This window comes from Mycobacterium sp. NTMscope_MAC_12 (genome assembly GCF_976985675.1).
In genome coordinates this window covers 517,274-746,036 of sequence record NZ_CDRJYY010000001.1, presented here as the reverse complement: position 1 = coordinate 746,036, position 228,763 = coordinate 517,274, and the positions used below count along the sequence as shown (strand labels likewise).

Sequence of the window (228,763 nt, the reverse complement as noted above, 5' to 3'; positions counted from 1 at the left end):
TCCCAGGTGCGATCGGCGAGTTCCTGGCACACGATCTGCTCCGGCACGGCCCGAGTGGAAACCCACTGCGGATACCTCAGCACGGACCGGTCGTGGACCCGCACAGACAGCCCGGGGCATGCGTCGGCCCGGCCGCGAACCTGTTCGACGGCTCGGCCCAGGTCGGTGGGCGCGCCGTCGAAGGCGTAGAGCAGGAACTCGTCGCTGGGGATTTTCGCCGACATCCAGTAGAACTGCGCGTCGACGGCGGCCATCCGGCGCGCAGTCATGGCGTCAGCCGGGTGAGCCGACGAACGCAAGCACCCGCTCGGCCACCTTCTCGGGCTGTTCGAGCTGCAGGAAATGCCCGGCGTGATCGATGATGGCCACGTCGCTTCCGGGCGGCAGCACTTTCTCCGTCCAATGCGCGAAAGCCGAAGTCATGCAACCGTCGTCGCGGCCGTGCAGATACAGGCTCGGCAGGATGGGCGCCTCGGTCCAGCGCTCGTTCAATTCGGCGTACCGCTGCGGGGGCTTGGTGTTGCGCAGCGTCGCCCGGTACGTTCCCAGCGCCGCGCGCCAACTTTCCGGTGTGCCGATCGCGGCGTCGACGTGTCGCAAATCCTCGTCGGCACCGCGATACCCCGGCGACCATCGCCGCCACAGCAGCGGCAAGATCCAGCGCGCGGAACGCTCTGGCAGCAAAGGCAATTGGAAGTAGAACATGTACCAGCTGCGCAGCAGCTGACGCGGTAGCTGACGGGCCAGCCGGCCCCGCTCGCTCACCTGGCCACGGAATGCGGCCGAGACCGGCACCGACATGATCACGGCTTTGGCGAACGGGCTGTTGGGCATCGCGGCCAGACCGGTGGCCGCCAGCGCACCCCAGTCATGGCCGATCACCACGTCGCGGTCGGTTCCCCCCGCGGCCTCCCGCACCCGCAGGGCGTCGTCCATGATCGCCCCGACGTGATAGCTGCCGTCGTCGGGAATGGACGAGGGCGCGTATCCGCGCATGAACGGCGCGATGACCCGCCAGCCCGCCGCCGCAAGTAGCGGGGCCATCTTGCGCCAGCCGTAGGCCGTGTCGGGAAAGCCGTGCAGGCATACGGCAATCGGGCCGTCGGCGGGTCCCCAGGTCAGCGCCTTGAGATCCCCGGGAGGTCCCGGCACGTCGATCCACCGCGGCTCGGTCATCTCGCGTTGTCCGCCATATCCACTCCTGTTCGGCGCGTCCGCACGGACAAACCTAACCCGTGCGGCTCCGCGACGCACCGACCGGAGCGGGATGTTCTTCAGATGGTGCCTATATCAACCGATTTCGGCAGACGAAGACTCATCGGACGGGATCGCCGGACGCCTCTGCGGCCCGTTCCAGCTCGGCGATGATGATCTTGCGCATGCCATACATCGCTTGGGTGGCCGCCGCCGCCCGGTCCCGATCGGGATCGCCGATCAGTTCGTAGAGCCGGTCGGGGACGATTTGCCAGCTAAGGCCGAAGCGGTCCTTGCGCCAGCCGCACTGGGATTCCTCGCCGCCGTCGGTCAACCGGTCCCAGTAGTAGTCGACCTCGTCCTGGTCCTTGCAGTGGATCGTGAACGACACCGCCTCGCTGAACTGGAAGTGCGGGCCGCCGTTGATCCCGATGAACCGGGCACCGTCGAGCACGAAGCTGCCCGACAGGACGGTGCCGGGCTCCCCCGGCCCGGCCTCGGTGGTCCGGTTGAGCCCCTCGATGTGGGAATTCGGGAACACCTCGGTGTAGAAGCTGGCCGCTTCCTCCAGGTTGTGGTCGAACCATAACGACGGGGTGATCGATGGCATCTGCGTGGCCTCCTGGGATCGCTGGTGGGGGTTTGTCAGACAGACCCCCACGAACACGGAAAGTCATCGCGTCGTCGACCCCCGCAAGAGTGCTTATGTGGCCTATGTAACGTCAGGACGCATGAGTACCGTCAGCAGCAGCCCCGAGACGGTTGAGTTTGCCGGCTACAAGGGCATCACCCTGGTCGCCGACGAATGGAATCGGGGCGCCGACGCCGCCGGCCGGCCGAGCATCCTGATGCTGCACGGGGGCGGGCAGAACCGGTTTTCGTGGAAGAACACCGGTCAGACCCTGGCCGACGAGGGGCTGCACGTGGTGGCCCTGGACTCGCGGGGACACGGTGACAGCGATCGCTCACCCGATGCCGACTACGAAATCGAGACGTTGACGGGCGACGTCCTGCGGGTCCTGGAGGCGATCGGGCGGCCCGTGACGATCATCGGGGCGAGCATGGGCGGGCTGACCGGCATCCTCGCCGCGCACCGGGCCGGCCCGGCGAAGGTGACCCGCTTGGTGCTCGTGGACGTGGTGCCCCGCTTCGAGAAGGGCGGCAGCGCCCGCATCCGCGATTTCATGTTCAGCGGCCTCGACGGGTTCGAGTCGCTGGAGCAGGCCGCCGACGCCGTCGCCGCTTACCTGCCCTACCGGAGCAAGCCCCGCAGCCCCGAGGGGCTGAAGAAGAACCTGCGCCTGCGCGACGGCCGCTGGTATTGGCATTGGGACCCGGCGTTCATGACCAAGCCCGGTGACGATCCCGAACTGCGCACCGAGAGCTTCGAGCAGGCCGCCAAGAACCTGAGGATTCCGGTCCTGCTGATCCGCGGCAAGCTGTCCGACGTGGTGAGCCCCGAGGGCGTTCGGCACTTCCTGGCCACCGTGCCGCGCGCGGAGTTCGTCGAGCTGTCCAACGCCGGGCACACCGCCGCGGGCGACGACAACGACGCGTTCAGCGACGCCGTCGTGAAATTCGTCAAACGCTAGTTCGCCGGCTTCTCCGCGTGCCCGCCGAATTGCTTACGCATCGCCGAGAGCGCCTTATTGGCGAAGTCATCGAGCGACCTCGAGGCGAAGCGCGACTGCAGCGCGGTGGTCAACACCGGCGAGGGGACTCCCTCGTCGATCGCCGCGATGGAGGTCCAGCGGCCCTCGCCGGAGTCCGAGACGCGGCCGGAGAATTCCTTCAGCTCCGGGGATTCGTGCAGCGCGATCGCGGTCAGGTCCAGTAGCCAGGAGCCGATGACGCTGCCGCGCCGCCACACCTCGGCGACCTCGGGGATGTCGAAGTCGTACTGGTAGAACTCCGGATTCGACAGTGGCGCCGTTTCCGCGTCGCCTTCCTGGATGTGCTTGCCGATGTCGGCGTTGCGCAGAATGTTCAGACCCTCGGCGAGCGAGGCCATCATGCCGTACTCGATGCCGTTGTGCACCATCTTCACGAAGTGCCCGGCGCCGGCCGGCCCGCAGTGCAGGTACCCCTGCTCCGACGTCGCGACCTCGCCGTCGCGCCCCGGTGTGCGCGGGGCCGCGTCGACGCCCGGTGCGACGGTGGCGAAGATCGGCTCGGCGCGCGCGAACGCCTCGTCGTCGCCGCCGACCATCAGGCAGTATCCACGTTCGCGGCCCCACACCCCGCCGCTGGTGCCGCAATCCAGGAAATGAATTCCCTTCTCCGACAGCGTTTTTGCGTGAGTGATGTCGTCGCGGTAGTAGGAGTTCCCGCCGTCGATGACGATGTCGCCGGACTCGAGGGTCTCGGCCAGCTCGTCGATCACCCCGGTGGTGATCGTCCCGGCCGGCACCATCACCCACACGACGCGCGGCGCCGGCAGCTTCTCGGCGAGCTCTTGCAGCGAGGACACCCCGGTGGTCTTGTCCTCCCCCGCCATCGCCTCGACCGCGTCGGGGTTGTGGTCGTAGACCACGCATTCATGTCCGCCGGTGACCACGCGCCGGACGATGTTGGCGCCCATCCGGCCGAGGCCGATCATCCCAAGCTGCATCGTGTCTCCAGTCTCCTTACTGTTTCGCGGCCGTGCTGCGCGGCAGCCACGGCTCCTGCCAGGTGTGGTGACCACGCACCAGCGCTTCGGCGGCCTCGGGCCCCCGGGAACCTTGGTCGTAGTGGTGGATTCGACCCGGCTTGTCCAGCAACGGCTGCACGATCCGCCACGTCTCTTCGATGGCGTCCTCCCGGGCGAACAGCTGGCGATCCCCATTGAACGCGGCGTAGAGCAGCCGTTCGTAGGGGCGTACCGGCTCGCCGAGATCCTCGGCGAACGACGAGTCCAGGTGAACGTCGTGCCACGAATCCCCCACCTGGGCCGACAGCTGCAGCCGCATCCCGGGGTCGGGGTCGATGCGCACCACGATCTGGTTGGGATCGGGTGGCCGCCGGTTGGGCAGGAACGAAAACCCGGGAACGTGGTGCAGGAACATCCGGACCTCGGTGACCTTTTCCGGCAGCGCCTTGCCGGCGCGCAGGAAGATCGGCACTCCGGCCCAGCGCCAGTTGTCGATCTCGGTGCGCAGCGCGACGTAGGTTTCGGTGGTGGAATCCTTTGCCACGCCTGCGACTTCGGTATAACCGCGGTACTGTCCACGGACGCAGCGTTCCGGGTCCAGCGCGGGCATGGCCCGGAAAACCTCGGCCTTCTTGTCGTTCAGGTCGTCGTCGCCGGCGCCGACCGGGGGCTCCATGGCGACCAGCGCGAGCACCTGCAGCAGATGGTTTTGCACGACGTCGCGAAGCGCACCTACCGCGTCGTAGAACTTGCCGCGGTCCTCGATCCCGAAGTCCTCGGCCATGGTGATGTGGATTTCGGAGATGCTCTCGCGGTCCCACAGTTTGGCCAGAGCGTTGTTGGCGAACCGCAGGTACTGCAGTTCCTCGACGGGTTGTTTGCCCAGAAAGTGGTCCACGCGCAGGATTTGGTCTTCGTCGAGCACCGCGCGCAGCCGGGCGTTGAGGTCGCGCGCCGACTCCAGGTCGTGGCCGAACGGCTTTTCGATCGCCACCCGCGCCCCCTCCAGCAGGTCGGCCTTCGCCAGGTTCTCCACGATGGGCGCGAACAATGCCGGCGGCATCTCGAGGTAGTAGAGCGGATGGGCGTCCGAGCCGATCTTCTTGGCGAGCTGCTTGTAGAGATCGGCGTCGGTGACGTCGCCGTGCAAGTAGGACAGCCGACCGGCCAGCCGCTCGAACACCGCGTCGTCGAACTTCTCGCCCGACTTCTTGATGGCGTCGCGCGCCCGGTCCAGCAGCTGCTCGGTCGTGATGTCGTCGCTGGCCACGCCCACGATCGGATGGTTCAGCTCGTCGCGGCGCTCGAGGCGGTACAGGGCCCGAAACGTCATCTTGCGCGCCAGGTCGCCGGTGATTCCGAAGATCACCAACAGGTCAGATGGGTTACTGTCGCCGTCGGCCAAAACCGCTCCTCCCGAAAGTCACCTAATGGGGCGCCCCTGAGATCACTACCCGCGGCCGGCGGACTCAACCCTAGACACTGCTCACAGGGCCGACAACCTCGGCGGACCACAGCCTTGCAAGGATGACCGCATGGGCGACGCGCTGCATGTCTCGGTCTACATTCTGGCCGGGTTTGCTGCCATCGAGGCCATCGGGTTGGTGGTGCTGTGGCAGCTGCTGGCGCGCAGTCACCGCGAACTCGACGAGCTGCGCCAGCGAAACGACGCCCGCAGCTGGTTGCTGTCGGGCGGTCGCGAAGCCGTGAAGACGGTGTGGAACACCGCCAACCTGGTGCGCAAGGAGGGCTTCGGCGCGGCCGTGCGCAGCTCGATCGAGGACCTCGCGGACTGGGCCGAAGTCGAACGGCCCGACCTTGCGCGCGTCACGCCGGACGGCAAGGTGGTGATCCTGTTCTCCGACATCGAAGAATCCACCGCACTGAATGAGCGGATCGGCGACCGGGCCTGGGTCAAACTGATCAGCTCGCACGACAAGTTGGTCTCGGATCTTGTGCGGCGACGGTCCGGCCATGTGGTGAAAAGTCAGGGTGATGGATTCATGATCGCGTTCGCGCGCGCCGAACAGGCGGTGCGGTGCGGTATCGACCTGCAGCGCGAGTTGCGACGAGGCGCAAACCGCAAGCGGCACGAGGAGATTCGCGTTCGAATCGGTATACATATGGGCCGGTCGGTGCGCCGCGGCGATGATTTGTTCGGCCGAAACGTCGCCATGGCGGCGCGGGTGGCGGCACAAGCCGCCGGTGGTGAGATCCTGGTGAGCAAGCCGGTGCGGGACGCGGTTTCAGACTGCGATGGCATCCGGTTCGACGACGGCCGCGACGTCGAGTTGAAGGGGTTTTCGGGCAGCTATCGATTGTTCGCCGTTGCGCCCTCGGCCGATCCCGGCCCGGACTGAAGGCCTTCCCCGTCGAATTCGGCCAGCCGCTGATGCAGCCGATCCCGGACCTCGTCGGCGGTGTAGGCACGCCGCTTGCGCTGGTCGCGAGCCACCAGCACGCCCCCGGCAACGACCCCGGCGACACCCGCCAGTCCCAGCCACTTCCACACACTGCGCATGACACCAGGCTATGCGTAGCACCGTCGCGGTGCGCTGGTTGTGATTGACTTGTGTGCCCGCAACGCACAGCCGCGACGTGCAGGCGGGCTCATGATGACGACGAGATTGGCGAAAGCTGCAGCGGCGAACGGGCTTACACGAACATGCTCACCTTGAACCAGGCGCTCGAGGAAACCCGCACGGGCGACCTTTGGCTGTTTCGCGGCGGTTCGGGACCCGACCGCGCCATCCAGACCTTGACGAACAGCCCGGTGAACCACGTGGGCATGACGGTGGCCATCGATGACCTGCCGCCCCTGATCTGGCATGCCGAACTGGGTGACAAGCTCGTCGACCTGTGGACGGGGACGAACCACCGTGGCGTGCAACTCAACGATCTACAGCAATCCGTCGTGCAGTGGACCCAGCGCTACCACCAGCGATGCTGGCTGCGCCAGCTGACTCCGCCGGCCACCCGCGAGCAAGAGAACACGCTGCTGCGGGTCATCGCCCGCATGGACGGCACCGCGTTTCCGACCACCATGCGCCTGACCGGCCGGTGGCTGCGCGGGCGGCTGCCGAACGCCTACGATTGGGCGCGCGGAATCCCGGTCGTGGACAAGAAGGTTCGGGAGTCGACGCAGCGGCGCAAGGAGCGCCAGCGCCTCGGCCTGGAAGCGGCCTACTGCGCGGAGACGGTGGCCATCACCTACGAAGAAATGGGTTTGATGACCACGGAGAAGTACTCGAATTGGTTCGACCCGGGCTCGTTCTGGAGCGGTGACAGTCTGCCGCTCGCACCGGGATACGCGCTGGGCGGGGAAATCGAGATCATGGTGGGCTAGTCGGCAAGCTGGCTAGGGGGGAAGGGTGTCTGACGACGTATCGCGCGTGCCCGTTGACGGCGTCGCGCTGACGGCCATCGGCGTCGCCGTCATTCGCGCCCGCGAGTCCGGCCGGCCCGACCGGCTGTACAACGACCCGCTGGCGCGGCATTTCGTCGACGCGGCGCGCGCGGGCTTCACCGCAGAGCGTTGGGCACAGCTGGAAACGCTCGCGGACGGGTTCTTTGAGGGCCGCACCGTGGGGGTGCGGTTGGTCGACGACCGCGTTCGCGAAGCGGTCGAGGCGGGCATCGATCAGATCGTGCTGCTGGGTGCGGGATTGGACACCCGGGCGTTCCGGATGGGATTGCCACCCCGCGTCGTCGTGTTCGAGATCGACCTCGCCGAGCTCTTTGCATTCAAGGAGCCGGTCTTGCACGACGCCGGGGCGGTCGCGAATTGCCGACGACACGTCGTAGCCGCCGATCTACGCGACGACTGGGTTACGCCGCTGCGCGAGAACGGCTTTCGTGCGGAAGAACCGGCCTACTGGGTTGATGAAGGCACGCTCGGTTTCCTGACACAGGAGTGGAACCAGCGCGTTGTGCGGACTCTGACGGGATTGTCCGCGCCGGGCAGTCTCTTCGGCGTCGGCCGCTTCATCAGTGACCCCGACGACGCCCGGTACCGGGATCTGCGAGCCCTCGTCGCCGGGGAGGCAACCGTCCCCGCGACGACCGCCGCCCCGGGCGTCGGTGCCGAGTTCGACACCGAGCGTTGGCTCAATGACCTCGGGTGGGACACCGAGTTCCGCAGCTGGAACGATCAGGTCGCCGCGTTCGACCGGGACGTCGGGGTCGCCGATCCTCGTATCGGCAACATCGCGGCGCGGCGACGTTGAGGGTGTGAATCCGGTCGCCGACGTCCGTGGCCGGTGCAGCTAGCCGACCGACATTTCACCCATCTCGGACCAGCCGATGGCATCGATCGTCTGGTTGATGATCTTGGGCGTGGACTTCAGCGCCTGCGGAAGTTCTTGCATCGCCCGCTTGAAGTGATCGCTGTTGACGTGGACGCCGCCCGCATCACCGTCCCGGAACGCCTCCACCAAGACGTACTCCGCCGGATTGTCCAGGCTGCGCGACCACTCGAACCACAGGTTGCCTTCCTCGGCGCGAGTCGCCGCGGTGAACGCGGCGACGAGTTCAGGCCATCGGTCGGTCCACTCGGGCTTGGTTTCGAACTTGACGACGATGAAGATCATGCGGCCCCGCCTTGGTTCGCCGGTTTCCGTATGCCCGCACCGCGGGCAGCGCCAGCTTATCCGGCGGGCCCACGGCCCGGTCGGGATGCCGGGCGCGATTTCCGGTCAGCGATTCCAACAGCAAAGTGTGCTCACGAGTCACAAACAACCCATGCGAAACTTTCGCCGCGGCGCACACTTCCGCCACTTTCGGGATCGTAGTGTCGCAGCTCACACTCGACCGGGGCGCCGGCGTCATTTCACTATTCTGCCGAACAGTGGGCTGGCCGTCGCCCACCGCCGGAAAGTACTAAAAAAATGGGCGGCGGCATTCATTTCATTTGTTATGAATCCGCAATTACCGCGTCGCGGGATAAAAACAATCATAGTGCCGGCGGGGCGTCCATCGGTGGCGCCGGAGCATCGATTAAGACGGCAGGCTCTTCCGGCGGAGGCAGAGGGGCGTCCGGCGGCGGGGGCGGCGCGTCCGGCGGCGGCGGCAAGGCGTCCGGTGGCGGCGGCAAGGCGTCCGGTGGCGGCGGCAACGCGTCCGGCGGCGGCGGCAACGCGTCCGGCGGCGGCGGCGCGCCACCGTCCTCCAGCTCCACCGGAAGGAACATGTGATGCGTGAATCCTGCCTGGTAGGCGCCCGGGCCGCCGACGTGCACACCGCCGCGCTCCCCGCTGGCCACCGACGTTCCGTCGGGCAGGGTCACCGCGGTGTGGCCACCGTTCCATCCGATGACCAAGGCGTTGGGTGCGGTCCCATATTGGAACCCACGCGCCAACAATGCAGCTTCTTCGTTTCCGGTATTAAATCGATCCCCAAAAACTGGCCTATCGGTTGCGGCATTCGCAATCCAAGAAGCGAGACCCGAACAATCAGTCCCGGCGGGAGAATCTCCACCCGCGATATACGGGGTGCCGGAGACCTGATTGATCAACGACATCAATGTTGCAATAACGACCATGGGCAGCGAGGCTAGCAATAACATTTATTGCAAACCAAAATTTGTGGCGCAGGTCATTCGGTAAACCAACAATGACGTGCGCCGCAGCTAAAGCAAAGTTATTACACACGGGTATATTTTTGGCGGCAAATTGCTCGCATTCAAGCGATCCCTTTTCCCGGGGATACCCCCAGACTCGTCGCGTCACTCATCAGGTGGCCTCGCGACCAATCTCGGGCCGCTCGGCGCAGTCGTCGTCGGCCGCAGTTCACCCAACGCTGGGAGGGCCGATCGCTAGAGCCGCCAAACGCGTCTGCTCAGATGGGCGTCCATATCCCGTTGTTCCAGAGGCCCCAATCGGCATCAGTTGGGTTCCACATCAGTTGAGCCCCCGGGGCCCACGCCGGTTGAGGTGGTTGTGGGGGCGCCCACGCCGGCGGGGGTCCCCAAGGCCCCGAGCCCGACGGGCCGGTCGGGCCGCCGGGATGTTGCCAATCGTGGCAGCGATTCCAGTCCCAGTCCAAGACGTTGCCCCACGCCGGGCTCCATTGATCGCCCGGGCACCAGTGATCGGTCGGGGCCGGTGCCGCCTGCGCACCCGGGCCGCCGGCCAGTCCCAAAAAGGACAGCGCCAATCCGCTGCCCACCAACACACGCGCACCCCGCCGCAGCCACGATCCCGTCCCCTTGACAGTCGCCATCTCCCAAGGATTTCCCCGGATTGGGATCCGGGCAAGTAGTTGTTGGGATCGTCTGCAATGTGCGGGTCCCCCCTCGAGCCCACTTGGTCGATCTCCAGCAGCTCGACAAACCGCGACTCCGCCGCGTGGAGATGCGCAATCGACACCGCGGCGTCGACGAGGATCATCCAGCCCCACTACGGCGTCGAGGAGCGGCCACGGCCCCGGCATCCGTCCCGCGAGGCGTTCGACCGCCTCATCGCCCTAGAGGTCGTTCAACCCGAACTTGTCGCGCGCCTCGTCGGTCACGGGAGTGAACAGGTTGACGAGGTTTCCATCCGGATCCCGGAACAACAACGCTCGGTTGCCCCACGGCATGGTCGTCGGCGTCGTCACGACCTCGGTGACACGCTCGCGGAGCCGCTCGTATTCGGCGTCCACGTCGTCCACGATGAATTCCACGATTGCGCTCCGGTTCGCTGCCGGTTCGGCGGATCCGTCCCCGAACAGCGGGACCGTCTTGTCGCTACCGATGGCCAGGGTGCCGGCCGGGGTCGGAATCTCCGCGAACAACTCGTTGCCCCACACGGCCGCGATTTGGGTGACCATCTCGTAGAAACCCGCCAGCCGCTTCACGTCGGCGGTGATGATGCGAGTCGATACGAACTTCATGCGCTCCTCCTGCAGGCCCCTGGTGGTGTGGGTGTCGTGCGCGAAGGATGCTAGCCGCCGCCTCCGACAACGACGGCGGTCATCGGTCCGGCAGGGTTCTCCTTGCCTGCAACGTGACGCCCGGGACGGTGTTCGCCAGGTCCGGCCGACTCTTCGCGAAAGCGCGGATCGCCCGATAGAACGCCCAAAGTTGGCGAGGCGTAGGTACTTTCGGCACCCAAGCCAACTCCCAGTGAATCCCGTTGATCGGCTCGTCGAAGAACACCGCGTAGTAGCCGGGCCAATACTGCGGGTAGTCCTTGGGCTCGTCGGTGACGGGGATAGCACGTTCGACCAAGAATTCACGGTGGAAGCGGTCGACCTCTGCTCTGCTGCGCGCCCACAACGCGATGTGGTTGATACCGACCGCCTGGTCGAAATGCGTCAACTTTCCACCGGTGCGGGCGGGCTGGATGCCGATGTAGCTGTGCGGGTTGACATTACGCGTCATGTAATACGTCGACTCGTACTCCATGTTGAGCGACGAGAAGCTGCTGTACCCGAGCCAGCCGAACAGCGCGTCGTAGAACGCGATCGAGTCGTCGTAGTCCAACACCGCGAACTCGACGTGACACACGCCCCGCCACCGCATCGTTCCTCCTTATTGTTGCTTTTGAAGCAGAACTCGATGACACCGCCTCACCGATAAACGTCGCGGCGATGCGCGATGTGGATGACGCGGACCACCACCCGTTCATCGAAAATCCGGTAAATGACGCGAAACTCGCCTTGGCGCGCCGAATACCGTCCCTCCAACTGGCCGCGAAGCGGATTGCCCACTCGCTGAGGGTTCTCCGCGAGCGGGCCGCCACCAGGTCACCGCGGAGCAAGGTTAGTCACCGTCCCAGAGCTCCCGGTAGAACCGAATACGTTCCGGGTCCGGGTCGATTCCGTAGACCTCAAAGAACAGGTCGTCGTAGCTCGTCCCGAAGTTCACATCCCAACTGATGCTGTAGGCCGCGATGGCCAGGTCGGCCCATCGATCCGCAACACCAAGGCCGGCGAGGTCAACGTGCCCGGCGAACTCACCCGCACTGTTCAGCAGGGTGTTCGGCACGCATGGGTCGCCGTGACAGACCACCAGGCTCTGCGCCGGCTCCGACGGCTCGCATGACGACCAACCGCCGCGGTAGGGACAGCCTTCCACCGGCAACGTGTCGTGCAACCGGCGTAACCCCGTGGCGATGGCCCGAACTGCAACCTCCGGATCGTCGCGCCATCGTGGATCGCAGGCCGGTGTCGCGTCGATCGCCTCGGTGACCAGCCAGGCAGCATCACCGTCCGCACCGAAGTCAAGGACACTGGGAACTGAAACGAACTGACCGGCCCATCGCAGCTTTTCGGACTCCATGGCGAGGTCCACGTCGCCGCGTTCCGCCGGGTGCAGGCCAGCATAAGATTGCCACTTGATGTAGCGCGTCCGCTCCTGGCCGTGAGACCGGAACGTCAGGCCGCCCAGCTCATTACGCCAAACGACCTCAACCTTGCCTGACTCGGCAAGGTCCAAGACCTTGCCGGGGACAGCTACGGCAGCATCAGGTACACCTGCTGGCACCCGTTCGTAACTCACTCTGACCGCAGACGTTTACACATTGAAGGGAAACTCCACGAGGTCACAGTCGGCCCCAGGTCACGATGCGCAGACGATATTCTTCCGCCGACTGGACCCCCTCCTCGGCTACGGTTCCATTACGTCGTCCAATATGCCGTGCCGCATCAGCGTCCGTGCTCTACGGTCGTCGGATGGGGGTCCGGCACGCCGTCATGGCGGGTATTGCCAAGCAGCTCGGTCATCCAACTGGTTTGCCCGGGCGGCTAGTTGGTGCGGCGCTCAACCGGGGCAACCGGCGCTTCGTGAGCGCCGCCGCGCGGGCGCTGGAACCCGATGAAGGATCGGCGGTCGCCGATGTCGGATTCGGTGGTGGCGTGGGCTTGAAACTCCTGCTCCACAGTGTCGGTCCGTCCGGCTGTGTTCATGGTGTCGAGGTGTCGGAGACGATGCTCAGCCAGGCCGCGGGGCGATACCGCCGCGACATCGCATCCGGGCGGCTGTCTCTGCATTCCGGGACCATGACGCAGTTGCCCTTCGCCGATGGGGCATTGGACGGCGCCATTACGGTCAACACCATCTACTTCGTCGCGGAGCTCGACACAGCGTTCCGAGAGCTTGCCAGGGTGATGAACAGCCGGGGTCGACTCGTCATCGGACTGGCCGACCCCGACGTGATGGCGAAACTGCCATTCACGGGACACGGATTTCAGCTCCGTCCGGTGCCGGAGGTGATCGACACGCTACGCAGCACCGGCCTCACAGTCGAACACCGTCAGATCAGTGAAGACGCCAACGCACCGCACCTGCTGATCGCCCACGCCCTCGCGTGAAACGTCGCGAACGAGTGCGGGTAGTCGTTTGAGGTCGACTTCCGGCTTCGATCGAAACGGACTGCCCTACTTGGGCTTAGACGTTTAGACGTTGAAGCGGAACTCCACCACGTCGCCGTCGGCCATGACGTAGTCCTTGCCTTCCATGCGGACCTTGCCGGCGGCCTTGGCCGCGGCCATCGAACCCGCGGCGATCAGGTCGTCGTAGGACACGATCTCGGCCTTGATGAAGCCCTTCTCGAAGTCGGTGTGGATCACCCCGGCGGCCTTCGGAGCGGTGTCGCCCTGGTGAATCACCCACGCGCGCGCCTCTTTTGGGCCAGCCGTCAGGTAGGTCTGCAGCTTGAGGGTGTGAAAACCGGCCCGCGCCAACGCATCCAGGCCACGCTCAGTTTGCCCGATCGACTCCAGCAGCTCGGCGGCCGACTCGTCGTCCAGCTCCTGCAGCTCGGCCTCGATCTTCGCGTCCAGGAACACCGCGTCGGCGGGTGCGACCATCGCGCACAGCTCGGCCTTGCGGGCATCGTCGGTCAGCACGGACTCGTCGGAGTTGAACACGTACAGAAACGGCTTGGTGGTCATCAGGTTCAGCTCGCGCAACAATGACGCGTCGGCACCGGCGGCGAAGAGCGTCTTGCCCGAGTCCAGCACGGCCTCGGCGGCGACGGCCGCCTCGTGCACGGGCTTGCGGTCCTTGTTGTTGCGGGCTTCCTTCTCCAGCCGCGGGACCGCCCTCTCCAGGGTCTGCATGTCGGCGAGGATCAGCTCGGTCTCGATGACCTCGATGTCGGCGCTCGGATCGACCTTGCCGTCGACGTGCACCACGTCGTCGTCGGCGAACACCCGCACCACCTGGCAGATCGCGTCACACTCGCGGATGTTGGCCAGGAACTTGTTGCCCAGCCCGGCACCCTCCGAGGCGCCCTTCACGATTCCGGCGATGTCGACGAACGTCACCGGGGCCGGCACGATCTTCTCGGAATCGAACATCTCCGCCAGCTTGTCCAGCCGCGGATCGGGTAGCGGGACGACGCCCTCGTTGGGTTCGATCGTCGCGAACGGATAGTTGGCCGCCACCACGTTGTTCCGGGTCAGCGCGTTGAACAACGTGGACTTGCCGACATTCGGCAGGCCGACTATTCCCAGGCTCAGGCTCACAGGGAGCCAAGTCTAGGGGGCCCGGCGGCGCCGGACGATCGGGACCGTCACGCGCCTCATCTGCGCGAGAATGGGGCACGCCACAGGATCGCTACGAGGTATTTACGAGCCTTTCGGTCCATTCCCGGTACGGTCTACATGTGTCAGCACAGCGGGCTAGTGCGACGGTGGACAGTGCGCACCGTTCGATCCACCCCAATATCCCAGGCGCCCCCTGGTACGCAGCCGTGCTTATCGCCGTCACCGCGACAGCTATCGGCTACGGCATCGACGCTGGCCACAAGGAACTGACCCACGTCTTCGCGGGCTTCTATATAGCGGGTTGCGTGGCGGCGGTGCTCGCGGTGCGCCAGGACAGCATCTTCACCACGATCATCCAGCCGCCACTGATCCTGTTCTGCGCGGTGCCCGGCGCCTACTGGCTGTTCCATGACGCCAAAATCGGCCGCCTCAAAGATCTGCTGATCAACTGCGGCTATCCACTCATCGAGCGCTTCCCGCTCATGCTGGGCACCGCCGGTGCCGTCCTGGCGATCGGACTGGCCCGCTGGTATTTCGGGAACGCCCGGGGCGCGACCACGGTGAGCACGTCCGCCGAGACCGCCGGCGTCGCCGGCGTCGACGTCAAATCCTTCTTCAGCAACATCGGCGCCAAATTGCAGTCGGCGCTGCAGTCCGATGCCGACGACACCGACGAGGCCTCCGAGGCGCGGCGCGGTCGCACGTCGGGTTCGTCGGCCAGGACCCGCCGCACGGCGCGCGACGGTCGCGCGTCCACGCGTTCCGCGCGGGCCCGCTCCCGGCATGCGCGACCGCCCCTCGACGAGGAGTCGGTTGAGCGGCCGGAGCGTCCGCGGCGCAGCGCCCGTCGGAACCCGGCGGCTGCCCGCGATTACGACGGCGCCGTACCGCCCCGTCGGTCACGCCGCCGGCCCAGGCCGGACGTCGATCCGGAGTTGCGCGGCCAACCGCCCCGGGAGCCGCGCCGCGAGCCGCGCGCCCGCCGCAATCCCTACGAGCGGCCTTACGATCGGCCCGCGCCACGCACCAGCCGTTTCGACGGCGTTGAGTCCTACGGCGACAAGTACGACGACGGCCGCGAGCCCTACGAGCCGCGGCGCCGGCGACCCCCGTCGACCGGAAACAACGGGACGCATCACCCCATCTCGCAGGTCCGCTACCGCGGCGGCACCCAGGACCAGCCGCGGGAGCCGCACACCGAGCGCCGGAGCCGTTCACGGACGCCGGGCCGCGCGCACGGACGGCCCCCGGCGGAATCCTGGGAGTACGACGTCTAGCGGTCTAAGCCCCTCAGCGGGCTGAGCGGATCTCGCGCGGCAGCGCGAACACCAGCGTCTCCTGCGCGGTGGTCACCGGTTGCACCAGGTCGTAGCCGCACTCGGCCAGCCGCTCCAGCACGCCTTGCACCAGGACCTCGGGAACGGACGCCCCGGACGTGACGCCGACCGTGGTGACGCCCTCGAGCCACGCCGGGTCGATGTCCTCGGCCCAGTCGACCAGGTGGGCGGCGGCGGCCCCGCCGCCCAACGCCACTTCCACCAGCCGCACCGAGTTCGACGAATTGCGCGACCCTACGACGATCACCAGCTCGCACTCCGGGGCCATCGCCTTGACCGCAACCTGCCGATTTTGGGTCGCATAGCAGATGTCGTCGCTGGGCGGATCCTGCAGCTTCGGGAATCGTTGCCGCAGCCGCTCGACGATTTCCATCGTCTCGTCGACCGACAGCGTGGTCTGGGAGAGCCACACCACCTTGTCCTCGTCACGGACCGTCACGTTGTCCACGGCGGCGACCCCGTCGACCAGTTGCACATGGTCGGGCGCCTCGCCGGCGGTGCCGACGACCTCCTCGTGGCCCTCGTGGCCGATGAGCAGGATGTCGTAGTCGTTGCGGGCGAATCGCCGGGCCTCGTTGTGCACCTTGGTGACCAGGGGGCAGGTGGCGTCGATGGTGTGCAGGTTGCGCTCGGCGGCCGCCGAGTGCACCGAGGGGGCGACGCCGTGCGCGGAGAACACCACGATGGCGCCTTCGGGCACCTCGTCGGTCTCCTCGACGAACACGGCCCCGGCCTTTTCCAGCGTGCTGACCACGTGCCGGTTGTGCACGATCTCGTGACGCACATAGACCGGCGGGCCGTGCTTTTCCAGCGCGCGCTCCACGGTCTCGACGGCCCTGTCCACGCCCGCGCAGTAGCCGCGCGGCTCGGCCAGGAGCACGCGCTTGCGGGTGGGGGGCACGGCCACCGAGCTGGATGCGCCGGGAATCCCCATGTCGACGGTCGAGGGCATGTCCCCCAGGGTACGTTCTGCCGACACGGGGCTGCCAGCTCGCGCCGGCGGGCTTGGAGTTAGCCGCCGCTTAAGGCAATCTTGGACCCATGGCTACTGCACCGTATGGGGTTCGGCTGCTGGTCGGCGCGGCAACGGTCGCCGTTGAGGAGACCATCAGGCTGCCGAAAACCATCCTGATGTACCCGATGACACTGGCCAGTCAGGCGGCGCACGTGGTGATGCGCTTCCAGCAAAACCTCGCCGAGCTGGTGATCAAGGGGGACAGCACCCTCGAGTCGATTTTCCCGCCCAAGGACGAGAAGCCGGAATGGGCGACGTTCGACGAGGACGTGGACGACGCGGTCGACGGGGCATATGCCACGGTGACCGAGGGCGGCGAGGGCGAGCGCCGGGCCGAGGGACGGTTTGCGCTGTACTCGGTGGCCGAAGCGCACGAGGACGCCAGCGCGCTGACCAAACCCGCCCGCCCCTCGAAGAAGCCGGCGGCCGACGCGTCGGTGCCCCTACCGGCGGTGGCCACCGAACTGGATTACTCGGCCCTGACGCTGGCGCAGCTGCGGGCCCGCCTGCAATCGCTGAGCGTGGATGAACTCGAAGAGCTGCTGGCCTACGAGCAGGCGACCAAGGGCCGCGCGCCGTTCCAGACGCTGCTCGCCAACAGGATCACCCGCGCGAACGCGAAGTGACCCGCGCCGCCACGTCCGAACCGAACTCCGCCGAGAACCCTTTTCCGGTGCGCGCGGTGGCAATCCGGGTCGCGGGCTGGATCGACAAGTTGGGCACCGTCTGGGTGGAGGGTCAGCTCGCCCAGGTCTCGATGCGGCCCGATTCCAAAACCGTGTTCATGGTGCTGCGTGACCCCGCCGCCGACATGTCGCTGACCGTGACGTGCCCGCGCGATTTGGTGCTGAACGCACCGGTGAAGCTGGCCGAGGGCACCCAGGTGGTGGTGTGCGGCAAGCCATCGTTTTACACGGGCCGCGGCACATTTTCGTTGCGGCTCAGCGAGATTCGCGCGGTGGGAGTCGGCGAGCTACTGGCGCGCATCGATCGGTTGCGCAGGCTGTTGGACGCCGAAGGGCTTTTCGACGCCCGGCTCAAGCGGCCAATCCCCTTCCTACCCAACATGATCGGCCTGATCACCGGCCGGGCCAGCGCGGCCGAGCGGGACGTGAAAACCGTGGCGGCCGGACGCTGGCCGGCGGTGCGTTTCGCGGTGCGCAACACGGCGGTCCAGGGACCCAACGCGGTTGCGCAGATCGTCGACGCCCTACGTGAGCTCGACGGCGACGCCGACGTCGACGTCATCGTCCTCGCCCGCGGCGGCGGCAGCGTCGAAGACCTGTTGCCGTTCTCCGACGAGACGCTGTGCCGCGCGATCGCGGCGTGCCGCACCCCGGTGATCAGCGCGGTCGGTCACGAGCCCGACAATCCGCTGTGCGACCTGGTCGCCGATCTGCGTGCGGCCACGCCCACCGACGCGGCCAAGAAGGTGGTCCCAGACGCCGCGGCCGAACAGCGGCTGGTCGACGAACTGCGCCGACGCAGCGCACAATCGCTGCGCAACTGGGTATCTCGCGAACAGCGGGCCCTGGCCCAGATACGCAGCCGTCCGGTGCTGGCCGAGCCGCTGGCGGCGCTGAGGTCGCGCGCCGAGGAGGTTCACCGCGCGCGCTCGGCGATTCGCCGCGACGTCACTCGGCTGGCCGCCACCGAGACCGAACGGATCGGCCATCTGAGCGCGCGGCTGGCGACGCTGGGGCCGGCGGCCACCTTGGCGCGCGGCTACGCCGTCGTGCAAACGGTCGGCGCCACCGAGAGCAAGGTGATGCGTTCGGTCGACGACGCGCCGGCGGGCACCCGGTTGCGGGTGCGGGTGGCCGACGGTGCCGTGGCCGCGGTCAGCGAAGGGCCGGCCGATGGCGCGTAAAAACGACGGCGGGGACGGCTCAGCCGGCCCGGAGGGGACCGAATCCATTACACCTATTAGTCACCTGGGCTATGAAGCGTGCCGGGACGAGCTGATCGAGGTCGTGCGCCTGTTAGAGCAGGGCGGGCTGGACCTGGATGCGTCGCTGCAGCTATGGGAAAGAGGCGAACAGCTGGCTAAACGGTGCGAAGAACATTTAGCTGGCGCTCGCAAGCGGATCGAGGACGCTCTCGCGGCGGGCGACGCCGAGGACGCCTGAATCGCGCAACGTCGGAGGGCTGGGTTGAAAGACTTTTTCCGAACTGGAACACGTTTCAGTTATGATTTGACGCATGGGTGATCCATCGCTGACGGCCGAACTCGGCCGCGTCCTGGTCACCGGGGGGTCCGGATTCGTCGGCGCCAACCTGGTGACCACCCTGCTCGACCGCGGGTATCAGGTCCGCTCGTTTGACCGGGCCCCCTCGCCATTGCCCGAGCATCCTCAGTTGGAGGTGCTGCAAGGAGACATCACCGACACGGCGGTGTGCGCCCAAGCGGTCGACGGCATCGACACGGTGTTTCACACCGCGGCGATCATCGACCTGATGGGCGGCGCGTCGGTGACCGAGGAGTACCGGCAGCGCAGCTTCGGGGTCAACGTCGGGGGCACCGAGAACCTGGTCCGCGCCGGGCAGGCGGCCGGGGTGCAGCGCTTCGTCTACACCTCGTCGAACAGCGTCGTGATGGGCGGCCAGAACATTGCGGGCGGCGACGAGACACTGCCCTACACCGACCGATTCAACGATCTGTACACCGAGACCAAAGTGATCGCCGAGCGATTTGTATTGGGCCAGAACGGCTCCCCGAACGGTGGGGCCGGCCTACTGACTTGTGCGATTCGGCCCAGCGGCATCTGGGGCCGCGGCGACCAGACGATGTTCCGCAAGCTGTTCGAAAGCGTGATCGCCGGTCACGTCAAGGTGCTGATCGGCCGCAAATCGGCCCGGTTGGACAACTCCTACGTGCACAACCTGATTCACGGTTTCATCCTGGCGGCCCAGCATCTGGCGCCCGGCGGCACCGCACCCGGTCAGGCGTACTTCATCAACGACGCCGAGCCGATCAACATGTTCGAGTTCGCCCGGCCCGTGGTCGAGGCCTGCGGCGAGAATTGGCCGCGGGTCCGGGTGAACGGCCCGCTCGTTCGCGCGGCGATGACGGGTTGGCAGCGGCTGCATTTCCGGTTCGGCATACCGGCGCCGCTGCTCGAGCCACTAGCCGTCGAGCGGCTTTATCTGGACAACTTCTTCTCGATCGCCAAGGCGTCTCGTGATCTCGGCTACCAGCCCCTGTTCACCACCGAACAGGCGCTGTCGGAATGTCTGCCGTACTACGTGGGCATGTTCGACCAGATGAAGCGAGAAGCGTTGGCGGCCAAGGCTTCCGTTTAGCGGAAGCTCACCATCTCGCTGCCCCACGCGGCGCGGATGTTCGCGTCGACGTCATGCGCGAGGGCGTCCTTCTTGTCGATGAGCAGGCAGGCTCGATCGTCCGCCCGGTACGGCGGCCATTCCGGCTCACCGGCGGGGCCCGCGGGCTCGGCGTGCGCGGCGAAGTTGATCCATCGCGTACGCACCCTCTTTGAGACCGCCTTGGCGGTTCTGGTGCCACCGAGCTTCAGCGTGGGGTCCTTGGGAGCACCGAGAGTTCCCCAGACATAAGGCAATTCGGTGGCATGCGCGGCCCCGACCGTCAGCAGCTTCAACAGCGGGGTGGAGTAATCGAATCGGTACAGATACACCGGCGCCACGCGGGCGTGTCCCTCGGCAAGCCACACCGAGGGCATCCGGAAGCCGACGTCTGTCGCGATGCTCAAACTCCTTGCCTTGCGCCGTATACGCGAATACGCCGAGCCGATCACCTCCTCGGTGGGCAACTGCAAATCGGGTTGTTCGGCGGCGATCTGGTTGAACATCGAGGTGATCGCGCTCGGGGTGATCGGCATCAGCGGCGAACGCATCAGCCGGAAGAGTGCCGCCTCGTGTTTGTTGGTGCCGATGATCAGCGGGACCGGATGGGTACGACCCTCCTGCGCCAGCTTGACCGGGTAGTCGCCCAGCACGTCGCCGTCGACGATCGGCACGAACGCCAGCGTTCCCGGGTTGCGCGCCGGCACCTCGTCGAACACCTCTTGCGAGGTGGCCAGGATGGTCGCCATCGGCATGTCGACCAGCCGCTGCAACTCCGAGGGGGCGATTCCCAGTTTGTCGAGAAAGGCTCGGGTGACCCGGTGCGCACGATCGCGGTCGTACACCGAAGTGGCCGGCGAACTCTGCGCGATCGCGCCGGCGAACAGGCCCTGGGCCGCCGGGCTGGCCAGCAGCGTCGTGACCATCCCCGCCCCGGCGGATTCACCGAACAGCGTGACCCGTTGCGGATCGCCGCCGAAGGCGGCGACGTTGTCGCGCACCCACTCCAACGCCGCGAGCGCGTCGCGCAGCCCGACGTTCGAGTCGAACCTTCGCCCCGCGGTGTCGAACGACGCCAGGTCGAGAAAGCCGAGCACCCCGAGCCGATAGTTGACCGTCACAACCACGACGTCGCCGTGGCTGACCAGCCTGCTGCCGTCATAGAGGGTCTGGCTGCTCGATCCCAGGACGTAGGCGCCGCCGTGCAGCCACACCAGCACCGGTTTGGCGTCGCCGGGCCGGGTGTCCGAGGACGCCCAGACGTTGAGCCGCAGGCAGTCTTCCCCCTGCGGCGCGCCCAGATCCAGCGGCATGTTGGGAAATACCGGTTGCGGGCACGCCGGCCCGAACGCGGTGGCGTCGGCGATCTCGGTCCAGCGCTCGGGCGGTTGCGGCGCCCGGAAACGTAAGTCGCCCACCGGCGCCGCCGCGTAGCGAATGCCTTTCCACGCCTTGACGCCGCCCTCGTCGACACCGCGGACCGGGCCGTAGCCGGTTTCGACCACCAGGTCGTCGATCGCCATGCGCGTTCCTAGGTGAGTCGCTCGGTGAGGAATTGGACCACCCGTTTGCGGGCCTCGTAGGCGGGGTGTCCGTCGACTTCGCGGACCTCGTCGGTGAGCACCGAATGCGCCATCTTGCCGAAACCGTGCTGATTGCCGGGCCCCGAATCGATGTCGATCACCTCGAAGGCGTCGCCGAGGCGCTCCTTGAGCGTCGCGAACCGTTCGCCCGGCGCCAGCTTGTCCTCGCTGAATCGCAATCCCATGGCGCACAAGCCGTCGTTGGCGCAGCGGTCGGCCACGGTGGTCAGCTCGGACTCGCTCAGGCCGGGGTCGCGGCGACGCGCGGCGCCCAGCGCCACGGGAATCGACGGCTGCGAAAGCACCGGGGCGAGCACGCTGTCGTCGACCGCGGCGGCCAGCGCGAACCCACCGGTGAAGCATTGACCGATGACGCCGACACCCCTGCCCGGAGTCGCGGCGTTGAGGTCGCGCGCCAGCGCGCGCAGGAACGACGCCACCGGCCGCGCCTTGTTGGTCGCAAACGCCGCGAACTCCCTTGTCACACAGGCCCTGGCGGTGGTCGCCGCGATGGAACCGAACGTCCTTGGCGTGCCCGGCTGGCCGAATAGTGACGGCATGGCGACGGTAAAGCCGTTGTCCACCAAGTGATTACCCAAGGCCAGCACACCGGGGTGAATCCCAGGGATCTCGGGGATCAGCACCACGCCGGGGCCGGCGCCCTTGCGGTAGACGTCGTGCGTGTAGCCGCCACCGCTGAACGGCGCCGCCGACCATCCGGACAGATCGGCCTCTGGAGCGGTCACGCGGGTCCCTTCTATCGGCGTGTCGGCAGCGGCGGCTGCGATTGCGTCGCCGAGGCCAGCGTACGAAATTGATCGCTGTTTCCGGCGCCGGTGATCGCGATCTGCGTCGCGCCGCCCGAACCGCTGAGCCGGGTCGTCCACACCGCCTCGGCGTCCGCGCCGCCTTCGCCGGAACCCTGATAGACGACCCAGTTGGTCCCGGCGACATCGACCGCCCCGGTCGGGTATGCCGACGGATGGATCGAATTGATCAGCTTGTCCTCGTCGGCGTTGCTCTGGGTCAGGCTCAGATACATCCCGCTCGGGCTGATGTATCCGACCACCGAGAGGGGTGCGTTCGCCCGTTGGCCCGTCGCGGGGTCGGATCGCCCGTTGGGGATCCCGCCACGGTGCCCGGAGTTGGCCCGCCAGCCGCTCGGCAGTTGCGGTTGCCGGATGGGAAAGCCGAGCGTCGCGGCGTCCGCCCGCAGGGCCGCCGCGGCGTCATAGGACGGGATGGGGCCCTGGTGCCTGTCGAGCTGAAACGAACACATGCCCAGCAGGCCGGCCAGCACCACGCAGCCGATCACCAGCGGAATCAGCGACCAGAACATGTCGCGGCCGTCCTGCAGCAGCCGGGGCTTCGCCGGCCGCGGCGCGGGGCCGGCGGCCGGCGCCGGCTCGTCGGCCACAGAGCCGTCCGAGCTGGCATTCAGCGGCGGCTTCTCGGTCATCCCCCGAGTATCCCAGTTCCAGCGGACCGATCCGCTTCTGGGACAATCAGCAACCATGACAGTTGAGGGCGACCGCTCGTCCACCGCCAACGGCCGGGCTCCAGCGCAGGCGCGGCCGCGCGGTGAGGCGCCAGACCGCAACCTGGCCTTGGAACTGGTCCGCGTCACCGAGGCCGGCGCCATGGCCGCCGGACGCTGGGTCGGCCGCGGCGACAAAGAGGGCGGCGACGGGGCAGCCGTCGACGCGATGCGCGAGCTGGTCAACTCGGTGTCGATGCGCGGCGTGGTCGTCATTGGCGAGGGTGAGAAGGACCACGCGCCGATGCTCTACAACGGCGAAGAGGTCGGCAACGGCGACGGCGCGGAGTGCGATTTCGCCGTCGACCCGATCGACGGCACCACGCTGATGAGCAAGGGCATGCCCAACGCCATCTCCGTGCTGGCGGTGGCCGACCGCGGCGCGATGTTCGACCCGTCGGCGGTGTTCTACATGAACAAGATCGCCGTCGGCCCCGAGGCCGCGCACGTGCTCGACATCACCGCGCCGATCGCCGAGAACATCAAGGCCGTCGCCAAGGTGAAGGCGCTGTCGGTGCGCGACATGACCGTGTGCATCCTGGACCGGCCGCGGCACGCCCAGCTGATCGAAGACGTCCGGGCCACCGGAGCCCGCATCCGGCTGATCACCGACGGCGACGTCGCCGGCGCGATCTCGGCCTGCCGGCCGCACTCGGGCACCGACATGCTGGCCGGGATCGGCGGCACCCCCGAAGGCATCATCGCCGCCGCCGCGATCCGGTGCATGGGTGGCGCCATCCAGGCGCAGTTGGCCCCCACCGACGATGAGGAACGCCAAAAGGCCATCGACGCCGGCTACGACCTCGATCAGATCCTGACCACCGAGGACCTCGTGTCCGGTGACAACGTCTTCTTCTGCGCCACCGGCGTCACCAACGGCGACCTGCTCAAGGGCGTGCAGTACTACCCCGGTGGCTGCACCACCCAATCGATCGTCATGCGGTCGAAGTCGGGCACCGTCCGGATGATCGAGGCCTACCACCGGCTTTCGAAGCTCAACGAATACTCCGCCATCGACTTCACCGGCGACAGTTCTGCCGCCTATCCCCTGCCCTGACCACTTCGAAGAACGAGGAAGCCAGCACTCTATGGCCACGGATGACACCGAGTACCGCATCGAGCACGACACCATGGGGGAGGTCCGCGTCCCCGCAAAAGCGTTGTGGCGCGCGCAAACCCAGCGTGCGGTCGAGAACTTTCCGATTTCGGGCCGGGGCCTGGAGCGCACCCAGATCCGTGCCTTGGGCCTGCTGAAGGGCGCCTGCGCGCAGGTCAACAAGGACCTCGGGCTGCTCGCTCCGGAGAAGGCCGACGCGATCATCGCCGCGGCCGCCGAGATCGCCGACGGCCGCCACGACGACCAGTTCCCCATCGACGTCTTCCAGACCGGTTCGGGCACCAGCTCCAACATGAACACCAACGAGGTGATCGCCAGCATCGCGGGGGCCAATGGTGTCACGGTGCACCCCAACGACGACGTCAACATGTCGCAGTCGTCCAATGACACCTTCCCGACCGCAACCCACATCGCGGCCACCGAAGCCGCCGTGCGCCACCTCATTCCGGCGCTCGAGGTGCTGCACGACGCGCTGGCGGGCAAGGCCCGCGAATGGCACACCGTGGTCAAGTCGGGCCGCACCCACCTGATGGACGCCGTTCCCGTGACGCTCGGCCAGGAATTCAGCGGGTACGCCCGCCAGATCGAGGCGGGCATCGAGCGGGTGCGCGCCACGCTGCCCCGACTGGGTGAGCTGGCGATCGGCGGGACCGCGGTGGGCACCGGCCTGAACGCTCCCGACGGCTTCGGCGCCAAGGTGGTCGAAACGTTGATCGCCTCCACCGGCCTGAGCGAATTGCGCACGGCGGCAAACTCCTTCGAGGCCCAGGCCGCGCGCGACGGGCTGGTCGAGGCGTCCGGGGCGCTGCGCACCATCGCCGTCTCGCTGACCAAGATCGCCAACGACGTCCGCTGGATGGGGTCGGGCCCGCTGACCGGCCTGGCCGAGATCCAGCTGCCCGACCTGCAGCCGGGCAGCTCGATCATGCCGGGCAAGGTGAATCCGGTTCTCCCCGAAGCGGTTACGCAGGTCGCCGCGCAGGTGATCGGCAACGATGCCGCGGTGGCCGTCGGCGGCCTGTCCGGTGCGTTCGAGCTCAACGTGTACATCCCGATGATGGCCCGCAACATTCTCGAGTCGTTCAAGCTGCTGACCAACGTGTCGAAGCTGTTCGCCGAGCGCTGCATCAGCGGCCTGGCGGCCAACGTCGAGCACCTGCGGGAGCTCGCCGAATCGTCGCCGTCCATCGTGACGCCGCTGAACTCGGCGATCGGCTACGAGGAGGCCGCCGCGGTGGCCAAGCAAGCCCTCAAGGAGCGCAAGACGATTCGCCAGACCGTGATCGACCGCGGCCTGATCGGCGACAAGCTGTCGATCGAGGAGCTCGACCGCCGCCTCGACGTGCTGGCCATGGCCCGCGTCCAAGACGAGGTCAAGCCGAAAGACTAGGCTGGCCGTCATGCGGTGACGGCGGTCGACGAAGAGTAAGGGTGGTTTTTCCATGACGGCTCCTCCCGGCGGCCCCTACGGTCAGGGGCCTTACGGAAGCAATCCGTATGGGCAGGACCCGAATTGGCGCGGCCAGCCGCCGGCCGGCGGCCCCTACCCGCAGGGCCCTTACCCGCAGGGCGGTCCGTACGCCTATCCGCCGGGCGGCCCGTACCCGTATCCGCCGCCGGGCGGCCCCGCCAACCCGTACCAGAGCCCGCAGTATCCCCCACCGGGACAACCATTCCCGCCTGGCGGCCCCTACCCGCCGGGGCGTCCCCCCGGTGGCTCGAAGCTGCCGTGGTTGATCGTCGCCGGTGTGGTCGCGCTGGCCGTGATCGCGCTGGTGGCCACCCTCGTGGTGATGAAGGGCGGCCACGGCAAGAAGCCGTCGAGCGCCGCGCCGCCGTCGACGAGCACGTCGGTCTCGCAACCGAGGAATTCGGCGCAAAACGCCACCGATTGCACGCCGAATGTGTCCGGCGGTGAGATGCCCCGCAGCGACTCGATCGCCGCCGGCAAGCTTTCGTTCCCGGCCGGCGCGGCGCCCTCCGGGTGGACGGTGTTCTCGGATGACCAGGGCCCCAACCTGATCGGCGGACTCGGCGTCGCCCAGGACGTGCCCGGCGCCAATCAATGGATGATGACGGCCGAGGTCGCCGTCACCAATTTCGTTGCCAGCATGGACCTCACGGCGCAAGCCACCAAACTGATGCAGTGCGTGGTCAACGGACCCGGGTATGCCAACGCGGCACCCACGCTGGGACCGGTCAAGACGTCGTCGATCACCGTGGACGGGACCAAGGCGGTGCGGGCCGACGCCGACGTCACGATCGCCGACCCCACCCGCAACGTCAAAGGCGACTCGGTCAGCATCATCGCGGTCGACACCAAACCGGTCACCGTGTTCATCGGCAGCACACCCATCGGTGACACCGCGTCGGCGGACCTCGTCGGCAAAATCATTGCCGCGCTGAAGGTCTCGAAGTCCTGACGCGGCCCTAACCGGCCGGGGCCGTCGGCGCCGAGACGTGCGTGGCCTCGGATCGCCCCCGCAACACGGTGGAATAGCATTCGGCCCAGTGCCCGCGTTCGGCCTCACCGGCCGCCTCGATGGCGGCCGCCGAGCACAGGATTCGCCGATCGGAAGTCTTGGCGAGGTCGGCCAGCCGCGCGGCCTCGTTGACGGCGTCGCCGATCACGGTGTATTCGTACCGGTTCTCGGCGCCGACGTTGCCGGCGAAAACGCGCCCCGCGGAGACGCCGACGCCGAAATCGACCGGCAACCGCCGCAGTTGCGTGGCCAGTGCACGGGCTGTCGCCAGGGCCGAGGACGCCGGCTCGCTCGTCGGCAACGGCACCCCGTACACGGCCAGCGCGGCGTCACCGGCGAATTTGTTGATCATCCCGTGGTGTTCGTCGACGGCGTTGACGACGATCCGGAAGAAGTCGTTGAGCACCTCGGCAACCTCTTGCGGCGGGCGGTTTTCCGCGAGCTGCGTGGAACCCACCAGGTCGATGAACAGCACCGCCGCTTCGACCACGTCGCCGGACAGGGACGCTCCCTCTTCGACGGCGCGCTGCGCGACGTCGGCCCCAACGTGGCGCCCGAACAGGTCACGCAGCCGGTCACGCTCGGCGAGCCCGGCCACCATTCGGTTGAATCCTGTTTGCAGCCGCCCGATTTGGGAGCGTTCGTAGGCGCCGACGTAGGTCTCCATGCGGCCGTGTTCGACCTCCGCCATGGCGTCGACGACCTCGCCGATGGGGTCCGAGATGGACCGAGACGTCAGGATCATCGTCGGCAGCCCCAGCACCAGCGCCGCCAGCGACACCACCAGGATCGGCACGTCCAACGATGCCGACTTCTCGATCAGCCACCCGTAGGAGCGGAGGACGATCAGCGACGCGATGACCGCGATGGGAAACGCGCTGCACAGAAACCACAGCAGAACCAGTCGCGCGTACACACTCGGCACGGCCAGCCGCGGCTCGGCGCCCAGCGTAGCGGCCCGCATGATGGGGCGCATGGTGCGCTGCGCGAGCAGCATCCCCGTGCCGGCGGCGGCGGAGCCGCCGAGCACCACGCCGAGCACGATGGGCAGCAGCAGCCGGGCCCCACCACCCAGATTCAGCAGGATGAAGGTTCCGCCGCTCAGCGCCCAGGCCGTCACCAGGATCGCCGACTGGCGCCCGGCCAGCTTCATCACGGCCTCGCGCTGTTCCGGTGTCGGTTCGTCGCCCGCCACAAACCAGCGCAGCGTGGGAGCCAGGCTCAGGGCGCCGGACACCGAGACGCCGATGATGCCCAACACGATCAGCAGCGCCACCGGCGCCGTGCTGTGCCGCGCGAAGTCGTCGTTGGCCGCGACGGACGTGTGGCCGCGCAGGGGGATCAAGATGGCGGCCGCTTCGACGACGGCCAGGACATAGGACAGGCTCAGGTCGAGCCCGTAGTGAAACATCCACCGTCGAGCGGACTTTCGTCCTTTCGCGGCGGGCCCGACGTTGGCGCTAGGCACCGTTGTTCGGCCCGCCGGAGTTCTGCCCGGGGATGTCGGTGATCGGGAAGTTGGGCATCGGCTTGGGTGAGGGCGTGTCGGGCAGCGTGGGGATATCACCGGCGGGGATGTCGCGCAGACCGTTGACGGGTGGGCCGTTCTCCCGGCCGCCGTAACTGCTGCCGGGCGCGCGTGGTCCCAGCAGTTCGCTGACCGTCACCAGCCGGTAGCCGTTGGCCTTGAGCACCGGGATGAACTGATACACCAGATCGACGGTGCTTGAGTAGGTGTCATGGAACAACACCACCGAACCCGGTTTGATGTAGGTCATCAGCATGGATCGCGTCGCCGCCGTATTCGAGTCGTTGGCCCAATCGAAAGGGATGACGTCCCAAAGGATTTCGGCCAGCCCGAATTGACCGGCGGTCTGGCGCACCACCGGGTCGGACAATCCGCCCGCGGGCCGGTACAACGTCGGCGTGCGGCCCGTCGCGGCGGTGATGGCGTCATTCGCCTTGGAGAACTGCGCGGCGATGTCCTCCCGCGGGATGGTCGTCATGTTGGGGTGTTCCCAGGTGTGGCTGCCGATTTCCATCCCCGCGTCGGCGATGCGCTTGGCCCCCGCCGGGTTGGCGGCCACCTTGTTGCCGATCAGAAAGAACGTGGCCTTGGCGTCGTTGTCCTTCAGGACGTGCAGCAGCCGCTCGTCGAAGGGGCCGGGGCCGTCGTCGAAGGTCAGCGCGACGCATTTGATGACCGCGCAGGACAGGTCGTCGGCGCGTGTCACGTGACCGGTCAGCCCGCCGATCACCAGGACCGCGACGGCCGCGACGACACCGACCAGCGTGCGCCAGTAGCGCCAGGCCAAAGTGTCGGGTCGTTTCGCCACGGTAAGAGCCTACTCACCGCGAGACTGCAACCAGCGACGCGTTTCGCGGGTGAAACGGTAGTGGAATACAGTTTCGCGGCGAAAACGCTCAGTGCGGTCCGGCGATCTCCTCGAGCATCTCGGTGACCAGCGCGGCGATCGGCGACCGCTCGCTGCGCAGCAGGGTGATGTGGGCGAACAGCGGATGGCCCTTGAGCTTCTCGATCACGGCCGCGACCCCGTCGTGGCGCCCCACCCGCAGGTTGTCGCGCTGAGCGATGTCGTGGGTCAGGACCACCCGCGACCCGGTGCCCAGCCGGGACAGCACGGTCAGCAAAACGTTGCGCTCCAGCGACTGCGCCTCATCGACGATGACGAACGAGTCGTGCAGCGACCGGCCCCGGATGTGGGTCAGCGGCAGCACTTCGAGCATGCCGCGGGACAGCACTTCCTCGAGCACCGCCGGGCTGGCCAGGCCCTCGAGGGTGTCGAAAACGGCCTGCGCCCACGGCCCCATCTTTTCGCTCTCGCTGCCGGGCAGGTACCCCAACTCCTGGCCGCCGACGGCGTACAGCGGGCGGAAGACCACCACCTTGCGCTGGGTCCGCCGCTCCAGCACGGCCTCCAGGCCGGCGCACAACGCGAGCGCCGACTTGCCGGTGCCGGCCTTGCCGCCCAGCGACACGATGCCGACCGACTCGTCGAGCAGCAGGTCCAGGGCGACCCGTTGTTCGGCGGACCGCCCGCGCAGTCCGAACACTTCGCGGTCACCGCGGACCAGCTGAACGCGCTTGTCCGCGTTGACCCTGCCCAGCGCGTGGGAGCTACCACCGAGAAGCCGAATGCCGGTGTGGCAGGGCAGGTCTCGGGCTTCGGCCAGATCGATCTCACCGTCGGTGAACAGGGCATCGATATCGTCGGTGGCGGTTTCGATCTCGCGCATGCCCGACCATCCGGAGGCCACGACGTCTTGCGCGTGGTACTCGTCGGCGGCCAGCCCCACCGCGGCGGCCTTGACCCGAAGCGGAATGTCCTTGCTGACCAACGTGACTCGTTTGCCTTCGGCGGCGAGGTTGGCGGCGCAACTCAGGATCCGGCAGTCGTTGTTGTCGCCGCGGAAGCCGGCGGGCAGCACCGCCGGGTCCGTGTGGTTGAGTTCGACGTGGAGCGTACCGCCTTGTGTCCCAACGGGAATGGGCTGATCCAGGCGGCCGTGCACAAGCCGAAGATCGTCGAACAGGCGCAACGCCTGGCGGGCGAACCATCCCAGCTCGTGGTGGTGGCGTTTGGCCTCCAGCTCGCTGATCACCACCAACGGAACAACCACCTCGTGCTCGGCGAACCGACTGCACGCCCACGGGTCGGACAGCAGCACGGAAGTGTCGATCACGTAGGTCCGGATATCGGTCACGTAGCGCTCCTCGAGCGGGATGAGCCCGCGCGGACCCGCACAGGCATGTCGACGGGAACCGCAGCACCAGGACCGGGGCCGGTCCTTCCGTTGTGGTGACGGGAGGTGCCGCCCTGGCAGCAGAGCTTGACGCTGACCATCGGGAACGACGCTACTCCCGTGGCCGTCCGCCCGCTGTGCAGGCGCGCCGACACGACAAGCCGCGGCAACCCCGCGGAGGGATCAGCGGGGAGCGGGCAGCCGGCTCAGCCGACGATGAATTGCCGCAGGGCGGGCTCGTCCGCGAGCCCCCATGCGGTGATGCGGTCGGAGATCGCCTGCCGCAGCTGCTCCGGACCGAAAATGCCTGCGTCGGCGACGTTCTGCACCTTGTCCGCATACGCGTCGATGTCGGCGCCGGGCACCTTCAGGTCGGCCGCGCGGGCGGCGATCGCCGCGATCGTCTCGTCGCGGGTGTAGTCCAGGCAGTGCGCGATGAGGTTGGAGAAGAACACTTCGTGCCGCCGCTCGTCGCGCGCGATCCGGTCGACCAGCCCGGCCAGGATGGGCTCCTCGAGCTTGGCGGCCAGGTTCTCGCAGAACACGGCGTGGGTGCGTTCGGTGAACGCCAGGTGCACCAGGGTTTCCACCTGCGAGTAGGTGTCGGCGCGGTAGCCCTTCATCACGTACTGGACGCGGGCCTCTTCGTTGGCGGTCGGGTCGACCTCCCGGGTCACCACCAGGTACTCGCGCAGCGCGATGGCGTGCAGATGCTCCTCGGCGGTCCATCGGCCGATCCAGCGGCCCCAGTAGTCCTCCAGGATGAAGTGCTCGACCAGCTCGCGGTGGTGGGCGGCCAGGTTGTCCTTGAGCAGCAGCATGATCTCGCAGGCATCCGTCAGCGGCCGGGGCAGCGTCGCCGACGAGGGTTCCCAGTCGCGTCCGCCGAGGAATGCGAAGTTCTCGCCCCGTTCGAACGGCACGTAGTCGTGCGCGAACCAGAGTTCTTCGGTGGACAGGTGGCGGTCGATGTTCGCTTCGACGACCGGCTCGAGTTCCAGGGTCAGCGCGTTAGCGACGGGTCTCTGTGCCATGAGATAACTGTAACCCGCGTACACAGGTTCATGAAATCGCCGGGGTCGTGTCGGAACAAGTGCTGACCTTGATCCTCGAACCCGGCCCGGCCGGGCCGTCAGGGCGGCGTCGCCGCCGGTTAGCGGCCGACCAGCGCCCAGTCTTCGAGGCCCTCGTACAGCGGAAACTCCTGGGCCAGCCGTGTCACGCGCTGCCGCAGGCCCGACACGTCGGCCGAGCTGCCGGCCGCCAGGGCGGTGGCGATGACGTCGGCAACCTCGCTGAACTCGGCGTCGCCGAAGCCACGGGTGGCCAGGGCGGGCGTGCCGATCCGCAGGCCCGACGTGACCATCGGCGGCCGCGGATCGTTGGGCACGGCGTTGCGGTTGACGGTGATGCCGACCTCGTGCAGCAAGTCCTCGGCGGCCTGGCCGTCGAGCGGGGAGTTGCGCAGATCCACCAGCACCAGGTGCACGTCGGTGCCGCCGCTGACCACCGACACACCGGCCTTCGCGACATCGGCGGCCAGCAGCCGCTCGGCGAGGATGCGGGCGCCCGACAGCGTCCGCTGCTGTCGCTCGACGAATTCGGGGGTGCTCGCGATCTTCAGCGCGACGGCCTTGCCCGCGATCACGTGCATGAGCGGACCGCCCTGCTGGCCGGGGAACACGGCCGAGTTGATCGCCTTGGCGTATTGCTGCTTGCCCAGGATCATGCCCGAGCGGCCGCCGCCGAGCGTCTTGTGGATGGTGGTCGACACGATATCGGCGTGCGGCACCGGCGAGGGGTGCAAGCCGGCCGCGACCAGGCCCGCGAAGTGCGCCATGTCCACCCAGAGCTTGGCGTCGACCTCGTCGGCGATCGCGGCGAACGCCGCGAAGTCGAGGATCCGCGGGTAGGCCGACCAGCCGGCGATGATCACCTTGGGGCGAAATTCCAGCGCCTTGGCGCGCACCGCGTCCATGTCGACGAGATGCGTCGTCGGGTCGACCCCGTAGAACCCGTTCTCGTAGAGCTTGCCGGAGAAGTTCAGCTTCATGCCGTGCGTCAGGTGGCCGCCGTTGGCCAGGTCCAGCCCCAGCAGCCGCTCCCCCGGTGACATCAGCGCGTGCAGCACGGCGGCGTTGGCCTGGGCGCCCGAATGCGGCTGCACGTTGGCGAAGTCGGCGCCGAAGAGCGCCTTGGCCCGATCGCGGGCGATGTTCTCCACGACGTCGACGTACTCGCAGCCGCCGTAGTAGCGGCGCCCGGGCAGGCCCTCGGCGTACTTGTTGGTCAGCACGCTGCCCTGGGCTTGCAACACCGAGCGCGGAACAAAGTTCTCCGACGCGATCATTTCCAGCATGTCGCGCTGGCGGCCCAACTCCTGGCCCAGCAGCGCGGCGATGTCGGGGTCGACCTCGGCGAGGGGGGCGGACATCACAGAGGTCGCGGCGCGGGCGTCAGGTGCAGCAGTCACGGCGCCAGTCTATCCAGCGGCGACTTTTGGCCAGCCCAGCCGTCGGGCTTTTCGGCGCTCCTGCAACACTTGCACTATGCCGCGGCTTAGCGAGCCGAGCCCTTATGTGGAGTTCGACCGAAAGCAATGGCGTGCGCTTCGTATGTCGACGCCGCTGGCCCTCACCGAGGAGGAACTGGTCGGCCTGCGCGGTCTGGGCGAACAAATCGACTTGCTCGAGGTCGAAGAGGTCTATCTGCCGCTGGCCCGGCTGATTCACCTTCAGGTCGCGGCCCGCCAGCGGTTGTTCGCCGCCACCGCGGAGTTCCTGGGCGAGCCTCAGCAAAATCCGGACCGGCCCGTGCCGTTCATCATCGGGGTCGCCGGCAGCGTGGCGGTCGGCAAGTCGACGACCGCCCGCGTGCTGCAGGCGCTGTTGGCCCGCTGGGACCATCACCCCCGGGTGGATCTGGTGACCACCGACGGGTTCCTGTACTCGAACGCAGAGCTGGACCGGCGAAACCTGATGCACCGCAAGGGGTTTCCGGAAAGCTATAACCGTCGGGCGCTGATGCGGTTCGTGACGTCGGTCAAGTCGGGCTCCGACTACGCGTGCGCGCCGGTGTATTCCCATCTGAAATACGACGTCATCCCCGGGGCCAAGCACGTGGTGCGCCATCCGGACATCTTGATCCTGGAGGGCCTCAACGTTTTGCAGACCGGTCCGACCCTGATGGTGTCGGACCTGTTCGACTTCGGCGTGTACGTGGACGCGCGGATCGAAGACATTGAGCAGTGGTACATCTCGCGGTTCCTGGCCATGCGCAGCACCGCTTTCGCCGATCCCGAGTCGCACTTCCACCACTACGCGGCGCTCAACGACACCAAGGCCGTCGCCGCCGCGCGCGAGATCTGGCGCTCCATCAACCGCCCCAACCTGGTCGAGAACATTCTGCCCACCCGGCCGCGCGCCACGCTGGTGCTGCGCAAGGACGCCGACCACTCCATCAACCGGCTGCGGCTGCGCAAACTTTAGGCGCGACTAGGCAGTCTCGAGCCGACGCACTCCCAGGTATTGCAACGCGGCGAACGCCGCCGTGTACGCGCCGCCGGCCAGCGTTAGCGCGGCCCCGGTGACGGTCAGCGGCAATGCCTCGGCCGCCACGATCGAGGCCAGCGTGAAGAAGACGTTGGCCACGATGACGCCGATACCGACGCTGCGCAGGTCCGGCAACGCCCCGAGGCTGAACACCACGAGGCCGTAGATCACGAAGGAGGCCCCCACGGCGTAATCCTCGAAGGACGTCAGGCCGGTCAGCGACGAGAGCGGGTCGGCGAGGAAAGCGACGGCCAAGCCGAACAACCCGGTCAGGGTCGCGTCGGCGCGCACGGCAAAACGCAACAGCGAGTCGGTCGCGTCATAGAGGGGCCGTGTGGTGAGGCCCGATACACCAGAGACAGACATCATGTGATTACTCCTCGCGATGGCGGTGTTGGCTATTGCCACGGATACAACGACGAGGTGGTTCACCCGGCTATTCCCGTTATCGGGTAAATATTTGACACGCGCCAGTCCGGCGGGATCAGCCGCCCCACGAGTCACAAGGCGCAGCGGCGGCGAGGCCCTATTTGCCGTAGCGGCGATGCCGCTGGCTGTAGTCGCGCAGCGCGCGCAGGAAGTCGACCCGGCGGAAGGCGGGCCAGTGCGCCTCGGTGAACCACATCTCCGAGTACGCGCTTTGCCACAGCAGGAAACCGGAGAGCCGTTGCTCGCCGGAGGTGCGGATCACCAGGTCGGGATCCGGCTGACCGGAGGTGTAGAGGTTTTCCGAGATCGCATCGACGGTGACCGTGTCGATCAGCTCCTCGGCGGTCGCGCCGTTGGCGAGTTCCTTGCTCAGCAGGGACCGCACCGCGTCGACGATCTCGCGACGGCCGCCGTAGCCGACGGCGACGTTGACGTGGAAGGGCGCCACGACCGGCGTGGATTCCACCGCCTCGCGCAGTCGGCGGGCCGGTTGCTCGCCGAGCAGCTCGAGGTCGCCGACGGTGCGCACGCTCCAGCGATTGGCCGGCGCGCAGATCTCCTCGACGACGTCGGTGATGATTTCGATGAGCCCGGCCAGCTCCTCGGGATCCCGCTGCAGGTTCTCGGTGGAAAGCAGGTACACGGTGGTCATCTCGATGCCGGCCTCCTGGCACCAGCGCAGCATCTCGGCGATCTTGAGGGCACCCATCCGGTAGCCGTAGCTCACGTCGTCGTATCCCGCGTCGCGCGCCCAGCGCCGGTTTCCGTCGCACAGCACCGCGATGTGGCGGGGCAGTTCCGACTTGGAAGCGGTCAACCCCTGCCGCAGCCGCATCTCGTAGATCCGATACAGCGGTTCTTTGAGTCGCCGCGGGATGATTTCCACGAACACACACCCTACTGCCAGGCGCAATGGATTCCGGCTTGCAATTTCGGCCGGTCATATGAGCAGCCGGCCGAGAAGTCGACACTGCGCCGTAACCATCCCTGGCTACTCTGGCTGTTACACCCGCCCATGGCACCGTGGCCATCGGCGTCCCCAGTTGCAGAGACACAACACAGGAGACATGAGCAGCCAGACCCGCACCGTCCCGCATCCGGAACGCGAACCCGAGCCCATCGCACCAGGCAACACCGTCGAGCGACTCGCAGAAGGTGCCGCCAATGTTTTGGGCAAACCCCGGCTGCGCGGCTGGATCCACTTCTACTCGGCGTGGTTGGCGATCATCGCCGGCGCCACGCTGGTGTCGGTGTCGTGGGCGGCCTCCTCGCCCCGCGCCGGTCATTCGACGCTGATCTACGCCGCGTGCACCGTGGCGCTGTTCGCGGTCAGCGCGACCTATCACCGGGTGCACTGGAAGTCAGACCTGGCCCGGATCCGGATGAAGCGGCTCGACCACTCGATGATCTTCATCTTCATCGCCGGCAGCTACACGCCGTTCGCGCGGTTGGTCATGCCGCAGGAGACCGGAGTGGTGGTGCTGTGCATCGTGTGGGGCGGCGCGCTGGCGGGCATCGCGCTGAAGGTGTGCTGGCCGACGGCGCCACGCTGGCTGGGCGTACCGCTTTACCTGCTGCTGGGCTGGGTGGCGATCTGGTACGCCCCGACGATCCTGCACCAGGCCGGGGTGGCCGCGATGGTGCTGCTGGCCGTGGGCGGTGTGTTCTACAGCGTCGGCGGGATTTTCTACGGCTTACGCTGGCCCGACCCGTGGCCGCGGACGTTCGGCTATCACGAGTTCTTCCACGCCTTCACCGCGGTCGCGGCGATCCTGCACTACATCGCCATGTGGTTCGCCGTCTTCTACACGCAAGACCACGCTTGGCTGCTGGGAGCTTGACCGCCGCCTAGCTTTGGGCGACGTCGTCGTCGGGCGACCAGTACGCCTTCATCGCGGCGATCTTCCCGCTGCCGTCGAAGACCATGACATCGATCGGCTCGATCACCATCCGGTGCTCGCCGGCGGTCACGGTCAGCCGGAACTGGAAGGCCGCCTCGTTGCCGCACACGCGCAGCGTCTTCAGTTCGCATTCGCGCTGCAGATTGTCGACCGCGGAGTAGAAGCCGTGGATCGCCTGGCGCCCGATGTGCACCTCGCCGCCGACCGGGTCTTCGACCGTGGCGTCGTCGGCGTACAACTCGACCAAGTCATCGGCGCTGCCCTTGGCGACCAGTTCGATGTAGCGGTGGACCGTGCTTCTGATCGCTTCGGTCTTGGCGGCATTCGGCATGGGAGGCAGGGTAACCCGGCCCAGTGGTGAGCGCCAGCGCGGCGCAGCCGGGCGCAGCGGGTCACCACCATCGGCTTCAGTCGTCGAAAACACCCAGGGCGGCGGCCAGTTCGGGTGCGCGGGTCACCGGCAGGTCGCAGACCCGGCCACGACACACGTAAGCGGCGTCGGCGCCGGCCACCCGGTCGCGCCCGGCCAGCAGCGCCGACGAATCCACCTCCCCGCCCACCACGATCGCCCCGCCGGGCGCCAGCCGCCGCGCCTCGACGAGCAGCGGTGAGCGCGACGGGTCGCAGGCCACCGCGATCTGCAGGGGTCCGCGGACCGCGGCCTCCGCGACGGCCAGCCAATGCCCGGCCGAGCGCGGCGCGCGCTCCAGCAGGACCGAGTGCGCGCGCAGCGCGTCGTCGGCCGCCCGCAGGTACCGCTCGGCGCGCTCCCCGTCGACCAGATGCGCCGCTGTCAGCAGCGCCTCGGTGATCGACGACGCGCCCGACGGGGTCGCCCCGTCCAGCGGGTCGGCCGGCCGGAGCATCAGCTGCTCGGCGTCGTCGGCGGTGTCGAACCAGCGGCCGGGCCGCTCCCTATCGGCGAAGTGCGCCAACGCGGTGTCCAGCAGATCGGTCGCCCTTGTCAACCAGGCCGCCTCGCCGGTCAGCTGGTAGAGCGCCAGCAGCCCGGTGGACAGCATCGCGTGGTCCTCGAGGATGGCGACGCTGTCGCCGACCACGCCGCCCAGGCTGGCGCGCCGCAACCGCCCATCGACGACGTGCAGGTCGACCAACGCGCGCGCGCAACGGCTTGCGGCGTGGGCGAATTCGGGTTCGTCCAACGCCACGCTGGCCTCGGCCAACGCGGTGATCGCCAGGCCGTTCCAGGAGGTGACCACCTTGTCGTCGCGGCCGGGCTGGACCCGGCCGCGCCGGGCGATCAACAACTCCGTCCGCACACGTTCAGCCCGCTGCGGGTCCTCCGGATCGGCGGGCAGCTGCAGCACCGAGGCACCGTGCTCGAACGTGCCGGCCGGGGTGACCGCGAAAACCTCTGCGGCCCAACGGCTGTCGTCGTGACCGAGCGCGTCGTTCAGCTGTTCCGGTGTCCACACATAGGTCGAGCCCTCGCGGCCGTCGGCGTCGGCGTCCAGCGACGAGGTGAACATGGGACCGTCGGCGAGGTCGGCGAGCAGGAACCGAGCGGTCTGGTCGGTGATTCGGCGCGCCAGCGGGTCGCCGGTACGCCGGGCCCAGTGCGCGTAGGCGCGCAGCAGCAGCGCGTTGTCGTACAGCATCTTCTCGAAATGCGGTACCACCCAAGCGTTGTCGACGCTGTAGCGGGCGAAGCCGCCGCCGAGCTGGTCGTAGATGCCGCCGCGCGCCATCGCGTTGCCCGCAAGCGACACCGCGTCCAGCGCCGCCGGCGATCCGGTGCGTTCGTGGTGGCGCAGCAGCGCCTCGAGCAGCGCCGAGGGCGGGAACTTGGGTGCACCCCCGAACCCGCCATGCACGGTGTCCTCATCCTCGAGCAGGGAGGCGACGGCGTGGTCACACAGGTCGGGCGCCACGGCAGGGCCCTCCCCCGGAACACCAGGAGCCATCTTGCGCAGCTCGCCGGCGATATGGTCGGACGCCTCCTCCACCTCACCGCGACGCTCCCGCCAGGTGGCGGAGACGGCCGAAAGAAGTTGCAGGAAGCCATCTTTCGGATAGTAGGTGCCGCAGAAGAAGGGCCGCCCATCGGGCGTGAGGAAACACGTCATCGGCCACCCGCCCTGCCCGGTGAGGGCGACCGTGGCGTTCATGTACACCGCGTCGATGTCGGGCCGTTCCTCGCGGTCGACTTTGATGCAGACGAATCCCGCGTTCATCGCGGCGGCGACGTCGGGGTCTTCGAACGACTCGTGCGCCATGACGTGGCACCAGTGACAGGCGGCGTACCCGACCGACAGCAGGATCGGCACGTCGCGGGCGGCGGCGTCGGCCTGCGCCTGCGGTGTCCACTGCTGCCAGTGCACCGGGTTGTCGGCGTGCTGGCGCAGATACGGACTGGTGGCCAGCCCCAGGGTGTTCGTGGCGGGCGGGTCAGCCTGGCTCATCGCCGGATCCCGGGGGTCGCGGCGATCCGTCCGCCTGATCCGGGGTCTGCCCAAAGCCCGGGTCGACGGCGTCGGTGCCCTCGTCCGCGGCCTGGTCCGGCTCGGGATGCTTGGGATCGAACGACTCCGGCACCTTCTTCAGCTGCCGGTTCATCGACCGGATGAGGAACAGCGTGGCGATCACCAGCAATACGACGATGAGCAGCCCGACCGGGCTGGCCTTGCCGAAGTCGGGCCCGTGCTGCGGCGCGTTGTCGGCCTGCCAGCCGGCGGCGCTCGCGAGGAGAACGACGTGGTTCACGCGTCCGTCTCGATCCCGGCGAACAGGTCGTCCTCGGGCAGCCGGACCGGGACCCGCGAGCGGGCCAACTCGAATTCCTCGGTGGGCCAAAGACGTTGCTGCCATTCGATGGGAGCCGCGAAGAAGTCGTGGTCGGGGTCGATCTGCGTGGTGTGCGCCCGCAGCGCGTCGTCGCGCTGGCTGAAATAGGCCGAGCACTCGACGCGCGTGGTGACCCGGGACTCGAACGGGTCGTGCGCGGCGTCCCAGTGCTCGAGCCACTTCTTGAACGGCGGTTCGTGACCGTGCTTGAGGGCCTCGTCGTGCAGCAACTGCATCCGGGCCCGCAGGAAGCCGTGGTTGTAGTAGAGCTTCGACACCGTCCACGGCTCACCGGCGTCCGGGAAACGCCGATAGTCGCCGGCCGCCTCGAAGGCGCCGACCGAAACCTGGTGGCAGCGAATGTGATCGGGATGCGGGTAGCCGCCGTTTTCGTCGTACGTGGTCATCACGTGCGGGCGGAACTCGCGTACGACGCGCACCAGCGCCTCGACCGACTCCTCCAGCGGCACCAGCGCGAAACACCCCTCGGGCAGCGGCGGCGGCGGGTCGCCCTTGGGCAATCCGGAGTCGACGAACCCGAGCCACGTGTGCTCCACGCCGAGGATCTCGGCGGCCTTGGCCATCTCGTCGCGGCGGATTTCGGCGATGTGCCCGTGCACCTCGGGCAGATCCATCGCCGGGTTGAGGATGTCGCCGCGCTCACCGCCGGTCAACGTCACCACCAGCACCCGATGGCCCTCGTCCGCGTAGCGGGCCAGGGTGGCCGCGCCCTTGCTGGACTCGTCGTCGGGGTGGGCGTGCACCGCCATCAACCGCAATTCGCTCACGTGCTCCCTTGTCACCTCTGGTGGTCGCCCGGTCTGACCCTATAATTCCAGTTCCACATCGTTGCATGCTGTCGGCCGGTGCCAGGCAGCCCACAACCAGGTATAACCAGGCATGACCGATACCCCCGCTCCGCGTCCGGAGGCCCGCTACGGGCGTTCCCGGCTGTCGCGCATCCCCCGGCGATGGGTGATTGTCGCGCTGGGTGTGCTGGTCGTTGCGGCCGGACTGGCCGTGGCCGCGATCGGTTACCACCGGTTCGGCGCCAGTGACGTCAAGGGGACGCTGGCTGGTTACCGGGTGGTCGACGACCAGACGGCGTCGATCACGATCAGCGTGACCCGATCGGATCCGTCGCGGCCGGTGGACTGCATCGTGCGGGTCCGCGCCGCCGACGGCAGCGAGACGGGACGGCGCGAGCTGCTGGTCCCGCCGTCCGACGCGGCCACGGTGCAAGTGACGACGACGGTCAAATCCTCCGAGCCGCCGGCGGTCGCCGACATCTATGGCTGCGGCACCGATGTGCCCGCCTACCTGCGCCCGTCCTGACCCTGCCATCGACCCCGAACAGCGAATATGGAGTCATCAACTGTTTGCGCGGTGGTAACATGGGTGAATGCACGGTTCCGGTTGGGACCGTGTTGCTGCATTAGCGGCCGTCAGCAGATCGGCGCCGCAGCACACGGGGATGGACCCGCACGCTTTCGACGGCGGAGTCAACAGGACTTACGCGAACTCGCGGAACAACATACGAGGAGCACGACGAGATGACGGACACTTCGGTGACCTGGCTGACCCAAGAGTCACATGACCGACTCAAGGCCGAGCTCGACCAGCTGATCGCGAATCGTCCGGTCATCGCCGCGGAGATCAACGACCGCCGCGAGGAGGGCGACCTGCGCGAAAACGGCGGCTACCACGCCGCCCGCGAAGAGCAGGGCCAGCAGGAGGCCCGGATTCGCCAGCTGCAGGATCTGCTCAACAACGCCAAGGTCGGCGAGGCGCCCAAGCAGTCCGGGGTGGCGCTGCCCGGATCGGTGGTGAAGGTCTACTACAACGGCGACAAGTCCGACACCGAGACGTTCCTCATCGCAACCCGCCAAGAAGGCGTCAACGACGGCAAGCTCGAGGTGTACTCGCCGAACTCACCGCTGGGCGGCGCCCTGATCGACGCCAAGGTCGGCGAGACCCGCAGCTACGTGGTGCCCAACGGCAACACCGTCGAGGTCACCCTCGTCAGCGCGGAGCCGTACCACTCCTGATCGCTTTCTCGCGAGCAGACGCAGAATCGCACTAAACGCGCGCAGCGCGTGCGATTCTGGCTCTGCTCGGCGTGCTAGGCCAGCGCCTGCTCGAGGTCGGCCAGCAGGTCGGCGGCGTCCTCGATGCCGACCGACAGCCGCACCAGGTCGTCGGGCACTTCCAATTGCGACCCCGCCGTCGACGCATGCGTCATCGCGCTGGGGTGCTCGATCAGCGACTCGACCCCACCCAGCGATTCGGCCAGGATGAACACCTTGGTGTTGGCGCACAGATCCCGGGCCGCTGCCCGGCCGCCCCGCATGCGCACCGACACCATGCCGCCGAACCCGCGCATCTGCCGCGCGGCGACCTCGTGCCCGGGGTGCGAGGGCAGACCGGGATACAGCACCGCGCTCACCGCGGGATGGCCGGCGAGGAATTCCGCTACGGCCGTGGCGTTTTCGCTGTGCCGCTGCATGCGCAGCACCAGGGTCTTCAGGCCGCGCATCGTCAGGTAGGCGTCGAACGGGCCGGGCACCGCGCCGGCCCCGTTCTGCAGAAAACCAAACGCGTCGTCCAGCTCCCGGTCGTTGGTGACCAGCGCGCCGCCCACCACGTCGGAATGTCCGCCAATGTATTTGGTGGTGGAGTGCAGCACGATGTCCGCCCCCAGCGTCAGCGGCTGCTGCAGCGCGGGGGAAGCAAACGTGTTGTCCACCAACACTTTCGCCGAATGCCGCGCGCCCAGATCCGCGATGGCGGCGATATCGGCGATGGACAGCAACGGGTTGGTCGGGGTTTCCACCCAGATCATCCGGGTTCGCGGCGTGATCGCGGCGGCGACGGCGTCCAGCTCGTGCAGCGCGACGGGCGTGTATTCGACGTTCCAGTGGGTGAAGACCTTGTCGATCAGCCGGAACGTGCCGCCGTAGGCGTCATTCGGGATCACCACGTGGTCGCCCGGCCTCAGCACTGCCCGCAGCGCGCAGTCGGTGGCGGCCATCCCCGAGGCGAACGCCCGCCCGTGGGCGCCCTCCTCGACGGCGGCCAGCGCGGCCTCCAGGGCGGCCCGGGTCGGGTTGCCGGTGCGCGCGTATTCGTACCCGCCCCGCAACGCGCCGACGCCGTCCTGGGCGAAGGTGCTGCTGGCGTAGATCGGGGCGTTGACAGCTCCGGTCGCCGGATCCGGCCGGTAGCCGGCGTGAATCGCTTTGGTGGCCGGCCCCGTGAACTCGGGGTGTCGGTTGCGGTCGTCGCTCATCGACGATCAGCCTAAGTGACCGGCGGCCTTTCGGCGCCGTCGATCGGCAGGCACACCGTCGTCATGATCTTGTCCGCCAACGTCTGACGCTTCGAATCCCACAGCGGGAAAAGGAAACCGATGAAGCAGATGACCGCGTCGATGAAGTGCGCCAGCGCGCGCACCACGGACATGCCGAAGCCGAGGGGTTGGCCGGTGATCTCGCTGACCACCTTGAACTTCATCACCGATTTGCCGACGCTCGACCCCGTCGTGCCCTGCTGGTAGCCGTAATTCCAGATCAGGTAGAACAGCCCGACGATCGACGCCAGCCACTGCGCCACCATGCCGATGGTCGAGTTCTGGGTGGCGCAGTACTGGTTGACGGCGTACTGCGTGACGTCGGTGATGCAGGCCGTCTGCTGCGTGGCGAGCAGGATCGCGGTGCCGATGCCGTGCACGACGACGTACGGGAGGATGTCGATGATGAAGGCCAGTGCGCGGGTGAGCCACGGCGTGTAGTCCTGCGTCGGCAAGGTGCGGATCGCCGGGCCCGGCGGTGGCGGCGCGTATCCGCCGGACGACGGTGGCGGCGGCGGGTAGGACCCCCCGGGCGCCGGAGGGACGGGTGGCGGCGGGGGATAGGACCCGCCGGCGGGCGCCGACGGCGGGGGCGGGAACTCCTGGCCACCGGACGGCGGCTGCTGCCCACCGGAGGGGCCGGGCGAGGAGGGAGGCGGCGGGTAAGCGCCGCCGGGCGGCGGTTGATCAGTCATGGGCAACCTTCCACTGCGGAACAGCTGGACGTCTCTAGCTGGACTGGCCGAATTACCGTACCTGAGCGTTTCACGGACGGGCGAGACGCACACCAGCCGGTCGCTACCGGCGCCCACTCAGTCCGCGAGGCCCGTCGGAGAGGAAGCCCAGCAGGTCATAGCGGGTGATCACGCCCACCGGTTTGCCCTCCTCGACCACCATCAACGCGTCCCAGTCGCGCAACGCCGTGCCCGCCGCGCTGACCAACTCCCCCGCGCCGATCATCGGCAGCGGCGGACTCATGTGCTGGGCGACCGCGTCGGCCAGTTTCGCGCGACCCTCGAACACGGCCGACAGCAGTTCGCGTTCGGAGACGCTGCCGGCGACCTCCCCCGCCATCACCGGCGGCTCGGCGCCGACCACCGGCATCTGGGACACCCCGTACTCGCGCAGGATGCCGATGGCGTCACGCACCGTTTCCGACGGGTGGGTGTGCACCAGGTCGGGCAGCGCGCCGGACTTGCGGCGCAGCACGTCGCCGACCCTGGACTGCTCGGTCGACCCGTCGAGGCGGCTGCGCAGGAACCCGTATGACGACATCCAGGCGTCGTTGAAGATCTTCGACATGTAGCCCCGCCCGCCGTCGGGCAGCAGCACCACGACGAGCGAGTCCGGTCCGGCTTCCTCGGCGACCCGCAGCGCGGCGACCACGGCCATCCCGCATGACCCGCCGACCAGCATCGCTTCCTCGCGGGCCAGGCGCCGGGTCATGTCGAACGAGTCGGAGTCGGACACCGCGATGATCTCGTCGGGCACCGTGCGGTCGTAGGCCTGCGGCCAGAAGTCCTCGCCGACGCCCTCGACCAGGTACGGCCGGCCGGTGCCGCCCGAATACACCGACCCCTCGGGGTCGGCGCCGATGATGCGCACGGCCCCGTTCGATATCTCTTTGAGGTAGCGGCCCGCGCCGGTGATCGTGCCGCCGGTGCCGATGCCGGCGACGAAATGGGTGACCTTGCCGTCGGTGTCGGCCCAGATCTCCGGGCCGGTGCTGGCGTAGTGGCTGGCCGGGCCCTCCGGGTTGGCGTACTGGTCCGGTTTCCACGCGCCGTCGATTTCGGTGACCAGCCGGTCGGAGACGCTGTAGTAGCTGTCCGGGTGCTCGGGTGGCACCGCCGTCGGGCACACCACGACCTCGGCGCCGTAGGCGATCAGCACGTTGCGCTTGTCCTCGCTGACCTTGTCGGGGCAGACGAACACGCACTTGTACCCGCGGTGCTGCGCGACCAGGGCCAGCCCGACGCCGGTGTTGCCCGACGTGGGTTCGACGATGGTGCCACCGGGCCGCAGCTGCCCGCTGGCCTCGGCGGCGTCGATCATCTTCACCGCGATGCGGTCCTTCGAGCTGCCGCCGGGGTTGAGGTATTCGACCTTGGCCGCCACGATGCCGGCACCGTCGGGAACGACGGAGTTCAGGCGCACCAGCGGCGTGCCGCCGATGAGGTCACTGATGTGCTGCGCGATCCGCATGCGTCACATCGTCTCAGGCGGTTTCACGCGGCGCACAACTGCGCCGCGAGTTTGGTGCGGCGGCGCTATTCGGTGGCCTCGCGGATGTAGTCACCGATCTGGCGCAGCGAGCGGATGGCCTCCGGCACCATCGGTGCGGCCAGCTGGAAGTCGTGGATCTGCCCGGGCCACACCCGCACCTCGGCCGGCACGCCGACCGCGGCCAGCCTGCTCGCCGCCAACCGCGCATCGTGCAGCAACACCTCCGAGCCCGACACGTGAATCAGCGTGCGCGGCAGGCCCGGTTTGATGTGATCGAGCGGCTCGTAGATCTCTTCGGGCTTGCCATTGACGTTGTTCTTCCCGGCCGCGCCGGCAACCAGCGCGGCGAGGGCGTCGAACGCCCCGGCGGAGAACATCGCGTCGGTGTCGATGTTGGGGTGGGCCTGCTTGGGTTCCTTCGCCAGCTGCAGCAGCGGCGAGATCGCCACCAGTGCCGCGGGCACTTCCTCTTCCTCCTGCAGGCGCTGCGCCAGTGTGAGCGCCAGGTAGCCGCCCGCGGAGTCGCCGGCCAGCACGATCTGGTCGGGTTGGTAGCCGCGCAGCCGCAACCACCGGTAGGCGTCGTGGCAGTCCTGGATCGCCATGCCGACCGAATTCTTGGGCAGCAGGCGGTAATTGACCACCAAGACGGGTGAATCGGCGAACTTGGAGAGGGCTTCGACGAGCCTGCCGTGGGAGTTCGCCCCACAGGTCAGGAACGCCCCGCCGTGGAGATAAACGACGATCCGGCGGCTGCCGTCGGCGGGAAGCACCCCGGGCGCGCGCACCAGCTGCGCCGACGCGTGCGGCAACGTCACCGTGTCGCGGACGGTGGCCGACGCCGGGATCAGCACCCGGGCGGTGAGGTCGATGAGACCCCACGGCCAGGGCAGGTTGGGGACGTGGCTGCCGACGGTCAGAATCGGCCGGATCGTCAGGCGTGACGTCAGGTTGGCCAGTCGCGCAGCAACGCTGGGACCGGATTCGAGGACCTCGACCGGCGCGCCGTCGCTGATCGCGAATTTGCGCGTCTGGGCGCGACGGGCTCTGAGGACATCATGGGCGCGAGCGGTGGTCTCGGGCGACCCCGATACCTTGCTAGGTGCGGTCATGCTCAAAACCTCCTACGCCGTTGTAGTGCGGTACAGCATGTGACGAGGCAGCCGAGCGTCTGGTTCAGACGTTTGCCATAGCGCTCAGCCATCCCCTTGTTCCCAGCTTGACAGCCATTGCTTAGTGCAACGTATGAAATTGCTGATTTGATACCAGTTTTGCTTCGCACCGTGATCACTTCGTTTTTTCGCAGCGACCGCGCAAACTCCGGAGCGGCCCTAAACTTGAAAGGGTGACCATTCGGGTGCCACGCCGTTCGGCGATCGCCCTGGCCACAGCGGGCGCGCTGGCCTCGACAGGAACCGCCTACCTGGGGGCGCGCAGTCTGTTGGTCGGCCAGGCATCCCACGCGCGCACCATCATCCCGAAGGCGTGGGACATCCCGCCCCGCGCCGACGGTGTGTACGCGCGTGGCGGCGGGCCGGTGGAACGGTGGCGCCGCGGCATGGCGGCCGACCTGCACCTGATGATCTTCGGCGATTCGACCGCCGCCGGCTACGGCTGCATGAGCGCCGAGGAGGTCCCGGGGGTGCGGATCGCGCGGGGCCTGGCCGAGCAGACCGGGAAGCGAATCCGGCTGAGCACCAAGGCCATCGTGGGCGCCACCTCGAAGGGCGTGTGTGGCCAAGTCGACGCGATGTTCGTGGCCGGCCCGCCGCCGGACGTGGCGGTCGTCATGGTCGGCGCCAACGACGTGACCGCGCTGAACGGGGTCAGCCAGTCGGCGCAACGGCTGGCGTTGGTCGTCCGCAAGCTGCGCGCCCGGGGCGCGGTGGTGATCGTCGGCACCTGCCCGGATCTGGGGTTCATCAGCGCCATTCCGCAACCACTGCGTTCGCTGGCGCACGAGCGTTGCCTGCAGCTTGCCCGCGCCCAGACCGCGGCGGTCCGCTCGGCCGGCGGCGTGCCGGTGCCGCTGGCGCAGCTGATGGCACCGCAATTCCGGGCCACACCCGACGCGATGTTCTCCGCCGACGGCTTCCACCCGTCGGCGCCCGCCTACGCGCTGGCCGCCGACGCGCTGCTGCTCGCCCTGTGCGACGCGCTGGGCGAGGAGGTGGAGCGCCCGCCGCTGAGCCCGCTGGCCGCGCCGGCGACGCCGGTGCTCGGGCAGCGCCACACGCGGGCCAGCGTGATGTCGCGGCTGTGGCGGCGTCCGGCACCCGGACCTGCCCCGTCTTCGTGCCCCGAGGTCGGCAGCGACTAGATTTGTCTTCGCCCGTCGGGGTGGACCCGCCGCCCGATGGTGAAGCGAGCCAGCCACATCTGTGGGATCTGCAGGGATCTGAAGGGAACCACCATGCCTGAAGCCGTCATTGTCTCAACTGCTCGCTCGCCGATCGGCCGCGCGATGAAGGGGTCGCTGGTCAACATGCGCCCCGACGACCTGACCGTCCAGATCGTGCGGGCCGCGCTGGACAAGGTGCCCGCCCTGAACCCGCACCAGATCGACGACCTGATCCTGGGCTGCGGGCAGCCCGCCGGCGAATCCGGCTACAACCTGGCGCGGGTCATCGCCGTGGAGCTCGGTTTCGACTTCCTGCCGGGCACCACCGTCAACCGGTACTGCTCGTCGTCGCTGCAGACCTCCCGGATGGCGTTCCACGCGATCAAGGCCGGTGAGGGCGACGCGTTCATCTCGGCGGGCGTGGAAACCGTGTCCCGCTTCGCCAAGGGCAGCGCCGACTCGTGGCCGGACACCAAGAACTCGCTGTTCGGTGAGGCCCAGGAGCGCTCCGCCGCCGCGGCCGAAGGCGCCGACGAGTGGCACGACCCCCGCGCCGACAACAACCTGCCCGACGTCTACATCGCCATGGGGCAGACCGCCGAAAACGTCGCCCTGCTGACCGGCATCAGCCGCGAAGACCAGGACCACTGGGGAGTGCGCAGCCAGAACCGCGCCGAGGAAGCGATCAAGAGCGGGTTCTTCGAGCGGGAGATCGCCCCGGTGACCCTGCCCGACGGCACCACGGTGAGCACCGATGACGGCCCCCGCCCCGGCACCACGTACGAGAAGATCAGCCAGCTCAAGCCGGTGTTCCGGCCCAACGGCACCGTGACGGCCGGCAACGCCTGCCCGCTCAACGACGGCGCGGCCGCGGTGGTGATCACCAGCGACACCAAGGCCAAGGAGCTCGGCCTCACGCCGCTGGCGCGGATCGTGTCCACCGGGGTCAGCGGCCTTTCGCCGGAGATCATGGGCCTGGGCCCGATCGAGGCGACCAAGAAGGCGCTGGCGCGGGCCAAGCTGTCCGTCGGCGACATCGACCTGTTCGAGATCAACGAGGCGTTCGCCGTCCAGGTGCTGGGTTCGGCCCGCGAGCTGGGCATCGACGAGGACAAGCTGAACGTGTCCGGTGGAGCGATCGCGCTGGGCCACCCGTTCGGCATGACCGGCGCCCGCATCGCCACCACGCTGCTCAACAACCTGCAGACGCACGACAAGACGTTCGGTCTGGAGACCATGTGCGTCGGCGGCGGCCAAGGCATGGCGATGGTGATCGAGCGACTGAGCTGAGCCGTTCACACTCGCGAGAGTGCAACTAGCGACTCGTTTTCCGACCGAGTGCAGGCGTCGACAGTTGCACTCTCGCGCACAAAAAACCGGCACGCCCATCGGCGTGCCGGTTTTTTGTGTGGCAGAGCTAATCGTTTTGTAGATAGCTGAGCAGACGCAGGATCTCGAGGTACAGCCAGACCAGCGTGACGGTCAGGCCCAGCGCGATGCCCCACGCCGCCTTGTCCGGTGCACCGGCGCGGACCATCTGGTCGGCCGCGTCGAAGTCGATCAGGAAGCTGAACGCCGCGATGCCGATTAACACCAGCGAGAAGATGATCGCCAGCGGGCCGCCGCTGCGCAGGCCCAGGCCGGCGCCGCCGCCGACACCGAACAGGGCCAGCACGAAGTTGCCCAGCATCAGGGCCAGCACGCCGAACAGCGCGGCGACCACCATGCGGGTGAACTTGGGCGTGACCCGAATGGCACCGGTCTTGTAGACCACCAACATGCCGAAGAACACCCCGAAGGTGCCCATCACGGCCTCCCCGATCAGGACGCCGGCGTTGGCGTTCGACACCGAGAAGTGGGCGAACACGAACGAAATCGCGCCCAGGAACAGGCCCTCGAGGACGGCGTAGCTGAGCACGATCGCCGGGCTGTCCTGCTTGCGACCGAAGGTCGCGACCAGCACCAGGCCCAGCCCGCCCAGCGCGCCGATCATGGTCAGCGGCATCGCGAGCGCGAGGTTCGACACCACCAAGAAGTAGGAGACCACGGCCGTGGCCGCCAGCACGGCCAGCGTGATGCCGGTCTTGGTGACGACGTCGTCGATGGTCAGCGGACGCGAAGCCCTGGTCTCCTGGTACGGAGCCTGGTAGGGAGCCGCATAGGGGTCGGCCTGGTAGCCCTGCATGGGGGCCGCGCCAGTGCCGAATTGCGCGTATCCGCCCCTCTGCTTAGGCAGCGAACGAAATACCGGGTTGCTTGTCTCCCGCACCGTCGGATCCTCTCTTATTGGCTTCGAGCTGTGCGAACACACTCTCAACGATCAGCGGCCCACGCTGGTTCCCAGCCGAGCTGGGCATTTTGTGGAGGTCTAGCGCCTAGGAAGGCCTACGCCGTTGCCGTCGCGTTAAAGATAACCCTTACCCGCGCATACCGGGCCGGTCGCGACGATCTAGATTTCTTCCTCGAGGCTGGACCGGCTCGAGGGAGGCTGCGTGACCGACGGATCCGATGAGGTTCTCACCGAGGTTGACGGGAGCGTCGGCTTGATCACGCTCAACCGCCCCAAGGCGATCAACTCGCTGAACCAGCAGATGGTGGACGATCTAACCGCCATCCTCACCGGCTGGGCGGACGACGACGCGGTGCGCGCGGTGGTGCTGTCCGGCGCCGGTGAACGCGGACTGTGCGCGGGCGGCGACGTGGTGTCGATCTACCACAGCGCACGCAAGGACGGCGTCGAGGCGCGACGCTTCTGGCGCGACGAATATCTGCTCAACGCCCGCATCGCGGAGTTCCCCAAGCCGTACGTCGCGGTGATGGACGGCATCGTGATGGGTGGCGGCGTGGGCGTCAGCGCGCACGCGAACACCCGGGTGGTGACCGACACCTCCAAGATCGCCATGCCGGAGGTCGGCATCGGCTTCATCCCGGACGTCGGCGGGGTTTACCTGCTCTCGCGCGCGCCCGGCGGGCTGGGCCTGCACGCCGCGCTGACCGGGGCGCCGTTTTCCGGAGCCGACGCCATCGCCATGGGCTTCGCCGACCACTACCTGCCGCACGGGGACGTCGAGGCGTTCCGCCGGGCCATCGTCAGCGACGGCGTCGAGAACGCGCTCGCCAAATACACCGTCGAACCGCCACCGAGCGAACTTGCGGCACAACGTGATTGGATCGACGACTGCTTCGCGCGTGACACCGTGGAGGACATCGTCGCGGCCCTTCGGGGCCACGACGCGGGCCCGGCGAACGATGCCGCCAACCTGATCGCCACCCGCTCCCCCATCGCGTTGTCGGTGACGCTGGAGGCGGTACGCCGCGCGGCCAAGCTGCAAACGCTCAAAGACGTTCTCGTTCAGGACTATCGGGTGTCCTCGGCGTCGTTGCGCTCACACGACCTGGTCGAGGGCATTCGCGCCCAGCTGATCGACAAGGATCGCAATCCGACGTGGTCGCCGGCGCAGCTGGCCGCCGTCACGGCAGCCGACGTCGAGGCGTACTTCGCCCCGGTCGACGACGACCTGAGTTTCTAGAAAGGCGGTTTGGAATGACGGGCGCACCCTCCAAGAACTACGAGACCATCCTCGTCGAGCGCGATGAGCGTGTCGGCATCATCACCCTGAACCGGCCGAAGGCCCTCAACGCGCTGAATACCCAGGTGATGAACGAGGTCACCAGTGCGGCAGCGGATTTCGATGACGACCCCGGCATCGGGGCCATCATCATCACCGGCTCGGCCAAGGCGTTCGCCGCCGGCGCCGACATCAAGGAGATGGCCGACCTGACGTTCGCCGATGCCTTCGGCGCCGACTTCTTCGCCCCCTGGGGCAAACTCGCCGACGTCCGCACCCCGACGATCGCCGCCGTGGCCGGGCACGCGCTGGGCGGCGGCTGCGAACTGGCCATGATGTGCGACGTGCTGATCGCCGCCGACACAGCGAAATTCGGCCAGCCCGAGATCAAACTCGGTGTGCTGCCCGGCATGGGCGGCTCGCAGCGCCTGACCCGCGCCATCGGCAAGGCCAAGGCCATGGACCTCATCCTGACCGGGCGCACCATCGACGCGGCCGAAGCCGAACGCAGCGGCCTGGTTTCGCGCGTGGTGCCCGCCGACGACCTGCTGACCGAGGCCAAGGCCGTCGCGACCACCATTTCGCGGATGTCGCGGTCGGCGGCCAGGATGGCCAAAGAGGCCGTCAACCGTGCGTTCGAATCCACGCTGGCCGAGGGACTTCTCTACGAGCGCAGGCTGTTCCACTCGACCTTCGCGACCGAGGACCAGTCCGAGGGGATGGCGGCCTTCGTCGAGAAGCGCGCGCCGAACTTCACCCACCGCTAGGACGCCTCCATGAGCGAACCGGGCTCCGCGACGAACATCGACGCCGCCGCCTTGCCGGCGGACGACGCCGAGGAGTCGGCGAGCGCCGGCCCCGAAGCCGCACCCGTACCGGCGCCCGCACCGCGGGCCGGGCGCGCCGCGCCCACCCTGCCGTGGACCGAAAAGCCTTGGTGGGTACGACATTACACGTTCACCGGCACCACGGTCGGCCTGATCTTCATCTGGCTTTCGCTGACCCCCTCGCTGCTGCCGCGCGGCCCGTTGTTCCAGGGGCTGGTCAGCGGGCTCTCCGGCGCCATCGGCTATGGGCTGGGCGTCTTTTCGGTCTGGTTGGTGCGGTTCATGCGGGAAAAGGATGACAGCCCGCCGCCGCCGCGCTGGGCATGGAAGGTCTTGATCCCGATCGGCGTGGTCGGCCAGGTACTCATGGCGATCTGGTTCCACGTGTGGCAGGACGACGTGCGCGACCTGATGGGCGTAGCGCACCTGCAGTGGTACGACTACCCGCTGTCGGGAGTCTTATCGCTGGTCGTGCTGTTCACGGCGGTCGAGATAGGTCAGTTCACCCGGTGGTTGGTCCGCTTCCTGGTCAATCAGGTGGACCGGTTCGTACCGTTTCGGCTCTCGGCAACCATCGTGGTCGTCGTATTGGTCGTGCTGACCATCACCGTGCTCAACGGCGTCGTGCTCAAGTTCGCGATGCGCACCATGAACAACACCTTCGCCGCGACCAACAACGAGATGAACCCGGACAGCGCGCCGCCGAAGACCCCGCTGCGTTCCGGCGGTCCCGAGTCGCTGGTGTCATGGGAATCCCTTGGCCATCAAGGGCGCGTCTTCATCGAGGGCGGTCCCAAGCTCGACGACCTGACCAAGTTCAACGGCGCCCCGGCGACCGAACCGATCCGCGCCTACGCCGGGCTGAACTCCGCCGACGGCATCACCGCGACCGCCGAGCTCACCGCGCGCGAGCTGCAGCGCACCGGCGGGCTGCGGCGCGCCGTCGTCGCGGTCGCGACCACCACCGGCACCGGCTGGATCAACGAGGCGGAGGCCAGCGCGCTCGAGTACATGTACAACGGCAACACCGCGATCGTCACCATGCAGTATTCGTTCCTGCCGAGCTGGCTGTCGTTTCTGGTGGACAAGGAGAACGCCCGGCACGCCGGCCAGGCGCTGTTCGAGGCCGTCGACCGCCTGATCCGGCAGATGCCGGAAGGGCAACGCCCCAAGCTGGTGGTGTTCGGTGAGAGCCTCGGCTCGTTCGGCGGCGAGGCGTCCTTCATGAGCCTGAACAACGTGCTCGCCCGCACCGACGGCGCCCTGTTCAGCGGGCCGACGTTCCAAAACACCATCTGGACCGATCTGACCTCGACGCGTGACCCCGGCTCCCCCGAGTGGCTGCCGATCTACGACGACGGCCGCTACGTCCGCTTCGTGGCCCGCGCGGGCAACCTGGCGCGCCCCAAGGAACCGTGGGACCACCCGCGGGTGGTCTATCTGCAGCACGCCTCGGACCCGATCGCCTGGTGGACCCCGGACCTGGTGTTCAGCAAGCCCGACTGGTTGCGCGAGCGGCGCGGCTATGACGTGCTGCCCCAGACGCGCTGGATCCCGGTCGTCACATTCCTACAGGTGTCGGCCGACATGGCCGTCGCGGTGGACGTCCCCGACGGCCACGGCCACCGCTACGTCGCCGACGTCGCCGACGGGTGGGCGGCGGTGCTGTCGCCGCCCGGGTGGACGCCGGAGAAGACGGCCCGGCTGCGGCCGCTGCTGCACGCCGGCGACTAGCCGGGTGGGCCGGGAACCGGCAGGGACGTCGGCTCAGGCGTCGGCCAGCCTTTTCACTAACTGTTGAAATGATATCGTTCGCACGTGTCGCCACCTGGGGAAATGCAGAAGCGGCGCGGTAGACGCCAAGGCGAACCGGTATCGCGCGACGCGGTCCTTCGCGCGGCGAAGCGGCAGTTCGCCGCGCATGGTTACGACAAGACGACGCTGCGCGCGATCGCCGACGATGCGCGGGTAGATCCCTCGATGGTGCTCTATCTCTTCGGCTCCAAGGCGGCGTTGTTTCGCGAGTCGATGAAGTTGGTGCTGCCGTCTGACCTGCTGACGAGTGAGATCGCGCAGAAAGACGACGATCTGGGCTGCCGCGTAGTGCGGGCCTACCTTGGCATCTGGGAGCAGCCCGACACGGCCGCGAGCATGGCGTCGATGGTGCAGTCGGCGACGTCGAACGGCGACGCCAACGACGCGTTTCGCGGGTTCCTGCACGACTATCTGCTCAGCGCGGTGTCCGGCGCTCTGGGCGGTGGAGATGAGGCGCGTCTGCGGGCGACGCTGGCGGCGACCAACCTCGTCGGCACTGGAATGCTGCGGTACGTCATGCGTGTGCCGCCACTGTCAGAGCTCGCGGTCGATGAGGTGGTCGGATTGGTGGGGCCAGCAGTGCATCGATTCCTCACCGCGCCCGCCGACGAGCTGGGGCTACACCTGGCGTCGCGATAACCCGCCGAGAAACTCTGCGGTCACGCCGACATGCCACACGAACCATCCCGCTAATTCAATCACTATTGAAATTTGCCAGCGGTCCCTCTACAGTTCTGCCAGGGGGCCGACGAACGGAGTCCTCATGTCACGCTTGGCCGCGAAAATCGTTGTCGCGACGGTCCTCGCCATCACCGCTGTAACCGCGACCGCATGCGTTCCCGCGGCCGGTGTCGAATCACCCGTCGGGGTTGCCGTTAACTAGTTTCGCGCGTTCCCTGACGCCGGGATCCGTCGCCACTACCGCCAAACGAGTCAACGACTCACGGCGGCTAGATCCAGCGGCGGCCGCCGGCACCCGTGTCCACCAACGCGGCGTTGGTCGCACCGCCGGCCAGTTGGGTGAGCACGCCGGCGCCGGCCAACGCGTGATAGCCGCCGATGACGTCGGTGGCGCGGTGCAGGCCGATGTCCAGCAGCGCGGCCGCGGCCAGGCTCGACGTGTAGCCCTCCGAGCACACGATCACCCATTCGACGTCGTCGCCGACGGCCTCGGGCAGTTTGGCCTCGCTGGTGGGGTCGCAGCGCCACTCCAGGACGTTGCGTTCGATCACCAGCGCGCCGGGTACCTCGCCCTCGCGGAGGCGCTGCGCCTCGGGCCGGATGTCGACGAGCACCGCGCCGCGCCGCAGCGCGTCGGGCACTTCGGCGGCGGGCAGGCGGCGATACCGGCGCCGGGCGGACCTCAGGACGACGTCGATGCGGCTCACGAAGATCCTTCCGGCTCGTCGGTCAGTTCGGTGCGTTGCCGGCGCAACGTGTTGCGATCGGTGATGTCGTAGTAGGACATCGCGGACAGGGGCGGCGAGTAAGCGTGCACGCTCAGGGTCGGCTGCTGCGCCGGCGCGGCGCTCGCGCCCGGCAGCCCCGTGACCGGCACGGTGACGGGCCGCGGCGCCCAGACCACGTCGTGCACCCAGCCCAGCGGGAACCCGGCCTGATCTCCGGCATCCAGCCGACGGCGGCGCAAAGCCCTTCCGTCCCAACGGTATTCGTTGAGTGAGCCGGACACGACGGTCAACGCGCCCAGCGACCCGCCGTGGTCGTGCAACTCGGTCGGATGGCCGGGCACCCAGCTGATCAGCCAGACGTCGAGTTCCTCGTCGCCGTGGATGCGGGTGAACCAGCGCTGCGACTCGGGGATGCCGCCCTCGGGCAGCAGGTGATCGCAGCGGCCGCTGAGCACGGCGTCGGCGGCGCGGTCGGTGGCGTGCAGAAGGTCGGGGACGCGCAGCCGGGTCGGGCCCGCCGACGGCGACGAGTGGGTTCGGGGGTGCGTGACCGCGGCGGCGACGGGCGCAGCCCCGGCGAGGGACACAGACATGGGGAGAACTCCAGAGCGAAAAAGGATCGGACAGGCGGCGGCGTGTTACGGCCGACAACACTCGCAAAATCCGAAGCGCTCCATCACGGCCGCCAGTGTTGCATAGATTGAGACCGTGCGCTGGCGCGGTGGTCGACCCCGGCGGCGGGGCGCGGTGGTGGCCGCGGCCCCCGTGGTCGCCGTCCTGGTGGCGGTCGTGGGCTGCTCGCACGGCGACCATCACGGTGCGCCGGCCTCGTCGGCGCGGCAATCGGACGTCGCCGGCGGCCCGGGTTCGGCGCCGGCGGACGCCATCGGCGTGTCCCCCGGCGGCGTGACGACCAGGGTCGATGTCCCCGCGCACTCGACCGAGGAGGAGTACTACCAGGCCTGTCACGCCGCAAAAGTGTGGATGGACGGCCAGCCCAAGACGGGTGCATCGCTGTTCGAGCCCTATTTGGCGATGCTGCAGGCGTCGCCATCGGGCACCCCGGGCAGCTGGAACGCCCCCTGGTCGACGTTGACCCCGGCCCGGCAGGCCGCCGTGATCGTCGCCGCGCGGGCGGCCGCCAACGACGAATGCGGGTAACGCCCCGCGCACGAACCTTCCCGCGCCGTAATTACGATCACGGCTGAAAAAAGTCCCCGCGCGGCCCACCGAGGGCCCGCGCCGCGCAAAATGGTGGGGTGCCTGACGAACTTCCGCGTCGCTCGGCACCGACTCGGGTAGCACTGGCGCTCGGCAGCGGTGGCGCCCGCGGCTACGCCCACGTCGGGGTGATCGAGGCGCTGCGAGCACGCGGCTACGACATCGTCGGCATCTCCGGCTCGTCGATGGGCGCGCTGGTCGGCGGCCTGCACGCGGCCGGACGGCTCGACGAGTTCTCCGAGTGGGCGAAGTCCCTGACCCAGCGGACCATTCTGCGGCTGCTGGACCCGTCCATCAGCGCGGCGGGCGTGATGCGGGCCGGGAAGATCCTGGACGCGGTGCGCGACATCCTGGGCCCGGTCGCCATCGAAGACCTGCGGATCCCCTTCACCGCGGTGGCGACCGACCTGTTGGCGGGCAAGTCGGTGTGGTTTCAGCGCGGTCCGCTCGACGAGGCGATCCGGGCGTCCATCGCCATCCCGGGGGTGATCGCGCCGCACGCGGTCGACGGGCGGCTTTTGGCCGACGGCGGGATCCTGGATCCGCTGCCGATGGCACCGCTCTCGGCCGTCAACGCCGACCTGACCATCGCGGTGAGCCTGTCCGGCAGCGAGGCGATCACCACCCGCGAAGCCGAGCCGGGGGCCACCGTCGAATGGTTGACCCGCATGGTGCGCAGTACCTCCGCGCTGCTCGACACGGCCGCCGCCCGCTCGCTGCTCGACCGGCCGACCGCCCGGGCGGTGCTGAGCAGGCTGGGTGGGCCCGGCGGCGAGCCGGAGGACTGGCCGGACCATCCCGATGAGCAGCAGCCCGCGGCCGACGTTGACGCCGGCGAACTGGCCGCCGCGGTGTCCGACGTGCCGAAGTTGGGCAGCTTCGAGGTGATGAACCGGACGATCGACATCGCCCAGGCCGCGCTGTCGCGCCATACCCTGGCGGTCTACCCGCCCGACCTGCTCATCGAGGTTCCGCGGTCGACGTGCCGGGCTTTGGAGTTTCACCGGGCGGTGGAGGTGATCGCCGCCGGCCGGGCGCTTGCCGACGACGCCCTGGACTCGCTGGAAGCCGGGGGCGACGAGGCCGTCCCGCCCGCGCTCGACCGCTAAGGCACGCTAAAGGTATTGCGCGGCAGGCCAACCCGTCATAAACCCAGGAACCGGGCGATGGCCGCGGCTTCGCGGCGACCCTGCGCGCGCCCGGCCAGGGCCGAGGGGATGCGGCAGCCCGGATCCAGGGGATTGGGCCCGAAGGCGGCCAGCGAATCGGCGTCGGCGAACACCGCGAACGCCGCGCCGGGAAACGATGCGATCTCGGCGGCGGGCCCGGCACCGAACGGCGATGGCGCGTCGACGCCCGAGGGCACCAGCACCACCGCGGCATCGCAGTCGGCGGCCACCACGAGGTTGACCGAGCTGGCGACCCCGCCGTCCATGTAGTGGCGGCCCGCGATCCTCACCGGCGGCCACGCCCCGGGCACCGCGCAGCTGGCCGCCACGGCATCGACGAGGTCGACGCCGGACTCGCGGTCGAAGACGGCCAGTTCTCCGGTCGCGACGTCGATGGCGGTGAGCCGCAACGTCCGGTCGGGCCAGTCGTGCGACGGCAGGCGCTGGGCGATCGCCTGGCGGCGCACCGGCGCGGCGACGGTCTTGGTCGCCAGCGCCACGGCCCCGATCCGCTGCATTTGTTGGCGGGTCTTGTCCAGCGGCTCGTCGTACGGGGCACCCAGTGCGGTCAAGAACAGTTCGGTGATGGTGTCGACGTCGACGCCGGAATCGATTTCGGCCGACGACTCGGCGACTTGCCGGTCGAACAGCTCGTCCAGCGTGTGGCCGCTGCCGAGCTGCGCGGCGACGGCCGAGCCCGCCGACGTCCCCACCAGCACATCCGAGTCGATCAAGACGCGGGCCGCGGCCGGCGACTCGTCGGCGATGCCCCGCAGAACACCTGTCTCCCAGGCGATTCCCGCTATCCCTCCGCCCGCCAGCACCAGGGCGCGTTTGTTCGTCACGCTCACCAACTCTGCCAAACGGCGTCAGACCAGCCGCCGGGTGCTCGGCAGCGCGTGCTGCGAGTCCGCCACTGGCGTGCTCAGCTCCTCGCGGCGCAGCAGCTGCCTCGGTGGGTCGGGCAGTACCAGGCTGCGGGTGACGCGCAGCCTGGTGTCGACGTGAATCAGCTCCCCCGGCTCGAGAAGGCGCCAGCGGGAGTCGCCGTCCATGCGTTCGGTGGCGAACACCACCGACGAGCGGGTGCACAGGTGCTCGGATCGCGCGTGAATTCGTATGGTGTGCAAGTCGAATTCGGGGTCCTGCGACGCCGCCCCGTCGGATCGATCCAAGACGTAGAGCTCGTGGGTTTGCGGATAACGCAGCGCCCACATGTCGGTGGCCGTGCTCAGCAGCACGTTGACGGCGTAGATCGGGACGTGCTCGGCGAGCCATCGCATGGCGTCGACGAGCCCCGCGGTGATGTCGCCGTCGCGGGCGCGGATCGAGCCGGTGATCAACGCGAACACCCGCTCGGAGTCGGTGTCGCCCAACACCAAGTCGTCGGTGCCGATCTCACGCAGCCGCTCGTCGATGATGTCCAGCCCTTCGAGGACTCCGTTGTGCGCGAAGATCCGGCCGTCCTGCAGAAACGGGTGGGTGTTGCGGATGTCGAGCGAGCCGGTGGTCGCATAGCGGACGTGGGCGATGACGGTGGTGCCGGTCATCCGGTGCGCCTCGGTCGCGAATGCGGCGTCCTGCCAGGCCGCTATCGGCTCCTTGAAGAGGTGCGGTCGCGCGTGTTCGTCGAAGATGCCCAGACCGGTGCCATCGGGGTTTCTCCGGCTCTGTTCGGACAGGCTGTCCGGCGCGTCCAGCAGCCAGAAGGTTGCTGTGCACGCGTGCGTCCCGGCGTGCAGGCCAAAGAGTCGGCACATGCCTTCACACCGTAGTGGTCCACGGCCTCAGGTCGTCAGCAAGGCCGACAGGTTGGCCAGCGCGCGGCGCGCGTAGCCCTTCCACATCCTGCCCAACAGCGGAAGCGCCCAGGCCGTTCGCGGCGATTTCGGGTGGATGTCCCAGCGCCACGTGATCTCGGTTCCGGCGGCCGCCGGGGCGAAAACCCATTCGCCCACAACGTGATCGACGAGCACCGCCATCGGGCCGGTGACTTCGCAGAGCCGGTAGCCGAACGACCGCGGCGGGTCGACACTGGTCAGTTCCTCGCGCATGGTGGCGCCACCGGCCAGGTGCACGATGCGGGTCTGACCCGCCGCATCCCAGGCGCCGGTCTGCTCGCGCACGTCGCGGATCGGCGGGAAGGGGCCGTACCAGCGGTTGAAAAGCGTGGGCAGTGGCATCGGCAGCGTCCGGCCGAATGCGTCGTGAACCGCGACCGGTGTGACGACGGATTGATCGACGACGAGTGAATGTGCCACTGTTCCAAGCCTTTCCGGTCGGAGCGCTGCGTCAGTCGCGGGCCTCGATCACCTGGTAGCGGTCGTCGGCGTATCGCGACCGGATCATCTTCTTGTCGTACTTGCCGACGCTGGTGCGCGGGATCTCGTCGACGAACGTCCACCGCTCGGGCAACCACCATCGAACGACCTTGTCCGCGAGGAAGGTTCGCAGCTGCTCCGCGGTGACCGACGCGCCCTCTTTGGCCACGATCACCGCGAGCGGGCGCTCGTCCCAGCGCTCGTCGGGAACGCCGACCACCGCGGCCTCGACCACCTCGGGGTGACCGATCAGGGCGTTCTCCAGCTCCACCGAGGAGATCCATTCCCCGCCGGATTTGATGACGTCCTTGGCCCGGTCGGTCAGGGTGACGAAACCGCGGCCGTCGATGCGACCCACGTCGCCGGTGCGCAGCCAGCCGGAGTCGAACTTCGATTCGTCGCGCCCCAGGTAGTAGGAGCCGGCGATCCACGGGCCGCGGACCTCGACCTCCCCCACGGCGCTGCCGTCGTTGGGCAGCACCTGGCCGTCGTCGTCGACGATCCGCATCTCCACCCCGCAGACCGGTTGGCCCTGGGTGCCGCGGAAGGCCCAGTGCTGGTCCTCCGGCGTGCCCGGGGGCGGCCAGGCCATGGTCGCCAACGGCGAGGTCTCGGTCATCCCCCACAACTGCCGGATCTGCACGTTGTGCTTTTCCTCGAAGGTGCGCATCAGCGAGACCGGGACGGCCGAGCCGCCGCAGACCACCAGCCGCAGCGACGACATGTCGTGGTCGGGGTCGTCCTCGAGGTGGTGCAGGACGGAGTTCCAGATCGTCGGCACCGCGCCGGTCACGGTGGGCCGCAGGTCTTCGACCATGCCGACCACCGACGCTGGGTCGAGGTGGCGATCCGGCAGCACCAGGTCGGCGCCGGCCATCAGCGCCGCGTACGGCAGTCCCCAGGCGTTGGCGTGAAACATCGGCACGATCGCCAGCACGCTGTCGACGGCGCCGACGCCGATGCCGTTCGTGGTGCACGCGCCCATGGTGTGCAGGTAGCTCGAACGGTGGCTGTACACCACGCCTTTCGGGTTGCCGGTGGTGCCGCTGGTGTAGCACATCGCCGCCGCGGACATTTCGTCGATGCGCGGCCAGTCGAATTCGGTCGACTCGCCGGCGATGACGTCGGCGTAGTCCAGCACGGTCTTGCCCGATTCCCGCAGCAGTTCGGTGTCGCCGTCGCCGACGGCGATCACGGTGTGCACGGTCTCGAGGCTGGGCAGCACCGGCCCGAGCAGTTTGATCAGCGAGGCGTCGACCAGCACCACCTGGTCTTCGGCCTCGTTGGCGACGTAGGCGATCTGTTCGGGGAACAGGCGGATGTTGAGGGTGTGCAGGACGGCGCCCATCGAGGGCACCGCAAGGTAGGCGGTCAGGTGGTCGGCGTTGTTCCACATGAACGTCGCCACCCGCTGGTCGCCGGTCACCCCGAGCCGGCGCAATCCGTTCGCCAGCTGGGCGGCCCGGCAGCCCAGTTCCCGATAGTTCGTCGTGCGGTAGCCGTCGCCGGTGGCGGTGGTGACGGTGCGATCCCCGTGAACCCGGCAGCCGTGGCGCATGATCGCGGTGATCGTCAACGGATAGTCCTGCATCGTGCCGTCCATTGATGTACCGCCTCACTCTCCGCGCGGCACGGTCCGTGCCAATCCGCGAAATGCGGTGCCCGCATTCCGGGTCGACGCGGGGGGCCGCCGACCGCTTCCCACCCTAAGCCCGAATTCGGCCATCGTGGCAGACATCACCCCGGCGGATGGGCGACGACGTGGATCCCGTTCGGCCGGCAGGGCTTTCGGATGACTCTTCGGTTGAGTGTGCGTCCTGGGATTTGAGTGTGAACGCTGGGCGGCGCGCGCCGACGATCCCCACCGAGGATGCACGCTCAAGGGCGAAGATTCACACCCTGGACCTCGCGCCGTCCCCGCGACGAGGCCGGCTAGGCCAGCGCAGGCTCCCACAGGGGCACATCGAACAGCCAGCCGGCGGGCGGCGCGTCCGGGTGATCCGCATCGCCGCTGTGCGGCGCCGGGCCCGTGACGATCCGCGCCGCGGTGACGACGCCGGAATAGTCGGCGACGTAGAGGTGGCTCCCGTCGGGGCTTTCCAGCACGCAGGACGGGTTGTTGGTCACGGTGACCTCGCCGAGGACGTCCAGGGTGCCGGTGCCGAGCACCGTGACGCGGTCGTCACTGGTCAGGTAGGCCCGCTCGCCGTCGCGGCTGAGGGTCATCCGCGCCAGCGGTCCGGTGATCTCGTTGATCTTGTGCGTCTTGACGAGTTTGTTGGTGCGGGTGTCGATGACGTCGAGCACCGAGCCCACCACCGGGCCGCAGCTCGCCACATAGGCCGTGGTGCCGTCGTTGCTCAGCGCCACGTCGCGGACGGGCAGGCCGAGCTCGATGGTGCCGACGACCCGCGACCGGCCGCCGACACGGCCGCCGTCGTTTCGGGTGCGGGTTTCGACGACGGCGAGGCTGCCGCCGTTGGGGCCGTTGACGCCGACGTAGAGGCGCCGCCCGTCGGCGCTGGCCCGCACGCAGGCGGTGGTGGTGCCGGGCGCGGTGGCCAGGTCGATCACCTCGAGTTCGCCGGTGGTGGTGTCCAGGACGGTGACGTCGGCGCCGCGAACGGCATTTCGGCTGGCGTAGAGGTATTTTCCGTCGGCGCTGACCGTCAGGGCGCTCACGCTGTGCGCGAGCCGATGCGTGGCGATCCGCCAGTTGGTGACGACGTCGACGACTTCGATGGCGTCATAGGCGGCGGTGGCCGTGCTGACGTAGGCGTAGTTGGCGTCCGCGCTGCTCATGGCGACGGCGGACGGTTCGCTGAGCCCGGCGATGGTGCTCGAGACCCGAAGGGTGCGGGCGTCGATGACCGATACCGCGTCGCGGCCATAGTTCGTGACGAGCAGCCGGCGCCCGTCGCCGCTGAGGTCCATGTCGCTGATCGGGCCGTGGCGCACCGGGACTCGCACCACCGCGGTGTCGTCGACCTCGAACCCCGTCGTCGTTGGGTCGTATGCATCACTCACGCTGGTACCGCCTTTGCTGTGTTCGTCGGCCTGGTGGCCAAAGTGACGATGTCGCACGCACGCGACGAATTGGCCTCCGGATCCACCGGCTTTCAGCACCCAAAGGCGCCGACGAGACTGGTTTTCGGTAGTCTACTGACCAAAATTCGCCTCAAAGCAGTTCAAAATGCTCGACGTTAGCTACGTCACTTCCCGCACTCAGGTTCTGCTCAGACTTCCAATCACGCTGTATCGCAATCGCTTACCCGTAGCGAAACGCATGCAAACCCCCTTCCGGCGGATTTTGCCTGCGCCGCTAACGATTCGCGTTTCCGCTCTACCGATGCTTTAGTAAGGAATTCTCAGGATTTGCCGCCGACGAGGGGAATATCACATCGCCCCGCGTCGGCCGCGAGATGACGGATCGCTAGCTGAACTGGGTCTGCGGCCGCGCCAACGTGGTCCCGTCGACGACGATGTCCAGCTTTTCGTTGTAGAAGGCGATCAGACCGGCGATCTGACCGACCGCGGGCAGCGGATAGTGGTAGGTCCACGCCAGGTCCTCATGCACGAGGTCACCCACACGCACCGACCAATAGCCTGACGTCGTTCCCTTGTACGGGCACAACGTCTGTGTGGTGCTGGGTTGCAGGTGCTCGAAGTCGACGTCAGTCGGATCGATGTAATACCTTGTGGGCAGGCCCGTTTCGAACAACAGAACCGGAGACTTGGTGTCCGCCAAGGTGATTCCGTCAAGCTCCACCCGGACGTGGCGGTGGGAGCGCAGGGCGTCGACACGCGAATAGGGGTTGCGCGGGTGACCGTAGATCGGCTCGTCTTCCTCGAACCAGCGCAATGGATTCCATTCGTACCGCACGGTGCCGGCCAGCGGGCCGTCGCCGCCGGCGTCGAATACCCGCGCGGCGGACTCATGCGTCTGGCCGCCAGCCACCAGGGAGTGCAGCCGCGACGGGCCGAACTGCACTGTCTGGGCGTGGTTTTCGTCGCGCAGGAACTCGGTACGGACATCGGCCAGCGGAATGTAGTACTGCGGGTAGTAAGGAACCTCCCACACGTATCGGGCGGCGGTGGTGTCGAAGACCAGCGCGTCGCCGAGAAAACCACGGACCCGCCGGGGCGCGGGTTCGATCCTGCCCCGGGCGGCGGCCATCTGCGGATAGTCAGTCATGGTCGGTCGTCTCCCGGTATGTGGTGAATCCACACGTGTCCTCGTCGGGGCTGGGCGCGTTCATCACGACTCCTGCTCGGGTTCAGTGCCGCTTGTCGCGCACTTTGTACGTCGACGGCCACGACTTGCGGGACTCGTCCCCGGTCAATGGGGTTCCCATCCCGCCGACCTTGACGGCGTAGGCCTCCTTGCCGGGGCCCACCTCACGGTTGGCGTGTTCCTGGGCGAGGAAGTACAACTCGTCGATGGTGGCCTCGTCGTAGGCGACGAACGAGGTTTCCCGCGCCACGTCGTCGATCCCGGCCAGCATCCGGTCGGGCAGCAGGCGCGAGGCGACCGCGGCCAGGCCCAGCAGCCCGAAGGGGATGATCCAGTAGCAGAGGAACGACAGCGGGGTCTTGGTGTCCAGGATCGAGGCGGCGGTCGTCGCCGCGGGTCGTTGCGCGATCGAGGGGATCGCCGAGGACACCGTCATGGCGGCGAACGTCGCGACCCAGACCCAGCCGAGGGTTTGGACGACGCGGCCGAACAGCCCGGTCTTGACGATGTCGGCAGCGTGTTCCGCCGCGACGAACTCGGACACGAACGGCTTGCCGGCCAGCATCCCGACCAGCGTTGCCACAAAGATGCCGGCGTTGCTCAGCGTCAGTATCCACCGTTCGAGGAACGACTGGCTGAGCGTGAAAGTCAGCACCGCGAGAATCAAAAGCGCTGTGAGGGAAGCGAAGTCAAAGAACTGCCACCGCCTGCCCGTCGCCGCGCCCAGGCCCAGGCTGACGGCGGCGACCGCCAGCGCGACCAACGCGGCAGCGGCAAAAGGAACGTTTCCGACAAGGACCCAATACACAATCCACGGCGCGAGACCGAACAGCATGCCCATGCTGGGTCAGTGTATGAGTGGCGGTTTGCGGAGCTGTCGGCGGACGCCCGGCTAACCGGGCGTCGTGTTCAGCGCCATCGCCAGAAAGTCTAGGCGCCACAGCGACTCGAAGAGCTGGCGCCCGAACTCCCGCACCTGCGTCCCGTCTTGGCGGTTGCCCTGGGCCACGGAGTCGACGATCTCTCGTATGGTGCGCCGGCCGTCGACGTGCTGGACAAAGGGCAGCTGAGCGGGGGTGAGCTTGAGCTGAGCGCCGGGCAGGTGGATCTCGTCACCGGACAGCAGGCACGCCGTCCGCGGCAGCGGGACGTAATCGAGGGACGACGCCGCCGAGAAGTCGATCGCATAGTCCTGCGTCGGCCGTTCGGGCCGGCAGGCGAGGAAGAAGTGGGTGGCATTGGCCGGCTGCAGACGTTCCATCACCGACCAGAGCGTGGTGTCGGGTAGCCGGTTCAAGAGCGACTGGAACGGGCCCGTCTGTCCGACGAGCGCGTCGTGCGGGTAGTACGGCGAATTGCGCAGCCAGCCCTGGAACGCCAGCCCGGCGGCGTCGACCAGGCCCAGGCATTCCTCGACGGTGTAGCTGCGTTGCCGGGCGTGCAGGAAGGCGTCGACGAGCGCCCCGTCGGTCAGCAGATCACGCGCGCCCTGCAGGTACGGGCGGACGGGATGGTCGGCCGGCAGCGCCGCAACCGCCTCCTTGACCAGCTGAACCGACGCGTCGTCCTGCGACAATCCGAGGTCGCGGAACGCCGATTCGAGCATCTCGACGCCGATCCGGCCGTACTTGGCGTAGAGCATGACGCCCAGCGCCCCGTCGCGTCGCAGGCATCCACCGAGCGCTTTGAGCCCGGCCAACGGGTCCGCCAGATGGTGCAAGACGCCGGTGGAGACGATGAGGTCGAAGTCGCGTGACAGCGCCGAGGCCTCTTCGATGGGCAGCAGATGCAGTTCCAGGTTCACCAGCTGGTGCTTGTCTTTCAGGTACTGCTGGTGATCCAACGCGGAGCGGCTGACGTCAATCGCGACGACCCGAGCGGCGCGGTTCATGAAGGCGAAAACCGCCGCCTGGAACGTGCCGCAACCCGCGATGAGGATGTCGAGATCCGGCCGGTATGCGCGGTCGGGCCAGAGCACCCGGTGCGCCCAGTAGGGGTCGAACCAGTCCCAGTGGTTCTTGGTCCACGTCTCGAGATCGGTTACCGGGGGCGGATATTCCCAGCGATCGTATTGGCGGGAGACACCGTCAGCCCGCGGATCCTCGGACACCTTCGCGCTGGCTCCTTCGCGGTGGCGGCTCGCACAACGGTCCCGACCAACGTACTTCGCGTGGCGTCTTTCGGCAGCGCTGAATCCGGGCGCAAACATGCTCTGCTTGAGCGCCACCGGCAGTCGGGTATTGACTGAGCGGCGCGCAGGTCTAGGGATCGCGGGTTGGCGGTGGGCGCAATTGTTTGTGCAGCCCGACGTCAGTGGCGCGTGGTGTGAAACGAATTATTTGATGCACCAACATGTTTGAGCGTCGATGCAGTCCCGGTAGCCGGGGCTAGTTGTTGGTCGGTGGTGGTTGGGGTTGGAAGGGGTCATACCACCACCAGTCGGCGCGTTCGCCGATAGGCCCGGGGCATGGCGCCACCGCGGGCGGGGCCTGTGTAGGTGGGCGCGCCAGTGATCCCGGGCTCAGGATTCGGCCGTCCTCGTCGGTGACCACCAGGGCATCCGCGGGTCCGGTGAGGGTGATCTCGCCACGGTGATGCAACCGGTGGTGGTAGGGGCAGACCAGCACCAAGTTGGCCAACTCGGTGGGGCCGCCGTCCTCCCAGTGCCGGATGTGATGGGCGTGCAAACCCCGGGTAGCGCCACAACCGGGAACCACGCACGTGCGGTCGCGGTGCTCGAGCGCGCGGCGCAACCGCCGATTGATCACCCGCGTCGACCGGCCAGCGCCAATGACCTCACCGTGGCGCTCGAACCACACCTCACAGGTGGCATCACAGGTCAGGTAGCGGCGTTCGGCATCGGACAGCAGCGGACCCAGATGCAGCGCGGCAGCGCGCTGGGCGACATCAAGGTGCACCACCACCGTGGTGTGCTGCCCCTGCGGGCGGCGAGTGGCCTCGGCGTCCCAACCCGCCTCCACCAAACGCATAAACGCCTCGGCCGTGCCCGGCATCGGCGGACGCTGATCACCCACGCCCGTGCCCTCGCCGTGGTCGCGCTTCCATTCGGCGATGAGCGCGTCACGATGCGAGGCCAACGCGGCGTCGAACTTCGCGGCATCCACGTGACCCAGGGTGATCCGATAACACGCGCCCTGCTCGGTGGCGGTCGCGATAAACGACCGCTCAGACGCCGATTCGGGCCGGGGTTCGGGGTCAGGACGCGGCTCCAGCCTGACCGCAGTGCGCAGCTGATTGACCGTGGCGACCGCGGCCAGTTGGGCGTAATGGTCATCAGAACCCTGCCCCGCGCGCGCCGCGATCACCCCCACCTGATCGGCCGAGAACCGGCCCTCGCGCATCCCCTGAGCACACCGCGGGAACTCGCTCAACCGGCCAGCGATGGTGGCCAGCGTGTGCGCGTTTGCCGACGAACACCCCAACTTCCAGGCCACCAACGCCGGCACTGAGCGCGCACCGGTCACACCGCACAATTGGTCGCGATCGATCTCGGCGACGATCTGCACGATGCGCCCATCAATCGCATTGCGCTGACCGGCCAACTCCGCCAACTCCTCAAACAACACCTCAAGACGGTCGCTCGCAGTCACCACCTCGGCGTCAACAGATGCGATCGAAGACATGACGCCATCATCGCAGCGACCACCGACAAAACCGGAGCCGTCGGATCCCGCTCGCCGGCAAGCAACACGTCTATCGGCAGCAATCACCGCGAATCACGAATCGTGAGCCAAGTCAGGACAAATCGTCGGGTGCATCAGCGTCCCGCAGGTATTCGGCGCGACACGGCCACCGGATCACGTGGGCCAGCCGAACTGCACACAATCGGTGCCCCCAGTCGGACTCGAACCGACACTTGGCGGATTTTAAGTCCGCTGCCTCTGCCAATTGGGCTATGGGGGCCCGGCGGCGAATCTAGCGCGTGAACCCCGAACACGCGGCATCGCATTGCGGCCGATATTTGCCAGACGTCCAAGATGCGGGGCCCGCCCCCATCGATTAGTATCCGCGCGCCGCGCGCGATTTCTGCCTTTCCGCGCCCGCGATCAGATGACGTCCCGATGTCGTCCGACAGGGTCTTGTTAAAACTGCCGCCCTTGTCGTTAAGAAGCCGTAAACGACTGTAACCCCAGCTCATTGGGTGGGGAATGTGGAGTTGTGGCTCGCTAGCGTTACGCCAACGCACAGCGGCCGTTACGTGAACACACAGCGATCCACACCGGGGGTCGGCTCGTTCAGCATAGGAGCAACAAATGTCGTTTCTGACCACACAGACTGAAGAAATGCTAGCCGCGGAGACGTTGCTGTCCGGAATCAACAGCAACCTGGCAGCGCAAAACGCGGGCGCCGCGTCGGCGACCACCGTCATCGCTCCCGCCGCCGCCGACCCGGTATCGGCCCAGCAGGCGGCAATCTTCTCGGCGTACGGCACCCAGTACCAGACGATCGCCGCCGAGGCGCAAGCGCTTCTCGAGCAGTACTCGCAGACCCTGGGCATCAGCTCCAACAGTTACGGCGACACCGAGGCCGTCAACGCCAGCCAGGCCGCCCTCCAAGCGTTGGACGCCGTGGATCCCGGCACGTCTGCCGCGACGGGTTCCAACCCGATCGACATCCTCGCCTGGCTCCTCGGCTTCAACGGCCAGTCCAGCGGTGGTCTGGGTGGCATGTTCGGGCTGTCGAGTAACGGCGCCAACATCGGAAACATCGGTTTCGGCAACTGGGCCTCCGCCGGTTCCGACCTGCTCGGCCTGGCCAGTGGCGGCCTGCTGGACACCTCCGGCGGCGCCGCCGGTGCGGCCGCCGCGGCGGACCTGGCCACCGATACCGCCCCGGTCGGCGTCGGTGTGGGTGGCGCGACGGGCATGGGCGCGATGCCAGCGGCCGCGATGGGCCAAGCAACCATGGTCAACAAGCTCTCGGTGCCGCCGAGTTGGGCGGGCTCCACCGCGGTGGTGGGGTCGAGCGCCGCGCCGCTGCAGACGGTCGGCTGGACAGCCGCCGCGCCGCAGGGCGGTCCGGGAACGGTGGTGCCGGGCATGCCCGGCGTGGGTGCGATGGGGCGCAACGGCGCCGGCTTCGGCGCGCCGCGTTACGGCGTCAAGCCGATCGTCATGCCGAAACCGACGGCCGTTTAAACAGCCACGGTCACCCGGATAGACGTGGAATCCGAACAGAGAAAGGGAGCGGAATACACAAATGGTGCTTGACTTTTCGGTGATCCCGCCAGAGGTCACCTCCTCGCTCATGTACGCCGGTGCGGGGTCCGCTCCGTTCATGGCCGCCGCGACCGCGTACGCCAACCTGGCCGCCGAGGTGAGCGCCACCGCCACGCAGTGGGAGTCGATCATCTCGCTGCTGACCACCGAACAGTGGACCGGTGGTGGGTCGGCCGCGGCGGCCGCCGCGGCCCAGCCCATCGTGACCTATCTGACCGAGACGGCGACGACGCTCGAGCAGGCGAGCGCTCAGGCCACCGCATCGGCGGCCGCCTACGAGGCGGCGTTCGCGGCGACGGTGCCCCCGCCGGTGATCGCGGCCAATCGGACGTTGCTGGCCACCCTCGTCGCGACGAACGTCCTGGGCGTCAATTCGGCCGCGATCGCCGCGACCGAAGCGCAGTACGCCGAGATGTGGGTTCAAGACGCCACGATGATGGCCACCTATCAGGCCGCCTCGGCGGCGGCCGGCGTCCTCACCCCCGTGACGCCGCTGACGTCGACCACCGACCCGGCGGCCGCCGCGGCCGTGGACAACAGCGCGGTCGCTTTCGACGCGGTGAATGGCACGACGCAGGCGACCGGTTTGGACCTGTCGTCGCTCATCACGTCGCCAACCGGCAGTGGAGGCCTGCTGCAGTCCGTTGACAATTTGATGGGCACCCCATTCGTCTTCAATGCCATCAACGGCGGGATCAACACCGGGGCCTGGTTCACCATGAACGCCATCCCGAACGCGGCGTCGTTGGGGCACACGCTTGGGACGGTGCCGGGTATTCCGTTCTCGCTGGCCGACTCGGTCGCACCGGCGACCGGCGCCGCCATAATGCCCGGCACCATGGTGGGCTCGGTGTCGGGCGCGGGCGCCTCGGCGGCCCTGGGTGAGGCCTCCGCGGTCGGCGCTTTGTCGGTGCCGGCAGGCTGGAATGCGGCCGCCCCGGCGTCGTTGGCGTCGGCCACCGCCCCGCTCGGGGGTTCGGGTTGGACGGCAGCCGCCGAAGCGGAAGGGGTCACGGCGATGCCCGGCATGCCGGGAATGGCCGCGGCCGCCAAGGGCGCCGGCGGCTACGGCACCGGACCCCGGTACGGCTTCAAGCCGATCGTCATGCCCAAGCAGGTTGTCGTCTGAGAAGGGACCGCCGATACGGGAGGTAAGGGGGTACGTGTCGCCCGTGTGAGGCGAGCAATTAACCGGCAGGCCGTCATCTATTCACGACGCGGCCACCACCTCATCAGTTACAACTGTTAAGACTTCGGCCAACTGAAGCTTCAAGATAGGAGACCGCCGAGATGGCAACACGTTTTATGACCGCCCCGCACGAGATGCGGGCGATGGCGGGCCGTTTCGAGGTGCACGCCCAGACCGTCGAGGACGAGGCCCGCAAGATGTGGGCCTCGTCGATGAACATCGCCGGCGCGGGCTGGAGCGGCCAGGCGCAGGCGACGTCCTACGACACCATGGGCCAGGTCAACCAGGCCTTCCGCAACATCGTCAACATGCTCCACGGGGTGCGCGACGGACTGATTCGCGACGCGAACAACTACGAGCAGCAAGAGCAGGCCTCGCAGCAAATCCTCAGCAGCTAGCCCAGAACCGCTGCTGCCCAACACTTTTAAGGAGCCACGCAATGAGCATCAATTACCAGTTCGGCGATGTAGACGCCCATGGTGCCCTGATCCGCGCCCAGGCCGCGTCCTTGGAAGCCGAGCACCAGGCCATCGTTCGCGATGTGCTTGCTGCCGGTGACTTTTGGGGCGGTGCCGGTTCGGTGGCGTGCCAGGAGTTCATCACCCAGTTGGGTCGCAACTTCCAGGTGATCTACGAGCAGGCCAACTCCCACGGACAGAAGGTTCAGTCCGCGGGCAGCAACATGGCCAGCACCGACAGCGCCGTCGGGTCCAGCTGGGCCTGACGCCACGTCTCGACACCGGGGCCGCACACCGACTGGTGTGCGGCCCCGTTTTGGGCTGTATCCGATAGTGTCCCAAGGTGGTTTGGGGCTTGGCTGGTTCGTGGGGAACGGTCTAATCGGTAAACCTGCATCGCAACGTCGACCCGACATGCCGCAGCTTGATGTGCGAATTCTGGAGTCAGGGCTAGGGCGTGTCTGACAAAAGTTTCAGGTGTTGTGCCTGAGGCTTGAGTCATGTCGCGATTTGAGTTGTTGTCCGATTCTCAGTGGGCATCGACCAATGGGCCTTCTGCGCGCTCACCAACAGCCCTGGCGCCCGGGGCCTCTACAACCAACATCACAGCGCCGGCGACACCCACCACCAAGCGCTGCGCGCCCTGGGTAACCGCCTGGTCGGCATCCACACCCTCTACGACGAACACACAGCCTGGGCACACCGCACAACAGCAGCCGCTTGACACTTAAATCCCTGGGATGTCTAGACCTATCAACGACCCGAGAACCTCGACGCGGTAGTGCCGTGCGCGGTTTCAGGCCGAGCCCGATCGCTATAGCTCAGCGCAAAATAGCCACGAGCGTCCGGGGCATGACGCATCCGGAGAGAGTGATGAGGGTAGCGTGATCGGCAACGCGCTGCGGCTGCGGACCCAGCGCCTGTCCGAACCCGGAACGTCGACGGCGTCCGTCAACCTCTAAAACACGGGCCCGTGAGGGCCCAGCCGCCACTCACCAAGCACTGGCAGTGCGATCACAGCGGCGGGAAACGGCATCGACACAAAACCGCATCATTATTTCATGCCTTTGTCACTACCCCAGTAGGGTATATGTGACATTATTAGCTGCATGATGCAATCACCAGGATCGACTGAACCGCCTGCGGCGGCGGGGCAGCCCGAGTATGTGAATCGCTCTGATCGGCATAGCCGGTGGGATCAACTCTTGGCCATAGTGGGTATCGCCGCGGGTGTCGTGTTCGTTGTGGCCGTGATCTTTTTCTCGGGGTTCTGGTTGGCCCGGGCCTCAGACGGCGGCTACCGGATTTCCAGCGGCGGGCGTGACGGTACCTGCCCGATGATGCAATCCGGCCGGGACATGGGACCCGGCATGATGGGCCCGGGCGCATCGGTAGATCCAGGGCACACGCTTAGCCCGACATCCCAGCCGGCGCCGCACCCGTAGCGCAGCGCGACTGCAGGGCCAGTCAGAACCGGCGGCGCCTAGCCAATTTGCGTTTGGTGCAATCAATGTCGAATGCGATATCAACCCTCAGAGCCGCTCCGTTCACCGACCTCAGAAAGGGGTTAGGACAATGATGACGAAGCGCTGGCAGCGAATCGCGCTGCTAGGCGCCAGCCTGGGGGGGACGGCGGGGATGATGATCATGTCGCTTCCGCTGACTCCGCAGGTAAGCGCCGGTATCGACGATGCTGTGCTGTCCGAGATGGGTGTGTCGCTGGGCGTCCCTCATGTGATGCGCTACGGCGCGATCGCCTATGCGCCAAGCGGTGCGTGGGGTAGCTCGTGGCGGTTGCCAAGTCAGGCAGCAGCGAACGAAGCTGCAGTGGAACGGTGTGGCGACACAGATTGCAAAGTCATCATTAACTTCAACCTGTGCGGTGCGGTCGCTTATGACGGCGCGACCTACCAAGGCGGACGCGGCTACACGCGCCAAATGGCAGAAGACGACGCGTTGAAGAGGCTCGGCGGCGGAAAGGTCGTCAACTGGGTGTGCAACTAAACTCTGTTGATTGCCTGTCCTGGTGTCGAATTCGCGGTACCGCTAGCCGTGGCGTTGATTGGTCCGTTCGGTGCTACGTTGCCCGTATCCCGCACCGCACAGCGCGTCGGCTTCCGCGCCCATCAGGGTGTGGATGAACGTGGCCAGCAGCTCGCGCAACACGTCGGGGTGGGTAGTGGTGAGTCGTTCGGCTAACGCCGTGGGCAGGTCGATATCGGGGGCAGTGGTCATCGCGTTGATTCCTTTGCTCGAGCGACTTTGACGGGTCTCTCGAAGAATCACGCGATGACCTTCAATCATTCGGCTACGACACGCCGGTACCGCTGATCAGGTCCGACTCACACACCACTCTGCTGGACGCAACCGAGTTCTCGGCGACCTTCTTGTTTTGGCAGTCAGGCGGGCCCGCAGCGCCGCGAGTCGTTCGAAGGTGGCACCGTGCGAGTGGCTACAAGTGTCGGCCGCTCCCAACATTTGAGAATTCTATGAACTCCGTGACAATCCCGTGTGCGGCCGGTCAGAATATAGGGACATGACCGCAATGGCCGGATACTCAGGCTCGCAGCGCCCCCGCCAAGCCATCCTGGGGCAGCTGCCGCGGATCAACCGTGCCGACGGCTCACCCATCAGGGTTTTGCTGGTCGACGACGAGCCGGCCTTGACCAATCTGGTGAGGATGGCCCTGCACTACGAGGGCTGGGTGGTCGACATCGCCCACAACGGGCGCGAGGCCATGGCGAAGTTCGAGAGGGTCAGCCCCGACGTGCTCGTCCTCGACATCATGCTTCCCGACGTGGACGGCCTGCGGATCCTCGAACGGGTGCGCCAATCCGACGTCTACACCCCGACGCTGTTCCTGACCGCGCGTGACTCGGTCATGGACCGGGTGACCGGCCTGACCGCGGGTGCCGACGACTACATGACCAAACCGTTCAGCCTGGAGGAATTGGTCGCCCGGCTGCGCGGGTTGCTCCGCCGCTCCGGCCCGCCACCCACGCCGACCGCCGAAACCCTCGTCGTCGGCGACCTGCGGGTCGACACCGCCAGCCGGGAAGTCACCCGCGGTGACACCCCCGTGTCGCTTTCCTCCACCGAGTTCGAGTTGCTGCGCTTCCTCATGCGCAACCCGCGGCGCGCGCTGAGCCGCAGCGAGATCCTGGACCGGGTCTGGAACTACGACTTCGCCGGGCGCACCAGCATCGTGGATCTCTACATCTCGTACCTGAGGAAAAAGATCGACTCCGGCCGCGAGCCGATGATTCATACGGTCCGCGGCGTAGGGTACATGCTGCGCCCGGCGGAATGACCCAGGACAAGGCCGCGGCATCCGGGATCTTTCCCCGGTGGTTTCCCTCGTCGCTGCGCCGCCAGCTGCTGTTGGGCGTGCTGGCCGTGGTCAGCGTGGTGCTGGTGACCGTCGGCATCGTGTCCGTGCTCAGTCTGCGCGGCTACGTCAACGCCATGAGCGACGCCGACATCGCCGAGTCGCTCGACGCGTTCAGCCACCAGTACACGAAATACCGCAACGGCGAACACACTTCGACGCGTCCGGGCACTCCGCCGATCGGACAGGCGATGCTGGAATTCACCGGACAAACGCCGGGAAACCTCATCGCCGTGCTGCGCAACGGCGTGGTGATCGGGTCGGCGGTGTTCTCCGAAGGAGAACCGAAACCCGCGCCCGCCGACGTCATCCGCGCGCTGGAAGGGCAGTCGTGGTCCGGAGGGCCGCCACGGACCGAAATGCTGGGCAGCCTGGGGTCTTACCGCCTCGACAGCACGGTGGACGGCTCCGACGTGCTCGTGGTCGGGATGTCGCAGAACCTCGCCGACCGGATCATCGCCCGCAAACAGATCACCACCATCGCGCTGATCGCGGGGGCCTTGGCGCTTACCGCAGCGCTCACCGGATGGGTCGTCGGGTATACGCTTCGTCCGCTGCGCCGGCTCGGCGCGATCGCGGCCGACGTCGCCGCGATGCCGCTCGCCGATGACGAGCACCGGATCAGCCTCCGGGTCCAGCCGCAGGACACCGACCCGCAGAACGAGGTCGGCATCGTCGGCCGCACGCTGAACCGCTTGCTGGACAACGTGGACGGCGCGCTGGCGCATCGGGCCGAATCCGACCTGCGGATGCGGCAATTCATCAGTGACGCCAGCCACGAACTGCGCACGCCCCTGGCGGCGATTCAGGGCTACGCCGAACTCACCCGCCAGGACAGTTCCGAGCTGCCGCCGACCACCGAATACGCGCTGGCCCGCATCGAATCCGAGGCCCGGCGGATGGCGTTGCTCGTCGATGAGTTGCTGCTGCTTTCGCGTTTGGGTGAAGGGCAGGATCTGCAGTCCGAGGACGTCGACCTGGCCGCGGTGGCCAACAACGCGGTGAACGACGCGACCGTGGCTGCGCTGACCCACCACTGGGTCAAAGACCTGCCCGACCAGCCGGTCTGGGTGCGAGGCGACCACGCCCGGCTGCATCAGCTGGTCAGCAACCTGCTCGGCAACGCCCGCGTGCACACGCCGCCCGGGGTGACGGTGACGACCGGAATCACCTGCTACCGTGACGGTCCCGAGCCGCCGTTCGTGGAATTGACCGTCACCGACGACGGGCCGGGCATCGACGAAGAGCTGCTGCCCAGGCTGTTCGAGCGGTTCGTCCGGGCGGACAAGTCGAGATCCGACGGTTCGGGTCACGGGCTGGGCCTGCCGATCGTCAGTTCGATCGTCAAGGCCCATCATGGTTCGGTCACCGTCGAATCCACGGAGGACGAGACGGTCTTCCGGGTACGGCTCCCCCTGATCGACGGTCCGCCACGGGGCGTTAAGAAACCGTAAAGGTGCACGGTAGCCCCGTTAGGAAACCGTCAACCACGCTCGTTACCCGAACGCCGCCCGGTTAATTTCAGGCTGACTTCATCCGAGACTGTCGCTCGATGGCGCTGCGGCTGACTCGGCGAGGTCCCTTGCGTATGCGCGTGATTGGTGCGGAACGGAGACGAGATGGGCGTGGCGGTATACGTCGGGCTGACCGTGGCGGTGTTCGCCGCGCTCGGCGTGGCTCAGAAGCTGGTCGAACGGCTATGAACTACCAAAACACCGTCGGCTTGGTGCTTTCCGTCCTCATCGCGCTCTATCTCGGGGGCGCCCTGCTGTTCCCGGAGAGGTTCTGAGTGAGCACGACGACGGCCGGGATCATCTTCCTCGTTGTTCTCGTCGCGGCGGTGGCGGTTGCCCACGTGCCCTTCGGGGACTACATGTTTCGCGTGTATGCCTCGGAGAACGATTCGTCCGCCGAGCGAATGATCTATCGGCTGATCGGCGTCGATGCCCGCGCGGAACAGACGTGGGGCTCCTACGCCCGAAGCGTGCTGGCGTTCTCGTCGATCAGCATCCTGGTCCTGTTCGCGTTCCAGCTCGCCCAGGGCAAATTGCCGCTGCACCTGCATGATCCGGCCACACAGCTGACGCCCTCGCTGGCGTGGAACACCGCGGTCAGCTTTGTCACCAACACCAATTGGCAGGCCTACTCCGGCGAGTCGACACAGGGCCATCTCGTGCAGATGGCCGGCCTGGCGGTGCAGAACTTCGTGTCCGCCGCCGTCGGGATGGCGGTGGCCGTCGCGCTGGTGCGCGGGTTCGCCCGCACCCGCACCGGCGAGCTGGGCAACTTCTGGGTCGACCTGGTGCGCGGGACGCTGCGCATCCTGTTACCTGTCGCCGTCGTCAGCGCGATCCTGCTGATCGCCGGTGGGGCGATCCAGAACTTCCACCTGCACGACCAGGTGGTCACCACCGTCAGCGGCGCCCGGCAGACCATCACCGGCGGGCCGGTGGCCAGCCAGGAGGTCATCAAAGAACTCGGCACCAACGGCGGCGGCTTCTACAACGCGAATTCCGCGCACCCGTTCGAGGATCCGACCGGCTGGACCAACTGGCTGGAGATCTTCCTCATCCTGGTGATCGGGTTCTCGCTGCCGCGCACGTTCGGGCGCATGGTGGGTAACACCAAGCAGGGCTACGCGATTGCGGCCGTGATGGCGACGCTGTACACGATCAGCACCACCTTCATGCTGTGGTTCCAGACGCAGCACCACGGCACGGTGCCGACGGCGACAGGCGCTGCGATGGAGGGGGTCGAGCAGCGCTTCGGCGTCACCGACTCGGGGGTGTTCGCCGCCGCCACGACGCTCACCTCCACCGGCGCCGTCGACTCCGCCCACGACTCGCTGACCAGCCTCGGCGGCATGATCACGATGTTCAACATGCAGCTGGGTGAGGTCGCGCCCGGCGGCACCGGCTCCGGCCTGTACGGCATTCTCGTGCTGGCGGTGATCACCGTGTTCGTCGCGGGGCTGATGGTCGGGCGCACCCCGGAGTACCTCGGCAAGAAGATCAACCCGCGCGAAATCAAGCTCGCCGCAAGCTATTTCCTGGTCACTCCCTTGATCGTGCTGACCGGCACCGCGATCGCGATGGCGCTGCCCGGCGAACGCGCCGGCATGCTCAACGGCGGACCGCACGGACTCTCGGAAATCCTCTACGCGTTCACCTCGGCGGCCAACAACAACGGGTCGGCCTTCGCCGGGCTCAGCGCCAACACCGACTGGTACAACACGGCTCTCGGCCTGGCCATGGCGTTCGGCCGGTTCCTGCCCATCGTGCTCGTGCTGGCACTGGCCGGATCGCTGGCGCGGCAAGGCAGCACACCGGCCTCGGCGGGCACCCTGCCCACCCACCGGCCGCAGTTCGTGGGCATGGTCGCCGGCGTCACGTTGATCGTCGTTGCCCTCACGTTCTTGCCCATGCTCGCGCTCGGGCCCCTCGCCGAAGGAATCCACTGATGACCGCGACCGCGATCCAGCCGACCGAGCAGACGCATCCGGCGGCGTCCAGCGGCAGAAAACGGGTGCAGGGCGGCCTGCTCGACCCGAAGATGCTGTGGCGCTCTACTCCGGACGCGCTGCGAAAACTCAACCCGCGCAGCCTATGCCGCAACCCGGTGATGTTCATCGTCGAAATCGGCGCCGCCTGGAGCACCGTCCTGGCGATCGCCGCGCCGAGCTGGTTCGCTTGGCTGGCCGTGATCTGGTTGTGGTTGACCGTGCTGTTCGCCAATCTCGCCGAAGCGGTCGCCGAGGGCCGGGGCAAGGCCCAGGCCGAAACGCTGCGCCGGGCCAAAACGCACACCGTGGCCCGGCGACTCAAGGACTGGGTTCCGGGGGCCGCCGCGGTCGAGGAAGCGGTCGCCGCAGCCCAGCTGCAACGGGGCGACGTCGTGGTGGTCGAGGCGGGCCAGGTGATCCCCGGTGACGGTGATGTGGTGGAAGGCATTGCCTCAGTGGACGAATCGGCCATCACGGGCGAGTCGGCGCCGGTGATCCGCGAGTCCGGCGGCGACCGATCGGCGGTCACCGGCGGCACCACCGTGCTGAGCGACCGGATCGTCGTCAAGGTCACCCAGAAACCCGGTGAGAGCTTCATCGACCGCATGATCGCGCTCGTCGAGGGCGCCAACCGGCAGAAAACCCCGAACGAGATCGCGCTGAATATCCTGCTCGCCGCGTTGACGATCATCTTCGTCTTCGCCGTGGCGACCTTGCAGCCGTTGGCGACCTACGCCAAGGCGAACAATCCCGGCGTCCCGAATACGCAGGCGCTGGATGCAAGCGGCGTCACGGGCATCGTGATGGTGTCGTTGTTGGTGTGCCTGATCCCGACCACCATCGGCGCGCTGCTGTCGGCCATCGGCATCGCCGGCATGGACCGGCTGGTGCAGCGCAACGTGCTCGCCATGTCCGGGCGGGCGGTGGAAGCCGCCGGTGACGTCAACACCCTGCTGCTGGACAAGACGGGCACTATCACGCTGGGCAACCGGCAGGCCGCCGCCTTCATCCCCCTCGACGGCGTCTCCGCCGAACAGTTGGCCGACGCCGCGCAATTGTCCAGCCTCGCCGACGAAACACCCGAGGGCCGTTCGGTTGTCGTGTTCGCCAAGCAGCACTTCGGCCTGCGTGCCCGCACACCGGGCGAGCTGTCGCAGGCGAGCTGGGTGGCCTTCTCGGCCACCACGCGGATGTCGGGCGTCGACCTCGATGGGCACCTGCTGCGCAAGGGCGCGGCGAGCTCGGTCGCGGAATGGGTACGCGGCCAAGGAGGCAACGTCCCCGCGCAGCTCGGCGAGATCGTCGACGGCGTCTCCGCCGGCGGCGGCACTCCCCTGGTCGTCGGGGAAAGCGCCGAGGGGCAGGCGAGAGTGCTCGGTGTCATCCACCTCAAGGACGTCGTCAAGCAGGGCATGCGGGACCGTTTCGACGAGATGCGGCGGATGGGCATCCGGACGGTGATGATCACCGGCGATAACCCGTTGACCGCCAAGTCGATTGCCGACGAGGCGGGGGTCGACGACTTCCTGGCCGAGGCCACGCCGGAGGACAAGCTCGCGTTGATCAAGCGTGAGCAGGCGGGCGGCAAACTCGTCGCGATGACCGGCGACGGCACCAACGACGCGCCGGCGTTGGCGCAAGCCGACGTGGGGGTGGCGATGAACACCGGCACGTCGGCGGCCAAAGAGGCCGGCAATATGGTCGATCTCGACTCCGATCCCACCAAGCTCATCGAGATCGTGGAGATCGGCAAGCAGCTGCTGATCACCCGCGGCGCGCTGACGACCTTTTCGATCGCCAACGACATCGCGAAGTACTTCGCGATCATCCCGGCGATGTTCGTCGCGCTGTTCCCCGGCCTGGATCTGCTCAACATCATGCGGCTGCACAGCCCGCAGTCGGCGATCCTGTCCGCGGTCGTCTTCAACGCGATCATCATCGTGTTGCTGATCCCGCTTTCGCTGCGCGGCGTGCGGTATACACCGAGCAGCGCGTCAAAACTGTTGAGCCGCAACCTGTATGTCTACGGTCTTGGCGGCATCGTCGCCCCCTTCGCCGGAATCAAGGCGATCGACCTGATCGTCCAATTCATCCCAGGGATGTCCTGATATGACGAATTTCCTCCGCCTGCATTGGGCGGCGTTGCGTGCGCTGCTGGTGCTGACCGCGATCACCGGTCTGGCCTATCCCCTCTTCGTCTGGGCGGTCGCGCAGCTGCCGGGATTGCGGGAGCACGCCGAGGGCTCGATTCTCACCGCGGACGGTAAGCCGGTGGGCAGCAGGCTGATCGGCCAGCCGTTCACCGACAAGGACGGCAACCCGCTGCCGCAGTATTTCCAGAGCCGGCCCTCGGCGGCCGGCGCCGGCTACGACCCGACCTCGTCGGGCGGCAGCAACCTCGGACCGGAAAGCCTCGTCGACACGCCCGCCGACCCGGCGCAACTGGCCGCCGGCAAGTCCGCGGCGGACGCCGGCTTCAAGCCGAGCCTGCTGACGACGGTGTGTTCGCGCAGCGCCGCCGTCGGCGCGTTGGAGGGTGTCGATGGGTCGCGGCCGTTCTGCACGGGCCGCGGGGTAGGTGCGGTGTTGTCGGTGATCGGCCCGCGTGAGGCGCGCGGAAACGTCATCCACCCGACTCGGGTGGTCAGCGTCAACGAGCCGTGCGGATCGACGCCGGCGCCGTTCCTCAGCCTCTACCAGGGTGTGCGGGTCGAATGCGCCCGGTACGGTGATGACTACTCGATCGGTCAGACCGTGCCCGTCCGCGGGGCCGCGCCCGCCTCCCCGGCCGTGCCGGCCGACGCGGTCACGGCCGGCGGCAGCGGCCTCGACCCGAACATCTCGCCGGCCTACGCCGACATCCAGGTGGCGCGGGTCGCCAACGCCCGCCGTGTCGGCCCGGATCAGATCCGTGCGGTGGTGGCGCAGAACCGCAGCGGCCGCGCGCTGGGGTTCTTCGGTGAACCGTGCGTCAATGTGCTGCAACTCAACCTGCAACTCGACCACCGGTATCCGGTCACTAGTTAGTCCCAAGGGGGATGATGGTTGACGTGACTGACGTCAACCTCCGCGGCCGCCACCCCAGGCGGGGGGAGCTACGCATCTACCTCGGTGCTGCTCCGGGCGTGGGTAAGACGTATTCCATGCTGGGTGAGGCGCATCGGCGGCTGGAGCGGGGTACCGATCTGGTGGCGGGCGTGGTGGAAACCCACGGGCGTGCGAAAACCGCTGAGCTGCTTGAGGGCATCGAGATCATTCCGCCGCGCTATGTCGAATACCGTGGCGGGCGCTTCCCCGAGCTCGACGTGCCGGCCGTGCTTGCGCGCCGCCCGCAGGTCGTCCTCGTCGACGAACTCGCGCACACCAACGCGCCGGGGAGCAAAAACCCCAAGCGCTGGCAGGACGTCGAGGAATTGCTCGACGCCGGGATCACCGTGATCTCCACGGTCAACGTGCAGCACCTGGAAAGCCTCAACGACGTCGTCGCCCAGATCACCGGTATCGAGCAGAAAGAGACCGTCCCAGACCTGATCGTGCGGCAGGCCGCGCAGGTCGAACTCATCGACATCACGCCGGAGGCGTTGCGGCGCAGGTTGTCTCATGGCAACGTCTACGCGCCCGATCGCATCGATGCGGCGCTGTCCAACTACTTCCGCCGCGGAAATCTCACCGCGCTAAGGGAACTGGCGCTGCTGTGGCTCGCCGACCAGGTCGATATGGCGCTGGCCAACTACCGGGCCGAGAACAAGATCACCGACACGTGGGAAGCCCGCGAGCGGGTCGTCGTGGCGGTCACCGGTGGACCCGAATCCGAGACCTTGGTGCGACGGGCGTCCCGGATCGCGTCGAAGTCCACCGCCGAGCTCATGGTGGTCCACGTCGTCCGCGGCGACGGCCTGGCCGGCCTGTCGGAGTCGCGGATGGCCAAGATCCGGGAACTGGCGACCAGCCTGGACGCTACGCTGCACACCGTGGTCGGCGACGAGGTGCCCACGGCCCTACTCGAGTTCGCCCGCGAGATGAACGCCACGCAGCTGGTGATCGGCACCTCGCGCCGCTCCCGCTGGGCGCGCCTGTTCGAGGAGGGCATCGGCCCGAGGATCGTCGAGCTGTCCGGCAAGATCGACGTGCACCTGGTCACGCACGAGGAGGCCAAGCGCGGGTTTCGCACGGCCTCGCTCGCCCCGCGCGAGCGGCGCGTGACGTCGTGGCTGGCGGCGCTCATCGTGCCGTCGATCATCTGCGCGATCACCGTGACGACGCTGGACCCGTACCTGGACACCGGCGGCGAGAGCGCGTTGTTCTTCGTGGGGGTGCTGCTGGTCGGATTGTTCGGAGGTGTTGCGCCCGCGGCGCTTTCGGCGATGCTGTCCGGCCTGCTGCTGAACTATTTCCTGATCGCCCCGCGGCACAGCTTCACCATCGCCGAACCCAACAGCGCCGTCACCGAATTGGTGCTGCTGCTGATCGCGGTCGCGGTCGCGGTGCTGGTCGATTTCGCGGCCAAGCGCACGCGGGAAGCCCGCCGCGCGTCGCAGGAGGCCGAGCTGCTGACCCTGTTCGCGGGTTCGGTGTTGCGCGGTGCCGACCTCGAAACGCTGCTCGAACGGGTGCGAGAGACCTACGCCCAGCGCGCGGTCAGCATGCTGCGCGAGCCCGGCGCCGGGGACACCACGAGCGACGTCGTCGCCTGCGTGGGCAGGGATCCTTGTGTCACCGTCGATTCCGCGGACACCGCGATCGAGGTCGGCGACGACGAATTCTGGATGCTGCTGGCGGGCCGCAAGCTCTCGGCGCGGGACCGGCGCGTGCTCAGCGCGGTGGCCAGGCAGGCCGCGGGTTTGGTCAGGCAGCGCGAGCTCGCCGAGGAGGCCAGCCGGACCGAGGCGGTCGTGCGGGCCGACGAACTGCGGCGCTCCCTGCTGTCGGCGGTCAGCCATGACCTACGCACGCCGCTGGCGGCGGCCAAGGTCGCCGTGTCCAGCCTGCGCGCCGAGGACGTCGCCTTCTCCGCCGCCGACACCGCGGAGTTGTTGGCGACCATCGAGGAGTCCATCGACCAACTCACCGCGCTGGTCGGCAATCTGCTCGATTCCTCACGGCTGGCCGCCGGGGCGATCCACCCGGAACTGAGCCGGGTGTACCTGGAGGAAACCGTGCAACGCGCGCTGGTCAGCATCGGCAAGGGCGCCACCGGCTTTTTCCGGTCCGCCATCGACCGGGTCAAGGTGGATGTGGGCGACGCCGTGGTGATGGCCGACGCCGGGCTGCTGGAGCGGGTGCTGGCCAACCTGATCGATAACGCGCTGCGGTATGCGCCTAACTGCCTGGTCCGGGTCAACGCCGGGCAGGTGGGCGATCGGGTGCTGATCAACGTCATCGACGAGGGGCCCGGAATACCGCACGGTGCCGAGGAACAGATCTTCGAAGCGTTTCAGCGGCTCGGCGATCACGACAACACCACCGGCGTCGGGCTGGGGATGTCGGTGGCGCGGGGCTTCGTCGAAGCGATGGGCGGAAGCATAACGGCCACCGACACCCCAGGAGGCGGACTGACCGTGATCGTGGAAATGGCTGCGCCGCAAGCTATGGATGCCCCATGACCCGCGTATTGGTGATCGACGACGAGCCACAGATCCTGCGGGCGCTGCGCATCAACCTGTCGGTGCGGGGCTATGAGGTGGTCACCGCGTCGAGCGGCACGGGCGCGCTGCGCGCCGCCGCCGAGCACAAGCCCGACGTGGTGATCCTCGACCTCGGCCTGCCCGACATCTCCGGCATCGACGTGCTGGCCGGTCTGCGCGGATGGCTCACCGCACCGGTGATCGTGTTGTCCGCGCGCACCGACTCGTCGGACAAAGTCGAGGCGCTGGACGCCGGCGCCGACGACTATGTCACCAAACCCTTTGGGATGGACGAGTTCCTGGCCCGGCTGCGCGCGGCGGTGCGCCGCAACACCGCGGCCTCCGAGCTCGAGCAGCCGGTGATCGAAACCGACTCGTTCACGGTCGATTTGGCCGCCAAGAAGGTCAGCAAGAACGGCGGCGAAGTCCACCTCACCCCCACCGAGTGGGGGATGCTCGAGGTCCTCGTCCGCAACCGCGGCAAGCTGGTCGGACGCGAGGAGCTGCTCAAGGAGGTCTGGGGTCCGGCGTATGCCACCGAAACCCATTACCTGCGCGTGTATCTCGCGCAGCTGCGCCGCAAGCTCGAAGACGACCCGTCGCATCCCAAACACCTGCTGACCGAGTCGGGCATGGGCTATCGATTCGAGGCGTGAGACCTGGCGGCCGAACTACTCGGCGATCGACAGCACGATGCCGTCCAGGATGTCGTGCTCGCTCACCGTCAGCTCCTCGATGCCCGCACGGGCACGCAGCTCGCGCGCCAACTCCTCCACCACGATCGCGCCCCCGCCGATCACGTCGGCCCGCCCCTCGTGCATCGGCGGCAGCGCCGCGCGCTCGGCGCGTGTCATCCCGATCAGCCGTTCGCATACCGCCAACAGATCCGCGCCGGCGACGTGCGAAAGATGAATGGCCGCAGAGTCATACGCCGGCAAATTGTGCGCCAGCGCGGACAGCGTGGTCATCGTTCCGGCCAGGCCGACCCAGGTCCGTGCCCCCTCCACGGGCACCACGCCCAGCGCGACCTCGAGCCGCTCGCGCACCACCTGCCGAGCGGCGGCCACCTCCGCGGGCGTCGGCGGGTCCGAATGCAGGCAACGCTCGGTCAGCCGGACACAGCCGATGTCGGCCGAGTGGCTGGCCACCACCGCCCCGCCCCCAACTACGATTTCGGTGGAGCCCCCGCCCAGGTCGACGACGACGAAAGGGCCTGCCGCGCTATCTAATTCGCCGACCGCGCCGCGGAACGACAGCGCGGCCTCTTCGGCGCCGCTGATCACCTCGGCCACCGCGCCGGGCAGCACCGCGCCCAACACGTCGGCCGTCATCGCGAAGAAGTCGTCGCGGTTGGCGACATCGCGGGCCGCCGAGGTGGCCACCATCCGCACCCGCTCGGCCCCGTGCTCTGCCAGCAGCGCGGCGTAGTCCGCCAACGCGGCCCGGGTGCGCTCTATCGCCTCCGCCGCGAACTCGCCGGTCGCGTCGACACCCTGGCCGAGCCGCACGATCCGCGTCTCCCGATGCACGTCACGCAGCCGCCCGGACCCTTCAACATCGGCGATCAACAAGCGAATCGAGTTGGTACCGCAGTCGATTCCCGCGAGCCTGCCGTTCACCATTGGCCCTCCACCAAAATGCCCGCCATCGCGGGCTCGCCGGCCAGGATCGCCAGCGCCTCGTCGCCGAACGGATTCACGCCGGGCCCCTTGGCCAGCGAATGGGCGATCAGCACGTGCAGGCACTTGACCCGGTCGGGCATCCCACCGCCGGTGAACGTGGTCCCCAACGATTCGATCGCGTCGCGCTCGGCCAGGTACGACTCGTGCGCGCGCCGGTACGCGGCCGCCAGATCCGCGTCGCGTCCCAGCCGCTCGGTCATCTCGCGCATCAATCCCGTCGTCTCGAGCCGGCTCGCGGCCGCCGTCAGCGCCGGATGCGTCAGGTAGTACAGCGTCGGAAACGGCGTGCCGTCAGGCAATTTCGGCGCGGTCTTCACCACGCCGGGTTCGCCGTTGGGGCACCGGTAGGCGATGTCGAGCACCCCGCGCGGCTCACGCCCGAGCTGGCGAGCCACCGCCTCCAGGTCGGCACGGTCAACCACCGGGACCCGTGGGATTCGGTGCGGGCGGACCCGGTTCGGCCGGCGGGGGCGGGGCTTCGGGGACCGGCGGCGGGGCCGGCGGCAGGTGCGGGGCGTCGGCGATGGTGTGCCACAGCGACGTGTACCACGGGTCGTTGTTGACCGGTTTCGCCGACGGGGATCCCGGCTGGGTGGGCTCGGCCGCCGACGGCGGCAGCTGAACCTGGAACGGGATGTCTCCGGGCTTCACGAAGCCGAGCCGCTCGCGCGCCTGCGCCGCAATGTAGGCCGGGTCACCGAGTTTGGTCTTTCGCTGCTCCAAATCCGCGATCTGACGGCGCAGCGCGGCCTCGCTGGCGGCCAGCTGATTCATCTCGGTGCGCTGCGCGAAATAGGTGCGCACGGGTCCGGCGATGGTCAGCGTCAGCACGCAGATCACCGCGGCCAGCACCGCCGCGCGCCGCGCGGTGAAACCCAGCCGTTGCTCGGAGCGCTGCTCAACCGATTCGGCGGCCTGCCGGGTGATGGGTTCGACGACATGCTCTTGCTGGGTGGAGTTGCGGCCGCCGTGATTCGCCGTGGGCGACGTCCTCGCACTTGGCTTCGACGGCGGCTTGGCCGAGCGCCGACGCCGAACCGGATCGCCGGCCTTCCCCGGGCGCGATGCCGGGGAACGCCGCTTCGGATCCGGCTTGCCGGGCAACCTATTTGGCCTCCGGCGGTGTATACCGCGGGAAGGCGAGATCGCCGGCGTAACGGGCGGCGTCGCCGAGCGCCTCCTCGATCCGCAGCAGCTGGTTGTATTTGGCGACGCGCTCGCTGCGGGCGGGCGCACCGGTCTTGATCTGCCCGCAGCCGGCGGCCACCGCCAGGTCGGCGATCGTGGTGTCCTCGGTCTCGCCGCTGCGATGGCTCATCATCGTGCGGTAGCCGCTGTGGTGCGCGAGCGCGACCGCGTCCAGCGTCTCGGTCAGCGTGCCGATCTGATTCACCTTGACCAGCAACGCGTTTGCCACGCCCTTGTCGATGCCCTCTTCCAGGCGCTCGGGATTCGTGACGAAGATGTCGTCGCCGACGATCTGCACCCGATCACCGATCGCCGCGGTCAGGGTCGCCCAGCCATCCCAATCGTCTTCGGACAGTGGGTCTTCGAGGGACACCAGCGGATAAGAGCCGAGCAGCCCGGCGTAGAACTCCGCCATCTGTTCCGCGGTGCGGGTGCTGCCCTCGAATTTGTAGCCCGTCCCGTCGGTGAAGAACTCGGTGGCCGCCGCGTCGAGGGCCAGCGCTACGTCGGCGCCGAGTTTGAACCCGGCCGAGTCGATGGCCCGGCTGATCAGGTCCAGGGCCGCGGTGGTGCCCGCCACGTCGGGGGCGAAGCCGCCCTCGTCGCCCAGCCCCGTGCTCAGCCCCTCCTTCTTGAGCACCGACTTCAGCGAGTGATACACCTCGGCGCCCCAGCGCAGCGCCTCGGCGAAGCTGGGCGCACCGATCGGCGCCACCATGAACTCCTGGATGTCGACGGCGGTGTCGGCGTGCGCGCCGCCGTTGAGGATGTTCATCATCGGCACCGGCAGGATGTGCGCGTTCGGGCCGCCGAGGTAGCGGAACAGCGGCAACTCGGCGGAATCGGCCGCCGCCTTGGCCACGGCCAGCGACACACCCAGGATCGCGTTGCCGCCCAGCCTCGACTTGTCGGGCGTGCCGTCCAGATCCAGCAGCGCCTGGTCGACCAGCCGCTGATCGTCGGCGTTGAGGCCGATCACCGCCGGGCCGATCTCGTCCAGCACGGCCTGCACCGCCTTTTGCACACCCTTGCCGCCGTAACGCTCGCCGCCGTCGCGCAACTCAACGGCCTCGTGCTCGCCCGTCGACGCGCCCGACGGCACCGCCGCGCGGGCAAACGTCCCGTCGATCAGGGCAATCTCGACCTCGACTGTCGGGTTACCGCGGGAATCGAGGATCTCGCGGGCCCCGACCTGCTCGATAATCGGCACTGGGTTCTCCTTGTTCGCGTAAGCCTGGGTCAGCGATACATCCTGCTATAACGGGTGACCTTTCGCGTAAGCGGTCGCCCAATCCCGGACCGCGCGCGCGTAGACCATCGAGTTGTTGTAGGCCCGCAGCGCGGTGATCCAGCCCCGCGGTGTTGCGAGATCCTTTCCGCGCCAACACAGGTAGCCCGCGGCGGCGAGCGCGGCGTCGTCGATGTTGTCCGGGCTGACGCGGCCGTCATTGTGAGCGTCGACACCGTAGAGCCGCCACGTCTCGGGGATGAACTGCATCGGCCCCATCGCGCGCGTCACGCCGTCGCCGTCGGTGAGGTCTTCGTCGGTGTCGACGATGCGCAGCGTCCCGCCGCTGCCGTCCAGTCGGACACCGCGGATCGGGGGGCTGACGTCCCCGTTGGGGGCCAGCGTCGCACCGCGGTAAGTGCCGTGGCGGCTCTCGACCTGACCAATGCCCGCGAGCGTGGTCCAGGCGATGTGGCACTTCGGGTTCTCGACCTCGGCGACCCGGGCCGCGTACGCGTAGGCCTCGAGCGCGATCACCGGGATCTCCAACGCCGCCGACCGTTGCGCCGCCCAGTCGCGCAACTGTTCCGCGGGCCGACCGCTGGCATGCGTGTCCACCGGCGGCACCGGGTCTCCCGCCGGGGGCGGCACGCCGTCGGGAATGAACAGGCTGAGCTGCCACGTGCAGCTCGAGGCCAGAACGATCGCGGTCGCGCCGATCACGGCGGCCGCGCGCATCCAACGCCTCGGCGACACCATGCTTTCCTGAGCTCCCCTAAACTCGCCTGCACCAACTTCCGCCACACCATCGTCCCATGCGTCGGGGTACTGCTCGGTCGCGTCGGGCCTCGGCGCAGCGACGTCTCGCCGGTTGCAGCTAATCATCGATTAGCTGCCGGCCGCCTTGGCTAGCGCGGTCAGACCACGGCCGACCACGGGGATTCGCAACCTCATCCGCGATATTACCGACCGGCCGAGGGCAAATCCGGCAAACATTGCCGCGATCGCTCGCGCCCATGCCGGCGGGGGGTAATAATCCGCGGCGCGGCCGCTGCAAGGCGCCACTCAGCCGTCGCCGGCCCCGCCGTCGGCCGTGACTTCCTCGGCGGCCGGGTCGGCCGCCGATTCACCCGTCGGCCAGTGCTCACGCCACTCCTGTTCGGAGACTTCACCGAGCGGGGCCACGTCGAACTCGTCGGGGACGCCGCCCCCGCGGCGCGCCGTCGCGATCGCCCGCTCCGCGCCGCGAACCGTGTCGACGAACTCCAGAACCGCTGTGCGCAAGGCGCTTTCGGCGTCCACGTCGGCCGACACGCGGATCGAGGTGATCGCGTCGGGGATCAGGTCGGCGGGCAGACCGGCTTTGTCGGCCCGCTGGATCACCTTCTGGGCAAGCGCCAATGCGGGCTGCCCCGTGTGCACGTCGTCCATCACCGACTTGCGCGGCTTTTCGGCCGCCTTGCGCTCTTCCCACTGGGCCAGCTGCTCTTCGAGCGAAATGGATTGCCCGGCAAGCACTCCCGGGACCCGGTTGCCCAGTTTCCGCATCAGGGCGGCGGCGACGTCATCGATGGTGAAGGCGGACTGCCGCGCATCCTCGGCGATGCGGGCATGGAAGAGGACTTGCAGCAGCACGTCGCCGAGCTCATCGCGCAGTTGGTCGGCGTTGCCGCTGCCCACCGCGTCCAGCAGCTCGTAGGTTTCCTCCAACAGAAACCGGCGCAGCGAATCGTGGGTTTGCTCACTCTCCCACGGCCCGGCGGTGCGCAATTTGTCCATCATGGCGACGGCGTCGACCAGGCGTTCGCCGCGCGGCGTGTCGGGCGCGGAGATCAGCCGGGCCCCGGCCGCCAGGCGGGCGGTCACGGCCGGGTGGTCGGGGTCGGACGACAGCAGCACCGGCGCGTCCTCACCGGAGTGCACCGGCCGCGCCGCCGACAGCGACCAGGGCACCGCGACGGGCATCTCTTCGGTGTACTGCACCTCGCCGGCGAGGTGCTCGATGGCTTCGATGGGCACCAGCGACGGGCGGCGGGGGTCGAACAAGACGACGATCACCGTGGCCCCTCACTTGCCATCGCTGCAGCTGAACTCGTTATACCAATATCTGCCTGCGGTTTACCCTGCAGAGCGGTCACCAAATTCGCCACCATCTGCACCAGCTCGACATCGCGCAACCGCGGCGCGCCGACCCCGCCGTCGCGCGGGATGGGAACCTGCACCGTGGACGTCGTGGCGCGGTAGTTCGCCGCCGGATACATCCGCTTGAGCCGCACCTGGGCCGAATCCGGCAGCGTCATCGGCGAAAGCCGCACGGTGGCCGCCGACGGCGCCGACACCTCGGTGATGCCCGCGGCGCGGCACAGCAGCCGCAGCCGCGCCACCGCCACCAGCCGCAGGGCCGGCTCGGGCAGCGCCCCGTAGCGGTCGACGAGTTCCTCCACGGCCGCGTCGATCTCACCGTCGGAGGCCGCGGCGGCCAGCCGGCGGTACGCCTCCAGCCGCAGCCGGTCGCTGGCGATGTAGTCCGGCGGCAGGTGCGCGTCGACCGGCAGGTCGATCCGCACGTCCTTGGGTTCCTCGGCGGTCGTGACGGTGTGGCCGTCGGCGGCCGCGCGATACGCCTCCACGGCCTCGCCCACCAAGCGGACGTACAGGTCGAAGCCGACGCCGGCGACGTGCCCGGACTGCTCGACACCCAGCACGTTGCCGGCGCCGCGGATCTCGAGGTCCTTCATCGCGACCGCCATGCCCGCGCCGAGTTCGTTGTTCTGCGCGATGGTGGCCAGCCGGTCATAGGCGGTCTCGGTGAGCGGCGCATGCGGCGGGTACAGGAAGTAGGCGTAGCCGCGCTCCCGGCTGCGGCCGACCCGGCCGCGCAGCTGGTGCAGCTGCGACAGGCCGAAGGTGTCGGCGCGCTCGACGATCAGCGTGTTGGCGTTGGAGATGTCCAGCCCGGTCTCCACGATCGTCGTGCACACCAGGATGTCGTATTCGCGGTTCCAGAACCCCTGCACCGTGCGTTCCAGCCGTTCTTCGGGCATCTGCCCGTGCGCGACGACCACTCGCGCCTCGGGCACCAGCTCCCGGATCTTCGCCGCCGTCCGGTCGATCGAGCTGACCCGGTTGTGCACGTAGAAGACCTGCCCGTCGCGTAGCAGCTCGCGCCGCAGGGCGGCCGCGACCTGCTTGTCGTCGTGCGGGCCGACGTAGGTCAGCACCGGATAGCGCTCCTCGGGCGGGGTGAGGATCGTCGACATCTCGCGGATCCCGGCCAGGCTCATCTCCAGCGTGCGCGGGATCGGGGTGGCGCTCATGGTCAGCACGTCAACGTGGGTGCGCAGCGACTTGATGTGCTCCTTGTGCTCGACGCCGAACCGCTGCTCCTCGTCGACCACGACCAGGCCGAGGTCCTTCCAGCGCACCCCGGTCTGCAACAGCCGGTGCGTGCCGATCACCACGTCCACCGATCCGTCGGCCAGGCCCTCGATCACGGCCTTGGACTCCGCGGGGTCGGTGAACCGGGACAGGCCCTTGACGGTCACCGGGAACCCGGTCATCCGGTCGGTGAAGGTCTGCAGATGCTGGTCGGCCAGCAGCGTGGTGGGCACCAGCACGGCGACCTGCTTGCCGTCCTGGACCGCCTTGAACGCCGCCCGCACCGCGATCTCGGTCTTGCCGTAGCCCACGTCGCCGCAGATCACCCGGTCCATCGGGATCGGCTTTTCCATGTCCCCTTTGACCTCGGTGATCGCGGTCAGCTGGTCGACCGTCTCGGTGTACCCGAACGCGTCTTCCATCTCGGCCTGCCAGGGCGTGTCCGGCCCGAACGCGTGCCCGGGGCTGGCCTGCCGCTTGGCGTACAGGGACACCAGCTCGCCGGCGATCTCGCGCACCGCGCGGCGGGCCTTGGTCTTGGTGTTGGTCCAGTCGCTGCCGCCCAGCTTGCTCAGCGCGGGCGCCTGCCCGCCGACGTAGCGCGACAGCTGATCCAGCGAATCCATCGGCACATACAGCTTGTCGGATCCGCCGCCCCGCTTGCTCGAGGCGTATTCGAGCACCAGGTACTCGCGCCGGGCGCCGCCGACGGTGCGCTCGACCATCTCCACGAACCGCCCGATGCCGTGCTGATCGTGCACCACCAGATCACCGGCGGTGAGCGCCAACGGGTCAACAGTGTTGCGCCGCTTGGCCGCCAGCCGCTTGCCCTCGACGGCGGCGACGCGGCTGCCGGTCAGATCGGTCTCGGTGATCACCACCAACGTGGCGCCGGGGATGATCACGCCGTCGTGCAGCGGCCCCTTGAGCACGCCGACCACCCCGAGCTTGGGCGCGGCGCCGGATTCCAGCATGCCGGCGGGGGTGTCGCATTCGGCCAGCCGTTCCACCACGCGATGCGCGGTTCCGGCGCCGGGCGCGACGACGACGGCGTGGCCGCCGGTGGTGACGTGCGCGCGCAGCATCGCGAAGATGCCGTCGATGTCGTGCTGGTGTCCGCGCGCCGAGGGCGCGGCCCGGATGTCCAGCTCGACGGCCGACTCGTCGGACAGCTGGCTCAACGTCCACCACGGATGCCCGCCCGTGGCGGCCGCGGCCCGCACCTCGTCGAGCTCGGCGAATCCCGATCCGCCGAATTGCGCGACGTCGACGGGAGCGTCGGTGCCCATGGCCGCCGCCGACCACGAGGCTTCGAGGAATTCGCTGCCGGTCTTGATCAGGTCGGCGGCCCGGGTGCGGATCTTCTCCGGGTCGCACAGCAGGATCGGGGTGCCTTGCGCCAGTTGGTCGGTCAGCAGCACATGCTCGCCGGGCCGCAGCACCGGTAGCAGGGCCTCCATGCCGTCGACCGCGATGCCGTCGGCGAGCTTGGCCAGCATGTCGGTGACGCTGCCGGTGATCGCGGGTTCGGTCGCCGGGTGCGCCGCGGACAGCTCGGCGGCCCGTCGCCGCACCCCCTCGGTGAGCAGCAGTTCGCGGCAGGGCACCGCGATCAGGGTGTCGACCTCGAGCTCCGGGATCGAACGCTGATCGGCGACGGAGAACATCCGCATCTCGCTGACCTCGTCACCCCAGAACTCGATGCGCACCGGGTGCTCGGCCGTCGGCGGGAAGACGTCGAGGATCCCGCCGCGCACGGCGAACTCGCCGCGCCGGCCCACCATGTCGACCCGGGTGTAGGCCAGCTCGACCAGCCGGGCGATGACACCCTCGAATTCGACTTCCTGGCCCACGCTCAACGTGACCGGCTCGATCAGGCCCAGCTGCGGCGTCATCGGCTGCAGCAGCGAGCGGGCCGCCGTCACCACCACCTGCAGGGGCGGACCCAGCCGCGCGTCGTCGGGGTGGGCCAGCCGGCGCAGCACCGTCAGCCGGGCGCCGACGGTGTCGACGCCGGGCGAGAGCCGCTCGTGCGGCAGCGTCTCCCAGGACGGGAAGACCGCCACGGCATCGCCGAAGACACCGCGCAGTTCAGCGGTCAAGTCGTCGGCTTCGCGCCCGGTCGCGGTGACTACCAGCAAAGGACCCAACCGCGCCAGCGCGCTGGCCACGAACAACCGTGCGCTGGCTGGACCCACCAGGCTCAATTCAGCCGGCGACGTCGCCGCGCTGTCGATCAACTGCTGGAAGGTCGGCGCGGTGAGCGCCAATTCAACGAGCCCCGCGATCGGGGTTTCTGGGCGAGCAGCCCCCGGTGCGGTCATGATGAATTCCATTCTAGGGCTGCTTGCCCGGCTCCTTCCTCCCGCCGACGCGGCGCCCGCCGTCGCCGGGCGGGGGCCGCCGGACACGGCGAACTGCGTCAATATTGCGGTCGGCGTCGTCAATGGATCGTCAAGAAAACGCCACGCGAGCGCCCGCGGGCGCACGTTGGATTCATGACATTGCTGGACATTCTGCCGTCCCTCGGCCACGCGGCTCCCCCGCGATTCGACCCCGCGATCTGGCCCCTCACCGCCCACCCCGACGAGGAGGGCAGGCTGTGCGTCGGCGGTGTGCCGCTGGCCGATATCGCCGACGAGTTCAACACCCCGGCCTACGTCATCGACGAAACCGATTTTCGGCATCGCGCCCGCCGTTACCGCCGCGTCCTGCGCGGGATCGAGGTCGTGTACGCCGGCAAGTCGCTGCTGAGCACCGCGGTGGCCCGCTGGGCCCGCGAAGAGGGCCTCGGCGTCGACGTCTGCTCGACCGGTGAACTGGCCACGGCCCTGGCCGGCGGCGTCGACCCGGCACGCATCGTCATGCACGGCAACGCCAAGTCGCCCGAGGAGCTGCGCGACGCCGTGGGCGCCGGGGTGGGGCGCATCGTGCTGGATTCCTGCATCGAAATCGCCTACCTCGCCGGGCTGGCGCGGCGGCGCCAGCCGGTGCTCATCCGGGTGACCCCCGACATCGACATCCACGGGCACCGCGCCGTCACCACCGGTGTCAGCGACCAGAAGTTCGGCTTCACCCTCGCCGGCGACCACGCCGCCGACGCGGTGAGGCGCGTGCTGGCGCACCCCATCCTCGACCTGGTCGGCCTGCACTGCCACATCGGCTCGCAGGTCAGCGATGCCGCCCTGTACGGCGAGGCGATTCGGCGGATGATCGCCGCGATGGCCGATATCCGGGCCCGGCACGGCGTCATCCTCACCGAGCTGAACATCGGTGGCGGACATGCGATCCCGTACGTCCCCGGCGATCGGGAGCTGGATCTCGACGAGCTGGCCGAGGTGATCGAGAACGCCCTCGACGAGGCCTGCGCCGCCGAGCGGTTCCCCCGCCCGCAGGTCGTGGTCGAACCGGGCCGGGCCATCAGCGGCCGCGCCGGCGTGACCCTGTATCGGGTGCGCTCGGTCAAGACGCAATTCGGTGGCCGCACCTTCGTCGCCGTCGACGGCGGCATGAGCGACAACCCGCGGGTGTCGCTGTACGGCGCGCGATACGCCGTCGCGCTGGCCAATCGGCATCCGCTGGGCCTCAAGCAGCGCGTCACCGTGGCCGGCCGGCACTGTGAATCGGGCGACGAGATCGCCCGCGACATCGAGCTGCCGGCGGACCTGCGGCCCGGCGACCTGCTGGCCGTGGCCTGCACCGGCGCCTACCACCACAGCATGGCGTCCAACTACAACATGGTCGGCCGGCCGTCACTGGTGGCCGTCAAGGATGGCCGGGCGCGCGAACTGGTTCGCCGCGAAACCGTGGCCGACCTGCTGGCCCGCGACTGCGGGTAGTGGCGATCGCGCGCCGGTCAGGGCGCTTGCCGGTCGCCGGGCGTAACGCCACGGCGACTTTTCGCGGGCAGATTCATACGGTCAATGCAATTTCCATGTTTAGGGAGGTTGCAGGTGCCAGGTGCTTATCCGCGTTCGATGCGGCGAGAGTTCTTTGATCGGGTGTGTGCCGGGGAATCATTGCGTGAAGCCGGCCGTCAGGTCGGTGTGTCGATCCAGACCGGATGGAGCTGGTGGCATGACGCTGGATCAATGCAATTACGAAGTGGTACGGGCTCTGATACCGGCCTGGCCGAACCGGGTGATCTGACCCGGCCTGGCGCGCGGGGACATCGGCTCGGTTTCGAAGAACGCCTGGTCATTATGCGGGGTCTGGACAAGGGCCTCACTCAGGTTGAGATCGCCGGTCAGCTCGACCGCAATGCCAGCGTCATCTCCCGTGAGCTCAAGCGCAATCGCAATCTCGACGGGGATTATCACGCTGGTCTGGCCCATGCCCGTGCCGCCCAGAAAGCCAAGCGTCCCAAAGCATTCAAGCTCGAAGACCGCGCGCTATGCGAGGCCATCGAGGACTGGATGGATCAGGGATGGAGTCCAAAACTGATCGCCGATGTCTTGGCGCGCGGTCACCCCGGTGACAGGCTGGCACGGGTGAGCCACGAAACCATCTACCAGTGCCTCTACGTCCAAACTCGTGGTCAACTGCGGGCCGATCTGAGCAAGCGCTTGTCGACGAAACGCACGGCCCGCAAATCCCGGGGCCACACCGAACGGCGGGGGAAATTCCACGATGTGTTCACCATCAGTGACCGGCCCGCCGAGGCCGCCGACCGCGCTGTGCCCGGCCATTGGGAGGGTGACCTGATCGTCGGCCCGAACAGCGCGATCGGCACCCTGGTCGAGCGGTCCACCCGCTTTACGATGCTGTTGCATTTGCCCAGCGATCACACCGCCGAGACGGTGGCCAGCGCGATGATCGAAGCCATGCGCCAGTTACCCGAACACCTTCGGCGATCGATTACCTGGGACCGGGGCAGTGAAATGGCCCGCTGGCGCGACATTCAGCTGCAGCTCAACACCCCGGTCTATTTCTGCAATCCGCACTCGCCCTGGCAACGCGGTACCAACGAAAACACCAACCGCCTCCTGCGGTTCTGGTTCGAGAAGGGCAGCGACCTCAGCGGTCACACTCCGGCTGACCTCAAACGCATCCAAGACACCCTCAACCGACGACCCCGCCCAACCCTTGACCTCGACACCCCCGCCCAACGCCTGGCCGCTCTCCTCGACCAAGCCGCCTAACAAAAATGCATTAGCCACTTGACTTTGAGGGCCGATATTCGCCGTGGCGTTACGCTCGCGAAACCGGCCTACTCGTCCTGCAGCCGGGGGTCGGCCTCCAGCCCGATCAGCCCATTCCACATGAGGTTGACCAGGTGCGCGGCCACCACTTCTTTCTTGGGCTCGCGGGTGTCGAGCCACCACTGCGCGGTCATCGACACGGAGCCCACCAACGCCTGGGCGTACAGCGGCGCCAGCCCGGGATCCAGGCCCCGACGGGAGAAGTCACCGGCCAGGATGGAGCTGACCTGGTTGACGGCGTCATTGAGCAGGCTCGAGTAGGTGCCCGAGCTGATCGCGGCCGGCGAGTCGCGGATCATGATCCGGAAGCCGTCGGTGCGCTCTTCGACGTAGGTGAGCAGGGCAAGAGCCACCCGCTCGACCCGCACCCGGGAGCGGTTGTTGGTCAGCGACGACGTGATGCCGTCGAGCAGCGCCGACATCTCGCGGTCGACGACCACGGCATAGAGGCCCTCTTTGCCCCCGAAATGCTCGTAGACGACCGGCTTGGACACATTGGCCCGCAGCGCGATCTCCTCGATCGAGGTGCCTTCATACCCGCGCTCGGCGAACAGCGAACGCGCGATGCCGATGAGTTGTTGCCGACGTTCGGTGCCGGTCATCCGCGCGCGCGGCGCCCGCACCTCTTTGTCGGGTTCCTTTTGCGTTTGGGAGTCCAGCACGGCCACGTCAATCAGCGTATCGGGCGGCGGGCGGTTCAGCGGCCGACCAGCGCCCCGCATCGTCATCCGACTAGGCCGAGATTGTCGGATTCCTCCTCGGGCCGCAAGCGCCCCGCATCGTCATCCGACTAAAGTCTTCTTGGCGATCCGTCGTGGTGTAATCGGCAGCACCTCTGATTTTGGTTCAGATAGTTCAGGTTCGAGTCCTGGCGACGGAGCTTCCTCCGAATCGAGCGCGGGTCTCCCGCGGCTCGATTTTTTGCCTTCACCGCAGATGAGATGACACGCTTGACGGCGTGTCGGCGCTTCCGCGCGCAGCTCGCGCGGGACAGACCCGAAAAGGAGGGTTGATGTCGTCTCCTGGTGATACCGCGGTCGTGGTGCTAGCGGCCGGGCCCGGCACCCGGATGCGGTCGGACACCCCGAAGGTGCTGCACACCCTCGGTGGGCGCAGCATGCTGTCCCACCTCCTGCACGCGATCGCCAAGGTGGCGCCGCAGCACCTGGCCGTGGTGTTGGGCCACGATCACGAGCGCATCGCGCCGCTGGTCGCCGACTGGGCCGACGCCCTCGGACGTCCCATCGACGTGGCCCTGCAGGACCGGCCGCGGGGCACCGGCGACGCCGTCCTGTGCGGCCTGTCCGCGCTGCCCGACGACTACGCCGGGGTGGTCGTCGTCACCTCCGGCGACACCCCGCTGCTCGACGCCGACACCCTGGCCGACCTCATCGCAGCCCATAGCGCGGCGCCGGCCGCGGCCACGGTCCTGACCACGACGTTGAGCGATCCCAGCGGCTACGGCCGCATCCTGCGCACCCAGGACAACGAGGTCACGGCGATCGTGGAGCACGCCGACGCCACCGAATCCCAGCGCGAGATCCGCGAGGTCAACGCCGGCGTCTACGCCTTCGACACCGCGGCGTTGCGCTCGGCGCTGAACCGGTTGAGCTCCAACAACGCCCAACAGGAGCTGTATCTGACCGACGTCATCGCGATCCTGCGCGGCGACGGCCTGGCGATTCACGCCCGCCACGTCGACGACAGCGCGCTGGTGGCCGGCGTCAATAACCGGGTCCAGCTCGCGCAGCTGGGCGCCGAACTCAACCGCCGCATCGTCGCCGCCCACCAGATGGCCGGCGTCACCATCGTCGACCCGGCCACCACCTGGATCGACGTCGACGTCACGATCGGCCGCGACACCGTCATCCACCCCGGGACTCAGCTGCTGGGCCGCACCCAGGTCGGCGGGCACTGCGTCGTCGGCCCGGACACCACCCTCACCGACGTCAGCGTCGGCGACGGCGCGTCGGTGGTGCGGACCCACGGCACCTCGTCGTCGATCGGCGCCGGGGCCACCGTCGGCCCGTTCACCTACCTGCGGCCCGGCACCGTGCTGGGCGACGACGGCAAGCTGGGCGCGTTCGTCGAGACCAAGAACTCCACCATCGGCACCGGCTCCAAAGTGCCGCACCTGACCTACGTCGGGGACGCCGATATCGGCGAGCACAGCAACATCGGCGCGTCCAGCGTGTTCGTCAACTACGACGGCGAATCCAAGCGGCGGACCACCATCGGCTCCCACGTCCGCACGGGGTCGGACACCATGTTCGTGGCCCCGGTGACCGTCGGCGATGGCGCCTACACCGGCGCGGGCACGGTGGTGCGCAACGACGTCCCGCCGGGAACGCTGGCGGTTTCCGCAGGTCCGCAACGCAACATCGAGGGCTGGGTGCGCCGCAAGCGCCCCGGCAGTGCGGCCGCGCAGGCGGCGGAGGCCGCCGAGAAGGCGCCCGCCGCGGAAGCCGAACAGACACCGTGACGTCAGTAGCTGGCAACCCGGCCACATTTCCGTACGATTCGCTTCGTACGATGGGCACTTCCATTTGGATCCGAACGGCAAGGGCAGCACGGTGAGCCACGACTGGACCGATAACCGCAAAAATTTGATGCTCTTCTCCGGTCGGGCGCACCCGGAGCTGGCCGAGCAGGTGGCCAAGGAGCTCGACGTCCACGTCACCGCGCAGACCGCGCGCGAGTTCGCCAACGGCGAGATCTTCGTGCGGTTCCACGAATCCGTGCGAGGGTGTGACGCCTTCGTCCTGCAGTCCGCCCCGGCGCCGGTGAACAACTGGCTGATGGAACAGCTCATCATGATCGACGCGCTCAAGCGGGGCAGCGCCAAGCGGATCACCGCCGTCATGCCGTTCTACCCCTACGCCCGGCAGGACAAGAAGCACCGCGGCCGCGAACCGATCTCGGCGCGCCTGGTCGCCGACCTGCTCAAGACCGCCGGCGCCGACCGGATCGTCACCGTCGACCTGCACACCGATCAGATCCAGGGCTTCTTCGACGGGCCCGTCGATCACATGCGCGGGCAGAACCTGCTCACCGGGTACATCCGGGACAACTACCCCGACGGCAACATGGTCGTCGTCTCCCCCGACTCCGGCCGGGTGCGCATCGCCGAGAAGTGGGCCGACGCCCTGGGCGGTGTCCCGCTGGCCTTCATCCACAAGACCCGCGACCCGCGGGTGCCCAACCAGGTGGTGTCCAACCGCGTCGTCGGTGAGGTGGCGGGGCGGACCTGCGTCTTGATCGACGACATGATCGACACCGGTGGCACCATCGCCGGCGCGGTGAAGCTGCTGCACGACGACGGCGCGGCCGACGTCGTGATCGCCGCCACCCATGGCGTGCTCTCCGATCCGGCCGCCGAGCGGCTGGCCGCCTGCGGCGCCCGGGAAGTGATCGTGACGAACACTTTGCCGATCGGCGAGGAGAAGCGCTTCCCGCAGCTGACCGTCCTGTCCATCGCGCCGCTGCTGGCCAGCACCATCCGCGCCGTATTCGAAAACGGCTCAGTCACAGGGCTATTCGACGGGGACGCCTAAATGGCCGACACCGTCATCTACCACAACCCTCGCTGCAGCACATCCCGCAAGACACTGGACTTGTTGCGCGACAGCGGCTTTGAGCCTGAAGTCGTCGAATACCTGAAGACCCCACCATCGCGTGCCGAACTGGTGAAGATGATCCGCGACGCCGGCATCGACGTGCGTACCGCGGTGCGCAAGCGTGAATCCCTGTATGAGGAACTCAATCTCGCCGACGCGACCGACGATCAGTTGCTCGACGCCATGGCCGAACACCCCATCCTCATCGAACGACCCTTCGTCGTCACGCCGAAGGGCACTCGGCTGGCCCGTCCGATCGACGCGGTCCGCGAGATTCTGTGAATCGCTTCGGCAGCTGCGCGGCCACCGCCGCGATAGTTGCACTAGCGGTGTCGGCTGTCGGCTGCGCCCCGAAAGCTCCTGACTACCAATCGATCTTGTCGAAGACGCCGACGACCTCGACGACCACACCCACGGCAAAGCCGGTCCCCCTGTCGCAGTATCTGCAGAGCATCGGGGTTACCGGCCAACCCGTGGCACCGGGATCCGTGCCAGGCCTGACGATCTCGATCCCGACGCCGCAGGGCTGGGCGCCCTTCACCAGTCCCAACATCACGCCGCAAACGCTGATCATCTCCAAGGGCGGCAAATTTCCGACGGCGCGGCTGGTGGTCTTCCAGCTGAACGGGGATTTCGACCCGGCCGAAGTCATCAAGCACGGCAACGACGATGCGCAATTGTTCGAGAATTTCAAGCAGCTGGACGCCTCGGGCGCGCCGTACAACGGCTTCCCGTCGTCGATGATCCAGGGCAGCTACGACCTCGACGGCATGCGGCTACACAGCTGGAACCGCATCGTGATCCCCACCGGGCCGCCGCCGGACCACAAGCGCTACCTGGTGCAGTTGACCATCACCAGCATGGCCAACCAGGCCGCCGCCGAGTCGACGGACATCGACGCGATCATCCGTGGATTCGTCGTCGCGGCCAAGTAAGTAGCGCGAGCTGCCGCTGGAGTTCGATGTCGGTACTGTTCAGCCATGACGAACTGGACCGCCGCAGATCTGCCGTCGTTCGCCGAACGCACCGTGATCATCACGGGCGCCAATAGCGGGCTGGGCGCCGTGACCGCCCGCGAGCTGGCGCGGCGCGGGGCCACGATCATCATGGCCGTGCGCGACATCCGCAAGGGCGAGACGGCCGCGCGGACGATGGCCGGCCAGGTCGAGGTGCGTGAGCTCGACCTGCAGGACCTGTCGTCGGTGCGCCGGTTCGCCGACGGGGTGAGCACGGCCGACGTGCTGATCAACAACGCCGGCATCATGGCGGCCCCGTTCTCCCTGACCGTCGATGGCTTCGAGAGCCAGATCGGCACCAACCACCTGGGGCATTTCGCGCTCACTAATCTGTTGTTGCCCAAGCTCACCGACCGGGTGGTGACGGTCTCGTCAATGGCGCACTGGCCGGGACGCATCAACCTCGACGACCTGAACTGGCAGACGCGGCGGTACTCGCCGTGGCTGGCCTACAGCCAGTCCAAGCTCGCCAACCTGCTGTTCACCAGCGAGCTGCAGCGACGCCTGGCCGCGGCCGGTTCCCCGCTGCGCGCGATCGCCGCCCACCCCGGCTACTCGCACACCAACCTGCAGGGCGCCTCGGGCCGCAAGCTGGGTGACGCGCTGATGTCGGCCGCCACCCGGGTGTTCGCGACCGACGCCGATTTCGGCGCCCGGCAAACCCTGTACGCGGCGTCCCAGGACCTGCCGGGCGACACCTTCGTCGGTCCCAGGTTTGGCCAGATGGGCCGCACGCAACCGGTCGGCCGCAGCCCGCGGGCCAAAGACGCGGCCACCGCGGCGGCGCTGTGGGCGCTGTCCGCAAAGCTCACGAAGACGCAATTCCCCCTCTGAGTCACCTGGGCCACGGCCGAGACCACCCCCGACGCCGAATTTCCCCTCTGAGGTGCACATGCGCTACCCTGACCGGGCGTCACGGCGAGGGTGGCTGGCTGGCCAGCACCGTTATCGACGGAGACCGACGAATCGTCGCGACCCTGGCCGTGCCCCGAACCACCGAGCACACACAGGAGCGACACGATGGCTGCCAAAACACTCAACCAGCTCAAGGTCACGGTGCGAGCCGAGACCGGCAAGGGTGCGTCCCGGCGAGCCCGCCGTGACGGCAAGATCCCGGCCGTCCTCTACGGCCACGGCGCCGATCCTCAGCACCTCGAACTGCCGGGCCATGACTTCGCGGCCGTGCTGCGGCACGCGGGCACCAACGCGGTGCTGACCCTCGACATCGAGGGCAAGGAGCAGCTGGCGCTGACCAAGTCGCTCGACATCCACCCCATCCGCCGCACCATTCAGCACGCCGACCTGCTGGTCGTGCGGCGCGGTGAAAAGGTCGTCGTCGAGGTCCGCGTCGTCATCGAGGGTGACGCCGCGCCCGGCACGCTGGTGACCCAGGAAACCAGCACCATCGAGGTCGAGGCCGACGCCATGTCGATCCCCGAACAGCTGACGGTGTCGGTCGAGGGCACCGAGCCCGGCACCCAGTTCACCGCCGGACAGATCACCCTGCCCAAGGGCGTCAACCTGATCTCCGACCCGGAAATGCTTGTGGTCAACGTGGTTAACGCGCCGACGGCCGAGGAGCTCGCCGAAGAGGGCGCGGGCGAGGTCACCGAGGAGGCCGCGCCGGCCGAGGGCGAAGCCGAAGAGGCCGGCGAAGAAGAGGCCGCCGAAACCGAGTCCGAGTAGGCGGATCGCAACATGGCCGAGCCGTTGCTGGTCGTCGGCCTGGGCAATCCCGGAGACAACTACGCCCGCACCCGACACAATGTCGGGTTCATGGTCGCCGACCTGCTCGCGGCCCGAATGGGTTCGAAGTTCAAGGCGCACAAGCGTTCCGGCGCCGAGATCGTCAGCGGCCGCCTCGTCGGGCACTCGGTCGTCGTCGCCAAGCCGCGCTGCTACATGAACGAATCCGGCCGCCAGGTCGGCCCGTTGGCGAAGTTCTACTCGGTGACGCCGGGCGACATCATCGCCATCCACGACGATCTCGACTTGGACTTCGGCCGCATCCGGCTCAAGATCGGCGGCGGCGAAGGCGGCCACAACGGGCTGCGTTCGTTGGCTAATGCTTTGGGCAGCAAGGACTTTCAGCGGGTCCGCATCGGCATCGGCCGTCCGCCGGGACGCAAAGACCCGGCGGCGTTCGTGCTGGAAAACTTCAATGCCGCCGAGCGCGCCGACGTCCCCACCATCTGCGAACAGGCCGCGGACGCCACCGAGTTGCTGATCGAGCTGGGGTTAGAGCCCGCGCAGAACCGCGTCCACGCCTGGTAAAGGCGACGGACCCTAGGTGACCAGGGTGACCGAGTTGGATCGCCGCAACTTGCCCGACGGCGTCTTCGGGATGGTCCCCGGTCCGAGCACCACCACGTTGCGCGGCCGCACGTCGACCTCGGCCACCACCTCGCGGGCGACCTGGTGCTCGATGCGACGCACCTCGGTCTGGTCCTGGAAGGCGTTGGACTCCACGGCCACGGCGAACGTCTCGCGGGAGTGGCCGGCGTCCAGCCGCACCGCCACGGCGCAGCCGGGCCGCACCCCCTCCACGCGGCAGGCGGCGCGCTCGATGTCGGTCGGATAGATGTTGCGGCCGGCCATGATGATGACGTCCTTGACGCGGCCGCACACGACGACGTGGCCCTCCTCGGTCAGGTAGCCGAGGTCACCGGTGTCGTACCAGCCGTTCTCGTCCTGGGCCGAGATGAAACCGCCCATGGTCAGGTAGCCGGGCGTCAGCGACTCGCCGCGCAGCTCGATCACGCCGACACCGCGGGGCGGCATCACCTCGCCGTTCTCGTCGATGATGCGCGCCTCGAGGTCCTGCAGCAGCGGACCGAGCGTGGCCAGCCTGCGGGTGTTGCCCTTGGTGGCGGGTACGGCGCGGCGCAGGGCGGCCAGCAGGTCGGCGTCGACCTCGTCGACGACCAGGCCGGCGTTGCACTCCGAAAACGAAACGGCCAGTGTGGTTTCGGCCATGCCGTAGGCGGGCAGGATCGCCGAGGTCTTCAGGCCGAACGGCTTGCCGGCGTCCAGCAGGTCCTCGACGTCGGCGGGTTCGACGGGCTCGGCGCCGGACAGCGCGAAGCGCAGCGTCGACAGGTCGAAGTCGCCGGGCTTGGCCTGCCGGCGCAGCCGCTTGGCCAGCAGAGCGTAGGCGAAGTTGGGCGCCGCGGTCATGGTGCCCTTGTACTTGTCGATGAGCTTGGCCCACAGCAGTGTGTCGCGCAGGAAGTCCATCGGGGTGACCTTGACCAGCTCGGCGCCGAAGTACATCGGAATGGTGAGGAAGCCGACCATGCCCATGTCGTGGAAGCAGGGCAGCCAGCTCACCATGACGTCCGTGTCGACGTCGTACTGGGCGCCGATGAACATCGCCTCGGCGTTGGAGTAGATGTTGCGGTGGGTGATCTGCACCGCCTTGGGGGACCCGGTCGAACCGGACGTCAGCTGCATCAGCGCCAGCGCGTCCTCGCCGACCTCGACGGGGTCGATCGGCTCCGCCGCGAGCAGATCGGCGACGGTGACGACCTTGATGCCCTTCTCCTCGAGCACCGGGATGGCCACCAGGAACGGCTCCGAGACGACGACGGCCTTCGCCTCGATCATGCCGATGACGTTCATGGTGTCTTCGGCCCACACGGCCAGGTCGGTGCGGGGCGTGGGCTGGTGCAGCATGGTCAGGCTGGCCCCGCGCATCCACAGGCCCTGCGCCGTCGGCGCGATCTCCACCGGGAAACCGGCGAGCACGCCGACCGCGTCGCCGGGCCCGATGCCCGCGGCGGCCAGGCCGCCCGCGATGCGGCGCGCGCGCTCGTGGACCTCGCCCCAGGTGTGGCGTACCGGGTCGTGCGGTTCACCGGTGACCATGCCCGTCGTCACGGACCGGGCATTGCGGTACATCTTCTCGGTAAACCTGCTCACAACAGCCTCCTCGGTTCCAGCCCTCGTCCCAACGCCCGGGATCTCATATTCCGCCCGCCGGGTAGCTCTACGCCGCAGGCACGCAAACACGGTTGGGCGGCGGTTAGGTCTCGGATCGGTGATGCGCCCGCGCCCGCCGCGAAACGGCGGCGTGCGTTCGCCCGACAAGCGCAAAACGGGCCCGACAAACTCTGTCGGGCCGGATGCATTAATCGTCCGCCGGAACGCCCGGCGGACGATGGAATTAAGTGATCTTGCTCAGCGCTTCCCGTCACCGCGCATTATCTTAAGCTCCTCTTAGGGACGCGCCAAACTAATGCGCAAAATGGGAAAATATTCACACCTCGGTCGGCGCGGGCACCACCCGCGCACCGGCCACCGGCCCGCTGGCCACTCGAACCGTGCGGCACACCCCCGCCCCGGACACCTCGGTGCCCACGTCGACCGCCGACGCTGCCGACGCGCACAAAAACGCACACGTCGGGCCCGAGCCGGACACGATGCCCGCCAGGGCACCGGCGTCCACGCCGGCGCGCAGCGTGCGCCGCAGACCGGGGTTCAGGCTCACCGCGGCCGCCTGCATCTCGTTGCCCAGCAGCGGGGCCAGCTGTTCGGCATCACCGGCGGCCAACGCGGCCAGCACCGGCCCGGGCGCGGGCAGCCGCGGCGGATCCCCCGCCTCCCGGAGCCGGTCCAGTTCGGTGAAGACCGCCGGCGTGAGCAGCTCGCTGTCCGCGAACGCCAACACCCAGTGGAAGGTGTTGCGCGACAACACCGTCGCCAACTCCTCACCGCGCCCGGTGCCCAACGCGGTGCCGCCATGCAGCGCGAACGGCACGTCGCTGCCCAGCCGCGCGGCGAGCATGCGCAGGTCGCGGCGGGGCACGTTGAGTTCCCACAACGAGTTCATGGCGACCAGCACCGCCGCCGCGTCGGCGCTGCCGCCGCCCATGCCGCCGGCCACGGGTATCGACTTGTCGATCATGATCGACACATCCGGAGCCCGGCCGACGTGTTCGGCCATCAGTTCGGCGGCCTGCCAGGCGAGGTTGCGTTCGTCGGTGGGCAGCTTGTCGGCGCCCTCGCCGACGATGTCGAGCGACAGCACATCGGCATTGCGCACGGTCACCTCGTCGAGCAACGAGACGGCCTGGAATATCGTCGTCAGCTCGTGATAGCCGTCCTCGCGGCGGTCACCGACCGCCAGGTAGAGGTTGACTTTTCCGGGCACCCGAACGGTGACCGACCCGGTGGGCACCCAAGCCGCAGCGGTATTGCCGTCAGACGCGGACACCGCAGCAGACTATCGCTGCTGCCGGCCAACCACACGTAGCGGCGCCTCGGCGGAGCGCTGCAACAGCCGCACGAAGTCGTCGATGGACAGCGTCTCACCGCGACGGGCGGGATCGATGCTGGCGGCCAGCAACCGGTCCGCCGACTCGTTACCCGAGCCGGCCCAGTCCAGGAACGCGTTGCGACAGGTCTTGCGGCGCTGACCGAAGGCGATGTCCACCAGCTCGAACACCCGCCGCCGGAACGCCTCGTCGGTGGGCCACGGCGAGGTCGCGTACCGGTCGATGCGGACCAGGCCGGAGTAGACGCGGGGAATCGGCCAGAAGACGGTCGGCGAGACCGTGCCGCAACGGCGAACCGTGCCGAAGAAGCGAACCTTGACGCTGGGCACGCCGTACTCCTTGCCGCCGGGTTCGGCGGCAAGGCGTTCGGCGACCTCGGCCTGCACCATGACCGTCACGACCCGAATGGACGGGAACTCGGCGAGCAGGTGCAACAGCGCCGGGACCGCGACGTTGTAGGGCAGGTTCGCGACCAGGGCCGTCGGCGCGACGGCCAGTTCGTCACGGCGGAGGGTCAAGACGTCGCGGTTGAGCACGCTCAGGCGCTGAATCTCGCTGTGCGAGTGCTCGGCGACGGTGCGCGGCAACCGTTCGGCCAGCACCGGATCGATTTCGACCGCGGTGACGGGGGCGCCCCGGTCCAGCAATGCGAGCGTCAGCGATCCGAGGCCGGGACCGACTTCCAACACGTGGTCAGACCGGCTGATCCCGGAAGTCGACACCACCCGTCGCACCGTGTTGGCGTCGTGGACGAAATTCTGGCCGAGCGATTTTCGTGGCCGAAATTCAAGTTCTTTGGCCAGCCGCCTGATCTCGGTGCGCCCGAGTAGCCGGATGGTCAGCGCGCACCAGCTCTTCCGCTGCACACTGGCCACGCACCCCAACCCTGGCGCTCTCGGGTCACCTCGGCGACGGTGATCTGCTCCTCGCGGGTGGCGAGGTCGGCGCGGGAGGCGAACCGCAACCCGCCGTTGCGCTCCCACGTGCCCTGGTCGAACTGCACACCGCCGTAATACCCGTTTCCGGTGTTGATCGCCCAGTTTCCGCCGGCCTCACAGCCCGCGATCGCATCCCAGATGGAGCCGTCACTGATCGGAGGCACCTCGGTGCCCGGCTTGGTGCCGATCCGGACCACCGATTCGCGGGCGGGCGTGATCACCGTGTTGGCGATCGGCAGCCGACCGGTCTCGACCCCGTTGACGGTGGCCACCGAGAAGGTCACGTCCTGCGTGCCGGGGCTGCCCGGGTCCTCGACCACCTGGCGGCTCATGTTCATCTCCGGATCTTCGATCCGACGCGCGTTGGGCGGCAACGGGATTCGCTCGGTGACCTGCTGGATCCGGTTGCGGGTCACCTGGACTTCCATTCCGTCGACGATCGGCATCGTCGCGGCGGGCACCACCTGGTCGCTCTCGAGCAGCGGCGCGCCGGCGGCGCTCAGCAAGCCGGCGACGTTGGGGGCGGCCAGATGCACGGTGCGGACGGCGCCGCCGTCGTTGATGCGGACGGTCTTGGCGCTGACGACGGGCAGCGCCATCCCGGCCAGAGGGACGCGGCTGCCGCGGTTGGCCGCGGCGGGCGCGGTATCGGTCATCGCCAGCTGGGCCAGCGCCTCGTCGACGGTGGACGCCGTGGTCCACACCTGCTTGGTGTCATGGCCGTCCAGCGAGATCTGCAACGGGCGGCTGCGCCGGAGCACGATCTTGCCGGCGTCGTGCACCGCGACATCGGCGGCGGGGTACAGGTCGTCACGGTCGTCGATGACGAAGCCGTTCTCCTCGACGACGTCGATGACCCGGGACTTCATGGTCGTCACCTGCATGGCGACGCCGTCGACAGTCAACGTCACCGTCTTGCACACCGAGATCGCATATCCGCCCGCGAATGCCAGGACTACCAGCAGCCCTCCGACCACGAGACGCAACATCGGCGAAGGATTCTGATGAAGTTTTGTCAATACACTCAACGCGCGCTACCCAACCCTCAGCAACCACTCATTTAGCAGCAGGTCATAAATTAAGGGCCCGTAGGCCCAACCGTTCGATCACAAGACGGTAACGAACTGGCCAATGTTGGGCAACTCCGACGCGGCGATGTGAAATGAATCGCCCGGTCAGTCGCCTCAGTGAGCGGCCAATCCGTACACCCGTCGAGCATTGCTCGTCGTGACCTTAGCCAGCTCTTCCGGGCGGCGATCCACCAGTTCGGCGATCGCCCGAACAGTATAAGGAAGGCAATAGGGCTCATTCGCCGTCCCCCGGTGCGGATGCGGCGTCAAAAACGGGGCATCGGTCTCCACCAGCAGCTGCTCGGGCGGTATCAACGGAACGGCTTCGCGCAGGGCGCGCGCGTTGCGGAAGCTGACGGTGCCGGACAGGCTCAGCAGCCATCCGGCGTCCACGCAGCGCCGCGCCATGGCGGCGTCGGAGGAAAAGCAGTGGAAGATCACGACCTCCGGGGCGCCCTCGGCGGCCAGCACGTCGAGCACCTCGGCGTCGGCCTCCCGGTTGTGGATCATCAGCGGTTTGCCGCACCGCTTCGCCAGATCGATATGCCAGGCGAAGGCCTCCCGCTGGACGGCGGGCTCGGCGCAGCCGTCCAGGCGCCCGGGCCAATACATGTCCATGCCGGTCTCGCCGACCGCCACCACGCGGGGGTGCGCCACCAGCCGCTCGATCTCGGCGCGGGCGGCCTCGGTGAGCGCGTCGGCGCGGGTGGGGTGCAACGCCGTCGCGGCGTAGACCCGCGGGTCCCATTCGGCGGCGCGGCTGACCCAGCGCGCCGATTCCAGGTCGTCGGCGATGGTGACGACGGCGCCCACCCCGACCGCCGCGGCGCGGTCGACAATGGCCCGCACTCCCCCGGCGTCGGTGGCGCCGCACGCGTCGAGGTGGGTGTGCGCATCGACGAGGGGGCTCAGGGGCTCGGGAGCCGGGGGCGGCTGGCGTTTGGAACTCACGCGCACACAATAGGGTGAACTGCGATGAGGCCGTATTACGTCACCACCGCAATCACCTACCCGAATGGCGATCCGCACATCGGGCACGCGTACGAATACATCGCCACCGACGCGATCGCCCGGTTCAAGCGGCTCGACGGGTTCGACGTTCGGTTTCTGACCGGCACCGACGAGCACGGCCTCAAGATGGTCGAGACCGCGGCCGCCGAGGGCATCGGCACGGCCGAGCTGGCCCGGCGCAACTCCGATGTGTTCCAGCGCCTGCAGGAGCGGTTGAACATCTCCTTCGACCGCTTCATCCGCACCACCGACCCCGACCATCACGAGGCATCCAAGGCGATCTGGCGCCGGATGGCCGACGCCGGCGACATCTACCTGGACACCTACTCGGGCTGGTACTCGGTGCGCGACGAACGCTTCTTCGTCGAATCGGAAACCAGACTCCTCGAGGACGGGACCCGGGCGGCTGTGGAAACCGGCGCCCCGCTGACGTGGACGGAGGAGCAGACCTACTTCTTCCGCCTCTCGGCGTATGCCGACAAGCTGCTGGCCCACTACGAGGCGAACCCGGACTTCATCGCGCCCGAGGTGCGCCGCAACGAGGTCGTCAGTTTCGTGGCGGGCGGCCTGCGCGATCTGTCCATCTCGCGCACCTCGTTCGACTGGGGCGTGCACGTGCCCGAGCATCCCGACCATGTGATGTACGTCTGGGTCGACGCGCTGACCAACTACCTGACCGGGGTCGGCTACCCGGACACCGACTCGGAGATGTTCCGCCGCTACTGGCCGGCCGACCTGCACATGATCGGCAAGGACATCATCCGGTTTCACACCGTGTACTGGCCGGCGTTTCTGATGTCGGCCGGAATCGAGCTGCCGCGAAGGGTTTTCGCGCACGGATTCCTGCTCAACCGCGGCGAGAAGATGAGCAAGTCGGTGGGCAACGTCGTCGACCCGATCACCCTGATCGAGGAGTTCGGCGTGGACCAGGTGCGTTATTTCCTGTTGCGGGAAGTCCCGTTCGGCCAGGACGGCAGCTTCAGCGAAGAGGCCATCATCACCCGGATCAACACCGATCTGGCCAATGAACTGGGCAACCTGGCCCAGCGGTCGTTGTCGATGATCGCCAAGAACCTGGGCGGCGTGCTGCCCGAACCCGGGGAGTTCACCGAAGCCGACACCGCCCTGCTGGCGACGGCCGACGGTCTGTTGGAGCGCCTGCGCGCCAGTTTCGAAGCGCAGGCGATGCACCTGGCGCTGGAAGCGATCTGGCTGATGCTCGGCGAGGCCAACAGATACTTCTCGGCGCAACAGCCCTGGGTCTTGCGCAAGAGCGAGTCGGAGGCGGATCAGAAGCGTTTCGCGACAGTGCTTTACACGACGTGCGAAGTGGTTCGCATTGCGGCGCTGTTGATTCAGCCGGTGATGCCCGATGCGGCGAGCAAGCTACTGGAGCTGCTCGGCCAGAAGCCCGAGCAGCGCGGGTTCGACGCCATCGGCACGCGGCTGGCGCCCGGCACGGCACTGCCGGCGCCGAGCGGCGTCTTCCCGCGCTACCAAGTCGACTAATTGCCTGCGAGGCGAACGCGAACGGTGACGCGGCCGTTGGCGTCTCGATGAGCGATCGCATGCCCGGCCCGTTCGGCGCCATCGAGCGTCAGCGACATCGGAGCGCCCTCGCCGACGAAGTTGCGCCACCATGTCTTGGCGTCGGGCATATTCGCGACGATCTCGATATCGTTGCCGCGCCGGCGATAGGCCACCGGTATCGAAAACGTCCGTCCCGAACGCCGTCCCGTGTAGGTGACGAGCGTGATGCTGCGCCTGATGCCTGCGCCGAAGCGCGAGGCCGCTATCGCCGCGACCGGCGCGTTCAAGAGCGGCGCCGCGCGCATGAGCAGGCGCCCGACTTTGTTGCCCATGGTCATTGTCCCGATATCCCTTCCGAGTTCAGATCAGCAGCGCCAGGCATAACCCGGCGACCGCCAGGCCCTGCAGGGTGGCCCTCGTGGTGATCACCTTGTCCCAGTTACGTTGCAGCGCTCGAACATTCGTTGGCGGCCCGGGCCGATCGACTCCGGCGATGAGTTGGTGGTTGATCGGTGCGCTCACCCGCAGATAGAGCAGCAGCCACACCAGCAGCAGGCCCACGGAGGCGCCGGCCGCGCCGGCTTGCGCCCAGTGGCCGGCCGCCGCGGCGAATACCGCGCTGAGGGCGGCGGCGCCGAGGCCGAGCATTCCCGGCACCGGCATCCGGCGGTCTCCGTAGCGATGAATGTTGCCCATCACCGCGAGCAGCGCCCGGTCGTCGACGCGGGCCAGCGCGGGCCGCTGCACCATCGCGCAGAACACGTCGGTGCCGTAAACCACCGCGGTGCCCAGCACCGCGATGACCGCGAACAGCGTGGCGATCATGATGCGCACTCCTCGTCGGCAGCAGGTGTTAGCGACGCTAACCCCCATAACCGGCCGTGTCAATAGCACCGCTAGATTTTATATCGGCGCTACGATGGGTCCATGTCCATCGAGGACCGCCGGGCACGCGAACGGGCCGCCCGCCGTCGGCTGATCACCGCTACCGCGCGCAAGCTGGCCGAGCAAGAGGGTTGGGACGCCGTCACCACCCGCCGGCTCTCCGCCGAAATCGAGTACAGCCAACCGGTGCTCTACAAACACTTCTCGGGCATGGAAGACATCGCCGCGTCGGTCGCGGTCGAGGGATTCGGCGAACTCGCGGACGCGCTCCGCACCGCGCGCGGCGGCGCCACCGACGGCCGGGACGCCCTGGCGCGGGTCGCCGAGGCCTTCATCGGGTTCGCTCGTGACAACCCCGCCCTGTTCGATGCGATGTTCACCCGCGCGACCACGCTGCCGTTCGCCGCCGCGGAAACCCCGGCCGAGCTGACGGCGGCGTTCGCCGAACTGCGCGCGGTGGTGGAGACGATCGCGGGCCCGCGGGACCCCGACACCCTGACCGAGGTGCTGTGGGCGGCCCTGCACGGCCTGGTCACCCTCGATCGCGGCGCCCGGTTGCGACCCGACCACCACGCCGCCCGCGTCGACATCCTGATCAGCGGGTTGTGCGGCGCCCCCACACCGGCGACCTGAGGCCGGTGACCGGCGCGTGAATGGCCGAACAATTCGGTTGCGGATCAAGCGACTTCAACGACGCCAGCAAATCCCTTTCGGGGAAAGCCCCCAACATATCCGCTGCCATAGCCCATAATCGGGCTGTGGAACGACGCCAGAACCGGCAACAGAGCCAATCGCCGATGACGACCTTGAAGGAGCTGCCGGCACTGGTGGTGCTGGAGCGGATCCCGGTTCCGGTGCTGGCCATCGGCGACGACGGCAGTATCTTGTTCGCCAACACCGCGTTTGCCGACATGATGGGCTACGAGCCGGAGGAAACCCTGTCGCTGCGGTTCGAACAGATCTTCCATCAGGCCCCGGCGTCGGAATCGCTGCTGGCGACCGTGCATGCTCTCGCGAACATGGTCGTCGAACTGGCGCACAAGGACGGCTCGGTCGTGCGCGCGATGATGAGCAAGTCCGCGGTGCGGCGGGTGGATGATCAGTTCGCCCTCGCCGCATTCCAGGATCTGACCGAGCAACTCTGGGAAGAAGCGCGCTAGCAGGTCCTCAGGGGCGCGCCCAGTCAAACGCTATCGGCGCCGCCATGATTCGCGCCTGACACGCCACACGATCACCCCTGCCCCGACGATGGCGACAACGACCCACCCCGCGCCGAACCACCACAGCCAGTCGAGGTCGGAATGGCTTCCGGATCCCGCGGCGGCCGCACCGGCGGGCAACGGCGGATGATCGACGGTCACCGGGTCTTGTCCCGGTACCGACACCACCGCAACGCCCTTGAGCCGCTGCCAGTGCTTGTTGTCGTCGCCCTTGAGCCACCTGATCAGCTCGTCAAGCTGTCCGGGCGCCCCATTGGACGTCGCGATCAGCAGTGTGCGGCCGCGGTTGAAAACCGTTTGGAGAGAGGCGAATCGCAGCACCGGGTCCAACGTGAGCTTGGTGGGCTTGTCGCCGGACCCGACGGCGTTGACGGTGATCGGGCCGCTGGGCCCCGCGGCCACGGGGAGCGTCACGTCGGACTGATTCCAGCCGTCGGCGGAAATCAGCAGCGCGGGATTCGAGGAATCGACCGCTTGCTTCACGCTGGTGACGGTGGTGTCGATGGGCATCGAACTCATCCGCTGCAGACCCACCATGATGTCGAGCGCGCGCACCGTGTCGACCAACGAGTGCTCCGCGATGCCCACCTGCACGCGGGGCATCAAGGTCTGCGGTACCGACTGAAGGCCGTCCGGCGTCGGCGGCGCCGCGCTACTGCTCTGAATAGTGCTGTCGCCGTTGATGTTCAACGTCAGCAGCTGATTTCCGGGCCCTGCGGTGTAGAAGTCTCCGCAATGCCCGACGTTGCTCGCGACGTCGAGCACCATTTCGATGTTGGTGTAGCGCTGCAGGAGCCGATCCGGCACGTCGATCCACCGGTCGATGCCGCCCTGGCCATCGGTCGGCCAGTGATCGATGGTCTCGGGACCGATCGTGACGGCGATCCGGCCGGCGATATTGGGCGGCGTCGGCGTGTAGGAACCCTGCAGATGCACGCGGACCCCGTGGATGGACCTGCCAAACCGGGTCTGGTCCAGTCCGATCGACACCCGCGGTTGCAGGGAAGTCGCGTTGATGAACGGGCGCCCGAGGTCGCGGAGCGTGGCGGTGTCCCCCGCCAGTTGCACTGTGGGCTTCACCGATTCCGCCGAGGCCCTGGAGGAAAAGGCGAGCTCCGACAGGTCGCTGAAGAGCACCGCGATGTTCGATTCGTCCGTTTGGCCCAGCGGCCCGGAGACCAGGAGCCACGGCACACCGGTCGCGCCCTGCAGGGAAAGGCCGTTGTCCGGGCCCTCTTTGACGACGACCTGGCGTTCCAGCGGCGCCGGCGGCGTCGGCGGGGCCGCCTGTCCTTCCTGCAACGGGACCACGACGATCTCGGGAGCCTGTTTGCCGTAATGCGACGCGGTGGAGGCGGCCAGTCGGATTGCCGTGTCGGACTCGGCAGTTGACGGCGATTGCGGCAAATAGATGGTCAGCTTTCGCAGCACCGGCGGCAAGAAATGAGCCACGGTGGTGGGCGGCAGTTCGGTCCCGGTGTAGGTGACCGTTCCGTTGGCGAGCCGAAGCGGGCTTTCCGGGTACAAGCAATATCCGTCCAGCGGCACCAGGTACGTACGCACCGTCACGCTCAGAAAGTTGTCGACGACCTCCGCTCCGGTCAGCGGGATGACGATCGGGGCCTGATCGGTCGTCGGCAGGTTGACCCGCGCGATGGTGCGATCGCCCTGTGTCACGGTGATGAGCCCCGACCGCAGATTGATTGGCAGTTCGACGGTCGCGTTCAGCGCCGTCGGGGTCAGCCCATGCAGTACCGGCAGAGTCAGCGGCACGTTGTTGGTCAGGCCCCAGAACTCCAAGGTGGAGGAAGACCCAAGATCGGCCAACGTCAGCGTCGTCGTCGAATCCGTCGTTGTGAGCGGATCGGTGGGCGCACCCCATGATGCCGCGGGAGCATTCATCACCAAGAAACCGACGACACCGGCGAGTGCAATTGCTCGGCCGAGAGCTTTCCGGAACATCACCGGAACAGTATGCATTGTTGAAAGCGCTTCAACCCCAATAACGGAAAGGCCGTTGCGGCGACCGCGAAAAGGTGTCCCGCAACGGCTCTCACCGAACGCTAATCGGTTTCCGGTTCCCCGCCGTCCTCGTCGAGCGGGGCGCTGGCCGCGGTATGGCGCATCACTTCGCGCCGCAGAAATTGCTGGAAGTAGGGCAGCGACGCTTCCGAGACGACGCCGGGCAGCAGGAGTTCCCAGAGCTGATGCAACCGAGCGAAGGGATCACCGATGACGTCCCCGATCCTGCCGTGGCTGGATATCGCGGTCGCGATCAGCCGTGTCCCGGATATCGTGCCCACGATCGACGCGCTGAGCACGTCGGGGTCGATGCCGCTCCGAAGGTCGCCTTCCTTGACCGCGCGGCGCGCCTCCTGGGCCGTCTCCAGCACCAAGTTGGCGTAGAAGCGCGAGGCCGCCCCGTTGAATCCGCTTAAGGCGGTGGCCAATTGCGCGGCCGCCCGGGCCATTTTGTCGGAGCCCAACACGTCGACGATCGTGAATGAGCCGTGCACAATGTTTTCCAGCCCCGGCGATGACGACTTACAGACATTTCGATAAGCGCTGAGGATCGCGTCAGACCCTTCCTCGATGATGTTCGAGGCTAACGATTCTTTCGAATCAAAGTGGTGATAGAGGGCGCCTTTGGTCATGCCCGTCCGCTCGATGATCGTGCTCCATCCGGCGGCCGCGTACCCGACCTCGCCGAACACTTCGATCGCGGCGTCGAGGATTTTTTGCCGAGTGGCCTCAGACCGAACCTGGCGCGGCATCGCCGCTGCACCTCCAGAGTCTCGTCGGACGCGCGGGTCGTTCGCCGTCGTTACTACTGCGAGTCGGCATCGTTTGAACCGGTGTTGACGGCGAGCGCCGTACGCCGCCTGAGGAATTGGCGGAAGTACTCGGAACGGTCCGGTTGCAGTATCCCGGTAAGCAGTAAGGACCAGCACTTTTCCAGGTCGAGCAGGAAGCGTTCCGGGTCGTCCAGGTTGCTGGTCTTTCGCAGTCCCATGTGCAGGGAGACCATCATGCGGCCGACGTCCTGCGGGTCGCACTGTGCGTTGATGTCGCCCTCGGCCTGGGCTTGCTCGGCGACTCGGCCCAGGTTTCTGATCCAGCGGTCGAACAACTTTTCCTGGAGCCCGTCGGGCAGGCCGACGGACTCCATCAGATTCAGTCCCGACCTGACGAGGTCCATCTTGATGTCCCGAATGGCGATCAGATACGAGAAGTCGATGAGCGTCTCGAGGCCCGAGAGCCCGCGCGTCAGCAGGTCACGCACGCCGACCGCCCCGGCCTCGACCTGGCTTTCGATGATGGCGACCGCCAAGGCATGCTTCGACTTGAAGTGGAAGTACATTGCGCCCTTGGTCAGTTCGGCCTCGGCGAGGATGTCGTCGAGGCCGACGTCGTGGTAGGGCCGACGGGCGAACTGATGCGACGCGGCCCGCAGAATCTGTTGCCGGGTCGCGTCTGCTCGTCCGTCAGTCGAGTGTGTGGTCATCGCGATCGAGAACTCAGCTCTCCGCGGCGCGAATTGTGGGGCACGCCGTGGCACCGAGGCTGAGGCCGCGGGCGGCGTCGGCCACCCCTGCGTCGCACGACGCCTTGCTCAAGCAGGGCACACACACCTCGGTTCTTCAGACATTGGGAGCGAACACGCACCCGCGTCGCTCGAGATTTCTAGCCCACTTCTGAGGTTAGCAGTCATACGGCTGTCCCGGTTGACGCCCGTGTAAATACTTGAGGTTTACGTCACAGCGTGTTGTCAAACCTATAGTATGTTTTATACGCTATTGTGCGTACGTCAGTCTGATCGGACGCCTAGATCGTCTCGACCGTTCGAATCGCACGAAGGAGAAAGCCCATGTCCCCTCTCACCACGCCTTATTCGGGCCGCGTGGCGGGAGGGGACGTGGGCGCCGCGCTCATCTCCTTGCCGGCCCTGGGGACCGCCAGCCCCGGTCGGCGCGGACTAAACACCTTCAGGCCGGGACGGATGACCTTTAGCTTTCAAATCCCGTTATTTCCATACTTTCGGTATGGATTTGGCCGTTTTGCTGATCTCGGAGCATGCCGAGAGGGCGCTTCCGCCGGATCCACGACGCGATCCGCTGACGGGCGGGCCGTCAAGTGATCGATTTCGGAGCGCTTCCCCCGGAGATCAACTCCACCCGGATGTACGCCGGTCCCGGCCCCTTCTCCCTCATGGCCGCGGCGGTGGCCTGGGACGCTTTGGCCGCCGAACTGCACGCCGCGGCGAGCTGCTACCGCTCGGTGATCGCCGGGTTGACCACCGGACGCTGGCTGGGCCCGTCCTCGCTGACCATGGCCTCGGCGTACGCGCCCTACATGGCGTGGATGGCTGGTGCCGGAGCGCGAGCCGCGGAGACGGCCGGTCAAGCCAGGCTTGCCGTGGAGGTTTTCGAGGCCGCCTTCGCGATGACCGTCCCGCCGCCGGCCGTCGCCGCCAATCGGGCCCAGCTCGCGACGCTGGTCGCGACCAACTTCCTCGGGCAGAACTCGGCGGCGATCGCCGCCACCGAGGCCGAATACGTGGAGATGTGGGCGCAGGACGCGGCGGCGATGTATGCCTACGCGGCGGGCTCGGCGGCCGCGTGCGAGGTGACACCCTTCACCCCGGCGCCGAACGTGACCAACGAGAGCGGCGCGGCCCAGCAGGCCGCCGCCGTCGGCAAGGCCACTTCGGAAACGGAGCAGGCGAACCTGGCGAATGTGGTGTCCAAGGTGCCCAACTCGCTGCACCAGCTTTCCTCGCCGATGAAAGTCACGGCCGATACGGGCCCTGATCTCGGCGGGACGATTGGGAACGCTGGGTCCGGTGCAGGCGACGCCGCCAATTCCTCGATCATGACGGGTCTCGCGTCGGGTATCCCCGGCGCCATCCCCAGCGCATTCTCGGCGGCGGCGACCCCCCTGTACGGCATGTCCTCCATCCTCGGCATAGCCCAGACCGCGCAAGGCTTGGCAAAAGCCGCCGGCGACGGCGCCATGGCCGCCGCCTCGGGAGCGGCGAGTGCGGCCAGTTCGGGCGCCGGAGCGCTCGGATCGCTCGGATCCGGCATCTTCGGCAGCCTCGGGAAGGCGGCCATGCTGGGTCCGTTGGCGGTGCCGGCGAGCTGGACCAGCGTGATTCCCGCCGCCCACAGCGCCGTCTCGGCGCTGCCCGCCATCAACCTCGCCGGCGCCAATGTGCCGCCCAGCGTCATGGGCTCGCTGCCCCGCCTCGCGGCCGCCTCGGGCAAGAACCTCGGGCCGCGATACGGCGTGATCCCGACCGTGATGACACGCCCACTGTCGGCCGGATACGCGTAGGCCATCTCATGAGCGGACAGGTTTTGAAGGCCCGGTGCACGAGAAGGAGCGGCAAGTGAAGTACACGCCCACCAAGGTCGCCGGGGTGACAATCATCGACTTCGAACTCCACCACGACCATCGCGGGTATTCCTCACGTTCGTTCTCCGCCCGCGACTTCGCCAACCACGGGCTGAATTTTGAAGTCGCGCAGACGAATATCTTCTTCAACTACACCCGCGGCACCGTGCGTGGCCTGTACCGTCGGGTGCCACCACACGCCGAGGCGAAACTGGTCCGTTGCACCCGCGGTGTTATCGCCGCTGTCGCGGTCGACGTTCGCCCCGACTCGCTGACCTACGGCGACCACGTGATGGTGCAGTTGAGCGCCGACGACCACCGCACGCTCTTCTTGCCCCCGTACGTCGCTCACGGCTTCCAGACGCAGGTCGATGACACCGAGGTCACCTTTCACGTCAGCGGTCGGTACGCGATGGCCGACGAGGAGGGGATCCGCTGGGACGACCCCGAATTCGGGATCTCGTGGCCGATACCGGTCACGGTCATCTCCGAACAAGACGCGAGCTGGCCCTCGCGCAAATCCAGATTGGCACCAGTGGAACGGGTGGCATCATGCGTCAGTCGGTGATCGTTCCCAGCACGGTGGATGTCGTGCAGCCCAGCTGGCGGCAGCTCAAGGCCTGGCCTGCGGGCACGACCGCGTTGCATCGCAGCGAGACGGCGGGTTCGCCCATGACCGCGCCCGTCACGCCTTCGGCCGGTGGGAATCCCGTACAGCGCTGGCAGGATCGCTATTCGCAGGGCCTGCGCATCAGTGACTCGGTGATGGTCTTCGCGTCGGTGATGCTCGCCCAGTACGTCCGATTCGGCGAAATCGCGAACACGTCGGGTTACTCGGACCAGACCATGACGCTGTTCTCCTTCCTGTTCGCGGCGCTGTGGCTGTCGGCCCTCGCGGTATTCCAAACGCGCTCAACGCGAATCATCGGGGCGGGGATCGAGGAGTACCGCCGGATCGGCACCGCGTCCTTCTGGACGTTCGGGATCATCGCCATGGTGACCTTGCTGGCCAAGGTCGACCTGGCCCGCGGCTATCTGGCGATCGCGCTTCCCGTCGGCACCGTGGGGTTGCTGGCCAGCCGTAGCGTGTGGCGAAAGCACATCTGCCGCAAGCGAGTCCAGGGCGAATGCCAGACCCGCGTTTTGGCGATCGGCGACCGGCAATCGGTCACGCACCTCGCGCATGAACTGGACCGCAACGCGGTGGCCGGGTGCGTCGTGGTCGGCGTCTGCATCCCCGGCTACGGGCCGGCCCGCGGCAACACCCTGACGATCGGCGGCCGTCAGGTACCGATCCTGGGCGACCAGACCCAGGTGGCGACGGCGATCGACAGCTGCGGCGCGGACACCGTGGCGGTGACGCAGACGGATCACTTTGGGATGCACGGGATCAGGGAGCTGCTGTGGCAGCTGGAGACCCGCGACGTCGACCTGGTGGTGTCGCCCGGCGTCATGGACGTGACCGAGGCGCGGTTGACCCTGCGCCTGACCGGCGGGCTGCCACTGCTGCACGTCGACAAGCCGCAATACGAAGGGGCGCACCGCTTTCAGAAGCAGGCCTTCGACTTCGTGTTCTCGCTGGCGGCGCTGGTCGCCACAGCACCGGTGCTCGTCGCCGCTGCCATCGCCATCAAGCTGACCAGCAAGGGACCCGTCTTCTACCCGGCGGAACGTATCGGCACCGACGGAAAGCCCTTCACTATGCTGAAGTTCCGCACGATGGTCGACGGTGCAGACACCCAGCTCGAGCACCTGCTGGCGGTCAATGAAAGCGCCGGCGGCATGCTCTTCAAGATGCGTCAGGACCCCCGGGTCACCCCCGTCGGCAGAATTCTTCGCCGGTACAGCATCGACGAGCTCCCGCAATTCATCAACGTTCTCAAGGGGGACATGAGCGTCGTCGGGCCGCGACCCCCGTTGCGCCGCGAGGTCGACAACTACGACGGCGAGGTGAAGCGGCGCTTGCTGGTGAAGCCGGGCGTCAGCGGGTTGTGGCAAGTGAGCGGCCGGTCGGACCTCTCCTGGGAAGAGTCAGTGCGGCTGGATCTGTCGTACGTCGACAACTGGTCGATGTCGGGTGACCTGATGATCGTCGCGAAGACGGTGAAAGCGGTCCTGACAAGCCACGGAGCCTACTAGGCTCGCGAGCCATGACTGAGCCAACGGCACCCGCCGCGGTGGTGCCCTCGGTGCCGCTCGCGCGAATGGCTCACGCGTTCTCGATCCAGCTGATCTGCCGCGCGCTGGGGATGCTCGCATCCGTGGTTTCGGTGGCGATGACCGCGCGCTATCTGGGGCCCGGCCGCTACGGCCAGCTCACCATCGCGGTGGCATTCGTCGCGATGTGGACCAGCTTCGCCGATCTGGGCATCGCCACCGTGATCGTGCGACGGGTGACCTCCGGCCGCGGCGAACTCGAACGCCTGGTGCGCATCAACAGCGGCCTGGCCCTGCTCTACTGCGGTCCCCTCGCGGTGCTGGCAGCCGGGTCGGGGTTGCTCATCTATCACGACACGCAGGTGCGGGTGATGCTGGTCGTGTTGTCGGGCGGGCTGCTGCTGCAGACCATGACGACACGATTCGAACCGGTATTCCTTGCCACCGTCCGGTTCTCCGCGGTGGCCATCTCCGACGTCGCCGCCCGGGTGAGCACGCTGGCCATGGTTGCCTGGCTGGTCGCGGCGCACTCGGACGTCATCTGGTTCGCGGTCGCACAACTGATCCCGCCCGCCGTGCAGCTGCTGATCCAGGGCGCCGCCGCGATGCGGCACATCTCGGTGCGGCCGCTGTTCGCCCCGCGGGAAGCCGCCGACCTGTTACGGGAAAGCTTGCCGCTGATCGGTTTTATGATTGTGGGGCTTTTGTACTGCCGCGCCGACGGCGTGATCCTGTCCCTGCTGAGCACCCACTCCGAGGTGGGCGTGTACGGCCTGGCCCTCACGATCTCGTTCAACACGATCGTGGTCTCGCTGATCTTCCACAAGTCGACGCTGTCGACGGCCACCGAACTGTTCTCGCGTGACGTCGCGGCGTTCGCCCGATTTCTGCGCCGCAGCGTCGAATTGATGTACTTCGTGGCGGTCCCGATCGCCGTGGTGGGCGTGCTGCTGGCCGGACCGTTGATCGGGTTGTTCGGCAAGAGCGCGTTCATCGAACGCGGGACGCCCACCCTGGCGTTGCTGTTCGTCGCGGCGGCCCTGCGGTTTGTCGGCGGCACCCTGGGCCAGGGTCTGGTGGCTTCCCATCATCAACAGGTGCTGCTCTGGTTGACGGTGGCGACCCTCGTGCTCAACGTCGCGCTCAACCTCGCCCTGGCCGGGCGGTTCGGCGCCGTCGGTCCCGGCGTGGCGCTGGTGTGCACGGAACTGTTCAACATGGCGATCTCCAGCTGGTGGCTGCGCCGCCGCTGCGGTTACCGCACGCCCGTGCTGTTCGTGCTGCGCTTGCTGATCCCGACGGGGGCGAGTGTCGTTGTGACACTGCTGCTCTCGGGCCACCACGTGATCCTGGTGCTGACCGCGGCGGCCACCGCCTACCTGGCCACCAGCGCGACCTTCGGCCCGATCAGCTGGTCCACCCTCGCCTCGCTGCGGGCCACGCTGCGCGAGAAGCAGCCGACGGCATGACCCGTGAAACGGACCGTGCCTATCTGAAGCGCCCCGTCGGCGACACGGCCGGCCTGCCGTCGACGCGCACGCTGGCCGTGCTGATCGTGAGCCAACGCGCCCACGAGCCGCTCGAGGTCTGCCTCGACAGCGTCGCCGAGCATCTACCCGAACTACCGATTCACGTCTACGACCACGGCGGCACGGAGCATGCGGAACTCGCCGCGAAACACCCCGCGGTCCAGTGGTTTCCGGGTCAGCCGAACGCCGGTTTCGCCGCGGCCTGCAACGCCGTGGTGGAGCAGATGCCCGCCGATGTCGACCTGCTGTTGCTGGACCCCCATGCCCGCGTGCTCGGGCCGCTGAACCGCACCCGCGAGTTGCTTCGCCAGCCCCGCGTGGCGGCGGTCTCGCCGCTCGCCCGCGACGCCGCCGCGCCGGGCCGGGCGCCATGGGACGTCGCTGCCCGCCACCACACCGTCACCCGGGAGCTGAGCGCAGCCGCCGGCCGCTCCGCCCCGCTCCGCCGTACGCCGCCCGCACGGCGGTATTCTCGCCAGCCCCCCGAATCACGAAGCATCGACGGCGATTTGGCACCTATCTGCCTGGCGATCAGCCGGGCGGCCTGGAATACCATCGGCGGCTTCGACGAGGAGTACTTCGGCTACGGCGAGGCGGCCGACTGGCAGGCCCGGGCCCGCGCGGCCGGCTGGCGCATCCTGCTCGCCGACGAGCTCGGCGTCGAGCGCCGCGACCCGACAACCGACGACGGCCCCCGACGGCGCCGCGATCGGGACTTGGTGCGAACCAATACCGCGCTGTTGCTCGAGCATCAACGCGGCGTTCACCACGCGGACGTATACCTGGCCGGCACCGCCGCATTGCGGCGGCTGCGGCGGCCGCAGCGCGCGCGCCGGCGAACCGACCTGCCCTCGATAGTCATCGCCACCAACCGCCTGGTCTACGGGGGTGCGGAGCGACAAAAGGCGCTCTTGGCAACGGAATTGGACCGCCGCGGTTACCCGGTCACCATCGTCTGCGTGCAGCGGTTCGGCCCACTGATCGCCGAAATCCCGAACACGGTGCGGGTGGTTCGCCAGCCTTGGTGGGCGCCGATGGTCGATATCGCCGAGGGCCCGGCGGTGCTGATCACCGGCGACACCAATACCGAGGTGGGGTTTGGCACGCTGTGGCGCGCGGCCGGCAGGCGCCGTCGATGGTTGGTCGCACCGCATGTCCCACCCGAGGAACACCGGCCGATCTACTCGCGCCCGCTGACCGCCGCGATGCGACGCGCGGACGGTTTCATCGTTCTGGCACAACGACATTGGGACATGCTGGCCAAACAGCACCGGCTCTGGGGACGGCGCTTCGTCGCACCCAACGGTGTCACCGACAGCGGGGAGCCGAGCCGTCGGCATCGAAGCGCCGGCGAACCGCTGCACCTGGTCATGCTCTCGCGCATCGTCGAGCACAAGAACCCGCATCTGCTGATCGAGGCGCTCGGCGGCCTCGTCGAGGTGCCGTGGAAGCTGTCGATCTTCGGCGACGGGCCCGATCGGGAGAGGCTGCAGGAACAAACGCCCGCGGGACTGCGCGATCGGGTGCAATGGCGCGGATGGTCGGCCGGGCCCGGACCGGCGCTGGCCGACGCGGATCTGCTGTGCGTTCCCAGCCGCTCCGAAGCGTTCCCGGTGGTGATCCTCGAGGCGATGGCCCGTGCGGTGCCGGTTGCGGCGTCGGCGATTTGCGCTGTCCCGGAGATGCTGGATTTCGGTGAGGCGGGATTTCTCGTCGAGCCCGTATCCGTGTCGGGATGGCGAGAACACCTGACCCGGATCATGGCGGATCCCGATGCGCTGCCGTCGGTGGGGCAACGCGGTTACGAGCGCATGCGCAAGCACTACACGGTGGAGGCGATGGCCGACGCCTACCTGAGCGCCATCGGAGCGGTGCTGTGAATTCGCCTCGGGTGCTGTGGCTTTCGCCATGGACGCGACCGGCGGTGCGGGTGCAGGCGGAAGCGCTACAGCGCCAGGGCGCCGACGTTCTGTTGGTCACCTCCGATCAGCACCCGGAGTCGGACGCCGCGCGCGGTTACGAGTTGGTGCTCGACCCGCGATTCCGCACGGCCGCGACCTGGCTGCCGACCCTGAAAGCCTGGCGCCGCGTCCGACGGTTCCGCCCTGACATTGTTATCGCCGAGTTGGTGCGGGATCCACGCTGGATCGCGTTGGCCGGCCGCACTCCGCGTATTCAGGTGGTGCACGACGATCGACCGCACGACCCCCACGAACTGACGCCGGCCTACGAACGCGCCGTATTCGACCGCTGGGCCGCGCATTCGGCCGCCACCATCACCTACAGCGACTATGTCGCGGCCGCCATCTCCGCGCGCCGCGACGTCGCCGGCACGCCGGTGCATGTCGTGCCGTTGGCCAGCGACCTCGATCTCGACCGCGTTCCACCGTTCGTCAGGCCCGAAGGGCGCCGCGATTTCGTCATGTTCGGCCGTCTCAATCCCTACAAGAACGTCGATGTCGTGCTGGCGGCCTGGCAGCGACATGTGGTCGGCGGGGGCTGGCGCGGCGACAACCTCGTGCTCATCGGCGACGGGCCACTGGACGCCGACGCCCTGCCCAAACACACGCGCTGGCGCAACGGCAGCTTCCGCTACGCCGACGTCATCCCCACACTGGCCGCCGCCAAAGGGTCGATCGCCCACTATCGGCGCGCCTCACAGAGCGGCGTGCAATCGCTCTCGATGCAGCTGGGCGTGATGCCGATCGTGTCCACCGCCGGCGCGTTGCCCGAATACCAGCCGCCGGGTTTGGCCCCCGTCGGCGTCGACGACGTCGCCGGGCTCGCCGCCGCATTCGACCTCCTGGCCGAGCCGGTGACCGCGGCTCAGCTCGGGGCCGACGCGGCGCGCCACTACGCGCGCCGATGCGCCGTTGACCTTGTCGCCGTGCGCTTTTTGGACGTCATCACCCAGGTGCTGGATGGGCGACGGTGACGGGGCGCTCAGGCGAGGCCCCGCCAGAACGTCTCCAGCCATCCGGTCAGTTCGCGGGCCCGGCCCAGCGCATCGGGTGCGGCCGCTCGGGACCGCGTCGCCGCGATGGCCGCCGGAAGCTCCTCGGTTTCTCGGGCCACGGTCGCCAGTCCCGCATCCGCCATCTTCTCGGCGAACGGCAGCTGGTGCTCGTCGACGTGCTCGCCGCGCGACGAGCGACGCGGCACCAGCACGGGATGTTTTCCTTGCTCGACGCACAGCAGCGTCGATCCGGCGCCGGCGTGGGTGACGGTGACGGAGGCCCGCCGGATCTGCGTGCACACGTCCCCGAAGGACAGGAAGCGCTCGAACGCGGCGTGGCGCGGCTCGAACTTGCAGGTTCCGAGCTGCACGAAGAAGTCCTCCCCCACCGCGTCCGTGCGCGCGAGCTCGTCCACCGCGCGCGCCAGCCGGTCGAAGGGATGGACCTCCATCCCCATGATCACGAAGATCACACGATCCTCCCGTGGTACTCGGTGCGGGGAATCCGGTCGGCCAACTCGGGCCACTGCACGAGAAAGCGGGAGGCGAACGGCTTCACCATGCGGGCGGTGAGCGAGAGCTCGGTGATGCGGGTGATCGATTCGATGAACACGGTGGGAATCCGCAGCAGCCAGGCCAGCCAGAGGAAGGGGGCCGCCACGCCCGATCCGGTCGTCAGGATCATGGCGGGGCGGTGGCGGATCAAAAGCCGCAGCGCCAGCAATAGATTGCGCAGCAGGTTGGGCACGTTGCGGACCGTCGGGTGCGCGGCCCAGTAGACCTCCTGCTCGTCGCGCAGCAGGTAACGGGCATCGGCGGTCCCGAAGCTCACCCAAGACCGATCCTTGTCCTGCCAGAACTCCCGCAGGCAGAACATCTCGTAAATGTGCCCGCCGGAGGATGCGATGAGGAGCAGCCGGCCCATGTCTCCCCTCGGTTGAGGCGCGCGCCGATCTTTCCGGCAACGTCGCGACGATCCCGTGTTAGAGACTAACTCCCGTCGCGGCCGGCGCCGGGATGCCGACAGCGAAGAGATCGACGAGATTTCGCGATGAGGATCCGGCCGGATGCTAACGTCCACGTTGGCGGGCCGTACACGTTGCCGATGCGGCACTCGGAGTGAGTAAAGGCGCGGACGATGATTCGAACGGCCATAGTCGGTCTGGGCAAGATGGGTCTTTCGCACCTTGCGATCCTTCGCACGCACCCGGATCTCGACGTGGTCGGCGTCTGTGACTCCGCCGGCTATGTGCGCGACATCCTGGCCAAGTACACCGGTCTGGAGTGCTACGACGATTTCGATCGGATGCTGGCGCAGACGAAGGCCGAAGCGGTTGTCGTCGCCGTTCCATCACGGCTGCATGCGCCGATGGTCGAAAAGGCCCTTGCCCGAGGGACACACGTCTTCTGCGAGAAGCCGTTCGTCCTCGATGTCCGGGACGGGGAGCGACTTGTGACGCTCGCGGAGAGCAATCGACTCGTCACGCAGGTCGGCTATCACTGCCGCTTCATCGGCGCCTTCCAAGAGGCGGCACGTATCGTCGCGTCGGGCGCTCTCGGGCAGGTGCACCATGTGCGCGCCGAGGCATACGGCCCGGTCGTCCTTCGCCCGAAGGGAAGCACGTGGCGCGGCGTGAAGGCCGAAGGCGGGGGCGCCCTCTACGACTACGCCTGCCACGCCATCGATTTGATGAACTTCATCGCCGGCGTGCCCCATTCGGTCGACGGAGTCGTCCGGCACAGCGTTTTCTCGCGCGACGTCGACGACGAGGTCTACTGCACGATGCGCTACGACAACGGCGCGAGCGGCCAGTTGTGCGTGAACTGGAGCGACGAGAGCTTTCGCAAGATGTCGACGAAGGTCTCGGCGTGGGGAACCAACGGCCGGGTCGTCGCTGATCGTCAGGAATGCCAGATCTACCTTCGCGAGACGCACCCCGGCTTTCCCGATTTGGGGCCGGGATGGACGATCCGCTACACGACCGATCTCACCGACGAGGTCTGGTATTACCTTCGGGGCGAGGAGTATTCGGCGCAGATCGACTATTTCGCCCAGAGCATCAAGCACAACCGGGTGAATGGCCAGAACACATTTCGCTCGGCGCTCGACGTCGATCGTGTGGTCGACATGATCACCGGTGCCGCCGTCAGCGGAGGTCCCCCGCCGCCGCAGGCGGCCGCGAACGGCTCCCCGCGCGGCTCGTTGCGGCGCGAGCTCGTCGCGCGCATCAGGAAACTCGCTGCCCCGAGGGCGTCGTGACCATGGACCGGGTGCTCTTCGGCGACAACCAGTTCTTCGGCGTCAACCACATGTCGGAGGAGAAAGCGCGCGCGCAGGCGATACGGTTTCAGCACCTGCCGGCCGTGCTGGCGACGCTGGACGCCGCGTACCAGGAAGGCATCCGCACGTTCGTCTGCACGACGCACGATCGTGTCGGCGAAATCTGTGATCATTTCCGCGCCAACCGAACCCGATACCCCGATTACGTCTTTTACCCGTGCATGCCGTACGCCCACAAGTACGCCAACGCCGTGACCGAGTTCGGCATGGTGGAGGCGCTCCGAAAGTTCCTGCCCGACGACGGGGCCGTCAGGTCGATGTTCAAGGGCGGTGTCGCCATCGCGAGCAAGGACATCGAGCCGATCATGCAGCTTCTGGTCGACGCCGAGATGAAGATGTTCGCCGGACTGTCCACGCCCGTCATCTTCATTCAAAACGTCGTCACCGACCTGCTTCTCGGCCTGGGCATGAATGAGGGCTTCCGGTTTTTCTCCGACCACGTGCGGCTCAAGTACGGTGCCGAGCCGGGCTTCATCACGATGAATCTCCCACGCCTGCTCGATGCCCTCGACGGACAGGGAATCGAGAACCCGATCGTGTGCGCCAATTTCAACAAGATCGGTTTCCGGATGTGTGGCGGCATCGAGCTCTACGAGAGGACGATTCGTGAGCGCCGCTGCCGGCTGATCGCGATGTCGGTGCTCGCCTCGGGCGCGATCCCGCCCCGCGAGGCCATCGACTACGTGTGCGGCCAGCCGCAGATCCATTCGATCGTATTCGGCGCATCCAGCCGTGCGAACATCCGGCAGACGAAGTCCCTGATCGACGAGCTCTGGCCGGTTCCGAGGTAGGTCCTTGACGCGGGTTAGCTTGAATCCGTTGACGTGCAGGCTGTTCGCGCCTTGGCCAGACGCTCCGCGAGCCGCACGCCCAGCGCGATCCCGAGCAGCGTCGGGTTGGCCTGGCTCGATGTCGGCAACACCGAGGTGCTGGCAACGTAGAGCCCGCGAACGCCGTGGACTTGCAGGTGCGGGTCGACGACGCCGCCTTCCGGCGATGTCGACATCCGGGTGGTTCCCGCCTGGTGGAAACCGGCCCGCTTCTCCATGTAGGCACGTACCGAGGCCTCGACGTCGTCGGTCAGCCACTCCACGTATCCCACACCGTGGCGACGAAGGTGTTCATCGACCGCGACGATGGCCCTGCGCACACTCGCGTAATCGGCTTCGGAGAAGTGCATCCGGGTGCGAATCCTCCTCATGCCGAGGGCGTCTCGCTCGTCGGTCAGTTCGACCCGGCTCTCCCGGTGCGGAAGGTGCTCACCGTGGTACTGGAGCAGGTAGCGATTGTCGGCGCTCTTCACGAAGAATCCGGGCGCCTTGCGACCTCGGCGGACGAACCGCGCGTAGCAGAACGCGATGGCGAACCGGAGGGAACCGAACAGGTCTCGCACAACATTGCCCAGATGCGCGAGGATCCGCGGCGACCCGTCCGTCTTGGTGTGCGCCTCGCGGATCGCCCCGGCGAGCAGGAAACGGCCGATCGGGGAGATCAGCGTCAGGTACACCCCGGACAAGATCCCGCTTCCGTGGCTCGGGTCGCTGATCGGCGGATTCACCAAGAAGATTGCGGCGTTGGGCATTCCGTTCTGGCGCAGCAGCTGCGGGTGGAAGGTGAAGCGCCGGCGAACATACACCCCGTCGTTGTCCCGCTCGTAGCCGTGGATGACCTCGTCGGTGGTGAATTGCACGCGCGCGATCCGGGCTTCGACGTGCGCCATGTACCAGCGCCCCAGGTGCCCGCCCGCGTTGCCCAGCCCCCCGGGGTGATGGCGGTCCGATGCCAGCAGCAGGCGGGTGGCCTCCAAACCGCCGGTCGCGATGACGTAATCCGCCGCCACCACTGTCCCCTCTCCACCGTTGAGCGCCTTGACCACCAGGTGGTCGACGGCGTCGCCGGCCGGTGTCGTCACGATTTCGGTACACGTGAGGCCGGTCCATAGCGTGAGAAGGGGAGCTTTCCGCAACGTCGTGCGGTACCGACGCCCGAACCGGGTTGGTAGCGCCCAGCGCTCGAGATCCGTCGTGCGCACGTCACCGTCGGGGAGCCCCCGGATCAAGTCGCGATGCGCGATCTCGGGTAGGTCGCGCGCATTGAATGCCGCCCGACCGCACACCGCCCAATCACAGGCCTGCTGGAGATACGGCTCGACATCGTCGTATCCGATGGGCCACGGTGCCTGCGCGGTGATGGATCGATCCTCGAAATCGATGGGGTCGAACTTGACGCAGCGTCCGCCCCAGAGCGCCGACGTTCCGCCGACCTGCCGGCGGACCGTTAGCTCGCTACGCGAATGGAAGTAGTCGTCGTGCCGCGAATCGAACATCGCAAGCGCTTGCGCCGCCGCATCGTTGCGTTCGAGGCCACTCTCGAGGAGGACCACCTGCACGCCCGAACCAACGAGTTCCAGCGCGGTCGCGATGCCGATCGGGCCGGCCCCGATGACCACCACGTCCGCCTCGATCCTCATGCCGCCGGCGAAGTCCTTCATGTCGCGAATCACGCCGCTGCACCCTCTCGAAACTCCTTGACGAGAGCGAGGAACCGTGTGAGGGTCTCGGCATCGGGTGGCGACGAGACGGCGTTCGCGGCTTCGGAGACCCGCTGGGGCCTGGTGGTGCTGTAAAGGATTGCGCGGCAACCCATTGCGGCGAAGGATGAGGCGAGAATCAGCCTGGGCAGCACGCCGGGGGCCAGGGGATCGGCCTGCAGGGCTTCGCGCCAGCGCCTCGCCAATCCAGGGTCCGCCAGCAGGGCGCCCGAGAGCTTCCGGTACGGACCATCGAGGACACCGAACGCGAGATCGGCCGGTCGCGGCGAAGGATTGAGCAAGTCGCTGCGGAGTTGGCTGACTGCCCGCGGCGCGAATGCGCGGACGAAGTCGACGTCGAGCCCCTCGTCCTGCGAGACACCCCAGGCGCGAATCTTCCCCTGTTGGCTTGCCCGCTCAAAGAATTCGCGGAGTTCGCCGCTTGCGACGGTGTCCTGAGGCCGTGGGGCGTGCACGAAAAGGATGTCGACGTAGTTGACGCCGAGGGCCGCCAGGCTCTCGTCAAGGCTGCGCGCCGCGACGGCCGCGTCGTACACCCGGCCGGTCGCCGGCGGCGCCTGCCGCCGCTTGACGATACGGCGCAGCGCGGGCGCCTTTTTCAGCAGCGCTCGGGCCGGGGCCTGGAATCGGCCGAGCCGCCGCGCCGCGCCGCCGACCTCGATGCCGAACTTGGTGGCAATGGTCACGCTGTCGCGGTCGACGGTGCGCAGGAAGGCCCCCAGCTCCGCCTCGGCCATCCCCAGCCCGTACATCCGCGCGGTGTCGAAGTGGGTGATGCCGCTGTCCACGGCGCCGGCGAGCACCGCCATCCGTTCCTTGCGGGACGGCGACTGCATCAGTGCGCCGCATCCGAAACCGATTGCGCTGACCGCCAATTGCGGTCCCTGCAGTTCAACCCGCCGCAATGTCGCAGCCCAGGTAGATCCGGCGAAGCTCGGCGTCGATGACGTCGGGGCTTCGTGTCGCCGCGACGTGCGCTTGGCCGCGCAACCCGTCACGCTCGGCCAGCTGCGGGTCGCGCAGGTACCGACCGATCGCCTTCGCCAACGCGGGCACATCGTCGACCGGGACGAGCATGCCCGGGTCCGGCGCGATCTCTGCCGTACCGCCGACGGGTGTCGCCACGAACGGGCGCGCGCCGGCCAGGGCCTCGGTCAGGATCATCGGCATTCCCTCCGCAAACGACGGGAGCACAACCACCCGAACCGAGCGCAGCAGCCCACGGACCATGTCGGGGTGTATCGGACCTTCGACGCTCAGCCGTTCCGTCTCGGGCGGAACGTAGTCGTCGATGGGACCGATTATCCGACAACGGCCTTCGATACCCTCGGCAAGAAGAAGCCGCCAGGCCGCGACAAGCCTGTCGACACCTTTGCGGTGACCGACGGTGCCCGCAAAGAGCGCCACGGGTGGCGTAGAGCCGGCCCCGGGCGCATCCCGGTCCACCACGATCGGGTTCGGCACGATGGCGGTCCGCACCGTGGGCGCCACCTCGGCGACGGCGGCGCGCGCTTCCTCCGATAACAGGATCACATGGTCCGCACGCTTCAACGTCGCACCGACGAAGCGGGGGTGCGCCCTGGCGAACTCGGGAAAGTCGGGGCCATGGAGGGTGGCGATCACCCGGAAGCCCTTGGCCCTGGCCAATCGGATCAACGGTCCTTCGCGCAGCCAGGCCCCGCCATTGGAGATGTGGAAGTGCACGACGGTGGGGAGAGGGGTCCGGCCCAGTGAAATCCCCGCGCGTGCCGTGAGAAACAGGTTCTTCAGATGGCCGTTGCCGTTCCACGTCGACAGGACTCGGATGTCGTCGGCGCCAATCTTGTTGTCGCGCAACACGCGAATGACCGACTGCGTCCCGCCGATGCTGTACATGTCGGGTCCGACGTGTGTCACTGCGATCATGTTGGCCACGCTCGTCTAGGGGGAAGCGACCACGCCGACCCTGGCGTTGAGGGTCGGGCCGGGCGTCGCGGTCGGCGCCGGCGCGGAGTTGTCCTCGGGTTGCCCGCCCTCCGCGCCCCGGCGCCGCAGGCCGGCATATCCCATCGCTGCCCCCAGCGCCATGCCCAACCCCAAGGCGTCCATCGGCATCTCCGGCAACGGCCACACGGCGGATATCGCCAAGAGGCCCGCCGCGACCGCCGCACTGATTTTCGCGGGCGTCGGGGCGCAACGCAGCGCCAGGATCACCGGCGTGAGCGCGAACAGGACGAACGCAGCCATGCCCACCGCCCCGGCCTTGGCCAACCACCACAGGTAGAAGTTGTGGGAATAGGCGGGATAAAGGTACCGATGGAATTCGTCGTCGCCGGTGGGCGGCTGATACACGAAGCCCAGTCCATGGCCGAAGACCGGCGCCTGGGCGATGGTCTCCTTGAGGAGATTGATTTCCCGCAGTCGTTCCAGCGCCGAATCGTCTACCGCGAGCGCACTCGACGTAACCCCGCCGAGTACCCGCTGATTGAAGGCGACGTATTGATCGGCCAGCCACGCCCCGGTCTTCGAACGCTGTAGTAAAAACAGCGACCCGGGCACCGTCACCGCGACGAGAACCAGGCCGACGGTAGCGGCCACAACCGCCCGCCGCACGGCCGCCCAACTCAAACTGCCGAGCAATGCGACCCCGGCCGCCACCCCCATGGAGATCAGCGTGTTGCGGGAGAAGGACAGCAGCGAAATGCTCAGCGCGGGAACGCCCAACGCGAGATAGGCCATGGGTCGGACGCGGCCCACGATCGGGGCGGCGACCAGCGCGCTCAGCACCGCGGTGGCCGGCGTCTGGGTGGACAGGATGATGCGCACGGCCTGGCCGGCACCCGTCGTCCCCTCCAGGCTTTCCGCCCGACCGGCCAGCCGGATGGCGTACAACGAGCTGATGATCGCCATGCCCGCCGAAAACCACAGGATCACGATCATCACCCGAATCGAAAATCTGACATGACCGCTGTAGACGACAAACATCGCCAGCACGAAGCCAATGGCCATTTCGATCATGGTGGTCGATTCACGGGTCACCGTCAGTTCCGGGTTGCCCGTGGCGAATCCGGTGGCCGTGGACCACAGCACCGCCGCCACCAGGATCCCCGGCAGCACGAAATCCGACGACCGCGGTTTCGCGGTGGGAATCAGGTAGCAGATCGCGAGGATGGCAGCCAGGTGGTAGGCGTAAATCGTCAGCGGCCCAAAGACTTTCCCGACGTGCAGGCCTTCCGGCAGTGCCGCGAACGCACCGAACAGCGTGACCCCCACCATCCCTTCGGGTTTCACCCAGTAGACGACCACGCAGAACAACGCTGCGGTCAGCAGCACGCCCTCGGTGGTTCGGCGCACCGAGAACACGCCGAACGCGAAGCAGCCGAACACGAACATCGCCAGCAGAGCTCCATCCACTGCCAGGCGGTGACGGGCCCGCAGGTACGGGATCACGCCGGCCTGCTGACCTTTGACCGGTAGGCACGGTCCGCGGCCCTGATGTGCAGCGACTGGCGGGCGTCGGTCAGCACAGTGCCGACGACCTGCGCGCCGGCCGCACGCAGGGCGGTCAACGCGTCCTTGAGTTCGTCCGCGGTGGTGCGCTTCGCCCGAACCACCAACACCGTGGCCGGGACGGCGCCGGCCAGCAGACCGGTGTCGGCGGTGGCAAGCACCGGCGGCCCATCGACCACGATCCGATCAAAACGTGACGACAATTCCTGCACCACTCGGTCGATCACTTCCGGCAGGTACGCGCTGGGCGGCAGGCTCTCGCGCCGGGCGGACCGCGACGCGAGAATGAACAGCTTCGAAATCGGCGTCGGCTTCACCGCCTGGGCGGCGGCGTCGGGGTTGGCGAGCGCGTTGGCAAGTCCCTCCCCCGATTCGACCCTCAGCAGACCGGCGATCACGTGTCGGCGACTGTCGCCCTCGACGAGCAGTGCGTCTTCGCCCATCTCGGCCAGCGCGAGCGCCAGATTCATCGCCGTCGTCGTCGTTCCTTCGCCACCGAACGGCCCCGCCACCAGCACCTGGCGGGCATTGGGTCCCATCGCCCTGAGCAGCCGGGTGCGCATGCCCCGCACCGCGTCGTCGAATGCGGTGTCGGTGCCGAACCGCGGAGCGCCGCCGCGCTTTCCCGGCAGCTCCGCCAGCGTGGGCAAGCCCGAGAGTTCCTCCAGCTTTGCGCGGGTGCGCACGGTGCGATCGCCGGCCTCGCGGGTCAGCGCCACCGCGATGGCCAACAGCACACCGGCGATGAACCCGATCGCCATGTTTCGCAGCGGCACGGGCGAAATCGGAACTTTCGGTACGCGGGGCGGCTCGACCATGGTCGCCCGCGCCGAGGGCCACGGCTTCCCCGTGGGTCCTGCCGATGCCGGCACGTCGGACGGTTGACCCGATGGCGTCGTCGTCGTTTCGACCACCTCGGGTCGCGGCCCCCCGGTGATCGGCGCGCCCACACCGTTCGCAGCGGTGTTCGGGGCGAGCGTCGGAAGCATCGCGCTGAACTGACCGGCCATGGCGCCTGCCAGCGCGGCGGCGCGCGCCGGGTCGGTGTCTTTGACACTGATCGTGAAGAGCACCGATTTCGGCGTGTATTTCACTTGGGTTTCGCTCAGCAGATCATCGGCGCGCATGGGAAGTTGGAGCTGATGGATGGCGCGCTCGGCGACGATGTGGCCGCCGGCAATTTGGGCATACGACGACAGCCGTTCTTGTGCGGCCTGGGTCCCGCTGTACACCTCGTTGAGGTCGGTCGCACCGGAAAACGAGATGAGGACCGTGGCCGACGACTGGTAGTGCTTGGTCTGCAGTGCGGTCACGAACGCGGCGCCGACGGTGCACGCCAGCAGTGCGGTCAAGGCGAGTTTCCAGTGCGCGCCGAGAATCCGGACGAAGGTACGGAAATCCATCGGCTATTAACCTTTCTAAAAGCCTTCGGCGGGAAGAAAACTCTTCGGTTTTGGACCACCAGCCGCCCATACTCCCTGCAGATTATGCAGCATCATCAGGCAGGCTTTGGCGGAATCGCAGTCCCGCTGCCCCGGTTGATTACCGCGTAATTGGTGACGCGGCGCGCGGGCCGTCATCGTCAAGGGGCGCGAGTCAACACTTCGCGGGACAGGTTCAGCGTCGCGATGGGATAGCACCCGTTGCCGTCGCGCCCGTCGCGCGCGAGCCGCATGGGCGGGTAGTTCACCACATGGGACGCGCCGGGCTTGTGCTGTTGCCAATCGACCGAGGCGCACAAGGTGTAGTGCGCGGGTGCCAAACCCGCCAGGTCGACGTGAACGGACTCCGTGGACGACGCCGGGATCGGCTCCTTGCGGGAGCCGTCACCGGATGGGCTTTGGACCAGGGTTTTCAGCGCGACGGTCGCGGGGAACGTGCGGATCACGGCGCCCGAGAAATCGACCAGCCGGTAGCCGGGGACCCAGTTTTCCGTCGCGGCGGCCGCGCCGTAATTGGTCCACGTGACAGCCAGTGTCGCCTTCCCGTCCTTCACCGATTGCGATTCCTGCCGCGCCTCGACCGAATACCGGTATCCGGCGACGACGTTCGCTTGCGCCCACAGCAAGTACAGCGCCGGATCCATCGGCGTGGCCGAATCCACGGCCGGGAAGTTGAAGCTCGATGTCATCGAAACGTGGTACTTGACGACGTCCTGCAGGCCCTTTTCGTAGTAGGTCCGCGGATCGGTCCCCCCGGGCAGCTGGCACCACTCGGTGATCATCGGCGCCGACGCCAGCCGGTTCCTCAGTGCGCCGACCAGCGGATCTTTCGACTGCACATAGTGGGAACCGTCCCTTTCGGCCCACGCGGGCAACGGGTCCTGGACGCCCAGGCAATCCGCGCGGATGCCCACCGGCGCGGAGAGCTTCTTGGTGACATCGTCGGCGATCAGCTGGCGCACAATCTCCGGGTTCAACGCCGTCGTCACCAATTGCGTGTGGGGAAAGGCGTTTACCGTCGACGCAACCAACTGCCGAACGGACCCGGCGGTGATGTTCTGGTCACGAAACTGGCTGTAATACCCCAGCTTCGCGACGCTCTCATCGGGTGCCGGACCCGGCGCGCCGAGTGTGTCACGCAGATAGGAGATGTGGTTCTCGCTGAAATCGCCGTAGCCAGAGAACTCAAAGACGCTCAGCCGCTCGTCGCCGTCGTAACGACGGCCCAACGCGGCCAACAGCTGGCCGAAGGCGTTCAGGTAGGCGGGATCGTTCCAGTTCGGGACGACCTGGGTCACGCCGGGCATCCACCAATAGCGTTGTGGACCGGAGTAGTTGGTGGCCGCGGGGCGCATCCAGTCGGGCATCGCGATGTTGGTGTTGTTCGGATAGACGGTGTCGCAACAGGAGTTGTAGGCGACCACGCGAAGGGTCAGGCGCATGTTTCGACTGGCCAATTTCGTCAGCGCGTCGTCGATCACGCTGAAATCGAATTTGCGATCGTCAGGAGCGTCGGGCGGCAGTGTGCTCGGATCGGTGGGCTGCAACTGGCGCCAGGGGACTCGCAGGCTGGCGTCGTACGACGCGGGCCACGCCGGGTAGCGCCGCTGTGCCGGATTGCCCTGCGGGAACAGCGGTTGCAGGAGATCTTCGTACTGGCCGCGCAGTGGGTTCGGCACGTCTTGCACGGACAGCGGAATGGCCGGACTGCTGATCAGGGCGAGCGGATCGAGGTCGCTGCGGCCATCACATCCGTCGAGCACCAACGTCACGCACACGGCGGCGACAAGGAGAATTTTCCTAATTGTCCGGACCATAATTGGTTGTGCTAAACCGTGCCCGACAAATGCATCTATTGCTACCTCTCTGGCGGTTCGCGATTCGCTACGTTGCGCGGGATATCAAGGGTGACAACAGGCTACAGTCCGGGCCCACGCCGTATAGCTGAATTGGGGGCACGCACCCAAAAGCTCGTCGACTTCGAGGGCGCTTTAAGGATTGCGGAGGCCCGCGTCGACTAAGCTGGGGCTCCGCATCGGACAGGAGAACAGCAGATGGCTGTCGCACGCTCGGCCAAAAGTTGGCTCGCGCCGGCGGCAAAAACACTTGCACCGCGCCTGTTCTGGCGGCGGAAATTTCGAATTCTGCACCGCCTGGGGCAATCCCGCTCGGACGTCGCGCTGGTGGCGTCGTTGTGCGATCCGAACCTGATCTCCCTGGACATCGGAGCGGACCTCGGCGAATTCACGATTGCGATGGTGGCGTCGTCGCGATCGGTGATCGCGTTCGAGCCGCGGCCGGCGCAGGCCCGCGATCTGGCCGCGATGTTCGACGCCGTCGGGGCCCCGGTCCAGGTGGAGGCGGTGGCGCTGTCGGACAAACCCGGCAGGATCGCCATGCGGGTGGTCGAATCCGAGCCGGGCCGAAGCACAATCGACACCAGCAATCAACTCGCCGACGTCGACGGCGACGAAATTCGCAGCATCGACGTGCCGGTCAAGCGCCTCGACGACTTGCATCTCGACGACGTCGGCCTGGTCAAGATCGACGTCGAAGGCCACGAACTCGCAGTATTGCAGGGCGCCACACAGACGCTCGCCCGCAATCGACCCGCGATTGTGGTGGAAGCCGAGGAGCGCCATCATCCCAACGCCGTCGCCGACATCACGGCGTTGCTGACCGGACTCGGTTACGCGGGTTACTTCGAACTCGGTGGCGATCGGCGGCCCATCGCCGAGTTCGACCCGGCCCGGCACCAGGACCCGGCCAACGTCGGCAGCCGGGAGGACGGCTGGGCCGGCCACGGCACCTACGTCAACAACTTCGCCTTCCTGCCCACCCAAGGCTGAGCGGCCACCGCGATCCGCGCCGCTACGTCGAGCCCAGCGACGACGACTCGCGATCGGCGAGAAACGGCATCGGCATCCAGCGCGCGGACAGCAGCGCTTCCATCGCGTCGCCGGGCAGGGGACGCGACAACAGGAAGCCTTGCGCGCGATGGCACCCGTGTTGCATCAAAGTCAATGCGGCAGCGGGGGTCTCGACGCCCTCGGCGACCACTTCCAGGCCGAACGCCTCGGCGAGCCCGATGATGGCGCGGACGATCGCCAGATCGCCGGCGTCGGTGCCGACGTCACGCACGAACCCGGCGTCGATCTTGAGCATGTCGACCGGCAGGGACTTCAGGTGGGACAGGACGGCATAGCCGGTGCCGAAGTCGTCGATGGCGATCTGCACGCCCACGTCCTTGAGCTCCGCCAAGGTCTTTCGCGTGGTTTCGATGTCGTGCACCACGGCGCGCTCGGTGATCTCCAGGCACACCGAACCGGCATCGATGCCGAACTCGCCGATCGTGTCCGCGACGCTTTCCACGAAGCCACGACTGATCAGCTGGATGGGCGACACATTGATGCGCAGCGTGGCGCCGTGCCCGACGCCGTTGGCGCGCCACCGGCTCAACTCGGCGCAGGCGTTGCGCATCACCCACCCGCCCAACTCCGCGGCGAGGTTGGTCGATTCGGCCACACCGATGAACGAATCGGGCAGCAGCAGCCCCCAGATCGGGTGCCGCCAGCGCACCAACGCCTCCGCACCCACGATGGCTCCGGTCCACAGGTCGACCTCGGGCAGGTAATGCAGCAGCAGACCTTCGCTTCCGATGTCGCCCTGCAGGTGCAGCTCGATGTCGTTGCGGAAGGCGCGCTTGAGCGACATGTCGTCGGTGGACACCGCCGTCTGGTTGCCGCCGGCACGCTTGGCCGTCAGCACGGCCTCGTCCGCTCGACGGAGCAGATCGGTCCAGTTGTCCGACCCCGGCGTGCCCACCGCGAGCCCGATGCTGACGGTCCGGCTGATCACGTGGCCGCCGATGGTCAGCCGGTCGCACAGCATCGTCGACAGGCGACGCGCGAACGCCTCGGCGGCTTCCGACGACATCGGCTCATCGGGGATGACCACGAACTCGTCACCACCGAGCCGGGCGATCATGCTCGGCGTTCCCGCACACTCCTCGATGCGCTGCGCGAAGACCCTGATGTACCAGTCACCCGCGGCGTGGCCGAGGTAGTCGTTGATCGGCTTGAGCCGGTCGAGGTCGAGGTAGAAGACCGCGACGGGCCCGGGGCTTCCCGCCGCGAGGCGTCCGGACAGGTGCGCGACCAGCGCCCTGCGGTTGTACACCCCGGTCAGATCGTCGTGCTCGGCGAGATAGCGGAGCCGCTCTTCGGCCGCGATGCGGGCTTGGAGCTGCGCAAACAGCGCGGCTACCGCCTCGAGGGTGTTGATCTCCTCCTGCTTCCACTTGCGGGCGCCGAGCTTGACGAAGCCGAGCACACCGGTGCAGGCGTCGCCGGACACCAGCGGGGCGGCGGCCACCGACGGCGACGCGGGCGCCGTGGCCCGGCTCAGCGCGCGGCGCACCCACCCGTCGGGCCGTTCCGGGGGCGTCACCACCGGCTGGCGGTCGCGCTCACACTGGGCGAGCACCGACTCGAGGCCGTCCCATTGCAGGGCGGCCATCAGATCCGGATCCGGGCCGTCGGTTCGGCGCGGCCATTCGGCGACCACCGCCGACGTCGCGGCTTCGCTGTCGTGGTGGCGCAGGAAGCTGGCGTCCACATCGAACTGCTCGACGAGCTGCGCGAGTACCTTTTCGCTGACCGAGGTCGCGGTGGGTGCCGTGGCCTCCATCAGCGCGGTGGCGACGGAGGTGACCACCAGGTTCAGGCTGCGCGGCACGGACTCCTCCGATACGGGGCACTATCCCGTCTGGGTCCCGACGTCGAAATATGTCCGAGAACGGTATCACGCAGGACCGCGCCCATCCGGGGTTACGAAAAGCACGCAGCGAGCGAAACGTCGCTACTGACCGTTTGCCGTGGCCGAGTCACTCGGGATGTCAAGCGTGGCAATCGGGTACAGCCCCGAACCGTCTCGGCCGTCCCGGGCCAGGGCCATGGGTGCGTAGTTGACGACGTGCGAGGTGCCCGGTTTGTGTTGTCGCCATTCGACGGAGGCCCGCAGCGTGTAGTGGCCGGGCGCCAGACCCGTGACGTCGACGTGCACCGACTCGCTCGACGATTCGGGAACCGGTTCCTCACGCGATTGGCTGGTCTCGTCGTGGACCAGCTTCGCCAGATTCACCGTCGCCGGCAGGCTGCGAACCACCGTCCCGGAGAAGTCCACCAGTTTGTAACCGGGCTCCCAGTGCTCGGTGGCCGCCGCCGAGCCGTAATTGGTCCACGCCACCGAGATCGTCGCCACCTTGCCCTGGATCGACTGCGATCCCGGCTGCGCCTCGACCGAGTACCGGTAGCCCGCTGAGGTATTGGCCTTACCCCACAGCAGAAACAGCTTGGGATCCATCGCCGAGGCCGCATCGCGGTCGGGGAAGTCGGCGCTCGAGGTCATCGACACGTGATACCTGATGACGTCGTGCAGCCCCTTCTCGTAGTACGACCGGGGGTCCGCACCGCTCGGCAACCGGCACCACTGGCTGATCACCAGCGCCGAGGTGAGCCGCTGCTTGATCGCGTTGACGACGGCGTCGTTGGAGCGCACGTAATGCGAGTCGCTGGCGTCTGCCCATTCCGGCAACGGCGCCTGCACACCGAGGCAATCCGCGCGGATGCCGACGGGCGCCGCCAGTTTCTTGGTGACGTCGTCGGCGAACAATTCGCGGACGATCTCCGGATTCTGGGGGGCCACCACCAATTGCGTGTGACCGAACGCATTCGTGTTCGCCGCGACCAACTGCGCGATGGAGGCCTTGGTGATGCTCTGGTCGCGGAATTGGCTGTAATAGCCCAGCTTTGCCGCGCTGTCGTTCGGTTCGGGTCCCGGCGCGCTCAGCGAATCGCGCAGATACGCGACCTGGTTCTCGCCGAAGTCGCCGTATCCGGAGAACTCGAACACGCTGAGGCGCTCGTCGCCGTCATAGCGACGGCCGAGGGCGGCCAGCAGTTGACTGACCCCGTTGAGGTAGTCGGGGTCGTTGAAATTCGGCACCACCTGCGTGACTCCCGGGGCCGAGCCCTTCGCCGGCGCGGGATAGCTGGCGGCGAACGGGCGCACCCAGTCCGGGATCGCGATGTTGGTGTTGTCGGAATAGCTGTCGTTGCAACAGGACTTGTAGACATACACGCCGAGGGTCAGCCGCATGTTCCGGGCCCCGAGCTTGTTCAGCGCGTCGTCGATCGGGCTGAAATCGAACTTGCGGTCGTCGGGCGCGTCGGGGGGCAGTGTGCGCGGATCGACGGGCTGCAGCTGCCGCCACGAGACACGCAGGCTGGCGTCGTAGGACGCGGGCCAGGAGGAGTATCGCTGTTGCGCCGAATTTCCTTGTGGGAAAAGCGGATTCAGCATTTCCTCGTACTGTCCGCGCAGCGGGTTCGGAATCTCCTGCGCGGTGGGCGGGATGGCCGGACTGACCATCGCGGACAGCGGCCCGGGGTCGCTCTTGCCGCCGCATCCGCTCAACGCCAGCGCCGCGCACACGACAGCGGCAAGCGCGCTTGTCCTCCATGAGCACAACATCGTCACCGCGTCAGATCACACCCGACGAAACGCTCAACGACACAGGCACGCGGCCGCTCGCAGAGATGGTCGTCGTCAAGGTTGCTTCTCCCAATACACACCGATGCGCATGCACGTGGCCCCATATTTCGTGGGTTTGTCTGGTGCGTGTATCCGACCCGGGGGCGGGCCGCGAATTGGCGTAGCGCAGCGTATCACGCGCGTTCCGGCGCCGCTCCGCCGCAGCTCAGCGGCGGTGCGCTCCTGAGACGGCCCCTTCCGTCCGCCCGCGTGCAGTGAGACCGGTCACAATAGCGGTGCCGCTGTCACGCTCGGCCGGTCTGCGGTGTCTCAAGGGCACAAGTCCTCACGAATAGGAGACAGCCATGACCGAGGTGGCCCCTCAAAGAACTCATGTCGTCGTCGTCGGCGGCGGATACGCCGGAACGCTGGCCGCTAACCGTCTGCGCCAGCGCCCGGACATCGACATCACGCTGGTGAACCCCCGGCCGGTCTTCGTGGAGCGCATCCGGTTGCACCAGATGGTCGCCGACACCGGCATCGCGACCGCCGATTACGCGACGCTGCTCGGCGACGGGGGCGAGCTGATCGTCGACACGGTCGACGGCATCGACGCGCCGGGCCGGCGCCTGCTGCTGGGCTCGGGCTTCGAGGTCGACTACGACTACCTGATCTACGCCGTCGGCAGCACCGGCGCGACGCCGTCGATGGTGCCGGGCTTCGCCGAGTTCGCTCATTCGGTCGCCGACCTGGAAAGCGCGCAGCGACTGCACTACGCGCTCACGGATCTGCCGCTGCCCGCGCCCATCACCGTGGTCGGCGGCGGGCTGACGGGCATCGAGATGGCCTCCGAGCTCGCCGAGCAACGACGCCCGGTCACCCTGGTCTGCGGCCCCGTTCTCGGCCCGTCGCTGAGCAAGCGGGGCCGTCGCTCGGTGGCCAAGCGGCTGCGACGCCTCGGTGTCGCCGTGCTGGAATCCGTCGCCGTGGCCGAGGTGCGCTGGGATGAGGTGGTGCTCAGCGACGGCGCCGTGCTGCCCAGCGCGGCCACGGTGTGGACGGCCGGATTCACCGTGCCCGATCTGGCCACACGCAGCGGGCTGCGCACCGACCCGATGGGCCGGCTGCTCACCGACGAAACGCTGACCAGCATCGACGACGAGCGCATCGTCGCCGCCGGTGACGCCGCCGCGCCGTCGGGTCAGCCGCTGCGGATGAGCTGCCAGGCCGCCGGGCCGATGGGCGCCCAAGCCGCCGACACCGTGCTCAGCCGCATCGCCGGGGACACGCCCGCGGCGCTGAGCCAGGCGTTCGTCGGGCAATGCATCAGCCTGGGTCGCACGCACGCCACCTTCCAGCTGGCGCGCACCGACGACACCCCGGTGAACATGTACCTCGGTGGCCGGGCGGCGGCGTCGCTCAAGGAGACGATCTGCAAGGCCACGTTGTGGACGATCCGGCGCGAGGCCGCCAAACCCGGTTCGTACTTCTGGCTGAAGGGCGGCAAGCGGCCCGCGCAGTCACCGGCCGACGAGCGGATCGCGCTGCGATGACCTCTGCGGGCCGCTCGTCGCCCGACGAGCACGCCGAACGGTTCACCCTGCTGCGGCCACTGCTGTTCACCATCGCCTACGAGATGCTGGGCTCGGCAACCGAGGCCGACGACGTGCTGCAGGACAGCTATCTGCGGTGGTCGGCCGTCGACTTGGCGACGGTGCGCGACACCAAGTCCTACCTGGCCCAGCTGGTCACCCGGCAGGCGCTCAACGCGCTGCGGGCGGACGCCCGGCGGCGCGAGGAGTACGTGGGTCCGTGGCTGCCCGAGCCGCTGCTGCTCGACGAGCAGGATCCGTCGACCGATGTCGTTCTCGCAGAGTCGATTTCGATGGCGATGCTGGTCCTGTTGGAGACGCTGAGTCCCGACGAGCGGGCCGTGTTCGTGCTGCGCGAGGTGTTCGGCTTCGAATACGGCGAGATCGCCCAGGCGGTCGGCAAACCGGCCCCCACCGTGCGGCAGGTGGCGCACCGGGCCCGTGCACACGTGCGGGCCCGGCGCAGGCGATTCGAGGCGGCGGACCCGGAACGCAACGCCGAGATCACCGCGCAGTTCCTGGCCACGGCGGCCAGCGGCGACGTCGAGACGCTGATGACGATGCTGGCCCCGGACGCCACCTGGACGGCCGACAGCGGTGGCGTGGTGAGCGCGGCCCGCCGGCCGGTGATCGGCGCCGAGAAGGTGGCCCGGGCGATCGCCGGCCTGATGCGCCGGGCCACGGAGATGCCCACCCTGCGCGTGGACACGGTGACCTGCAACAGCGCCCCGGCGGTGCTGCTCTACCTCGGCGAGCAGCTCGAAGGCGTGATCACGTTGGAGATCGCCGACGGCAAGATCACCAACTTCTACGTCATGCGCAACCCGCGCAAACTGGCGGCGCTGGCCACCGCTCGCGACATCAGCCGCGGGTGAGCGGCAGACTGGGGCGGTGCGCATCGACCGGCTCGGCGATCTCGGCGCCGCACCCCAGGTGCTGCGCGCCGTCGGTGACGCCACGACCCGGTTGGGTCTGCCGCCGCCGGCGGCGCTGACCGGCGAGTGGTTTGGTGCCCTGGCGGTGATCGCGCCGAGCGTGTCGGTGGGGCCGGTGGGTGTCGACGACGTGTTCGCCGTCGAAGTCTCGCGGACGCCGGAGCCGCGCGCGGTGGGCGGCGGGTGGATCGGTTACCTGTCGTATCCCGACCCCGGCGCCGACGCGCATCCGAACCGCATCCCCGAGGCCGCGGGCGGCTGGACGGACTGCGTGCTGCGCCGCGACCGCGACGGGCACTGGTGGTATGAAAGCCTGTCCGGCGCGCCGATGCCGGGTTGGCTCGCCACCGCGCTGGCCGCGCCGGCGGCACCGGCGCGGCAGTGCCGGATCGACTGGGGCGTCGCCGACCGGTCCGCGCACCGCGACGGGGTGCTCGCCTGCCTGGAGGCCATCCGCGCCGGCGAGGTCTACCAGGCGTGCGTGTGCACCCAATTCACCGGCACCGTCACCGGTTCTTCGCTCGACTTCTTCATCGACGGCGTCGCACGCACGTCTCCGGCCCGGGCGGCCTACGTCGCGGCCCCCTGGGGCGCGGTGGCGTCGCTGTCGCCGGAGCTTTTCCTGCGGCGGCGCGGGACGGCCGTCACCTCCAGCCCCATCAAGGGCACCTTGCCGCTGGACGCCTGGCCGTCGGCGCTGCGCGCGTCGGCCAAAGAGGTGGCCGAAAACATCATGATCGTCGACCTGGTCCGCAACGATCTCGGCCGCGTGGCGATCGTCGGTTCGGTGACCGTACCCGAGCTGTTGGTGGTGCGCCGCGCACCGGGCGTGTGGCACCTGGTGTCCACGGTGGCGGCCCAGGTTCCGGTCGAGTTGCCGACGTCGGCGCTGCTGGACGCCACCTTTCCGCCGGCGTCGGTCACCGGGACACCCAAACACCGTGCCCGCCAACTGCTCTCACAGTGGGAGCCGCACCGTCGCGGAATCTATTGCGGCACAATCGGGTTGGCTTCACCGGTCGCCGGCTGCGAACTCAACGTCGCGATCCGCACCGTCGAATTCGATGCCGCGGGCGGGGCGGTGCTGGGTGTCGGCGGCGGGATCACCGCCGATTCCGACCCCGACGCCGAGTGGGCCGAATGCCTGCACAAGGCGTCGCCCATCGTCGGGCTGCCATCGATCGCGGCCGCCGCCCCGGCGGGCTTGTCCTGATGGCGGCGGCCCGCCGCTAATCCTGATGGCCGCGGCGAGACTGCAGGACCGCGTCGTAAAGCTGACGGGACCGCACCCCGGGATGCGCGGCCGCCACCTCACCGCAGGCGTCCTTGACCCGGGCACCGCCCGCGACCATCTCCTCGACCTCGGCGACCAGCGACGGCAGGTCGGCGCGCGGCGTCGCACCGGCCAGCACGACGGTGATCTCGCCGAGCACACCGTCGGCCGCCCACGCCGCCAGTTCGTCGAGCGATCCGCGCACCACTTCCTCGTGCACCTTGGTCAGTTCCCGGCACACCGCGGCCCGGCGTGCGCCGCCGAGCCGTTCGACCGCGTCCTGCAGACAACCGGACAACCGGCGCGGTGACTCGAAGAACACGCAGGTGCGGCGCTCGTCGGCCAGCGAATCCAGCCAGGTTCGCCGCGCCGCCTTCTTACGCGGCGCGAACCCCTCGAAGCAGAACTTCTCCGCCGGTAGGCCGGATAGGGCCAGCGCGGTCGTCACCGCCGAGGGCCCCGGTAAGCAGTGCACCGGCAGGCCGGCCTCCACGCACGCCGTCACCAGCCGGAACCCGGGGTCGTTGATGACGGGCATCCCGGCGTCGCTGACCACCAGCACGGTCGCGCCCGCGGTGATCGCTTCGAGCAGCGACTCCACCCGCGTCGCCTCGATCCGGTCGAACATGCTGATCACCCGGCCGGTGATCGTCACCTCGAGGGCGTGGGCCAACGTCCGGACCCTGCGGGTGTCCTCGGCGGCCACCACGTCGGCTCTGGCCAGCGCGTCCAGGAGGCGGGGCGAGGCGTCCGAGGGCTGGCCCAAGGGGGTCGCGCCCAGCAACAGGCGGCCGGTGGTCATGGTCGACAGCCTACGATCGACACCGATGACTGCCCCGCCCCGCGAATCCCCCTTGACCATCGAGGGCGCCGAGAAGCAGCGCGTGGTCCCCGTCGTCAGCCCGGGCCCGCGGGTTCCGGTGGCCGATTTCGGGCCGACCGATCACGTCCGCGGCTGGGTGGCGACCGGCGTGATCACCGTGGCGGCCGCGGTGACCCGCTTCCTGAACCTGGGCTCGCCCACCGATGCCGGCACGCCGGTCTTCGACGAAAAGCATTACGCCCCGCAGGCCTGGCAGGCGCTGCACAACCACGGGGTGGAGGACAATCCGGGGTTCGGTCTGGTGGTCCACCCGCCGGTGGGCAAGCAGCTCATCGCGATCGGTGAGGCGATCTTCGGCTACAGCGGCATCGGCTGGCGGTTCACTGGCGCGTTGCTCGGCGTGGTCATGGTGGCGCTGGTGATGCGGATCGTCCGACGGATCAGCCGGTCGACGCTGATCGGCGCGATCGCCGGCGTGCTGGTCATCTGCGACGGCGTCAGCTTCGTCGCCTCGCGGACCGCGCTGCTCGACGGCATCCTCACGTTCTTCGTGGTCGCCGCGTTCGGCGCGTTGATCGTCGACCGCGACCAGGTGCGGCAACGAATGCACGTCGCGCTGGTGCAGGGCCGCATCGCCGACACGGCATGGGGCCCGCGGCTGGGTGTGCGGTGGTGGCGCTTCGGCGCCGGGATCCTGCTCGGATTGGCTTGCGGCACAAAGTGGTCGGGCCTGTACTTCGTGGTGTTTTTCGGCGCGATGTCGCTGGCGTTCGACGTGGCCGCGCGGCGCCAGTACCAGGTGGACCGGCCCTGGCTGGGGACCCTGCGGCGCGACCTCATCCCCACCGGCTACGCGCTGGGCCTCATCCCGGTGTTGGTGTACCTGGCCAGCTACGCGCCGTGGTTCGCCTCCGAGACCGCCATCGATCGGCACGAGGTGGGCCAGACGATCGGCCCGCATTCGCTGATCCCGCTGCCCGACGCGATCCGATCGCTGTGGCATTACTCCGCCAAGGCTTTCCAATTCCACCAGAGCTTGACGAATTCGGCCGGCAACTACCACCCGTGGGAGTCGAAACCGTGGAGCTGGCCGATGTCGTTGCGGCCGGTGCTCTACGCGATCGACGAGCAGAACGTGCCCGGGTGCGGCGCCCAGTCCTGCGTCAAGGCCGAGATGCTGGTGGGCACGCCCGCGATGTGGTGGCTGGCGGTACCGGTGTTGATCTTCGCGCTGTGGCGGATGCTGGTGCGCCGCGATTGGCGTTACGCCGCTGTGCTGGTTGGCTATTGCGCGGGGTGGCTGCCGTGGTTCGCCGACATCGATCGGCAGATGTACTTCTTCTACGCGGCGACCATGGCGCCGTTCCTGGTGATGGCCATCGCGCTGATTTGCGGCGACATCCTCTACACCCCGGGAGCCCCCGCCCGGGGCCCCGGCGTCAACTCGGAACGACGCTCGCTGGGGCTGATCGCCGTCTGCGCCTATGTGGCCTTGGTGGTGACGAACTTCGCCTGGCTGTTCCCGGTGCTCACCGGTATGCCGATTTCGCAACAGACGTGGAACATGGAGATCTGGCTGCCCAGCTGGCGCTGATACCTTTGCCCCGAGACTGCAACCAGCGACGGGGTCACTCGGGAAATGCGTTGCCAGTTACAGTTTCGCGGCGTTATGAAATTGCGTCGCGCGCGACGGGGCACGACATGCAGCGGGGGCCGCCGCGGCCGGTGCCCAATTCGGATCCCGCGATGGTCAGCACTTCGATGCCGGCGTCCTGCAGGCGAATGTTGGTCTGCGCGTTGCGTTCGTAGGCGACGACGACGCCGGGCGCCAGCGCCAGCGTGTTGTTGCCGTCGTCCCACTGCTCGCGCTCGGCGATGACGGGATCGAGCCCGGTGTCGATGACCCGCAGCTTGTCGATCTCCATCGCCTTGGCGGCGCCCTCCAGGAAGGGGACCTCGTCGCTGATGGCGACGCCGTCGGGGGTGCGCTGGATGGTGAACGCCGACAGCGTGTCGACGATGTTGGCGTACATCACCACCGTGTCGGTGTCGACCATCGTGCACACCGTGTCCAGATGCATCTGCGCGCGCCGCTGCGCGATCGGCACCGCGAGCACCGTGTGCGCGAGGTCGTCGTCAAACAGGCTGCGGGCCAACGCTTCCGCACCGGCGGGCGTGGTGCGCTCCCCCACCCCCACCGCGACCACACCGGGCGCAAGCAGCAGCACGTCGCCGCCCTCAACCGGTGCGGTGCGCGACTCGTAGGCGCGCCGCACCCCGGTGAACCGCGGGTGATGGGCATAGATGAGATCGGTCAACGACGCCTCACGGACCCGGGCCGGCAGCGCCAGTGTCGGGATCACCACCCGCGGGCCGATCCAGATCGACGAGTCGCGGGTGAACACCAGGTTGGGCAGCGGGCCGATGACGAAATCGCCCCCGTGGTGCATGCGCAGCACCAACGACACGTCGGTGCGGGTGTCCGCGGGCAACTCGTTGAACGTCATGCCGGCCATCAGGACCTGAGCCAGCCGGGCCGGCTCCAGTCCCCGCAGGTACGCCGAAAGCTCTTGCGCCAGAGGCACTCCGAGCCGACGCGCGTCCACGGCGGCCGCGACGCCCTGCATCCGCGCGGCCCCGCTGTGCGTCAGCGCCTCGGTGAGCAGCTCCGACAGCATCAGCACTTCGACCCCCCGGGAACGCAGCACCTCGACGAACTGGTCGTGCTCGTCCTGCGCGCGGGCCACCCACGGGAGGCCGTCGAAAAGCAGCTGGTCGACGTTGCGCGGATTGAGCCGGAGCAACTCGGCGCCCGGCCGGTGCACGATGACGGTGCGCAGCGCGCCGACCTCGGATTTGGTACCCAGCTCCACCACACCCACGCCTCAACCGTAGCGGCGGCGCGGGCCGGACGGGCCCCTCACACGCCCGTCGCGCGCCCCGGCGCCATCGAACGGATGTGCGATAAACTCGGTCGCGTGGAGGTTGCGGTTCAAGGCTCCCTGTTCCAGCACACCGAGCGCAGGCAGCTCGGCGACGGCGCGTTCATCGAGATCCGCGCCGGCTGGCTGACGGACGCGGACGACCTGCTCGACGCCCTGGTGTCGACCGTGCCGTGGCGCGAGGAACGCCGCCAGATGTACGACCGGGTGGTCGACGTGCCGCGACTGGTGAGCTTTCACGACCTGACCGTCGATGACCCGCCGCACCCGATGTTGGCCCGGCTGCGGCGGCGGCTCAACGACATCTACGCCGGCGAACTCGGTGAGCCGTTCACCACGGTGGGATTGTGCTGTTATCGCGACGGCTCCGACAGCGTGGCCTGGCATGGCGACACGATTGGCCGCAGCAGTTCCGAGGACACCATGGTGGCGATCGTCAGCCTCGGCGCCACCCGCGCGTTCGCGATGCGGCGCCGCGGCGGCGGCCCGTCGCTGCGGCTGCCGCAGGCGCACGGGGATCTGCTGGTGATGGGCGGGTCATGCCAACGCACCTGGGAGCACGCCGTGCCCAAGACGGCGGCAGCCGTCGGTCCTCGGGTGAGCATCCAATTTCGGCCGCGCGGCGTGCGCTGAAAACGTCCCCGCCGTCAGGTGCGCACCGCCGCGACAGCTTTGACGAGCAGGTCGCGGGCGCGTTGGGTGTCGACCGGGGCGACGGGCTGATCGGGAATCACCAGCGGGTTGGCGATGACGATCACCTGGTAGTCGCCGAATGAGGCCGAATAGTCGTACAGCTCGCCGGTGCGTGGACCCCCGGGTGTCAGCGCCTGCATGACGCGATGCACGCCCAGCGTGCGGGTGCTGTCGATCTGCGGCGCCTCGACCACCTGGACGCCGCCGCGCATCTGCGGGCCGGCGAAGGTCACCTTGGCGCAGTCCTTTCCGGGATCGTTGACGGGCAAGGCTTTTGAGGTCTCCAGCGCGATCACCACGAACCGGTTGCCGTGGCCCTCGGCGGTGACCGCGGACATGTTGCCCTGCAGGTCCGCCGGCATGTCCGGCCCCGCCGCCACTTTCGCGCAGTTCGCGGGATCGAATGTCAACCCGTCGGGCAGCTTCCGGCCGGCCAGCAGCTTGGGATCGATTCCCCGTTCGCTGATGTCGCTGACCTTGAAATCGGGCCCGAAGCTGGACTTCACGTCGACGACCTTGCTGATGTCGACCTTCGCCGCGTGGGTGGCCGATGAGCAGCCGGCCAGGACGCCGACGGCCGCGACCGCGAGCAACATCTTGGACATCGTGGCCAATCTACCCAAGCGGGGAGTTCAGCTGCGCAACGTGGACACGGTTTTGGCGAGCAGATCCGCGGCGAATTGCGGTGGCAGTACCGGAAGCGCTGAACCTGGGTCGGTGGTCAGCGTGGTGAACGCGTAGAAGTTGCCCAGATACGCGGTGAATGTGAAGACGCGAGAATCTATTTCGGTGCCCGACTCGACCGATGACTTGACATCGGCGACCATGCCGACGGTTGGGACGCCCTCGATGGACGGCGCGTCGGTGAGGTGGACATGCACCACGGTGTTCCCGGCGGTCTCCGACCATTGGGCACACGCGGTGACCAGGTCCTCCGGAAAATCCACCGGCCCCGGCAAAGCCACCACCACCGCGTTGACGATGCCGCCGCTCCCCGAGCCCGACACGCCCTGCGCCGATTGGTCGCGCCCGTTCCCGGGGTCGGCCAGCGCCCCACATTTGGCAGGCTTGGAGTGTAGGCCGTCGCCGAGGCTCCAGAGCACCCTCGGCGAGGCGCCGCTGGGGATTCCGGTGCTCACCTCGTAACCGGGCGGCAGGTCGCGAACGATCCGTTTGATGTTGGCGGGGTTGACGGCGGCGGCGTTGCTCGGCGGCGATTTCGCCGGAACGGCCGGCGGTTTGGGCGCGGGTTGATGAGCGCACCCGGCGACCGCCAACGTGAACGCGGTAGTCACCACCGGGCCAATCCCGAACGCCCGCATGAGGAGTTGATAGCACACGACACCGCCATGGCGTCTCCCCCACGCCAGTGCCGGGCCGTTCGATAACTTCCGTGATTCGGAAGCCACCTCATGGTCCGGAGACCGACCGCGGATAGAGCACTACGCGTGCGCCGGTCTCAGCCGACCGCCTCGATCACCTGCCGGGCCACGCGCTTGATCTGCTCGGCCTCGTCCTGGCTGAACGGCAGGTGACGCGGGTGCGGCACGTCGATCACGGTGGTGACCACGCCGATGTCTTCGCGCTGCCAGACGGCGCCGTAGCGGTCCATGATCGCGCGCATCGGACCATTATCGGAAAGCATTCGCGCGGAAAACCTTTCGATGCCGTCAACATCGGCGGCGATCGACAGTGCGCTGATCAAATAGGTGCCGATGCCGCGACCCTGATAGGCATCGGCGACGGTGAAGGCGATCTCGGCGACCGTCGGGTCGTTTTCGTCGCGCACGAAGCGCGCGTCGGCCACCGGGTCGCTGCCGTCGGTGACCACCCACACGAAGTGATCGACGTAGTCGACCTCCGACAGGTAGTGCATCAGCGCCGGGGTGGGAAGACGCGGGGTCATGAAGCGCCGATACAGCGTGTCGCCGGAGAAGTAGATGTGTCCGTGCACGGTGCGCTCGCTGTCGCCGGGGAGCACCGGGCGCAGCAACAGGAGCGTGCCGTCACGAACTCGGATCGGGATCGGCGTGATAAACGCGGCGAGCCGCTGGCGCACGGTGCGCAGCAGTCGGGGCGTGATGCCCGGGATGTGCACCATGCTGGCGAAGGACCTGGTGTCACCGACCCAGCCGGTCAGCGGTTCGGCGGCGGTCACCGTCGCGGTGCGGGGGATGTCGCGCAGCAGGGCGATCTCGCCGACGATCATGCCCGGGGACGCATGCTCGACGATCACCACGCCGTCGTCGCCGACGTGTTTGATCTCGGCGGTGCCCGAGGAGATCAGCAGGAACGAGACGGCTTGCTCCCCCTGCCGCATCAGCACCTCGCCGGCCGCGGCGCGCAGGGGCTGTAGGCGGCCCGCCAGCGGCGCAAGGTCTCCGGCGGGACATCCCTTGAAGATGTCCATCGTCGCCAGTTCGTCCACCCGGGCGCCGGTCAGTCCGGCCACCGCTACGGACCGCCGCCCGCAGCATCGCGACACCGCTCTGCGCGTCGCGATGGTGCCATGACCTGTCCCGCCTGCTTGCCGTCGTCTGGTGCGCCAGGCCCGAGACTCCTGGACACGCTCGGATGTTGCCAGGTTATGAGCAGGTTGCGGCCGCGGCAAGGATCCGCGGCGTGTTCATGATCGAACTAAAGCGCCGGTTAGGCGTCCAAGATCAGCCCGACGGCGGCGGCGAGGTCGTCGACCACGATGTCGGCGTCGGGAGACGTCTCGCCGCCGCAGCGAAGCAGGATGGTCGCCGTTCCCGCCGCCCTGCCCGCCCTCATGTCCATGTCGCTGTCGCCGATCATCACCGACGCGGTCAGGTCGATGGCGTGCTCGGCCGCGGCGCGTAACAGCATGCCGGTGCCGGGCTTGCGGCAGTCGCAACTGTTCGCCGCGTGCGGGCAATGGTAGGCGGCATCGATCCGGGCGCCTTGATCCGCGAGCAGTTCTTGCAAGCGCTGCTGCACATCGGCGAAATGCGTTGGATCGGAGGCGGGTTCGGAGAGCCACCGCTGGTTGGTCACCAGCACGGTCCGCAGCCCCGCGGCGTTCAGCGCGGCCAGCGCCGTGGCCGCCCCCGGCAACAGCACCAACTCGGCCGGTGATCGGATGTACTCGCCCTCGGCGGCCTTGACGTTGATGGTGCCGTCCCGGTCCAAGAAGACGGTGCGCACGTTGCGCAGGTCGGGTGCGGCCATCGTCGATGTCAGGAGGGTCCGGGAAACAGTGCCGCTTCGACCATTTCGCAAATCGAGTGGCCCAGGTGCAGGCAAGCCTCCTGAATCCGCGCGGTGTCCTCGCTGGGAACCCGGATGCACAATTCGGCGACGTCGGCGACTTTGCCGCCGCTTGCGCCGGTGAGGGTGACGGTCGTCATCCCCGCCTGGCGGGCGACCTCGAGCGCGCGAACGACGTTGGGAGAGTTGCCCGACGTGGTCAGCCCGACGACGACGTCCCCGGGGCGCCCGGTGGCGAGGACCTGGCGGGCGAACACCTCGTCGTAGGAGTAGTCGTTGCCGATCGCCGTGATCGCGGCGGTGGCATCGGGCAGGCTGATCGCGGCCAGGCCCGGGCGGTCAAAGGCAAAGCGGCCCATGAGTTCTGCCGCCAGGTGCCCGGCGTCTTGCGCGGATCCTCCGTTGCCGAAGAAGATCACCTTTCCCCCGGCGCGCAGCGAGCCGATGATCGCTCGCGCGACCTCGACGGTCTGCGCGGCGACATCGCCCTGCTGCATCTGCTGCTTGACCGCGATGGTCTCGGCCAAGCGCTGCTGCACCAGCTGCACGCTCGGCGCGACGAGGTCCGACCCGGTCATGCCAGCCATGTGGTCAAACCCTTGCTCTCGAAGGCGAATTCGGTGATGCCGGCCCCGGCGCCCTCGAGCGCTTCGATGAGACGGTGCTTTTTGGCGAAGTCACAGAACAGCAGGATGTATCCCCCGCCGCCGGCCCCGGTGAGCTTGCCGCCCAGCGCACCGTTTTTCAGGGCCAGCTCGTAGAGATCGTCGATGCGCTCGTTGGTGATGTAGGGCGACATGCGTTTCTTGTGGCTCCACGCCTCGCCGAGCAGAGCACCGAAATCGTTCAGCTTGCCCGTCAGCAGCGCCGCCTTCATCGCGACCGCCAAATCCTTCTGGGCCCGCAGCCCCGCCAGGGTGTCGTCCGAACCCGTTGTGGCGCGCCGGGTTTGGTCCTCGATCACCCGCGCGGAGTCCCGCGTGATGCCCGTGTAGCACAGCAGCAGGCTGAGCTCGAGTTCGAAGGCCGTCTCGTCGCGGATCCGCAGCGGATTGACGATCACCCGGTCGGTGAACTCGATGAAGTTGAACCCACCGAAGGTCGCGGCGTACATGTCCTGCATCCCGCCCGCGATGCCCAGGTCGTCGCGTTCGATGGCGCACGCCAGCTGGGCCGTCTCGTATTCGCCCATGGGCACCCGGTAGTGCTCGGCGAGCAGGCCGGTGAGTGCCACCATCATCGTCGACGACGAGCCCAGCCCGGAGCCCGGCGGGGCGCTGGAACGCAGTACCAGGTCGTAGCCGTCCGTGCCGTCACGGCCGAATCTGCGCACCGCGGCCTTGATCAGATCGAGGCTGCCGTCGTAGAGAATTTCGCTGTCGAGCGTCATTTCGTGCGTGGTCTTGAAGTCCACCGACTCGATGCTGACCCGGCGATCGGTGCGCGGGGCGAGCGATCCCTGGGCGTAGCGGTCGATGGTTGCCGACAGCACGCAACCGCCTTCGGTCGTCGGAAACGGCGGCACGTCGGTGCCGCCGCCGGCGAACGAGATCCGCAGCGGCGCGCGTGCGCGGATTCGTGGACGTGTCATGGGGATTCTCTGTCGAGCGGATCGCTCAGCTGCGAGACCACGCGTGCCACGTGCCAACCCCATCGTTCTGCGTCCGGAAGCGCCGCCAGACTAACAGGCTGACCAGCACGATTATCGGGTTTTCGCCCGACTGCCCCGGCCCGGTTCAGGCGATCTGCTGACTGGGTTGCAGCACGAAATCGACGACGACGGCGGCCATGTCGTCGATCGCACTGCGCGCGATGACCTCATAGCCGTGAGTGCTCAGCGTGGGTAGGCACAGCAGGCCGGCGCGCGCGGCCTGCCCGGTGGCCTTGGCGTGCGACGCGTCGGATTCGAATGCGCCCAGCGCGGCCGGCTGTGGGGACATGCCGTGGTCGGTGGCGATTTTCAGCAGCCGGTCGGCGACCTCCTTGTCGTAAATGCACAACGCATCGCTGTAGCCGATGATCGGGCCGCCGGTGACGGTGGTGTTGTATTCGACTTCGGTGGGGCCGACTTCCAGGGCGAGCGTGAGGTGGCCGGGCAGGGTGGCGCTGGCGTAGGTGCCCCCCACCCCGCCGATCTCCTCGCTGGTGGTGAAGACCAGGTAGACGTCGTCGGCGGGGCGTTGGTCGCGCTCGCGCAACAGGCGGGCGGCGTTCAGCAGCGCGGTCACCGCGGCGCGGTCGTCCAGGAAGTAGGCGCCGACGTAGTCTCCGATCTCGACCACGGATCGCTTGCTGCGGTCAACGCACACGCGGGTGCCGGCGTGCACTCCCGCCTCGGCCAACTCCTCGGTGCTGCGGCCGGTGAACACGTACACGTGATGCCAGTCCAGCGCGCGGTCGCCCTTGTCGGGCTTGGTCTCCCAGATCCGCGAGCTTTCCTGCGTGGTGTGCTCGGAGCCGAGAGCCAGTACGGCGGTGAGGGTTTCGTTGTCGCCGAGCACCGCGACCGGGCCGAGTCCGAAGTTGCCCGGGTACATCGTGCCCAGCTGCGTCAAATGCAGTGTGCCGTCGGATTCCACGCGCTTGACGATCATCGACAGCTCGTCCATGTGCGCCATCACCCGGGTCGCGGTGCCCGGGATGGCCTCGGTCCGCTGGCGGTGGTCGGGAGCCCCGGCGTCGCCGGCCGACGCGCTGGCGGCGATGTATCCGATCAGGTTTCCGGCGTCGTCGGTCCACATGTCGTCGACGAGGGGTTGCAGCTCGCGGGCGATGACCGCGCGCACCTCGTCCTCCTGACCGCACGGCCCGTAGGTCCACAGGAGTTCTTGAAGCAACTCGTCGGTTGAGTCGCGGTCGGGGTGCGCCATGAGATCCTCTCCGTCATTGGGTTCAGAGGATCAGTACCCGCGATAGCCGGCGGCTATCGCGGGTGATGCGAAACCGCCGTCAGGCGAGCGCCGATGCCGAGTTCTTCGGCGAACACGTTGCATCCGCCCGTGTTCACCGCTATTTGCCGTCAGGCCTTCCCTGCGTCACCCCATCGGGCGATTACCTGACCGGCGAAGTCAAGCAACTCCTCAAGGGTGGGGAACATGGCGAAAGCATCCACGACCGCCTCGTCAGCACCCGACTTGGCGAGGCCTTCGAGCCTGTCGGCGACAGCGTCAACGGACGTGCCCGGTTCGAGGTTGATCCGCATGGCCGTCTTCAACGCGTCCGGGTCGCGGCCGGCGTCCTGCGCCGCACCGCGCGCAATCGACCACAGGTGGTCGGTGACCTCGTCCTGCAGCCCCTCGACCCCGAGCCAGCCGGTGCCGCTGCGGCCGACCCGGCGCATCGCGGCCTCGCTGGCACCGCCGATCCAGATGGGCGGACCGCCGGCCTGGACCGGGCGCAGGTCGGCATGGACCGGCGGTAGCGAGAAAAACTCGCTGTCCCAGGACACCGGGGTGGTCGTCCACCACTCGTGCAGAAACGCCAGCAGGTCATCGAGCATCCGCCCACGCCGGCGCCAGTCCGCGCCGCGGGCGATGTCGTGTTCGTCCTTCATCCACCCGACTCCCACGCCAACGTCAACGCGGCCGTCGCTGAGCACGTCGAGCGTGGTCAGCAGTCGAGCCAGGTGCACCGGCTCGTAGTAGAACGTGCTGAGCGTGCTGGAGTTCAGCCGCACCCGACTGGTCGCCGCCGCGGCCACCGTCCACAGCAACACCGGATCGAGGTACCGGGTCATCTGCGGCGGGTACGGCTGCTCTTTGCCCGGATAGGTGCTGTGCATATCAACCGGCGTGAGCAGGCGATCGCCGACCCACAGCGTGTCGTAGCCGAGGTCCTCGAGTCCGCGGCAGAACGCGCTCAGACCAGCGGCGCCGCTCACGGCGGACCCGACTATGGGAAGTGCGAAACCTAGCTTCATCGCGAATCCTTTCGATGATCCATCAACCATTATTTTGGGCGCACGGCGCCCCGGTCCGTTCACGGCTTGGACCGGGCGGTGCGGCTCAGGCGGTAACGGCGGCGCCGAGGGCGAAGTCGAAATTCCCTACCCCGTGGCGGGCGAGGCCCATCACGACCAGGCCCGTTCCTTCCAGCCAATGCGCCATGTGCAACTCGCCGACGTCCAGCGGGCGCAGCCCGAGGCTCCCGACGAACTCCGCAACGCCCGCCTTGGCGCGCGCGTCGTCGCCGGCGATGAAGACGTCGAGCGGCCGGCCCTGGGTCAGGACGACACCGAAGATGGTGTTGAACGCCTTCACCACGCTGGCGCTGGCCGGGGCGGCCTTGGCAACTTCCTGCGCGATCGAGGTGTCATCGGGGATGGCCAGCCCGTCCGCCGCGGCGTTGAAGGGGTTACTGATGTCGACGATGACCTTGCCCGCGAGGGCTTCTCCGTACTGGGCGACGACCGGAACGACATTGGCGTACAACAGGGCCACGATGACGATGTCGCCGGCCGGGACGGCGCCGAACTCTCCCGTCGTGGCTCCGCCGCCGAGGGCCTTGGCCAGGTCAGCGGCCTTGGACTTGTCGCGGCCGGTGATCTCGACGGTGTTGCCGCCTGCTAATGCCAGCGCGCCGATGGCGCGGGCCATGTTCCCGGTGCCGATGATGCTGATGCTGCTCATAAGGTGTCCATCCTGATTATCGAAGAAAAGGTTGATGTGTCTACCTTAACTAGTTTTGGTGATGCGTCAACCAATTGGGGTAGCATTGGGGCTGATGGAACCGAATTGGCTGGACCCTCGTGAAGACCGCGCCTGGCGGGCCTTTCAGCACGCGCATCATCAGCTCGACGTGCACCTGAACCGGGGTCTGCAGGAATTGGGCCTGTCGGGGGCCGACTACCAGATCCTGGCGGTGCTCTCGGAGCACGAACGGGACCGCATGCCTGCCCGCGCCCTGTGCAACGCACTGGGCTGGGAGAAAAGCCGTGTCTCCCACCAGGTGCGACGCATGGAGAAGGGCGGGCTGATCTGCCGCGAGCCGAACCCCGACGACGCCCGGAGCACCATGGTCTGCCTGCTGCCGGCCGGCCGCGCCGCGATCGAGAAGGCGGCACCCAAGCACGTCGAGGACGTCCGCCGGAACTTCATCGGATTGCTGACGCCGGCTGAGCTCGACATGCTCGCCGCCCTCAACGAACGAGTCCTGCACCACCTGGCCACAGACGGCGGCTCCCCCGCGGAAGACGAGCCCTCATAGGTGAGATGCAGCGTTACGGGTGGGCGGTTACCGAGTCCGGCGGCCGCTGCGCGCCGGGCATCGCTCGGTGAATGCGAATAAACCGGGAAATGCGCCCCGATCTGCTCAAACTTTGTGGAGCTAAGGGGAATCGAACCCCTGACCTACTCGATGCGAACGAGTCGCGCTACCAACTGCGCCATAGCCCCTGACCGCTAGCAGGCTACCAGCCGCGGCACCCACGGCCGAAACGCCAGCGCTATTCGCCGACAGCGCGCGGCAAGTCCCGGGGCCAACCGTAGGTCCGCATCGCCATCGCGTAGTCCAGGTGCTCGAAGACCGGGTCCTCGTCGTCGATCTCCAGCACCACCGCGCCCGGGCGGCGCAGGCGGGAGGGGACCACGTCGTAGTCGCGGTCGTAGGCGTTCTCGACGCCGAGGCGCGCCCGCGCCATCCGCTGCATCCGGCGGCGGCGCACCTTCTCCTCGATGCGCGTCTGGCGCCGCAGATAACCCAGGTACAGCAGGGTGATGCCGATCGCGCTGCCGCACACCCACCAGGCGCTCGGCGAGATCTTGAACGCCGCGGTGGCCGAGCCGACCAGGACGAACGCCATCGCCATCAAGACCTTCTTGCGGAAGGCGTACTTGCGGGCACTGACCGCGGCGGCGGTCTTGGCGTCGAAGCGGCGCCGCCGCGCGGCGTTGCGCGGGATCGGCGCCGGCGCCTCCTCGTCGGCGTCGTCGCTGTCGGCGGCAGGTTCCAATCCGGAGGAGTCCTCGACGTACTCGTAGCGGTCGTCGTCGTGCTTGGCGACAGCCTCGGTGTCGGCGTCGTCATCCTCGGCGGCCTCGGCGGGTTCTTCATCGGAGTCCTCGCCCGCGGAAGCGCTGGCCCCCACCGGAAGTGCCGCCGAATCCTCGACGACATCGACGTCGAGGTAGTCGGGCTCGTCCGCCTCGGCGGGCTCGGTCATGGCCATCTTCATCACCACCGGGCGCCGGCGGCTCAGCTCGTCGGTGTCGGCGTCGTCGTCCGGTTCCCGGTCGCGGTCTTCGTTCTCGGAGAGGTCGTGCTCGTCGTCGAGGTCGGTGTCGGCCGAGTCTTCCGGCGGCTGCCAGTCGGGGTCGCTGCGGTGGCCGGCGGCCGGACCGCTGCGCTTGACCAGCCGGGAGTTGGCCCCGCCGTTGAGGACTCGGGTCGCCAGCGCCACGTCGCTGGTGCGGCGCACCGCGTCTCGTTTGCTGACCAGCATCGGCACCAAGACGAACAGCCACAGCACCACGAGCGATATCCACAACAACGACTGCGGGATGCTTGGCATGACGACCTGCTCTCTTTGGTTCTCGTCCCCCGCGAAGCCCATCGGTGGCCACCGCGGCCGGGTCATGACGACCAGGACAATTACACACCTGTAATTTGCCTCTCACAAGCACCATGAGTCACTCGTGTCGCGCTAGTCCCAAACTGGTAAGGATTGCATCTCCCCCGGCGCGCCACCGCGGCGCCTATTTAATCGGCGGCGGTCATACCCAGCTCGCGTTACCGGCGCGGACCAGCGCCGATGCCACCGACCCGGTGACCTCTTCGACGGTGATGGCCATCAGCAGGTGATCGCGCCACGCCTTGTCGACTTCGAGGTAGCGCTGCAACACGCCCTCCTGGCGAAACCCCACCTTCGCCAGCACGGCCCGGCTCGCGGCATTTTCCGGGCGCACGGTCGCCTCCACCCGGTGCAACATCACCGGTCCGAAGCAGTGATCGAGGCCGAGGGCCAAGGCCGCGGTCGCCACTCCGCCGCCGGTGGCCGACCGCGGCACCCAGTAGCCGATCCATGCCGAGCGCAGCGCGCCGTGCGTGACGTTGCCGACGGTCAGCTGGCCGCAGAACCGGCCGTCGAGCTCGATGACGTAGGGCAGCATCCGGCCCTGGCGTGCCTCCGCCCGCAGGCCGGAACACAGCGCCGGCCACGCGGCCACGGCATGCCGGGCCGTCCAGTCGCCCTCGGCGCTGGGCTCCCACGGTTCCAGGTGCGCACGATCGGCCAGCCGGATCCGGCTCCACTGTGCGCCGTCGCGCAGCCGCACCGCTCGCAGCCGGACCACGCCGGCCGGAACCCGCAGCGGCCCAACGCTCATGGGCCAGCCCGGATGACGAGAAGTGGAGCGCAACAGGTTCACCGTGGACGCAGTCGTTCCGCTCAGCCGCGCTGGGCCAGGAAAGCGACGTCGACGATCTCGCCGGTGCGAATCTGCTCGGCGCCGGTGGGCACCACCACCAGACAGTTGGCTTCGGCGAGGGTGGCCAGCAGGTGCGACGCGCCCGGGGCTCCGCCGAGTGCCTGCACCAGATATTCCCCGCTCTCCTGGTCGCGCATCAGCTGGCCGCGCAGGTAACCCTTGCGCCCGGCCACCGACGTGATCGGCGACAGTGTGCGAGCCTGCACGATGCGGCGCATCGGCTGGCGCTTGCCCAGCGACAGCCGGATCAGCGGGCGGACCATCACCTCGAAGACCACCAACGCGCTCACCGGGTTGGCCGGCAACAAAAACGTCGGAACGCCCTCGCGGCCCAGCTGCCCGAAGCCCTGAACGGAGCCGGGATGCATCGCGACCCGGACGACCTCGAGCTCGCCGAGCTCGGAGAGCACCGAGCGCACCGCTTCGGCCGCGGCGCCCCCGACCGCGCCGGCGACGACGATGACCTCGGCGCGATTGATCTGGCCCTCGACGATGTCGCGGAGCTCCCTGGGGCCGCCGCCGACGATGCCGACGCGGTTGACCTCGGCGCCGGCATCGCGGGCCGCCGCCGCCAGCGCATAGGAGTTGACGTCGTAGACCTGCCCGTTTCCCGGGGTGCGCGAGATGTCGACCAGTTCGCCGCCCAGCGCCATGATCGTGACCCGCGGCCGCGGATGGACCAGCACGCGTTCGCGACCGACCGCGGCGAGCAGCCCGACCTGGGCAGCGCCGATGACCGTTCCGGCGCGCACCGCGACGTCACCGGGTTGGACGTCGTCGCCGGCGCGCCGCACATAGGCACCCGACGGCGCTCCCCGGTAGATCCGCACGCGCGACGTTCCGCCGTCGGTCCACCGCATCGGCAGGACCGCGTCGGACAGCGTGGGCAGCGGGGCTCCGGTTTGCACGCGGACGGCCTGGCGTGGCTGCAAGCGGCTGGGCGTGCGCGAACCGGCCTCGACGGTTCCCATCACCGGCAGCACCAACCCGTCGCGCGCGTCGTTCTCGGGTGAGTCGTCGAGCGGCTCGGGGAGACTGTCGTTGCCGACCTCGCCGACGCCGAGGACGTCGACGCTGCGCACCGCATAGCCGTCGATCGCGGCCTGATCGAAACCGGGCATCGGGCGTTCGGTCACCACCTCCTCGGCGCACATCAGTCCCTGCGCCTCGGCGATCGCCACACGTATGGGCCGCGGGGCCACCGCGGCAGCCGTGATCCGGGCCTGCTGCTCTTCCACAGAACGCACAGCGCGCCTCTCTGCCCTCAATGCCTGACAGGCGGCGGCCCGCCGGCCGGGTTACCGCCGGGCTACTGCTCGGCCAGGCCCAATCGCGCCACCAACCATTGCCGCAATTCCGGGCCGTAGTCGTCACGATCCAATGCAAAGTCAACCGCAGCCTTGAGGTAGCCGCCAGGATTTCCCAAGTCGTGTCGAGATCCGCGGTGCACGACCACATGCACCGGGTGGCCCTCCGAGATCAGCAGCGCGATCCCGTCGGTGAGTTGCACTTCGCCGCCGGCCCCGCGCTCGGTGCGGCGCAGCGCGTCAAAGATGGCGCGGTCGAGCACGTATCGGCCCGCCGCGGCGAACAGCGACGGCGCGTCCTCGGCCTTCGGCTTCTCGACCATGCTCTTGACCCGGAGCACGTCGGGGTTGTCGTCGTCGGGCACGGGCTCGACGTCGAAAACCCCGTAGGCGCTGATCTCTTCGGGGGTGACCTCGATGGCGCACAACACGGTGCCGCCGTGGTGGGCCCGCACCTTCGACATCGTCCCCAGCACGCCAGTCGGCAGGACCAGGTCGTCGGGCAGCAGCACCGCGATCGCGTCCTCGTCGTCGGACAGCCGCGATTCCACGCACCCGATCGCGTGGCCCAGCCCCAGCGGTTCGCTCTGCACAACGGACTCGACCTTGATCAGTCGCGAGGCGCGGCGGACCTTGTCGAGCATCGCGGTTTTGCCGCGCTCCTCCAGCGTGCTTTCCAGCACCAGGTCTTCGACGAAATGCGCGACGACACCGTCCTTGCCCTCGGAGGTGATGATCACCAGGCGTTCGGCGCCGGCTTCGGCCGCCTCGGCGGCGACCAGCTCTATGCCCGGGGTATCGACGACCGGCAGCAGTTCCTTGGGGACCGTTTTGGTCGCCGGCAAGAAGCGGGTACCGAGACCGGCGGCGGGCACAACAGCCGTGCGTGGCACCACCACGTTTGGGCATGACATCGTTCACACGATAACCCGCATCCTCTTTGCCGAGTCGATGTGGCGCGGGCAAAGTCCTGGCTGTCATGGTTGTCGCATGGCAACCACGGGCAAGGCCGCGTTGCGCGAACAGCTACTCGCGGCCCGGCGCCGCGTTGCCGACGACGTTAGGGCCGCCGAGGCGGACTTGCTGCGGCAGAGGCTGGAAGCCTCGGAAAGCATTGTGAGCGGCGACAGCACGGTCTGTGCCTACGTGCCTGTGGGCACCGAGCCGGGGTCGATCGAGCTGCTGGACATGTTGCTGCGGCGCGCCGGGCGGGTGCTGCTGCCGGTCGCGCGTACCACCGCCGACAACACGCCCTTGCCGTTGTCCTGGGGTGAATACCGGCCCGGCACCCTGACCACCGGACGGTGGGGATTGCTCGAGCCGCCGCAGCCGTGGCTGCCGGCATCGGCCCTGGCGGAGGCCGCCCTGGTGCTGGTGCCGGCGCTGGCCGTCGACCGCGGCGGGGTGCGGTTGGGCCGGGGCCGGGGCTTCTACGACCGCTCGCTGGGCGGCCGCGACCCCCGGGCGCCGCTGGTCGCGCTCGTCCGCGACGCGGAACTTCTCGACGAGATCCCGGCCGGTCCGCACGACGTCCCCATGACCCATGCGCTCACTCCGCAGCGAGGACTGATCGCCCTCGATTCGCGCTGACACGTCGGGAATGAGACATGTCACGTGGCGGTTCTAGCACTTGAGACGCTAGAGTGCTAGCCAGGTTTGCAATCATCCGGAGGTTTTCGTGCCGACTTACAGCTATCAGTGCACCGAGTGCGACGATCGCTTCGACATCGTGCAGGCCTTCACCGACGATGCGCTGACCACGTGCAAACGCTGCTCCGGTCGGCTGCGCAAGCGCTTCAACTCCGTCGGAGTGGTGTTCAAGGGCAGCGGGTTCTACCGCACCGACAGCCGCGAGTCCGGCAAGAAGTCGGCGGCCTCCACCAATGGCTCGTCGTCGAGCGACTCGGGATCGAGCTCGGGTTCCAGCGACAAGTCCAGTTCCAGTGACAAGTCCAGCTCGAGCGAGAAGTCGAGCAGCACCTCCACAGCGTCCACCGCCGCCGCCACCAGCTGAGGTTATCCACACGGGCGTTGCTGACCGGCGACCCGCGCGCCGCGTTGCGCCTACCGTTGCGGCGTGGGCGAATCATCGCTGAACCCAAGCGTATTGAGCCGGCTGTCGCTGTGGTTGCGACCGGACTGGACGCGCACCGTGCTGGCGCGCCGTGTCGCGGCGGGCGTGCTGGTCGTGCTGGCCGGAATCGCGACTCTGCGTTCCAATCCCGCCGGTGACTACGCGCAGGTGGTGGTCGCCGATCACGACCTGCGGCCCGGCGCCGCGTTGACCGCCACCGACGTTCGACTCGAAAAGCGTTTGGCTGCAACGGTTCCCGACGGGGCACGCGCCGACGTGGGCGCGGTGGTGGGTTCGACGCTGGCCGGCCCGGCCAGGCGCGGCGAGGTGCTCACCGACGTCCGGCTACTGGGCAGCCGGCTGGCCGATGCCGCGCTCGGGGCGAAGGCGGGACCGGGGGCCCGCATCGTGCCGCTGCATCTGTCGGACGGTGCCTTGATCGACCTGGTCCGGGTCGGGGACGTCGTCGATGTGCTGGCCGCACCGGCGGCGACGGGCGGGCCGGAAACCGCCCACGCCGCCCCCAAGGTGGTGGCCACCGACGCCGTCGTTGTCCTCGTGTCGGCCAAGGAAAAACTCCAGGCCGCCGATGGCGACCGCGTGGTGTTGGTTGCGTTGCCGGCCCGTGTGGCCAACACGGTGGCGGGCTCGGCGCTGGGTCAATCGGTCACGCTCACCCTGCACTGAGCGCGTCGCCCCACCCTCGCATCCGTATTCGCTGGATCAGGCGGCCGTCTGGAGGCTGGCACAGTATTTGCACTTGCGCGCGGCCTCCGGGATGTCGGACTTGCACTCCGCGCATGCCTTGGTGGCCGGCTCCTCCCCGAACACGGTGACGCCGCGGCGGGCCTGGATGTGCTTGTACGGCACCACGATCATGAAGTACACGGCCGTCATGAAGACGACGAAGTAGATGATCGCCGAGATGAACGATCCGATGTCGAGGAAGGTCGCCTTGTTGCCCGCATCGCCGAGCTGCCAACCCAATCCGAGTTTCGTACCGGGCTGCACGGCGGCGACCAGCGGGTTGATCACGCTGTCGGTGAAGGCCTTGACGAGGTTGGAGAAGGCCAAGGCTACGACCAGACCGATGGCCACGGTGATCACGTCACCGCGCATCACGAAACTCTTGAATCCCTTTATCATGCGCACACCTCCCGTAGCGCCAACAATCAGGGCAGCGCGCTGCCGCCCGGAGAAAACGCTATGCCAGGTTGTGCGCTATCACACATTTCCCGAACGATTAGTCACCAAAGGTTGACCGCGTCGTGATGTCTTTACCTGGGAGCCGCTGCTCAACGGTGGTGTGGGGGCACGTTCTCCCGCAACCACTGCTCGTGCTCGTACGCGTCGGAATCGAGCCCGTCCGTTGACTCCTGGGTTCGTGAAACCAATTCGGCCTCGACACCGGAAGGTCTTGTCACCGCCGAACCCCAGGACCGCGAATCAGATCTCGAGGCTCGACAGCTGCCCAATGATCTGGGCCGCCAACGGATTCAGCGTCGCCATTCCGTCGCGCACCGCATAGCGGGAGCCGGCCAGGTTGACCACCAACGTACTGCCGGAGACCCCGGCCAGACCGCGGGACAAACCGGCATCGATGATGCCCGCGGACAGCCCCGAGCCGCGGATGGCCTCTGCGATACCAAGGATTTCGCGATCCAGGATCTCGCGGGTGGCCTCCGGGGTGACGTCGCGAGGGGTGACACCCGTCCCGCCGACCGAGACGACCAGGTCCACCCCGCCGATCACGGCGGTGTTCAGGGCATTGCGGATCTCGACCTCGTCGGCGGAGACCGCGACCACGCCGTCGACGACGAAACCCGCCTCGGTCAGCAGCTCGGTGACCAACGGGCCGCTATGGTCCTCGTCACCGTGCGCGGTGCGATCGTCGACCACCACGACCAGAGCCCGGCCAACTACCAACTCCGCCCCCGTTTCCATGGGTGCAACCGTATATCCGAGGTCCGACAGCCCGGTCGCCGAGGGTTCGTCCACTCTCACTACTGGTCCGCCTTCCCGAGAGTCACCGGCAAAGTCCGGCTGCCGCCGCCGGCGGGGTCGGAGAACGTCAGCGAGATCTTGTCGCCGGGCGCCCTGGACCGCACCGCGGCCACCAGCGCGTCGGCGCTGTTGATCGGGCGGTCGTCGACCTTGGTGACGACCACGTTCTTCGGCACTCCCGCGGCCGCGGCCGCGCCGCCCGCGACGACGTCGACGACTTTGGCGCCCGGGGTGCCCTTGTCGCTGGTCACCTGGACGCCGAGCGAGGCGTGCGACGCCTTGCCCGTGGCGATCAGCTCGTCGGCGATGCGCTTGGCCTGATCGACCGGTATCGCGAAGCCCAGGCCGATCGAGCCGCTCTGGGCGTCCGGCGACTCACCGCCCAGCGTGGCGATGGCCGAGTTGACGCCGACCAGCTGGCCGCTCATGTTGACCAACGCGCCGCCGGAGTTACCGGGGTTGATCGCGGCATCGGTCTGGATCGCGTCCAGCACGGTGTTCTGGTTGCCCGACTCACCGGTCGTGGACACCGGCCGGTTCAGCGCGCTGACGATCCCGGTGGTCACCGTGCCCGACAGGCCCAGCGGCGACCCGATCGCCACCACCGGCTGACCGACGTGTAGGTCCGACGAGGAGCCCAGCGAGATGGGCGTGAGCCCGGACATGCCCTGCACGCGAATCACGGCGATGTCGCTGGTGGGGTCGGTGCCGACCACCGTGAACGGGGCGGTGCGACCGTCAGAGAAGGTCACCGTGGTTTTCGGCGTCGGGCCGCCGGGCCCACCGGGAGGCAGCGGGGCCCCGGGAGGCCCCGCGGGAGCCTTGGGCGGTCCCGCCGCGGCGGCGACCACGTGGTTGTTGGTCAGAATCAGCCCGTCGGTCGACAGGACGATGCCGGAGCCTTCTTCGGACTGTCTCCCGATGTCGGTCTCGAGCATCACGACGCTGGGCACGACCTTGGTGGCCACCTGTTCGACGCTGCCCGGTGGCATGTTCGCGGCCGGGACGCTGGGCGCCGCACCCACGATGCGCCCGCCGCCGTTGCCCGACGCGTGGTCGCCAAGCTCGATGGCCGTTGCCGCCGCGCCGCCGATACCGGCCGACACCACCGCGATGGCCAACGCCCCGACCGTCAAAAGCCCTGCGCGAGAACGCTTTCGCGGTTCCGGCGCGGCCGGCATTCCGGGCAGCATGCCGGGAATCTGGCCCGTGCCGGGGATCCGGCCGGGGCCGGTGTTGCCATACGGGTCATAGGGCGGACGGAACTGGGTCGTCTGCGACGGGTGCGACCGATAACGCCAGTCAAACTGCTGGTTGTACGGCTGCTGTTGCCCCTGGGCATAGCCTGAGGACCCCGCATGGCTCGGGACGGACGCAGTCTGATTCGGCGCGGGAGGGTATCCCGGCTGCTGCGGCGGTGGCGAATACCTCGGGTCATTCGTCATGTCGCTAAGTCGCTCTTCCTCTATCTCAATGTTTCGGCAAGTCGACGGCTGGGTTTAACAGTAGCCGCAGACCTACCTTGCCCGCGCGGACTGAGAGTCCACTGAGATAACGTTCGCCGATTCCCGAGAGTTCGCCTCGTCGCCGGCCACCGGCACACCTGCGTCGGACGCTGCGTCTACCTGGCCGGCTTCCGGCTCGGATGCGGAGTATGTCGTGGGTGGCAGCGGCCGCCCCGGCAACAGCACATAGAAGGAGGTACCCGGGGGCTGGCCGCCCGGGACGGTGTCCTCGACGCGCAGCAGTCCGCCATGGTTGAGCACGACCTTCTTGACGATCGCCAGCCCGAGCCCGGAGCCGGGCATGGCGCGCGCCGACGTCGAGCGATAGAAGCGTTCGAACACCAGTCGCCGCTCTTGCGGTGGAATGCCGGGGCCGTGGTCGGCGACCACCAGCTCCGCGTGCGACGGGTCGAGTTGTCGCATGGTGACGCCGACATGGCCACCGGGCGGGCTCCACTTGGCCGCGTTGTCCAACAGGTTCAGCACCGCACGCGATAACCCGGCGGCGTCGCCGTACATCTGCCACGGCGTCACGTCGACGTCGAAGTGAATGTCGTTGCGGCGCCGCCTGACTCGCTCCAGGCTGCGGTCGACCACATCGGACATGTCGACCGGCTCGTGCACCACCTGGCCGGCGTCGTCGCGGGTGAGGTCCACCAAATCGCCTACCAGCGTTGACAATTCCTCGATCTGCGCGAGCACGTCGGCGCGCAGGTCGACCATCTCTTGTTCGGGCAGCCGCGGCGCTCCCGGTTCCATCGACGCCATCAGCAACTCGACGTTGGTCCGCAGCGACGTCAGCGGGGTGCGCAGTTCATGTCCGGCGTCGGTGACCAGCCGCGCCTGGCGCTCCCGCGACTCGGCCAGCGCGCGCAGCATCAGGTTGAACGACTCGGTGAGCCGGGCCAATTCGTCGCTGCCGAACACCGGGATGGGTCGCAGGTCATCGGTGCGCGCCACGCGTTCGGCTGCCTCGGTCAGGCGGCCCACCGGGCGCAGGCCGGCCCGGGTGACCATGCCGCCCGCCACCGCGGCGACCGCCACCCCGACGCCGCCGACGATCAGCAGCACCCAGCGCAGTTTGTTCATCACCGCCTCGGTCGGCTTGAGGCTCTTGGAGATCAGCAACGAGGTGCCGTTCTGCAGGTGGACGGCGAGGATGCGCTGATCGCCGGCGGTACGCCGCGACATGAACAGGTCGCCGTGGATGACCGCCTTCTCCGGCGCGCCGACCGGCAGGGTCTGACCCGGTTGCTGGGCGGTGTAGATCGCATGGCCCGGGTTCACCAGGATCGCGTTGACGTCCGAATAGGCGGTGCCTTCAATGGCTTTGCCGGGGTCCGCGGCGAGTGAACCGCTGGCGATCAGCAGCTGCGCCCGAGATTGCAGTTGATTGTCGATGTCGCTGTACAGCGCGGCCGAGATCACGGCGTAGACGGCGAACGCCATCAGCACCACGACCATGGCGACCATCGACATCGCCAGCAGCATGACCCGCCACCGCAACGACAGCGACGGGGTGGCGCGCAGCGGTGGGCGCATGGGTGGGCGCTGAGGCCGGGGGAACTTGATCATCGTGGGGATTGCGTCGTCACGGTGGCGTCTCCCGAAGGACGTAACCCACCCCGCGCACCGTGTGGATCAGCCGGGGCTCACCGTCGGCCTCGGTTTTGCGGCGCAGATAGCCCACGTAGACCTCCAGCGCGTTGCCCGAGGTGGGGAAGTCGAATCCCCAAACCTCCTCGAGGATGCGGCTGCGGGTGAGCACGCGGCGCGGATTGGCGATCAGCATTTCGAGCAACGCGAATTCGGTGCGCGTCAGGCTGATCCGGCGCTCCCCGCGGGCGACCTCGCGGGTCACCGGGTCCAGGGTGAGGTCGGAGAACTTCATCGCCACCGATTCGGCGTCGTCCTCCGGCTTGGTCCGGCGCAGCAACGCGCGCATCCGGGCCAACAGTTCTTCCAGAGCGAACGGCTTCGGCAGATAGTCGTCGGCGCCGGCGTCCAGCCCGGCGACGCGCTCGGAGACCGAATCGCGGGCGGTGAGCACCAGGATCGGCAAGTCGTCGCCGGTGCTGCGGAGCTGGCGGCACACCTCCAGGCCATCCAACCGCGGCATCATCACATCCAGGACGAGTGCGTCGGGCCGATCGCTGGCGATCAGTTCGAGAGCTTCGACCCCGTCATGGGCCAACTCGACCGAGTAGCCATTGAAGGACAACGACCTACGCAGCGACTCGCGCACGGCGCGATCGTCGTCGACGACCAGTATTCGCACGGCCCCTAGTTTCGTCCCACCGCCTGAGACTGACCTGAGAGGCGCGCCGGTGAGGCATTCAGCGGGCTGCCGCCATCAGGTCAGCGGTGGTCGCAAGCGCGGCGAAGCCGGGCGCAGCGGGCCGCCGCCATCAGGTCAGCGGCGGTCGAGGTCGATCAGACCGAGGCGCGCGGCCTTGAGCAGCCTGCGCGGCACCTTGTGCCGCTGACCTGCGACCGTGACACCGACGAGTTCGGTCTTCTCGGCCTTCCACTGCGCGCGCCGGCTACGGGTGTTCGCGCGCGACATTCTGCGCTTGGGTACGGCCATGGTCGGGCCTAACTCCTCAATGTGGCTTGCGGTTCGGCATGTCGCGCGGCGTGGCCGGGGGGCCGAACGGGCGACGATCGCGTATCAGGATAGTCGCTGGTCCGCTCGTCGCCAAAACGGACGCCGCCGCGCGCTCGCGCACCGCCGTGCGGGCACGGCCCTGGCGCACCCGCCCCGAAGTGGGATCCTTGACGTGACACCCGCGGTACCCGATAACCTACCGGTTGGTTGGTTGGGTCTCACCGGTGAATCCCTGAATGGAGGACGGGCATGGCCTCTGCTTCCGGCGCTTCCGTCCGGATCGCGAACTGCTCCGGGTTCTACGGCGACCGGCTGTCGGCCATGCGCGAAATGCTCACCGGCGGCGAGGTCGACTACCTCACCGGCGACTACCTGGCCGAACTCACCATGCTGATCCTGGGCCGGGACCGGATGAAGCACCCCGAGCGCGGCTACGCCAAAACCTTCCTGACGCAGCTCGAAGACTGCCTGGGCGAGGCCCGCGACCGCGGTGTGCGCATCGTCGCCAACGCCGGCGGCCTCAATCCGGCCGGCCTGGCCGACGCGATCCGCGCGCTGACCGAGCGTCTGGGCATCTACGCCCGGATCGCCCACGTGGAAGGCGACGATCTGTTGCCGCGCGCCGCGGAGCTGGGGCTCGGCAGCCCGCTCACCGCGAACGCCTACCTGGGTGCGTGGGGCATCGTCGACTGCCTGGGCGACGGCGCCGACGTCGTCGTCACCGGCCGGGTCACTGACGCCTCGGTGATCGTCGGGGCGGCCGCCGCGCATTTCGGGTGGGATCGCAGCGACTACGACCGGCTCGCCGGCGCCGTGGTCGCCGGCCACGTCATCGAATGCGGGGTCCAGGCCACCGGCGGCAACTACTCGTTCTTCACCGAGATCGCCGACCTGACCCACGCCGGCTTCCCCCTCGCCGAGGTCTACGCCGACGGATCGTCGGTGATCACCAAGCACCCGGGCACCGGCGGTTTGGTCAGCGTCGACACAGTCACCGCCCAGCTGCTCTATGAGATCACCGGGGCCCGCTACGCCAACCCCGATGTCACCGCCCGGATGGACACCGTCGAGCTCGCGTCCGACGGCCCCGACCGGGTGCGCATCAGCGGCGTGCGCGGCGAAGCCCCGCCACCCACCTACAAGGTGTCGCTGAACAGCATCGGCGGGTTCCGCAATTCGATGACCTTCGTGCTCACCGGCCTCGATATCGAGGCCAAGGCCGAGTTGGTGCGCCGGCAGCTCGACGCCGCGCTCACCGTCAAGCCCGCCGAACTCGAGTGGACCCTGGCCCGCACCGACCACGCCGACGCCGACACCGAAGAAGCCGCCAGCGCACTGCTGCACTGCGTCGTGCGCGACCCCGACCCCGCCAACGTCGGACGCCAATTCTCCTCGGCCGCCGTAGAATTGGCGCTCGCCAGCTACCCGGGCTTCCACGTCACCGCCCCGCCGGGCGACGGCCAGGTCTACGGCGTGTTCACCCCCGGCTACGTCGACGCCGACCAGGTGCCGCACGTCGCGGTGCACGCCGACGGGACGCGCATCGACATCCCCTGCGCCACCGATACTTTGGTGTTGGCTCCGGCCGATGCCCCGCCGCTGCCCGAGCCGCTTCCGGATGGCCCGGTGCGCAGGGCGCCGCTGGGCCGCATCGCCGGTGCCCGCAGCGGCGACAAGGGCGGCTCCGCCAACGTCGGGGTCTGGGTGCGCACCGACGAGCAATGGCGATGGCTGGCCCACACGTTGACCGTCGAACGACTCAAGGAGCTGCTGCCCGAAGCGGCGGACTTCGATGTCACCCGCCACGTGTTGCCGAATCTGCGGGCGGTCAACTTCGTCATCGACGGCATCCTCGGCCAGGGCGTCGCCTACCAGGCCCGCTTCGATCCTCAAGCCAAGGGGTTGGGCGAATGGCTGCGCGGCCGGCACCTCGACATCCCGGAGAGTCTGTTGTGATGAACCTTTGGACCACGCCCGAGCGCGAACAGCTGCGAAAGACGGTGCGCTCCTTCGCAGAACGTGAGATCTTGCCCCATGTCGACGAGTGGGAGCGCAGCGGCGAGCTGCCGCGCGAATTGCACCGCAGCGCGGGAGCCGCCGGGCTGCTGGGCGCGGGCTTCCCCGAATCGGTCGGCGGCGGGGGCGGCGACGGCGCCGACGCGGTGATCATCTGCGAAGAGATGCATCAGGCCGGAGCCCCCGGGGGCGTCTTCGCATCGCTGTTCACCTGCGGCATCGCGGTGCCGCACATGATCGCCTCCGGCGATGCCCGGCTGATCGAGGAGTTCGTGCGCCCGACGCTGGCCGGCGAGAAGATCGGTTCGCTGGCCATCACCGAGCCCGGCGGCGGTTCCGACGTCGGGCACCTGCGGACCTCCGCTGAGCGCGACGGTGATCACTACATCGTCAACGGCGCCAAGACCTACATCACCTCCGGCGTGCGCGCCGACTACGTGGTCACGGCGGCCCGCACCGGAGGCCCTGGCGCGGCGGGGGTTTCGTTGCTGGTCGTCGAAAAGGGGACTCCCGGCTTCGAGGTGACCCGCAAGCTGGACAAGATGGGCTGGCGGTCCTCGGACACCGCCGAGCTTTCCTACACCGACGTTCGGGTGCCGGTGGCGAACCTGGTCGGCGCCGAGAACAGCGGTTTCGCCCAGATCGCGCAGGCCTTCGTCGCCGAGCGCATCGGCCTTGCCGCGCAAGCGTATTCGAGCGCGCAGCGCTGCCTGGACCTGACGGTGCAATGGTGCCGCGACCGTGAGACGTTCGGTCGCCCGTTGATCTCGCGGCAGTCGGTGCAGAACACGCTGGCCGAGATGGCCCGCCGCATCGACGTTGCCCGTGTCTATTCGCGCAGCGTGGTGGAACGCCAGCTCGCCGGCGAGACGAATCTGATTCCGCAGGTGTGTTTCGCCAAGAACACCGCCGTCGAGGCGGGCGAATGGGTCGCCAATCAGGCCGTCCAGCTGTTCGGTGGGATGGGCTATATGGCCGAATCCGAGGTCGAGCGCCAATACCGGGATATGAGGATCCTGGGCATCGGCGGCGGCACCACCGAAATCCTGACCGCACTGTCCGCCAAACTCCTGGGATTCCAATCATGATCACACCGCGTCCTTGTCATCGCGTCGCTCTGCATCGTCGGCGGTGGTCATGACCGCGCTGCAGTCCACGCTCAACCGCGACGACGCCGTGTTCACCGAGGCGGCGTCGGCGGCGATGACGAAACTCGATGAGATCGACGCCGAGCTGGCCAATGCGCTCGCGGGCGGCGGGCCCAAATACGTTGAGCGCCACCACGGCCGCGGCAAGCTGACCGCGCGCGAGCGCATCGAGTTGCTCGTCGACGCGGACTCGCCGTTTTTGGAGCTGAGCCCGCTGGCGGCCTGGGGCAGCGCGTTCAAGGTCGGTGCCAGCACCGTCACCGGCATCGGCGTGGTGGAGGGCGTCGAATGCATGATCGTCGCCAACGACCCGACGGTCAAAGGCGGCACCAGCAACCCGTGGACCCTCAAGAAGATCCTGCGGGCCAATCAGATCGCCTTCGAGAACCGGCTTCCGGTGATCTCGCTCGTGGAATCCGGCGGCGCGGACCTGCCCACCCAGAAGGAGATCTTCATCCCCGGCGGGCGGATGTTCCGCGACCTGACCCGGCTCTCGGCGGCCGGAATCCCCACCATCGCATTGGTATTCGGCAACTCCACCGCGGGCGGTGCCTACGTCCCCGGCATGTCCGATCACGTGGTGATGATCAAGGAACGCTCCAAGGTGTTCCTCGCCGGTCCCCCGCTGGTGAAGATGGCCACCGGCGAGGAATCCGACGATGAATCGCTGGGCGGCGCCGAAATGCACGCCCGCGTCTCGGGTTTGGCCGACTACTTCGCCGTCGACGAACTCGACGCGATCCGCATCGGCCGCCGCGTCGTCGCCCGGTTGAATTGGAGCAAGCAGGGCCCGAAACCCAAACCGATCAGCGAGCCACTGTTCGACACCGAGGAGCTCATCGGCATCGTTCCCGCGGATCTGCGGATCCCGTTCGATCCCCGCGAAGTGATCGCCCGGATCGTCGACGGGTCCGAATTCGACGAATTCAAGCCGCTGTACGGGTCCTCGCTGGTGACCGGCTGGGCCCAGTTGCACGGCTATCCGATCGGGATCCTGGCCAACGCGCGCGGGGTGCTCTTCAGCGAGGAGTCGCAAAAGGCCACGCAGTTCATCCAGCTGGCCAACCGGTCCGACACGCCGCTGCTGTTTTTGCACAACACCACCGGCTACATGGTGGGCAAGGACTACGAGGAGGGCGGGATGATCAAGCACGGCTCGATGATGATCAACGCCGTGTCCAATTCGACGGTCCCGCACATCTCGCTGTTGATCGGCGCCTCCTACGGCGCGGGCCACTACGGCATGTGCGGCCGCGCCTACGATCCGCGCTTCCTGTTCGCCTGGCCGACGTCGAAGTCCGCGGTGATGGGCGGCGCCCAGCTCTCGGGCGTGCTGTCGATCGTGGCCCGCGCGGCCGCGGAAGCCCGCGGCCAACAGGTCGACGAGGAGGCCGACGCGGTGATGCGGGCCGCGGTCGAGGGCCAGATCGAGGCGGAGTCGCTGCCGCTGGTGTTGTCCGGGATGCTTTACGACGACGGGGTGATCGACCCGCGCGACACCCGCACCGTGCTGGGAATCTGTTTGTCCGCCATCGCCAATGGCCCGATCAAGGGGACGTCGAACTTCGGCGTCTTCCGGATGTGAGCCCCATGGGAATCACGCGAGTTCTAGTTGCCAACCGCGGCGAGATCGCGCGCCGGGTGTTCGCCACGTGCCGACGGCTCGGCCTGGGTACCGTCGCGGTCTACACCGACCCGGACGCCGGCGCGCCACACGTCGCCGAGGCCGACGCCCGGGTGCGGCTGCCCAAGACCAACGACTACCTCAACGCCGAGGCCATCATCGCCGCGGCCCGCGCGGCCGGTGCGGACGCCATCCACCCGGGTTACGGGTTCCTTTCGGAGAACGCCGATTTCGCGGCAGCCGTCCAGGACGCCGGACTGATCTGGGTCGGGCCGCCGGTGGACGCGGTGCGCGCGATGGGCTCCAAGATCGAGTCGAAGAAGATGATGGCCGCCGCGGGCGTGCCCGTCCTCGACGAGCTCGATCCCGACACCGTCACCGAGGCGCAGCTGCCTGTGCTGGTCAAGGCCTCCGCGGGCGGTGGCGGACGCGGGATGCGGGTGGTGCGCGAATTGACCGCCCTGCCGGGCGAAGTCGAGGCGGCGCGCCGCGAAGCGCAGTCCGCCTTCGGCGATCCGACGGTGTTCTGCGAACGCTACCTGCCGACCGGTCACCACATCGAGGTTCAGGTCATGGCCGACACCCACGGCGCAGTGTGGGCGGTCGGGGAACGCGAATGTTCCATTCAGCGTCGCCACCAGAAGATCATCGAGGAGGCTCCCGCACCGCTGGTGGAGCGCACGCCGGGCATGCGCGCGAAGCTGTTCGACGCGGCCCGGCTGGCGGCCGGTGCGATCGGCTACACCGGCGCCGGGACGGTGGAGTTCCTGGCCGACGACGACGGCGAGTTCTATTTCCTGGAAATGAATACCCGGCTGCAGGTCGAGCACCCGGTCACCGAAGAGACGACCGGGCTGGATCTGGTCGAGCTGCAGCTCGCGGTTGCCGACGGCGCCCGCCTGGACGCCGAACCTCCGGCCGCCCAGGGTCATTCGATCGAGGCCCGGCTCTACGCCGAGGACCCGGCGCGCGGGTGGCAGCCGCAGGCCGGTGTGGTGCGCGCGTTCGAGGTGCCGTCGGTGCGCGCCGAATTCGGCTCGCTGGGACGACGGACCGGCATCCGGCTGGATTCGGGGATCGTCGACGGGTCCACGGTGTCCATCCACTACGACCCCATGCTGGCCAAGGTCATCTCCTACGCCCCGACGCGCCGTCAGGCGGCGCTGGTCCTCGCCGACGCGCTGGCCCGCGCCCGGGTGCACGGGCTGCGCACGAATCGCGACCTGCTGGTGAACGTGCTGCGTCACCCGGCGTTCCTCGACGGCGCCACCGACACAGCGTTTTTCGACACGCACGGCCTGGCGGGGCTAGCGGCGCCGCTGGGCGACGCCGCAGCGGTTCGTCTGTCGGCGATCGCCGCCGCCCTCGCCGACGCCGCGCGTAACCGCGCCCTCGCGCCGGTGCTGGGTGCCATCCCCAGCGGCTGGCGCAACCTGCGGTCGGGCTTCCAGGTCAAGACCTACAGTGACGATGACGGCAACGAACACCGCGTCCAATACCGTTTCGACAGAACCCGGTTGGCCCTCCCCGACGACCCTTCCGTGCAACTGGTGTCGGCCACGGCGAAAGCGGTGGTGCTGAGGACGGACGGCGTGGACCACCACTTCTCGGTGCGACGCTACGACACGGGAGATTCCGACGTCTACGTCGATTCCGCGCGCGGACCCGTGCACCTGATCGCGCTGCCACGGTTCCCCGAGCCCGGTTCGACCGTCGAAAAGGGTTCGCTGGTTGCGCCCATGCCCGGCAACGTCATCCGGCTCGGTGCCACGATCGGCGACACCGTCACCGCCGGGCAGCCACTGATCTGGTTAGAGGCCATGAAGATGGAACACACCATCACCGCACCGGTCGACGGCGTTCTCGCCGAGCTCAATGTCCAGACCGGTCAGCAAGTCGAAGTGGGCGCCGTGCTGGCACGAGTGGAAGCCCCGCAATCCGAAGGAGATCCCCAGTGACCGACAGCAGCTTCATCGAGAACGAAGAACGCCAGGCCCTGCGCAAGGCGGTAGCCGAGTGGGCGTCCAACTACGGCAGCGAATACTACCTGAAAAAGGCGCGCGCCCACGAGCACACCGACGAATTATGGTCGGAGGCAGGCCAACTCGGCTTCCTCGGGGTGAACCTGCCCGAGGAGTACGGCGGCGGCGGCGCCGGAATGTACGAGCTGTCGCTGGTGATGGAGGAAATGGCCGCCGCCGGCAGCGCGCTGCTGCTGATGGTGGTGTCGCCCGCCATCAACGGCACCATTATCAGCAAGTTCGGCACCGAGGAGCAGAAGAAGCGATGGATCCCCGGCATCGCCGACGGCACCCTGACGATGGCGTTCGCCATCACCGAGCCCGACGCCGGATCCAACTCACACAAGATCACCACCACCGCCCGCCGCGACGGCAGCGACTGGATCCTCAAGGGCCAGAAGGTGTTCATCTCCGGCATCGACCAGGCGCAGGCGGTGCTCGTGGTGGCCCGCACCGAGGAGGCTAAAACGGGCAAGCTGCGCCCCGCGCTGTTCGTGGTGCCCACCGATTCGCCGGGCTTCACCTATACGCCCATCGAAATGGAATTGATCAGCCCCGAACGCCAGTTCCAGGTCTTCCTCGACGACGTCCGGTTACCCAGCGACGCGCTCGTCGGCGCCGAAGATGCCGCCATCGCACAGCTTTTCGCCGGCCTGAACCCCGAACGCATCATGGGCGCGGCCAGTTCCGTCGGGATGGGGCGGTTCGCGCTCGACCGGGCCGCCGAGTACGTCAAGACCCGGCAGGTGTGGGGCGCGCCGATCGGCTCGCACCAGGGCCTGTCACATCCCTTGGCGCAGTGCCACATCGAGGTCGAACTCGCCAAGCTGATGATGCAGAAGGCCGCGACGCTGTATGACTCCGGCAACGACATGGGCGCGGCCGAGGCCGCGAACATGGCCAAATACGCTGCGGCCGAAGCGGCTACCCGGTCGGTGGACCAGGCGGTGCAGTCGATGGGCGGCAACGGGCTCACCAAAGAATACGGTGTGGGTGCCATGCTGACCTCGGCGCGGCTGGGCCGCATCGCCCCGGTCAGCCGCGAGATGGTGCTGAACTTCGTCGCGCAGACGTCACTGGGCCTGCCGCGAAGCTACTGAGATCCTGCCGATGGACACGCTCGTCGAATACGCCGGGCCCGCCGACACGGGCGGGCCGTACGCGCGGCTGACGTTGAACTCACCGCATAACCGCAACGCGCTTTCCACCACGCTGGTCGCCCAGTTGCATCAGGGGCTGCGCGACGCCTCGTCGGATCCGGCGGTGCGCGCGGTGGTGCTGGGCCACACCGGTGGCACCTTCTGCGCCGGTGCGGATCTGAGCGAGGCCGGCGGAGCCGAGGCTAGTGGCGATCGCGAGGGCGGCGCAGCCGGGCGAAGCGGGTCGCCACCATCGGCACGTGGCGATCGCGAGGCCGGCGGGGCCGGGCGAAGCGGGTCGCCACCATCGTCATATGACATGGCCGTCGCCCGGGCCCGGGAGATGGCCGCGTTGATGCGGGCCATCGTCGCCTCGCCACTGCCGGTGATCGCCGCCATCAATGGGCATGTCCGTGCGGGGGGCTTCGGCTTGGTGGGCGCCTGCGACATCGCGGTCGCCGGGCCGCGCAGTACCTTCGCGCTGACCGAGGCCCGCATCGGCGTCGCCCCCGCGATCATCTCGTTGACGCTGCTACCGAAGCTGTCGCCGCGCGCTGCGGCGCGCTACTACCTGACCGGCGAAAAATTCGACGCCGATGCGGCGGCCGAAATCGGGCTGATCACCATCGCCGCCGAGGACGTCAACGCGGCGGTCGACAAACTCGTCGCCGATGTCGGCCGCGGGTCGCCTCAAGGGCTCGCGGCTTCCAAGGCATTGACCACCGCCGCGGTGCTCGAGGGGTTCGACCGCGATGCCGAACGGCTCGCCGAGGAATCGGCGCGGCTGTTCGTGTCCGACGAGGCCCGCGAAGGCATGTTGGCGTTCTTGCAGAAGCGGCCGCCGAGCTGGACGAGTTAGCCACCGACAAGTTAGCCAGATGTCTAAGAGCGGTCCGGTCAAATCGGTCGGCGGTCGCGCCCGCGCCGGTGCAAGGTTGCAGTTTAGCCAATCCTCTTGCAGCAAAACCTGGACGTCGTAGGCTCGTGGGTGATGAGCAACTCAACGCAACGGGATGCGGAGGACACGCACGACCAGCCGTCGCGCGCGGCCGATACCGATCGCATACAGACTGCGCAGTTGCTCGCGTACGCGGCCGAGCAGGGCCGCCTGCAGCTCAACGACTACGAAGACCGTTTGACCAGGGCCTATGCCGCAACGACGTATGAGGAACTGGACCGGTTGAGGGCCGATCTGCCCGGCGCGCCGATCAGCCCGCGCCGCGGCGGCAAACCCAACCCGGCGCCCTCGACGCTGCTGCTGGCCCTGATGAGCGGCTTCGAGCGGCGCGGCCGATGGAACGTGCCGAAGAAACTGACCACCTTCACGCTGTGGGGCAGCGGAGTGGTCGATTTGCGCTACGCCGACTTCACCTCGACCGAGGTCGACATCCATGCGATGTCGATCATGGGTGTGCAAAACATTTTGCTGCCGCCCGAGGTCAACGTGGAGGTGCATGGCCGCGGCGTGATGGGAAACTTCGACCGCGGCGTCGACGGCCAGGGCGCTCCCGGGGCACCGACGGTCCACGTTCGCGGCTTTTCGCTGTGGGGCGGCGTCGGGATCGTGCGCAAAGCCCGCAGGCCGCGCGGCGGGTAGGCCCTCCCTGGTAACGGAGCGTCAGCCGGGCACGTAGTCGAAGGTGTCGGGGTTGGGTCCGTTGCGTCCCGACTCACCCTTGTTCAGCGCGGAGATCGCGTCCATGTCGGAGCCGTCCAATTCGAAGTCGAACAGCTCGAAGTTGGATTTGACCCGTGCCGGTGTCACCGACTTGGGGAAGACGATGTCGCCGCGCTGAATGTGCCAGCGCAACACCACCTGCGCGGGCGTCTTGTCACGGGACTCGGCGATGCGCTTGATCGCCGGATCGTCGAGCACCTTGCCTTGGGCGATGGGAGCCCACGCCTCGGTGGCGATGCCATGCTCGCGTCCATACGCCCGCACCTCGTCATTGCCGAAGTAGGGGTGCACCTCGATCTGGTTGACCGACGGGACAGTACCGGTTTCGTCGGCGAGCCGATTCAGATGTGCGACTTGGAAATTCGAGACACCGATGCTGCGGGCTCGCCCGTCCCGTGCGAATTCTTCGAAGACCTTCCACGTCGAGACGAAATCGCCGTCGTACAGCGTGGGCAGCGGCCAGTGGATGAGGAACAGGTCGACGTAGTCCGAATCGAGCGCCTTGAGCGTTTGGTCGAACGCGCGGCGCGCGTCGTCGGGCCTGTGAAAGCCGTTGTTGAGCTTGCTGGTGATGAAGACCTCGCCGCGGTCCAGGCCGGCGTCGCGGATGCCTTCTCGGACTTCCTTTTCATTGCCGTACATCTCGGCGGTGTCGATGTGCCGGTATCCGATGTCCAGCGCCGTCTTGACCGCCGAGGCGGTCTCGTCGGGTTTGATCTGGAACACCCCGAAACCGAGCTGCGGGATTTCGACGCCGTCGTTGAGTTCGATCGTGGGAACCTTGCTCATGGGGCGTTTCTCCTTCTGAGGTTTACCGACGGCGGCGGGATCGTAGGTAGTCGCCGACGACCGCCGCTCCCAGCCCGTCGAGATCGGGCACCACGACACGTCCTTCGACGCGCCGGGCGACTTGGTCGATGAAGCGCGCCAGGCCGGGGTCGCTACCCAACCGGAATATGGTGATTTGCGCACCGAGGCGGGCCATTTCGTCGAAGCCGCGCACGGTGTGGGCGATGGTCCGCGGGTGCGGCGGGTAGTCGAAGAAGACCGTTGTGCCGTCACCGTCGAAGTCCTCCAGGTGAGCGGTCGGCTCGCCGTCGGTCACCACCAGCACGACGGGTTGGGCGTTTGGGTGGCGTCGCAGATGGCGGCCCGCCAGCGCCAGCGCGTGATGCAGGTTGGTGCCCTGCTCGTAAACCCCCTCGAGTCCGGTGAGCTCGGCGGCGGTCACGGTCCGGGCGTAGCGGCCAAAGGCGATGATCTGCAAGGCATCCGAGCGGAAACGCGTGCACACCAGGTGGTTGAGCGCCAGCGCGGTCTGCTTCATGGGCAGCCAGCGGTTCTCCATCACCATGGAAAACGACGTATCGACCAGCAGCGCGACGGCGGCCTGCGTGCGGGTTTCTGTCTCGGAGACCTCGACGTCGTCGACGGAGATCTTCAACCGCGCGTCCGGCCCGTCGAGGGTGGCCGTTCCCGCCTGCCGCAGAACGGCGTTGGTCAGGGTGCGGGAGATGTTCCACGGTTCGGTGTCGCCGAACTGCCAGGGCCGGGTGGCGCCGGTGAGCTCGCCGGCCGCCCCGGCGCGCCGATGATCACGCTCGCCGCGCCGCCCGGAAAGTTGTTGTGCCACATCGCGTAGCGCCGTCTCGCCGAGCCGGCGCATGGCTTTCGGCGACAGCCGCCACTGGCCGTCGGAACCGCGGTCCAAAAAGCCCTGATTGACCAACGCGCGTTCCAATTCGGAAAGCGTGCGGGCGTCGACGGCCGCCTCGTCGCCGAGCTGGCGTGCCAACGCGTCCAGGTCGACGTCATCCATGGTGGCGCCCGGATAGCTTTGGGAGAGCTGCTCGGCCAGTTGCTCGAGTTCGGCGATGTCGGACAGCGCCTGGGTGCCCTCGCCCATCCCGAACGGGTTGTCACCGGAGAATTGTTCGGACCCGCTCCAGTCCTCGCCCGGCCGCGCCGCCTGAAGGTGCGCATCGAGCCGATTCAGCGACTCCATCAAGGCCGGGGAGCCGAATGCCTGCTGCGCCAAGGCATCCAGTTCCGCGCGCTGCTCGGCGCTCAGGCTGTTGCGGAAGCGCTGCGCGGCGGCGGCGCGCTTGGCCAGTGAGTCCAGCAGCTCGTCGACGTTGCGCGGGTTCTCCGGGAAGAACTCGCCGTGGGAGTCCATGAAGTTTTCGAAGTCTTCTTGGGTGTCCTCGCCGCGGGCGTGCTTGTCCAGCAGATCGTTGAGGTCCTTCAGCATCTCGTTGACGCGCTGACGGTCCTCGTCGGTGGCGCCCTCTAGCGCCTGCTTCATGCCCGCGAAACGTTGGTCCAGCATCTCGCGGCCGAGCAGATCCTTGATCTGGTCGTACTTTTGGCGCGCCTCGCCGCTGCGCCAGTTGTACTCGGAGAGCTCCTGGACGGCCTTGGCCGGCGATGCCGGCAGCGCGTCGAGCTGGAGTTCGCCGAAACGGGCGTCGTCGTCGAGCGCGCGGGCCAGCTCCTTGCGTTCGGCCAGCACCGCCTCGTCCAACAGTTTCTTGATCTCCTGCAAGGTTCCGTCCAAGTTGTTGCGCCGCAACAACTCCCGTCGTCGCCGGTTGGCCTCGGCCGCCAGGCGGTCCGCGCCGGGCATGTTCTTGGTGCCGCGGCGCAGCAGCTCCGAAAGCGCACGGCGCGGCGAGGTGCCGGCCATGACGTCCTGGCCGATCTGTTCGAGCGCCTCACGCAGATCCACCGGCGGCGCCAGCGGGTCGGGCCCGCCGGTGTACGCCGAGTACCGCGAAGAGTGCCCTCGTGACGATCGCGAGCGCGGCGAGGCCGGGCGCCGCGGGTCGTCACGATCAGAATCAGCCATAGACCGTTTGCCCCTCCTCGGACACCTTGTCGATGCGCTTGGCCAGATATAAAGCCTCGAGCGCCAGTTCCAGCGCGGCGGCGCGCTCGCCCTCCGACCGCGCGCCGACCTTGTCCGCGATCTTTTCCACCACCGGCAGGCTCGGCACCGCGGCCAGCACGTCCTTGGCCGAGACCCGCTCGCCCGTCGTCACCGCGGAACCACCCTCGACCGCGGAGACCAGCGAACCGACGTCGATGCCGCCCAGCACCCGCGACGCCGTGTCCGCGGTCGCCCGGCGCAGCAGGTGTTCGAGCACCGCCTGTTCGCGGCCTTCCTCACCGGACTCGAATTCCAGCTTGCCGCGCAGGACGTCGATCACGGTGCCCAGATCGACCACCCGCGCCACCGGGTCCGTCTCCCCCAGGATCGCGCCGCGATGGCGGGCGGCGGCCGCGACGGTCTCGGCGGCGGCGATGGCGAACCGCGCCGACACCCCCGAGCGCTGATCGACGGAGTTCGACTCCCGCAGGTAGCGGGCGAACCGGGCGATGATCTGCATGAGGTAGTCGGGCACCTGGGCCGACAGGTGCGCCTCCTGCGCGATCACGCCGACTTCCGCCTCCAGCTCCAGCGGGTAGTGCGTCCGGATCTCCGCGCCGAAGCGGTCCTTGAGCGGGGTGATGATGCGCCCGCGGTTGGTGTAGTCCTCGGGGTTCGCACTGGCGACCACCAACACGTCCAGCGGCAGGCGCAGCGTGTAACCGCGGACCTGGATGTCGCGTTCCTCCATCACGTTGAGCATCGACACCTGGATGCGCTCGGCGAGGTCGGGAAGTTCGTTGACCGCGACGATGCCGCGGTGCGCGCGTGGAATCAGCCCGTAGGCGATGGTCTCCGGGTCCCCGAGGCTGCGGCCCTCGGCGACCTTGATCGGGTCGATATCGCCCACCAGGTCGGCGACGCTGGTATCCGGGGTGGCGAGCTTTTCGGTGTAGCGCTCGCTGCGATGCTTCCATTCCACCGGAAGGTCGTCGCCCAGGGTGGCGGCCTTGCGGATCGACTCCGGCGTGATCGGCGAGAAGGGATGCTCACCGAGTTCGGCGCCGGCGATCACCGGCGTCCACTCGTCGAGCAACCCGACCAGCGCGCGCAGCAGCCGGGTCTTGCCCTGGCCGCGTTCGCCGAGCAGGACGAAGTCGTGCCCCGCGATCAAAGCCCGCTCGAGCTGGGGCAAGACGGTGTCGTCGAATCCCAGGATGCCGGGCCAGATGGCTGCGCTGTCCGGCCCGTCGGCCAACGCGGTCAACAGATTTTCGCGGATTTCCTGCTTGACTCCCCGTTCACGGTGACCGGCGGCACGCAGTTCGCCGACGGTGCGGGGCAGGTTGCTCGGTGACGTCACCACTCCACGCTACGACGCGGGCTCAGACGAGTCATGCGAAGGGCGTTCACTTCAGGCGTATTGACACGCGGATCCCACCACCGTTCGCGGGCCGCCGATGCCCGACGAAGGCCGGACAGCGTGAAGCGACTGTCCGGCCCTCGTACTGGGTTACCGAGCCCTCCGCGCCTCGGCGGTCGGGCAGGACCGGTCAGCTGGACGTGACGGTGGCCTCGGCGTCACCCGGCTTCCAGGTGATGCTGCCGTGCTCGAATGTCGACTTCTTCACGCCGTCGGGGGTGTCCACCTCGTCGCTCGTGGGGTACCCCAGTTTGCCCTGCGAACCGCCGAGCTCGTTCCACTTGTCGCGAATCTTGCCCCACACGACGTAGGCCTGAGACTTGTAAACGATTACGCCGCCGTCGAATTGCTGGTAGACACCGCCATCCGGGTTCTTCTGCTCGTTGCCGGTGGGGGCACCCAGGTCTTTGCGCGCCTTGTCGTCGAGGGCGTTGTACTTCGCCAGGATTGGCCCCTCGACGGTGTAGGGGGTGCCGTTGGCGCCGTTGATCTGTGTCGAGCTCGGGGCACCGCTCGCCGTGGTGCTTTCCGATGGCGCCGCGCTTGCGGATGATCCCGCGGTTGCCGACGATGTCACCGAAGAACTGGCAGGACTGGTTGTTTGACCGGCGTTGTTGGACTTACTGCAACCGCCACCGATCAGCGCGAACCCCGCAAGCGCTACAGAGAAGGCCGCCGTTCGTTTTGTAATCTCGCGCATCTCATTCCTCTCGATAATGGACGGGATTCGCCGTCCGCGTATCGAAAAGGGAAGTAGGCCGATCCGCGACCCCCCGACGGAAGAACCTGCAGCAACGATGCCCGCCGGTCTTCCCCGAACGCATCGTACCGAGCACGGATTCGGCCGCCTTGTGTGACCCCCGTCACGGGGCTAATGGGCGAAGTGGCGCGCCCCCGTCAAATACAGCGTGATGCCGGCGTTGGCGGCGGCCGCGGTCACCTCGTCGTCGCGCACCGATCCCCCCGGATGCACGATCGCCTTCACTCCGGCGCCGGTCAGCGTCTCGAGCCCGTCGGGGAAGGGGAAGAACGCATCCGAGGCCGCGACCGCGCCGCGCACCCGGTCGCCGCCGCGTTCGACGGCCAGCCGCGCGGCGTCGACGCGGTTCACCTGCCCCATGCCCACACCGATGGTGGCGCCGCCGGCGGCGATCACGATCGCGTTCGATTTGACGGCGCGACACACGCGCCACGCAAAAACGAGGTCCGCCAGCGTCTCCGGATCGGCGGGCTCCCCGGTCGCCAGGGTCCAATTCGCCGGGTTGTCCCCGTGCGCGTCGAGCTCGTCGCGTTGCTGGACCAACAGCCCGCCACTGAGCGGCCGCAGTTCGGTGCCACCGGTCAGCGGCTCGGACGCCACCAGCACCCGGATGTTCTTTTTGCGCGTCAGGACGTCCAGGGCGGCCAGCTCGTAGGCGGGCGCGACGATGACCTCGGTGAAGATGGTGCTGACGTACTCGGCCATCTCGACGCTGACTTCGGTGTTGGCCGCGATGACCCCGCCGAATGCGCTCAGCGGATCGCATTCGTGGGCTTTGCGATGCGCGTCAGCCACCGATGCCGACGAGATCGCAATCCCACATGGGTTGGCGTGCTTGATGATTGCCACGCATTTCTGTTCGTGGTCGAAGGCGGCCCGCCACGCCGCGTCCGCGTCGGTGAAGTTGTTGTAGGACATCTCTTTTCCGTGCAACTGCTCGGCCTGCGCCAGGCCCGGCCATGCGCTGGGGTCGTTGTAGAGCGCGGCCTGCTGGTGCGGGTTCTCGCCGTAGCGCAGCATCGCCGAGCGGCGCCAGCTGCGGCCCAGCCACTTCGGGAAGGCGGTGGGTGGATGTTCGGGAGCCAGCGTCGACTCCATCCAGCCCGCCACGGCGATGTCGTATTCGGCGGTGTGCTGAAACGCCAGCGCCGCTAGCCTTTTGCGCTCGGCGAGGGTGAATCCGCCTTGCCGGACCGCGGCGAGCACCCCGTCGTAGCCCTGGGGGTCGGTGATCACCGCCACGCTGGGATGGTTCTTCGCGGCGGCGCGCACCATCGACGGTCCACCGATGTCGATCTGTTCGACGCATTCGTCGATGCTCGCGCCGGAGTCGACGGTCTCGCTGAACGGGTACAGGTTGACGACGACGAGTTCGAAGGCCGCGATGCCGAGCTGCTCGAGTGCCTGGGCGTGCTCGGGTTTGCGAAGGTCCGCCAGCAGGCCCGCGTGCACGCGCGGGTGCAGGGTCTTGACCCGGCCGTCGAGCACTTCGGGGAAACCGGTCAGCTCCTCGACCCGGGTCACCGGAATGCCTTTTTCGGCAATGTTCTTCGCGGTGGATCCCGTGGAGACGATCTCGACGCCGGCCGCGGTCAGCCCCTGGGCCAGGTCGATGAGCCCGGTCTTGTCGTACACGCTGATCAAGGCGCGGCGGATCGGCCTTTTGGCGTTCTCCCGCCAGTCGTCGGTGCTCATCCGTTGTCGCCTTTCATCCGATCGTCGCTTTTCTCCCGACCAGCGTCAGGCCGCCGGTTGCGATCGCGGCCACCACGTCCGCGAGCAGCTTGCGTTCGGTGACCTTGATGCGTTCGTGCAGAGTCTCTTCGTTGTCGCCGTCGAGCACCGGAACGGATTGCTGCGCCAAGATCGGCCCGGTGTCCGTCCCGGCGTCCACCAGGTGCACCGTACAGCCTGTGATCTTCACACCGTAGGCCAACGCGTCGGCCACCCCGTGCGCACCCGGGAACGCCGGCAGCAGCGCCGGATGGGTGTTGATGACGCGTCCGTAGAAACGTGAAAGAAACTGCGGTCCAAGGATTTTCATGAACCCCGCCGAAACCACCAGATCGGGCGAGTGGGCGGCGGTGGCGTCGGTGATCGCGGCGTCCCAGGCGTCGCGGTCGGCGTGATCGCCGAGCCGGACGGTGAAGGTGGGCAGGGACGCGGCCGCGGCGATCTCGGTGGCCAGGCAGTCACGGTCGGCGCCGACGGCGACGATCCGGGCGGGATAGTCCGCGACGGCGGCCTGGATCAGGGAGTTGAGCAGCGATCCGGTGCCCGAGGCCAGTACCACTACCCGCGCCGACGCGTTGGGGGGCACATGGAGGGGTTCGACCACATCGGCGAGCCTAGTCGGGCGACGATGCGCGCCCTCACGGGCGCGCTGAGGAGCCCGACCATCCACACAGCGGGCGACGATGCGCGCCCTCACGGGCGCGCTGAGGAGCCCGACCATCCACACAGCGGGCGACGATGCGCGCCCTCACGGGCGCGCTGAGGAGCCCGACGGGCGGCGGCCGGCGTCGTGCGTTTGACGATCACACTGGCCGGTAGGGCAATTGCCTATTGCTCCGGATCGCGCCCAACCGCGGAAGGCCCCGGCTCGCCTTCCCCCGGATCGGGCCCAACCGCGGGCGGCCCCGGCTCGGCTCCCCCGGGATCGCCCTCGTCCGCGGGAGGCTCCGTCTCGCCTGCCCCGGGATCGCGCTCGGCGGGGGGCTCCGTCTCGCCCTCCCCCGGGTCGCCCGCGGTCGGCTCGAAGAAGTCCTCCTCCGCCACCCTGTCGTCGAAAACATCGGCGAAATCGGCCGGCTCCTCGGCCGGTGCGGCCGACGCGGGTTTGGCCCGCAGCCGCCTGGGTCGAGGCCTGATCCCCCCGCTCAGCACCACGGTGATCCCGCCAATCACCGCGAACCAGAAGAAGACACCGAGCAGCAATGCGCCCTGGTCCACCCCGACATGGCCGAAGTTACCCAGCTGCCCACTTCCGGCGAATGCCAGCAGCGACATCACCAACGCCCCGGCGATTGAGGCGACCAGCAGCTTGACCAGCGCCGCGGCCGGCGGCAGCGCACGCCGGGCACATTGCTGTCCGACCGCCACGCCAGACGATGCACCGATGATGAGCAGCGCAACCCATACCGGCCCCAGCGGCGGCCTGGGGACCGCGGCCAACACCGGCAAGGCCGGGATGTCGCCGCCGAACACGGTGAACGAGCTGAACGTCGCGAAACCGATGTGAGCGCTGGATCCTACGGCGACCGCCGCGGTGCCCACAATCACGTTGGGCGCGTACAACATTGACAGCAGGGTGAGGCTGAATTCGCCGAAGATCGAATCGGTGATGCCGTAGAGCTCCTGCATGGTCGACCAGTGCACGATCAGCGACCCGGCCGTCACGAACCCGGAGAGCCCGAGCAACGCCAGCAGGCCGGCGGACGCGGCGCGCAACGAATCGCCCAGCCAATAGGGCAGCGACGACACCGCCAGCGCGCGTGGCCCCACCCGGGACCACACACCGATCCCCGCGCCGGCGGCGTGGACCACGAGCACGCTGAGGAACGCGCGCAGCGCGCTCGGTGTTTGCAGCTCGGTGATCACCGAGGACGCGTCGTGGATGACCGCCAGGGCGATCGCCGTCATCAGCAACGGTCCGCCCAGCGCCGAGGCGACCACCCAGCGAACGACCAGCCACGACGAGTGAGGTGAGGTGGCCCGCGCCGTGCTGCGCGCGGTGGCCCAGACCATGAGCAGCACCGGCAGCAGCGGCATCACACCGAGTTCGCGGCCACTGATGGAGATCGGAACCTGGTGCACGCCCAGCCACATGCTGGCGATGGCGCCCAGTGCGCCGGTCATGTCGCTGTTGGCGATCAGCAGTTGGATCAGCGTGACCGCGGCGATGATGACCAACGCCACCACGGCCGGGGCGAACGCGACCCTGACGAGGTCACGCGCCTGGCGAGCGCCCGCTGCCCGGTTGTCCTCTAGCCGTGTCACTCTTGGGCACGTCCCCGACTAGACGCAACAGCGCACGGTTAGGCGGGCGCTGGCCCAGACGGTGATGACGGCGACTGCTGCTCCTGGCCGAAGGATTGACCGCCGGATTGCTCCGAGTAGTTGGTGGGTGAACCGGCATCCGATCCGCCGCCGACGTTCGGTGGCGGGCTGAAGCTGGGGAAGCCGGTGGGGGGCGTCGACGAGCCCTGGTGCTGCGCGGACGGCTGCTGCCCCGACTGCGGCGAGGGCTGGGCGCCGAAACCGCCGGTCGGAGCGCCGCCCTGGGTCGGCGACCCGCCGGGCCCATACCCGCCGTATTGCGATCCGTATCCCTGCTGGCCGCCATGCTGCTGGCCGCCCGGCTGACCGTAGTAGGGCTGCTGGCCGTACTGCCCGTATTGCCCGTACTGGCCATACTGCGAATAGGGGTCGTACTTGGGGCGCGGCGTCGGCGCCGTGATCACGCCGGAGTCCAGCAGCACGACGACGACCGCGGCGATCGCCTGCAGCACGACGGCCGCCACCAGGGGCCACATCGCCCAGCCGATCGCGAAACCGGCGGGCAGGTTGATCGTCTCGGTGATGGCCAGCAGCGCGCCCAGTACCGCGATGACCGCGACAACCCCCACGTAACTCTTGGCTTTCGGCAGCAGGCTCAGCCCGGCGAGCAGCGCGGCCAACAGGGCAACCACGACCGCGGTGCCGGCATCACCGGCGCGACCGCCGATGCCCGGACCGAGGTCGGCGCTAATGGTGAACGTGGGCCCGAAGTTCAGCAGGTAGGCCACGAAACCGAGCACCACCACCGCGATGTTCAGGTACAGCGGAAGCTTGCTCTTGCCGTCGTCTTCTTTGGCGAACGAGGGCGTGGCGCCTGCGTAGGTGCCGCCGGGCTGACCCGGTGGGTATCCGGGGCTACCGGGAGAGTAGGTCATTGCTCCTCCTGTTGCTTCCAGTGCCTTTAAGTGCCGAGCGGGCGCCACGGTGGCGATGCGACGCTGTGCCTGCAGGCGCGTCACTGCGTTGCGACGCGGTCGATCACCCACGCTAGCGCACGTGCGACAACCGGTGCCGCTGCCACTGGCTTGGAAGGCGGGGCCCGCGGCGGCGATGCCGCGGCCCTCCGGCGAGACGGTCCGTATCACTACAGCTTGCTCAGTAGAGGTAGAACACGTTCTAATTCTCTGCATGGATTACGGGCTTGTGCTTTTTACCAGCGACCGCGGCATCTCTCCGGCGACGGCCGCGAAGCTTGCCGACGACCACGGCTTTCAAACCTTCTACGTCCCCGAACACACTCATATCCCGATCAAGCGGGAGGCTGCCCACCCCACCACCGGCGACGCGTCGCTGCCCGACGACCGCTACATGCGCACGCTGGACCCGTGGGTGAGCCTGGGCGCGGCCTGTGCCGTCACGTCGCGGGTGCGGCTGTCCACCGCGGTGGCGCTGCCGGTCGAACACGACCCGATCACGCTGGCGAAAAGTATTGCCACCCTGGACCATCTCTCCGGCGGCCGGGTCAGCCTGGGCGTCGGATTCGGTTGGAACACCGACGAGCTCGCCGACCACAACGTGCCGCCCGGGCGGCGGCGCACCATGCTGCGCGAATACCTCGAAGCGATGCGGGCGCTGTGGACCCAGGAAGAAGCCGAGTACGACGGTGAGTTCGTCAAGTTCGGTCCCAGCTGGGCGTGGCCCAAGCCGGTGCAGTCGCACATCCCGGTGCTCGTGGGGGCCGCGGGCACCGAAAAGAACTTCAAGTGGATCGCGCGCAGCGCCGACGGCTGGATCACCACTCCGCGCGACTTCGACATCGACGAACCGGTCAAGCTGCTGCAGGACACCTGGGCGGCCGCCGGCCGCGACGCCGCCCCGCAGATCGTGGCGCTGGACTTCAAGCCCGTTCCCGAGAAGCTCGCCAAATGGGCCGAGCTCGGGGTGACCGAGGTGTTGTTCGGGCTGCCGGACAAGCCCGATGCCGAGGTCGCCGCCTACGTCGAGCGGCTCGCCGGCAAACTAGCGGCTCTCGTTTAGTTGCGCGGTGCGCGTCGAGACTTAAACCATTGCGACGCGCAGCGGCGTGTCGTGTACCAGGTTTAAGTGTCGCGGCGCGGACGGCCGCTCAGGCCAGCGTGGCCCGGTTGTCCTTTTCGGTCGGCCGGACCACGATCGACGCCCCCAGCGGCTCGCCGTCGCTGAGCAACCCGACCAGCTCGGGATCCTCGCTCAGGGCCAGGAAACGGCTACCGTCGTCGTCCAGGCGGCCGATGATGATGCCGGTGCGCACCGGCCAGTCGTAGCGCACGGTGTAGGTCTCGATCCTCGCGCGACCGTCGGCCTTGACGGTCACCGCCATCTTGGGACGGGCGGCGACCTCGGCGCGCAGCGCGGCGCTGTTGTCGGGCTTCCAGTCCACCGGCGTGGTCGAGTACACCCCGACGGAGTACTTGCTCATGATCCCGCCGTTGGCGGCGACCAGGCCGAATTGCCCTGGGAGGTCCCGCATTTCGCTGACCGTCTCGGCGATGCCGTGCAGTGAGTAGTTGTTGCCCGGTCCGCCGAAGTACGGCAGACCGCCGGTGAGCGTCAGCCCGCGGGGATCGTCGGTGGCCAGCTGAGTCCCGTCGCAGAAGTTGAACACCGGCACCGGGAAGCAGCTGTAGAGGTCGAAGGTCGAGACGTCGTCGATGCCGACACCCGCCCCGGCGAGCGCTTCCTGGACCGCCAGCACCGACGCCGAGTTATAGGTCAGGTCGAGGCGGTCCAGCAGCGGCTGGTCCACCATGTCGGCGTGCCCGTGCAGAAACACCCAGCGCTCCTCGGGCACCCCGAGCCGGCGGGCGGCGGCCACCGACATCAGCAGCGCGGCCGCACCCTGATTGACCTGGTCGCGGGCCACCAGCAGCCGCGGGTACGGGTCGCAGATCATCCGGTTGGACGCGGTCACGGTGATGAGCTCGTCGACGCTGCGCTCCACCGGGGAGGACGCGAACGGGTTTTTCGCCGCGACTTTGGTGAACGGGGCGAACAGCTCGCCCATCTGGCGCCGGTAGTCGGCGACGCTCAAGCCCAGCCGGGCGCGGCGTGCGTTCTCCAGCAGCCCGTACTGGGCCGGCGCTCCGATGAGCCCGTGCGCGACGGTGTAGTCGTCGAACAGGCCGTCGTATCCGAAGCCGCGGTCCTCGAGGGACCCCTCGACCGTGTCGGAATGATCCGGCTTATCCCGGTCGGCGAAATACCGGATGCTGGACGTGTTTTCGGAGCCGAAGATCATCACGACCTCCGCCTCGCCCGAGGCGATGACGCCGGCGAATTCGGTGACCAGATGCTGGGGTCCCTGGCCGCCGATGGGCTCGAGAACCGCGCGGGCCGGCGCGGCGCCGAGGCGCTTGGCCACCGACCGCGGGTAGTTGTTGGACTTGCCCATGGGCGCGGGTGTGCGCCCGGAGATCTCGAACTGCCGGAGGGCGGCGACGGTGTCGATGGCTGCGGCGACGGCGGTGACGTCGGCCCCGGTGTCATGCAGCGCGGCCTGCGCCGCTGCCGTCGCCAGTTCCACCGACGACATTCCGCGGTAGCCGGAGTCCTCGATGCGTTCGGTGAACTGCCCCACGCCGACGATGACTGGGGTGTTCGGGTCGAGATTCATAGACCCACTATCTACCTTGGGCCGGGCCCCGGCCAAATCCGGGGCCCTCGCAGCATCGGCTCGCGCCCCTACAGGCTCTGCAGGATCTCCCGGGCCAGCGCCGCCGTCTCCGACGGGGTCTTGCCGACCTTGACGCCGGCGGCCTCCAAGGCTTCCTTCTTGGCGGCCGCGGTGCCCGACGAGCCGGACACGATGGCGCCCGCGTGGCCCATCGTCTTGCCTTCCGGCGCAGTGAATCCCGCGACATAGCCGACGACCGGCTTGGACACGTTGGCCTTGATGTAGTCGGCCGCGCGCTCCTCGGCGTCGCCGCCGATCTCACCGATCATCACGATGACCTTGGTGTCGGGGTCCTTCTCGAAGGCCTCGATGGCGTCGATATGGGTGGTGCCGATCACCGGGTCACCACCGATGCCGATCGAGGTGGAAAAACCGAAATCGCGCAGCTCGTACATCATTTGGTAGGTCAGGGTGCCGGACTTGGACACCAGCCCGACGGGGCCGGGGCCGCTGATGTTGGCGGGGGTGATGCCGGCCAGCGCCTCGCCCGGGGTGATGATGCCGGGGCAGTTCGGTCCGATGATGCGGGTTTTTTGTCCTTTGTCGACGTTGTAGGCCCACGCATAGGCGCTGTCCTGCACCGGAATTCCCTCGGTGATGACGACCAGCAGCGGGATCTCGGCGTCGATGGCCTCGATGATGGCGTCCTTGGCGAATTTCGGCGGCACGAAGACGACCGACACGTTGGCCCCGGTCTCCTTCATCGCTTCGGCGACGGTGCCGAACACCGGGAGCCCGACGTCCTTGCCGACCGGGTCCACATGCGACACGGTGGTGCCGGCCTTGCGGGCGTTCACCCCGCCCACCACCTGGGTGCCGGCCTTCATCATCAGCGCGGTGTGCTTGGTGCCCTCGCCACCGGTGATGCCCTGGACGATGACTTTGGAGTCTTTGTTCAAAAAGATCGACATGGCTTGGGTCCCTTACTTGTTCGCCAGCTCGGCGGCTTTGTCGGCACCGGCATCCATGGTCTCGGCCTGGATCACCAGCGGGTGGTTGGCTTGGGCCAGAATGCGCCGGCCTTCGTCGACGTTGTTGCCGTCGAGCCGGACCACGAGCGGCTTGTTCGCCTCGTCGCCGAGCATGTTCAGCGCGGTCACGATCCCGTTCGCGACGGCGTCGCAGGAGGTGATGCCGCCGAACACGTTCACGAAGACGGCCTTGACCTGCTTGTCGTTCAGGATGACGTCGAGGCCCGCGGCCATCACCTCGGCCGACGCGCCACCGCCGATGTCCAGGAAGTTGGCCGGCTTGACCCCGCCGTGCTTCTCGCCGGCGTAGGCGACGACGTCGAGCGTGGACATCACCAGGCCCGCGCCGTTGCCGATGATGCCGACCTGACCATCGAGCTTGACGTAGTTGAGGTCGTGCTCTTTGGCCTTGAGTTCCAGCGGGTCGGTGGCGTCGCGGTCTTCGAACTCGGCGTGGCCGGGCTGACGGAAGTCGGCGTTGGCGTCGAGGGTGACCTTGCCGTCCAGCGCCAAGATCCGGTCTTGGGGATCCCGCACCAGCGGGTTGACCTCGACCAGGGTGGCGTCCTCTGCGACGAAGACCTCCCACAGCTTGTTGATGGTGACCGCGGCGGCGTCGAGCACCTCGGCCGGCAGGTGGCCCTGTTCGGCGATGGAACGCGCGGTCGCCAGGTCGACACCCTTGACGGCGTCCACCGGAACCTTGGCCAGCCGCTCGGGCTTGGTGGCGGCCACCTCCTCGATTTCCATGCCGCCCTCGACCGAGCACATGGCCAGGTAGGTGCGGTTGGCGCGGTCGAGCAGGAAGGAGATGTAGTACTCCTCGGCGATGTCGCTGGCCTCGGCGACCAACAGCTTCTTGACGACGTGTCCCTTGATGTCGAGACCGAGGATGTTCTTGGCGTGCTCGAAGGCGTCGTCGGGCGTCGCCGCGTACTTGACGCCGCCCGCCTTGCCGCGTCCGCCGACCTTCACCTGCGCCTTGACCATCACCGGGCGACCGATCTCGGTGGCGATCTCGCGAGCGCCTTCGGCGGTGTCGGTCACGCGTCCCGGCGTAGTCGGTACGTTGTGCTTGGCGAACAATTCTTTTGCTTGATACTCGAAAAGGTCCATGGACTCTCTGTCTTCGCTCGACTCAACTGCTAGGCCTCTTGGTGGGCGGTGCCGCATCCGGCAACTCGCACGGACGAACTGTATCCACCCTCGAAATGGCTTTGACCGCCGCGTCCGCCGATGTGGCACAGCTCACGGGACATGGATAGACCGTCCGCGTGATCCAAATCACAATTCCGCCCGGATTGTGCGACGAGGTTGCCAGTCCCGCGCGTCAGCGGATACCTTCCTAGGGTCCAGATAACGTTATGGTCACGATACGAGGACATTTCAGGTTGCCCCAGCACCGTTTTGCCACGCCCTCTGCCGTAACAACAGGCATCTTGAGGGTGAGTCGCGCAGCAGGCGCCCGGTCGGCGGAGCCCCATCGGACCGAAGTCACGGAGATCCTTCCGCTCGACGGCTTTGACTTCGACGACCTCGATTTCAGCGACTCCGGTGACGATCTCGGCGATCACGCCGGCCTGGACTTCAGCAACGACTCGACGTTCGACAACGCAGCGCAGGTCCTGCTGGCGCCGGAGCTCGACGACCTCCACGAGACCGACGACCTGAAGCCTCGGTGGCTGGCGGCGCCCGCCACCGAGGTGTTGCCCCGGGTCACCGTCGGCCCCCGCACCGAGCGGCGCCTCGAGCACCCGCACACCACCGACGTCGTCGGCGCCGCGCGCCGCGGCGGGCAGCACCGCAAGCAGCCCACCAGCGCGGCCCGCGGCCGCCTGCTGATCTCGGCGATGGCCGCCGGCGCGGCCGCCGCGGCTGCCCACACGGCCACCAGCCACGCCGACACCCCCAAGACCGAGGCGGTGCTGACCGCCAACGCGTCCGCACTCACCGGCGGGTCGGGCAGCAACACCGTCCGCGGCCCCCAGGTGATCGCGGTGGAGCCCGCGGCCAACGCGGCCCTGCACAACCAGGAACTCGCCAGGGGCGTCGCCTTCGCCAACGACCGCGCCCAGCGCGAGGCGCGCCTGCAGCAACCGCTCTACGTGATGCCGACCAAGGGGATATTCACCTCCAACTTCGGTTACCGCTGGGGCGTGCTGCACGCCGGTATCGACCTGGCCAACTCGATCGGCACGCCGATCCTCGCCGTGTCCGACGGCGTCGTCATCGAAGCCGGCCCGGCCGGCGGCTACGGGATGCTGGTCAAGCTGCGGCACGCCGACGGCACCGTCACGCTCTACGGACACATCAACACCGCCCTGGTCAGCGTCGGCGAGCGCGTCATGGCCGGCGACCAGATCGCCACCATGGGCAACCGGGGCAATTCCACCGGCCCGCACCTGCACTTCGAGGTGCTGCAGGGCGGCACCGAGCGGATCGATCCGGTGCCGTGGCTGGCTAAGCGTGGACTTATGGTCGGCAACTACGCTGGTTAGGGTGACCGCGCCGAACGAACAGCCTTCCGGTCCGCGTCCGCCCGAGGCCAGTGCGGAGCCATCATCGCCCTCCGACTCACGGACACGGATCATCCGCCGCGCGCCGACCGGACCCATTCCCACCACCCCGGACTCTCCGACTAGTCAGTTCGTGCCGCCGGCCCCGCCGTACCGGGGTGGCCCGCGTGCGGGGCGCACCGGCTATGCCGGAATGCCGGCCTTCGAGCCCACCGATCGCACGGCCGTCGCCGCGTGCGCGGTCAGCATCGTCAGCGGGTGGGCCACGTCGGTGGTGGCCACCGATCTGATCGCCGGTTGGTGGCGAACCGATCGCCTGTTCTGCATCGCGGTCGCGTTTCTGGCCCTCGTGTTCGGCGCCACCACGGTGACGGGTGTGATCGCGCTGCTGCAGCGCCGGTCGGTCAGCCGCTACCTCCTGTTGGCCGGCGCGCTCGTCGCTTTCCTTACTTACATCGGCGTGTTCATCGCCGGTGCCCGTGTGGCGTGGGTCGTGCACCTGCTGCCGCTGTTGCCGATCGCCACGGTCGTGCTGGTGATGCTGCCGCAAACCAAACGCTGGCTGGAGGCCTGACCTTCGCCGAACGTGTACTGGCGGCGATGTTTTCGCGATTTCTCCGCCCTGAGTGCACGTTCGACGCGCCTAGTCCTCGCCCGATTAGAGCTTGCTGATCGGGGCGTGGTTGTGCATCAGCTTGACCCGTCCCGAGCTGCCGAAGTCGATCAGCGACATCGCCGATTCGCCGACGCCGGACACTTCCTCGACCCGGCCCAGGCCGTACTTGTCGTGCGTCACCCGGTCGCCGGGCTCGAGCACCAGCAGCGGTCGCTTGCTCATCCCGGAACGAGTCGGCGCCGCGCGCGGCGTGCCGAATCGTCCGGCACCGCTCACCGGCGCGCTGAACGACGGGGCCGGCGCGGTGCGGCGCCATTCGATCAATTCTTGCGGAATCTCCCTGAGGAAACGGGATTCCGGGTTGAGCATGGGCTGCCCCCAGGAGGACCGGACGATGGCCCGGCTCACGTACAGCCGCTGCCGTGCGCGGGTGATGCCCACGTAGGCCAGCCGTCGCTCCTCGGACAGTTCGGTCGGGTCGTCCAATGACCGCATGTGGGGGAACATCCCGTCCTCCCACCCGGTGACGAACACCACCGGGAACTCCAGGCCTTTCGCGGTGTGCAGGGTCATCAGCGTGACCATGCCGGCACCATCCTCGGGGATCTCGTCGCTGTCGGAAACCAGCGACACCCTCTCCAAGAACTCCGCCAGCACACCGGTATCGGGCACGTCCTCGTCTTCGGGGGTTTGCAGCGACTCACCCAGGGCTTCGGCGTTCGCGCGGTCGGTGCTGAATTCGTGTGCCACGCTGACGAGTTCGTTGAGGTTGTCCAGCCGCGCCAGTTCCTGGGGGTCGGTGGAGGATTCCAGCTCCCTGCGGTACCCGGTGCGTTCGAGCACCGACTCGACCAGATCGCCGAGATCGTCATCCAGGCGGCCCCGCAGCTCGTCGAGGAGCTCGACGAAGCCCGCGATCGCCTTCTCCGCGCGGGAATTCAGCATCGGCACTTTGCCTTCGGCCGCGGCGACGAGCGCGTCGGCGAAGCTGGCCCCGGTGTTCTCGGCGTACACCGCGACGCAGGCCTCGGCGCGATCCCCGATGCCGCGACGCGGGGTGTTGAGGATGCGCCGCATGCTGACCGCGTCCCCCGGGTTATCCAGGACCCGCAGATAGGCGACGATGTCGCGAATCTCCTTGCGCTCGTAAAAGCGCACTCCCCCAACGACTTTGTAGGGGATTCCGGCGCGGATGAAGACCTCTTCCAACGACCGCGACGAGTTGTTGGTGCGATAGAAGACGGCGACGTCGTTGTAGGTGATCTCGCCCTTCTCGGCGAGCGCGTCGATCTCCTCGGCGACGAATCGGGCTTCGTCGTGCTCGTTGTCGGCGACGTAGCCGACGATCAACTCGCCGGCGCCTTCGGCGGTCCACAGACGCTTGTCGCGGCGCCCGGAATTGCGGGCGATCACCGAGTTGGCCGCCGACAGAATGTTCTGCGTAGAGCGGTAATTCTGTTCCAGCAGAATGGTTGTCGCGTCGGGATAGTCGCGTTCGAAGTCCTCGATGTTGCGGATGGTGGCGCCGCGGAATGCATAGATCGACTGATCGGCGTCGCCGACCACGCACAACTCCGCGGGCGGCACCTCATCAGACGATTCCGGTGCTTCTGAACCGCGGCCGACCAATTCCCGCACCAACACGTACTGGGCGTGGTTGGTGTCCTGGTACTCGTCGACGAGCACGTGCCGGAACCGCCGCCGATAGTGCTGGGCGATCTGCGGGAAGGCCCGCAGCACCGCCACGGTTTCCCCGATCAGGTCGTCGAAGTCCAGCGCGTTCGCCGCCCGCAACCGCCGCTGATACTCGCCGTAGACGCTGGCCACCGTGCGGGACAACTCGTCGGAATCATCGGTCAGCTTGGAGACCGCGTCGGCGGGGTCGATCAGCTCGTTCTTCAGGTTGGAGATGGCGTTGGCCAACAGCCGCGGCGAGTAGCGCTTGATGTCGAGCCCCATGTCGCGCCCGATCATCTGCAACAGCCGCCGCGAATCGTCGGCGTCGTAGATCGAGAAGTTGGAATTGAGGCCTTCGATCAGGGAGGCCTGGTTGCGCAGGATGCGCACGCACGTCGAGTGAAAGGTGGACACCCACATGGCGCGGGCGCGGTTGCCGACCAGCCGCACCACCCGTTCCCGCATCTCGGCGGCGGCCTTGTTGGTGAAGGTGATGGCCAGCACCTGGCCGACCCCGACCCCGCGCGCCGCGATCAGGTAGGCGATGCGACGCGTCAACACCGCGGTCTTGCCCGAACCCGCCCCCGCGACGATCAGCAGCGGGGAACCTTCGTGCACCACCGCCTGGCGTTGTTGCGGGTTGAGCCCCTCGAGCAGTTGATCGGCTTCGGAGGCCGGCTTGGTATCTGTTGCGTGCACACTCATGTCAGTCCAAACTTACCGCCGCCCAGTGACACAAAGCGCCCAGGCATCAAACCAGGCTAGTGGCTCGGCCGGCCTGAATCGCGCCACGCGTTCTACCGAAAAATCGGCGTGTCGGAATGCACTATTCAATGCCTCCTCGGCCCGGCGCCGCAATTGCACCCAAGTCCAAAAAGAGCAGCTTAAACATGTTTTTTTGCGCGTGAGCCGTTTTTAGTGGCACACTCATTTGGTGCTCAATCTGCAGTGCCGACGACGCTGCTCGACCCTCGAGTGGCGCCGCCGATTCCCCTACGGGTGCCGGTCCGCGGCGCCCGTGGTCTAACTGCTTCCGCAGAGCCCCGGGCCCGCTTCGGCACCCGGGGTTCGTCTTCAGTGAGGCCCAACTGCATGAGTCCAGAACCCACACATCACGACGACGGCGCGGAGGCAGCAGAGATGAACATCGAGATGGTGGAGACCCAAGAGGCCACCGACATCGACGACTTGCGTCACGAGATCGATCGCCTGGACGCCGAGATCCTCGCCGCGGTCAAACGGCGCACCGAGGTATCTCAAGCGATCGGCAAGGCCCGGATGGCATCTGGGGGCACGCGACTGGTCCATAGCCGCGAGATGAAGGTCATCGAGCGCTACAGCGAGCTCGGCCCCGACGGTAAGGACCTGGCGATACTGCTGCTGCGGCTGGGCAGGGGCCGGCTCGGTCACTGAGCGCGGCGCCCGTCGCCGGCCTCATCGCCACACTGGCTCCTTCACGTCAGAGCCCATAGGGTCGACTCATGACCCGCGTCGGCGACGATGCAGAGCGCAGCGATGAAGAGGAGCGACGCCCATGACGCCCATGACCTCCGTGCACATCCTCCCCGACATCACCGCCACCCCGGCGTGGGACGCCCTGCGCAGGCATCATGAACAAATCGGCGGCACCCATCTGCGCCAGCTTTTCGACGAGGACCCCGATCGCGGCCGCGAGCTGACCGTCTCGGTCGGCGACCTCTACATCGACTACAGCAAGCACCGGATCACGCGAGAAACGCTGCGGCTCTTGGTGAATCTGGCCCGCACCGCGAACCTCGAACAGCGCCGCGACCAGATGTTCGCCGGCGTCCACATCAACACCTCCGAGGATCGTGCGGTGCTGCACACCGCGCTGCGGCTACCCCGGGACGCCGAACTGACCGTCGACGGTCAAAACGTCGTCGAGGACGTGCACGCCGTGCTGGACCGGATGGGCGACTTCACCGACCGGTTGCGCAGCGGCGAATGGACCGGAGCCACCGGGAAACGGATCAGCACCGTGGTCAACATCGGCATCGGCGGATCGGACCTCGGCCCGGTGATGGTCTACCAGGCCCTGCGCCACTACGCGGATGCGGGCATCTCGGCGCGCTTTGTCTCCAACGTCGACCCCGCCGACCTGATCGCCACCCTGGCCGACTTGGACCCCGCCACAACACTTTTCATTGTCGCGTCGAAGACGTTCTCGACGCTGGAAACGTTGACCAACGCCACGGCCGCGCGCCGTTGGGTGACCGACGCCCTCGGCGACGCGGCGGTGGCGCAACACTTCGTGGCCGTCTCCACCAACAAGCGCCTGGTCGACGACTTCGGGATCAACACCGACAACATGTTCGGGTTCTGGGACTGGGTCGGGGGCCGCTACTCGGTGGACTCGGCGATCGGCCTGTCGGTGATGGCCGCCATCGGCCGAGAAGCGTTCGCGGACTTCCTGTCCGGATTCCACATCGTCGACCGGCATTTCAAGACCGCACCGCTGGAGTCCAACGCGCCTGTGCTGCTTGGACTTATCGGCCTGTGGTATTCCAACTTCATGGACGCGCAATCGCGCGCGGTGCTGCCGTACTCGAACGACCTGGCGCGCTTCGCCGCCTATCTGCAGCAGCTGACCATGGAGTCCAACGGCAAGTCGACCCGCGCGGACGGCAGCCCGGTCACCACCGGCACCGGTGAAATCTTTTGGGGCGAACCGGGAACCAACGGACAACACGCGTTCTATCAGTTGCTGCATCAGGGCACCCGGCTGGTGCCGGCCGACTTCATCGGTTTCAGCCAACCGATCGACGATTTGCCCACCGCCGAGGGCGACGGCAGCATGCACGACTTGTTGATGAGCAACTTCTTCGCCCAGACGCAGGTGCTGGCCTTCGGCAAGACCGCCGAGGAGATCGCCGCCGAAGGCACACCCGCGGATGTCGTGCCGCACAAGGTGATGCCGGGTAACCGGCCGTCGACCTCGATCCTCGCCGACCGGCTCACCCCGTCGGTGCTCGGTCAGCTGATCGCGCTCTACGAGCATCAGGTTTTCACCGAGGGCGTGATCTGGGGAATCGACTCGTTCGACCAGTGGGGCGTGGAGCTGGGCAAAACTCAGGCCAAAGCCCTGCTGCCGGTGCTTACCGCGGACACCTCGCCGGCGCCGCAGTCGGATAGCTCGACCGATGCCCTGGTCCGCCGCTACCGCAGCGAACGAGGGCGCACCAGCTGATCGATCTCAGGCGAACATCTTGGTCAGCTGGGGCGGCAGCACCCGCATCAGCTGCACCAGCGGCGCCCACGGCCACCACGGCACCGCCGCCCGGCCCGGCTCACGCTCCATCGCGGCGACGAGCGCGTTGACGCCAGTTTCGTTGTCCACCATCAACATTGTGCTGTTCGACTTGGCGGTCATCTCCGACTCGATGTAGCCGGGTTCGATGACCGAAACCTTGACGGGCCCCTTGGCGTATTCGGCGCGCAACGATTCACCCAGCGAGCTCACGCCGGCCTTGCTCGCCGCGTACGCCGCCTTCACCCCCGGCACGCCCTTGTTGCCGAGCACCGACGAGATCAGCACCAGGTGACCCGAACCGTTCTTGTTGAACATCTCCAGCGCGGTCTCGATCTGCACCAGTGCGGCCACCAGGTTGGTCTCGAGGGTCGCCTTGTTGGCCCAGAGCTTGCCGGAGCCGAGCTTGGCGCCCTTGCCGATGCCGGCGTTGACGATGATGCGGTCGATGCCGCCCAGCTCGTCGCTGAGTTCGGCAAACACTTTGGGAACGGCCTCGTGGTCGTTGACGTCCAGCGCGGCGACCGCGATGGTGACGCCCGGATGCTTCTGCGTCAGCTCGGCTTTGAGCTCGTCGAGCCGGTCCGTGCGACGCGCGCACAGGGCGAGGTCGCGGCCCTTGGCGGCGAAGGCGCGCGCCATGCCGGCGCCCAGGCCGGAGCTGGCACCGGTGATGAGGATCTTCTGGCGAGTCATCGGGGCAGCATAACTAGTGCCCGCCCAACGTCGGGTTGTTGGGCTCGACAGCGGCTCGTTGGCACAACTAGTCCACGTTCGCGGCCCCCAGAAGCCGCACGCGCGACTACTTCAGCAAACGCGACATCCGCCGGTCGGCCAAGATCTTGCCCCCGGTCTGGCATGTCGGACAGTACTGAAAAGACTTGTCCGCGAACGACACTTCACGCACGGTGTCCCCGCACACCGGGCAGGGCAGCCCGGTGCGGGCGTGCACGCGCAATCCGGAGCGTTTCTCGCCCTTGAGGGTGGCCGCGCCCTGGCCGACGGATCGGCTCACCGCGTCGGTGAGCACGGTGACCATGGCGTCATGCAGCGTGGCGAGTTGTTTCTCGGACAGCTTGCCAGCGGTGGCGAACGGCGAGATCTTCGCGACGTGCAAGATCTCGTCGCTGTAGGCGTTGCCGATGCCGGCGATCACCTTCTGGTCGGTGATGACCGTCTTGATCCGCCCGGTGTTGTCGGCCAGAACGCGGGCCAGATCGTCTGGGCCGAGCTCCAGCGCGTCCGGCCCGAGGGAGGCGATCTGCGGGATCTGCTGGGGGTCGCTCACCAGCCACACCGCCAGCCGCTTCTGGGTGCCGGCCTCGGTGAGGTCGAAGCCGGGCGCCTCCCCCGGTGTGCCCAGATGCACCCGCAGCGCGATCGGGCCCTTGCCGGGTCGCAGCGGCGCCGCGGCCAACTTGTCGGACCACCGCAGCCAGCCCGCCCGGGACAAATGCGCGATCAAGGAGAGGTTGTCCGTCCGCAGCCCCAGGTATTTGCCCCAGCGGTCGGCCCCGACCACGGTCTGGCCGTGCAGCGCGCTGATCGGCGGGTCGAAGGTCTTCAGGACGGACAGGGCGGCGATGTCGACCCGGCCGACGGACAGGCCCACGGCGTGGCGCCGTAAGTGGTCGACCAGCGCTTCGATCTCGGGCAGTTCGGGCACGGTGTCAGTCTGCCGGTCGGAGCAAATAGGTGTCCATGATCCAGCCGTGCCGGGCGCGGGCCTCGGCCCGCAGCGCAACGATGCGGGGCCCCACCTCGCCGACCGTGCCGGCGATGAGCAGTTCGTCGTCGGTACCCAGGTAGGCGCCCCACCAGATCCGGGTCTCGGGCGGGCACGTCTGGAACGAGCAGTCCGCGTCGAGCATCACGACCGCGTCCCCGGCCAATCCCTGCGCGCGCAGCTGGCGTCCGGTGGTGATCAGAACGGGTTCGCCGACCTCGTTGAGCGGGATGCGGTGCCGGGCGGTCAGCGCCTGCACCGCGGTGATGCCCGGGATCACGTCGAACGTGAAATCGACCTGCGCGCCAACGGCGTCGAGGATCCGCAGCGTGCTGTCGTACAGCGACGGATCGCCCCAGGCCAAGAAGGCCCCGACGCCGTGCGGACCCAGCTCGGCCGAGATGGCCCTGGCCCAGATCTGTGCGCGTGCGGCATGCCAGTCCGCGACGGCGTCGCGGTACTCGGCATCATCGGCGCGCTTGGGGTCGGGCAGCTCGACGAACCGGTAGCCCGGTTCGCGGATGAACCGGCTGCAGATCTCGCGCCGCAGCGCCACCAGGTCGCTTTTGTGCTCGCCCTTGTCCATCGCGAAAAACACCTGCGTGTCGTTGAGCGCCTCGATCGCCTGCACGGTCACATAGCCGGGATCGCCGGCGCCGATGCCGATGACGTGGATGTGCCGGCCCAATGAACTCTCCTGACTCGCGTCGCTGCTCGACCACATTGCCGAATCGATATCGCACAGGCCTAGTCGGGACCTGAAGTACCCAGTACCATGGGTACTGTCTACGCACCCAATGGAGGGACGCCAGGGATGACCACGTCGCTGAAGCCCGGTGGGCCGAGCCGTGAAGAGTTCTCCGAACGCTTGCTGAAGGGCTCGGTCAAAAAGTCCTACGAGCCCGTCGTCGACATCGACTGGGACGCTCCGCTCGACCCGGACAAGTTCTATCTGCCGCCGCGGTTGGTGTCGCTGTACGGCACCCCGATGTGGGACGAGATGACCCGCGAACAGCAGATCGAGCTTTCCCGCCAGGAGTTGGTCAACACACTCTCGGCCGGGATCTGGTTCGAGAACATGCTCAACCAGTCGCTGCTGCGCACGATCCTGCACGAAGACCCGACGAGTAACTCGACGCATTACAAGCTGACCGAACTGGGCGACGAGACCCGTCACATGGTCATGTTCGGCAAGGCCATCGAACGCGTCGGCGCAAAACCGGTGCGCCCCAGGCTGTTTCACCGGATGATCATCAACATGCTCCCCCTGGCGTTTCAGCGTGGCTCGATGCTGTGGGTGGCCGCGCTGATCGGTGAGGAGATCTTCGACTCGCTGCAACGGCAGATGATGGACGACCCCGAACTGCAGCCAATCATTCAGCGGCTCATGCGCATTCACGTCACAGAAGAGGCGCGTCACATCCAATTCGCGCGCGACGGGGCGCGCAAACGAGTCGCCGAGATGCCCCGGTTCAACCGCTGGTTCATGGCCAACATCAACGGGCTGGGTGGCTACTTCTTCAACTATCTGTTCAGCAACCCGGTCCCTTATGCGCGAACGGGTCTCGACCCGCAGCGCGCCCGAAAGACCGCGCGCACCAGCCCACATCGCCGCGACGTTCAGGTTGCGGGCTTCGCTCCACTGGCGGCGTTCTTGACCGAGATAGGCCTGATGGGCCGGCTCGCGCGCCGCGGCTGGAAGCGCAGCAGGTTTCTGTGACGGCTTCGCGCGTCGGCGGTGAATCTCGCTGCCACATCGCCATTGTCGGCGCGGGGGCCGGCGGTCAGAACGCCCGTGACGCCTTGTCGGGCGCCCGGTTCACCGGCCTGGTCCTGCTCGACCAACCCGGCCACGACGTCACCAGCTCGCGGTTCGACGACCCCTCCGACACGTGGCTGTTGACCACGGCCGGGGGCGAGATCGTTCGCGCCGATGTCGTCGTCGCCGCCGGCCGAGGCATCTATGTCCCGTGGCTGCCGCCCATTGCCGGGCGCGAGGGCTTTCGCGGCGAGTCGTTTCACGCCGCGGCGTGGGATCCGGCATTTGACCCGTCCGGCAAGCGCATCGCGGTCATCGGCACCGACGCCACTGCCGGCTATCACCTCGGCCGGCTGGCCGGCGTGGCGGCGTCCACCACCGTCTTTGCGCGGGCCCCGCGTCGCGTCGTCACCGAGTTGCCGCTGTGGTCTACCCGCGCCACCCGCTGGCTGCGCCGCCCGAGCGCGTCGCGGCCTTCGATGGTGATCGTCTCGTCGGCCGTCGAAACGGTGACCGCGTCAGGGGTGCGGACCGCCGATGGTGTGCACCACAGCGTCGACGCCATCGTCTACGGCACCGGATTCTCGATCCCCGATGACGTCGCCGACGAGACGCTGACCGGCGCGGGCGGGCGGCCCATCCGGCAGGCCTGGCACGACGGCATGGAGCCGTTCTGCGGCATGGCGGTTCGCGGGTTCCCCAACTATTTCTTCATCACCGGCCCCGATCCGGGCGCGCAAGCCCGCTACATCGTCGAGTGCCTGAAACTCATGAGGCGCACCGGCAGCGACCGCATCGAGGTGCGCGCCAGCAGCCAGCATGTCTTCAACGAACGCGCCCAACTGGGACCGGCCGAACCGCCGCCGGTGGCGTCCGCCTTCGACCTTTCGGCCAGCGCGCCGGCCGGTGACGACGCCTACGACGGCGCCGCCACGCTGGAGATCGCCGGGAACCGCCACCCGGTACGGGTGCGCCTCACCGGGCACCTGGACCCGATCGATGGGCGCTATCACTGGCAGGGAACGGTATTCGGGTCGCCGTCCGACGACCTCAAAAAGGCGCGGACGGCCACGCTGACGGTGGGTGAGCGCAGCGCACCCGCGCGCATCGTGGAACGGACGCCCTGGGGCACGCATTCGGTCGCCGGCGTGGGCGCTCCCCCCTACGCGTTGAGCGACGCATGAACCGGTGCCGGCACCTCGCCGCCGGCTAGCGCATTTCTGCAGGAAACGCCCTGTTTTTCGGCCATACCGAAAAGTTTGGCCGCGCCCGCTCTGTGGTAACCCCGAGGGATAGCGCGTGCTGAGCAATGAACTCCATGGCGCGTTCGGGCGGTGCAGGTCGACGCCTCGACGAACACGGAGGGGGACGCATGATTTATTCGATGCGGGTCTGCGGCGTGAGTCCGGGGGGATCCCGATCGCAACCTGCAGCTTCTCGATGCATCGACGCCGGCCCACCGCGAACTAGACTTTTGCCGCTGAGGGCGGATACTCAAGCAGTCGGCCCGGCAGAACACAAGGAGCGGGAAATGATTCCGGACGTCCCGATCGAGCTGGGATGAGCCCGGTGGCTGAGTCGGCCAGCTCGTTGGCCGTCGCGACGCGCACGGATGACTCGATAGCCGTGCTGACCGTCGACGGCGTGCTGGACACCGCCAACTCCACCGCGCTGCGCGACCGCCTCATCAAGGCGACGTCGGACGGGGCCTCCGCCGTTATCGTCGACGTCTCCGGGCTCAAATTGAACACCGAACCGGCATGGTCGACCTTCATGGGCGCCTACTGGCAGATCGGTAGCGCGACCCACGTTCCGATCGTGTTCGCCTGCACCAACCGAACGACCCGCGAGGCGATCACCCGAAGCGGGATCGCCCACTTCATGCCGGTGTATTCCAGCCAGAAGGCGGCGATGAAGGCGCTTGGTCAGAGCAGCCGCCGCGCGGTGCGGCGTGCCGATGCCCAGCTGCCCGCCGACCTCACCAGCCTGCGCGAGTCGCGGCGGCTGGTCCGCGAGTGGCTCACCACGTGGTCGCAGGCCAAGCTCATCCCCGTCGCATTGGTGGTCGTCAACGTGTTCGTGGAGAACGTCCTGGAACACACCGCCAGCGTCCCGGTGATACGGATCGAGGCGCAGGGCACGGCGGCGTCCATCGCGGTCTCCGACGCCAGCACCACCCCCGCCGCGCGGCTTCCGTCCCCGGCGAAGGGCATCGACGTCTCCGGCCTGGCGATCGTCGACGCGTTGTCCCGCGCGTGGGGCAGCACGCCGACGTCGTCCGGCAAGACGGTGTGGGCGGTCATCGGCCCCGAGAACCAGCTGTAACTCGTTCCAACCAGTTCTAGCCACACCCATCTGCCGGTTGTGCTGAAACTAGAACACGTTCTAATGTCGTGGGACGACCCCTTCAGGAAGGCAGATGACGTGCGTTTTACCTACGCAGAGGCGATGACCGACTTTCGGTTCTATGTCCCGCTGGCCAAGGCGGCCGAGGCGGCCGGCTACGACGCCATGACGATCGCCGATAGCATCGCCTACCCCTTCGAATCCGACTCGAAATACCCCTATACCCCGGACGGCAACCGCGAGTTCCTCGACGGCAAGGAGTTCATCGAAACCTTTGTGCTGACATCGGCATTGGGTGCGGTCACCTCGAAGCTGCGGTTCAACTTCTTCGTCCTCAAGCTGCCCATCCGGCCACCGGCGTTGGTGGCCAAGCAAATTGGGTCACTGGCCGCGATGACCGACAACCGGGTGGGTTTCGGCGTCGGCACCAGCCCGTGGCCCGAGGACTACGAATTGCTGGGGGTTCCCTTCGCCAAGCGCGGCAAGCGAATGGACGAATGCATCGAAATCATTCACGGCCTGACCTCCGGTGACTACTTCGAATTCCACGGCGAGTTCTACGACATCCCCAAGACCAAGATGACGCCGGCTCCCACCAAGCCCGTCCCGATCCTGATCGGCGGTCACGCCGACGCGGCGCTGCGGCGCGCGGCCCGCCTGGACGGCTGGATGCACGGCGGCGGTGACCCCGAGGAACTCGATCAGCTGCTCGCCAAGCTCAAGCGTTTCCGCGAAGAAGCGGGCAAGACCGGGCCTTTCGAGATCCACGTCATCTCCGCCGACGCCTACACCCCCGACGGCATCAAGCGGCTCGAGGACAAGGGCGTCACCGACGTCATCGTCGGCTTCCGCATCCCCTACATCAAGGGGAAGGACACCGAGCCGCTGGAGAGCAAGATCCGCAACCTGGAGATGTTCGCCGAGAACGTGATCGCCAAGCTTTAGCAAGCGTCACAGCGGATCCCACCTGGGCGCGCGCTTTTCCTGGTGAGCCTTGGCGGCCTCGACCGGGTTGTTGGTGAAGCCGCTGAGGATCTGGGTGCGGTTCTCGATCTCGATGGCGTGGCGCAGGCTGGGCGCATCCAGCGCGGCGTTGAGCCCAATCTTGGTCTGCCACACGCCATATGCGTTGTTCTCGGCGATCGAGCGGGCCAGCGTGAGTGCGGCGGGCATCAGGTCGTCGGGCGCGACCACCTCATGCACCAGCTTGATGCGATGGGCCTCGGCGGCGTCGATGATGCGACCGGTGAGCATGAGTTCGCGCGCCACCCCGGCACCGACGATCTTCGGCAGCAGGTAGCTGGTGCCCATGTCCATCGACGAGAAGCCGGCCTTGATGAACACCGAACCGAACCGCGCCTGATCCGAGGCCACCCGGATATCGCTGACCAACGTGAAGGCCAGGCCGCCCCCGACGGCGACACCGTTGACCGCGGCGATCACCGGGATGTCCAGCTCGTAGATCCGGGTGTACAGGTTGGCCAGCCGGACCTGAGCGTCGTAGGTGACCTTGAACGCCGGCGTGGTCGGCTTGTTCCGAGTCCAGGGCTGCCCGGTGCCGCTCAAATCCGCACCGGCGCAAAATCCCCGTCCGGCGCCGGTCAGGATCGCCACCCTGAACTCGCCTGCGCCGAGCGCGTCCAAGGCGTCATCGACACCGTCGATCAACGACCCGTCGATCGCATTGAGGCGTTCGGGCCGGTTCAGCGTGATGCAGGCGATGTTGTCCTCGAGGGTTTCCAGTTTCACTGAAGGCATACCGAGACCGTAGGCGACCGATCAGGCATACCGTGGTTTGGCCGCCTATCGAAGGAGCAGCCATGGCACGAACCGAAGGTGACACCTGGGACCTGGCCAACAGCGTGGGCGCCACCGCCACCATGGTGGCCGCGGCCCGGGCGGCCGCCACCAGACGGCCGCAACCGGTCATCACCGATGAATTCGCCGAGCCGCTGGTGCGCGCCGTCGGCCTCGACCTGTTCACCAAGTTGGCGACCGGCGAACTCGATTCCTCCGACATCGAAAGCGGCGTCGGGTTTTCGCGGTTCGTCGACACCTTCGCCGCGCGGGCGCTGTTTTTCGACGACTACTTCGCCGCGGCCGGGCAGGCCGGCCTGCGCCAGGTCGTGATCGTGGCGTCCGGGCTGGATTCGCGCGCCTATCGGCTGCCGTGGCCCGCGGGGACGACCGTGTACGAGATCGATCTGCCGGAGGTGATCGCATTCAAGACCGCGACGCTGGCCGAGATCGGCGCGGCCCCAACCGCCGAACTGCGCACCGTGGGTATCGATCTGCGCGAGGATTGGCCGGCGGCCCTGCAGGCGTCGGGCTTTGATCCCGCCAAGCCGACGGCGTGGCTGGCCGAGGGAGTGCTGATCGGATTTCTTCCGCCGGAGGCGGAGGTGCGGTTGCTGGACGCCATCATTCCGCTGTCCGGCGAGGGCAGCCGGTTCGCCGCCGATTTCGGGGCCGTCGCGGGGACGTCGCCGGAGGCGCTGGAGAAATCCCGGCTCATGGCCGAGGGGTGGCGACGGCAGGGGCTCGACCTGGACATCACCGCGTTGACCTATCCCGGGGAGCACACCGACGTGGCCGCGCATCTGCGGGCCAACGGATGGGAGACCACCGAATTCCGGCTCTCCGACCTGTTTTCGGCCGCGGGCCTCCTGGAATTGGGGGAAGCCGAGCACCAGGCCCCCGCCGCCACGATCAGCTTCGTTCGGGCGGTGCGGATCTGACCGCGAGAGTGCAACTGGCGGCGCGTCTTCTCGGGTGGTTTCACGCGGTGGATGCAACGGTGGGTGGTTTGGACAATAGTTCGTTGAGGGCTTCGGCGGGTGTATTCCAGTCCAGGGTTTGGCGTGGTCGTCCGTTGAGTTCGGCGGCGACGTAGTCCAGGTAGCCGGCGCCATAGACCGATAGGTCGGTGCCTTTCGGAAAGTATTGGCGCAAAAGCCCATTGGTGTTCTCGTTGCTACCGCGTTGCCACGGCGAGTGTGGATCGCAGAAGTAGATATCCAAGTCAGTGGCGTCAGCGATGGCGAGGTGGTTGGTCAACTCCTTGCCCTGGTCCCAGGTCAACGAGCGGCGTAGATGGTCGGGCAACTCGGCCATTTTGGCCACGATGGCGTTTTGCACCGCCAGGACGCCGTGGTCATCGGGCAGGTGCAAGAGCATGACAAAACGGGTGGTGCGCTCAACCAGAGTGCCAATCGCGGACCCCGATTTGGTGCTGCCCAGGATCAGGTCGCCTTCCCAGTGACCGGGGACGGCACGGTCGGCGACCTCGGGTGGGCGTTGGCTGATATTGACCATGTCGGGGATACGTCCGTGGCGGCGGGCCCCGGGCTGGTGCTGGGATCGGCGCACCGCGCGTTTGGTCCGCAGGCACCGATGCAGCTCGCGGCGCAACGAGCCGCGGCCCTGAACGTAAATGGCCTGGTAAATGGCCTCGTGGGACACCCGCATCTCCGGATCATCAGGGAAGTCGCGGCGCAGCCGCGCGGCTATCTGAGTTGGGCTATGCAACTGTTTTAACCGAGTCTGCACTTCGGCGTGCAGCCTGTCATTGATCGCGAGCTTGCGGGTCTTGGGGCGCCGCGCCCGATCAGCGGCACGGTCATGCGCCGACACGGCCAGATAGCGCACGCTCGCGGTCTTGCCGCTTTGGCGGGCCCCGAACGCCTCTTTGCGCCGATACCCCGATTTGCAGCCCGTATGGCGGTTACGCAACTCGCAGTTGCTGTCGATCTCACGCTTAATCGTCGATGCTGGCCGGCCCAACCGGCGCCCGATCGAGCGCAAAGATTCCTGGGCATGCACACCGGCCTGGATCTCGATGCGTTCCTGCAAGCTCAACCGCGGCCGGGGACCGCAGATATTCGGTGTCCTGAAACGGGGTTTCACCCCGCCAGCCTCACGGAACCACTGCCGACCCGTGCCTTGCGACACGCCGACGGCCACGCCCGCCGAGCCCGGATCAAGGCCCCGCCGAACACATTCCCAAAACACCGGAACCCGCGACCGCAACGTCCCATTGGCCATCGCAACACTCCTCACTCAGAAGATGTGTTGCATCCATCCCTTGAAATCAAGTCGAGAAATGCGTTGGCAGTTGCACTTTCGCGGACATAAGCAGCGTCACCCAGCCCGTTTGGCGAGCCATTCGGCCTGCATCACGAGCAGGGCCATGACCTCCAATTGCGGTGTCTGCGGGTCGAGTTCGCGGTATCGCTGGTAGACGTTGACGACGACGCGCTCGGCGTCCAGCCAGGACGCGTACTCGCCGAGGTCGATGGTGTCGGCGGCCTCGGCCCACGACAGGCCCTTGCGGTAGGCGGCCTCGGCCTGTTCGGCGACGTGCATGAGATAGCCACGCACCGCGCGGATTCCGTCCGGGTCGGTGACCGGTCCGTGGCCGGGCACCACCGTCGGCGCGTCCAGCGCGATCATGGCGTCGCAGGCGGCTACCCAGTTGGCGATCGGGCCGGCCCACACGATGGGTGTGCAGCCGATGAACAACAGATCGCCGCCGAACAACACCCCCGCGTCGGCCACGTGCACCACCGAGTCGGCGGCGGTGTGCGCGGGACCGAGATTCAGCACATCGATGCGCCGCCCACCCACCTCGACGGCGAGGTTGCGCTCGAACGTCTGGTCGGCGTTGCGCAGTGTGATGTTGCTGAAGTCGAAGTGCCCGAAGCGTTCTCGCGTGTACGGGGTGGCGATCGGCCCGAGGTTGGCGGTCTGCGCCATGGCCAGCATTTCTGGGGCCATCCCGTGTTCGATCTCCTCGGCGGTGCCGCGAGCGGCGATGATCCGCACCGAGGGATCGAGCAGTTGGTTGCCGTGCGTGTGGTCCCCGTTGGAGTGCGTGATGACCGCGTCGGTGATCGGCGCGGACGCGGTGAGGGGCCGCATCGCGGTGAGCATTTCGCGGGTCAACGCCAGGTCGAACAGGGTGTCCACCAGCAGGGAGGCCCCGTCGCCGGCGATCAGCCCGGCGTTGCTCCATCCGTAGCCGCCGTCGGGCAGGGTCCAGGCCCACACCCGGTCGGCAACCTCGTGCAGTCCACGGGTGTAGGGCACTCGGGCGCGGGCCCGGTTGACCCGCGGTCGGGCCGGGGCGGCGTCCGGATTCGGCCGCGCGGCCAGCGGGTGCGGCGCGCCGCTCGCACGCACGGTCTGCCGGGTCTCCCCCAGCCCTTGGACCTGCAGCGTGACGATGTCACCGTCGTGCAGCCAGCCCGGAAACGATTCCAGGGCCGCGGGATTGAGGTGCTCAACCAGCGTGCAGGTGGGCACCGTCCCGGAGCCGATGACGTCACCGGGAGCGAGGGTGACGCCACGCGACGCATAGGAGATGACTTCGCCGAAGGTCCAGTCCATCTGGGCGGTCGATCCGGAGCCGATGACGACGTCGTTGACCAGGGCGGTGACCCGCAGGTCCAGTTTGCCGTCCCGGCAATACGGTTCGAGCTCGTCGGGGGTCACCAGGTAGGGGCCCAACGTGACCCCGCTGTCTTTGCCCTTGCCTTGCCCGATGCCCAGTTGACTCTCCATCTGCTGCAGGTCGCGGGCGGACCAGTCGTTGAAGATGGTGTAGCCGATGATCGCCTGTTCCGCCTGTTCGACCGTGAGATCCTTGCCCCCGGCCCCGATCACCGCGGCGATCTCCAATTCGAAGTCCTGCCACGCACTCCCGGGCGCGGTCGGCGCGTCGTCGTACGGACCCAAAACGGTTGCCGGGCAGGCGAAGTAGAAGGCCGGTATGCGGTACCAGGAGTCGCCGAGGGTGCGTCCGGCGCCCAGCGCGGCCTGGCAGTTGCGCATGTGGTCAAGGAAGCACAGCGAGTCCCGGATCGACGGTGGGCGTGGGATCGGTGCCAGCAGTCGCACCTCCGCCAGCGGGACGACCGCCGCCGGGGATCGCTGCGCATCCTCACCCGCTTGCCGCAATCCCTCGGAACCGCGGGCCACGAGGTCGAGGAGCGTCGCGCCCGACGGCATCGCATGGATGGCGTCGCCCGAGAGCACGCCGACGCGTTCACCGCCCGAACCATCTTGGTAGGTAACCCATTTCACTCGCGCACCACCTCACTTGCCTCCTTGTCCGGTCGCAACCCGCGCCAGCTCGATTGACGTAACCGGTCATCCGGGGTCCACTCGCTGTAGCGCACCTCCCCCACCAGGACCGGCTCGACGAACGTCACGCCCCTGGTCTCGGCCTTGGGAAGCGGTGGGGCGAAGGGGGATTCGCCGGTGTGCAGCGGCGCCAGCGTCTTCTTCAGATTGGCCAGGTCACGTTCGGTGAACCCGGTGCCGACGCGCCCGGCGAACCGCAACCCTCCCGCGCTGGGGATGCCCATCAGCAGCGAGCCGATGCCGCTGCTGCGCCCGCCTTCACCGGCTTTCCAGCCGCCGATGACGACTTCCTGGGTGTTCCAGTGCTTGTCCTTGATCCACGACGACGAACGGCGACCCGGCTGATAGGTGGAGTCGCGCTTCTTGGCGATCACCCCCTCCCAGCCGCGTTCCCCGGAGTGCGCCAGCGCCTCTTTGCCGTCCCCGGGCAGCGGGTCGGGGACGATGAGCTTGCTGCCGGCGGCCAGCATTTCCAGCAGCTTTCGCCGATCCCGATAGCGGGCCCGCAGCAGCGAGCGGCCATCGAGGTAGAGCAGGTCGAACGCCCAGAATTCGACCCGCGAGCCCCGCCCGCGGTTTTGCATCTCGTGGAAGTTGGGCACCCCGGAGGAGTCCAGCACGACGGCCTCGCCGTCGAGCACCACGTGATGCTCGGCGAGATCTTCTGCCAGCCAACGCAGTTCGCGGTACTCCTGGGTGACTTCGCGGCCGCGTCGCGACCGCACACGAAAGGAGCCGTGGTCGACCTCGATCAGAAGCCGGTAGCCGTCCCATTTGCCTTCGAACGCCCACTGGCCGGCCTTCAGGGCCGCCACCGAACCGTGGGTGGCCAGCATGGGGGCGATCGTGTCGAACTCGAAGGTCTTCTGGTCCTTCATCCGGTGCGCCAGCCACTGGTCGCCATTGGTTTGAATCAGCGCGTAGCGTCCGGAGATCTTGCTGCCGTGCAGGTTGACGATGACCTCATCGTCAAGGAACTTCTCGGCGTCGTAGGTTCCGGAGTCCCAGATGATCACCTTGCCCGCACCATATTCGCCCTTGGGGATGACGCCTTCAAACCCGCCGTATTCCAGCGGATGATCCTCGGTGTGGACGGCAAGGTGGTTGACCGACGTGGTGTCGGGCAGGTTCTTGGGCACCGCCCAGGACACCAGCACACCGTCGCGCTCCAGCCGGAAGTCGTAGTGCAGCCGGCGGGCATGATGCTCTTGGATGACAAAGCTATTCCCTTGCCCAACAGCAGGTTTCGCTGCGGGCACCGGCTCAGGGGTCTTCGACGCGTCGCGCATGCTGCGGTACTTGCTCAGTCGATCCGGGATCGGCGCGTCCTCATCCAACGGCGCCAGCAGATCGCCGTCGCGCGCGACCCGGGCCAGCACTTCGTCATACCGCAGCTGGCGCAGCGACGGGTCGTCGAGTTCGTCCCAGGTGCGCGGCGCCGCGACGGTGGGATGTTCGCGTCCGCGCAGCGAATACGGCGCGATGGTCGTCTTGGAGCCGTTGTTCTGACTCCAGTCCAGAAAGATCTTCCCCGCCCGAAGGCTTTTGGTCATGGTCGACGTGACCAGCTTGGGCATCGTCTTTTCCAGCTGTTGCGCAACGCGTTTGGCCAACACCGTGGCGCCTTTACTGCTCACCGGCTCGTCGAGCGGCGCGTACAGGTGCAGGCCCTTGCTGCCGCTGGTGAGCGGGAACGTGGTCAGCCCGATCCCGCCCATCAGGTCGCGGACGGCGCGCGCCACCTTGGCCATCTGGGCCATCGTCACGCCTTCGCCGGGGTCGAGGTCGAACACCAATCGCGTCGCCGGGCCGGGCTTGAGTTCTTCGGCCCGGCGCCGCGTCCACTCGGCGACGAACCGCCACTGCGGCACGTGGACTTCCAGCGCCGCCTGCTGGGCGATCCAGGCCAGGCCGGTGGGGTCGTCGATGATCGGATAGGTCGTGGTTCCGGATCGGTGGGTCACGCTGGCGCGCGGCAGCCAGTCGGGCGCCGACGAGGCCAGTTGCTTTTCGAAGAAGGATTCCTGTTCGACGCCGTTGGGCCAGCGTTTGCGCGTGGCCGGGCGCCCGGCGACGTGCGGGACCATCACCTCGGCGATCCGCGTGTAGTAGTCGAAGATGTCGCTCTTGGTGGTTCCGGTGGCGGGGTACAGCACTTTTTCGGCGTTGGTCAGCTTGACCCGCGGACCCGCCGTCGAACTCATACTGTGAGTCTATGGGCGGCGCGCTGGTGATCGGTGAAGCGCTGATCGACAGGGTCGAAGGGCGCGGCGCCGCCGAGCACGTCGGCGGTAGCCCACTCAACGTGGCGGTCGGTCTGGCCCGGCTGGAACATCGCGTCGACTTCTTGACCCATATCGCCGACGACCCACCCGGCCGGCGCATCGCCGAGTACCTGAAATCCGCTGGTGTGCAACTTGTTCCGGGAAGCGTCTCGGCCGAACGCACGCCGACCGCAATCGCGACCATCGCCGACGACGGCTCGGCCAGTTACACATTCGATCTGCAATGGCGGCTTTCCGGCACCCCCGAGGTGGCGCCGCCGTTGCTGGTGCACACCGGGTCGATCGCGGCGGTGCGCGAGCCGGGGTGCTTGGCGGTCGCGGCGCTCCTCGAGGCTTATCGCGTCTCGGCCACCCTGAGCTTCGATCCCAACGTGCGACCCTCGCTGATCGCCGACCGGGAAGCGGCGCGGGCCCGTATCGCGCATCTGGTCGAGCGCAGCGACATCGTCAAGGTCAGTGACGAGGACTTGAAGTGGATCGATCCCGATCACGAGCCGCAGCGCACGGCCCGAGGCTGGCTGGCGGCGGGACCCGCGATCGTCGTCCTGACCATGGGCGGCCGGGGCGCTACGGCGTTCTGCGCGGCCGGGGATGCGCGGGTGGATGCCCGGCAGGTCCGGGTGATCGACGCCGTCGGTGCCGGCGACGCATTCATGGTCGGCCTGCTGGATGCGCTGTGGGCACTGGATTTGTTGGGCGCCGACCATCGGGCCGCCCTGCGCCGGGTCGGGCTCGACGCGCTCACGGCGGCACTCGAGACCGCCGGCCTGGCGTCGGCGCTGACGGTCTCGCGGGCCGGCGCCGATCTCCCCGATCGTGCCGAGCTGCGGGCCGAGGCAAACCGCGGCCCCTAGCTTTCTCGAGCGGGGCCCATACGCTCGCGGGCGTAACGCCACGGCGAAAAATCCAGGACGACCTCGCCGTGGCGTTACGCGCGCGGGCGTCTGAGCAGCGGCGCGACGGCGCGGGTGCTGTTAGGCAGCGAACACTATGGGCATACTGACTTACATGCGCTCCATCTGGAAGGGTTCCATCGCGTTCGGTCTGGTGAACGTCCCGGTCAAGGTGTACAGCGCCACCCAGGACCACGACATCAAGTTCCACCAGGTACACGCCAAGGACAACGGCCGCATCCGATACCAGCGCGTGTGCGACGTGGACGGCGAAGTCGTGGAATTCCGGGACATCGCCCGGGCCTACGAATCCGATGACGGTCAGATGGTCATCATCACCGACGACGACATTGCCACCCTCCCCGAAGAACGCAGCCGCGAGATCGAAGTGCTGGAGTTCGTGCCGGCCAGCGACGTGGACCCGATGCTGTTCGACCGCAGCTACTTCCTGGAACCCGATTCCAAGTCGTCGAAATCCTATGTGCTGCTGGCCAAGACGCTCGCCGAGACGGACCGGATGGCGATCGTGCATTTCACGCTGCGCAACAAGACCCGGCTGGCGGCGTTGCGGGTCAAGGACTTCGGCAAGCGCGACGTGATGGTCATCCATACGCTGTTGTGGCCCGACGAGATTCGTGACCCGGACTTTCCGATCCTCGACAAGAAGGTCGAAGTCAAGCCCGCCGAACTCAAAATGGCCGGGCAGGTGGTGGATTCGATGGCCGAAGAGTTCAACCCCGACCGCTACCACGACGACTACCAGGAGCAGCTGCACGAGCTGGTCCAAGCCAAACTCGAAGGCGGAGAAGCGTTTACCACCGAGGAGCAGCCCAAGGAGCTGGATGAGACCGAGGACGTCTCCGATCTGCTGGCCAAGCTGGAGGCCAGCGTGAAGGCGCGCTCCGGTGGCGGGGACGGCAAAGCCCCGGCGAAAAAGGCACCCGCGAAAAAGAGCGCCGCGAAAAAGACACCCGCAAAAAAGACACCCGCAAAAAAGACCGCCGCCAAGAAGGCTCCAGCCAAGAAGGCGGCCTCGAAGTCCTGACCCGACACGCCTCGATCAACGTTTGCGGGTTGCCAGGAAACGGGTGCCCGCGGCGACGATGTTGATCACGGCGACGATGATGATCAGCGTCAGCGCCGCACCCCAGATCCGCAGGAAACCGGCGTGTTCGGGGTTGGTGAGTTCGGTGTAGATCAGCAGCGGCAGCGAGGCCATGTTGCCGTGGAAGACGTCGAAGTTGATCGACCGGCTGTAGCCGACCAGCACCAGCACCGGCGCGGTTTCGCCGATCACCCGCGCGATGGACAACAAGATGCCGGAGACGATGCCGGGCATCGCGATCGGAAACACGATCCGCACGATGGTCGTCCACTTCGGCACGCCCAGCGCGTAGCTGGCCTCGCGCAGGTCGTCAGGCACCAACCGGAGCATTTCCTCGGCGGAGCGCACCACCACCGGCAGCATCAGCAAGACCAACGAGAGCGACACCGCGAACGAGCTCTGCTGGAAGCCGAGGGTGGCGATCCAGAGGCTGAAGATGAACAGCGCCGCGACGATCGAGGGAACCCCGGCCAGCACGTCGACCATGAACGTGGTCAACCGCACCAGGCGGCCAGAACCGTATTCGACCAGGAAGACGGCGGTCATCAGGCCCAGCGGCACCGCCAGGGCGGCGGCCACCCCTGCCTGCACCAACGTCCCGTACAGCGCGTGGTAGACGCCGCCGAGGAACTGTTCGGGGAGCACGCCGCGCAGCGAGTGGGTCCACCATCCCGACCGGGTCACGGCATACCAGCCTCGCGCGATCACGATCGACAGCACCCAGAACAGCGGCACCAGCGCGACAAGGAACGAGGCGAGGAAGAAGATCGTCGCGGCGCTGTTGGTGATCCGCCGCCGGAAGCTGAGCGGCCGGAACACCTCGGCCTTGACCGGGCGGTCGAGCGCGTCAACCGTCATGGGCGCGTCACCCGTTGACCTTGCCGCCGGCGATCGCGCGGGCCAGCGCGTTGACGACGAACGTCAGGACGAACAGCGCGAATCCCGCCGAGATGTACGCCCCGGTGGGCAACGGTGCGCTGAACTCCGCGGCCGCCGACGCGATCTTGGAGGCAAACGTGTAGCCGCCGTCGAACAGCGACCAGTGCCCCGGCTGGGCGGCCGACCGCAAGATGATCAGCACCGCCACCGTCTCACCCAGCGCGCGACCCAATCCCAGCATCGAGGCGGCGATGACGCCGCTGCGGCCAAACGGCAGCACGGTCATCCGCACCACCTCCCACTTGGTCGCGCCGAGGGCCTGCGCCGCTTCCATCTGGATGTGGGGGGTCTGCCGAAAGACCTCGCGCGAGACGGAGGTGACGATCGGCAGGATCATCACCGAGAGCACGACGCCGGCGGTGAAGATGGTGCCGCCGCCGGCCAAGGACACGTTGCCCTGTTTGAACAGGAAAAACCAGCCCAGGTGCCGGTTGAGGAACGCCGCCACCGGCTCGATCCGCGGGGCGAGGACGAAAATTCCCCAGAGCCCGAAGATGATCGACGGCACCGCGGCCAGCAGGTCCACCACCGCGCCGAACGGGCGCGCCAGCCGCTTCGGCGCGTATTGGGTGAGGAACACGGCGATACCGACCGCGATGGGCACGGACAGCACCAGCGCGGTGAGCGAACTGAGCACCGTGACCATGAGCAGGTCGCGGATGCCGAAGGCCAGCTTGTGGGGGTTGCTGGTGCTGAACTCCGCGCTGGTGAAGAAGTTTGCGTGATTGACGCGCAACGACGGGACGGCGCGCAGCAACAGGAACACCGCGATCAACAGGATGGCGACCACGATCGTCGAGCCGGCGGTGGCGGCGACCAGCTTGAACAGCCGGTCCCCCCGCCGCGCCACGCGTGCACTCAGCGCCGTTGATGCCGGCTCTTCCGCGGTCGACGGGCTGGTTGCTGTTCCTCGTGTCACGACCACCTCAGGCTATGCGATGGCGTTGATGGAATCAGACAGTCTCGCCTTGAACGCGTCGGGGATCGGGATGTAGCCGTTGTCGGCCAGGCCATTCTGCCCGGCGCCGATGGTGCTTTGCAGGAATCCCTTCACCGCCGTACCGACACCGGAGTCGGGGTACTTCGAGCACACGATCTCGTAGGTCGCCAGCACGATCGGGTAGGAACCGGCCTGCTTGGGCTTGTAGAACGACAGCGTGTCGAGCACCAGGTCGTTGCCCTGACCGGAGATCTTGGCCCCAGCAATCGTCTTGCCCACCGATTCGGCGCTGATCGACACCGCGTCCGGGCCGGCCGAGGTGATGACCTTGGCCATGTTCAGTTTCTGCGCCTGAGCAAACGACCATTCGTTGTAGGTGATGGACCCTTCGGTGGCCTTGATCGCCGCCGACGTACCGTCGTTGCCCTTGGCTCCCTCACCGACGCCGCCTTTGAAGGTCTTTCCGGCGCCTTTGCCCCACGCACCGTCCGCGGCCGCGTCGAGATACTTCTGGAAATTGTCGGTGGTGCCTGACTCGTCGTTGCGGAAGACGACGTGAATCGGCACGCCGGGCAATGTGGCACCGACGTTGAGCGCCTGAATCGCGGGGTCGTTCCACATCGTGATCGCGCCGTTGAAGATCTTGGCGGCCGTCGGTCCGTCGAGGGTGAGTGAATCCAGGCCCGTCACGTTGTAGGTGATGGCGATCGGGCCGAAAACGACCGGCAGATTCCAGGCCGGCGAACCGCACCGCTGCTGCGCGGCAGCGTATTCGTTGGCCGCCAGCGGCGAATCAGAGCCACCGAAATCCGTTTGGTTGCCGCTGAATTCGCTGATTCCCGCACCCGATCCGTTGGCCGTGTAATTCAGCGTCTGGCCCGGGCAGGCCTGCTCGAACGCGTTGACAAAGCGGGTCATCGCGTTGGCCTGGGCCGTCGACCCGCTGGCCTTGAGGGCCTTCTTCCCGCCGCAACTCACCTTGCCCGACGACGAACCGACCGGTGCATTGGCGCCAGTCCCGTTGTTGTCGCTTCCGCACCCCGACAACGCCAGCGCACCAACGCCCAGGACACTCAGCACGGCGCCAAATCGGTTGAGTTTCAATTCGCTTCCTTACGGTGGGGATGAACCATGATCGGCTCCGGTCAGTTAGCCATGGCGCGCCGACCGGTCCGCCTCGCAGCCACGAACGTAACAGTAACAATTGAACGTTGAGCAAACTTTTCGGCGATCGCCGCTGAACGCGCCGGCGCACCGTCGCGACGTCGACGGGAGCACACCGTGACGTCGCCTTGTCGGCATTCGTCAGCAAAGCACGCATCCGCCCCGCCGAGGGCGCGCCAGCCGGATGCTCAGATCACGCGAGGGCGTTGATCGAACTCGACAACCGCGACTTGAACGCCTCCGGCACCGGCACATACCCGTTGTCCGCCAAGCCATTCTGCCCGGCGCCGATGGTGCTTTGCAGGAACGCCCTCACCGCGGCGCCGACCTTCGGGTCGGGATACTTCGAACACACGATCTCGTAGGTCGCCAGCACGATCGGGTACGAACCGGGCCGGGTCGGCTTGTAGAACGAGAAGGTGTCCACCACCAGGTCGTTGCCCTGCCCGGTGAGGGTGGCACCGGAAATCGTCCGCCCGACCGAATCGGCACTGATCCCCACCGCCTCGGGTCCGGCCGAGGTGACGATCCTGGCCATGGTCAGCTGCTGCGCCAGGCCAAACGACCATTCGTTGTAGCTGACCGACCCCTCGGTCGCCTTGACGGCCGCCGACGTCCCGCCGTTGCCGTCGGCGCCCTCCCCGACCCCACCGTGGAACGTCTTCCCGATGCCCTTGTCCCAGACACCGTCGGACGCGGAATCCAGGTATTTCTGGAAATTGTCGGTGGTGCCGGACTGGTCGCTGCGAAACACGACACGGATGGGCTCGGCGGGCAACGCGGTACCCGGATTCAGCGCCTGGATCGCCGGATCGTTCCAAGCGGTGATGGCACCCTTGAAGACCTTCGCGGTGGTGGGACCGTCGAGGATCAGCGAGCTGACGCCCTTGACGTTGTAGGTGATGGCGATCGGGCCGAACACCACGGGCAGATTCCATGCCGGCGAACCGCATCGGGTCCGCGCCGCGAAGTATTCGATCGGGGTCAACGGTGAATCCGAGCCCGCGAAATCGATTTGGTTTCCGGTGAATTGGCCGATTCCCGCGCCGGAGCCGTTGGGGGTGTAGTCCAGCGTCTGACCGGGGCATGCGCGCTCGAACGCGCCGGAGAACCGGGTCATCGCGTTGGCCTGGGCCGTCGATCCCGCCGCCTTCAGGGCCGTCGTGCCGCCGCAGTCGACCGTGCCCGGCGAGCCCGCCCGTCTTCCCCAGGCCCTGCTGTCGTGAATTCCGCATCCCGACGACAAGAACGCGGCGGCCGCCAGGACGCCCAACAAGGCACCAAATCGGTTGCGTCCCAATTCTCTTCCTCACGGTAAGGACCAAAATGGTCGGCGACACCGAGCTAACCGCAACAAGGTGAACGGCGGGCAAATGGTCTGGCAGCGCGGGCCGCGGTCGCCGACTCGGCCCGCCACCGGCCAGCAATCCGAGGGCCGCACCGACCGCGGGCCCAACAGGAAAATAGAACTTGTTCTAGAAATGCCTTATCCGGGGCGGCCCGGCTTGCTACGGTGTCGCCTGACACCGAAACGAAGAGGGGCTTCCATGATCCTTGACAGGTTCCGTCTCGACGACAAAGTCGCCGTCATCACCGGTGCAGGCCGCGGCCTCGGGGCGGCGATCGCGCTGGCTTTCGCCGAGGCGGGCGCGGATGTTCTCATCGCCTCGCGAACCGAATCCCAACTAGAGGCCGTCGCCGAACAGGTCCGCGCCGCCGGGCGCCGTGCCCACATCGTGGCCGCCGACCTGGCGCATCCGGAGTCCACCGCCGAGCTGGCCGGTCAGGCCGTCGAGGCGTTCGGGAAACTAGACATCGTCGTCAACAACGTCGGGGGAACCATGCCCAACACGTTGCTGACGACCTCGACGAAGGACCTCAAAGACGCGTTCACCTTCAACGTCGGCACCGCCCACGCGCTGACACTGGCGGCGGTGCCGTTGATGCTGGAGCACTCCGGCGGCGGCAGCATCATCAACATCACCTCGACCATGGGCCGGCTGGCCGGACGTGGCTTCGCGGCCTACGGCACCGCCAAGGCCGCACTGTCTCACTACACCCGGCTTACCGCCCTGGACCTGTGCCCCCGGATTCGGGTCAACGCGATCGCGCCGGGATCGATCCTCACCTCCGCGCTGGACGTGGTGGCCTCCAACGACGAGCTGCGCTCCCCGATGGAGAAGGCCACCCCGATGCGCCGGCTCGGCGATCCGGTCGACATCGCCGCTGCCGCAGTCTATTTGGCCTCGCCCGCCGGCAACTTCCTGACCGGCAAGACCCTCGAGGTCGACGGCGGCCTCACGTTCCCCAACCTCGACATCCCCGTCCCGGACCTGTGACCCCCGACCGCTAAGGAGCACGTCATGCCCATCCCCGTCGTCCAACTGGGCACCGGCAACGTCGGTATCCACGCGCTACGGGCGCTCATCACCAATCCGGAGTTCGACTTGAAAGGCGTCTGGGTGTCCTCGGACGCCAAGGCGGGTAAGGACGCCGCAGAGCTCGCCGGGCTCGCGGAGGCGACGGGTGTGCTCGCCAGCACCGACCTGGATGCGGTGCTGGCCACCGGGCCGCAATGCGCGGTGTACAACGCGCTGGCCGACAACCGGTTACCCGAGGCGCTCGAGGACTACCGCCGCGTGTTGGCGGCCGGGATCAACATCGTCGGCAGCGGCCCCGTCTTCTTGCAGTATCCGTGGCAGGTGATCCCCGAGGAGCTGATCAAACCACTGGAAGACGCAGCGCGCGAAGGCAATTCAAGCCTGTACGTCAATGGTATTGATCCGGGCTTCGCCAACGACCTGCTGCCGTTGGCGCTGGCCGGCACCTGCCAGAGCATCCAGCAGATCCGGTGCATGGAGATCGTCGACTACGCCACCTATGACAGCGCCGCGGTCATGTTCGACGTCATGGGATTCGGTAAGCCACTCGACGACATTCCGATGCTGCTGCAGCCCGGTGTGCTCAGCCTGGCGTGGGGTTCGGTGATCCGGCAAATGGCGGCGGGCCTTGGCATTTCGCTCGATGAGGTCACCCAGTCGCACGTTCGCGTACCGGCCCCGGAGGACTTCGACATCGCCTCGGGTCATATCGCCAAGGGCACCGCCGCGGCGCTGCGCTTCGAGGTGTTCGGCATGGTCAACGGCCGTCCCGCCGTCGTGCTCGAACACGTCACCCGACTTCGTGAGGACCTGTGCCCCGAGTGGCCGCAGCCCGCACAGGAGGGCGGCTCCTACCGCATCGAGGTCACCGGCGAACCGTCGTACGCCATGGACGTCTGCCTGAGCAGCCGCAAGGGCGATCACAACCACGCCGGATTGGTGGTCACCGCGATGCGGGTGGTCAACGCGATCCCGGCGGTGGTGGCCGCCGACCCGGGAATCGTGACGACGCTCGACTTGCCGCTGGTCACCGGCAAGGGGCTCTACCTCCCGGAGTGAGCCCCACGGGGGTGAAACGTCGCGCCGCCAGCCAGCCCGTCGAGATGTTCGACTAACCTCACTTTCTTATTCGGTGAAGTGAATCGAGGTCGGCACGTTGGCGCAGCGCACCCAGAGCTCGCTCAAGGGCAACTGGTACCTGCTCGGGCCGGCCTTCGTCGCCGCGATCGCCTACGTCGACCCGGGCAACGTCGCGGCCAACGTCAGCGCCGGTTCGCAGTACGGCTACCTGCTGCTATGGGTGATCGTCGCGGCCAACGTCCTCGCCGGCCTGGTCCAGTACCTGTCGGCCAAGCTCGGACTGGTCACCGGGCGCTCATTGCCGGCCGCCCTCGGCAGGCGGATGAGCCGTCCACTGCGGCTGGTGTATTGGGCCCAGGCCGAACTCGTGGCGATCGCCACCGACGCGGCCGAAGTCGTCGGTGGGGCCATCGCCTTGCATATCCTGTTCGGCCTGCCGCTGATGGTCGGCGGGCTCATCACGGGCGTGGTGGCCTTGCTGCTGCTGGGCATTCAGGACCGGCGCGGACAGATCATCTTCGAGCGGGTCATCACCGGCTTGCTGCTGGTCATCGCGATCGGGTTCGCGGCGAGCTTCTTCGTCAAGACCGCGCCGCCCCACGACGTGTTCGGTGGGCTGCTGCCGAGGTTCCGCGGCACCGAAAGTGTGCTGCTGGCGGCCGCCATCCTGGGGGCCACCGTCATGCCGCATGCGGTGTACATGCATTCGGGTCTGGTCCTGGACCGGCACGGGCATCCCGACCACGGATCGCATCGCCGCCTGCTGCTGCGCATCACCCGCTGGGACGTCGTCCTCGCGATGGCGGTGGCCGGCACGGTGAACGCCGCGATGCTGCTGGTCGCCGCGATCAACCTGCAGCACCGCAACGTGAGCGCTTCGATCGAGGGCGCCTATTCCGCCATCCACAACACGCTGGGCGCGACCATCGCGGTGCTGTTCGCGATCGGACTGCTCGCGTCCGGGCTGGCGTCCTCATCGGTGGGCGCCTACGCCGGCGCCATGATCATGCAGGGGTTGCTGCACCGGTCGATCCCGATGGTGGCGCGCCGGTTGATCACCCTGTGCCCCGCCCTGGTGATCCTGGCGCTCGGCTTCGACCCCACCCGCGCATTGGTGCTATCCCAGGTGGTGTTGTCGTTCGGCATTCCGTTTGCGGTGCTGCCCCTGATCAAGCTGACGAGCAATCGCGAGCTGATGGGCGACGACGCCAACCACCGCATCACGACAATTCTTGGCTGGGGCGTCGGCATATTGATTAGTCTGCTTAACATGGTGCTCGTCTGGCTGACGGTGACCGGCTGAATGCCGGCCCTGCGGCATCTGTACTTCGCATACGGCTCGAACCTATGCGTCAGGCAGATGGCGCGGCGTTGTCCCGACGCCGCCGATCCGCGGCCGGCGGTCCTCGCCGATCACGACTGGCTGATCAACCAGCGCGGCGTGGCCACCGTCGAACCGTTGGCCGGAAACCGGGTGCATGGGGTGCTCTGGCAGATCTCCGACGGCGACCTGGCGACATTGGACAGCGCCGAGGGTGTGCCGGTGCGCTACCGACGCGACCGGCTGACCGTGCACACCGACGACGGGCCGTCACCGGCGTGGGTCTACATCGACCACCGGGTGACGCCGGGACCCCCGCGCCCGGGCTACCTGCCCACCATCATCGACGGCGCCACGCAGCACGGGTTGCCCCAGCGCTGGCTGGACTTCTTGCGCCGCTGGGACCCCGCAGGCTGGCCTCGCCCGAAACCGTCGGCGGCGTCCGGCCCTGCGCCACAGTCACTTTCGGCGTTGCTGAGCGAGCCCGGGGTTACCGAGGTCAGCCAATTGCGTTCGCGTTTCGGCTTTCTCGCCATCCACGGCGGTGGACTCGAAGAGATGACCGACGTGATCGCCGAACGCGCCGCCGAGGCCGCCGATGCTTCGGTGTATTTCGTGCGTCATCCCGACCACTACCCGCATCACCTGCCGTCAGCCCTGTTCGATCCGGCCGAGTCGCCGTCGCTCGCCGAGTTCCTCGACCACGTCGACGTCGCGGTGTCCCTGCACGGCTACGGCCGCGACGGTCGCAGCACCCAGCTGCTGGCCGGCGGGCGCAACCGGGAGTTGGCCGCCCACTTGGCCCGCCACATCCGGCTGACCGGTTACCAGGTGATCACCGACCTCGACGACATTCCACCGGAATTACGCGGCCTGCACCCGCGCAACCCGGTGAACCGGGTGCGGGAGGGCGGAACCCAGCTCGAGCTTTCCGCCCGGGTCCGGGGGATCAGCCCGCGCAGCCCGCTGCCGGGCGATGACGGTTTGTCATCGGTCACCAGCGCGCTGATCCAGGGGCTGGCGGTTACCGCTCGCAGTTGGTCAGTGTCATTAGAACGTTAACGGAGGTTGTTGGTGGCCAAGGATTTTCGCTTCGGTATGAGCATGCGGTTCTTCAAGTCGCGCGAGGCGTTGCTCGACAAGGCGAAGCGCGCTGAAGACGCCGGCTTCGACATTCTTTGTGTGCCAGACCATTTAGGCGCGGCCGCACCCTTCCCGACCCTGACCGCGGTCGCGATGGTCACCGCGACGCTGCGGCTGAGCATGTACGTGCTCAATTCCGCGTTCTACAAGCCGGCCCTGCTCAGCCGGGACATGCAAGCCCTCGATCTGCTCAGCGACGGCCGCCTCGAGATCGGGCTGGGCACCGGCTACGTCCGCGAAGAGTTCGAAGCCGCCGAGATCCCATATCCCAGCGCGGGCGCCCGGGTCGACTACCTCGAACACATGACGAAGTATCTGAAGGAACACCACCCGTCGACGCCACTCATCATCGCCGGCAACGGCGACCGGGTGCTGACCATCGCCGCCCGCAACGCCGACATCATCGGATTGACCGGCTCCAAGGTGCGCGCCGTCGAGGACCCGTTCGCCGAGCGTGTCGACTTTGTCCGCAACGCCGCCGGGGATCGCTTCGACGCCCTGGAGCTGAACCTGGCGATCACGGCGATGCCGCGCGTCGGCGAGACCGAGCCGGACCTGAAACTGACCCGGAGCTACGCGCCGGACCTGTCCGATGAGGAGATCCTGTCGCAGCCTTCGGTGCTCAGCGGTTCGCCTCGCGAAATCGCCGACACGTTGATCGCGTACCGGGAAAAGTACGGTGTGTCGTCCTTCACCGTGCAGGACAACAACATCGAGAACTTCTCGAAGGTGATCGCCGAACTGCGCTGACCGCCGTGGCCTTCGGGTTTGAACCTGCCCGGTAAGCTCAGGCCGTCCGCCCTCGTAGCTCAGGGGATAGAGCACGGCTCTCCTAAAGCCGGTGTCGCAGGTTCGAATCCTGCCGGGGGCACTGCGCGGCGTGTATGACGTCGGTTGATGCTTGTCGTTTTGCCTTCGGGTGATGCTTGACGGTGTTTCGGCTGATGCTTGACAGCTACTTCGGCTGATCCTTGACACTAGATGAGGGAGTTGAGCGTGGCTGAGCAGCGGTATCAGGCCGTGTTGTCGGTCATTGGTGATGGGTTGGCGATCTGGCAGGTCGCCGAGAAGGTTGGGGTGTCGCGCCAGACGCTGCACTCGTGGTTGGCCCGCTATGAGGCCGAGGGCCTTGAGGGGCTGGTGGATCGGTCGCATCGGCCGGTGTCATGTCCGCATCAGATGCCGGCAGCGGTGGAGGCCCAGTTGTTGGAGTTGCGCCGTTCGCGTCCGTATTGGGGGCCGCGGCGGTTGGTGTTCGAGTTGGGCAAGCGCGGGGTGGTGCCGTTGCCCTCAGAATCGGCGGCCTATCGGGCGTTGGTGCGGGCTCAGATGATTGACCCCGGTATGCGGGATCGGCGCTCGCGCAAGTGGAAACGTTGGGAACGCGGCGCCCCGATGGAGTTGTGGCAGATGGACATCGTGGGCGGATTTGCGCGGGCCGATGGCACCAGTGCCAAAGCGTTGACCGGCATCGACGACCATTCCCGGATGTGTGTTTGCGCGCGGTTGATGGCCCGTGAGCGCACCCGGGCGGTTTGTGAGGGGCTGCGCAGCGCGCTGGCCGCTTACGGGGCGCCGGAGCAGATTTTGACCGATAACGGCAAGGTGTTCACCGGGCGGTTCCATCACCCGGTGGTCGAGGTGCTCTTTGATCGGATCTGCCGGGAAAACGGGATCGAGCATTTGTTGACTCAGCCGCGCAGCCCGACCACCACCGGCAAGATTGAGCGGTTCCACCGCAGTATGCGTGCCGAATTCCTCAGTAACAAGCCGGCTTTCGCGAACCTGAAGGTGGCCCAGCAGGCACTCGATGAGTGGGTGGACTACTACAGCACCAGCCGGCCGCATCAGTCGTTGGACATGGCCACCCCGGCGCAACGGTTCACCCCAGCAGCCCCAGCGGCGCCGGCAGCGGTGTCACAGCCACCAGGCGGCGCCGAGCGCACCGGGGATGGCTGGGTCAGCCGCCGGGTGTGCGCCAACGGCATCGTGTGTGTGTCCTGGCAGCAAGTCAGCATCGGACGCCACTACGCCGGCGCCCGCTGCGATGTCCACGTCGATGGTGATCTGCTGCGGTTTTGGATCGGCGAAAATCTCGTCAGAACCGCTGCCCGTACCAACCGCGGCGAGGTACGAAACAAACGGGCCCTACGCACCAGCGCGCAGGGCTAACCACAAGATGAGTGTCAAGGATCAACCGACTCTGAACAGGGGCACCAGGGGCACCAGGGTTTCCGCAGCTAAATAGCGGTCAGCCGCCCAACATGACCAGATCCGTGCCCCAGGATGCCCTTCGCGGCTCCTGCCTTTCTGTGTAGCAAACACCAACGCGAAAGGACAGAGGTTATGGGGAACACCGCTACTCGAGAAGTCACCGCTGCCGATCCGGCCCCTTTCACGACGGGAGGCCAGTAGTGCATCACCTGACTAGCCGGAGATCCCCGGCAGGTTGTCGATCTCCGGGACAGCACGGTGGTTGTCGTTTTAGTTGTTGTTTTGGTACCATCTGAAGGATGACCGAGGACGAGGTTTATCCAAACGCGCCTGTCGTCCTGGTTACCATGGAGATCCGCCATCCGCCGGCAGGCTCACTGACCAGTTCGGAAAATCGCGCGTTAAAGCGACTGCTCGCCGAGCGACTGCCGATCGAAAGGCCTGGCCAGAATGTGCATTTTGAGATGGTCGCTCCCCCCGCCCAACCAACTGCCACGATTGAACGCTTTCCCCGATTCCTGAACCGCGAGAGCAACATCGCCACAGCCATCCGCGAGCAATCGACGATCGTCGAAACCAGCGCCTACCAGGGTTGGCAATCGTTCGTCGAGCTCCTGTGGCTGGTACTTGAAGCACGCGTGCACGTTTCGCCGATCGCTGGGATTGAGCGGGTTGGGCTTCGGTATATAGACGAGGTCCGCGCTCCCGAACCCGCTGCGGGCGTTAACAATTGGGGCGATTGGGTCGATGCTTCGTTGCTCGGCCCCAAGGCCGATACGTCTACTGATACCGGTCTCGAATTGATGGAGCTACAGGG

General features: G+C 67.7%; 211 protein-coding genes, 4 tRNA genes and 4 pseudogenes (2 of these 219 cut by a window edge). 98 read left to right on the top strand and 121 right to left on the bottom strand.

Annotated features, from left to right (window positions below; all coding sequences use genetic code 11):
• The 3 genes from AC0KS4_RS03670 to AC0KS4_RS03660 form a co-directional block, all read right to left on the bottom strand.
• Positions 1-269 carry the beginning of a WS/DGAT domain-containing protein gene (locus AC0KS4_RS03670; RefSeq protein ID WP_238958167.1) on the bottom strand. The gene continues 973 nt to the left of window position 1, outside the view, so 269 of the gene's 1,242 nt are visible here — the first part of the coding sequence; it begins with the start codon at positions 267-269; its stop codon lies beyond the left edge, outside the window.
• A 4-nt stretch (positions 270-273) separates the two neighbouring features.
• Positions 274-1,176, bottom strand: a complete 903-nt coding sequence (locus tag AC0KS4_RS03665; protein WP_238958168.1) for an alpha/beta fold hydrolase — start codon at positions 1,174-1,176, stop codon at positions 274-276.
• Between the two features lie 139 nt (positions 1,177-1,315).
• Positions 1,316-1,804, bottom strand: coding sequence for a VOC family protein (locus AC0KS4_RS03660; protein ID WP_238958169.1), 489 nt, complete (start codon positions 1,802-1,804; stop codon positions 1,316-1,318).
• 121 nt (positions 1,805-1,925) lie between these two features.
• Here AC0KS4_RS03660 and AC0KS4_RS03655 point away from each other — a divergent pair, with 121 nt between their 5' ends.
• Positions 1,926-2,786: an alpha/beta fold hydrolase gene (locus AC0KS4_RS03655; protein ID WP_225328109.1), complete on the top strand. Its 861-nt coding sequence runs from the start codon at positions 1,926-1,928 to the stop codon at positions 2,784-2,786.
• Here AC0KS4_RS03655 and gnd read toward each other — a convergent pair.
• Together gnd and AC0KS4_RS03645 are read right to left on the bottom strand one after the other, a co-directional pair.
• Positions 2,783-3,805 carry a phosphogluconate dehydrogenase (NAD(+)-dependent, decarboxylating) gene (gnd, locus tag AC0KS4_RS03650; protein WP_238958170.1) on the bottom strand — a complete coding sequence of 341 codons (1,023 nt, stop codon included), beginning with the start codon at positions 3,803-3,805 and terminating at the stop codon, positions 2,783-2,785. The two genes, AC0KS4_RS03655 and gnd, sit on opposite strands and share 4 nt — an antisense overlap.
• Before the next feature lie 16 nt (positions 3,806-3,821).
• Positions 3,822-5,231, bottom strand: coding sequence for a glucose-6-phosphate dehydrogenase (locus AC0KS4_RS03645; protein ID WP_238958171.1), 1,410 nt, complete (start codon positions 5,229-5,231; stop codon positions 3,822-3,824).
• A gap of 130 nt (positions 5,232-5,361) precedes the next feature.
• Between AC0KS4_RS03645 and AC0KS4_RS03640 the strand changes: the two genes are divergently transcribed.
• Entirely contained in the window at positions 5,362-6,186 is an 825-nt protein-coding gene (locus AC0KS4_RS03640; RefSeq protein WP_225328106.1) for an adenylate/guanylate cyclase domain-containing protein, read from the top strand.
• Here the strand turns inward: AC0KS4_RS03640 and AC0KS4_RS03635 are convergent.
• Positions 6,138-6,347 carry a hypothetical protein gene (locus tag AC0KS4_RS03635; RefSeq protein ID WP_238958172.1) on the bottom strand — a complete coding sequence of 70 codons (210 nt, stop codon included), beginning with the start codon at positions 6,345-6,347 and terminating at the stop codon, positions 6,138-6,140. The two genes, AC0KS4_RS03640 and AC0KS4_RS03635, sit on opposite strands and share 49 nt — an antisense overlap.
• A 144-nt stretch (positions 6,348-6,491) precedes the next feature.
• On the opposite strand from AC0KS4_RS03635, the gene AC0KS4_RS03630 reads away from it, so the two are divergent.
• Both AC0KS4_RS03630 and AC0KS4_RS03625 read left to right on the top strand, forming a co-directional pair.
• Complete coding sequence (locus tag AC0KS4_RS03630; RefSeq protein ID WP_238958173.1) at positions 6,492-7,172, top strand: guanylate cyclase; 681 nt, start codon at positions 6,492-6,494, stop codon at positions 7,170-7,172.
• Between the two features lie 25 nt (positions 7,173-7,197).
• A complete protein-coding gene (locus AC0KS4_RS03625) occupies positions 7,198-8,052 on the top strand; it encodes an SAM-dependent methyltransferase (RefSeq protein WP_238958174.1) in 855 nt (284 codons plus the stop codon).
• Positions 8,053-8,091: 39 nt separating this feature from the next.
• Here AC0KS4_RS03625 and AC0KS4_RS03620 read toward each other — a convergent pair whose 3' ends face one another.
• The 7 genes and pseudogenes from AC0KS4_RS03620 to AC0KS4_RS03590 all read right to left on the bottom strand — a co-directional run bounded on the left by AC0KS4_RS03620 (position 8,092) and on the right by AC0KS4_RS03590 (position 12,242).
• The gene (locus tag AC0KS4_RS03620) at positions 8,092-8,415 is read right to left on the bottom strand and encodes a putative quinol monooxygenase (RefSeq protein WP_238958175.1); all 324 of its coding nucleotides are present in this window, start codon (positions 8,413-8,415) and stop codon (positions 8,092-8,094) included.
• Between the two features lie 362 nt (positions 8,416-8,777).
• Positions 8,778-9,389 carry a peptidoglycan endopeptidase gene (locus tag AC0KS4_RS03615; protein WP_238958176.1) on the bottom strand — a complete coding sequence of 204 codons (612 nt, stop codon included), beginning with the start codon at positions 9,387-9,389 and terminating at the stop codon, positions 8,778-8,780.
• A gap of 272 nt (positions 9,390-9,661) precedes the next feature.
• The gene (locus AC0KS4_RS03610) at positions 9,662-10,045 is read right to left on the bottom strand and encodes an Mtp family mycobacterial-type pilin (RefSeq protein ID WP_238958177.1); all 384 of its coding nucleotides are present in this window, start codon (positions 10,043-10,045) and stop codon (positions 9,662-9,664) included.
• Positions 10,046-10,288: 243 nt separating this feature from the next.
• The gene (locus AC0KS4_RS03605; protein ID WP_238958178.1) at positions 10,289-10,696 is read right to left on the bottom strand and encodes a VOC family protein; all 408 of its coding nucleotides are present in this window, start codon (positions 10,694-10,696) and stop codon (positions 10,289-10,291) included.
• Between the two features lie 79 nt (positions 10,697-10,775).
• A complete protein-coding gene (locus AC0KS4_RS03600) occupies positions 10,776-11,327 on the bottom strand; it encodes a VOC family protein (protein ID WP_238958179.1) in 552 nt (183 codons plus the stop codon).
• Positions 11,328-11,374: 47 nt separating this feature from the next.
• Positions 11,375-11,524, bottom strand: a pseudogene (locus AC0KS4_RS03595) (type II toxin-antitoxin system RelE family toxin); the annotation flags it as partial.
• 43 nt (positions 11,525-11,567) lie between these two features.
• On the bottom strand, positions 11,568-12,242 hold the full coding sequence (locus tag AC0KS4_RS03590; RefSeq protein WP_238958181.1) for an aminoglycoside 3'-phosphotransferase: 675 nt from the start codon (positions 12,240-12,242) through the stop codon (positions 11,568-11,570).
• Between the two features lie 236 nt (positions 12,243-12,478).
• Between AC0KS4_RS03590 and AC0KS4_RS03585 the strand changes: the two genes are divergently transcribed.
• A complete protein-coding gene (locus tag AC0KS4_RS03585) occupies positions 12,479-13,117 on the top strand; it encodes a class I SAM-dependent methyltransferase (protein WP_238958182.1) in 639 nt (212 codons plus the stop codon).
• Positions 13,118-13,201: 84 nt separating this feature from the next.
• Here AC0KS4_RS03585 and ychF read toward each other — a convergent pair whose 3' ends face one another.
• Positions 13,202-14,275, bottom strand: a complete 1,074-nt coding sequence (gene ychF, locus AC0KS4_RS03580; protein WP_238958183.1) for a redox-regulated ATPase YchF — start codon at positions 14,273-14,275, stop codon at positions 13,202-13,204.
• A gap of 140 nt (positions 14,276-14,415) precedes the next feature.
• On the opposite strand from ychF, the gene AC0KS4_RS03575 reads away from it, so the two are divergent.
• The gene (locus AC0KS4_RS03575) at positions 14,416-15,573 is read left to right on the top strand and encodes a DUF6542 domain-containing protein (protein WP_238958184.1); all 1,158 of its coding nucleotides are present in this window, start codon (positions 14,416-14,418) and stop codon (positions 15,571-15,573) included.
• Between the two features lie 13 nt (positions 15,574-15,586).
• On the opposite strand, the gene AC0KS4_RS03570 is transcribed toward AC0KS4_RS03575, so the two are convergent.
• Positions 15,587-16,585 (bottom strand): 4-hydroxy-3-methylbut-2-enyl diphosphate reductase, encoded by a 999-nt coding sequence (locus AC0KS4_RS03570; protein WP_225328092.1) that lies wholly within the window; start codon positions 16,583-16,585, stop codon positions 15,587-15,589.
• Positions 16,586-16,674: 89 nt separating this feature from the next.
• On the opposite strand from AC0KS4_RS03570, the gene AC0KS4_RS03565 reads away from it, so the two are divergent.
• The 4 genes from AC0KS4_RS03565 to AC0KS4_RS03550 all read left to right on the top strand — a co-directional run bounded on the left by AC0KS4_RS03565 (position 16,675) and on the right by AC0KS4_RS03550 (position 19,951).
• The gene (locus AC0KS4_RS03565) at positions 16,675-17,274 is read left to right on the top strand and encodes a lipid droplet-associated protein (RefSeq protein WP_225328091.1); all 600 of its coding nucleotides are present in this window, start codon (positions 16,675-16,677) and stop codon (positions 17,272-17,274) included.
• Positions 17,271-18,518 (top strand): exodeoxyribonuclease VII large subunit, encoded by a 1,248-nt coding sequence (xseA, locus tag AC0KS4_RS03560; protein ID WP_238958185.1) that lies wholly within the window; start codon positions 17,271-17,273, stop codon positions 18,516-18,518. The genes AC0KS4_RS03565 and xseA overlap by 4 nt, the downstream gene beginning before the upstream one ends.
• Positions 18,508-18,777 carry an exodeoxyribonuclease VII small subunit gene (locus tag AC0KS4_RS03555; RefSeq protein ID WP_225328089.1) on the top strand — a complete coding sequence of 90 codons (270 nt, stop codon included), beginning with the start codon at positions 18,508-18,510 and terminating at the stop codon, positions 18,775-18,777. Before xseA ends, AC0KS4_RS03555 begins: the two co-directional genes overlap by 11 nt.
• Before the next feature lie 73 nt (positions 18,778-18,850).
• Complete coding sequence (locus AC0KS4_RS03550) at positions 18,851-19,951, top strand: 3-beta-hydroxysteroid dehydrogenase (protein WP_238958186.1); 1,101 nt, start codon at positions 18,851-18,853, stop codon at positions 19,949-19,951.
• On the opposite strand, the gene AC0KS4_RS03545 is transcribed toward AC0KS4_RS03550, so the two are convergent.
• Genes AC0KS4_RS03545 through AC0KS4_RS03535 form a run of 3 tightly spaced genes read right to left on the bottom strand, consistent with a single transcriptional unit; the run spans position 19,948 to position 23,011 of the window.
• Positions 19,948-21,492: a carboxylesterase/lipase family protein gene (locus AC0KS4_RS03545; RefSeq protein ID WP_238958187.1), complete on the bottom strand. Its 1,545-nt coding sequence runs from the start codon at positions 21,490-21,492 to the stop codon at positions 19,948-19,950. The genes AC0KS4_RS03550 and AC0KS4_RS03545 overlap by 4 nt on opposite strands.
• An 8-nt stretch (positions 21,493-21,500) precedes the next feature.
• Positions 21,501-22,298, bottom strand: coding sequence for a dienelactone hydrolase family protein (locus AC0KS4_RS03540; RefSeq protein ID WP_238958188.1), 798 nt, complete (start codon positions 22,296-22,298; stop codon positions 21,501-21,503).
• 11 nt (positions 22,299-22,309) lie between these two features.
• Positions 22,310-23,011: a DUF4245 domain-containing protein gene (locus tag AC0KS4_RS03535; protein WP_238958189.1), complete on the bottom strand. Its 702-nt coding sequence runs from the start codon at positions 23,009-23,011 to the stop codon at positions 22,310-22,312.
• 55 nt (positions 23,012-23,066) lie between these two features.
• On the opposite strand from AC0KS4_RS03535, the gene glpX reads away from it, so the two are divergent.
• Genes glpX through AC0KS4_RS03520 form a run of 3 tightly spaced genes read left to right on the top strand, consistent with a single transcriptional unit; the run spans position 23,067 to position 26,629 of the window.
• Positions 23,067-24,146 carry a class II fructose-bisphosphatase gene (gene glpX / locus AC0KS4_RS03530; RefSeq protein WP_157884935.1) on the top strand — a complete coding sequence of 360 codons (1,080 nt, stop codon included), beginning with the start codon at positions 23,067-23,069 and terminating at the stop codon, positions 24,144-24,146.
• Positions 24,147-24,177: 31 nt separating this feature from the next.
• The gene (locus tag AC0KS4_RS03525; RefSeq protein ID WP_238958190.1) at positions 24,178-25,596 is read left to right on the top strand and encodes a class II fumarate hydratase; all 1,419 of its coding nucleotides are present in this window, start codon (positions 24,178-24,180) and stop codon (positions 25,594-25,596) included.
• Positions 25,597-25,648: 52 nt separating this feature from the next.
• Positions 25,649-26,629, top strand: coding sequence for a hypothetical protein (locus AC0KS4_RS03520; RefSeq protein WP_238958191.1), 981 nt, complete (start codon positions 25,649-25,651; stop codon positions 26,627-26,629).
• Positions 26,630-26,636: 7 nt separating this feature from the next.
• Here AC0KS4_RS03520 and AC0KS4_RS03515 read toward each other — a convergent pair whose 3' ends face one another.
• From AC0KS4_RS03515 to glyA, 5 genes are all read right to left on the bottom strand, one after another.
• On the bottom strand, positions 26,637-28,100 hold the full coding sequence (locus AC0KS4_RS03515) for an adenylate/guanylate cyclase domain-containing protein (protein ID WP_238958192.1): 1,464 nt from the start codon (positions 28,098-28,100) through the stop codon (positions 26,637-26,639).
• Positions 28,101-28,149: 49 nt separating this feature from the next.
• A complete protein-coding gene (locus tag AC0KS4_RS03510) occupies positions 28,150-29,025 on the bottom strand; it encodes a polysaccharide deacetylase family protein (protein WP_238958193.1) in 876 nt (291 codons plus the stop codon).
• Between the two features lie 88 nt (positions 29,026-29,113).
• On the bottom strand, positions 29,114-30,415 hold the full coding sequence (locus tag AC0KS4_RS03505; protein ID WP_238958194.1) for a PhoH family protein: 1,302 nt from the start codon (positions 30,413-30,415) through the stop codon (positions 29,114-29,116).
• Between the two features lie 245 nt (positions 30,416-30,660).
• Positions 30,661-31,488, bottom strand: coding sequence for an acyl-ACP desaturase (locus AC0KS4_RS03500; protein ID WP_238958195.1), 828 nt, complete (start codon positions 31,486-31,488; stop codon positions 30,661-30,663).
• A gap of 119 nt (positions 31,489-31,607) precedes the next feature.
• The gene (gene glyA, locus AC0KS4_RS03495) at positions 31,608-32,888 is read right to left on the bottom strand and encodes a serine hydroxymethyltransferase (protein WP_238958388.1); all 1,281 of its coding nucleotides are present in this window, start codon (positions 32,886-32,888) and stop codon (positions 31,608-31,610) included.
• A gap of 115 nt (positions 32,889-33,003) precedes the next feature.
• On the opposite strand from glyA, the gene coaA reads away from it, so the two are divergent.
• On the top strand, positions 33,004-33,942 hold the full coding sequence (gene coaA, locus AC0KS4_RS03490; RefSeq protein WP_225328078.1) for a type I pantothenate kinase: 939 nt from the start codon (positions 33,004-33,006) through the stop codon (positions 33,940-33,942).
• A 6-nt stretch (positions 33,943-33,948) separates the two neighbouring features.
• On the opposite strand, the gene AC0KS4_RS03485 is transcribed toward coaA, so the two are convergent.
• Both AC0KS4_RS03485 and AC0KS4_RS03480 read right to left on the bottom strand, forming a co-directional pair.
• Complete coding sequence (locus AC0KS4_RS03485) at positions 33,949-34,374, bottom strand: hypothetical protein (RefSeq protein ID WP_238958196.1); 426 nt, start codon at positions 34,372-34,374, stop codon at positions 33,949-33,951.
• Positions 34,375-34,531: 157 nt separating this feature from the next.
• Entirely contained in the window at positions 34,532-35,320 is a 789-nt protein-coding gene (locus AC0KS4_RS03480; RefSeq protein WP_225328076.1) for a (2Z,6E)-farnesyl diphosphate synthase, read from the bottom strand.
• Between the two features lie 181 nt (positions 35,321-35,501).
• On the opposite strand from AC0KS4_RS03480, the gene trhA reads away from it, so the two are divergent.
• A complete protein-coding gene (gene trhA / locus AC0KS4_RS03475; protein ID WP_225328075.1) occupies positions 35,502-36,275 on the top strand; it encodes a PAQR family membrane homeostasis protein TrhA in 774 nt (257 codons plus the stop codon).
• A gap of 7 nt (positions 36,276-36,282) precedes the next feature.
• On the opposite strand, the gene AC0KS4_RS03470 is transcribed toward trhA, so the two are convergent.
• From AC0KS4_RS03470 to mca, 4 genes are all read right to left on the bottom strand, one after another.
• Positions 36,283-36,666, bottom strand: coding sequence for a nuclear transport factor 2 family protein (locus AC0KS4_RS03470; protein WP_225328074.1), 384 nt, complete (start codon positions 36,664-36,666; stop codon positions 36,283-36,285).
• Positions 36,667-36,742: 76 nt separating this feature from the next.
• Positions 36,743-38,758: a thioredoxin domain-containing protein gene (locus tag AC0KS4_RS03465; protein ID WP_238958197.1), complete on the bottom strand. Its 2,016-nt coding sequence runs from the start codon at positions 38,756-38,758 to the stop codon at positions 36,743-36,745.
• The gene (locus AC0KS4_RS03460) at positions 38,745-39,059 is read right to left on the bottom strand and encodes a hypothetical protein (RefSeq protein WP_225330491.1); all 315 of its coding nucleotides are present in this window, start codon (positions 39,057-39,059) and stop codon (positions 38,745-38,747) included. Before AC0KS4_RS03460 ends, AC0KS4_RS03465 begins: the two co-directional genes overlap by 14 nt.
• Positions 39,056-39,928 carry a mycothiol conjugate amidase Mca gene (gene mca, locus AC0KS4_RS03455; RefSeq protein ID WP_225330492.1) on the bottom strand — a complete coding sequence of 291 codons (873 nt, stop codon included), beginning with the start codon at positions 39,926-39,928 and terminating at the stop codon, positions 39,056-39,058. The genes AC0KS4_RS03460 and mca overlap by 4 nt, the downstream gene beginning before the upstream one ends.
• A 112-nt stretch (positions 39,929-40,040) precedes the next feature.
• Here mca and AC0KS4_RS03450 point away from each other — a divergent pair, with 112 nt between their 5' ends.
• Together AC0KS4_RS03450 and greA are read left to right on the top strand one after the other, a co-directional pair.
• Positions 40,041-40,475 (top strand): DUF4307 domain-containing protein, encoded by a 435-nt coding sequence (locus AC0KS4_RS03450; protein WP_238958198.1) that lies wholly within the window; start codon positions 40,041-40,043, stop codon positions 40,473-40,475.
• A 218-nt stretch (positions 40,476-40,693) separates the two neighbouring features.
• Entirely contained in the window at positions 40,694-41,188 is a 495-nt protein-coding gene (greA, locus tag AC0KS4_RS03445) for a transcription elongation factor GreA (RefSeq protein WP_007168983.1), read from the top strand.
• 74 nt (positions 41,189-41,262) lie between these two features.
• On the opposite strand, the gene AC0KS4_RS03440 is transcribed toward greA, so the two are convergent.
• The 4 genes from AC0KS4_RS03440 to AC0KS4_RS03425 form a co-directional block, all read right to left on the bottom strand.
• Positions 41,263-42,429: a cystathionine gamma-synthase gene (locus tag AC0KS4_RS03440; protein WP_238958199.1), complete on the bottom strand. Its 1,167-nt coding sequence runs from the start codon at positions 42,427-42,429 to the stop codon at positions 41,263-41,265.
• Positions 42,430-42,440: 11 nt separating this feature from the next.
• A complete protein-coding gene (locus tag AC0KS4_RS03435; RefSeq protein WP_238958200.1) occupies positions 42,441-43,184 on the bottom strand; it encodes an RDD family protein in 744 nt (247 codons plus the stop codon).
• A 103-nt stretch (positions 43,185-43,287) separates the two neighbouring features.
• Positions 43,288-44,694, bottom strand: a complete 1,407-nt coding sequence (locus tag AC0KS4_RS03430) for a cystathionine beta-synthase (protein WP_238958201.1) — start codon at positions 44,692-44,694, stop codon at positions 43,288-43,290.
• A gap of 65 nt (positions 44,695-44,759) precedes the next feature.
• Positions 44,760-45,827, bottom strand: coding sequence for an alpha/beta hydrolase (locus AC0KS4_RS03425; protein WP_238958202.1), 1,068 nt, complete (start codon positions 45,825-45,827; stop codon positions 44,760-44,762).
• A 245-nt stretch (positions 45,828-46,072) separates the two neighbouring features.
• Between AC0KS4_RS03425 and AC0KS4_RS03420 the strand changes: the two genes are divergently transcribed.
• Both AC0KS4_RS03420 and AC0KS4_RS03415 read left to right on the top strand, forming a co-directional pair.
• Complete coding sequence (locus AC0KS4_RS03420; protein ID WP_238958389.1) at positions 46,073-47,035, top strand: SGNH/GDSL hydrolase family protein; 963 nt, start codon at positions 46,073-46,075, stop codon at positions 47,033-47,035.
• 93 nt (positions 47,036-47,128) lie between these two features.
• A complete protein-coding gene (locus tag AC0KS4_RS03415; RefSeq protein ID WP_225330498.1) occupies positions 47,129-48,346 on the top strand; it encodes an acetyl-CoA C-acetyltransferase in 1,218 nt (405 codons plus the stop codon).
• Positions 48,347-48,473: 127 nt separating this feature from the next.
• Here the strand turns inward: AC0KS4_RS03415 and AC0KS4_RS03410 are convergent, their stop codons facing one another.
• Positions 48,474-49,325, bottom strand: a complete 852-nt coding sequence (locus tag AC0KS4_RS03410) for a Bax inhibitor-1/YccA family protein (protein ID WP_225329619.1) — start codon at positions 49,323-49,325, stop codon at positions 48,474-48,476.
• Between the two features lie 223 nt (positions 49,326-49,548).
• Between AC0KS4_RS03410 and AC0KS4_RS03405 the strand changes: the two genes are divergently transcribed.
• From AC0KS4_RS03405 to AC0KS4_RS03390, 4 genes are all read left to right on the top strand, one after another.
• On the top strand, positions 49,549-50,586 hold the full coding sequence (locus tag AC0KS4_RS03405) for an enoyl-CoA hydratase/isomerase family protein (RefSeq protein WP_225329618.1): 1,038 nt from the start codon (positions 49,549-49,551) through the stop codon (positions 50,584-50,586).
• A gap of 14 nt (positions 50,587-50,600) precedes the next feature.
• Complete coding sequence (locus AC0KS4_RS03400) at positions 50,601-51,392, top strand: enoyl-CoA hydratase (protein ID WP_225329617.1); 792 nt, start codon at positions 50,601-50,603, stop codon at positions 51,390-51,392.
• A 9-nt stretch (positions 51,393-51,401) separates the two neighbouring features.
• Positions 51,402-53,186: an alpha/beta hydrolase gene (locus AC0KS4_RS03395; protein WP_225329616.1), complete on the top strand. Its 1,785-nt coding sequence runs from the start codon at positions 51,402-51,404 to the stop codon at positions 53,184-53,186.
• 102 nt (positions 53,187-53,288) lie between these two features.
• Positions 53,289-53,906 carry a TetR/AcrR family transcriptional regulator gene (locus tag AC0KS4_RS03390; RefSeq protein WP_225329622.1) on the top strand — a complete coding sequence of 206 codons (618 nt, stop codon included), beginning with the start codon at positions 53,289-53,291 and terminating at the stop codon, positions 53,904-53,906.
• Between the two features lie 311 nt (positions 53,907-54,217).
• On the opposite strand, the gene AC0KS4_RS03385 is transcribed toward AC0KS4_RS03390, so the two are convergent.
• Both AC0KS4_RS03385 and AC0KS4_RS03380 read right to left on the bottom strand, forming a co-directional pair.
• Positions 54,218-54,655 (bottom strand): rhodanese-like domain-containing protein, encoded by a 438-nt coding sequence (locus AC0KS4_RS03385; RefSeq protein WP_238958203.1) that lies wholly within the window; start codon positions 54,653-54,655, stop codon positions 54,218-54,220.
• On the bottom strand, positions 54,652-55,269 hold the full coding sequence (locus AC0KS4_RS03380) for a cupin domain-containing protein (RefSeq protein ID WP_225329614.1): 618 nt from the start codon (positions 55,267-55,269) through the stop codon (positions 54,652-54,654). The genes AC0KS4_RS03385 and AC0KS4_RS03380 overlap by 4 nt, the downstream gene beginning before the upstream one ends.
• Before the next feature lie 115 nt (positions 55,270-55,384).
• Between AC0KS4_RS03380 and AC0KS4_RS03375 the strand changes: the two genes are divergently transcribed.
• On the top strand, positions 55,385-55,837 hold the full coding sequence (locus AC0KS4_RS03375) for a lipoprotein LpqV (protein ID WP_225329613.1): 453 nt from the start codon (positions 55,385-55,387) through the stop codon (positions 55,835-55,837).
• A 98-nt stretch (positions 55,838-55,935) separates the two neighbouring features.
• Positions 55,936-57,006, top strand: coding sequence for a patatin-like phospholipase family protein (locus tag AC0KS4_RS03370; protein ID WP_225329612.1), 1,071 nt, complete (start codon positions 55,936-55,938; stop codon positions 57,004-57,006).
• Positions 57,007-57,041: 35 nt separating this feature from the next.
• Here AC0KS4_RS03370 and AC0KS4_RS03365 read toward each other — a convergent pair whose 3' ends face one another.
• The 10 genes from AC0KS4_RS03365 to AC0KS4_RS03320 all read right to left on the bottom strand — a co-directional run bounded on the left by AC0KS4_RS03365 (position 57,042) and on the right by AC0KS4_RS03320 (position 67,545).
• On the bottom strand, positions 57,042-57,911 hold the full coding sequence (locus tag AC0KS4_RS03365; RefSeq protein ID WP_238958204.1) for a patatin-like phospholipase family protein: 870 nt from the start codon (positions 57,909-57,911) through the stop codon (positions 57,042-57,044).
• A 24-nt stretch (positions 57,912-57,935) separates the two neighbouring features.
• The gene (locus AC0KS4_RS03360; RefSeq protein WP_238958205.1) at positions 57,936-58,826 is read right to left on the bottom strand and encodes a class II glutamine amidotransferase; all 891 of its coding nucleotides are present in this window, start codon (positions 58,824-58,826) and stop codon (positions 57,936-57,938) included.
• Positions 58,827-58,853: 27 nt separating this feature from the next.
• On the bottom strand, positions 58,854-59,327 hold the full coding sequence (locus AC0KS4_RS03355; protein WP_225329609.1) for an SRPBCC family protein: 474 nt from the start codon (positions 59,325-59,327) through the stop codon (positions 58,854-58,856).
• Between the two features lie 31 nt (positions 59,328-59,358).
• On the bottom strand, positions 59,359-60,990 hold the full coding sequence (locus tag AC0KS4_RS03350; RefSeq protein WP_238958206.1) for a long-chain fatty acid--CoA ligase: 1,632 nt from the start codon (positions 60,988-60,990) through the stop codon (positions 59,359-59,361).
• 329 nt (positions 60,991-61,319) lie between these two features.
• Positions 61,320-62,414 carry a YncE family protein gene (locus AC0KS4_RS03345; RefSeq protein WP_225329607.1) on the bottom strand — a complete coding sequence of 365 codons (1,095 nt, stop codon included), beginning with the start codon at positions 62,412-62,414 and terminating at the stop codon, positions 61,320-61,322.
• A 406-nt stretch (positions 62,415-62,820) separates the two neighbouring features.
• The gene (locus AC0KS4_RS03340; protein ID WP_238958207.1) at positions 62,821-63,582 is read right to left on the bottom strand and encodes a DUF427 domain-containing protein; all 762 of its coding nucleotides are present in this window, start codon (positions 63,580-63,582) and stop codon (positions 62,821-62,823) included.
• Between the two features lie 82 nt (positions 63,583-63,664).
• On the bottom strand, positions 63,665-64,462 hold the full coding sequence (locus AC0KS4_RS03335; protein ID WP_238958208.1) for a hypothetical protein: 798 nt from the start codon (positions 64,460-64,462) through the stop codon (positions 63,665-63,667).
• Positions 64,463-64,513: 51 nt separating this feature from the next.
• Positions 64,514-65,731 carry a class I SAM-dependent methyltransferase gene (locus tag AC0KS4_RS03330; RefSeq protein ID WP_238958209.1) on the bottom strand — a complete coding sequence of 406 codons (1,218 nt, stop codon included), beginning with the start codon at positions 65,729-65,731 and terminating at the stop codon, positions 64,514-64,516.
• Positions 65,732-66,008: 277 nt separating this feature from the next.
• On the bottom strand, positions 66,009-67,265 hold the full coding sequence (locus AC0KS4_RS03325) for an HNH endonuclease signature motif containing protein (protein WP_225329603.1): 1,257 nt from the start codon (positions 67,263-67,265) through the stop codon (positions 66,009-66,011).
• Between the two features lie 206 nt (positions 67,266-67,471).
• Positions 67,472-67,545, bottom strand: a tRNA-Leu gene (locus AC0KS4_RS03320).
• A gap of 350 nt (positions 67,546-67,895) precedes the next feature.
• On the opposite strand from AC0KS4_RS03320, the gene AC0KS4_RS03315 reads away from it, so the two are divergent.
• The 6 genes and pseudogenes from AC0KS4_RS03315 (at position 67,896) to AC0KS4_RS03290 (ending at position 72,512) form a co-directional block, all read left to right on the top strand.
• Complete coding sequence (locus AC0KS4_RS03315; RefSeq protein WP_238958210.1) at positions 67,896-68,780, top strand: PPE family protein, SVP subgroup; 885 nt, start codon at positions 67,896-67,898, stop codon at positions 68,778-68,780.
• 61 nt (positions 68,781-68,841) lie between these two features.
• On the top strand, positions 68,842-69,990 hold the full coding sequence (locus tag AC0KS4_RS03310) for a PPE family protein (RefSeq protein WP_238958211.1): 1,149 nt from the start codon (positions 68,842-68,844) through the stop codon (positions 69,988-69,990).
• A 161-nt stretch (positions 69,991-70,151) separates the two neighbouring features.
• Positions 70,152-70,448 carry a WXG100 family type VII secretion target gene (locus AC0KS4_RS03305; protein WP_238958212.1) on the top strand — a complete coding sequence of 99 codons (297 nt, stop codon included), beginning with the start codon at positions 70,152-70,154 and terminating at the stop codon, positions 70,446-70,448.
• 41 nt (positions 70,449-70,489) lie between these two features.
• Positions 70,490-70,774, top strand: a complete 285-nt coding sequence (locus AC0KS4_RS03300) for a WXG100 family type VII secretion target (protein WP_007771417.1) — start codon at positions 70,490-70,492, stop codon at positions 70,772-70,774.
• Between the two features lie 272 nt (positions 70,775-71,046).
• A pseudogene (locus AC0KS4_RS03295) lies at positions 71,047-71,232 on the top strand (IS110 family transposase); the annotation flags it as partial.
• Positions 71,233-72,083: 851 nt separating this feature from the next.
• Complete coding sequence (locus AC0KS4_RS03290; RefSeq protein ID WP_238958213.1) at positions 72,084-72,512, top strand: DUF4189 domain-containing protein; 429 nt, start codon at positions 72,084-72,086, stop codon at positions 72,510-72,512.
• A gap of 45 nt (positions 72,513-72,557) precedes the next feature.
• Here the strand turns inward: AC0KS4_RS03290 and AC0KS4_RS03285 are convergent.
• Positions 72,558-72,743, bottom strand: a pseudogene (locus tag AC0KS4_RS03285) (transposase); the annotation flags it as partial.
• 301 nt (positions 72,744-73,044) lie between these two features.
• Between AC0KS4_RS03285 and AC0KS4_RS03280 the strand changes: the two are divergent.
• The 9 genes from AC0KS4_RS03280 to AC0KS4_RS03240 all read left to right on the top strand — a co-directional run bounded on the left by AC0KS4_RS03280 (position 73,045) and on the right by AC0KS4_RS03240 (position 83,678).
• Complete coding sequence (locus AC0KS4_RS03280) at positions 73,045-73,818, top strand: response regulator transcription factor (protein WP_238958214.1); 774 nt, start codon at positions 73,045-73,047, stop codon at positions 73,816-73,818.
• Complete coding sequence (locus tag AC0KS4_RS03275) at positions 73,815-75,350, top strand: sensor histidine kinase (RefSeq protein ID WP_225329600.1); 1,536 nt, start codon at positions 73,815-73,817, stop codon at positions 75,348-75,350. The genes AC0KS4_RS03280 and AC0KS4_RS03275 overlap by 4 nt, the downstream gene beginning before the upstream one ends.
• 165 nt (positions 75,351-75,515) lie before the next feature.
• Positions 75,516-75,599 (top strand): potassium ABC transporter ATPase, encoded by an 84-nt coding sequence (locus tag AC0KS4_RS03270; protein WP_225329621.1) that lies wholly within the window; start codon positions 75,516-75,518, stop codon positions 75,597-75,599.
• The gene (locus AC0KS4_RS03265; RefSeq protein WP_083018684.1) at positions 75,596-75,685 is read left to right on the top strand and encodes a potassium-transporting ATPase subunit F; all 90 of its coding nucleotides are present in this window, start codon (positions 75,596-75,598) and stop codon (positions 75,683-75,685) included. Before AC0KS4_RS03270 ends, AC0KS4_RS03265 begins: the two co-directional genes overlap by 4 nt.
• Complete coding sequence (gene kdpA / locus AC0KS4_RS03260; RefSeq protein WP_238958215.1) at positions 75,686-77,356, top strand: potassium-transporting ATPase subunit KdpA; 1,671 nt, start codon at positions 75,686-75,688, stop codon at positions 77,354-77,356.
• The gene (kdpB, locus tag AC0KS4_RS03255; RefSeq protein ID WP_238958216.1) at positions 77,356-79,506 is read left to right on the top strand and encodes a potassium-transporting ATPase subunit KdpB; all 2,151 of its coding nucleotides are present in this window, start codon (positions 77,356-77,358) and stop codon (positions 79,504-79,506) included. Before kdpA ends, kdpB begins: the two co-directional genes overlap by 1 nt.
• A 1-nt stretch (position 79,507) precedes the next feature.
• Positions 79,508-80,425 (top strand): potassium-transporting ATPase subunit C, encoded by a 918-nt coding sequence (locus AC0KS4_RS03250; RefSeq protein WP_238958217.1) that lies wholly within the window; start codon positions 79,508-79,510, stop codon positions 80,423-80,425.
• 11 nt (positions 80,426-80,436) lie between these two features.
• Entirely contained in the window at positions 80,437-83,001 is a 2,565-nt protein-coding gene (locus AC0KS4_RS03245) for a sensor histidine kinase (protein WP_238958218.1), read from the top strand.
• Positions 82,998-83,678 carry a response regulator gene (locus AC0KS4_RS03240; protein WP_151834809.1) on the top strand — a complete coding sequence of 227 codons (681 nt, stop codon included), beginning with the start codon at positions 82,998-83,000 and terminating at the stop codon, positions 83,676-83,678. The genes AC0KS4_RS03245 and AC0KS4_RS03240 overlap by 4 nt, the downstream gene beginning before the upstream one ends.
• Before the next feature lie 15 nt (positions 83,679-83,693).
• Here AC0KS4_RS03240 and AC0KS4_RS03235 read toward each other — a convergent pair whose 3' ends face one another.
• The 7 genes from AC0KS4_RS03235 to mfd form a co-directional block, all read right to left on the bottom strand.
• Positions 83,694-84,644 (bottom strand): Ppx/GppA phosphatase family protein, encoded by a 951-nt coding sequence (locus tag AC0KS4_RS03235; RefSeq protein ID WP_238958219.1) that lies wholly within the window; start codon positions 84,642-84,644, stop codon positions 83,694-83,696.
• Positions 84,638-85,126, bottom strand: coding sequence for a DUF501 domain-containing protein (locus AC0KS4_RS03230; RefSeq protein WP_151834807.1), 489 nt, complete (start codon positions 85,124-85,126; stop codon positions 84,638-84,640). Before AC0KS4_RS03230 ends, AC0KS4_RS03235 begins: the two co-directional genes overlap by 7 nt.
• On the bottom strand, positions 85,119-85,808 hold the full coding sequence (locus tag AC0KS4_RS03225) for an FtsB family cell division protein (protein WP_151834806.1): 690 nt from the start codon (positions 85,806-85,808) through the stop codon (positions 85,119-85,121). The genes AC0KS4_RS03230 and AC0KS4_RS03225 overlap by 8 nt, the downstream gene beginning before the upstream one ends.
• Position 85,809: 1 nt before the next feature.
• Positions 85,810-87,102: a phosphopyruvate hydratase gene (gene eno, locus AC0KS4_RS03220; RefSeq protein ID WP_151834805.1), complete on the bottom strand. Its 1,293-nt coding sequence runs from the start codon at positions 87,100-87,102 to the stop codon at positions 85,810-85,812.
• A 45-nt stretch (positions 87,103-87,147) separates the two neighbouring features.
• A complete protein-coding gene (locus AC0KS4_RS03215; RefSeq protein WP_225329620.1) occupies positions 87,148-87,876 on the bottom strand; it encodes a lytic transglycosylase domain-containing protein in 729 nt (242 codons plus the stop codon).
• 309 nt (positions 87,877-88,185) lie between these two features.
• Positions 88,186-89,178, bottom strand: a complete 993-nt coding sequence (locus AC0KS4_RS03210; protein WP_238958220.1) for a nucleoside triphosphate pyrophosphohydrolase — start codon at positions 89,176-89,178, stop codon at positions 88,186-88,188.
• A complete protein-coding gene (gene mfd / locus AC0KS4_RS03205) occupies positions 89,175-92,822 on the bottom strand; it encodes a transcription-repair coupling factor (protein ID WP_238958221.1) in 3,648 nt (1,215 codons plus the stop codon). The genes AC0KS4_RS03210 and mfd overlap by 4 nt, the downstream gene beginning before the upstream one ends.
• Positions 92,823-92,996: 174 nt before the next feature.
• Between mfd and lysA the strand changes: the two genes are divergently transcribed.
• Complete coding sequence (lysA, locus tag AC0KS4_RS03200) at positions 92,997-94,337, top strand: diaminopimelate decarboxylase (protein ID WP_238958222.1); 1,341 nt, start codon at positions 92,997-92,999, stop codon at positions 94,335-94,337.
• Positions 94,338-94,451: 114 nt separating this feature from the next.
• A complete protein-coding gene (locus AC0KS4_RS03195) occupies positions 94,452-95,639 on the top strand; it encodes an IS30 family transposase (RefSeq protein ID WP_425326320.1) in 1,188 nt (395 codons plus the stop codon).
• Positions 95,640-95,707: 68 nt separating this feature from the next.
• On the opposite strand, the gene AC0KS4_RS03190 is transcribed toward AC0KS4_RS03195, so the two are convergent.
• The gene (locus AC0KS4_RS03190; RefSeq protein ID WP_008254212.1) at positions 95,708-96,301 is read right to left on the bottom strand and encodes a TetR/AcrR family transcriptional regulator; all 594 of its coding nucleotides are present in this window, start codon (positions 96,299-96,301) and stop codon (positions 95,708-95,710) included.
• Positions 96,302-96,507: 206 nt separating this feature from the next.
• Between AC0KS4_RS03190 and AC0KS4_RS03185 the strand changes: the two genes are divergently transcribed.
• The 8 genes from AC0KS4_RS03185 to pth all read left to right on the top strand — a co-directional run bounded on the left by AC0KS4_RS03185 (position 96,508) and on the right by pth (position 102,606).
• Positions 96,508-96,579, top strand: a tRNA-Gln gene (locus AC0KS4_RS03185).
• Positions 96,580-96,711: 132 nt separating this feature from the next.
• Positions 96,712-98,181, top strand: a complete 1,470-nt coding sequence (gene glmU, locus AC0KS4_RS03180) for a bifunctional UDP-N-acetylglucosamine diphosphorylase/glucosamine-1-phosphate N-acetyltransferase GlmU (protein WP_238958223.1) — start codon at positions 96,712-96,714, stop codon at positions 98,179-98,181.
• Between the two features lie 91 nt (positions 98,182-98,272).
• Positions 98,273-99,253 (top strand): ribose-phosphate diphosphokinase, encoded by a 981-nt coding sequence (locus AC0KS4_RS03175; RefSeq protein WP_225328063.1) that lies wholly within the window; start codon positions 98,273-98,275, stop codon positions 99,251-99,253.
• Positions 99,254-99,598, top strand: a complete 345-nt coding sequence (gene arsC / locus AC0KS4_RS03170; RefSeq protein ID WP_238958224.1) for an arsenate reductase (glutaredoxin) — start codon at positions 99,254-99,256, stop codon at positions 99,596-99,598.
• Positions 99,595-100,251, top strand: coding sequence for an LpqN/LpqT family lipoprotein (locus tag AC0KS4_RS03165; RefSeq protein WP_238958225.1), 657 nt, complete (start codon positions 99,595-99,597; stop codon positions 100,249-100,251). The genes arsC and AC0KS4_RS03165 overlap by 4 nt, the downstream gene beginning before the upstream one ends.
• A 45-nt stretch (positions 100,252-100,296) precedes the next feature.
• Positions 100,297-101,166: an oxidoreductase gene (locus tag AC0KS4_RS03160; protein WP_238958226.1), complete on the top strand. Its 870-nt coding sequence runs from the start codon at positions 100,297-100,299 to the stop codon at positions 101,164-101,166.
• Positions 101,167-101,352: 186 nt separating this feature from the next.
• Positions 101,353-102,018, top strand: a complete 666-nt coding sequence (locus tag AC0KS4_RS03155) for a 50S ribosomal protein L25/general stress protein Ctc (protein WP_225328059.1) — start codon at positions 101,353-101,355, stop codon at positions 102,016-102,018.
• Positions 102,019-102,030: 12 nt separating this feature from the next.
• Positions 102,031-102,606 (top strand): aminoacyl-tRNA hydrolase, encoded by a 576-nt coding sequence (gene pth / locus AC0KS4_RS03150; RefSeq protein WP_238958227.1) that lies wholly within the window; start codon positions 102,031-102,033, stop codon positions 102,604-102,606.
• A gap of 12 nt (positions 102,607-102,618) precedes the next feature.
• Here the strand turns inward: pth and AC0KS4_RS03145 are convergent, their stop codons facing one another.
• The 5 genes from AC0KS4_RS03145 to AC0KS4_RS03125 all read right to left on the bottom strand — a co-directional run bounded on the left by AC0KS4_RS03145 (position 102,619) and on the right by AC0KS4_RS03125 (position 108,573).
• Entirely contained in the window at positions 102,619-104,253 is a 1,635-nt protein-coding gene (locus tag AC0KS4_RS03145; RefSeq protein ID WP_238958228.1) for a fatty acyl-AMP ligase, read from the bottom strand.
• A gap of 337 nt (positions 104,254-104,590) precedes the next feature.
• Entirely contained in the window at positions 104,591-105,547 is a 957-nt protein-coding gene (locus AC0KS4_RS03140; RefSeq protein ID WP_225328056.1) for a 4-(cytidine 5'-diphospho)-2-C-methyl-D-erythritol kinase, read from the bottom strand.
• Positions 105,548-105,556: 9 nt separating this feature from the next.
• Positions 105,557-106,483, bottom strand: coding sequence for a 16S rRNA (adenine(1518)-N(6)/adenine(1519)-N(6))-dimethyltransferase RsmA (gene rsmA, locus AC0KS4_RS03135; RefSeq protein ID WP_238958229.1), 927 nt, complete (start codon positions 106,481-106,483; stop codon positions 105,557-105,559).
• Entirely contained in the window at positions 106,447-107,574 is a 1,128-nt protein-coding gene (locus tag AC0KS4_RS03130) for a resuscitation-promoting factor (protein ID WP_225328054.1), read from the bottom strand. The genes rsmA and AC0KS4_RS03130 overlap by 37 nt, the downstream gene beginning before the upstream one ends.
• Positions 107,575-107,730: 156 nt before the next feature.
• Positions 107,731-108,573: a TatD family hydrolase gene (locus AC0KS4_RS03125; RefSeq protein WP_238958230.1), complete on the bottom strand. Its 843-nt coding sequence runs from the start codon at positions 108,571-108,573 to the stop codon at positions 107,731-107,733.
• A gap of 18 nt (positions 108,574-108,591) precedes the next feature.
• Here AC0KS4_RS03125 and metG point away from each other — a divergent pair, with 18 nt between their 5' ends.
• A complete protein-coding gene (gene metG / locus AC0KS4_RS03120; RefSeq protein ID WP_225328052.1) occupies positions 108,592-110,136 on the top strand; it encodes a methionine--tRNA ligase in 1,545 nt (514 codons plus the stop codon).
• Here metG and AC0KS4_RS03115 read toward each other — a convergent pair.
• Complete coding sequence (locus AC0KS4_RS03115; RefSeq protein ID WP_225328051.1) at positions 110,133-110,495, bottom strand: nitroreductase/quinone reductase family protein; 363 nt, start codon at positions 110,493-110,495, stop codon at positions 110,133-110,135. The genes metG and AC0KS4_RS03115 overlap by 4 nt on opposite strands.
• 22 nt (positions 110,496-110,517) lie before the next feature.
• Complete coding sequence (locus AC0KS4_RS03110) at positions 110,518-110,991, bottom strand: DUF1772 domain-containing protein (protein ID WP_225328050.1); 474 nt, start codon at positions 110,989-110,991, stop codon at positions 110,518-110,520.
• A gap of 93 nt (positions 110,992-111,084) precedes the next feature.
• Between AC0KS4_RS03110 and AC0KS4_RS03105 the strand changes: the two genes are divergently transcribed.
• Complete coding sequence (locus AC0KS4_RS03105; RefSeq protein WP_238958231.1) at positions 111,085-111,675, top strand: TetR/AcrR family transcriptional regulator; 591 nt, start codon at positions 111,085-111,087, stop codon at positions 111,673-111,675.
• Positions 111,676-111,839: 164 nt separating this feature from the next.
• Positions 111,840-112,202 (top strand): PAS domain S-box protein, encoded by a 363-nt coding sequence (locus AC0KS4_RS03100; protein ID WP_008254177.1) that lies wholly within the window; start codon positions 111,840-111,842, stop codon positions 112,200-112,202.
• Positions 112,203-112,232: 30 nt separating this feature from the next.
• On the opposite strand, the gene AC0KS4_RS03095 is transcribed toward AC0KS4_RS03100, so the two are convergent.
• The 3 genes from AC0KS4_RS03095 to AC0KS4_RS03085 form a co-directional block, all read right to left on the bottom strand.
• Positions 112,233-114,242, bottom strand: coding sequence for a hypothetical protein (locus tag AC0KS4_RS03095; protein WP_225328048.1), 2,010 nt, complete (start codon positions 114,240-114,242; stop codon positions 112,233-112,235).
• Positions 114,243-114,325: 83 nt separating this feature from the next.
• Positions 114,326-115,036, bottom strand: coding sequence for a TetR/AcrR family transcriptional regulator (locus tag AC0KS4_RS03090; protein WP_225328047.1), 711 nt, complete (start codon positions 115,034-115,036; stop codon positions 114,326-114,328).
• A gap of 53 nt (positions 115,037-115,089) precedes the next feature.
• The gene (locus tag AC0KS4_RS03085; protein ID WP_225328046.1) at positions 115,090-115,767 is read right to left on the bottom strand and encodes a TetR/AcrR family transcriptional regulator; all 678 of its coding nucleotides are present in this window, start codon (positions 115,765-115,767) and stop codon (positions 115,090-115,092) included.
• Between the two features lie 629 nt (positions 115,768-116,396).
• Between AC0KS4_RS03085 and AC0KS4_RS03080 the strand changes: the two genes are divergently transcribed.
• From AC0KS4_RS03080 to AC0KS4_RS03055, 6 genes are read left to right on the top strand one after another with little or no spacing between them, the layout of a single operon-like run.
• On the top strand, positions 116,397-117,599 hold the full coding sequence (locus tag AC0KS4_RS03080) for a PPE family protein (RefSeq protein ID WP_308011552.1): 1,203 nt from the start codon (positions 116,397-116,399) through the stop codon (positions 117,597-117,599).
• 55 nt (positions 117,600-117,654) lie between these two features.
• The gene (locus AC0KS4_RS03075; protein WP_238958232.1) at positions 117,655-118,227 is read left to right on the top strand and encodes a dTDP-4-dehydrorhamnose 3,5-epimerase family protein; all 573 of its coding nucleotides are present in this window, start codon (positions 117,655-117,657) and stop codon (positions 118,225-118,227) included.
• Positions 118,212-119,798, top strand: a complete 1,587-nt coding sequence (locus AC0KS4_RS03070) for a sugar transferase (protein WP_225328044.1) — start codon at positions 118,212-118,214, stop codon at positions 119,796-119,798. The genes AC0KS4_RS03075 and AC0KS4_RS03070 overlap by 16 nt, the downstream gene beginning before the upstream one ends.
• 11 nt (positions 119,799-119,809) lie before the next feature.
• Positions 119,810-121,285, top strand: a complete 1,476-nt coding sequence (locus AC0KS4_RS03065; RefSeq protein WP_238958233.1) for a flippase — start codon at positions 119,810-119,812, stop codon at positions 121,283-121,285.
• On the top strand, positions 121,282-123,225 hold the full coding sequence (locus tag AC0KS4_RS03060; RefSeq protein ID WP_225328042.1) for a glycosyltransferase: 1,944 nt from the start codon (positions 121,282-121,284) through the stop codon (positions 123,223-123,225). The genes AC0KS4_RS03065 and AC0KS4_RS03060 overlap by 4 nt, the downstream gene beginning before the upstream one ends.
• A gap of 11 nt (positions 123,226-123,236) precedes the next feature.
• Positions 123,237-124,280 (top strand): glycosyltransferase family 4 protein, encoded by a 1,044-nt coding sequence (locus AC0KS4_RS03055; protein WP_238958390.1) that lies wholly within the window; start codon positions 123,237-123,239, stop codon positions 124,278-124,280.
• Positions 124,281-124,288: 8 nt separating this feature from the next.
• On the opposite strand, the gene AC0KS4_RS03050 is transcribed toward AC0KS4_RS03055, so the two are convergent.
• Both AC0KS4_RS03050 and AC0KS4_RS03045 read right to left on the bottom strand, forming a co-directional pair.
• On the bottom strand, positions 124,289-124,774 hold the full coding sequence (locus tag AC0KS4_RS03050; protein ID WP_225328041.1) for a glycosyltransferase: 486 nt from the start codon (positions 124,772-124,774) through the stop codon (positions 124,289-124,291).
• Positions 124,771-125,226, bottom strand: coding sequence for a glycosyltransferase family protein (locus AC0KS4_RS03045; protein WP_238958234.1), 456 nt, complete (start codon positions 125,224-125,226; stop codon positions 124,771-124,773). Before AC0KS4_RS03045 ends, AC0KS4_RS03050 begins: the two co-directional genes overlap by 4 nt.
• A 213-nt stretch (positions 125,227-125,439) precedes the next feature.
• Between AC0KS4_RS03045 and AC0KS4_RS03040 the strand changes: the two genes are divergently transcribed.
• Positions 125,440-126,561 (top strand): Gfo/Idh/MocA family protein, encoded by a 1,122-nt coding sequence (locus AC0KS4_RS03040; RefSeq protein WP_238958235.1) that lies wholly within the window; start codon positions 125,440-125,442, stop codon positions 126,559-126,561.
• On the top strand, positions 126,558-127,433 hold the full coding sequence (locus AC0KS4_RS03035; RefSeq protein ID WP_238958236.1) for a hypothetical protein: 876 nt from the start codon (positions 126,558-126,560) through the stop codon (positions 127,431-127,433). The genes AC0KS4_RS03040 and AC0KS4_RS03035 overlap by 4 nt, the downstream gene beginning before the upstream one ends.
• Positions 127,434-127,447: 14 nt before the next feature.
• On the opposite strand, the gene AC0KS4_RS03030 is transcribed toward AC0KS4_RS03035, so the two are convergent.
• The 6 genes from AC0KS4_RS03030 to AC0KS4_RS03005 all read right to left on the bottom strand — a co-directional run bounded on the left by AC0KS4_RS03030 (position 127,448) and on the right by AC0KS4_RS03005 (position 135,941).
• Positions 127,448-129,133: a GMC oxidoreductase gene (locus AC0KS4_RS03030; RefSeq protein WP_275254888.1), complete on the bottom strand. Its 1,686-nt coding sequence runs from the start codon at positions 129,131-129,133 to the stop codon at positions 127,448-127,450.
• A gap of 8 nt (positions 129,134-129,141) precedes the next feature.
• Positions 129,142-130,068 carry an aldo/keto reductase gene (locus AC0KS4_RS03025; protein ID WP_238958238.1) on the bottom strand — a complete coding sequence of 309 codons (927 nt, stop codon included), beginning with the start codon at positions 130,066-130,068 and terminating at the stop codon, positions 129,142-129,144.
• A gap of 16 nt (positions 130,069-130,084) precedes the next feature.
• Positions 130,085-131,098, bottom strand: a complete 1,014-nt coding sequence (locus AC0KS4_RS03020; RefSeq protein WP_238958239.1) for a glycosyltransferase family 4 protein — start codon at positions 131,096-131,098, stop codon at positions 130,085-130,087.
• A gap of 15 nt (positions 131,099-131,113) precedes the next feature.
• Positions 131,114-132,565 carry an O-antigen ligase family protein gene (locus AC0KS4_RS03015; protein WP_238958391.1) on the bottom strand — a complete coding sequence of 484 codons (1,452 nt, stop codon included), beginning with the start codon at positions 132,563-132,565 and terminating at the stop codon, positions 131,114-131,116.
• A gap of 53 nt (positions 132,566-132,618) precedes the next feature.
• On the bottom strand, positions 132,619-134,085 hold the full coding sequence (locus AC0KS4_RS03010) for a tyrosine-protein kinase domain-containing protein (protein WP_225328034.1): 1,467 nt from the start codon (positions 134,083-134,085) through the stop codon (positions 132,619-132,621).
• Between the two features lie 179 nt (positions 134,086-134,264).
• A complete protein-coding gene (locus AC0KS4_RS03005) occupies positions 134,265-135,941 on the bottom strand; it encodes a hypothetical protein (protein ID WP_238958240.1) in 1,677 nt (558 codons plus the stop codon).
• 237 nt (positions 135,942-136,178) lie between these two features.
• On the opposite strand from AC0KS4_RS03005, the gene AC0KS4_RS03000 reads away from it, so the two are divergent.
• Entirely contained in the window at positions 136,179-136,973 is a 795-nt protein-coding gene (locus AC0KS4_RS03000) for an FkbM family methyltransferase (RefSeq protein WP_238958241.1), read from the top strand.
• Between the two features lie 22 nt (positions 136,974-136,995).
• On the opposite strand, the gene AC0KS4_RS02995 is transcribed toward AC0KS4_RS03000, so the two are convergent.
• Positions 136,996-138,861, bottom strand: a complete 1,866-nt coding sequence (locus AC0KS4_RS02995) for a putative bifunctional diguanylate cyclase/phosphodiesterase (RefSeq protein WP_238958242.1) — start codon at positions 138,859-138,861, stop codon at positions 136,996-136,998.
• Between the two features lie 123 nt (positions 138,862-138,984).
• A complete protein-coding gene (locus AC0KS4_RS02990) occupies positions 138,985-140,658 on the bottom strand; it encodes a hypothetical protein (RefSeq protein WP_238958392.1) in 1,674 nt (557 codons plus the stop codon).
• 365 nt (positions 140,659-141,023) lie between these two features.
• Between AC0KS4_RS02990 and AC0KS4_RS02985 the strand changes: the two genes are divergently transcribed.
• From AC0KS4_RS02985 to AC0KS4_RS02975, 3 genes are read left to right on the top strand one after another with little or no spacing between them, the layout of a single operon-like run.
• Entirely contained in the window at positions 141,024-142,211 is a 1,188-nt protein-coding gene (locus AC0KS4_RS02985) for an NAD(P)/FAD-dependent oxidoreductase (protein WP_238958243.1), read from the top strand.
• Entirely contained in the window at positions 142,208-143,125 is a 918-nt protein-coding gene (locus AC0KS4_RS02980) for an RNA polymerase sigma-70 factor (protein WP_225328029.1), read from the top strand. Before AC0KS4_RS02985 ends, AC0KS4_RS02980 begins: the two co-directional genes overlap by 4 nt.
• Before the next feature lie 16 nt (positions 143,126-143,141).
• Positions 143,142-144,398, top strand: a complete 1,257-nt coding sequence (locus AC0KS4_RS02975) for an aminodeoxychorismate synthase component I (protein ID WP_238958244.1) — start codon at positions 143,142-143,144, stop codon at positions 144,396-144,398.
• Positions 144,399-144,414: 16 nt separating this feature from the next.
• Here the strand turns inward: AC0KS4_RS02975 and rsmI are convergent, their stop codons facing one another.
• Positions 144,415-145,260 (bottom strand): 16S rRNA (cytidine(1402)-2'-O)-methyltransferase, encoded by an 846-nt coding sequence (gene rsmI / locus AC0KS4_RS02970; RefSeq protein ID WP_225328027.1) that lies wholly within the window; start codon positions 145,258-145,260, stop codon positions 144,415-144,417.
• Between the two features lie 82 nt (positions 145,261-145,342).
• Between rsmI and AC0KS4_RS02965 the strand changes: the two genes are divergently transcribed.
• Positions 145,343-146,875 carry a dolichyl-phosphate-mannose--protein mannosyltransferase gene (locus tag AC0KS4_RS02965; RefSeq protein ID WP_225328069.1) on the top strand — a complete coding sequence of 511 codons (1,533 nt, stop codon included), beginning with the start codon at positions 145,343-145,345 and terminating at the stop codon, positions 146,873-146,875.
• Between the two features lie 73 nt (positions 146,876-146,948).
• On the opposite strand, the gene arcA is transcribed toward AC0KS4_RS02965, so the two are convergent.
• Positions 146,949-148,163, bottom strand: coding sequence for an arginine deiminase (gene arcA / locus AC0KS4_RS02960; RefSeq protein WP_225328026.1), 1,215 nt, complete (start codon positions 148,161-148,163; stop codon positions 146,949-146,951).
• 96 nt (positions 148,164-148,259) lie between these two features.
• Between arcA and AC0KS4_RS02955 the strand changes: the two genes are divergently transcribed.
• Entirely contained in the window at positions 148,260-148,856 is a 597-nt protein-coding gene (locus AC0KS4_RS02955; protein WP_225328025.1) for an alpha-ketoglutarate-dependent dioxygenase AlkB, read from the top strand.
• A gap of 14 nt (positions 148,857-148,870) precedes the next feature.
• On the opposite strand, the gene AC0KS4_RS02950 is transcribed toward AC0KS4_RS02955, so the two are convergent.
• From AC0KS4_RS02950 to AC0KS4_RS02910, 9 genes are all read right to left on the bottom strand, one after another.
• Positions 148,871-149,521, bottom strand: a complete 651-nt coding sequence (locus tag AC0KS4_RS02950; protein WP_225328024.1) for a DUF5642 family protein — start codon at positions 149,519-149,521, stop codon at positions 148,871-148,873.
• Positions 149,522-149,548: 27 nt separating this feature from the next.
• Positions 149,549-150,238: a DUF5642 family protein gene (locus AC0KS4_RS02945; RefSeq protein WP_225328023.1), complete on the bottom strand. Its 690-nt coding sequence runs from the start codon at positions 150,236-150,238 to the stop codon at positions 149,549-149,551.
• Positions 150,239-150,375: 137 nt separating this feature from the next.
• Positions 150,376-151,326, bottom strand: coding sequence for a GNAT family N-acetyltransferase (locus AC0KS4_RS02940; protein ID WP_238958393.1), 951 nt, complete (start codon positions 151,324-151,326; stop codon positions 150,376-150,378).
• A gap of 239 nt (positions 151,327-151,565) precedes the next feature.
• Positions 151,566-152,108: a D-glycero-alpha-D-manno-heptose-1,7-bisphosphate 7-phosphatase gene (locus AC0KS4_RS02935; RefSeq protein ID WP_238958245.1), complete on the bottom strand. Its 543-nt coding sequence runs from the start codon at positions 152,106-152,108 to the stop codon at positions 151,566-151,568.
• Positions 152,109-152,116: 8 nt separating this feature from the next.
• Positions 152,117-152,734 carry a D-sedoheptulose-7-phosphate isomerase gene (locus tag AC0KS4_RS02930; RefSeq protein WP_238958246.1) on the bottom strand — a complete coding sequence of 206 codons (618 nt, stop codon included), beginning with the start codon at positions 152,732-152,734 and terminating at the stop codon, positions 152,117-152,119.
• Positions 152,722-153,738 carry a GHMP family kinase ATP-binding protein gene (locus tag AC0KS4_RS02925; protein WP_238958247.1) on the bottom strand — a complete coding sequence of 339 codons (1,017 nt, stop codon included), beginning with the start codon at positions 153,736-153,738 and terminating at the stop codon, positions 152,722-152,724. The genes AC0KS4_RS02930 and AC0KS4_RS02925 overlap by 13 nt, the downstream gene beginning before the upstream one ends.
• 145 nt (positions 153,739-153,883) lie before the next feature.
• The gene (locus AC0KS4_RS02920) at positions 153,884-155,017 is read right to left on the bottom strand and encodes a M42 family metallopeptidase (RefSeq protein WP_238958248.1); all 1,134 of its coding nucleotides are present in this window, start codon (positions 155,015-155,017) and stop codon (positions 153,884-153,886) included.
• A 149-nt stretch (positions 155,018-155,166) separates the two neighbouring features.
• A complete protein-coding gene (locus tag AC0KS4_RS02915) occupies positions 155,167-156,066 on the bottom strand; it encodes a TIGR03619 family F420-dependent LLM class oxidoreductase (protein ID WP_238958249.1) in 900 nt (299 codons plus the stop codon).
• Between the two features lie 85 nt (positions 156,067-156,151).
• Entirely contained in the window at positions 156,152-156,775 is a 624-nt protein-coding gene (locus tag AC0KS4_RS02910) for an NADPH-dependent F420 reductase (RefSeq protein ID WP_238958250.1), read from the bottom strand.
• A 94-nt stretch (positions 156,776-156,869) separates the two neighbouring features.
• On the opposite strand from AC0KS4_RS02910, the gene AC0KS4_RS02905 reads away from it, so the two are divergent.
• Positions 156,870-157,352 carry a MarR family winged helix-turn-helix transcriptional regulator gene (locus AC0KS4_RS02905; protein ID WP_225328017.1) on the top strand — a complete coding sequence of 161 codons (483 nt, stop codon included), beginning with the start codon at positions 156,870-156,872 and terminating at the stop codon, positions 157,350-157,352.
• A gap of 115 nt (positions 157,353-157,467) precedes the next feature.
• On the opposite strand, the gene AC0KS4_RS02900 is transcribed toward AC0KS4_RS02905, so the two are convergent.
• The 5 genes from AC0KS4_RS02900 to AC0KS4_RS02880 all read right to left on the bottom strand — a co-directional run bounded on the left by AC0KS4_RS02900 (position 157,468) and on the right by AC0KS4_RS02880 (position 161,792).
• Positions 157,468-157,540, bottom strand: a tRNA-Ala gene (locus AC0KS4_RS02900).
• Positions 157,541-157,590: 50 nt separating this feature from the next.
• On the bottom strand, positions 157,591-158,655 hold the full coding sequence (sepX, locus tag AC0KS4_RS02895) for a divisome protein SepX/GlpR (RefSeq protein ID WP_225328066.1): 1,065 nt from the start codon (positions 158,653-158,655) through the stop codon (positions 157,591-157,593).
• Positions 158,656-158,857: 202 nt separating this feature from the next.
• Positions 158,858-159,511, bottom strand: a complete 654-nt coding sequence (locus AC0KS4_RS02890; protein ID WP_225328016.1) for a GNAT family N-acetyltransferase — start codon at positions 159,509-159,511, stop codon at positions 158,858-158,860.
• 20 nt (positions 159,512-159,531) lie between these two features.
• Positions 159,532-160,818, bottom strand: coding sequence for a molybdotransferase-like divisome protein Glp (glp, locus tag AC0KS4_RS02885; protein ID WP_225328015.1), 1,287 nt, complete (start codon positions 160,816-160,818; stop codon positions 159,532-159,534).
• Between the two features lie 62 nt (positions 160,819-160,880).
• Positions 160,881-161,792 (bottom strand): UTP--glucose-1-phosphate uridylyltransferase, encoded by a 912-nt coding sequence (locus tag AC0KS4_RS02880; protein ID WP_225328014.1) that lies wholly within the window; start codon positions 161,790-161,792, stop codon positions 160,881-160,883.
• 76 nt (positions 161,793-161,868) lie between these two features.
• Between AC0KS4_RS02880 and AC0KS4_RS02875 the strand changes: the two genes are divergently transcribed.
• The 3 genes from AC0KS4_RS02875 to AC0KS4_RS02865 all read left to right on the top strand — a co-directional run bounded on the left by AC0KS4_RS02875 (position 161,869) and on the right by AC0KS4_RS02865 (position 163,639).
• Positions 161,869-162,468, top strand: coding sequence for a 5-formyltetrahydrofolate cyclo-ligase (locus AC0KS4_RS02875; RefSeq protein WP_238958251.1), 600 nt, complete (start codon positions 161,869-161,871; stop codon positions 162,466-162,468).
• An 88-nt stretch (positions 162,469-162,556) separates the two neighbouring features.
• Positions 162,557-162,892, top strand: coding sequence for an FmdB family zinc ribbon protein (locus AC0KS4_RS02870; protein ID WP_238958252.1), 336 nt, complete (start codon positions 162,557-162,559; stop codon positions 162,890-162,892).
• Between the two features lie 63 nt (positions 162,893-162,955).
• Positions 162,956-163,639: an SAF domain-containing protein gene (locus tag AC0KS4_RS02865; protein ID WP_225328011.1), complete on the top strand. Its 684-nt coding sequence runs from the start codon at positions 162,956-162,958 to the stop codon at positions 163,637-163,639.
• Positions 163,640-163,675: 36 nt separating this feature from the next.
• On the opposite strand, the gene AC0KS4_RS02860 is transcribed toward AC0KS4_RS02865, so the two are convergent.
• The 6 genes from AC0KS4_RS02860 to rpmF form a co-directional block, all read right to left on the bottom strand.
• A complete protein-coding gene (locus AC0KS4_RS02860) occupies positions 163,676-164,098 on the bottom strand; it encodes a large conductance mechanosensitive channel protein MscL (RefSeq protein WP_225328010.1) in 423 nt (140 codons plus the stop codon).
• A gap of 300 nt (positions 164,099-164,398) precedes the next feature.
• Positions 164,399-164,896 carry a MogA/MoaB family molybdenum cofactor biosynthesis protein gene (locus AC0KS4_RS02855; protein WP_225328009.1) on the bottom strand — a complete coding sequence of 166 codons (498 nt, stop codon included), beginning with the start codon at positions 164,894-164,896 and terminating at the stop codon, positions 164,399-164,401.
• Positions 164,897-164,955: 59 nt separating this feature from the next.
• A complete protein-coding gene (locus AC0KS4_RS02850) occupies positions 164,956-166,401 on the bottom strand; it encodes a S1C family serine protease (protein WP_225328008.1) in 1,446 nt (481 codons plus the stop codon).
• Positions 166,402-166,473: 72 nt separating this feature from the next.
• On the bottom strand, positions 166,474-168,036 hold the full coding sequence (locus AC0KS4_RS02845) for a HAMP domain-containing sensor histidine kinase (protein WP_225328007.1): 1,563 nt from the start codon (positions 168,034-168,036) through the stop codon (positions 166,474-166,476).
• Between the two features lie 16 nt (positions 168,037-168,052).
• A complete protein-coding gene (mprA, locus tag AC0KS4_RS02840; protein ID WP_225328006.1) occupies positions 168,053-168,739 on the bottom strand; it encodes a two-component system response regulator MprA in 687 nt (228 codons plus the stop codon).
• A gap of 135 nt (positions 168,740-168,874) precedes the next feature.
• Positions 168,875-169,048 (bottom strand): 50S ribosomal protein L32, encoded by a 174-nt coding sequence (rpmF, locus tag AC0KS4_RS02835; protein WP_003872812.1) that lies wholly within the window; start codon positions 169,046-169,048, stop codon positions 168,875-168,877.
• A gap of 270 nt (positions 169,049-169,318) precedes the next feature.
• On the opposite strand from rpmF, the gene AC0KS4_RS02830 reads away from it, so the two are divergent.
• The 7 genes from AC0KS4_RS02830 to AC0KS4_RS02800 all read left to right on the top strand — a co-directional run bounded on the left by AC0KS4_RS02830 (position 169,319) and on the right by AC0KS4_RS02800 (position 178,614).
• Entirely contained in the window at positions 169,319-171,025 is a 1,707-nt protein-coding gene (locus AC0KS4_RS02830; RefSeq protein WP_238958253.1) for an acyclic terpene utilization AtuA family protein, read from the top strand.
• The gene (locus AC0KS4_RS02825) at positions 171,025-172,173 is read left to right on the top strand and encodes an acyl-CoA dehydrogenase family protein (RefSeq protein ID WP_225328004.1); all 1,149 of its coding nucleotides are present in this window, start codon (positions 171,025-171,027) and stop codon (positions 172,171-172,173) included. The genes AC0KS4_RS02830 and AC0KS4_RS02825 overlap by 1 nt, the downstream gene beginning before the upstream one ends.
• 49 nt (positions 172,174-172,222) lie before the next feature.
• A complete protein-coding gene (locus AC0KS4_RS02820; RefSeq protein ID WP_238958254.1) occupies positions 172,223-173,818 on the top strand; it encodes an acyl-CoA carboxylase subunit beta in 1,596 nt (531 codons plus the stop codon).
• Positions 173,819-173,823: 5 nt separating this feature from the next.
• The gene (locus tag AC0KS4_RS02815; protein WP_238958255.1) at positions 173,824-175,815 is read left to right on the top strand and encodes an acetyl/propionyl/methylcrotonyl-CoA carboxylase subunit alpha; all 1,992 of its coding nucleotides are present in this window, start codon (positions 173,824-173,826) and stop codon (positions 175,813-175,815) included.
• The gene (locus AC0KS4_RS02810) at positions 175,812-176,978 is read left to right on the top strand and encodes an acyl-CoA dehydrogenase family protein (RefSeq protein WP_238958256.1); all 1,167 of its coding nucleotides are present in this window, start codon (positions 175,812-175,814) and stop codon (positions 176,976-176,978) included. Before AC0KS4_RS02815 ends, AC0KS4_RS02810 begins: the two co-directional genes overlap by 4 nt.
• A gap of 10 nt (positions 176,979-176,988) precedes the next feature.
• Positions 176,989-177,876 (top strand): enoyl-CoA hydratase family protein, encoded by an 888-nt coding sequence (locus AC0KS4_RS02805; protein WP_238958257.1) that lies wholly within the window; start codon positions 176,989-176,991, stop codon positions 177,874-177,876.
• Between the two features lie 132 nt (positions 177,877-178,008).
• Entirely contained in the window at positions 178,009-178,614 is a 606-nt protein-coding gene (locus AC0KS4_RS02800; protein ID WP_238958258.1) for a DUF1707 SHOCT-like domain-containing protein, read from the top strand.
• A gap of 21 nt (positions 178,615-178,635) precedes the next feature.
• On the opposite strand, the gene AC0KS4_RS02795 is transcribed toward AC0KS4_RS02800, so the two are convergent.
• The 8 genes from AC0KS4_RS02795 to AC0KS4_RS02760 form a co-directional block, all read right to left on the bottom strand.
• Entirely contained in the window at positions 178,636-179,484 is an 849-nt protein-coding gene (locus AC0KS4_RS02795; RefSeq protein ID WP_238958259.1) for an aldo/keto reductase, read from the bottom strand.
• Between the two features lie 22 nt (positions 179,485-179,506).
• Positions 179,507-181,543: a vWA domain-containing protein gene (locus AC0KS4_RS02790; RefSeq protein ID WP_238958260.1), complete on the bottom strand. Its 2,037-nt coding sequence runs from the start codon at positions 181,541-181,543 to the stop codon at positions 179,507-179,509.
• Positions 181,536-182,930: a sigma 54-interacting transcriptional regulator gene (locus tag AC0KS4_RS02785; RefSeq protein WP_238958261.1), complete on the bottom strand. Its 1,395-nt coding sequence runs from the start codon at positions 182,928-182,930 to the stop codon at positions 181,536-181,538. The genes AC0KS4_RS02790 and AC0KS4_RS02785 overlap by 8 nt, the downstream gene beginning before the upstream one ends.
• Positions 182,931-183,117: 187 nt before the next feature.
• Positions 183,118-183,687, bottom strand: a complete 570-nt coding sequence (locus tag AC0KS4_RS02780) for an LGFP repeat-containing protein (protein ID WP_225327995.1) — start codon at positions 183,685-183,687, stop codon at positions 183,118-183,120.
• 171 nt (positions 183,688-183,858) lie between these two features.
• Positions 183,859-185,442: a bifunctional phosphoribosylaminoimidazolecarboxamide formyltransferase/IMP cyclohydrolase gene (purH, locus tag AC0KS4_RS02775; RefSeq protein WP_238958262.1), complete on the bottom strand. Its 1,584-nt coding sequence runs from the start codon at positions 185,440-185,442 to the stop codon at positions 183,859-183,861.
• A gap of 13 nt (positions 185,443-185,455) precedes the next feature.
• A complete protein-coding gene (purN, locus tag AC0KS4_RS02770; RefSeq protein WP_238958263.1) occupies positions 185,456-186,085 on the bottom strand; it encodes a phosphoribosylglycinamide formyltransferase in 630 nt (209 codons plus the stop codon).
• 224 nt (positions 186,086-186,309) lie between these two features.
• Entirely contained in the window at positions 186,310-187,746 is a 1,437-nt protein-coding gene (locus tag AC0KS4_RS02765) for a cell division protein PerM (protein ID WP_238958264.1), read from the bottom strand.
• 38 nt (positions 187,747-187,784) lie between these two features.
• Positions 187,785-188,681, bottom strand: coding sequence for a DUF5336 domain-containing protein (locus AC0KS4_RS02760; protein ID WP_225330112.1), 897 nt, complete (start codon positions 188,679-188,681; stop codon positions 187,785-187,787).
• Between the two features lie 253 nt (positions 188,682-188,934).
• Here AC0KS4_RS02760 and AC0KS4_RS02755 point away from each other — a divergent pair, with 253 nt between their 5' ends.
• Positions 188,935-189,783 carry an LLM class F420-dependent oxidoreductase gene (locus AC0KS4_RS02755; RefSeq protein ID WP_238958265.1) on the top strand — a complete coding sequence of 283 codons (849 nt, stop codon included), beginning with the start codon at positions 188,935-188,937 and terminating at the stop codon, positions 189,781-189,783.
• An 88-nt stretch (positions 189,784-189,871) separates the two neighbouring features.
• Here AC0KS4_RS02755 and AC0KS4_RS02750 read toward each other — a convergent pair whose 3' ends face one another.
• The 3 genes from AC0KS4_RS02750 to sucC all read right to left on the bottom strand — a co-directional run bounded on the left by AC0KS4_RS02750 (position 189,872) and on the right by sucC (position 193,545).
• On the bottom strand, positions 189,872-191,398 hold the full coding sequence (locus AC0KS4_RS02750; protein ID WP_238958266.1) for an acetyl-CoA acetyltransferase: 1,527 nt from the start codon (positions 191,396-191,398) through the stop codon (positions 189,872-189,874).
• A 68-nt stretch (positions 191,399-191,466) separates the two neighbouring features.
• On the bottom strand, positions 191,467-192,369 hold the full coding sequence (sucD, locus tag AC0KS4_RS02745) for a succinate--CoA ligase subunit alpha (protein ID WP_238958267.1): 903 nt from the start codon (positions 192,367-192,369) through the stop codon (positions 191,467-191,469).
• A gap of 12 nt (positions 192,370-192,381) precedes the next feature.
• Positions 192,382-193,545, bottom strand: coding sequence for an ADP-forming succinate--CoA ligase subunit beta (gene sucC / locus AC0KS4_RS02740; RefSeq protein ID WP_225330109.1), 1,164 nt, complete (start codon positions 193,543-193,545; stop codon positions 192,382-192,384).
• A 329-nt stretch (positions 193,546-193,874) separates the two neighbouring features.
• Between sucC and AC0KS4_RS02735 the strand changes: the two genes are divergently transcribed.
• Together AC0KS4_RS02735 and AC0KS4_RS02730 are read left to right on the top strand one after the other, a co-directional pair.
• Positions 193,875-194,927 (top strand): M23 family metallopeptidase, encoded by a 1,053-nt coding sequence (locus AC0KS4_RS02735; RefSeq protein WP_225330108.1) that lies wholly within the window; start codon positions 193,875-193,877, stop codon positions 194,925-194,927.
• 1 nt (position 194,928) lies between these two features.
• Positions 194,929-195,519, top strand: a complete 591-nt coding sequence (locus AC0KS4_RS02730; RefSeq protein ID WP_238958268.1) for a hypothetical protein — start codon at positions 194,929-194,931, stop codon at positions 195,517-195,519.
• 84 nt (positions 195,520-195,603) lie between these two features.
• Here the strand turns inward: AC0KS4_RS02730 and pcrA are convergent, their stop codons facing one another.
• Positions 195,604-197,943, bottom strand: a complete 2,340-nt coding sequence (gene pcrA / locus AC0KS4_RS02725) for a DNA helicase PcrA (protein WP_225330106.1) — start codon at positions 197,941-197,943, stop codon at positions 195,604-195,606.
• Positions 197,944-198,330: 387 nt separating this feature from the next.
• On the opposite strand from pcrA, the gene AC0KS4_RS02720 reads away from it, so the two are divergent.
• Together AC0KS4_RS02720 and pgi are read left to right on the top strand one after the other, a co-directional pair.
• Positions 198,331-198,651, top strand: coding sequence for a chorismate mutase (locus AC0KS4_RS02720; protein ID WP_225330105.1), 321 nt, complete (start codon positions 198,331-198,333; stop codon positions 198,649-198,651).
• A 130-nt stretch (positions 198,652-198,781) separates the two neighbouring features.
• The gene (gene pgi, locus AC0KS4_RS02715) at positions 198,782-200,446 is read left to right on the top strand and encodes a glucose-6-phosphate isomerase (protein WP_225330117.1); all 1,665 of its coding nucleotides are present in this window, start codon (positions 198,782-198,784) and stop codon (positions 200,444-200,446) included.
• A gap of 6 nt (positions 200,447-200,452) precedes the next feature.
• On the opposite strand, the gene AC0KS4_RS02710 is transcribed toward pgi, so the two are convergent.
• The 4 genes and pseudogenes from AC0KS4_RS02710 to cobF all read right to left on the bottom strand — a co-directional run bounded on the left by AC0KS4_RS02710 (position 200,453) and on the right by cobF (position 202,920).
• Positions 200,453-201,202: an SDR family oxidoreductase gene (locus AC0KS4_RS02710; RefSeq protein ID WP_238958269.1), complete on the bottom strand. Its 750-nt coding sequence runs from the start codon at positions 201,200-201,202 to the stop codon at positions 200,453-200,455.
• 106 nt (positions 201,203-201,308) lie between these two features.
• Positions 201,309-201,776 (bottom strand): zinc finger domain-containing protein, encoded by a 468-nt coding sequence (locus AC0KS4_RS02705; protein ID WP_225330116.1) that lies wholly within the window; start codon positions 201,774-201,776, stop codon positions 201,309-201,311.
• A gap of 153 nt (positions 201,777-201,929) precedes the next feature.
• Positions 201,930-202,172 (bottom strand): annotated as a pseudogene (locus AC0KS4_RS02700) (DNA-formamidopyrimidine glycosylase family protein); the annotation flags it as partial.
• Between the two features lie 4 nt (positions 202,173-202,176).
• A complete protein-coding gene (gene cobF, locus AC0KS4_RS02695) occupies positions 202,177-202,920 on the bottom strand; it encodes a precorrin-6A synthase (deacetylating) (protein ID WP_238958270.1) in 744 nt (247 codons plus the stop codon).
• Positions 202,921-203,046: 126 nt separating this feature from the next.
• Between cobF and AC0KS4_RS02690 the strand changes: the two genes are divergently transcribed.
• From AC0KS4_RS02690 to AC0KS4_RS02675, 4 genes are all read left to right on the top strand, one after another.
• The gene (locus tag AC0KS4_RS02690; protein ID WP_225330103.1) at positions 203,047-203,952 is read left to right on the top strand and encodes an AurF N-oxygenase family protein; all 906 of its coding nucleotides are present in this window, start codon (positions 203,047-203,049) and stop codon (positions 203,950-203,952) included.
• Positions 203,953-204,206: 254 nt separating this feature from the next.
• Entirely contained in the window at positions 204,207-205,175 is a 969-nt protein-coding gene (locus tag AC0KS4_RS02685; protein ID WP_238958394.1) for a DUF4873 domain-containing protein, read from the top strand.
• A gap of 376 nt (positions 205,176-205,551) precedes the next feature.
• Positions 205,552-206,316 (top strand): STAS domain-containing protein, encoded by a 765-nt coding sequence (locus AC0KS4_RS02680; protein ID WP_238958271.1) that lies wholly within the window; start codon positions 205,552-205,554, stop codon positions 206,314-206,316.
• A 99-nt stretch (positions 206,317-206,415) separates the two neighbouring features.
• Positions 206,416-207,282, top strand: a complete 867-nt coding sequence (locus AC0KS4_RS02675; RefSeq protein WP_238958272.1) for an LLM class flavin-dependent oxidoreductase — start codon at positions 206,416-206,418, stop codon at positions 207,280-207,282.
• Positions 207,283-207,288: 6 nt separating this feature from the next.
• On the opposite strand, the gene AC0KS4_RS02670 is transcribed toward AC0KS4_RS02675, so the two are convergent.
• Positions 207,289-208,095 carry an enoyl-CoA hydratase/isomerase family protein gene (locus AC0KS4_RS02670; protein WP_275254834.1) on the bottom strand — a complete coding sequence of 269 codons (807 nt, stop codon included), beginning with the start codon at positions 208,093-208,095 and terminating at the stop codon, positions 207,289-207,291.
• Positions 208,096-208,157: 62 nt separating this feature from the next.
• Here AC0KS4_RS02670 and AC0KS4_RS02665 point away from each other — a divergent pair, with 62 nt between their 5' ends.
• Positions 208,158-209,075, top strand: coding sequence for a class I SAM-dependent methyltransferase (locus AC0KS4_RS02665; protein WP_225330101.1), 918 nt, complete (start codon positions 208,158-208,160; stop codon positions 209,073-209,075).
• Between the two features lie 40 nt (positions 209,076-209,115).
• Here AC0KS4_RS02665 and AC0KS4_RS02660 read toward each other — a convergent pair whose 3' ends face one another.
• From AC0KS4_RS02660 to AC0KS4_RS02650, 3 genes are all read right to left on the bottom strand, one after another.
• Entirely contained in the window at positions 209,116-210,381 is a 1,266-nt protein-coding gene (locus tag AC0KS4_RS02660) for an IS30 family transposase (protein ID WP_238958273.1), read from the bottom strand.
• A 96-nt stretch (positions 210,382-210,477) separates the two neighbouring features.
• Positions 210,478-212,421, bottom strand: a complete 1,944-nt coding sequence (locus tag AC0KS4_RS02655) for a fumarylacetoacetate hydrolase family protein (protein ID WP_225330613.1) — start codon at positions 212,419-212,421, stop codon at positions 210,478-210,480.
• Entirely contained in the window at positions 212,418-214,685 is a 2,268-nt protein-coding gene (locus tag AC0KS4_RS02650) for an ATP-dependent DNA ligase (protein WP_238958274.1), read from the bottom strand. Before AC0KS4_RS02650 ends, AC0KS4_RS02655 begins: the two co-directional genes overlap by 4 nt.
• A gap of 11 nt (positions 214,686-214,696) precedes the next feature.
• Here AC0KS4_RS02650 and AC0KS4_RS02645 point away from each other — a divergent pair, with 11 nt between their 5' ends.
• Both AC0KS4_RS02645 and ku read left to right on the top strand, forming a co-directional pair.
• Positions 214,697-215,620: a carbohydrate kinase family protein gene (locus tag AC0KS4_RS02645; protein WP_238958275.1), complete on the top strand. Its 924-nt coding sequence runs from the start codon at positions 214,697-214,699 to the stop codon at positions 215,618-215,620.
• 154 nt (positions 215,621-215,774) lie between these two features.
• Positions 215,775-216,704, top strand: a complete 930-nt coding sequence (ku, locus tag AC0KS4_RS02640; protein ID WP_238958276.1) for a non-homologous end joining protein Ku — start codon at positions 215,775-215,777, stop codon at positions 216,702-216,704.
• Positions 216,705-216,719: 15 nt separating this feature from the next.
• On the opposite strand, the gene pstA is transcribed toward ku, so the two are convergent.
• The 4 genes from pstA to pstS (AC0KS4_RS02620) form a co-directional block, all read right to left on the bottom strand.
• The gene (gene pstA, locus AC0KS4_RS02635; protein WP_238958277.1) at positions 216,720-217,622 is read right to left on the bottom strand and encodes a phosphate ABC transporter permease PstA; all 903 of its coding nucleotides are present in this window, start codon (positions 217,620-217,622) and stop codon (positions 216,720-216,722) included.
• Between the two features lie 7 nt (positions 217,623-217,629).
• Positions 217,630-218,565 carry a phosphate ABC transporter permease subunit PstC gene (gene pstC, locus AC0KS4_RS02630; RefSeq protein ID WP_255642376.1) on the bottom strand — a complete coding sequence of 312 codons (936 nt, stop codon included), beginning with the start codon at positions 218,563-218,565 and terminating at the stop codon, positions 217,630-217,632.
• A gap of 69 nt (positions 218,566-218,634) precedes the next feature.
• Positions 218,635-219,747, bottom strand: a complete 1,113-nt coding sequence (pstS, locus tag AC0KS4_RS02625) for a phosphate ABC transporter substrate-binding protein PstS (RefSeq protein WP_238958278.1) — start codon at positions 219,745-219,747, stop codon at positions 218,635-218,637.
• A gap of 253 nt (positions 219,748-220,000) precedes the next feature.
• Positions 220,001-221,107 carry a phosphate ABC transporter substrate-binding protein PstS gene (gene pstS / locus AC0KS4_RS02620; RefSeq protein ID WP_238958279.1) on the bottom strand — a complete coding sequence of 369 codons (1,107 nt, stop codon included), beginning with the start codon at positions 221,105-221,107 and terminating at the stop codon, positions 220,001-220,003.
• Between the two features lie 247 nt (positions 221,108-221,354).
• On the opposite strand from pstS (AC0KS4_RS02620), the gene AC0KS4_RS02615 reads away from it, so the two are divergent.
• The 8 genes from AC0KS4_RS02615 to AC0KS4_RS02580 form a co-directional block, all read left to right on the top strand.
• Positions 221,355-222,146, top strand: a complete 792-nt coding sequence (locus tag AC0KS4_RS02615) for an SDR family oxidoreductase (RefSeq protein ID WP_238958280.1) — start codon at positions 221,355-221,357, stop codon at positions 222,144-222,146.
• Positions 222,147-222,170: 24 nt separating this feature from the next.
• Positions 222,171-223,247 (top strand): NAD(P)H-dependent amine dehydrogenase family protein, encoded by a 1,077-nt coding sequence (locus AC0KS4_RS02610; RefSeq protein WP_238958281.1) that lies wholly within the window; start codon positions 222,171-222,173, stop codon positions 223,245-223,247.
• A gap of 82 nt (positions 223,248-223,329) precedes the next feature.
• The gene (locus tag AC0KS4_RS02605) at positions 223,330-224,571 is read left to right on the top strand and encodes an Nramp family divalent metal transporter (RefSeq protein ID WP_238958396.1); all 1,242 of its coding nucleotides are present in this window, start codon (positions 223,330-223,332) and stop codon (positions 224,569-224,571) included.
• Positions 224,572-225,651 (top strand): poly-gamma-glutamate hydrolase family protein, encoded by a 1,080-nt coding sequence (locus AC0KS4_RS02600; RefSeq protein WP_238958282.1) that lies wholly within the window; start codon positions 224,572-224,574, stop codon positions 225,649-225,651.
• A 6-nt stretch (positions 225,652-225,657) separates the two neighbouring features.
• The gene (locus AC0KS4_RS02595) at positions 225,658-226,482 is read left to right on the top strand and encodes an LLM class F420-dependent oxidoreductase (protein WP_238958283.1); all 825 of its coding nucleotides are present in this window, start codon (positions 225,658-225,660) and stop codon (positions 226,480-226,482) included.
• Between the two features lie 48 nt (positions 226,483-226,530).
• A tRNA-Arg gene (locus AC0KS4_RS02590) sits at positions 226,531-226,603 on the top strand.
• Between the two features lie 110 nt (positions 226,604-226,713).
• The gene (locus tag AC0KS4_RS02585) at positions 226,714-227,904 is read left to right on the top strand and encodes an IS481 family transposase (protein WP_238958284.1); all 1,191 of its coding nucleotides are present in this window, start codon (positions 226,714-226,716) and stop codon (positions 227,902-227,904) included.
• 341 nt (positions 227,905-228,245) lie between these two features.
• Positions 228,246-228,763, top strand: the 5' portion of a protein-coding gene (locus AC0KS4_RS02580) for a TIGR04255 family protein (RefSeq protein WP_238958285.1). 292 nt of this gene lie beyond the right edge of the window; the window shows 518 of its 810 coding nt (coding positions 1-518); the start codon lies at positions 228,246-228,248; the stop codon falls past the right edge of the window.

What these genes read in the sequence shown, in the direction of transcription:
- AC0KS4_RS03395 (WP_225329616.1), top strand. Translation starts at nt 51,402, where the DNA reads ATGAGCGAACCGGGCTCCGCGACGAACATCGACGCCGCCGCCTTGCCG.
- sepX (WP_225328066.1), bottom strand. Translation starts at nt 158,655, where the DNA reads ATGCCAAGCATCCCGCAGTCGTTGTTGTGGATATCGCTCGTGGTGCTG.
- AC0KS4_RS02925 (WP_238958247.1), bottom strand. Translation starts at nt 153,738, where the DNA reads ATGACACGTCCACGAATCCGCGCACGCGCGCCGCTGCGGATCTCGTTC.
- AC0KS4_RS02660 (WP_238958273.1), bottom strand. Translation starts at nt 210,381, where the DNA reads ATGGCCAATGGGACGTTGCGGTCGCGGGTTCCGGTGTTTTGGGAATGT.
- AC0KS4_RS03565 (WP_225328091.1), top strand. Translation starts at nt 16,675, where the DNA reads ATGGCTACTGCACCGTATGGGGTTCGGCTGCTGGTCGGCGCGGCAACG.
- AC0KS4_RS03275 (WP_225329600.1), top strand. Translation starts at nt 73,815, where the DNA reads ATGACCCAGGACAAGGCCGCGGCATCCGGGATCTTTCCCCGGTGGTTT.
- AC0KS4_RS03440 (WP_238958199.1), bottom strand. Translation starts at nt 42,429, where the DNA reads ATGAGCGACGACCGCAACCGACACCCCGAGTTCACGGGGCCGGCCACC.
- AC0KS4_RS03665 (WP_238958168.1), bottom strand. Translation starts at nt 1,176, where the DNA reads ATGACCGAGCCGCGGTGGATCGACGTGCCGGGACCTCCCGGGGATCTC.
- AC0KS4_RS02915 (WP_238958249.1), bottom strand. Translation starts at nt 156,066, where the DNA reads ATGAAGCTAGGTTTCGCACTTCCCATAGTCGGGTCCGCCGTGAGCGGC.
- AC0KS4_RS02845 (WP_225328007.1), bottom strand. Translation starts at nt 168,036, where the DNA reads ATGATCAAGTTCCCCCGGCCTCAGCGCCCACCCATGCGCCCACCGCTG.
- AC0KS4_RS03315 (WP_238958210.1), top strand. Translation starts at nt 67,896, where the DNA reads ATGTCGTTTCTGACCACACAGACTGAAGAAATGCTAGCCGCGGAGACG.
- AC0KS4_RS02720 (WP_225330105.1), top strand. Translation starts at nt 198,331, where the DNA reads ATGAGTCCAGAACCCACACATCACGACGACGGCGCGGAGGCAGCAGAG.
- AC0KS4_RS03555 (WP_225328089.1), top strand. Translation starts at nt 18,508, where the DNA reads ATGGCGCGTAAAAACGACGGCGGGGACGGCTCAGCCGGCCCGGAGGGG.
- AC0KS4_RS02990 (WP_238958392.1), bottom strand. Translation starts at nt 140,658, where the DNA reads ATGTTGTGCTCATGGAGGACAAGCGCGCTTGCCGCTGTCGTGTGCGCG.
- AC0KS4_RS02665 (WP_225330101.1), top strand. Translation starts at nt 208,158, where the DNA reads ATGGCACGAACCGAAGGTGACACCTGGGACCTGGCCAACAGCGTGGGC.
- pth (WP_238958227.1), top strand. Translation starts at nt 102,031, where the DNA reads ATGGCCGAGCCGTTGCTGGTCGTCGGCCTGGGCAATCCCGGAGACAAC.
- AC0KS4_RS02920 (WP_238958248.1), bottom strand. Translation starts at nt 155,017, where the DNA reads ATGGCGCACCCCGACCGCGACTCAACCGACGAGTTGCTTCAAGAACTC.
- kdpB (WP_238958216.1), top strand. Translation starts at nt 77,356, where the DNA reads ATGACCGCGACCGCGATCCAGCCGACCGAGCAGACGCATCCGGCGGCG.
- AC0KS4_RS02600 (WP_238958282.1), top strand. Translation starts at nt 224,572, where the DNA reads ATGCCGGCCCTGCGGCATCTGTACTTCGCATACGGCTCGAACCTATGC.
- greA (WP_007168983.1), top strand. Translation starts at nt 40,694, where the DNA reads ATGACGGACACTTCGGTGACCTGGCTGACCCAAGAGTCACATGACCGA.
- AC0KS4_RS03660 (WP_238958169.1), bottom strand. Translation starts at nt 1,804, where the DNA reads ATGCCATCGATCACCCCGTCGTTATGGTTCGACCACAACCTGGAGGAA.
- AC0KS4_RS03350 (WP_238958206.1), bottom strand. Translation starts at nt 60,990, where the DNA reads ATGGACGGCACGATGCAGGACTATCCGTTGACGATCACCGCGATCATG.
- AC0KS4_RS02585 (WP_238958284.1), top strand. Translation starts at nt 226,714, where the DNA reads ATGAGGGAGTTGAGCGTGGCTGAGCAGCGGTATCAGGCCGTGTTGTCG.
- AC0KS4_RS02650 (WP_238958274.1), bottom strand. Translation starts at nt 214,685, where the DNA reads ATGAGTTCGACGGCGGGTCCGCGGGTCAAGCTGACCAACGCCGAAAAA.
- AC0KS4_RS02690 (WP_225330103.1), top strand. Translation starts at nt 203,047, where the DNA reads ATGACCACGTCGCTGAAGCCCGGTGGGCCGAGCCGTGAAGAGTTCTCC.
- AC0KS4_RS03155 (WP_225328059.1), top strand. Translation starts at nt 101,353, where the DNA reads ATGGCTGCCAAAACACTCAACCAGCTCAAGGTCACGGTGCGAGCCGAG.
- AC0KS4_RS03280 (WP_238958214.1), top strand. Translation starts at nt 73,045, where the DNA reads ATGACCGCAATGGCCGGATACTCAGGCTCGCAGCGCCCCCGCCAAGCC.
- AC0KS4_RS03615 (WP_238958176.1), bottom strand. Translation starts at nt 9,389, where the DNA reads ATGTTATTGCTAGCCTCGCTGCCCATGGTCGTTATTGCAACATTGATG.
- sucD (WP_238958267.1), bottom strand. Translation starts at nt 192,369, where the DNA reads ATGTCGATCTTTTTGAACAAAGACTCCAAAGTCATCGTCCAGGGCATC.
- pstA (WP_238958277.1), bottom strand. Translation starts at nt 217,622, where the DNA reads ATGACGGTTGACGCGCTCGACCGCCCGGTCAAGGCCGAGGTGTTCCGG.
- metG (WP_225328052.1), top strand. Translation starts at nt 108,592, where the DNA reads ATGAGGCCGTATTACGTCACCACCGCAATCACCTACCCGAATGGCGAT.
- AC0KS4_RS03630 (WP_238958173.1), top strand. Translation starts at nt 6,492, where the DNA reads ATGCTCACCTTGAACCAGGCGCTCGAGGAAACCCGCACGGGCGACCTT.
- AC0KS4_RS03550 (WP_238958186.1), top strand. Translation starts at nt 18,851, where the DNA reads ATGGGTGATCCATCGCTGACGGCCGAACTCGGCCGCGTCCTGGTCACC.
- AC0KS4_RS03635 (WP_238958172.1), bottom strand. Translation starts at nt 6,347, where the DNA reads ATGCGCAGTGTGTGGAAGTGGCTGGGACTGGCGGGTGTCGCCGGGGTC.
- AC0KS4_RS02985 (WP_238958243.1), top strand. Translation starts at nt 141,024, where the DNA reads ATGACCGAGGTGGCCCCTCAAAGAACTCATGTCGTCGTCGTCGGCGGC.
- lysA (WP_238958222.1), top strand. Translation starts at nt 92,997, where the DNA reads ATGACATTGCTGGACATTCTGCCGTCCCTCGGCCACGCGGCTCCCCCG.
- AC0KS4_RS03290 (WP_238958213.1), top strand. Translation starts at nt 72,084, where the DNA reads ATGATGACGAAGCGCTGGCAGCGAATCGCGCTGCTAGGCGCCAGCCTG.
- AC0KS4_RS03095 (WP_225328048.1), bottom strand. Translation starts at nt 114,242, where the DNA reads ATGCATACTGTTCCGGTGATGTTCCGGAAAGCTCTCGGCCGAGCAATT.
- AC0KS4_RS03470 (WP_225328074.1), bottom strand. Translation starts at nt 36,666, where the DNA reads ATGCCGAATGCCGCCAAGACCGAAGCGATCAGAAGCACGGTCCACCGC.
- AC0KS4_RS03425 (WP_238958202.1), bottom strand. Translation starts at nt 45,827, where the DNA reads ATGACCGCACCTAGCAAGGTATCGGGGTCGCCCGAGACCACCGCTCGC.
- AC0KS4_RS03360 (WP_238958205.1), bottom strand. Translation starts at nt 58,826, where the DNA reads ATGTGCCGACTCTTTGGCCTGCACGCCGGGACGCACGCGTGCACAGCA.
- AC0KS4_RS03010 (WP_225328034.1), bottom strand. Translation starts at nt 134,085, where the DNA reads ATGGATTTCCGTACCTTCGTCCGGATTCTCGGCGCGCACTGGAAACTC.
- AC0KS4_RS03305 (WP_238958212.1), top strand. Translation starts at nt 70,152, where the DNA reads ATGGCAACACGTTTTATGACCGCCCCGCACGAGATGCGGGCGATGGCG.
- AC0KS4_RS02760 (WP_225330112.1), bottom strand. Translation starts at nt 188,681, where the DNA reads ATGACCTACTCTCCCGGTAGCCCCGGATACCCACCGGGTCAGCCCGGC.
- AC0KS4_RS03535 (WP_238958189.1), bottom strand. Translation starts at nt 23,011, where the DNA reads ATGACCGAGAAGCCGCCGCTGAATGCCAGCTCGGACGGCTCTGTGGCC.
- AC0KS4_RS03400 (WP_225329617.1), top strand. Translation starts at nt 50,601, where the DNA reads ATGACGGGCGCACCCTCCAAGAACTACGAGACCATCCTCGTCGAGCGC.
- AC0KS4_RS02905 (WP_225328017.1), top strand. Translation starts at nt 156,870, where the DNA reads ATGGAACCGAATTGGCTGGACCCTCGTGAAGACCGCGCCTGGCGGGCC.
- AC0KS4_RS03240 (WP_151834809.1), top strand. Translation starts at nt 82,998, where the DNA reads ATGACCCGCGTATTGGTGATCGACGACGAGCCACAGATCCTGCGGGCG.
- AC0KS4_RS03160 (WP_238958226.1), top strand. Translation starts at nt 100,297, where the DNA reads ATGACGAACTGGACCGCCGCAGATCTGCCGTCGTTCGCCGAACGCACC.
- AC0KS4_RS03070 (WP_225328044.1), top strand. Translation starts at nt 118,212, where the DNA reads ATGCGTCAGTCGGTGATCGTTCCCAGCACGGTGGATGTCGTGCAGCCC.
- AC0KS4_RS02860 (WP_225328010.1), bottom strand. Translation starts at nt 164,098, where the DNA reads ATGATAAAGGGATTCAAGAGTTTCGTGATGCGCGGTGACGTGATCACC.
- AC0KS4_RS03020 (WP_238958239.1), bottom strand. Translation starts at nt 131,098, where the DNA reads ATGATCGCAGTGACACACGTCGGACCCGACATGTACAGCATCGGCGGG.
- AC0KS4_RS03570 (WP_225328092.1), bottom strand. Translation starts at nt 16,585, where the DNA reads ATGCCCTCGACCGTCGACATGGGGATTCCCGGCGCATCCAGCTCGGTG.
- AC0KS4_RS03090 (WP_225328047.1), bottom strand. Translation starts at nt 115,036, where the DNA reads ATGCCGCGCCAGGTTCGGTCTGAGGCCACTCGGCAAAAAATCCTCGAC.
- AC0KS4_RS03340 (WP_238958207.1), bottom strand. Translation starts at nt 63,582, where the DNA reads ATGACTGACTATCCGCAGATGGCCGCCGCCCGGGGCAGGATCGAACCC.
- AC0KS4_RS03620 (WP_238958175.1), bottom strand. Translation starts at nt 8,415, where the DNA reads ATGATCTTCATCGTCGTCAAGTTCGAAACCAAGCCCGAGTGGACCGAC.
- purH (WP_238958262.1), bottom strand. Translation starts at nt 185,442, where the DNA reads ATGAGCACCGACGACTGGCGGGAGAACGCCAAAAGGCCGATCCGCCGC.
- AC0KS4_RS02910 (WP_238958250.1), bottom strand. Translation starts at nt 156,775, where the DNA reads ATGAGCAGCATCAGCATCATCGGCACCGGGAACATGGCCCGCGCCATC.
- AC0KS4_RS03250 (WP_238958217.1), top strand. Translation starts at nt 79,508, where the DNA reads ATGACGAATTTCCTCCGCCTGCATTGGGCGGCGTTGCGTGCGCTGCTG.
- AC0KS4_RS02825 (WP_225328004.1), top strand. Translation starts at nt 171,025, where the DNA reads ATGAACCTTTGGACCACGCCCGAGCGCGAACAGCTGCGAAAGACGGTG.
- AC0KS4_RS02815 (WP_238958255.1), top strand. Translation starts at nt 173,824, where the DNA reads ATGGGAATCACGCGAGTTCTAGTTGCCAACCGCGGCGAGATCGCGCGC.
- AC0KS4_RS03640 (WP_225328106.1), top strand. Translation starts at nt 5,362, where the DNA reads ATGGGCGACGCGCTGCATGTCTCGGTCTACATTCTGGCCGGGTTTGCT.
- AC0KS4_RS02940 (WP_238958393.1), bottom strand. Translation starts at nt 151,326, where the DNA reads ATGGACATCTTCAAGGGATGTCCCGCCGGAGACCTTGCGCCGCTGGCG.
- pcrA (WP_225330106.1), bottom strand. Translation starts at nt 197,943, where the DNA reads ATGAGTGTGCACGCAACAGATACCAAGCCGGCCTCCGAAGCCGATCAA.
- AC0KS4_RS03040 (WP_238958235.1), top strand. Translation starts at nt 125,440, where the DNA reads ATGATTCGAACGGCCATAGTCGGTCTGGGCAAGATGGGTCTTTCGCAC.
- AC0KS4_RS03390 (WP_225329622.1), top strand. Translation starts at nt 53,289, where the DNA reads ATGCAGAAGCGGCGCGGTAGACGCCAAGGCGAACCGGTATCGCGCGAC.
- AC0KS4_RS02950 (WP_225328024.1), bottom strand. Translation starts at nt 149,521, where the DNA reads ATGTCCAAGATGTTGCTCGCGGTCGCGGCCGTCGGCGTCCTGGCCGGC.
- AC0KS4_RS03325 (WP_225329603.1), bottom strand. Translation starts at nt 67,265, where the DNA reads ATGTCTTCGATCGCATCTGTTGACGCCGAGGTGGTGACTGCGAGCGAC.
- glyA (WP_238958388.1), bottom strand. Translation starts at nt 32,888, where the DNA reads ATGTCCGCCCCCCTCGCCGAGGTCGACCCCGACATCGCCGCGCTGCTG.
- AC0KS4_RS03310 (WP_238958211.1), top strand. Translation starts at nt 68,842, where the DNA reads ATGGTGCTTGACTTTTCGGTGATCCCGCCAGAGGTCACCTCCTCGCTC.
- rsmI (WP_225328027.1), bottom strand. Translation starts at nt 145,260, where the DNA reads ATGACCACCGGCCGCCTGTTGCTGGGCGCGACCCCCTTGGGCCAGCCC.
- mfd (WP_238958221.1), bottom strand. Translation starts at nt 92,822, where the DNA reads ATGACCGCACCGGGGGCTGCTCGCCCAGAAACCCCGATCGCGGGGCTC.
- AC0KS4_RS02830 (WP_238958253.1), top strand. Translation starts at nt 169,319, where the DNA reads ATGGCCTCTGCTTCCGGCGCTTCCGTCCGGATCGCGAACTGCTCCGGG.
- AC0KS4_RS03065 (WP_238958233.1), top strand. Translation starts at nt 119,810, where the DNA reads ATGACTGAGCCAACGGCACCCGCCGCGGTGGTGCCCTCGGTGCCGCTC.
- AC0KS4_RS02780 (WP_225327995.1), bottom strand. Translation starts at nt 183,687, where the DNA reads ATGCGCGAGATTACAAAACGAACGGCGGCCTTCTCTGTAGCGCTTGCG.
- AC0KS4_RS03515 (WP_238958192.1), bottom strand. Translation starts at nt 28,100, where the DNA reads ATGTTTCACTACGGGCTCGACCTGAGCCTGTCCTATGTCCTGGCCGTC.
- AC0KS4_RS02880 (WP_225328014.1), bottom strand. Translation starts at nt 161,792, where the DNA reads ATGTCATGCCCAAACGTGGTGGTGCCACGCACGGCTGTTGTGCCCGCC.
- AC0KS4_RS03015 (WP_238958391.1), bottom strand. Translation starts at nt 132,565, where the DNA reads ATGTTCGTGTTCGGCTGCTTCGCGTTCGGCGTGTTCTCGGTGCGCCGA.
- AC0KS4_RS02935 (WP_238958245.1), bottom strand. Translation starts at nt 152,108, where the DNA reads ATGGCCGCACCCGACCTGCGCAACGTGCGCACCGTCTTCTTGGACCGG.
- rpmF (WP_003872812.1), bottom strand. Translation starts at nt 169,048, where the DNA reads ATGGCCGTACCCAAGCGCAGAATGTCGCGCGCGAACACCCGTAGCCGG.
- AC0KS4_RS03300 (WP_007771417.1), top strand. Translation starts at nt 70,490, where the DNA reads ATGAGCATCAATTACCAGTTCGGCGATGTAGACGCCCATGGTGCCCTG.
- AC0KS4_RS03190 (WP_008254212.1), bottom strand. Translation starts at nt 96,301, where the DNA reads ATGACCGGCACCGAACGTCGGCAACAACTCATCGGCATCGCGCGTTCG.
- AC0KS4_RS02805 (WP_238958257.1), top strand. Translation starts at nt 176,989, where the DNA reads ATGGACACGCTCGTCGAATACGCCGGGCCCGCCGACACGGGCGGGCCG.
- AC0KS4_RS02790 (WP_238958260.1), bottom strand. Translation starts at nt 181,543, where the DNA reads ATGGCTGATTCTGATCGTGACGACCCGCGGCGCCCGGCCTCGCCGCGC.
- AC0KS4_RS03045 (WP_238958234.1), bottom strand. Translation starts at nt 125,226, where the DNA reads ATGGGCCGGCTGCTCCTCATCGCATCCTCCGGCGGGCACATTTACGAG.
- AC0KS4_RS03485 (WP_238958196.1), bottom strand. Translation starts at nt 34,374, where the DNA reads ATGATGTCTGTCTCTGGTGTATCGGGCCTCACCACACGGCCCCTCTAT.
- trhA (WP_225328075.1), top strand. Translation starts at nt 35,502, where the DNA reads ATGAGCAGCCAGACCCGCACCGTCCCGCATCCGGAACGCGAACCCGAG.
- coaA (WP_225328078.1), top strand. Translation starts at nt 33,004, where the DNA reads ATGCCGCGGCTTAGCGAGCCGAGCCCTTATGTGGAGTTCGACCGAAAG.
- AC0KS4_RS02945 (WP_225328023.1), bottom strand. Translation starts at nt 150,238, where the DNA reads ATGCGGGCGTTCGGGATTGGCCCGGTGGTGACTACCGCGTTCACGTTG.
- AC0KS4_RS02750 (WP_238958266.1), bottom strand. Translation starts at nt 191,398, where the DNA reads ATGAATCTCGACCCGAACACCCCAGTCATCGTCGGCGTGGGGCAGTTC.
- AC0KS4_RS02755 (WP_238958265.1), top strand. Translation starts at nt 188,935, where the DNA reads ATGGATTACGGGCTTGTGCTTTTTACCAGCGACCGCGGCATCTCTCCG.
- AC0KS4_RS03235 (WP_238958219.1), bottom strand. Translation starts at nt 84,644, where the DNA reads ATGGTGAACGGCAGGCTCGCGGGAATCGACTGCGGTACCAACTCGATT.
- AC0KS4_RS03270 (WP_225329621.1), top strand. Translation starts at nt 75,516, where the DNA reads ATGGGCGTGGCGGTATACGTCGGGCTGACCGTGGCGGTGTTCGCCGCG.
- sucC (WP_225330109.1), bottom strand. Translation starts at nt 193,545, where the DNA reads ATGGACCTTTTCGAGTATCAAGCAAAAGAATTGTTCGCCAAGCACAAC.
- AC0KS4_RS02670 (WP_275254834.1), bottom strand. Translation starts at nt 208,095, where the DNA reads ATGCCTTCAGTGAAACTGGAAACCCTCGAGGACAACATCGCCTGCATC.
- AC0KS4_RS02855 (WP_225328009.1), bottom strand. Translation starts at nt 164,896, where the DNA reads ATGGAAACGGGGGCGGAGTTGGTAGTTGGCCGGGCTCTGGTCGTGGTG.
- AC0KS4_RS03335 (WP_238958208.1), bottom strand. Translation starts at nt 64,462, where the DNA reads ATGGGCATGCTGTTCGGTCTCGCGCCGTGGATTGTGTATTGGGTCCTT.
- AC0KS4_RS02615 (WP_238958280.1), top strand. Translation starts at nt 221,355, where the DNA reads ATGATCCTTGACAGGTTCCGTCTCGACGACAAAGTCGCCGTCATCACC.
- AC0KS4_RS03005 (WP_238958240.1), bottom strand. Translation starts at nt 135,941, where the DNA reads ATGGTCCGGACAATTAGGAAAATTCTCCTTGTCGCCGCCGTGTGCGTG.
- AC0KS4_RS03265 (WP_083018684.1), top strand. Translation starts at nt 75,596, where the DNA reads ATGAACTACCAAAACACCGTCGGCTTGGTGCTTTCCGTCCTCATCGCG.
- AC0KS4_RS02980 (WP_225328029.1), top strand. Translation starts at nt 142,208, where the DNA reads ATGACCTCTGCGGGCCGCTCGTCGCCCGACGAGCACGCCGAACGGTTC.
- AC0KS4_RS03100 (WP_008254177.1), top strand. Translation starts at nt 111,840, where the DNA reads ATGACGACCTTGAAGGAGCTGCCGGCACTGGTGGTGCTGGAGCGGATC.
- AC0KS4_RS03545 (WP_238958187.1), bottom strand. Translation starts at nt 21,492, where the DNA reads ATGGCGATCGACGACCTGGTGGTCGAAACCGGCTACGGCCCGGTCCGC.
- AC0KS4_RS02710 (WP_238958269.1), bottom strand. Translation starts at nt 201,202, where the DNA reads ATGACTCGCCAGAAGATCCTCATCACCGGTGCCAGCTCCGGCCTGGGC.
- AC0KS4_RS03245 (WP_238958218.1), top strand. Translation starts at nt 80,437, where the DNA reads ATGATGGTTGACGTGACTGACGTCAACCTCCGCGGCCGCCACCCCAGG.
- AC0KS4_RS03435 (WP_238958200.1), bottom strand. Translation starts at nt 43,184, where the DNA reads ATGACTGATCAACCGCCGCCCGGCGGCGCTTACCCGCCGCCTCCCTCC.
- AC0KS4_RS02680 (WP_238958271.1), top strand. Translation starts at nt 205,552, where the DNA reads ATGAGCCCGGTGGCTGAGTCGGCCAGCTCGTTGGCCGTCGCGACGCGC.
- AC0KS4_RS02645 (WP_238958275.1), top strand. Translation starts at nt 214,697, where the DNA reads ATGGGCGGCGCGCTGGTGATCGGTGAAGCGCTGATCGACAGGGTCGAA.
- AC0KS4_RS03450 (WP_238958198.1), top strand. Translation starts at nt 40,041, where the DNA reads ATGACCGATACCCCCGCTCCGCGTCCGGAGGCCCGCTACGGGCGTTCC.
- AC0KS4_RS03605 (WP_238958178.1), bottom strand. Translation starts at nt 10,696, where the DNA reads ATGAAGTTCGTATCGACTCGCATCATCACCGCCGACGTGAAGCGGCTG.
- glmU (WP_238958223.1), top strand. Translation starts at nt 96,712, where the DNA reads ATGTCGTCTCCTGGTGATACCGCGGTCGTGGTGCTAGCGGCCGGGCCC.
- AC0KS4_RS03600 (WP_238958179.1), bottom strand. Translation starts at nt 11,327, where the DNA reads ATGCGGTGGCGGGGCGTGTGTCACGTCGAGTTCGCGGTGTTGGACTAC.
- AC0KS4_RS02795 (WP_238958259.1), bottom strand. Translation starts at nt 179,484, where the DNA reads ATGAGCAAGGTTCCCACGATCGAACTCAACGACGGCGTCGAAATCCCG.
- AC0KS4_RS03430 (WP_238958201.1), bottom strand. Translation starts at nt 44,694, where the DNA reads ATGCGGATCGCGCAGCACATCAGTGACCTCATCGGCGGCACGCCGCTG.
- AC0KS4_RS03415 (WP_225330498.1), top strand. Translation starts at nt 47,129, where the DNA reads ATGCCTGAAGCCGTCATTGTCTCAACTGCTCGCTCGCCGATCGGCCGC.
- pgi (WP_225330117.1), top strand. Translation starts at nt 198,782, where the DNA reads ATGACCTCCGTGCACATCCTCCCCGACATCACCGCCACCCCGGCGTGG.
- AC0KS4_RS02930 (WP_238958246.1), bottom strand. Translation starts at nt 152,734, where the DNA reads ATGGCTGGCATGACCGGGTCGGACCTCGTCGCGCCGAGCGTGCAGCTG.
- ku (WP_238958276.1), top strand. Translation starts at nt 215,775, where the DNA reads ATGCGCTCCATCTGGAAGGGTTCCATCGCGTTCGGTCTGGTGAACGTC.
- AC0KS4_RS03030 (WP_275254888.1), bottom strand. Translation starts at nt 129,133, where the DNA reads ATGAAGGACTTCGCCGGCGGCATGAGGATCGAGGCGGACGTGGTGGTC.
- arsC (WP_238958224.1), top strand. Translation starts at nt 99,254, where the DNA reads ATGGCCGACACCGTCATCTACCACAACCCTCGCTGCAGCACATCCCGC.
- AC0KS4_RS03000 (WP_238958241.1), top strand. Translation starts at nt 136,179, where the DNA reads ATGGCTGTCGCACGCTCGGCCAAAAGTTGGCTCGCGCCGGCGGCAAAA.
- glpX (WP_157884935.1), top strand. Translation starts at nt 23,067, where the DNA reads ATGACAGTTGAGGGCGACCGCTCGTCCACCGCCAACGGCCGGGCTCCA.
- gnd (WP_238958170.1), bottom strand. Translation starts at nt 3,805, where the DNA reads ATGCAGCTTGGGATGATCGGCCTCGGCCGGATGGGCGCCAACATCGTC.
- AC0KS4_RS03655 (WP_225328109.1), top strand. Translation starts at nt 1,926, where the DNA reads ATGAGTACCGTCAGCAGCAGCCCCGAGACGGTTGAGTTTGCCGGCTAC.
- AC0KS4_RS02610 (WP_238958281.1), top strand. Translation starts at nt 222,171, where the DNA reads ATGCCCATCCCCGTCGTCCAACTGGGCACCGGCAACGTCGGTATCCAC.
- AC0KS4_RS03610 (WP_238958177.1), bottom strand. Translation starts at nt 10,045, where the DNA reads ATGGCGACTGTCAAGGGGACGGGATCGTGGCTGCGGCGGGGTGCGCGT.
- AC0KS4_RS03520 (WP_238958191.1), top strand. Translation starts at nt 25,649, where the DNA reads ATGACGGCTCCTCCCGGCGGCCCCTACGGTCAGGGGCCTTACGGAAGC.
- AC0KS4_RS03105 (WP_238958231.1), top strand. Translation starts at nt 111,085, where the DNA reads ATGTCCATCGAGGACCGCCGGGCACGCGAACGGGCCGCCCGCCGTCGG.
- AC0KS4_RS03585 (WP_238958182.1), top strand. Translation starts at nt 12,479, where the DNA reads ATGGGGGTCCGGCACGCCGTCATGGCGGGTATTGCCAAGCAGCTCGGT.
- AC0KS4_RS02875 (WP_238958251.1), top strand. Translation starts at nt 161,869, where the DNA reads ATGGCAACCACGGGCAAGGCCGCGTTGCGCGAACAGCTACTCGCGGCC.
- AC0KS4_RS02800 (WP_238958258.1), top strand. Translation starts at nt 178,009, where the DNA reads ATGAGCAACTCAACGCAACGGGATGCGGAGGACACGCACGACCAGCCG.
- AC0KS4_RS03525 (WP_238958190.1), top strand. Translation starts at nt 24,178, where the DNA reads ATGGCCACGGATGACACCGAGTACCGCATCGAGCACGACACCATGGGG.
- AC0KS4_RS03500 (WP_238958195.1), bottom strand. Translation starts at nt 31,488, where the DNA reads ATGGCACAGAGACCCGTCGCTAACGCGCTGACCCTGGAACTCGAGCCG.
- AC0KS4_RS02850 (WP_225328008.1), bottom strand. Translation starts at nt 166,401, where the DNA reads ATGACGAATGACCCGAGGTATTCGCCACCGCCGCAGCAGCCGGGATAC.
- AC0KS4_RS03060 (WP_225328042.1), top strand. Translation starts at nt 121,282, where the DNA reads ATGACCCGTGAAACGGACCGTGCCTATCTGAAGCGCCCCGTCGGCGAC.
- AC0KS4_RS03085 (WP_225328046.1), bottom strand. Translation starts at nt 115,767, where the DNA reads ATGACCACACACTCGACTGACGGACGAGCAGACGCGACCCGGCAACAG.
- AC0KS4_RS02820 (WP_238958254.1), top strand. Translation starts at nt 172,223, where the DNA reads ATGACCGCGCTGCAGTCCACGCTCAACCGCGACGACGCCGTGTTCACC.
- AC0KS4_RS03465 (WP_238958197.1), bottom strand. Translation starts at nt 38,758, where the DNA reads ATGAGCCAGGCTGACCCGCCCGCCACGAACACCCTGGGGCTGGCCACC.
- AC0KS4_RS03380 (WP_225329614.1), bottom strand. Translation starts at nt 55,269, where the DNA reads ATGTCTGTGTCCCTCGCCGGGGCTGCGCCCGTCGCCGCCGCGGTCACG.
- AC0KS4_RS03115 (WP_225328051.1), bottom strand. Translation starts at nt 110,495, where the DNA reads ATGACCATGGGCAACAAAGTCGGGCGCCTGCTCATGCGCGCGGCGCCG.